At 67.3% G+C, this 222,929-nt stretch carries 222 protein-coding genes, 3 tRNA genes, 1 other RNA gene and 1 pseudogene (1 of these 227 running past the window's edge); 72 read left to right on the top strand and 155 right to left on the bottom strand.

All coding sequences use genetic code 11. The features are described 5' to 3' along the window. The 7 genes in view from L3N39_RS12380 to L3N39_RS12350 are tightly spaced (at most 49 nt apart) and all read right to left on the bottom strand, a layout consistent with a single transcriptional unit that may run on beyond the window. On the bottom strand, positions 1–828 hold the 5' portion of the coding sequence (locus L3N39_RS12380; protein ID WP_237257640.1) for a TadE/TadG family type IV pilus assembly protein. Its footprint begins 504 nt before the window's first position; only the first 828 of its 1,332 coding nucleotides appear in the window; the start codon lies at positions 826–828; its stop codon lies beyond the left edge, outside the window. Positions 829–840: 12 nt separating this feature from the next. Then, entirely contained in the window at positions 841–1,107 is a 267-nt protein-coding gene (locus L3N39_RS12375; protein WP_237257639.1) for a hypothetical protein, read from the bottom strand. 13 nt (positions 1,108–1,120) lie between these two features. Continuing rightward, a complete protein-coding gene (locus tag L3N39_RS12370; RefSeq protein ID WP_237257638.1) occupies positions 1,121–2,632 on the bottom strand; it encodes a type II and III secretion system protein family protein in 1,512 nt (503 codons plus the stop codon). A 49-nt stretch (positions 2,633–2,681) separates the two neighbouring features. After that, complete coding sequence (gene cpaB, locus L3N39_RS12365; protein ID WP_237257637.1) at positions 2,682–3,470, bottom strand: Flp pilus assembly protein CpaB; 789 nt, start codon at positions 3,468–3,470, stop codon at positions 2,682–2,684. Continuing rightward, positions 3,446–4,801, bottom strand: coding sequence for a DUF8689 domain-containing protein (locus L3N39_RS12360; protein WP_237257636.1), 1,356 nt, complete (start codon positions 4,799–4,801; stop codon positions 3,446–3,448). The genes cpaB and L3N39_RS12360 overlap by 25 nt, the downstream gene beginning before the upstream one ends. A gap of 10 nt (positions 4,802–4,811) precedes the next feature. Beyond that, positions 4,812–5,306, bottom strand: a complete 495-nt coding sequence (locus L3N39_RS12355; protein ID WP_237257635.1) for an A24 family peptidase — start codon at positions 5,304–5,306, stop codon at positions 4,812–4,814. Continuing rightward, a complete protein-coding gene (locus L3N39_RS12350) occupies positions 5,306–5,494 on the bottom strand; it encodes a Flp family type IVb pilin (RefSeq protein WP_237257634.1) in 189 nt (62 codons plus the stop codon). The genes L3N39_RS12355 and L3N39_RS12350 overlap by 1 nt, the downstream gene beginning before the upstream one ends. 283 nt (positions 5,495–5,777) lie before the next feature. Between L3N39_RS12350 and L3N39_RS12345 the strand changes: the two genes are divergently transcribed. Together L3N39_RS12345 and L3N39_RS12340 are read left to right on the top strand one after the other, a co-directional pair. Next, complete coding sequence (locus tag L3N39_RS12345; protein ID WP_237257633.1) at positions 5,778–6,638, top strand: helix-turn-helix domain-containing protein; 861 nt, start codon at positions 5,778–5,780, stop codon at positions 6,636–6,638. 80 nt (positions 6,639–6,718) lie between these two features. Next, a complete protein-coding gene (locus L3N39_RS12340; protein WP_237257632.1) occupies positions 6,719–8,293 on the top strand; it encodes a sensor domain-containing diguanylate cyclase in 1,575 nt (524 codons plus the stop codon). Between the two features lie 13 nt (positions 8,294–8,306). Here L3N39_RS12340 and L3N39_RS12335 read toward each other — a convergent pair whose 3' ends face one another. Further along, positions 8,307–9,590 (bottom strand): arsenic transporter, encoded by a 1,284-nt coding sequence (locus tag L3N39_RS12335; RefSeq protein WP_237257631.1) that lies wholly within the window; start codon positions 9,588–9,590, stop codon positions 8,307–8,309. Positions 9,591–9,764: 174 nt separating this feature from the next. On the opposite strand from L3N39_RS12335, the gene rfbD reads away from it, so the two are divergent. The 3 genes from rfbD to L3N39_RS12320 all read left to right on the top strand — a co-directional run bounded on the left by rfbD (position 9,765) and on the right by L3N39_RS12320 (position 13,795). Further along, a complete protein-coding gene (gene rfbD, locus L3N39_RS12330) occupies positions 9,765–10,667 on the top strand; it encodes a dTDP-4-dehydrorhamnose reductase (protein WP_237257630.1) in 903 nt (300 codons plus the stop codon). Positions 10,668–10,976: 309 nt separating this feature from the next. After that, the gene (locus tag L3N39_RS12325) at positions 10,977–12,464 is read left to right on the top strand and encodes a SulP family inorganic anion transporter (protein ID WP_237257629.1); all 1,488 of its coding nucleotides are present in this window, start codon (positions 10,977–10,979) and stop codon (positions 12,462–12,464) included. 269 nt (positions 12,465–12,733) lie between these two features. Further along, the gene (locus L3N39_RS12320; RefSeq protein WP_173267137.1) at positions 12,734–13,795 is read left to right on the top strand and encodes an acyltransferase family protein; all 1,062 of its coding nucleotides are present in this window, start codon (positions 12,734–12,736) and stop codon (positions 13,793–13,795) included. A 28-nt stretch (positions 13,796–13,823) separates the two neighbouring features. Here the strand turns inward: L3N39_RS12320 and L3N39_RS12315 are convergent, their stop codons facing one another. From L3N39_RS12315 to L3N39_RS12300, 4 genes are read right to left on the bottom strand one after another with little or no spacing between them, the layout of a single operon-like run. Continuing rightward, the gene (locus L3N39_RS12315; RefSeq protein ID WP_431978026.1) at positions 13,824–14,348 is read right to left on the bottom strand and encodes an acyloxyacyl hydrolase; all 525 of its coding nucleotides are present in this window, start codon (positions 14,346–14,348) and stop codon (positions 13,824–13,826) included. A gap of 50 nt (positions 14,349–14,398) precedes the next feature. Next, positions 14,399–15,823, bottom strand: a complete 1,425-nt coding sequence (locus L3N39_RS12310; RefSeq protein WP_237257627.1) for an efflux transporter outer membrane subunit — start codon at positions 15,821–15,823, stop codon at positions 14,399–14,401. Next, entirely contained in the window at positions 15,820–18,966 is a 3,147-nt protein-coding gene (locus L3N39_RS12305) for an efflux RND transporter permease subunit (protein WP_237257626.1), read from the bottom strand. The genes L3N39_RS12310 and L3N39_RS12305 overlap by 4 nt, the downstream gene beginning before the upstream one ends. A gap of 14 nt (positions 18,967–18,980) precedes the next feature. Next, positions 18,981–20,129, bottom strand: a complete 1,149-nt coding sequence (locus L3N39_RS12300; RefSeq protein ID WP_237257625.1) for an efflux RND transporter periplasmic adaptor subunit — start codon at positions 20,127–20,129, stop codon at positions 18,981–18,983. A 212-nt stretch (positions 20,130–20,341) separates the two neighbouring features. Between L3N39_RS12300 and L3N39_RS12295 the strand changes: the two genes are divergently transcribed. From L3N39_RS12295 to tsaA, 5 genes are all read left to right on the top strand, one after another. Continuing rightward, complete coding sequence (locus L3N39_RS12295; RefSeq protein WP_237257624.1) at positions 20,342–21,127, top strand: IclR family transcriptional regulator; 786 nt, start codon at positions 20,342–20,344, stop codon at positions 21,125–21,127. A gap of 62 nt (positions 21,128–21,189) precedes the next feature. Then, positions 21,190–21,756: a TetR family transcriptional regulator gene (locus L3N39_RS12290; protein ID WP_237257623.1), complete on the top strand. Its 567-nt coding sequence runs from the start codon at positions 21,190–21,192 to the stop codon at positions 21,754–21,756. A 109-nt stretch (positions 21,757–21,865) separates the two neighbouring features. Continuing rightward, positions 21,866–23,191, top strand: a complete 1,326-nt coding sequence (gene rimO, locus L3N39_RS12285) for a 30S ribosomal protein S12 methylthiotransferase RimO (RefSeq protein ID WP_237257622.1) — start codon at positions 21,866–21,868, stop codon at positions 23,189–23,191. Between the two features lie 255 nt (positions 23,192–23,446). Beyond that, positions 23,447–24,655: a tryptophan synthase subunit beta gene (gene trpB / locus L3N39_RS12280; protein ID WP_237257621.1), complete on the top strand. Its 1,209-nt coding sequence runs from the start codon at positions 23,447–23,449 to the stop codon at positions 24,653–24,655. 75 nt (positions 24,656–24,730) lie between these two features. Beyond that, positions 24,731–25,423, top strand: a complete 693-nt coding sequence (gene tsaA / locus L3N39_RS12275) for a tRNA (N6-threonylcarbamoyladenosine(37)-N6)-methyltransferase TrmO (protein WP_237257620.1) — start codon at positions 24,731–24,733, stop codon at positions 25,421–25,423. 7 nt (positions 25,424–25,430) lie between these two features. On the opposite strand, the gene L3N39_RS12270 is transcribed toward tsaA, so the two are convergent. From L3N39_RS12270 to L3N39_RS12235, 8 genes are all read right to left on the bottom strand, one after another. Further along, positions 25,431–27,956: a penicillin acylase family protein gene (locus L3N39_RS12270; RefSeq protein ID WP_237257619.1), complete on the bottom strand. Its 2,526-nt coding sequence runs from the start codon at positions 27,954–27,956 to the stop codon at positions 25,431–25,433. Between the two features lie 63 nt (positions 27,957–28,019). Then, the gene (locus L3N39_RS12265; protein WP_237257618.1) at positions 28,020–28,484 is read right to left on the bottom strand and encodes a DUF2489 domain-containing protein; all 465 of its coding nucleotides are present in this window, start codon (positions 28,482–28,484) and stop codon (positions 28,020–28,022) included. 7 nt (positions 28,485–28,491) lie between these two features. Further along, positions 28,492–28,683, bottom strand: a complete 192-nt coding sequence (locus L3N39_RS12260) for an SEC-C metal-binding domain-containing protein (protein ID WP_237257617.1) — start codon at positions 28,681–28,683, stop codon at positions 28,492–28,494. 9 nt (positions 28,684–28,692) lie between these two features. Then, complete coding sequence (locus L3N39_RS12255; protein WP_237257616.1) at positions 28,693–29,190, bottom strand: LEA/WHy family protein; 498 nt, start codon at positions 29,188–29,190, stop codon at positions 28,693–28,695. A 115-nt stretch (positions 29,191–29,305) separates the two neighbouring features. Beyond that, on the bottom strand, positions 29,306–30,040 hold the full coding sequence (locus tag L3N39_RS12250) for an S-methyl-5'-thioinosine phosphorylase (RefSeq protein WP_237257615.1): 735 nt from the start codon (positions 30,038–30,040) through the stop codon (positions 29,306–29,308). 17 nt (positions 30,041–30,057) lie between these two features. After that, entirely contained in the window at positions 30,058–31,053 is a 996-nt protein-coding gene (nagZ, locus tag L3N39_RS12245) for a beta-N-acetylhexosaminidase (RefSeq protein WP_237257614.1), read from the bottom strand. A 13-nt stretch (positions 31,054–31,066) separates the two neighbouring features. Then, entirely contained in the window at positions 31,067–31,591 is a 525-nt protein-coding gene (locus L3N39_RS12240; protein ID WP_237257613.1) for a L,D-transpeptidase, read from the bottom strand. Between the two features lie 38 nt (positions 31,592–31,629). Beyond that, the gene (locus tag L3N39_RS12235) at positions 31,630–32,337 is read right to left on the bottom strand and encodes a TetR/AcrR family transcriptional regulator (RefSeq protein ID WP_237257612.1); all 708 of its coding nucleotides are present in this window, start codon (positions 32,335–32,337) and stop codon (positions 31,630–31,632) included. A gap of 190 nt (positions 32,338–32,527) precedes the next feature. On the opposite strand from L3N39_RS12235, the gene lexA reads away from it, so the two are divergent. Both lexA and sulA read left to right on the top strand, forming a co-directional pair. Next, on the top strand, positions 32,528–33,136 hold the full coding sequence (gene lexA / locus L3N39_RS12230) for a transcriptional repressor LexA (RefSeq protein WP_237257611.1): 609 nt from the start codon (positions 32,528–32,530) through the stop codon (positions 33,134–33,136). Positions 33,137–33,150: 14 nt separating this feature from the next. Continuing rightward, positions 33,151–33,621, top strand: coding sequence for an SOS-induced cell division inhibitor SulA (gene sulA, locus L3N39_RS12225; protein ID WP_237257610.1), 471 nt, complete (start codon positions 33,151–33,153; stop codon positions 33,619–33,621). A 41-nt stretch (positions 33,622–33,662) separates the two neighbouring features. Here sulA and L3N39_RS12220 read toward each other — a convergent pair whose 3' ends face one another. The 6 genes from L3N39_RS12220 to fadB all read right to left on the bottom strand — a co-directional run bounded on the left by L3N39_RS12220 (position 33,663) and on the right by fadB (position 41,236). Then, entirely contained in the window at positions 33,663–33,899 is a 237-nt protein-coding gene (locus L3N39_RS12220; protein ID WP_237257609.1) for a hypothetical protein, read from the bottom strand. A 171-nt stretch (positions 33,900–34,070) separates the two neighbouring features. Then, on the bottom strand, positions 34,071–34,592 hold the full coding sequence (locus L3N39_RS12215; RefSeq protein ID WP_237257608.1) for a DUF6586 family protein: 522 nt from the start codon (positions 34,590–34,592) through the stop codon (positions 34,071–34,073). Positions 34,593–34,700: 108 nt separating this feature from the next. Then, entirely contained in the window at positions 34,701–37,298 is a 2,598-nt protein-coding gene (gene topA / locus L3N39_RS12210) for a type I DNA topoisomerase (protein ID WP_237257607.1), read from the bottom strand. Positions 37,299–37,538: 240 nt separating this feature from the next. Beyond that, a complete protein-coding gene (locus L3N39_RS12205) occupies positions 37,539–37,766 on the bottom strand; it encodes a DUF1653 domain-containing protein (protein WP_237257606.1) in 228 nt (75 codons plus the stop codon). Positions 37,767–37,894: 128 nt separating this feature from the next. Next, entirely contained in the window at positions 37,895–39,070 is a 1,176-nt protein-coding gene (fadA, locus tag L3N39_RS12200) for an acetyl-CoA C-acyltransferase FadA (RefSeq protein WP_237257605.1), read from the bottom strand. A gap of 18 nt (positions 39,071–39,088) precedes the next feature. After that, complete coding sequence (gene fadB / locus L3N39_RS12195; protein ID WP_237257604.1) at positions 39,089–41,236, bottom strand: fatty acid oxidation complex subunit alpha FadB; 2,148 nt, start codon at positions 41,234–41,236, stop codon at positions 39,089–39,091. Between the two features lie 438 nt (positions 41,237–41,674). Here fadB and L3N39_RS12190 point away from each other — a divergent pair, with 438 nt between their 5' ends. Continuing rightward, positions 41,675–43,714, top strand: a complete 2,040-nt coding sequence (locus L3N39_RS12190; protein ID WP_237257603.1) for a S9 family peptidase — start codon at positions 41,675–41,677, stop codon at positions 43,712–43,714. A gap of 144 nt (positions 43,715–43,858) precedes the next feature. Here the strand turns inward: L3N39_RS12190 and L3N39_RS12185 are convergent, their stop codons facing one another. The 3 genes from L3N39_RS12185 to L3N39_RS12175 form a co-directional block, all read right to left on the bottom strand. Continuing rightward, positions 43,859–44,140: a topoisomerase II gene (locus tag L3N39_RS12185; protein ID WP_237257602.1), complete on the bottom strand. Its 282-nt coding sequence runs from the start codon at positions 44,138–44,140 to the stop codon at positions 43,859–43,861. Between the two features lie 53 nt (positions 44,141–44,193). Continuing rightward, positions 44,194–45,414 carry an aspartate aminotransferase family protein gene (locus tag L3N39_RS12180; protein WP_237257601.1) on the bottom strand — a complete coding sequence of 407 codons (1,221 nt, stop codon included), beginning with the start codon at positions 45,412–45,414 and terminating at the stop codon, positions 44,194–44,196. A gap of 122 nt (positions 45,415–45,536) precedes the next feature. Further along, a complete protein-coding gene (locus L3N39_RS12175) occupies positions 45,537–46,229 on the bottom strand; it encodes a crotonase/enoyl-CoA hydratase family protein (protein WP_237257600.1) in 693 nt (230 codons plus the stop codon). Between the two features lie 285 nt (positions 46,230–46,514). On the opposite strand from L3N39_RS12175, the gene L3N39_RS12170 reads away from it, so the two are divergent. Next, positions 46,515–46,604: transfer RNA gene (locus tag L3N39_RS12170), tRNA-Ser, on the top strand. 63 nt (positions 46,605–46,667) lie between these two features. Here L3N39_RS12170 and L3N39_RS12165 read toward each other — a convergent pair. The 3 genes from L3N39_RS12165 to L3N39_RS12155 all read right to left on the bottom strand — a co-directional run bounded on the left by L3N39_RS12165 (position 46,668) and on the right by L3N39_RS12155 (position 48,008). Continuing rightward, complete coding sequence (locus L3N39_RS12165) at positions 46,668–46,880, bottom strand: hypothetical protein (protein WP_237257599.1); 213 nt, start codon at positions 46,878–46,880, stop codon at positions 46,668–46,670. 85 nt (positions 46,881–46,965) lie between these two features. After that, positions 46,966–47,658, bottom strand: coding sequence for an LrgB family protein (locus L3N39_RS12160; protein WP_237257598.1), 693 nt, complete (start codon positions 47,656–47,658; stop codon positions 46,966–46,968). Then, positions 47,655–48,008 (bottom strand): CidA/LrgA family protein, encoded by a 354-nt coding sequence (locus L3N39_RS12155; protein ID WP_237257597.1) that lies wholly within the window; start codon positions 48,006–48,008, stop codon positions 47,655–47,657. The genes L3N39_RS12160 and L3N39_RS12155 overlap by 4 nt, the downstream gene beginning before the upstream one ends. A gap of 237 nt (positions 48,009–48,245) precedes the next feature. Between L3N39_RS12155 and ccoG the strand changes: the two genes are divergently transcribed. Together ccoG and mapR are read left to right on the top strand one after the other, a co-directional pair. After that, positions 48,246–49,658 (top strand): cytochrome c oxidase accessory protein CcoG, encoded by a 1,413-nt coding sequence (gene ccoG / locus L3N39_RS12150; RefSeq protein WP_237257596.1) that lies wholly within the window; start codon positions 48,246–48,248, stop codon positions 49,656–49,658. Positions 49,659–49,730: 72 nt separating this feature from the next. Next, a complete protein-coding gene (gene mapR / locus L3N39_RS12145) occupies positions 49,731–51,161 on the top strand; it encodes a GntR family transcriptional regulator MpaR (protein ID WP_237257595.1) in 1,431 nt (476 codons plus the stop codon). Here the strand turns inward: mapR and L3N39_RS12140 are convergent. Then, positions 51,158–51,583, bottom strand: coding sequence for a hypothetical protein (locus L3N39_RS12140; protein ID WP_237257594.1), 426 nt, complete (start codon positions 51,581–51,583; stop codon positions 51,158–51,160). The two genes, mapR and L3N39_RS12140, sit on opposite strands and share 4 nt — an antisense overlap. Before the next feature lie 377 nt (positions 51,584–51,960). Here L3N39_RS12140 and L3N39_RS12135 point away from each other — a divergent pair, with 377 nt between their 5' ends. Both L3N39_RS12135 and L3N39_RS12130 read left to right on the top strand, forming a co-directional pair. Further along, positions 51,961–52,323, top strand: a complete 363-nt coding sequence (locus L3N39_RS12135; RefSeq protein WP_237257593.1) for a rhodanese-like domain-containing protein — start codon at positions 51,961–51,963, stop codon at positions 52,321–52,323. Positions 52,324–52,584: 261 nt separating this feature from the next. Continuing rightward, entirely contained in the window at positions 52,585–53,679 is a 1,095-nt protein-coding gene (locus L3N39_RS12130; RefSeq protein ID WP_237257592.1) for a mechanosensitive ion channel family protein, read from the top strand. Between the two features lie 19 nt (positions 53,680–53,698). On the opposite strand, the gene acs is transcribed toward L3N39_RS12130, so the two are convergent. From acs to L3N39_RS12110, 4 genes are all read right to left on the bottom strand, one after another. After that, positions 53,699–55,654, bottom strand: coding sequence for an acetate--CoA ligase (acs, locus tag L3N39_RS12125; protein ID WP_237257591.1), 1,956 nt, complete (start codon positions 55,652–55,654; stop codon positions 53,699–53,701). A 301-nt stretch (positions 55,655–55,955) separates the two neighbouring features. Continuing rightward, entirely contained in the window at positions 55,956–57,641 is a 1,686-nt protein-coding gene (locus L3N39_RS12120) for a DEAD/DEAH box helicase (RefSeq protein WP_237257590.1), read from the bottom strand. Positions 57,642–57,986: 345 nt separating this feature from the next. Then, positions 57,987–60,146 (bottom strand): methyl-accepting chemotaxis protein, encoded by a 2,160-nt coding sequence (locus L3N39_RS12115; protein ID WP_250646551.1) that lies wholly within the window; start codon positions 60,144–60,146, stop codon positions 57,987–57,989. 194 nt (positions 60,147–60,340) lie between these two features. After that, positions 60,341–61,090 (bottom strand): spermidine synthase, encoded by a 750-nt coding sequence (locus L3N39_RS12110; protein ID WP_237257588.1) that lies wholly within the window; start codon positions 61,088–61,090, stop codon positions 60,341–60,343. Positions 61,091–61,199: 109 nt separating this feature from the next. On the opposite strand from L3N39_RS12110, the gene L3N39_RS12105 reads away from it, so the two are divergent. Beyond that, positions 61,200–62,549 (top strand): class II 3-deoxy-7-phosphoheptulonate synthase, encoded by a 1,350-nt coding sequence (locus L3N39_RS12105; RefSeq protein WP_237257587.1) that lies wholly within the window; start codon positions 61,200–61,202, stop codon positions 62,547–62,549. Between the two features lie 122 nt (positions 62,550–62,671). Here the strand turns inward: L3N39_RS12105 and efp are convergent, their stop codons facing one another. The 3 genes from efp to ffs form a co-directional block, all read right to left on the bottom strand. Continuing rightward, complete coding sequence (gene efp, locus L3N39_RS12100) at positions 62,672–63,238, bottom strand: elongation factor P (protein WP_041105737.1); 567 nt, start codon at positions 63,236–63,238, stop codon at positions 62,672–62,674. Between the two features lie 43 nt (positions 63,239–63,281). Further along, positions 63,282–64,421: an elongation factor P maturation arginine rhamnosyltransferase EarP gene (earP, locus tag L3N39_RS12095; protein WP_237257586.1), complete on the bottom strand. Its 1,140-nt coding sequence runs from the start codon at positions 64,419–64,421 to the stop codon at positions 63,282–63,284. Positions 64,422–64,554: 133 nt separating this feature from the next. Next, positions 64,555–64,651: signal recognition particle sRNA small type (ffs, locus tag L3N39_RS12090), an RNA gene on the bottom strand. Between the two features lie 261 nt (positions 64,652–64,912). On the opposite strand from ffs, the gene L3N39_RS12085 reads away from it, so the two are divergent. From L3N39_RS12085 to L3N39_RS12075, 3 genes are all read left to right on the top strand, one after another. Further along, entirely contained in the window at positions 64,913–65,899 is a 987-nt protein-coding gene (locus L3N39_RS12085; protein WP_237257585.1) for an NAD(P)/FAD-dependent oxidoreductase, read from the top strand. A 114-nt stretch (positions 65,900–66,013) separates the two neighbouring features. Next, entirely contained in the window at positions 66,014–66,829 is an 816-nt protein-coding gene (locus tag L3N39_RS12080) for a motility protein A (RefSeq protein WP_237257584.1), read from the top strand. Position 66,830: 1 nt separating this feature from the next. Then, complete coding sequence (locus tag L3N39_RS12075) at positions 66,831–67,523, top strand: OmpA/MotB family protein (RefSeq protein WP_237257583.1); 693 nt, start codon at positions 66,831–66,833, stop codon at positions 67,521–67,523. A 7-nt stretch (positions 67,524–67,530) separates the two neighbouring features. Here the strand turns inward: L3N39_RS12075 and L3N39_RS12070 are convergent, their stop codons facing one another. Next, the gene (locus L3N39_RS12070; protein WP_237257582.1) at positions 67,531–68,460 is read right to left on the bottom strand and encodes a ZIP family metal transporter; all 930 of its coding nucleotides are present in this window, start codon (positions 68,458–68,460) and stop codon (positions 67,531–67,533) included. 227 nt (positions 68,461–68,687) lie between these two features. On the opposite strand from L3N39_RS12070, the gene L3N39_RS12065 reads away from it, so the two are divergent. From L3N39_RS12065 to L3N39_RS12035, 7 genes are all read left to right on the top strand, one after another. Continuing rightward, positions 68,688–69,836, top strand: a complete 1,149-nt coding sequence (locus L3N39_RS12065; protein ID WP_237257832.1) for an efflux RND transporter periplasmic adaptor subunit — start codon at positions 68,688–68,690, stop codon at positions 69,834–69,836. A 2-nt stretch (positions 69,837–69,838) separates the two neighbouring features. Beyond that, positions 69,839–71,059: an ABC transporter permease gene (locus L3N39_RS12060; protein ID WP_237257581.1), complete on the top strand. Its 1,221-nt coding sequence runs from the start codon at positions 69,839–69,841 to the stop codon at positions 71,057–71,059. Beyond that, positions 71,052–71,780: an ABC transporter ATP-binding protein gene (locus tag L3N39_RS12055; protein ID WP_237257580.1), complete on the top strand. Its 729-nt coding sequence runs from the start codon at positions 71,052–71,054 to the stop codon at positions 71,778–71,780. Before L3N39_RS12060 ends, L3N39_RS12055 begins: the two co-directional genes overlap by 8 nt. Positions 71,781–71,898: 118 nt before the next feature. Then, complete coding sequence (locus L3N39_RS12050) at positions 71,899–72,762, top strand: MBL fold metallo-hydrolase (RefSeq protein ID WP_237257579.1); 864 nt, start codon at positions 71,899–71,901, stop codon at positions 72,760–72,762. Between the two features lie 47 nt (positions 72,763–72,809). Beyond that, positions 72,810–74,603 carry a SulP family inorganic anion transporter gene (locus tag L3N39_RS12045; protein WP_237257578.1) on the top strand — a complete coding sequence of 598 codons (1,794 nt, stop codon included), beginning with the start codon at positions 72,810–72,812 and terminating at the stop codon, positions 74,601–74,603. Beyond that, on the top strand, positions 74,587–74,967 hold the full coding sequence (locus tag L3N39_RS12040; protein WP_237257577.1) for a rhodanese-like domain-containing protein: 381 nt from the start codon (positions 74,587–74,589) through the stop codon (positions 74,965–74,967). The genes L3N39_RS12045 and L3N39_RS12040 overlap by 17 nt, the downstream gene beginning before the upstream one ends. Positions 74,968–74,986: 19 nt before the next feature. Continuing rightward, positions 74,987–75,412 (top strand): DUF2141 domain-containing protein, encoded by a 426-nt coding sequence (locus L3N39_RS12035; protein WP_237257576.1) that lies wholly within the window; start codon positions 74,987–74,989, stop codon positions 75,410–75,412. Positions 75,413–75,456: 44 nt separating this feature from the next. On the opposite strand, the gene L3N39_RS12030 is transcribed toward L3N39_RS12035, so the two are convergent. Genes L3N39_RS12030 through L3N39_RS12015 form a run of 4 tightly spaced genes read right to left on the bottom strand, consistent with a single transcriptional unit; the run spans position 75,457 to position 76,837 of the window. Then, positions 75,457–75,648, bottom strand: a complete 192-nt coding sequence (locus tag L3N39_RS12030; protein ID WP_237257575.1) for a YgaP family membrane protein — start codon at positions 75,646–75,648, stop codon at positions 75,457–75,459. A 15-nt stretch (positions 75,649–75,663) separates the two neighbouring features. Further along, positions 75,664–76,083, bottom strand: a complete 420-nt coding sequence (locus L3N39_RS12025; protein WP_237257574.1) for a YeeE/YedE family protein — start codon at positions 76,081–76,083, stop codon at positions 75,664–75,666. A 2-nt stretch (positions 76,084–76,085) separates the two neighbouring features. Further along, positions 76,086–76,520, bottom strand: coding sequence for a YeeE/YedE family protein (locus tag L3N39_RS12020; RefSeq protein ID WP_237257573.1), 435 nt, complete (start codon positions 76,518–76,520; stop codon positions 76,086–76,088). Next, complete coding sequence (locus tag L3N39_RS12015; RefSeq protein ID WP_237257572.1) at positions 76,517–76,837, bottom strand: ArsR/SmtB family transcription factor; 321 nt, start codon at positions 76,835–76,837, stop codon at positions 76,517–76,519. Before L3N39_RS12015 ends, L3N39_RS12020 begins: the two co-directional genes overlap by 4 nt. Positions 76,838–76,999: 162 nt before the next feature. On the opposite strand from L3N39_RS12015, the gene L3N39_RS12010 reads away from it, so the two are divergent. Beyond that, on the top strand, positions 77,000–77,275 hold the full coding sequence (locus L3N39_RS12010; protein WP_237257571.1) for a metal-sensing transcriptional repressor: 276 nt from the start codon (positions 77,000–77,002) through the stop codon (positions 77,273–77,275). 118 nt (positions 77,276–77,393) lie between these two features. On the opposite strand, the gene L3N39_RS12005 is transcribed toward L3N39_RS12010, so the two are convergent. Together L3N39_RS12005 and L3N39_RS12000 are read right to left on the bottom strand one after the other, a co-directional pair. Continuing rightward, positions 77,394–77,469, bottom strand: a tRNA-Gly gene (locus tag L3N39_RS12005). A 5-nt stretch (positions 77,470–77,474) separates the two neighbouring features. Further along, a tRNA-Glu gene (locus L3N39_RS12000) sits at positions 77,475–77,550 on the bottom strand. A gap of 223 nt (positions 77,551–77,773) precedes the next feature. On the opposite strand from L3N39_RS12000, the gene L3N39_RS11995 reads away from it, so the two are divergent. Next, a complete protein-coding gene (locus tag L3N39_RS11995) occupies positions 77,774–78,541 on the top strand; it encodes a hypothetical protein (RefSeq protein WP_237257570.1) in 768 nt (255 codons plus the stop codon). Positions 78,542–78,575: 34 nt separating this feature from the next. Further along, a complete protein-coding gene (locus tag L3N39_RS11990) occupies positions 78,576–79,253 on the top strand; it encodes a glutathione S-transferase family protein (protein ID WP_237257569.1) in 678 nt (225 codons plus the stop codon). A 33-nt stretch (positions 79,254–79,286) separates the two neighbouring features. On the opposite strand, the gene L3N39_RS11985 is transcribed toward L3N39_RS11990, so the two are convergent. The 3 genes from L3N39_RS11985 to msrB are packed head-to-tail and all read right to left on the bottom strand — an operon-like array spanning position 79,287 to position 81,118. Further along, on the bottom strand, positions 79,287–80,177 hold the full coding sequence (locus L3N39_RS11985) for an ATP-binding protein (protein WP_237257568.1): 891 nt from the start codon (positions 80,175–80,177) through the stop codon (positions 79,287–79,289). A 44-nt stretch (positions 80,178–80,221) separates the two neighbouring features. Further along, on the bottom strand, positions 80,222–80,704 hold the full coding sequence (locus L3N39_RS11980; protein WP_237257567.1) for a glutathione peroxidase: 483 nt from the start codon (positions 80,702–80,704) through the stop codon (positions 80,222–80,224). A gap of 15 nt (positions 80,705–80,719) precedes the next feature. Continuing rightward, entirely contained in the window at positions 80,720–81,118 is a 399-nt protein-coding gene (gene msrB, locus L3N39_RS11975; RefSeq protein WP_237257566.1) for a peptide-methionine (R)-S-oxide reductase MsrB, read from the bottom strand. A gap of 186 nt (positions 81,119–81,304) precedes the next feature. Here msrB and L3N39_RS11970 point away from each other — a divergent pair, with 186 nt between their 5' ends. From L3N39_RS11970 to htpX, 3 genes are all read left to right on the top strand, one after another. Beyond that, entirely contained in the window at positions 81,305–82,516 is a 1,212-nt protein-coding gene (locus tag L3N39_RS11970; protein WP_237257565.1) for a pyridoxal phosphate-dependent aminotransferase, read from the top strand. A gap of 5 nt (positions 82,517–82,521) precedes the next feature. After that, a complete protein-coding gene (locus L3N39_RS11965; RefSeq protein WP_237257564.1) occupies positions 82,522–82,983 on the top strand; it encodes a hypothetical protein in 462 nt (153 codons plus the stop codon). Positions 82,984–83,063: 80 nt separating this feature from the next. Continuing rightward, a complete protein-coding gene (gene htpX / locus L3N39_RS11960; protein ID WP_237257563.1) occupies positions 83,064–83,936 on the top strand; it encodes a protease HtpX in 873 nt (290 codons plus the stop codon). 63 nt (positions 83,937–83,999) lie between these two features. On the opposite strand, the gene L3N39_RS11955 is transcribed toward htpX, so the two are convergent. The 15 genes from L3N39_RS11955 to ccmA all read right to left on the bottom strand — a co-directional run bounded on the left by L3N39_RS11955 (position 84,000) and on the right by ccmA (position 97,023). Next, positions 84,000–84,656 (bottom strand): thiopurine S-methyltransferase, encoded by a 657-nt coding sequence (locus L3N39_RS11955; protein WP_237257562.1) that lies wholly within the window; start codon positions 84,654–84,656, stop codon positions 84,000–84,002. A gap of 56 nt (positions 84,657–84,712) precedes the next feature. Continuing rightward, entirely contained in the window at positions 84,713–86,071 is a 1,359-nt protein-coding gene (locus tag L3N39_RS11950) for a sigma-54-dependent transcriptional regulator (RefSeq protein ID WP_237257830.1), read from the bottom strand. A 4-nt stretch (positions 86,072–86,075) separates the two neighbouring features. Next, positions 86,076–87,260 carry a sensor histidine kinase gene (locus L3N39_RS11945; RefSeq protein ID WP_237257561.1) on the bottom strand — a complete coding sequence of 395 codons (1,185 nt, stop codon included), beginning with the start codon at positions 87,258–87,260 and terminating at the stop codon, positions 86,076–86,078. A gap of 111 nt (positions 87,261–87,371) precedes the next feature. Continuing rightward, the gene (locus tag L3N39_RS11940) at positions 87,372–88,838 is read right to left on the bottom strand and encodes a sigma-54 dependent transcriptional regulator (RefSeq protein ID WP_237257560.1); all 1,467 of its coding nucleotides are present in this window, start codon (positions 88,836–88,838) and stop codon (positions 87,372–87,374) included. Positions 88,839–89,221: 383 nt separating this feature from the next. Then, positions 89,222–89,518, bottom strand: coding sequence for a flagellar protein FliT (locus L3N39_RS11935; RefSeq protein ID WP_237257559.1), 297 nt, complete (start codon positions 89,516–89,518; stop codon positions 89,222–89,224). Positions 89,519–89,642: 124 nt separating this feature from the next. Further along, a complete protein-coding gene (locus L3N39_RS11930; protein WP_237257828.1) occupies positions 89,643–90,065 on the bottom strand; it encodes a hypothetical protein in 423 nt (140 codons plus the stop codon). A 26-nt stretch (positions 90,066–90,091) separates the two neighbouring features. Continuing rightward, a complete protein-coding gene (gene ccmI, locus L3N39_RS11925; protein ID WP_237257558.1) occupies positions 90,092–91,306 on the bottom strand; it encodes a c-type cytochrome biogenesis protein CcmI in 1,215 nt (404 codons plus the stop codon). Further along, the gene (locus L3N39_RS11920; RefSeq protein ID WP_237257827.1) at positions 91,303–91,770 is read right to left on the bottom strand and encodes a cytochrome c-type biogenesis protein; all 468 of its coding nucleotides are present in this window, start codon (positions 91,768–91,770) and stop codon (positions 91,303–91,305) included. Before L3N39_RS11920 ends, ccmI begins: the two co-directional genes overlap by 4 nt. Further along, complete coding sequence (locus tag L3N39_RS11915) at positions 91,770–92,303, bottom strand: DsbE family thiol:disulfide interchange protein (protein ID WP_237257557.1); 534 nt, start codon at positions 92,301–92,303, stop codon at positions 91,770–91,772. The genes L3N39_RS11920 and L3N39_RS11915 overlap by 1 nt, the downstream gene beginning before the upstream one ends. Position 92,304: 1 nt before the next feature. Further along, positions 92,305–94,278, bottom strand: a complete 1,974-nt coding sequence (locus L3N39_RS11910) for a heme lyase CcmF/NrfE family subunit (RefSeq protein WP_237257556.1) — start codon at positions 94,276–94,278, stop codon at positions 92,305–92,307. Then, entirely contained in the window at positions 94,275–94,742 is a 468-nt protein-coding gene (gene ccmE / locus L3N39_RS11905) for a cytochrome c maturation protein CcmE (protein WP_237257555.1), read from the bottom strand. The genes L3N39_RS11910 and ccmE overlap by 4 nt, the downstream gene beginning before the upstream one ends. Then, positions 94,739–94,915 (bottom strand): heme exporter protein CcmD, encoded by a 177-nt coding sequence (gene ccmD / locus L3N39_RS11900; protein ID WP_237257554.1) that lies wholly within the window; start codon positions 94,913–94,915, stop codon positions 94,739–94,741. Before ccmD ends, ccmE begins: the two co-directional genes overlap by 4 nt. Beyond that, a complete protein-coding gene (locus L3N39_RS11895) occupies positions 94,912–95,667 on the bottom strand; it encodes a heme ABC transporter permease (RefSeq protein ID WP_237257553.1) in 756 nt (251 codons plus the stop codon). The genes ccmD and L3N39_RS11895 overlap by 4 nt, the downstream gene beginning before the upstream one ends. Before the next feature lie 52 nt (positions 95,668–95,719). Continuing rightward, a complete protein-coding gene (gene ccmB, locus L3N39_RS11890; protein WP_237257552.1) occupies positions 95,720–96,391 on the bottom strand; it encodes a heme exporter protein CcmB in 672 nt (223 codons plus the stop codon). Then, the gene (gene ccmA, locus L3N39_RS11885) at positions 96,388–97,023 is read right to left on the bottom strand and encodes a cytochrome c biogenesis heme-transporting ATPase CcmA (protein WP_237257551.1); all 636 of its coding nucleotides are present in this window, start codon (positions 97,021–97,023) and stop codon (positions 96,388–96,390) included. The genes ccmB and ccmA overlap by 4 nt, the downstream gene beginning before the upstream one ends. Positions 97,024–97,158: 135 nt before the next feature. Here ccmA and L3N39_RS11880 point away from each other — a divergent pair, with 135 nt between their 5' ends. Both L3N39_RS11880 and L3N39_RS11875 read left to right on the top strand, forming a co-directional pair. Continuing rightward, positions 97,159–98,688: a flagellar hook-length control protein FliK gene (locus tag L3N39_RS11880; protein ID WP_237257550.1), complete on the top strand. Its 1,530-nt coding sequence runs from the start codon at positions 97,159–97,161 to the stop codon at positions 98,686–98,688. Further along, positions 98,685–99,011 (top strand): EscU/YscU/HrcU family type III secretion system export apparatus switch protein, encoded by a 327-nt coding sequence (locus L3N39_RS11875; RefSeq protein WP_237257549.1) that lies wholly within the window; start codon positions 98,685–98,687, stop codon positions 99,009–99,011. Before L3N39_RS11880 ends, L3N39_RS11875 begins: the two co-directional genes overlap by 4 nt. Here L3N39_RS11875 and L3N39_RS11870 read toward each other — a convergent pair. From L3N39_RS11870 to flhA, 15 genes are all read right to left on the bottom strand, one after another. Then, complete coding sequence (locus L3N39_RS11870) at positions 98,992–99,426, bottom strand: rhodanese-like domain-containing protein (protein WP_237257548.1); 435 nt, start codon at positions 99,424–99,426, stop codon at positions 98,992–98,994. The genes L3N39_RS11875 and L3N39_RS11870 overlap by 20 nt on opposite strands. A gap of 96 nt (positions 99,427–99,522) precedes the next feature. Beyond that, positions 99,523–99,936, bottom strand: a complete 414-nt coding sequence (locus L3N39_RS11865; protein WP_237257547.1) for a DUF2802 domain-containing protein — start codon at positions 99,934–99,936, stop codon at positions 99,523–99,525. A gap of 3 nt (positions 99,937–99,939) precedes the next feature. Next, complete coding sequence (locus tag L3N39_RS11860; RefSeq protein WP_237257546.1) at positions 99,940–100,419, bottom strand: chemotaxis protein CheW; 480 nt, start codon at positions 100,417–100,419, stop codon at positions 99,940–99,942. A gap of 76 nt (positions 100,420–100,495) precedes the next feature. After that, positions 100,496–101,299 carry a CheW domain-containing protein gene (locus L3N39_RS11855; RefSeq protein ID WP_237257545.1) on the bottom strand — a complete coding sequence of 268 codons (804 nt, stop codon included), beginning with the start codon at positions 101,297–101,299 and terminating at the stop codon, positions 100,496–100,498. 89 nt (positions 101,300–101,388) lie between these two features. Further along, positions 101,389–102,177 (bottom strand): ParA family protein, encoded by a 789-nt coding sequence (locus L3N39_RS11850; protein ID WP_237257544.1) that lies wholly within the window; start codon positions 102,175–102,177, stop codon positions 101,389–101,391. A gap of 89 nt (positions 102,178–102,266) precedes the next feature. Further along, positions 102,267–103,082, bottom strand: a complete 816-nt coding sequence (motD, locus tag L3N39_RS11845; protein ID WP_237257543.1) for a flagellar motor protein MotD — start codon at positions 103,080–103,082, stop codon at positions 102,267–102,269. A gap of 11 nt (positions 103,083–103,093) precedes the next feature. Beyond that, positions 103,094–103,834: a flagellar motor protein gene (locus tag L3N39_RS11840; RefSeq protein ID WP_237257542.1), complete on the bottom strand. Its 741-nt coding sequence runs from the start codon at positions 103,832–103,834 to the stop codon at positions 103,094–103,096. An 18-nt stretch (positions 103,835–103,852) separates the two neighbouring features. After that, positions 103,853–104,950, bottom strand: coding sequence for a protein-glutamate methylesterase/protein-glutamine glutaminase (locus L3N39_RS11835; RefSeq protein WP_237257541.1), 1,098 nt, complete (start codon positions 104,948–104,950; stop codon positions 103,853–103,855). A 44-nt stretch (positions 104,951–104,994) separates the two neighbouring features. Further along, entirely contained in the window at positions 104,995–107,166 is a 2,172-nt protein-coding gene (locus tag L3N39_RS11830) for a chemotaxis protein CheA (protein WP_237257540.1), read from the bottom strand. 12 nt (positions 107,167–107,178) lie between these two features. After that, the gene (locus tag L3N39_RS11825; RefSeq protein WP_237257539.1) at positions 107,179–107,973 is read right to left on the bottom strand and encodes a protein phosphatase CheZ; all 795 of its coding nucleotides are present in this window, start codon (positions 107,971–107,973) and stop codon (positions 107,179–107,181) included. Positions 107,974–107,995: 22 nt separating this feature from the next. Beyond that, positions 107,996–108,370 carry a chemotaxis response regulator CheY gene (locus L3N39_RS11820; protein ID WP_173425371.1) on the bottom strand — a complete coding sequence of 125 codons (375 nt, stop codon included), beginning with the start codon at positions 108,368–108,370 and terminating at the stop codon, positions 107,996–107,998. Between the two features lie 72 nt (positions 108,371–108,442). Further along, positions 108,443–109,168 (bottom strand): RNA polymerase sigma factor FliA, encoded by a 726-nt coding sequence (gene fliA / locus L3N39_RS11815; RefSeq protein ID WP_237257825.1) that lies wholly within the window; start codon positions 109,166–109,168, stop codon positions 108,443–108,445. 17 nt (positions 109,169–109,185) lie between these two features. Continuing rightward, positions 109,186–110,016, bottom strand: coding sequence for a flagellar synthesis regulator FleN (gene fleN / locus L3N39_RS11810; protein ID WP_237257538.1), 831 nt, complete (start codon positions 110,014–110,016; stop codon positions 109,186–109,188). A gap of 80 nt (positions 110,017–110,096) precedes the next feature. Further along, positions 110,097–111,371: a flagellar biosynthesis GTPase FlhF gene (flhF, locus tag L3N39_RS11805; protein WP_237257537.1), complete on the bottom strand. Its 1,275-nt coding sequence runs from the start codon at positions 111,369–111,371 to the stop codon at positions 110,097–110,099. 15 nt (positions 111,372–111,386) lie between these two features. After that, on the bottom strand, positions 111,387–113,507 hold the full coding sequence (gene flhA / locus L3N39_RS11800; protein ID WP_237257536.1) for a flagellar biosynthesis protein FlhA: 2,121 nt from the start codon (positions 113,505–113,507) through the stop codon (positions 111,387–111,389). 183 nt (positions 113,508–113,690) lie between these two features. Here flhA and sodC point away from each other — a divergent pair, with 183 nt between their 5' ends. Next, complete coding sequence (sodC, locus tag L3N39_RS11795) at positions 113,691–114,212, top strand: superoxide dismutase [Cu-Zn] SodC (protein ID WP_237257535.1); 522 nt, start codon at positions 113,691–113,693, stop codon at positions 114,210–114,212. A gap of 44 nt (positions 114,213–114,256) precedes the next feature. Here sodC and flhB read toward each other — a convergent pair whose 3' ends face one another. The 18 genes from flhB to fliE form a co-directional block, all read right to left on the bottom strand. After that, complete coding sequence (gene flhB / locus L3N39_RS11790; protein ID WP_237257534.1) at positions 114,257–115,393, bottom strand: flagellar biosynthesis protein FlhB; 1,137 nt, start codon at positions 115,391–115,393, stop codon at positions 114,257–114,259. A 33-nt stretch (positions 115,394–115,426) separates the two neighbouring features. Next, positions 115,427–116,203, bottom strand: coding sequence for a flagellar biosynthetic protein FliR (gene fliR, locus L3N39_RS11785; RefSeq protein ID WP_237257533.1), 777 nt, complete (start codon positions 116,201–116,203; stop codon positions 115,427–115,429). Beyond that, the gene (gene fliQ, locus L3N39_RS11780; protein WP_237257532.1) at positions 116,203–116,472 is read right to left on the bottom strand and encodes a flagellar biosynthesis protein FliQ; all 270 of its coding nucleotides are present in this window, start codon (positions 116,470–116,472) and stop codon (positions 116,203–116,205) included. The genes fliR and fliQ overlap by 1 nt, the downstream gene beginning before the upstream one ends. A 10-nt stretch (positions 116,473–116,482) precedes the next feature. After that, positions 116,483–117,259 carry a flagellar type III secretion system pore protein FliP gene (fliP, locus tag L3N39_RS11775; protein WP_237257531.1) on the bottom strand — a complete coding sequence of 259 codons (777 nt, stop codon included), beginning with the start codon at positions 117,257–117,259 and terminating at the stop codon, positions 116,483–116,485. Continuing rightward, positions 117,259–117,678, bottom strand: coding sequence for a flagellar biosynthetic protein FliO (fliO, locus tag L3N39_RS11770; protein WP_237257530.1), 420 nt, complete (start codon positions 117,676–117,678; stop codon positions 117,259–117,261). The genes fliP and fliO overlap by 1 nt, the downstream gene beginning before the upstream one ends. A gap of 2 nt (positions 117,679–117,680) precedes the next feature. Then, on the bottom strand, positions 117,681–118,151 hold the full coding sequence (fliN, locus tag L3N39_RS11765) for a flagellar motor switch protein FliN (RefSeq protein ID WP_237257529.1): 471 nt from the start codon (positions 118,149–118,151) through the stop codon (positions 117,681–117,683). A 34-nt stretch (positions 118,152–118,185) separates the two neighbouring features. Then, the gene (gene fliM, locus L3N39_RS11760) at positions 118,186–119,157 is read right to left on the bottom strand and encodes a flagellar motor switch protein FliM (RefSeq protein ID WP_237257528.1); all 972 of its coding nucleotides are present in this window, start codon (positions 119,155–119,157) and stop codon (positions 118,186–118,188) included. Positions 119,158–119,168: 11 nt separating this feature from the next. After that, the gene (gene fliL / locus L3N39_RS11755) at positions 119,169–119,699 is read right to left on the bottom strand and encodes a flagellar basal body-associated protein FliL (protein ID WP_237257527.1); all 531 of its coding nucleotides are present in this window, start codon (positions 119,697–119,699) and stop codon (positions 119,169–119,171) included. A 150-nt stretch (positions 119,700–119,849) separates the two neighbouring features. Then, entirely contained in the window at positions 119,850–121,082 is a 1,233-nt protein-coding gene (locus L3N39_RS11750) for a flagellar hook-length control protein FliK (RefSeq protein WP_237257526.1), read from the bottom strand. A gap of 82 nt (positions 121,083–121,164) precedes the next feature. Further along, positions 121,165–121,515: an Hpt domain-containing protein gene (locus L3N39_RS11745; protein WP_237257525.1), complete on the bottom strand. Its 351-nt coding sequence runs from the start codon at positions 121,513–121,515 to the stop codon at positions 121,165–121,167. 29 nt (positions 121,516–121,544) lie between these two features. After that, positions 121,545–123,176 carry an ATP-binding SpoIIE family protein phosphatase gene (locus L3N39_RS11740; RefSeq protein ID WP_237257824.1) on the bottom strand — a complete coding sequence of 544 codons (1,632 nt, stop codon included), beginning with the start codon at positions 123,174–123,176 and terminating at the stop codon, positions 121,545–121,547. Positions 123,177–123,229: 53 nt separating this feature from the next. After that, on the bottom strand, positions 123,230–123,535 hold the full coding sequence (locus tag L3N39_RS11735) for an STAS domain-containing protein (protein ID WP_237257524.1): 306 nt from the start codon (positions 123,533–123,535) through the stop codon (positions 123,230–123,232). Positions 123,536–123,754: 219 nt separating this feature from the next. Further along, positions 123,755–124,204, bottom strand: a complete 450-nt coding sequence (fliJ, locus tag L3N39_RS11730) for a flagellar export protein FliJ (protein ID WP_237257523.1) — start codon at positions 124,202–124,204, stop codon at positions 123,755–123,757. A gap of 42 nt (positions 124,205–124,246) precedes the next feature. Continuing rightward, positions 124,247–125,602, bottom strand: coding sequence for a flagellar protein export ATPase FliI (gene fliI, locus L3N39_RS11725; RefSeq protein WP_237257522.1), 1,356 nt, complete (start codon positions 125,600–125,602; stop codon positions 124,247–124,249). After that, complete coding sequence (fliH, locus tag L3N39_RS11720; RefSeq protein ID WP_237257521.1) at positions 125,592–126,368, bottom strand: flagellar assembly protein FliH; 777 nt, start codon at positions 126,366–126,368, stop codon at positions 125,592–125,594. The genes fliI and fliH overlap by 11 nt, the downstream gene beginning before the upstream one ends. A 4-nt stretch (positions 126,369–126,372) precedes the next feature. Beyond that, positions 126,373–127,389 carry a flagellar motor switch protein FliG gene (gene fliG, locus L3N39_RS11715; RefSeq protein WP_237257520.1) on the bottom strand — a complete coding sequence of 339 codons (1,017 nt, stop codon included), beginning with the start codon at positions 127,387–127,389 and terminating at the stop codon, positions 126,373–126,375. Continuing rightward, positions 127,382–129,166 (bottom strand): flagellar basal-body MS-ring/collar protein FliF, encoded by a 1,785-nt coding sequence (gene fliF, locus L3N39_RS11710; RefSeq protein ID WP_237257519.1) that lies wholly within the window; start codon positions 129,164–129,166, stop codon positions 127,382–127,384. Before fliF ends, fliG begins: the two co-directional genes overlap by 8 nt. Before the next feature lie 13 nt (positions 129,167–129,179). Further along, entirely contained in the window at positions 129,180–129,509 is a 330-nt protein-coding gene (gene fliE / locus L3N39_RS11705; protein WP_237257518.1) for a flagellar hook-basal body complex protein FliE, read from the bottom strand. Positions 129,510–129,737: 228 nt separating this feature from the next. Here fliE and L3N39_RS11700 point away from each other — a divergent pair, with 228 nt between their 5' ends. After that, complete coding sequence (locus L3N39_RS11700) at positions 129,738–130,919, top strand: benzoate/H(+) symporter BenE family transporter (RefSeq protein WP_237257517.1); 1,182 nt, start codon at positions 129,738–129,740, stop codon at positions 130,917–130,919. Positions 130,920–130,965: 46 nt separating this feature from the next. On the opposite strand, the gene L3N39_RS11695 is transcribed toward L3N39_RS11700, so the two are convergent. Further along, positions 130,966–131,724: an SDR family oxidoreductase gene (locus tag L3N39_RS11695; RefSeq protein WP_237257516.1), complete on the bottom strand. Its 759-nt coding sequence runs from the start codon at positions 131,722–131,724 to the stop codon at positions 130,966–130,968. Between the two features lie 206 nt (positions 131,725–131,930). On the opposite strand from L3N39_RS11695, the gene L3N39_RS11690 reads away from it, so the two are divergent. After that, positions 131,931–132,935 carry an NADP-dependent oxidoreductase gene (locus L3N39_RS11690; RefSeq protein WP_237257515.1) on the top strand — a complete coding sequence of 335 codons (1,005 nt, stop codon included), beginning with the start codon at positions 131,931–131,933 and terminating at the stop codon, positions 132,933–132,935. A 33-nt stretch (positions 132,936–132,968) separates the two neighbouring features. On the opposite strand, the gene pyrF is transcribed toward L3N39_RS11690, so the two are convergent. Continuing rightward, positions 132,969–133,664, bottom strand: a complete 696-nt coding sequence (gene pyrF, locus L3N39_RS11685) for an orotidine-5'-phosphate decarboxylase (protein WP_237257514.1) — start codon at positions 133,662–133,664, stop codon at positions 132,969–132,971. Between the two features lie 187 nt (positions 133,665–133,851). Between pyrF and L3N39_RS11680 the strand changes: the two genes are divergently transcribed. Further along, positions 133,852–134,019 (top strand): DUF2897 family protein, encoded by a 168-nt coding sequence (locus L3N39_RS11680; protein ID WP_237257513.1) that lies wholly within the window; start codon positions 133,852–133,854, stop codon positions 134,017–134,019. A gap of 128 nt (positions 134,020–134,147) precedes the next feature. Further along, positions 134,148–136,730: a bifunctional diguanylate cyclase/phosphodiesterase gene (locus L3N39_RS11675; RefSeq protein ID WP_237257512.1), complete on the top strand. Its 2,583-nt coding sequence runs from the start codon at positions 134,148–134,150 to the stop codon at positions 136,728–136,730. Between the two features lie 7 nt (positions 136,731–136,737). On the opposite strand, the gene L3N39_RS11670 is transcribed toward L3N39_RS11675, so the two are convergent. The 7 genes from L3N39_RS11670 to L3N39_RS11640 form a co-directional block, all read right to left on the bottom strand. Further along, a complete protein-coding gene (locus L3N39_RS11670; protein WP_237257511.1) occupies positions 136,738–137,262 on the bottom strand; it encodes a hypothetical protein in 525 nt (174 codons plus the stop codon). Then, positions 137,262–138,719 (bottom strand): aminotransferase-like domain-containing protein, encoded by a 1,458-nt coding sequence (locus L3N39_RS11665; RefSeq protein ID WP_237257510.1) that lies wholly within the window; start codon positions 138,717–138,719, stop codon positions 137,262–137,264. Before L3N39_RS11665 ends, L3N39_RS11670 begins: the two co-directional genes overlap by 1 nt. A 113-nt stretch (positions 138,720–138,832) precedes the next feature. After that, a complete protein-coding gene (locus L3N39_RS11660) occupies positions 138,833–139,633 on the bottom strand; it encodes an OmpA family protein (protein WP_237257509.1) in 801 nt (266 codons plus the stop codon). Continuing rightward, entirely contained in the window at positions 139,630–139,980 is a 351-nt protein-coding gene (locus tag L3N39_RS11655) for a DUF4398 domain-containing protein (RefSeq protein WP_237257508.1), read from the bottom strand. The genes L3N39_RS11660 and L3N39_RS11655 overlap by 4 nt, the downstream gene beginning before the upstream one ends. A gap of 12 nt (positions 139,981–139,992) precedes the next feature. Beyond that, entirely contained in the window at positions 139,993–140,790 is a 798-nt protein-coding gene (locus L3N39_RS11650) for a substrate-binding periplasmic protein (RefSeq protein ID WP_237257507.1), read from the bottom strand. A 109-nt stretch (positions 140,791–140,899) separates the two neighbouring features. Next, positions 140,900–141,829, bottom strand: a complete 930-nt coding sequence (locus L3N39_RS11645) for an electron transfer flavoprotein subunit alpha/FixB family protein (RefSeq protein WP_237257506.1) — start codon at positions 141,827–141,829, stop codon at positions 140,900–140,902. Next, positions 141,829–142,578 carry an electron transfer flavoprotein subunit beta/FixA family protein gene (locus tag L3N39_RS11640; protein ID WP_237257505.1) on the bottom strand — a complete coding sequence of 250 codons (750 nt, stop codon included), beginning with the start codon at positions 142,576–142,578 and terminating at the stop codon, positions 141,829–141,831. The genes L3N39_RS11645 and L3N39_RS11640 overlap by 1 nt, the downstream gene beginning before the upstream one ends. 319 nt (positions 142,579–142,897) lie before the next feature. Here L3N39_RS11640 and L3N39_RS11635 point away from each other — a divergent pair, with 319 nt between their 5' ends. Continuing rightward, entirely contained in the window at positions 142,898–144,553 is a 1,656-nt protein-coding gene (locus L3N39_RS11635) for an electron transfer flavoprotein-ubiquinone oxidoreductase (protein WP_237257504.1), read from the top strand. A gap of 49 nt (positions 144,554–144,602) precedes the next feature. Here the strand turns inward: L3N39_RS11635 and L3N39_RS11630 are convergent, their stop codons facing one another. The 3 genes from L3N39_RS11630 to L3N39_RS11620 form a co-directional block, all read right to left on the bottom strand. Then, a complete protein-coding gene (locus tag L3N39_RS11630; RefSeq protein WP_237257503.1) occupies positions 144,603–145,169 on the bottom strand; it encodes a DUF1285 domain-containing protein in 567 nt (188 codons plus the stop codon). Positions 145,170–145,192: 23 nt separating this feature from the next. Further along, positions 145,193–145,798 (bottom strand): DUF4823 domain-containing protein, encoded by a 606-nt coding sequence (locus L3N39_RS11625; protein WP_237257502.1) that lies wholly within the window; start codon positions 145,796–145,798, stop codon positions 145,193–145,195. Positions 145,799–145,885: 87 nt separating this feature from the next. Continuing rightward, positions 145,886–146,506: a TetR/AcrR family transcriptional regulator gene (locus L3N39_RS11620; RefSeq protein WP_237257501.1), complete on the bottom strand. Its 621-nt coding sequence runs from the start codon at positions 146,504–146,506 to the stop codon at positions 145,886–145,888. Between the two features lie 74 nt (positions 146,507–146,580). Here L3N39_RS11620 and L3N39_RS11615 point away from each other — a divergent pair, with 74 nt between their 5' ends. From L3N39_RS11615 to L3N39_RS11575, 9 genes are all read left to right on the top strand, one after another. Next, positions 146,581–147,714: an aminotransferase class V-fold PLP-dependent enzyme gene (locus tag L3N39_RS11615; protein ID WP_237257500.1), complete on the top strand. Its 1,134-nt coding sequence runs from the start codon at positions 146,581–146,583 to the stop codon at positions 147,712–147,714. A 221-nt stretch (positions 147,715–147,935) separates the two neighbouring features. Then, complete coding sequence (locus L3N39_RS11610; protein WP_237257499.1) at positions 147,936–148,337, top strand: hypothetical protein; 402 nt, start codon at positions 147,936–147,938, stop codon at positions 148,335–148,337. A 74-nt stretch (positions 148,338–148,411) separates the two neighbouring features. Then, positions 148,412–149,113: a response regulator transcription factor gene (locus L3N39_RS11605; protein ID WP_237257498.1), complete on the top strand. Its 702-nt coding sequence runs from the start codon at positions 148,412–148,414 to the stop codon at positions 149,111–149,113. Continuing rightward, positions 149,113–150,444, top strand: coding sequence for a sensor histidine kinase (locus L3N39_RS11600; RefSeq protein WP_237257497.1), 1,332 nt, complete (start codon positions 149,113–149,115; stop codon positions 150,442–150,444). The genes L3N39_RS11605 and L3N39_RS11600 overlap by 1 nt, the downstream gene beginning before the upstream one ends. A 132-nt stretch (positions 150,445–150,576) precedes the next feature. Next, positions 150,577–152,625: a TonB-dependent receptor domain-containing protein gene (locus tag L3N39_RS11595; RefSeq protein ID WP_237257496.1), complete on the top strand. Its 2,049-nt coding sequence runs from the start codon at positions 150,577–150,579 to the stop codon at positions 152,623–152,625. Positions 152,626–152,696: 71 nt separating this feature from the next. Next, entirely contained in the window at positions 152,697–152,999 is a 303-nt protein-coding gene (locus L3N39_RS11590; RefSeq protein WP_237257495.1) for an iron transporter, read from the top strand. Next, entirely contained in the window at positions 152,996–154,522 is a 1,527-nt protein-coding gene (locus L3N39_RS11585) for a PepSY-associated TM helix domain-containing protein (RefSeq protein WP_237257494.1), read from the top strand. Before L3N39_RS11590 ends, L3N39_RS11585 begins: the two co-directional genes overlap by 4 nt. Next, positions 154,519–154,854, top strand: a complete 336-nt coding sequence (locus L3N39_RS11580; protein WP_237257493.1) for a DUF3325 domain-containing protein — start codon at positions 154,519–154,521, stop codon at positions 154,852–154,854. Before L3N39_RS11585 ends, L3N39_RS11580 begins: the two co-directional genes overlap by 4 nt. 100 nt (positions 154,855–154,954) lie before the next feature. After that, on the top strand, positions 154,955–156,946 hold the full coding sequence (locus L3N39_RS11575; RefSeq protein WP_237257492.1) for a peptidase U32 family protein: 1,992 nt from the start codon (positions 154,955–154,957) through the stop codon (positions 156,944–156,946). Positions 156,947–156,949: 3 nt separating this feature from the next. On the opposite strand, the gene L3N39_RS11570 is transcribed toward L3N39_RS11575, so the two are convergent. Next, positions 156,950–157,102: a hypothetical protein gene (locus L3N39_RS11570; RefSeq protein WP_237257491.1), complete on the bottom strand. Its 153-nt coding sequence runs from the start codon at positions 157,100–157,102 to the stop codon at positions 156,950–156,952. 266 nt (positions 157,103–157,368) lie between these two features. Between L3N39_RS11570 and L3N39_RS11565 the strand changes: the two genes are divergently transcribed. The 6 genes from L3N39_RS11565 (at position 157,369) to glpD (ending at position 166,083) form a co-directional block, all read left to right on the top strand. Beyond that, positions 157,369–159,738: a helicase-related protein gene (locus tag L3N39_RS11565; protein WP_237257490.1), complete on the top strand. Its 2,370-nt coding sequence runs from the start codon at positions 157,369–157,371 to the stop codon at positions 159,736–159,738. A gap of 51 nt (positions 159,739–159,789) precedes the next feature. Further along, positions 159,790–160,554, top strand: coding sequence for a YoaK family protein (locus L3N39_RS11560; RefSeq protein ID WP_237257489.1), 765 nt, complete (start codon positions 159,790–159,792; stop codon positions 160,552–160,554). Positions 160,555–160,758: 204 nt separating this feature from the next. After that, entirely contained in the window at positions 160,759–161,640 is an 882-nt protein-coding gene (locus L3N39_RS11555; protein WP_237257488.1) for an MIP/aquaporin family protein, read from the top strand. A gap of 12 nt (positions 161,641–161,652) precedes the next feature. Next, entirely contained in the window at positions 161,653–163,161 is a 1,509-nt protein-coding gene (glpK, locus tag L3N39_RS11550) for a glycerol kinase GlpK (RefSeq protein ID WP_237257487.1), read from the top strand. A gap of 132 nt (positions 163,162–163,293) precedes the next feature. After that, entirely contained in the window at positions 163,294–164,052 is a 759-nt protein-coding gene (locus L3N39_RS11545) for a DeoR family transcriptional regulator (RefSeq protein WP_237257486.1), read from the top strand. 453 nt (positions 164,053–164,505) lie between these two features. Next, positions 164,506–166,083, top strand: a complete 1,578-nt coding sequence (gene glpD / locus L3N39_RS11540) for a glycerol-3-phosphate dehydrogenase (protein WP_250646535.1) — start codon at positions 164,506–164,508, stop codon at positions 166,081–166,083. A 6-nt stretch (positions 166,084–166,089) separates the two neighbouring features. Here glpD and L3N39_RS11535 read toward each other — a convergent pair whose 3' ends face one another. Then, on the bottom strand, positions 166,090–166,377 hold the full coding sequence (locus L3N39_RS11535; RefSeq protein ID WP_237257484.1) for a cell division protein ZapA: 288 nt from the start codon (positions 166,375–166,377) through the stop codon (positions 166,090–166,092). Further along, the gene (locus L3N39_RS11530) at positions 166,374–166,601 is read right to left on the bottom strand and encodes a hypothetical protein (RefSeq protein WP_237257483.1); all 228 of its coding nucleotides are present in this window, start codon (positions 166,599–166,601) and stop codon (positions 166,374–166,376) included. The genes L3N39_RS11535 and L3N39_RS11530 overlap by 4 nt, the downstream gene beginning before the upstream one ends. 114 nt (positions 166,602–166,715) lie before the next feature. Between L3N39_RS11530 and L3N39_RS11525 the strand changes: the two genes are divergently transcribed. After that, entirely contained in the window at positions 166,716–167,042 is a 327-nt protein-coding gene (locus L3N39_RS11525) for a peptidylprolyl isomerase (RefSeq protein WP_284691944.1), read from the top strand. A 40-nt stretch (positions 167,043–167,082) separates the two neighbouring features. On the opposite strand, the gene L3N39_RS11520 is transcribed toward L3N39_RS11525, so the two are convergent. After that, positions 167,083–167,343 (bottom strand): DUF2789 family protein, encoded by a 261-nt coding sequence (locus L3N39_RS11520; protein ID WP_237257481.1) that lies wholly within the window; start codon positions 167,341–167,343, stop codon positions 167,083–167,085. A 211-nt stretch (positions 167,344–167,554) separates the two neighbouring features. On the opposite strand from L3N39_RS11520, the gene L3N39_RS11515 reads away from it, so the two are divergent. After that, a complete protein-coding gene (locus tag L3N39_RS11515; protein WP_237257480.1) occupies positions 167,555–168,019 on the top strand; it encodes a DUF3597 domain-containing protein in 465 nt (154 codons plus the stop codon). Between the two features lie 51 nt (positions 168,020–168,070). On the opposite strand, the gene L3N39_RS11510 is transcribed toward L3N39_RS11515, so the two are convergent. From L3N39_RS11510 to dgt, 5 genes are all read right to left on the bottom strand, one after another. Beyond that, on the bottom strand, positions 168,071–168,481 hold the full coding sequence (locus L3N39_RS11510; RefSeq protein ID WP_237257479.1) for an HPF/RaiA family ribosome-associated protein: 411 nt from the start codon (positions 168,479–168,481) through the stop codon (positions 168,071–168,073). Between the two features lie 273 nt (positions 168,482–168,754). Continuing rightward, positions 168,755–169,015, bottom strand: coding sequence for a hypothetical protein (locus L3N39_RS11505; protein ID WP_237257478.1), 261 nt, complete (start codon positions 169,013–169,015; stop codon positions 168,755–168,757). Positions 169,016–169,135: 120 nt separating this feature from the next. After that, complete coding sequence (locus L3N39_RS11500) at positions 169,136–169,951, bottom strand: inositol monophosphatase family protein (protein ID WP_237257477.1); 816 nt, start codon at positions 169,949–169,951, stop codon at positions 169,136–169,138. Positions 169,952–170,054: 103 nt separating this feature from the next. Continuing rightward, positions 170,055–171,263, bottom strand: a complete 1,209-nt coding sequence (locus L3N39_RS11495; RefSeq protein WP_237257476.1) for an ammonium transporter — start codon at positions 171,261–171,263, stop codon at positions 170,055–170,057. 286 nt (positions 171,264–171,549) lie between these two features. Then, positions 171,550–173,028 (bottom strand): dGTPase, encoded by a 1,479-nt coding sequence (dgt, locus tag L3N39_RS11490; protein WP_237257475.1) that lies wholly within the window; start codon positions 173,026–173,028, stop codon positions 171,550–171,552. A gap of 112 nt (positions 173,029–173,140) precedes the next feature. Here dgt and L3N39_RS11485 point away from each other — a divergent pair, with 112 nt between their 5' ends. From L3N39_RS11485 to L3N39_RS11475, 3 genes are all read left to right on the top strand, one after another. After that, entirely contained in the window at positions 173,141–173,335 is a 195-nt protein-coding gene (locus L3N39_RS11485) for a hypothetical protein (protein ID WP_237257474.1), read from the top strand. A gap of 89 nt (positions 173,336–173,424) precedes the next feature. Then, entirely contained in the window at positions 173,425–174,123 is a 699-nt protein-coding gene (locus L3N39_RS11480) for a YebC/PmpR family DNA-binding transcriptional regulator (RefSeq protein WP_237257473.1), read from the top strand. Positions 174,124–174,142: 19 nt separating this feature from the next. After that, positions 174,143–174,484, top strand: coding sequence for a YajD family HNH nuclease (locus L3N39_RS11475; RefSeq protein ID WP_237257472.1), 342 nt, complete (start codon positions 174,143–174,145; stop codon positions 174,482–174,484). 36 nt (positions 174,485–174,520) lie between these two features. Here the strand turns inward: L3N39_RS11475 and L3N39_RS11470 are convergent, their stop codons facing one another. Beyond that, positions 174,521–174,952: a universal stress protein gene (locus tag L3N39_RS11470; protein ID WP_237257471.1), complete on the bottom strand. Its 432-nt coding sequence runs from the start codon at positions 174,950–174,952 to the stop codon at positions 174,521–174,523. A 129-nt stretch (positions 174,953–175,081) separates the two neighbouring features. On the opposite strand from L3N39_RS11470, the gene L3N39_RS11465 reads away from it, so the two are divergent. Next, positions 175,082–175,504 (top strand): group II truncated hemoglobin, encoded by a 423-nt coding sequence (locus tag L3N39_RS11465; RefSeq protein ID WP_237257470.1) that lies wholly within the window; start codon positions 175,082–175,084, stop codon positions 175,502–175,504. A gap of 48 nt (positions 175,505–175,552) precedes the next feature. Here L3N39_RS11465 and L3N39_RS11460 read toward each other — a convergent pair whose 3' ends face one another. Next, a complete protein-coding gene (locus L3N39_RS11460) occupies positions 175,553–177,463 on the bottom strand; it encodes a sodium:solute symporter family protein (RefSeq protein ID WP_237257469.1) in 1,911 nt (636 codons plus the stop codon). A gap of 178 nt (positions 177,464–177,641) precedes the next feature. Between L3N39_RS11460 and L3N39_RS11455 the strand changes: the two genes are divergently transcribed. Beyond that, the gene (locus L3N39_RS11455) at positions 177,642–178,439 is read left to right on the top strand and encodes a GNAT family N-acetyltransferase (protein WP_348983399.1); all 798 of its coding nucleotides are present in this window, start codon (positions 177,642–177,644) and stop codon (positions 178,437–178,439) included. Between the two features lie 7 nt (positions 178,440–178,446). Here the strand turns inward: L3N39_RS11455 and L3N39_RS11450 are convergent, their stop codons facing one another. The 8 genes from L3N39_RS11450 to ispF form a co-directional block, all read right to left on the bottom strand. After that, complete coding sequence (locus L3N39_RS11450; protein ID WP_237257467.1) at positions 178,447–178,587, bottom strand: hypothetical protein; 141 nt, start codon at positions 178,585–178,587, stop codon at positions 178,447–178,449. 608 nt (positions 178,588–179,195) lie between these two features. Further along, the gene (gene rpoS / locus L3N39_RS11445; protein WP_237257466.1) at positions 179,196–180,188 is read right to left on the bottom strand and encodes an RNA polymerase sigma factor RpoS; all 993 of its coding nucleotides are present in this window, start codon (positions 180,186–180,188) and stop codon (positions 179,196–179,198) included. A 96-nt stretch (positions 180,189–180,284) separates the two neighbouring features. Further along, positions 180,285–181,109 carry a peptidoglycan DD-metalloendopeptidase family protein gene (locus tag L3N39_RS11440; RefSeq protein ID WP_237257465.1) on the bottom strand — a complete coding sequence of 275 codons (825 nt, stop codon included), beginning with the start codon at positions 181,107–181,109 and terminating at the stop codon, positions 180,285–180,287. A 38-nt stretch (positions 181,110–181,147) separates the two neighbouring features. Continuing rightward, positions 181,148–182,083, bottom strand: a complete 936-nt coding sequence (locus tag L3N39_RS11435; RefSeq protein ID WP_237257464.1) for a polyprenyl-phosphate transporter — start codon at positions 182,081–182,083, stop codon at positions 181,148–181,150. Between the two features lie 19 nt (positions 182,084–182,102). Continuing rightward, complete coding sequence (locus tag L3N39_RS11430) at positions 182,103–182,738, bottom strand: protein-L-isoaspartate(D-aspartate) O-methyltransferase (protein WP_237257822.1); 636 nt, start codon at positions 182,736–182,738, stop codon at positions 182,103–182,105. A gap of 38 nt (positions 182,739–182,776) precedes the next feature. Further along, a complete protein-coding gene (surE, locus tag L3N39_RS11425) occupies positions 182,777–183,526 on the bottom strand; it encodes a 5'/3'-nucleotidase SurE (protein WP_237257463.1) in 750 nt (249 codons plus the stop codon). Next, on the bottom strand, positions 183,526–184,566 hold the full coding sequence (gene truD / locus L3N39_RS11420) for a tRNA pseudouridine(13) synthase TruD (RefSeq protein WP_237257462.1): 1,041 nt from the start codon (positions 184,564–184,566) through the stop codon (positions 183,526–183,528). Before truD ends, surE begins: the two co-directional genes overlap by 1 nt. Continuing rightward, positions 184,563–185,036, bottom strand: coding sequence for a 2-C-methyl-D-erythritol 2,4-cyclodiphosphate synthase (gene ispF, locus L3N39_RS11415; RefSeq protein WP_237257461.1), 474 nt, complete (start codon positions 185,034–185,036; stop codon positions 184,563–184,565). The genes truD and ispF overlap by 4 nt, the downstream gene beginning before the upstream one ends. Before the next feature lie 153 nt (positions 185,037–185,189). Here ispF and L3N39_RS11410 point away from each other — a divergent pair, with 153 nt between their 5' ends. Together L3N39_RS11410 and L3N39_RS11405 are read left to right on the top strand one after the other, a co-directional pair. Next, on the top strand, positions 185,190–185,492 hold the full coding sequence (locus L3N39_RS11410) for an ArsR/SmtB family transcription factor (RefSeq protein WP_237257460.1): 303 nt from the start codon (positions 185,190–185,192) through the stop codon (positions 185,490–185,492). 42 nt (positions 185,493–185,534) lie between these two features. After that, positions 185,535–186,584: an alkene reductase gene (locus L3N39_RS11405; RefSeq protein ID WP_237257459.1), complete on the top strand. Its 1,050-nt coding sequence runs from the start codon at positions 185,535–185,537 to the stop codon at positions 186,582–186,584. Between the two features lie 228 nt (positions 186,585–186,812). Here L3N39_RS11405 and fghA read toward each other — a convergent pair whose 3' ends face one another. Both fghA and L3N39_RS11395 read right to left on the bottom strand, forming a co-directional pair. Continuing rightward, the gene (gene fghA, locus L3N39_RS11400) at positions 186,813–187,658 is read right to left on the bottom strand and encodes an S-formylglutathione hydrolase (protein ID WP_237257458.1); all 846 of its coding nucleotides are present in this window, start codon (positions 187,656–187,658) and stop codon (positions 186,813–186,815) included. A gap of 93 nt (positions 187,659–187,751) precedes the next feature. Continuing rightward, positions 187,752–188,867: an S-(hydroxymethyl)glutathione dehydrogenase/class III alcohol dehydrogenase gene (locus L3N39_RS11395; protein ID WP_237257457.1), complete on the bottom strand. Its 1,116-nt coding sequence runs from the start codon at positions 188,865–188,867 to the stop codon at positions 187,752–187,754. A 112-nt stretch (positions 188,868–188,979) separates the two neighbouring features. Here L3N39_RS11395 and L3N39_RS11390 point away from each other — a divergent pair, with 112 nt between their 5' ends. The 3 genes and pseudogenes from L3N39_RS11390 to L3N39_RS11380 all read left to right on the top strand — a co-directional run bounded on the left by L3N39_RS11390 (position 188,980) and on the right by L3N39_RS11380 (position 191,521). After that, a complete protein-coding gene (locus tag L3N39_RS11390; protein WP_237257456.1) occupies positions 188,980–189,873 on the top strand; it encodes a LysR family transcriptional regulator in 894 nt (297 codons plus the stop codon). A gap of 137 nt (positions 189,874–190,010) precedes the next feature. Continuing rightward, positions 190,011–190,313: pseudogene (locus tag L3N39_RS11385) on the top strand (HPF/RaiA family ribosome-associated protein); the annotation flags it as partial. Between the two features lie 44 nt (positions 190,314–190,357). Beyond that, a complete protein-coding gene (locus tag L3N39_RS11380; protein ID WP_237257454.1) occupies positions 190,358–191,521 on the top strand; it encodes a baeRF3 domain-containing protein in 1,164 nt (387 codons plus the stop codon). Positions 191,522–191,584: 63 nt separating this feature from the next. Here the strand turns inward: L3N39_RS11380 and ispD are convergent, their stop codons facing one another. The 24 genes from ispD to rpsB all read right to left on the bottom strand — a co-directional run bounded on the left by ispD (position 191,585) and on the right by rpsB (position 219,059). Next, positions 191,585–192,289 (bottom strand): 2-C-methyl-D-erythritol 4-phosphate cytidylyltransferase, encoded by a 705-nt coding sequence (ispD, locus tag L3N39_RS11375; RefSeq protein WP_237257453.1) that lies wholly within the window; start codon positions 192,287–192,289, stop codon positions 191,585–191,587. Further along, positions 192,286–192,564 carry a cell division protein FtsB gene (gene ftsB, locus L3N39_RS11370; protein WP_237257821.1) on the bottom strand — a complete coding sequence of 93 codons (279 nt, stop codon included), beginning with the start codon at positions 192,562–192,564 and terminating at the stop codon, positions 192,286–192,288. The genes ispD and ftsB overlap by 4 nt, the downstream gene beginning before the upstream one ends. Positions 192,565–192,836: 272 nt before the next feature. Next, positions 192,837–194,126, bottom strand: a complete 1,290-nt coding sequence (gene eno, locus L3N39_RS11365; RefSeq protein WP_237257452.1) for a phosphopyruvate hydratase — start codon at positions 194,124–194,126, stop codon at positions 192,837–192,839. Positions 194,127–194,159: 33 nt separating this feature from the next. Further along, complete coding sequence (kdsA, locus tag L3N39_RS11360; protein WP_237257451.1) at positions 194,160–195,005, bottom strand: 3-deoxy-8-phosphooctulonate synthase; 846 nt, start codon at positions 195,003–195,005, stop codon at positions 194,160–194,162. Then, positions 195,002–196,633: a CTP synthase gene (locus tag L3N39_RS11355; RefSeq protein ID WP_237257450.1), complete on the bottom strand. Its 1,632-nt coding sequence runs from the start codon at positions 196,631–196,633 to the stop codon at positions 195,002–195,004. Before L3N39_RS11355 ends, kdsA begins: the two co-directional genes overlap by 4 nt. A 158-nt stretch (positions 196,634–196,791) precedes the next feature. Further along, positions 196,792–198,087 (bottom strand): tRNA lysidine(34) synthetase TilS, encoded by a 1,296-nt coding sequence (gene tilS / locus L3N39_RS11350; RefSeq protein WP_237257449.1) that lies wholly within the window; start codon positions 198,085–198,087, stop codon positions 196,792–196,794. A 121-nt stretch (positions 198,088–198,208) separates the two neighbouring features. Beyond that, a complete protein-coding gene (locus L3N39_RS11345; RefSeq protein ID WP_237257448.1) occupies positions 198,209–199,156 on the bottom strand; it encodes an acetyl-CoA carboxylase carboxyltransferase subunit alpha in 948 nt (315 codons plus the stop codon). A 186-nt stretch (positions 199,157–199,342) separates the two neighbouring features. Continuing rightward, on the bottom strand, positions 199,343–202,873 hold the full coding sequence (dnaE, locus tag L3N39_RS11340) for a DNA polymerase III subunit alpha (protein WP_237257447.1): 3,531 nt from the start codon (positions 202,871–202,873) through the stop codon (positions 199,343–199,345). 93 nt (positions 202,874–202,966) lie between these two features. Then, entirely contained in the window at positions 202,967–204,394 is a 1,428-nt protein-coding gene (locus L3N39_RS11335) for an alanine/glycine:cation symporter family protein (protein ID WP_237257446.1), read from the bottom strand. Between the two features lie 88 nt (positions 204,395–204,482). Beyond that, a complete protein-coding gene (gene rnhB, locus L3N39_RS11330) occupies positions 204,483–205,121 on the bottom strand; it encodes a ribonuclease HII (protein WP_237257445.1) in 639 nt (212 codons plus the stop codon). After that, on the bottom strand, positions 205,121–206,254 hold the full coding sequence (lpxB, locus tag L3N39_RS11325) for a lipid-A-disaccharide synthase (RefSeq protein WP_237257444.1): 1,134 nt from the start codon (positions 206,252–206,254) through the stop codon (positions 205,121–205,123). The genes rnhB and lpxB overlap by 1 nt, the downstream gene beginning before the upstream one ends. A gap of 1 nt (position 206,255) precedes the next feature. Further along, positions 206,256–207,032: an acyl-ACP--UDP-N-acetylglucosamine O-acyltransferase gene (gene lpxA / locus L3N39_RS11320; RefSeq protein WP_237257443.1), complete on the bottom strand. Its 777-nt coding sequence runs from the start codon at positions 207,030–207,032 to the stop codon at positions 206,256–206,258. Next, the gene (gene fabZ, locus L3N39_RS11315; RefSeq protein WP_237257442.1) at positions 207,029–207,469 is read right to left on the bottom strand and encodes a 3-hydroxyacyl-ACP dehydratase FabZ; all 441 of its coding nucleotides are present in this window, start codon (positions 207,467–207,469) and stop codon (positions 207,029–207,031) included. Before fabZ ends, lpxA begins: the two co-directional genes overlap by 4 nt. A 93-nt stretch (positions 207,470–207,562) precedes the next feature. Further along, positions 207,563–208,621 (bottom strand): UDP-3-O-(3-hydroxymyristoyl)glucosamine N-acyltransferase, encoded by a 1,059-nt coding sequence (gene lpxD, locus L3N39_RS11310; protein ID WP_237257441.1) that lies wholly within the window; start codon positions 208,619–208,621, stop codon positions 207,563–207,565. 1 nt (position 208,622) lies between these two features. Continuing rightward, complete coding sequence (locus tag L3N39_RS11305; protein ID WP_237257440.1) at positions 208,623–209,126, bottom strand: OmpH/Skp family outer membrane protein; 504 nt, start codon at positions 209,124–209,126, stop codon at positions 208,623–208,625. Positions 209,127–209,171: 45 nt separating this feature from the next. Then, positions 209,172–211,523: an outer membrane protein assembly factor BamA gene (gene bamA / locus L3N39_RS11300; RefSeq protein ID WP_237257439.1), complete on the bottom strand. Its 2,352-nt coding sequence runs from the start codon at positions 211,521–211,523 to the stop codon at positions 209,172–209,174. Between the two features lie 67 nt (positions 211,524–211,590). Further along, positions 211,591–212,943, bottom strand: a complete 1,353-nt coding sequence (rseP, locus tag L3N39_RS11295) for an RIP metalloprotease RseP (RefSeq protein ID WP_237257438.1) — start codon at positions 212,941–212,943, stop codon at positions 211,591–211,593. 13 nt (positions 212,944–212,956) lie between these two features. Then, positions 212,957–214,144 (bottom strand): 1-deoxy-D-xylulose-5-phosphate reductoisomerase, encoded by a 1,188-nt coding sequence (gene ispC / locus L3N39_RS11290; RefSeq protein ID WP_237257437.1) that lies wholly within the window; start codon positions 214,142–214,144, stop codon positions 212,957–212,959. Then, positions 214,141–214,956, bottom strand: a complete 816-nt coding sequence (locus L3N39_RS11285; RefSeq protein ID WP_237257436.1) for a phosphatidate cytidylyltransferase — start codon at positions 214,954–214,956, stop codon at positions 214,141–214,143. The genes ispC and L3N39_RS11285 overlap by 4 nt, the downstream gene beginning before the upstream one ends. Continuing rightward, positions 214,950–215,711 carry a polyprenyl diphosphate synthase gene (uppS, locus tag L3N39_RS11280; protein WP_237257435.1) on the bottom strand — a complete coding sequence of 254 codons (762 nt, stop codon included), beginning with the start codon at positions 215,709–215,711 and terminating at the stop codon, positions 214,950–214,952. The genes L3N39_RS11285 and uppS overlap by 7 nt, the downstream gene beginning before the upstream one ends. A gap of 125 nt (positions 215,712–215,836) precedes the next feature. Beyond that, positions 215,837–216,394: a ribosome recycling factor gene (frr, locus tag L3N39_RS11275; protein WP_237257434.1), complete on the bottom strand. Its 558-nt coding sequence runs from the start codon at positions 216,392–216,394 to the stop codon at positions 215,837–215,839. Beyond that, entirely contained in the window at positions 216,391–217,134 is a 744-nt protein-coding gene (gene pyrH / locus L3N39_RS11270; RefSeq protein ID WP_237257433.1) for a UMP kinase, read from the bottom strand. Before pyrH ends, frr begins: the two co-directional genes overlap by 4 nt. Before the next feature lie 197 nt (positions 217,135–217,331). Continuing rightward, positions 217,332–218,201 (bottom strand): translation elongation factor Ts, encoded by an 870-nt coding sequence (tsf, locus tag L3N39_RS11265; RefSeq protein ID WP_237257432.1) that lies wholly within the window; start codon positions 218,199–218,201, stop codon positions 217,332–217,334. A 117-nt stretch (positions 218,202–218,318) separates the two neighbouring features. Further along, the gene (rpsB, locus tag L3N39_RS11260) at positions 218,319–219,059 is read right to left on the bottom strand and encodes a 30S ribosomal protein S2 (protein ID WP_237257431.1); all 741 of its coding nucleotides are present in this window, start codon (positions 219,057–219,059) and stop codon (positions 218,319–218,321) included. A gap of 265 nt (positions 219,060–219,324) precedes the next feature. Here rpsB and map point away from each other — a divergent pair, with 265 nt between their 5' ends. Together map and L3N39_RS11250 are read left to right on the top strand one after the other, a co-directional pair. Continuing rightward, a complete protein-coding gene (gene map, locus L3N39_RS11255) occupies positions 219,325–220,107 on the top strand; it encodes a type I methionyl aminopeptidase (RefSeq protein ID WP_237257430.1) in 783 nt (260 codons plus the stop codon). Between the two features lie 46 nt (positions 220,108–220,153). After that, positions 220,154–222,856 (top strand): [protein-PII] uridylyltransferase, encoded by a 2,703-nt coding sequence (locus tag L3N39_RS11250; protein WP_237257429.1) that lies wholly within the window; start codon positions 220,154–220,156, stop codon positions 222,854–222,856. Positions 222,857–222,929 lie beyond the last annotated feature (73 nt).

Genomic DNA, 222,929 nt, shown 5'->3' with positions numbered 1-222,929 from the left:
GTACTGGCCGAAGCGCGTGTTGAAGCCCTGCGACACCGGACCGACGGTGTTGCCCGGCTCGGTTTCCACCGACTCGCCGACGCTGTTGCACTGGGAGATACCGCCGGCCAGCGCCTCGCGGACATCCGCCGCGCCACTGCTATCGCCCAGGCGGATCAGCTGGAAATTGCCGGGGCCGATGGCCGACTCGTTGCCAGCCGCCCCCTTGAGCACCTCCAGACCGCCGAAGCTGTAGCCCCAGAACAGCCCATTATCCGGGTCGTACTGATTGGGGTTGCCGCATACCATCAGCGGCGCGATGTTGCATGGGCTGGTCGGGCTCGGCCCGGCCGTGGCGATGGCGGCGACCGCCTTCTCCGGCGGCTGGTCGGAGAACACCGAGAGGATCGGCCAGAAGAAACCCTGCAGCCGCTCGCTGGGCACCGACACGCGCACGTAGCGCGCCGCCAGCGGCCCCGGGTAGGAGAACGGCCCGTAGACGCTGGTCGCCAGCTCCACCAGCGCAAAGCCGGTGCCGCCCTCGGCCAGCGCCTGCGCCAGCTCGCCGTTGCCGGCGGCCTGGGCGTTCAGCGCCAGGGTGTCGAGCGCCGCGGCGCGGGTCTGGCTCGCCGCGTTGCTGGCGCCGCTCATCTGCTGCAGGGTCTTGGCGCCACTGAGTGCCGCGGCATCCACCGCGTTCTGCAGGCGCGCCTTGTTCACCAGCATGTGGCCGCCATCCAGCGCCAGGGCGCCCATCGCCAGGATCGCCAGCATGGCGATGGTCACCAGCAGCATCACCGCGCCGCGCTGGCGGACTGGCCATGCAGGCCGTGCAGGAAGGCTGTTCATGGTCGCCTGGCCTCAGCGCTCGAAGCGGATCTGGATCGGTTCGGACACCTGCTTCGCGTCGCCGCTGGCTTCGCGATAGCCCTTGACCACGCGCTCGGTCAGCGGCCCGTCGAGCGCCGGCGGGATCTGCTCGCCGGGGTTGGCGGCCAGCACCGGGTCGGCGATCTGCTGGTAGTGCACCGCCTGGACGGTGCTGCCCAGCGGCCCGACGCGCGCCTCGTCGTAACTCATGCAGGCGGTGAGCAGCAGGCTGCTGCCCAGAAGCAGGATGGCTTTCATGGCGTGGCTCCCGTTATTGCAGGTCATGACCGAAACGCCCTTCGCTGACCCCCAGGCTGACCGGCACGCTACGCCCGGGCTGGCTGCCCTTGGTCTTGCCCAGCAGGTAGAACTCCAGGTCGCTCGGCGGCACGAAATCGTCGGTCGGCAGGCGCACCGCGCGGGCGTCCACCGGCTTGGCCAGGTGCGGCGTGACGAGGATCACCAGCTCGGTCTCGCCATTGACGAACTGCTGGCTGCGAAACAGCATGCCCAGCACCGGCAGGTCGCCCAGGCCGGGGAAGCGGCTGACGAAGTCGCGGCTGTTCTCGCTGATCAGGCCGGCGATGGCGATGGTCTGCCCGTCGCGCAGCTCCACGGTCGACTGCGCGCTGCGCTTGGTCAGCGAGGGAATGACCTGGGTCACGCCGTCGCCCAGCACGCTCTGCAGGCCGGTGTCGAGCACCAGCGAGTTGGTGTTGGAGAGTTCGCTGACCGAGACGTTGAGGTTGAGGTTGATGCGCCCGGAATCGAGCACCACCGGGAGGAACTTCACGCCGACGCCGAATTCCTTGTATTCGATGGTGATGCCGTCGTCCTCGGTGATCGGCACCGGGAACTCGCCGCCGGAGATGAATTCGGCCTGCTGGCCGGTGAGCGTGGTCAGCGTCGGCTCGGCCAGCACCTTGGCGCTGCCGTTGTCCTTGGAGGCCTCGAGCACCACGTTGAAGAGGAACTCGTCGGAGAGGAACTGGCCGAAGATGCCCTTGCCGTCGCCGAACAGCGTGGTCGGGTCGAGCAGGCCGTCCTCGTTGATGCCCAGGCCCGCACCGCCGTTGAAGCCGCCGCTGGACCAGCGCGAGGACGAGCCGAAGTCCAGCGCGTTGAAGCGCACGTTGAGGTTCTTGAACAGGTTGCGCTGCATCTCGGCGACCTTCACCTCCAGCATCACCTGCTGGCTGCCGCCGACGCTCATCAGGTTGATCACCTCCGGCGCCTTGGCCTTGGGCCGCTCGGCCCCGGCCCCGCCGCGCCCGGCGTCGGCCTGCGGCGTGCTGGCCGCGGCGTAGCTGGTGGCGAGCTTGAGCGCGGTGTCCATCGCCGCCGCGCTGCTGACCTGGCCGCGCAGCACCAGGGCGCCCTGGGCGCTGGTGACCTCGATGGACTCCTTGGGCAGGATTTCGTGCAGCTGGGCCTTGAGCCCACCGAGGTCGTGCACCACCTGTAGCTCGAGGGTGTCGATCAGGCGGTCGCGCGCATCCCACAGCAGCACGTTGGTGCTGCCCAGCGAGCGGCCGAGCAGGTACAGCTGGGTCGGTGTGGTGATGAGGATGTCGGCGATGGCCGGGTTGCCCACCGAAATGCGCTTGACCGGCGCCCGGGTGGTGATGACCCGCGATTGGTAGATCGGCACCTTGACGCCGTTGCCGTTGACCACGGCAGCCGCGCTGACGGCCGGCTGTGGTTCGGCGGCGGCGACCAGCGCCGGCACCGCGCCGGCCAGCAGCAACAGGGCGACGGCAGTGGCGGTTCGCACTGATTTCATGGCAGTTCTCCTTGTTCTTCCGGCCCGCCCGCGGCGGGCGCCGAGCGAGCTACAACTTGACTCTGTTCACGTCGGTGCCACGGATGACGGTCACGCCTGCCCCCTCGACAGGCACGCGCCGGGGCGCCGGGCGCGGTGCGGTAGCCACCGGCTGCGCCACCGGGACCGCCTCGGCGGGCTTGCGCGAGTTGTCCAGCGGGTTACGCAGCGCCAGTTGCAGCTGGCCCTCGCTCATCGCCTTGACCAGCTTCTCCGCCTCGGCCGGGTCCATCTCCAGGGTCACCGCGCGCACCACCACCGGCTGGGTCTTGTCGGTGCTGGCGGTCTGGTCGACGGCCAGCACGCGCAGGTCCTCGAGAATGGTCTTGGCCTGGGATTCCTCGCCGTTGCCCACCCGGCGGGTGGCCAGCACGTCGACGCGGTTGCCCGGCAGGAGGAAGCCGCCGACCCCCACCACATCGTCGACGCGCACCGAGACGGCACGCTTGTTCTTGTCGATCAGCGAGGCCAGGGTGCTGCCGCCCAGGTGCTCGGCGACCCGCGGCTGGCGCAGCATGTCGCCGCGCAGCAGGCCGAAGGTGGCGATCTTGCCGGTCACCTCCTCGACCGCGCCGAAGGCATCGTCGGGCACGGTGTCGCGCGGCATGCGCACCAGCGCCAGCTGGCGCGCCTCGATCATCTGGCCGAAGGGAATCTCCATGGTGGCGACCACCACGTCGCGCTGCTTGTCGTCCGGGGCGGCCTGCAGCCGGTTGTTCAGCCAGCCGTTGGCCAGCCAGGCGGCGCCAAGCCCCAGGACCAGCGAGAGTGCGACTAGACCGACGTTGCGCGAGCCCATGGCTGCTCTCCTTGTTCACTGTCGTTGCGGATGAAGTAGTTCTGCCAGGCCCAGGCGAGGTCCTCGCGGGTCGGCCCGCCGCCGCCGTCCAGGTAGCGCCGCCGGTCGCTGGCCATGCCGAGCAGGTCGCGCGGATGGCAGGGCGACAGCGGGATCGCCGAGGGCCGGTACAGCGCGTCCAGCGCGTAGCCGAACAGTCCGGCGTCGAACGCCAGCTCAAGCCGCGCCGCGGCCATGCGCCAGATGCGCTCGAAGTCGGCGGCGTCCGGGTAGTCGAAGCGCAGCTTGTGGCCGATGCGCCGCAGGAAGGCGTTGTCGGCCAGGTCGAGCGGGTTGAAGTTGGTCGACAGCACCAGCAGCACGTCGAACGGCAGGCTGCAGTGGCGGCCGCCGCCGAAACTGAGGAAGTCCAACTGCTCCTCGAGCGGCACGATCCAGCGGTTGAAGACTTCCTCGGCGGGCATCTGCTGGCGGCCGAGGTCGTCGATCACGAACAGGCCGTTGGCCGCCTTCAGCTGCAGCGGCGCGTGGTACAGCCGGCTCACCGGGTCGTGGCGGATGTCCAGCTGGTCCATCTTCAGTTCGCCGCCGACGCGCACCTGCGGGCGCAGGCAGGACAGCAGGCGACGGTCGATGCCCTCGCCGAGCAGCAGGTCGTTCTGCTCGGGGCCGCTGTCGAGGCGGCGGTGGATCTGGCTGTCGTGGATGGGCACCACGGCATCGTCGACGGCGATCGCATGGGGAATCCAGATCGCCTCCTCGAACAGGCGGATCAGGCGGCTGGCGACGAAGGTCTTCCCGCTGCCGGGCGGGCCGTAGATCATCAGCGCGCGGCTGGAATTGAGCGCTACGCCGAGGCGGTCGAGCATGTCCTCGGTGAGCACCGCATCGCGCATCGCCAGGCGGATCGCCGCGTGATCTACCCGCGCGTGGTGCACGCTCTGCAGGCGCAGCAGGCTGCGGTAGGCATCCACCGGGAACGGCGCCGGCCCCTGGTAGCCGCTGCGCTGCAGGGCGTCGCGGGCGGCCTGGCGGCCACGCTCGGTCAGGCCGAAGCGCAACGCCTGGCCCTGGCCGACGCCAAGCACCTCGACGCGGCCATCGCGGCGCAGGCCGGCCAGCACCTCGTCGAGCACCACGCCCGGCAGGGCCAGGCGCGAGGCCATGCGCGGCAGGTCCAGCGCGCCGGCATCGAGCAGGTGCTTGCCCAGCAGGTCGGCGAGGAACTGCTCGCCAAGGCCCGTATCGGCAATGCTGCGCGGCGGCGGTGCCAGGCGCTGCACGAGTTCGCGCAGGCTCGGCGCTTGTGCATCGAGGTTTGCATCCTGCATAGCCGTATCCTCAGGCAATGGTTTGCCAGATGCCGGTCACCGCGGTTCCGAGGCAGATGGCCACCGCGTAGGGGAACGGCCGGGCGGCCACCTCCCCCTGCTGCGGCCGCAGGTAGGTCCCGGTCCGCGCCATCAGGTAGTAACGTGTCAGCAGTTGCCCCGCCTGGCCCTGCACCAGTACCAGCAGCAGCGCACAGGCCAGGCCGGCGACCAGGCTGGCCGCGGTCGCCTGCAGCGCCAGCGCCGGGGTCAGGAAGGCGCCGACCATGGCCATCAGCTTCACATCGCCGGCTGCCATGCCGCCGAAGGCGTACAGCGGCAGGAACAGTCCGAAGCCGACCAGCATGCCGAGCAGGCCGTTTCCCAGAGCCGGCAGGCCACCGGTGAGGTACTGCCCCCCGAGCGCCACGGCGATTCCCAGCAGTACCAGCGTGTTGGGAATACGGCGCCGCCAGAGGTCGCTGACCAGCGCGGCCAATAGCAGGGGGATCAGTAGCAAGGCCATTAAGCCGGAGGATCCAACTTATCGACGATTCCTTGGATCGTCTCCGCCACAGCCGTACCAAGGCTGGTGAACGCACCAATTGCGGCTAGCGTGATCAACCCACCCGCCACGGCGTACTCCACCATCGTCAAGCCTTCCTCGTCCCGGGCGAACCGGCCGATTGCTTCCTTGATTGCCTGAATTTTCATGTCGCTCACCTTTCGTGTGATTGTCCCGAGCGGTAACGCACCAGCGCGTTGCCTGATTCGAGCCTAGTGAGCTACCCGGGGGGCGGGTTAGGAGCCAATTGCCGATCGCTAGGATTTTTCTGCTCCCCTCAACCAAGGACTAATCCGCGCGCAGGGCGAGAACCCCAGCAATGGCACTTTGCTGGCGCGCGCCAAGAAGTTTTGATCTTTAATCAGGATTAATACCTGGTAACGGATGGCACTTGGCCAATACTCAGCGCGTCGTTGCAAGCGAGCGAGCCTGATGTCCGACACTGCGATGTACCCGGTGCTGCGCTGGGTCGACCTGACCCACGACCACTCGACACCCGAGCTGATGCGCCGCTTCAGCGATTACCACTGCCGCCTGGTGCCGGCGGAGTCGATCGGCGATGGCTGCGGCGTCGACATGCTCTGCCTGCATTACGACCAGCCCGACTCGCGCAGCCTGAACCTCGCCCTGGAACTCAAGCGCCTGGCGCCCTCGGTGCCGATCACCATGTTCACCGTGCAGCACTCCGAGGAACTGGCGGTCTGGGCGATGCGGGCGCGCATCTGGGAATACCTCGTGCTACCGCTGGAGCCCGCCGAGCTGGCGCGCTACCGCACCTGCCTGGAGCAGCTCTGCCAGCTGCGCCGCCAGGGTTGCCACCAGCGCGTCGACCACCGGCCGACCTTGCCCGACAGCATCCGCCTGGCCGCGCCCTCGCTCAAATACCAGCGCCTGGCGCCGGCACTGCGCCATATCGAGGCGCACTACCGAGACAACATCGAGCAAAAGGAGCTGGCCGAACTCTGCGAGATGACACCGTCGCGCTTCAGCCGGCTGTTCAAGGAATCGCTCGGCCTCGGCTACGTCGACTACATCCAGCACAAGCGCATGGAATTCGCCAAGCAGCGCCTGCTCAACAGCCAGATGCCGATCACCAGCATCGGCTACGCCGCGGGCTTTCGCGATCCGTCGTATTTCGCCCGCGCCTTCAAGCAGTTCACCGGCTGCACCCCCAGCGAATACCGCGACAGCTGCCAGCCGGCGACGCGGCGAGCCATCGGCGAGCTGGACCATGCCACGCGCCGCGACGACGAACAGCCCTCCGCCAACCCCGGGCTGCCCTTCGCCGTCTGACCGCAGGCATGGCCGCTGGCTGGAGCTAAGCCGCCAAAGCCCCTAACATGACCGTCTGTTGTATCCAGAAACGAGTAGTCATGCCTTTTGCACGGATGTTTCGCATCGACCTGGGACGGTCGGTGGTTCTGCTCGCGGTACTGGCGACCTTCGCCGCGCTAGCCATCGGCCTGTATGCCAGCTTCCAGGTCCAGCGCCAGATGCTGATCGACAGTACCCTGGAGGCCAACCGTGTCTACGCCACCAAGCTGGCGGACATCACCGAGGAGTTCTTCGCCAACTCGCGCCAGCAGCTCGGCTATTCCTCGGGGCAGATCTCCAGCCGCTTCGGCGATGACCAGGCGCTGCAGGACGAGGCCCGGCGCATCCGCATGCAGGTGCGCCGCTTCAACACCGTGCTGGTGGTCGATGCCAGCGGCGTGGTCCGCGCCGCGTCGCCGGCCTCGCGCTACCTCAAGGGCGAGCGGCTGGACAACCCCGGCAGCCGCGAAGCCCTGCAACAACGCCGCGCGCTGGTCAGCGCGCCCTACGTCTCCAGCCGCGACCACCTGACGGTATTCATCTCCCAGCCGGTGTTCGACCCCGCCGGCAAGTACCTCGGCTACATCGGCGGCGCGGTTCATCTCAAGCGCGGCGGGGCGCTGTCGGCGCTGCTCGGCGAACACTTCTACAAGGACGGCTCCTACATCTATGTAGTGGACCGCGAGCGGCGCCTGCTCTACCACCCGCAGCTGGAACGGCTCGGCACCGTGGTCGGCGCCAACTCGGTGATCGATGCCGTGCTCTGGGGCGAGAACGGCAGCCGCCGGCTGATCAACAGCCAGGGCATGGACATGCTCGCCGGCTACGCCATGGTCCCCAGCAGCGGCTGGGGCGTGGTCGCCCAGCGCCCCACCGAGGTGACCCTGCGCGAACTGGACGGACTGATGCTGGAGGTGCTGGGCGAGACCGCGCCGATGGCCCTGCTCACCCTGCTGCTGGTCGGCCTGCTCGCCAGCCTGCTGGTCCGCCCGCTGCGCCAGCTCGCCGGCGCAGCCACGGAGCTGGACGCCCCGGAAGCGCTGGAGCGCCTGCGCCGGGTGCGTCCCTGGTACTTCGAGGCGGCGCAGTTCAGGCGCGCCCTGCTGATCGGCGCCAGCCTACTGCACCAGAAGATCGGCAAGCTCAACCTCGAGGTTCAGCTCGACCCGCTGACCGGGCTGCGCAACCGCCGCGGCCTGACCGCCAGCATCGAACAGCTGCGCGCCGAGCAACAGCCCTTCGCGGTGATCGACCTGGACATCGACCACTTCCGCCAGCTCAACGACAACCTGGGCCATGAGCGCGGCGACGCACTGCTGCGCGAGGTCGCCGAACAGCTGCGCAACTGCGCCGGCCCTGGCGACCTGCCCTGCCGCTGCGCCGGCGACGAATTCCTCCTGCTGCTGCCCGAGGCCGACGCCGCGGCGGCCAGCCGGGTCGCCGAACGCCTGCGCCAGGCCGTCGAAGCGCTGCCGCCGGGGCCGTTGGGCGGCGTCACGCTATCGCTCGGCGTGGCGGCCTGGCCGGCCCACGGCGAAAGCCCCGAAGAGGTCTTCAAGCAGGCCGACGAGGCGTTGCAACGCGCACGGCAGGCCGGTGGCAACCGCCTGGCGGTCGCCGGCGACGCGCCCTGAGCGCCGATCGCGCTCAGAGCGACAGGCGCAGTGCCAGCGCGGCCAGGGTCGCCAGCAGCACCGGCAGCGTCAGCACGATGCCGACGCGGAAGTAGTAGCCCCAGCTCACCCGCACGCCCTTGCTCGCCAGCACGTGCAGCCAGAGCAGCGTCGCCAGGCTGCCGATCGGCGTGATCTTCGGGCCCAGGTCGCAACCGACCACGTTGGCGTAGATCATCGCCTCGCGCACCGCGCCGGTGGTCTGCGTGGCGTCGATGGCCAGCGCGCCGACCAGCACGCTCGGCAGGTTGTTCATCAGTGACGAGAGCAGCGCCGTGAGCAGGCCGGTGCCCAGCGCCGCGCCGAACACGCCGTAGCCGGCGGAGAATTCCAGCGCCGCGGTCAGGTGGTCGGTCAGCCCGGCATTGCTCAGGCCGTAGACCACCAGGTACATGCCCAGCGAGAACACCACCACCTGCCAGGGCGCGCCGCGCAGCACCCGGCGCGTGGAGATCACCTGCCCGCGCCCGGCCACCACCAGCAGCGCGGCGGCGCAGACTGCCGCCACCAGGCTGATCGGCACGCCCAGCGGCTCCAGCCCGAACAACGCCAGCAGCAGCACGACCAGCACCACCCAACCGACGCGGAAGGTCACGCGGTCGCGCACGTACAGTGCCGGTTCGTGCAGCATGGCGGCCTCGAAGCGCGCCGGGATGTCGCGGCGAAAGTACAACAGCAGCACCGCCAGGGACGCGGCGACGCTGACCAGGTTCACCGGCAGCATCACCGAGGCGTAGCGGGCGAAGCCGATGCCGAAGAAGTCCGCCGAGACGATGTTGACCAGGTTCGACACCACCAGCGGCACGCTGGCGGTATCGGCGATGAAGCCGGCAGCCATGACGAAAGCCAGGGTCGCCCCCGGCGAAAAGCGCAGCGCCAGCAGCATGGAGATGACGATGGGGGTGAGGATCAGCGCGGCGCCGTCATTGGCGAACAGTGCCGACACCGCCGCGCCGAGCAGCACGCAGTAGACGAACAACCGCCGCCCGCTGCCGCCGGCCAGCCGCGCCATGTGCAGCGCGGCCCACTGGAAGAAGCCTGCCTCGTCGAGCAGCAGGCTGATGACGATGATCGCGATGAAGGCGCCGGTGGCGTTCCAGATGATGGCCCAGACCACCGGAATGTCGGCCAGCTGCACCACCCCGGCGGCCAGCGCCAGCAGCGCGCCGAGGCTCGCGCTCCAGCCGACGCCCAGCCCGCGCGGCTGCCAGATCACCAGGACGATGGTGACGACGAAAATGATGATGGCGATGGTCATGATGCGATGATTCTCCGGCGGGTCTGTGCAGCTACCGGCAGCCCAGGAGACGAGGCGGTTCTGCGCGGCGACGCACTATATAGGCAACCTTGTCGAAACTGCATGTCGCGGAACGTTCTCGATTGCCGGCACTCCCATGGATTCGAGAGAAACCAGTACCGCGAGGAATGCCAATTGAAGATCCTTGTCTGCGGAGCCACCGGGCAGATCGGTCGCAGCCTGACGACACAAGCGCAGGCGCGCGGGCTGGACGTCATCGGCATGTCTCACCAGCAAATGGATCTGACCGATGCCCGGCAGGTGCAGCGAACCGTCGAGCGGTTGCGCCCGGGTCTGATCATCAATGCGGCAGCGTTCACCCAGGTGGATGCCGCCGAAGGCAATGCCCGGCTCGCCTATGCCGTCAACCGAGACGGCGCAGCGCTGCTGGCCGGGGCCGCCGCCGGGCTCGCGATACCGCTGTTCCATCTCTCCACCGACTACGTGTTCGATGGTCAGGCCCGCAGCCCCTACAAAGAAAGCGACCGCACGGCCCCACTCGGGGTCTATGGCGCCAGCAAGCTCGAGGGTGAGCGTGCCGTTGCACAGCGCCTGGAAAGACACCTGATCCTTCGTACCAGCTGGGTCTACGGCGAACATGGCGGCAACTTCGTCAAATCCATGCTGCGCCTGGGCGCCAGGCCCGAGCTGCGGGTAGTCGACGACCAGATCGGCTGCCCCACCAGCGCCGAGCGGATTGCCTCGGTCCTCCTCGAGCTGGCGCATCGTCATGTCACTGGCGGGGAACTGGCGTGGGGGTTGTATCACTACAGCGGACGCTCGCCCTGCTCCTGGCATGCGTTTGCCTGCGAAATCTTTCGTCAAGCGAAACAGGCCGGACTGATACAGCGGATACCGAAGCTCGTGGCCATTCCGACAAGCCAATACCCGACGCCAGCCCGCCGGCCAGCCTGGTCGGTGCTCGATTGCAGCCGCTTCGAGACCAGCTTCGGCCTGGATACCGTCGAGTGGTCGGCCGACCTTGCGCAGCTGATCGACGCCTTGAGCGAACAGGGCGCTCACCGGCTCGCAGGCTAACCGGTCACCAGGGGTCGCCCTGCGACAGCGGGTCGCGAGGGCGGGCCCGCTGCGTTACACTCGCGCCCCGATCGTGACTCGCAACCTCCCCAATCGCTCATGCCGACCCTGCTCCACCGCTGGCTGCCTACGCCGCCATAGCCCACCGTGCTGCCCCTTTCCAGCCAGCTGACCTGTCGGCGGCTGCTTCTTGCTGCGCGTCGCCCAGACAGCCGCGGCAAACGCCAACCTGAATCACAATTCGAAACCGATCCGCCGCCCCGGCCAGCACTGGCCCGTGCCGCATGATCCATTGCCCTGGGACATCCGATGCTGCATTCGTTGAAACAAACCTGGCTCTCCAACCTCCGCGGCGACGTGCTTGCAGGCCTCGTCGTTGCGCTGGCGCTGATCCCGGAAGCCATCGCATTCTCGATCATCGCCGGCGTCGATCCGAAGGTCGGCCTCTACGCCTCGTTCTGCATCGCGGTGGTGATCGCCTTCGTCGGTGGCCGGCCGGGGATGATCTCCGCCGCCACTGGCGCCATGGCATTGCTGATGGTGACGCTGGTCAAGGAGCACGGCCTGCAATACCTGCTGGCCGCCACCCTGCTGTGCGGGGTGCTGCAGATCGGCGCCGGCTACCTGCGGCTGGGCTCGCTGATGCGCTTCGTTTCGCGTTCGGTCGTGACCGGCTTCGTCAATGCGCTGGCCATCCTCATCTTCATGGCCCAACTGCCGGAACTGACCGGGGTTAGCTGGCATGTCTACGCGATGACCGCGGCGGGCCTGGGCATTATCTATCTGTTTCCCTACGTACCCAAGGTCGGCAAGGTGATCCCCTCGCCGCTGGTCTGCATCCTGTCGATGACAGCAGTGGCGGTGTACCTCGGTCTCGATATCCGCACCGTCGGCGACATGGGCGAATTGCCGGATACGCTGCCAGTTTTCCTCTGGCCCGAGGTGCCGCTGAACCTCGAGACGCTGGCGATCATCTTTCCCTACGCCGCCGCACTCGCGGTGGTGGGCCTGCTCGAGTCGCTGATGACCGCCACCATCGTCGATGACCTGACCGACACCGGCAGCGACAAGAACCGCGAGTGCAAGGGCCAGGGCGTTGCCAACATCTTTTCCGGCCTGTTCGGCGGCATGGCTGGCTGCGCGATGATTGGCCAATCGGTGATCAACGTGAAGTCCGGCGGGCGCACGCGGCTGTCGACGCTGGTCGCTGGCGTCGTGTTGCTGCTGATGGTGGTCTTTCTGAGCGACTGGGTCAGCCTGATACCGATGGCCGCCCTGGTGGCGGTGATGATCATGGTGTCGATCGGCACGTTCAGCTGGGACTCGCTACGCAACCTGCGCAAGCACCCGCTTTCGACCAACATCGTCATGATCGTCACGGTCATGGTGGTAGTGGCAACCCACAACCTGGCCTACGGTGTTCTCGCGGGAGTGCTCCTTGCCTCGCTGTTCTTCGCCAACAAGGTCGGCCATTTCCTGCATATCAGCGCCGATATCGACGCAAGCGGTCGACATTGCACCTACCGGGTGGTGGGCCAGGTGTTCTTCAGCTCGTCGGACAAGTTCGTCAACGCCTTCGACTTCAAGGCAGCACTGGAACAGGTCACCATCGACCTGAACCGGGCTCATTTCTGGGATATCACTGCAGTCGCCGCGCTGGACAAGGTGGTCCTCAAATTCCGGCGCGAAGGCACGGCTGTCACCGTGCTCGGCCTGAACGAAGCCAGCGCCACCATCGTCGACCGCTTCGCCGCGCACGACAAACCGGATGCGATCGATAACCTCATGAGCCACTGAGCAACGGCAAGAACCTGCCGGGAGTAATGGCTTGCATCGACGGCGCTCCTTCCTCGGTTGCGGTGCGTGGTTGTGCGGACCTGGGCCAGCCAGCGCCCATCGGGGCGCCACTGCCTATGTGCGACACCCAGAAACGCGAACGCCGACTGCGGGTCGAAGAACAGGAAGAATGTAAAAAAATGTGAACCAAACAACAGATCATCCGTTCGAACATTGCGAGCTGCCACGCAGGGAAGTCACCGCAGCCTTCACTCGCAAGGAGCACTCTCATGAAACAGATGACCTTTGGTTCCAGAAACAACAACTTCGATTTCCTGCGCTTCGTCGCCGCCTGCCTTGTCCTGGTCGGGCACAGCTACTGGCTCAGCGGCCGCCTGCCGGAAGAACCGCTGCGACATTTCACCGGGCACACCGATGTCGCCGATCTGGCTGTCGATGCCTTCTTCGTCATCAGTGGCTTCCTGATCACCGCGTCCTACCTCCACGGCAGCAGCAACGTCGGTTTCGTCCTCAAGCGCGCCCTGCGCATATTTCCCGGGCTGGCCTTTTCCGTCGCATTTGCCGTGCTGATCATCGGTCCCTTGGCCACCCAATTGCCGCTGGCGGAATATTTCACCCATCCGCAGACAGCTGCTTTCCTCAGCAATCTGTTCATGGTGACCAGCTATGATCTGCCAGGCGTGTTCTCTGGCAATCCGTTCCCGGAAGTGGTCAATGGTTCGTTCTGGACCTTGCCGCTCGAGGGCCTGATGTACTGCGGCATTCTGGCGCTCGGCATTCTTCGCTTGCTGCGCGGGAGCATGATCATGCTGGCGCTCGCGGCCTTTGCAGTGGCGCACTTCGTGCTGCTCCCGATGCTGGGTATCGAAAGCGTCACCCTGGTCAAGCTTTCGCGCCTGGGCATGTTTTTCCTCGCCGGCTCCGCGCTGTACATGATTCGCAAGTCGGTTCCCTGGGATGGCCGTATTGCGGTCGCCTGCCTGGCCGGCTCCCTGCTCGCCCTAGGTCATGCCAGCTGGTTCATCATCCACCTGTTCACGCTGCCGTATCTGGTCATCTATTTCGCCTATCTGCCCATTCCGGGGCTGGCCAACTTCGGCAAACATGGCGATTTTTCCTACGGCATGTACATCTTCGGCTTCCCGGTGCAGCAGTTGATCATGCATTGGTTAGGCGCACAGCTCAGCATTCCGCTCTTCGCCCTGCTCAGCCTGACGATCACGCTGTGTTTCGCCGTGCTGTCATGGAAACTGGTGGAGCAGCCGGCGCTTCGTCTGAAGCGCCTGGCGGCGCCGGCGACCGTCAAGGCAGACCGAACCGCCTCGACTTGATCGCACAGGTGCCAGGAGCGGCTGCCCCTCAGAACGCCTGGCTGTAGAACAGCGAGTAGGACTCGATGCCGTCGTTCGGCTGCTTGAGCCCGGCGTTGGAGTAGTGCATCGCGCGCAGGCCCAGCGTGCGCTCGCCGGGCAGCCTCAGGCCGAGGCCGAGACGGTCCTCGAAGTTGAACGACGAGCCCAGCTGCTGCTCGCCGACATCGGTCTTGGAGAACAGCGCCACGCCGATGCCCGCTTCGACATACGGCGTGTAGCGAAAGCCGGCGAATTCATAGGTGAGCACCGGGCTGAACGACAGCGAGTGGGCGGCGGATGCTTCGTCACCGCCGTCCCAGTAGGTGTATGCCGTATCCCAGTAGCCACCCAGGCGGCCTGTCGCGCTCTGCCACCAGTGCTTGTTCCATTCCAGCGCCAGGGCGGTGCGGATGGTCGTGTCGCCCTGCCCCGTCGCGCCAAGGGCGACGGACAGCTCGGTGGCATGGGCGGGGAATGCAACCAGCCCCAGCGCCAGGGCGCCGGGCAGCAACAACTCGAATCTCAAGGGCAGACTCCTTCTTCGGTCTGGATGGAACAAGGCAGGGGCCGCGGCCCCTGCGCTCAATGGCGGGCAGCGAGCGGCTCGGCTGGATGCCAGCCACCGCCAAGTGCCTTGTACAGCCGCACCTCGCGCTCGAGCTGCAGCAACTGGTCGCTGAGCAGCTGGCGCTGGGAGGCGAACAGCTGGCGCTGGGCGTCGAGCACGGTGAGGTAGGTGTCCACGCCCTCGTCGTAACGCTGGCGGGCCAGCTGGTAGTAGGCGCGGTTATTGTCGACCAGATCGCTCTGCGCCTGTACCTGTTCGTCGTAGGTACCGCGCGCGGCGAGGCCGTCGGCGACTTCGCGGAAGGCGGTCTGGATGGCCTTTTCGTAAGCCGCGACGTGGATGTCCTTCTGGATCTCGGCGTAGTCGAGGTTGGCCTTCAACCGCCCGGCCGTGAAGATCGGCAGGTTGATCCGAGGAACCAGACTCCAGGCGCCGGAACCGCCGTCGAACAGACCGTCCAGTTCGCTGCTGGCGGTGCCGGCGCTGCCGGTCAGGCTGATGCTCGGGAAGAACGCCGCGCGCGCCGCGCCGATGTTGGCGTTGGCGGCCAGCAGGCGGTGCTCCGCGGCGCGGATGTCGGGGCGACGCAGCAGCAGATCGGCCGGCAGCCCGGCGGGGAAGTCGGCCAGCGTATCCATCTGCAGCTTGCCACCAGCCGGTAGATCGCGCGGAATCGCCGCCCCCAGCAACAGGCGCAGGGCGTTGGCATCCTCGGCGATGAGCCGGGTATACAGCGCCTTTTGCGTACGCGCCTGATCGACCAGGGTGCGCGCCTGGCGCACGTCCAGCTCCGAGGCGGTGCCGGCTTCGGCACTGGCTTCGATCAGCGACAGGCTCTGCCGGTAGCTTTCCAGCGTGGCCTCGGTCAGCCCCAGCAGCGCCTGGTCGGTGCGCCAGGCGAAATAGGCGGTGGCGACGTCGCCGACCAGGGCGATGTGCACGCTGCGCTGGGCTTCTTCGCTGGCCAGGTACTGCTCCAGCGCGGCGCGGCTGAGGCTGCGGATGCGGCCGAAGGCGTCCAGCTCGTAGGATACGCCCAGCCCCACGTCATAGCGGCTCTGGATACCCGCCTCGCCGGTCGGCGAGAGGTCGTCCGGCAGGCGCTGGCGACTGCCACTGCCGCCCGCGTCGACGCCGGGGAACAGCTCGGCACGCTGGATGCGGTGCAACGCGCGGTAGGCCTCGACGTTCAGCGCGGCCTGACGCAGGTCGCGGCTGTTCTGCAGCGCCACGCCGATCAGCTCGCGCAGCGCGGCGTCGCGGAAAAACTCCTGCCAGCGCAGATCGGCCGCGCGCGTGTCGCCCTGCTCCGCCTGATCGTACGCCGCGCCCTGCGGCCAGTCGGCCTCGATCGGCGCCTGCGGTCGCTCGTACTGCGGGATCAGACTGCAGCCGCCCAGTGCCAGGGCAACCGCGAGGGTCAAAGGCTTGAACTTCATGCGGTTTCTCCTTCGGCTTCGGCAACGGCGTGCGGCTTCTTGCGGCCCTCGAAGAGCTTGACCACCACCACGTAGAACAGCGGCACGAAGAACACCGCAAGCACGGTGGCGGTAATCATCCCGCCGACCACCCCGGTCGCCACCGAATGCTGGCTGCCGGCGCCGGCGCCACTGGCCAGGGCCATTGGCAGCACGCCGAAGGTGAACGCCAGCGAGGTCATGACGATGGGGCGCAGGCGCAGACGCGCCGCGTGCACCGCCGCCTGGACCAGCGGCATGCCTTCCTTCTCATAAAGGTCCTTGGCGAACTCGACGATGAGGATGGCGTTCTTCGCCGACAGGCCGACCGTGGTCATCAGGCCGATCTGGAAATAGACGTCGGCGGTGAGATCCCGGAACAGCGTGGCGAGCACCGAGCCGAGGATGCCCAGCGGCACCACCAGCATCACCGCCGCCGGCACCGACCAGCTCTCGTAGAGCGCCGCCAGGCAGAGGAACACGATCAGCACGGTCAGCGCGTAGAGCATCGGCGCCTGGTCGCCGGTCTGGATCTCCTCGTAGGACAGGCCGGTGTAGCTCAGGCCGATGCCTGACGGCAGCTGCTGCATGATCTCGGCGATGGCGATCATCGCGTCACCGGTGCTGTAGCCCGGTGCCGGTTCGCCGAGGATTTCCACCGAGGAGATGCCGCCGTAGCGCTCCAGCTTGGGCGAGCCGAAGGTCCATTCGCCGGTGGCGAAGGCCGAGAACGGCACCATCTCGCCGAGGGCGTTGCGCACGTACCACTTGTCGAAATCCTCCGGCGTGATGCGCGCGGTCTCCTCGCCCTGGATATACACGCGCTTGACCCGGCCGCGGTCGATGAAGTCGTTGACGTACATCGAGCCCCAGGCCGCCGACATGGTCTGGTTGATCGATGCGATGCTGACCTGCAGCGCGCGGGCCTTCTCGTCGTCGATGTTGACCTGGAACTGCGGCTCGTCGTCCTTGCCGTTGGGGCGCACCGCGCGCAGCTTCGGATGCTCGCCGGCCAGTTGCAGGAACTGGTTGCGCGCCTCCATCAATGCCGCATGACCGACGCCGGCGTTGTCCTGCAGATAAAGGTTGAAACCCATCGCGTTACCCATTTCCAGGATCGCCGGCGGCACGAAGGCCATCACGGTGGCGTCCTTGATCGTCGCGAAATGGGCGTTGGCGCGCTCGGCGATGCTGAACACGTCCTGACCCTGCGCGGCGCGCTGGTCCCAGCCCTTGAGCATGACCAGACCGAGGCCGGAGTTCTGCCCACGACCGGCGAAGTTGAAGCCGTTGACGGTCAGCACGTGCTGAATCAGCTCGCCTTCCTCTTCCTTCAGATAGTCCTGCACCTGCTGAAGTACCGCACCGGTGCGCTCTGCGGAGGAGTTAACCGGCATGCGCACTTCCACCATCATCAGGCCCTGGTCCTCGTTGGGCAGGAAGGCCTTGGGAATCTGGGTGAACAGGTAGCCGGTGCCGGCAGTGATCAGTACGAAGGCCAGCAGGTAGCGCCCGCGGTGCTTGAGCATGCCGCCGACACCGCGCTCGAAACGGGTGGTGCCGCGCTCGAAGGTGCGGTTGAACCAGCCGAAGAAGCCCTTCTTCTCGTGGTGGGCGTCGCCTTTGGGCTTCTTCAGGATGGTGGCGCACAGCGCCGGGGTGAAGATCAGCGCGACCAGCACCGACAGGCCCATGCATAGCACGATGGTCACGGCGAACTGCTTGTAGATGATCCCCGCCGAACCGCCGAAGAAGGCCATCGGCACGAACACCGCCGACAGCACCAGGCCGATGCCGACCAGCGCACCCTGGATCTGCCCCATCGACTTGCGCGTGGCTTCCAGCGGCGACAGGCCCTCCTCGTGCATCAGGCGCTCGACGTTCTCCACCACCACAATGGCATCGTCCACCAGCAGACCGATGGCCAGCACCATCGCGTACATGGTCAGCACGTTGATGCTCAGGCCGAAGTACGGCAGCAGCGCGAAGGCGCCGAGCAGCACGACCGGCACCGCGAGGGTCGGAATCAGCGTGGCGCGGAAGTTCTGCAGGAACAGGTACATCACCAGGAACACCAGCACCACCGCCTCGATGATGGTGTGCACCACCGAGCTGATCGAGGCTTCCACCACCGGCGTGGTGTCATAGGGATAGACCACCTCGACGCCTTCGGGCAGGTAGGCCTTCTGTTTCTCCATCGCGGCCTTCACCGCGGCCACGGTCTCCAGCAGGTTGCCGCCGGAAGCCAGGCGCAGCGCCAGGCCCGCCGAGGGTTCGCCGTTGCGCTTGCTGGAAATGGAGAAGTTGTCGGCACCCAGCTCGACGCGGGCGATGTCCTTGACGCGCACCTGCGAGCCGTCGGCCTTGACCTTGACCAGGATTTCCTCGAACTCCTCGGGCGTGGTCATGCGCGTCTTGCCCAGCACCGTGGCGTTGAGCTGCACGCCGCTGAGCGTCGGCAGACCGCCGAGCTGGCCGGAGGACACCTGCACGTTCTGTTCGCGGATGGCATTGGCGACGTCGCCAGGCGTCAGCTGGTAGCTGTTGAGCTTGGCCGGTTCGAGCCAGATGCGCATGGCGTAGGGCGAGCCGAACAGCAGGTAGTCGCCGACACCGTCGATGCGCGAGATCGGGTCCTGCAGCTGCGAGGCGATCAGGTTGCCGAGGTCGAAGTTGCTCATCTTGCCGGTGGTATCGGCCAGACCGATGATCAGGAAGAAGTTCTTCTGGTACTTCACCACGCGCAGGCCCTGGCGCTGCACCTCCTCGGGCAGACGCGGGGTGGCCAGCTGCAGTTTGTTCTGCACCTGCACCTGGGCGATGTCCGGGTTGGTGCCCTGCTCGAAGGTCACGATGATCATCATGCTGCCGTCGGAATTGCTCTCCGCGGACATGTAGCGGAAGCCGTCGAGGCCGCTGAGCTGCTGCTCGATGACCTGGACCACGGTGTCCTGCACGGTCTGCGCGGAGGCGCCGGGATAGGACACGGCGATGGCCACGGCCGGGGCGGCGATGTTGGGGTACTGGCTGATCGGCATTTTCACCAGCGACAACGCGCCGGCGAGCATGGCGACGATCGCCAGCACCCAGGCGAAGATCGGCCGGTCAATGAAAAAACGGGACATGTACGGCTTGCTCCTCAGTTGGCGACGGCGTCGGTCTTCGGAGCGAACTCGGCGACCAGTCTGACGTTGCTGGCCGCCACCGGCTTGACGGTGATACCGCTGCGTACCCGCTGCGTGCCTTCGGTGATGACCCGTTCGCCATCGGCGACGCCCTTGCCGATCAGCCAGGCATTGCCGACGGTGCGCAATGTCTCGACTTCGCGCCGCTCGACGCTGTCGTCCGGCTTGACCACCCAGACGCTGGGCACGCCGCGCGCATCGCGGCTGACCGCCTGCTGCGGCACGAGGATGGCGTTCTGCTGGGTGCCTTCCTTGAGCAGCGCATGCACGAACATGCCGGGCAGCAGCTTGCGGTCCGGGTTGGGGAATTCGGCGCGCAACGTCACCGAGCCGGTGGTCGGGTCGACGCTCACCTCGGAGAATTTCAGGGTACCGGGCAACGGATAGGCGCTGCCGTCGTCCAGGGTCAGGCTGACCTCGGCCTGGTTGTCAGCGGAACTCTGCAGGCGGCCGGATTCCAGCGCGCGGCGCAGGCCGAGCAGCTTGGTGATCGGCTGGTTGACGTCCACGTAGATCGGATCGAGCTGGGTCACGGTGGCCAGCTCCTGGGCCTGACCGTTGGTGACCAGCGCCCCCTCGGTCACCGCCGAGCGGCCGATGCGCCCGGAGATCGGCGCCAGCACCTTGGTGTACTGCACGTCGATGCGTGCGACCTGCACTTCCGCCTGCGCCTGCTTCCAGGCCGCCATGGCATCGTCGTACTGCTGGCGGCTGACCGCGTTGGTCTTGAGCAGCCGCTCGTAGCGCCTGGCCAGGTTCTCCGCGGTGGTCAGGTTGGCCTCGGCGCGGGCCAACACCGCCTCATAGGTGCGTGGATCGATCTGGTAGAGCTGCTGGCCCTTCTGCACTTCCGTGCCTTCGGTGAACAGCCGCCGCTGCAGGATGCCGCTGACCTGTGGCCTGACCTCGGCGATGCGATAGGCGCTGGTGCGCCCCGGCAGGTCGGTGGTCAGCGTCAACGGCTGTGCCTCGACCCGATAGACCCCCACTTCCGGTGCCGACGGCGCGGTCTGCGCCTTATCCGGCTCTGCGCAACCAGCCAGCAGCAGCGTCGCCAGCGCGACGGAGTGCCCCGCACGCAATTTAGCTTTCCGGTGAATCACCTGTTTTTCTCCCTGATGCACGAAAGGTTTGTACCGCAATACGGTTCAGTGTATCACTATGCAATTCAGAGCAAACAACCCGGATATGTAACAGGACGGAAACGGGACGGCTGCACGCCTTGGCGATCCGCTGTCACGAATGCCTGTTCACTGCCGCGAAGCTGCTGGAAAATGCGTGCCACCCCAGTGGGCTCGGCACAATCAGAGGACCTATGACGCAGACAGATCAGGCCGGCGATGCTGGTCGACAGGCCGGTATCCAGGTAATCGCCCGGGCGGGCGCAATCATGCGGGCGCTGGGCAGCAACCCGCAGGGCCTGAGCCTGGCGGCCATCGCGCAGATCGTCGACCTGCCCCGCTCCACGGTGCAGCGCATCATCACCGCGCTGGAGGCCGAATACCTGGTCGAGACCCTCGGCCCCGGCGGCGGCTTCCGCCTCGGGCCGGCGCTCGGGCAACTGATCAGCCAGACCCAGACGGACATCATCACGCTGCTCAAGCCCTACATGCTCGAACTCTCCGAGCAGCTGGACGAATCGGTCTGCGTCAGCACGCTGGTCGGCGACAAGGCCTATGTGGTCGATCGCGTGGTGGCCGAGCGCGAATTACGCGTGGTGTTCCCCATCGGCATCAAGGCGCAGGCCTACGCGACGGCCAGCGGCAAGGCCCTGCTGGCGGCACTGCCGGAAGACAGCCTGCAGCAGCTGCTGCCCGACCCGCTGCCGATGCTGACGCCCTGCACGCCGGAGCGCGCCGTGCTGCTCGAACAGCTCGGGCAGATCCGTGCCGGCACGGTCGCCGAGGAGCATGGCGAGCTGATCGAGGGACTGAGTTCCTCCGCGGTCCCGCTCGATACCTACCTGGGCCGTTACTCGATCGCGGTCGTCGCACCGACCGCCCGGCTGGTAACCCGCCGGGAGTCGTTCCAGCAGGCACTGCAGGACTGCAAGCAGCAGGTCGAGCGGGCCATCGGCCGGCGCACCGCGCAAACCGCCTGAGAAATCCAAGGATGGCCAGACGAACCGCCGCCGAAGCAGAAGCGACCCGCCAAAAGATTCTCATGGCCGCCAACGATGTGTTCTGGCAGGAAGGCGTTGGCAACGCCGCGCTGGAAACGGTAGCCAGGGCTGCCGGTGTCACCCGCGGCGCGGTGTACTGGCACTTCAAGGACAAGGACGCCCTGTTGCGTGCGCTGTTCGACGAGCTGCCCATCCCGCTGCAGCAGGCGATTCCACCCCGCCTCGACCTCGCGCAGTCCTGGGCCTGGCTGGCCGGTGCGCTCCACAAGACGGTCCACAGCGAGGTCTCGCGCCAACTGTCGGGAATCATGCTGCTGCAGGGCACGGCGACCCGCTCGGCGGTGATCCAGGAGGGCCTGGCGCGGCTGCGCGGCCACTTCATGGGGCAGATCCAGGCGCTGCTGGCGCACGCCGTGGCGAGCGGCCAGCTGCCGGCGACGCTGGATCTGGAAGCCGCCGAGGCGCTGCTGCAGAGCGCCGTCAGCGGCCTGCTCTACGAGTGCCTGCAGAACCCCGGCGAGCGAAGTTCGTTGATCCACTCGGTGTTCGACTCGCTGCTGTTCCTGCTCAAGGCCCCGCCGGGGCACCTGCTGCGGCAGCAAGCCTGAGCGACCGGACGACCGGCATGGCCAGTGGCCGGTCACCGCATCGGCCCGGGTGAAATCGCTGTATACTCTCGCGCCATTTTTCCCGCCGCATCACCGAGGCCGGCCCGTCATGTCGAAAAACGCCCCTACCGTAGGATTTGTCTCGCTCGGCTGCCCGAAGGCAACGGTCGACTCCGAACGCATCCTCACCCAGCTGCGCATGGAGGGTTACCAGATCGTGCCGTCCTATGAGGATGCCGATGTGGTGGTGGTCAACACCTGCGGCTTCATCGACAGCGCCAAGGCCGAATCGCTGGATGCCATTGGCGAGGCGATCGCCGAGAACGGCAAGGTGATCGTCACCGGCTGCATGGGCGTGGACGAGAACAACATCCGCGGCGTGCACCCCAGCGTGCTGGCGGTTACCGGCCCGCAGCAGTATGAGCAGGTGGTCAACGCGGTGCACGAAGTGGTGCCGCCGAGCATCGAGCACGATCCCTTCGTCGACCTGGTGCCGCCGCAGGGCATCAAGCTCACCCCGCGCCACTACGCCTATCTGAAGATTTCCGAAGGCTGCAACCACAGCTGCAGCTTCTGCATCATCCCGTCGATGCGCGGCAAGCTGGTCAGCCGTCCGGTGGGCGATGTGCTCAGCGAAGCCGAGCGCCTGGTCAAGGCCGGCGTGAAGGAGATCCTGGTGATCAGCCAGGACACCAGCGCCTATGGCGTGGACCTCAAGTACAAGCTGGATTTCTGGGACGGCCGGCCGGTCAAGACGCGCATGCTCGAGCTGTGCGAGGAGCTCGGCAAGATGGGCGTCTGGGTGCGCCTGCACTATGTCTACCCCTACCCCAACGTCGACGACGTGATCCCGCTGATGGCCGCCGGCAAGATCCTGCCGTACCTGGACATCCCCTTCCAGCACGCCAGCCCGAAGGTGCTCAAGGCCATGAAGCGTCCGGCCTTCGAGGACAAGACCCTGGCGCGCATCAAGCAGTGGCGCGAGATCTGCCCCGAGCTGACCATCCGCTCGACCTTTATCGTCGGCTTCCCCGGCGAGACCGAGGAAGACTTCCAGTACCTGCTCGACTGGCTGACCGAAGCCCAGCTCGACCGCGTCGGCTGCTTCCAGTACTCGCCGGTGGACGGTGCACCGGCCGAGACCATGGGCCTGGAACCGGTACCGGACGAGATCAAGCAGGAGCGCTGGGACCGCTTCATGGCGCACCAGCAGGCCATCAGCGCGGCGCGCCTGCAGCTGAAGATCGGCAAGGAACTGGATGTGCTGATCGATGAAGTGGACGAGGACGGCGCCATCGGCCGCTCCTGGGCCGACGCCCCGGAGATCGACGGCATGGTCTACGTCGACAGCGACCAGCCCCTGCAGCCGGGCGACATGGTCCGCGTACGGGTGACCAATGCCGACGAGTACGACCTCTGGGCCGAGACCATCTGAGCCGATCGCCTGTTAGGGTGGGCTTCAGCCCAGCAACCCGGTCTGCTCAGCTCGTACACGCCTGGCTGACCTCCGCTCCGGTGGGCTGAAGCCCACCCTGCGAGCTGCGCCACAGCGCACCGTCCATGCGACAAAAGGCGGCGCGCCCGGCACCGCCGCGGCGTTTCGCCACTGCCTGCCAATCGCTACTATCTGACGCTTTCCTGCCCGGCGGCAGCGCCGCGCCGAGGCCTCAACCGTCACGAGAGAGCGATCATGTCGTCCACCCCTGCCTTCACCGCCATGCCCGACGCAAACGGCTACTTCGGCCCCTACGGTGGCCAGCTGGTGCCACCGCACCTCAAGCAGGCCATGGACGACATCAACCTGGCCTACGAGGAGATCCGCCAGCGCGAGGATTTCCAGCAGGAACTGGCGGCGCTGTTCGCCGACTACGTCGGCCGGCCGAGCCCGATCTTCCATGCCCGGCGCCTCTCCGAGCAGCTCGGCGGCGCGCAGATCCATTTGAAGCGCGAAGACCTGAACCACACCGGCGCGCACAAGATCAACCACTGCCTGGGCGAAGCCTTGCTGGCCAAGTTCATGGGCAAGCAGAAGGTGATCGCCGAGACCGGCGCCGGCCAGCATGGCGTGGCCCTGGCCACCGCCTGCGCGCTGGTGGGCATCCCCTGCGAGATCCACATGGGCCAGGTGGATATCGAGAAGGAACATCCCAACGTCACCAAGATGAAGATCCTCGGCTGCACGCTGGTGCCGGTCACCCGTGGTGCGGCAACGCTCAAGGAGGCGGTGGACAGCGCCTTCGAGGAATACCTCAAGGACCCGCACAACTTCATCTACGCCATCGGCTCGGTGGTCGGCCCGCACCCGTTCCCGAAGATGGTCCGCGACTTCCAGTCGATCATCGGCCGCGAGGCGCGCGAGCAGTTCCTCGCCAAGCACGGGCGGCTGCCGGATCAGGTCGCCGCCTGCGTCGGCGGTGGCTCCAATGCCATGGGCATCTTCACCGCCTTCCTCAACGATGACGCGGTGCAGCTGGTCGGCATCGAGCCGGCCGGCGAAGGCATCGAGGTGCCCGGCCGCCACGCCGCAACCCTATCGGTGGGCAAGCCCGGCGAACTGCACGGCATGGCCTGCTACGTCCTGGAAGACGCCGAGGGCAATCCGGCCGCCGTGCATTCGATCGCCTCGGGCCTGGACTACCCCGGCGTCGGCCCGCAGCACAGCTACCTGAAGGACATCGGCCGGGTCAGCTACCAGTCGGTCACCGACCGGGAATGCCTGGACGCCTTCATGCGCCTGTCGCGCACCGAAGGGATCATCCCGGCGCTGGAAAGCGCCCACGCGGTGGCCTGGGCGATGCGCGCGGCGCCGACGCTGGGCCGCGACCAGCACATCCTGGTCAACCTCTCCGGCCGTGGCGACAAGGACGCCGACTACGTGGCGCGGCTGCTCGGCCTCTGAGTCATCGCCCGCGGCCGCGCAAGGCGGACACGGGCGGCGTATCATCGCGCTCCCCGCTTCCAGCCGGTCATCGTCATGCTCCACAGCGTCAGTCCCGTCGGCATCCTGCGCTCCTGCTTCAAGGAGAAGTTCGCCATCCCGCGCCAGCCCAGCCTGGCGCCCGCGGCACGTGGCGTGCTGGAACTGCTGCCGCCCTATGACACGGGCGAGGCCGTCGCCGGGCTGGAACAGGTCAGCCATGTCTGGCTGCTGTTTCTCTTCCACCAGGCCCTCGAGGACAAACCCAGGCTGCGGGTGCGACCGCCGCGACTCGGCGGCAATCGCACGCTCGGCGTATTCGCCACCCGCGCGACCCACAGACCCAACGGCATCGGCCAGTCGGTGGTCAGGCTCGACGGTGTGGAGCCGGGCCGGCTGCATCTGTCGGGCATCGATCTGCTCGACGGCACGCCGGTACTCGACATCAAGCCCTACGTGCCCTACGCGGATATCGTCGAGCAGGCGCACAACGCCATCGCCGATGCGCCTCCTGCCCCCATCGCGGTCGAGTGGTCGGCGGCTGCCTTGGCGCAGGCCGGCGAGCATGCCCGGCGCCTGGGCGAGCCGCTGGTCGAGCTGATCGAACAGTGCCTGGCGCAGGACCCGCGGCCGGCGTACCAGCGCCCGCCGGCCGAACGCCGTTATGGCGCCCGGCTGTGGGATGTCGATGTGCACTGGCACTACCCCGAGCCGCAACGCATCCGCGTGCTCGAGGTGGTACCGGGCTGAACGCGGTTCAGCGTGCCGGGGTCAGCAGCAGACGCTGCGTGCCATAGACCTTGTCGAGGTTGGCCGGCTGCATCGGGAAGCTCTGGTAGGCGCCCTTGAGCCAGGCGTCGATGCCGTCGGCGTAGTGCGCGCTGGCCGGGTTGCCGGACTGCCCCGAGCTGTTCAGGCCGATCATCGGCTCGTCGCGCCCGAAGTCGACGACGATGCGCATCGCCGGAACCAGCCAGGTATCGAAGTCCGCGCCCCAGTGGTAGGCCGAGACGTTCAGCGTGGAATGGTCGCCGCCCGCCGGATAGGCCCCGCGGTTCAGGTAGCCGTCCAGCGCCTCGATGCCGCGGCGCTGTCCCGCCGGCATGTAGGGCGCGAGCTGCGTCGCGCCGCTGAGCCAGTGGTAGCGATGCAGCTTGCCCCACTGCCAGGCCTGGCGATCCGGCCCGAGTCGGGTTTCCAGCAGGCTCACCGCCGCCGCCAGGCTGCGCGCGAGGATGGCGGGCTTGTCCTCGACCTGCGGCGTGCGCTGGTCATCCCAGAACGGGCTGTCGTCGCGGCCCAGCAGGTGGTCGGCCTGTGCCGAATAGGACAGGCTCGCCGCCTGCAGCAGCGCGCGCCAGGGCGCGCCATCCTCCGGGCCCAGCTCGTCGAGGAAGGTCTGCCGCGCACTCTCGTGCAGGAAGGCGCCATACAGTGCGGCATCGGCCGAGCTGGCGGCCAGGTTGCCATCGAACGCCAGCAGGCGGCGCAATGCCTCCCTGGCACGCCCGCGCGCTTCTGCCGGCAGCGCGGCGATCGCCGCCTGTAGCGGCTGCGCCATGCCCGGGCCCTGCAGCATCGCCTGGAGCTTGGCGGCGAACGGCGTGCGCTGGTCGTACTGCATGGCGATCATGCTGCGCATGTCGTGCCGCCCGCGGCCGGCCAGCTCGGCGATCCGCTCGTAGCGTTCGGGGTAGTACCAGGAACTGGACAGCTGCATGCCATAGCCGCGCGGCACGCTGCGCTGGTTGGCCGTGCCCAGCCAGCCCTGGGCGGGATCCTGGTCGTAGGGGTGCAGCATCGGATCGGCGAAGCCGTCCCAGTCGTAGCGTCCTTCCCAGCCCGGCGAAGGCACCAGCCCGAGGCCCTCGCGGCGATTCGGGAAACGCCCGGTGACCTGCCAGCCGATGCTGTGAGCGTCGGCGAAGACCATGTTCAACGGCATGGCACCGATGCGGCTGCTCGCCTCGAAGGCCTGCTCGACCGAGCCTGCGCGCGACAGGTCGAAGAAGGCATCCAGCGACTGGTCGGCCTCGCGCAGGGTGGTCTTCAGCGCCAGGCCGTAGCCGCTCTGCAGCTGCAGCGGTTGCAGCGGATGCTTGCGCTCGCCGAGCACGGAGTTGAGCAGCGGGCCGTTGCGTGTCTCGTAGAGGGTTTCGCGCACCGGTCGCGCCCCCTTGATGAAGAACGTCTCGTGGCGTACCTGCGCCGGCAGCCAGCGCCCGTCGGCCAGGTACAGCAGGCGGTCGCCCTCGCGGCGCACCTGCTCGAGGTAGAGGTCCTGGTTGTCGCCCATCACCATGGTCATGCCCCAGGCGAGCTTGCCGTTGAAGCCGGCGACCACCGCCGGTACACCGGCGACCGAGACGCCGGCGGCCTGGAACTTCGGCGAGCGGATCTGCATGAAATTCCAGTACGAGGGCATCGACAGCGGCAGGTGGGTGTCGTTGGCCAGCAACGGCTTGCCGCTGCGCGCGTGGCTGCCGGCGATGGCCCAGTTGTTCGACGCGGCGACGCCGAGCATGTTGAAGTCGGCGACCCGCCGGGTGACCTCGGCAACGCTGCCGAGCCCCGGGACCTGCCCGCCCAGCTTGAGCCCCGCCAGCTTGGCGGCCTCGTCGAACGGCAGCGGTTCGTCGGGATAGGTCGGCAGCAGCCAGCCCAGCTTGTCGCTGCCCACCTGTTGCGCCAGGGCCAGGGCGGCGATCTCCTCCTGCAGGTTGACCGACAGGCCGAAGTTGAGCAGGCAGAAGACCAGCACGGAATCTTCCGGCTTCCAGTAATCGGGACGATAGCCGGACGCCGCCAGCTCCATCGGCAGGCGGTCGCGGTAGCGATACAGGTAGGCGTTCACGCCCCTCGCGTAGACCTCGAAGATCTTCTTCATACGCGGCGAGGCCTGGCGGTAGAACAGCTCGGCGCTCTGGCGCAGGTTCACCGCGCGCATGAAGCGGTCGATGTCCAGCACGCCGGGGCCGGCCATCTCGGCGAGGCGCCCCTGCGCCATCAGGCGCAGGCTGACCATCTGCCCGAGCCGGTCGCTGGCGTGCACGTAGCCCATGGCGAACAGCGCGTCATGCAGCGACGAGCCCTCGATCAGCGGCATGCCCAGGGCGTTGCGGCGCACACTGACGCTCTGGGCCAGACCGGTGAGCGGCTGCACGCCGTGCTCGGGCGCGACGCTGGCGCTGTAGCGGTTGTCCAGGTAGGCCTGGCACCCAGCCAGGCCAAGCACGACGCCCAGCGCGAGGCCAAGCAGTGGGAAACGCGGGCACAACGACATGAGGACTCCTTGCGATGCAAGCAGACGGCAGTTAAGTGATAGACAGTTTTCGGCGTTTGCGGATCAGGCGGCGTGATCGGTGCGTGCCAGCGCCTCGTCGAGCAGCCAGCGTGCGCAACGGCGCGCCTCGGCCTTGTGCTTGAGCTCGAGGGCGCTGAAGTTCGCCTCGTGCCGGCGCCGCTCGCTACGCTCCAGTGCCTTCCACGCCTCGTGGGTCGGCACCTGCTCGGTCGCCTGGTAGAGCGTCTGGAACACGTGGCAGCGCGGGTCCTGCCCGAGCGCCGGGTCGTAGTGGTCGAGCAGCACCTTGATGCGGATCGCACCTTCGATCAGCGGCAGCTGCTCGTCGAGCAGGCTGCCGGCGAGGATGCGCAGGTCCTCGGCCAGGGCTTGATGACGCCTGGCCAGCTGTTGCTGCTGCTCGCGCTGCAGGCGCCAGACGCGCCGCCACAGGTACAGCGCGTAGCCGGCCAGGGCAACGACCACCAGCAGGGCGAGGGTCAGCAGCACGAGCGCAAGGGTCGACATGGGGCGGTCAGGCGCCGTGGCACTTCTTGAACTTCTTCTGGCTGCCACACGGGCAGGGGTCGTTGCGACCGACGTCCTTCAGCGGATTGCGCACCGGCTCGTGGCCGTGGTTGCAATGCGGGCCGTGCACGTGGTGTTCATGGCCGTGCTCATGATCGTGATTGCAGTCAGGGCCGTGTACGTGGGGTTGCTGCGTCATTTGCTGCGGTTACTCCGGGATGAAGTTGCCGGGGATGATCTCCCCGTGGGTGGAAATCTGTACCGGGCGACCGAGCATCAGGCCGGTCTTGAGCTGCCCGTCAAGGCTGTAGCGGATCGGCCGGTCCGGCTTTTCCAGCAGGCGCACGATGTATTTCATGTGCTTCCAGAGATTGGTATGCACGGTCACTTCGTAGTATTCGAAGCTGTTGGCCGGCACCGTCAGCCAGCCGCTGGACTCGCCCTTGGCCAGCTCCACCTCGTTGAGGTGCACGTTGTAGCGCAGGCCGCGCACCGGCAGGCTGTGGTCGTTGGGGTTGTCGATGCGAAAGCGCAGCAGGAACTGCTGCTCCAGCAGCCGCGCCTTGACCACCTCGACCTTGCTCAGGCTGACGTCGGGGTCGATGAAGTTGCTGCTGAACCAGGTCGAACAGCCGGCGAGCGAGCCGAGCAGACTCAGCAATAGCACGGTTCTGAATATTGTTATTGTGCGTCGCTGATCGAACATTCCAGGTACTCCAGAGGACGGCTCAGTGTAGCAAGCGGCCTGCCAGCCGCAATGGGCACGCCGCAATTTGCCAGTGTCGCGCCCCGGCGTGACAGCCGTGTTGCCACCCGCCCCGTCAGCCCAGGATGCGCGCCAGCACCGCACGCGCCTTGCCGATCCCCCCCGCCAGCGCCGCCTCGATCTCGGCCATGCTGATCAGCCCGCCGGACTTGCCGGCCGCCGGGTTGACCACCAGCGCCAGGCAGGCGTAGGGAATCTCCAGTTCACGCGCCAATGCGGCCTCGGGCATGCCGGTCATGCCGACGATGTCGCAGCCGTCGCGCTCCATGCGGGCGATCTCGGCTGCGGTCTCCAGGCGTGGGCCCTGGGTGCAGCCGTAGACGCCGTGGCTGCTGCAGGCGACACCTTCGGTGGCCAGCGCCGCGATCAGCCGTTCGCGCAAGGCCTGGTCGTAGGGATGGCTGAAATCGATGTGGGTGACGTGTTCGATATCGCCTTCGAAGAAGGTATGCGCTCGCCCGTAGCTGTAGTCGATGATCTGGTGCGGCACGCAGAAATGGCCCGTCCCCATAGCGGCGTGGATGCCGCCCACCGCATTCACCGCGATGATGGCCTGAGCACCGGCCTGCTTCAGCGCCCAGAGGTTGGCCCGGTAGTTCACCTGATGCGGCGGGATGCGGTGCGGCTGGCCGTGGCGGGCCAGGAAGAGCACTTCGCGGCCGGCGAACTCGCCGCGCAGGATGTCGGCCGAGGGCTCGCCGTAGGGCGTCTCGATACGCTGGGCGACGCGCAGGGCCAGGCCGTCGAGTTCGGTCAGCCCGGTGCCGCCGATGATGGCATGAACGGTCATGGTGATCCTTGCAAGAGTTAGACGAGACCGGCCGCTCGCAGCATGCCGAACGAGTGCAGCCAGCGCGGGTCCTGCTTGTAGTCCAGCGCAACGCTGCGCCGCGCGCGCATGCGGCGCAGCGCCGGCGCAGGCTGGACGCGCAGGCGCTGCAACGCCGCGAGCGCCAGTTCGGCGGCGCCGCGGTCGTTGCACACCAGGCCCATGTCGCAACCGGCGGCCAGCGCCGCCTCGATGCGCGCCGCGGCGTCGCCGGCGACATGCGCGCCGGCCATCGACAGATCGTCGCTGAAGATCACCCCGGTAAACCCGAGCTCGCCCCTGAGGATCGTCTGCAGCCAGTGACGGGAAAACCCGGCCGGCTGCTCGTCCACCTGCGGATAGATGACGTGCGCCGGCATCACCGCATCCAGCTCGCCGGCCAGGCGCTGGAACGGCAGCAGGTCCTGCGCACGGATGCTCGCCAGGCTGCGCTCGTCGCGGGGAATCGCCACGTGCGAATCGGCCTCGGCCCAGCCGTGGCCGGGGAAGTGCTTGCCGGTCGCCGCCATGCCCGCCGCATGCATGCCCTCGATGAAGGCGCCGGCCAGTTCGGCGGCTCGCGCCGGGTCGGCCTCGAAGGCGCGCTTGCCGATCACCGCACTGCGCTGGTGATCGAGGTCCAGCACCGGGGCGAAACTGAAATCGAGCCCCACGGCGAGCACCTCGCTGGCCATCAGCCAGCCGCAGGCACGTGCCAGCTCCATGGCTCCCGCGCAGGAGGCGATATCGCGCATCGCCGGCAGTTGCACGAAACCCTGGCGCAGCCGCTGCACACGCCCGCCCTCCTGGTCCACCGCCAGCAGTAGGTCGGGCCGCAGTGCGCGAATCGACCGGGTCAGCTCGAGCACCTGCCGCGGATGCTCGATGTTGCGGGCAAACAGGATCAACCCGCCGACCTCGGGCTGGCGCAACAGCTGGCGGTCCTCGGCGGTGAGCCAAGTGCCGCCGATATCCAGCATCAGAGAACCTTGCATGGACGATGAATCCTTATTCGAGTGCGGCATCGGCCCACTGGGGATAGGCGGCTTCGTCGATACGAACCGCACAGTGCACCGGCACCTGGGAAAACAGCCTGATCAGGTCGGCGTTGCGCAACCGGATGCAGCCATGGGAAAGCGGCACGCCCATCGGCTCGGTGTCCGGCGTGCCATGCAGATAGATGTAGCGCCTGAAGGTATCGACCGCGCCAAGCCGGTTGATGCCCAGCTCGCAGCCGCTCAGCCAGAGGATGCGGCTGAGGATCCAGTCGCGCCCGGGAAACTGCGCGTGCAACTGCGCTGACCAGACCTCGCCGGTCCAGCGCCGGCCACGCAGCACCGCACCGCTGGGCAGTCCCTCGCCAATCTTCGCCCGCACCCGATGCAGCCCGCGCGGGGTACAACCCGAACCGTTGCGCTCGCCGGCGCCGTTGCGCGCCGTCGACACCGGCAGGCGACAGCGCAGCTCACCTGCGGTGAAACCGTAGAGCTGCTGGTCGGCGATGGAAACGAGGAGAAAATCGAGATCGGTCATGGGCGCCAAGCTTAGCCGATGCCGCAGCCGGCTTGAACTCAGCCCTTGGCCGGCACGGCGACGGCGTTGCGCCGGGCCAGCGGTTGCGCCTCGGCCAGCGGCGTGCCGGCGATGGCCGTCTCGGCACGCATGCCCGCCGCCAGGAACGGCACCATCATGCGCATCACCTGCTCGATGGAGGTCCGCGCGCCAAAATCGTTCTCGGCAATGGCGCGCAGCGCCTTGATCCCGGACATGCTGAAGGCCGCGGCCCCCAGCATGAAGTGCACGCGCCAGAACAGCTCGATCGGCGGCAATGCCGGTGCGGCCTCGTGGACCAGCAGCATATAGCGGCGGAACACCTTGCCGTACATGTCCTGGAGGTAACGCCGCAGGTGCCCCTGGCTCTGGCTGAAGGACAACCCGAGCAGGCGCATGAAGATGGAGAGATCGTCGCCGCTGCGCGGCTTGACCGCCAGAGCCTGCTCGACCAGCAGGCCAAGCAGGTCCTCGAGGGTGTCGGGCCGGTCGGCAAGGGCCTCGCGGCGGTCCAGCTCGCGCTCCAGGCTGGCGCAGAACGGCCCGAGGAAGCGCGAGAACACCGCCTGGATCAGCGCCTTCTTCGAGCCGAAGTGATAATTCACCGCTGCCAGGTTCACCCCGGCCTTGCTGGTGATCAGACGAAGCGAGGTTTCGGCGAAGCCTTTTTCCGCGAACAGCTGTTCGGCAGCATCGAGAATGCGCTCAACTGTTTCCGACTGCGCCATGCCCCCTCCGAGAAACAAACAGGTGTTTGAAACTTACGTTTCGCCCTGAACCAAGTCAACCAGGAATATTGCCAGCGACGCGCCTCGTTGTCGCAAGCCGAGCCCCGCGGGACGGACAGCCGGCCGGCGATTGCCAAGACCGGATCACTGTATATAATCCCAGGCACTGTATAAAAGAACAGAGACCGCCATGATCAAGCTCACGCCACGCCAGTCTCAGATCCTCGAATTCATCAAGCGCTGCCTGGAGGATAATGGCTACCCCCCTACCCGTGCGGAGATCGCGCAGGAGCTCGGTTTCAAATCCCCCAACGCCGCCGAGGAACACCTCAAGGCCCTGGCCCGCAAGGGCGCCATCGAGATGACGCCCGGTGCCTCCCGCGGCATTCGCATTCCGGACCTGGAGCCGGCCGCCAACGAGGGCAGCCTGCCGATCATCGGCCGGGTTGCCGCCGGTGCGCCGATCCTGGCCCAGGAACACGTGGAGGAATCCTGCCAGATCAACCCGGCGTTTTTCCATCCGAAGGCCGACTACCTGCTGCGCGTGCGCGGCATGAGCATGAAGGACATCGGCATCTTCGACGGCGACCTGCTGGCGGTGCACACCATCCGCGAAGCACGCAACGGCCAAGTGGTAGTCGCTCGAGTCGGCGATGAAGTCACAGTCAAGCGGTTCAAGCGCGAGGGCAAGAAGGTCTGGCTGCTGGCAGAGAACCCTGAGTTCGCGCCCATCGAGGTCGATCTCGAACAGCAGGAGCTGGTCATCGAGGGATTGAGTGTCGGCGTGATCCGTCGCTGAACAGGAGAAGGATGATGCAGTACCGTTCCGATACTTCGCGACCGCAGCTGTCGCTCTTCGAAGGCGTGATCGCCCAGCGCGCCCTGCCGCTGTGTTCCGCGCCGCCTGCCTACTCGGTCCGCCCCGAGAGTCTCAGCGAGCTCAGCCTGAGCGGCAGCATCGATCATTGCCACCTGCTGCTGACCCCGATACTGCGCGAGCTCAGCGAGGCAGACGACAAGCGCTGGCTGACCCTGATCGCCCCGCCGGCTTCGCTATCAGGTACCTGGCTGCGCGACAGCGGCCTAAACCGGCAGCGGGTCATACTGCTGCAACCGCGCAACGGCCAGCCCCCACTGGAGCTGGCCTGCAAGGCACTCGGCTCGGGCTGCAGCCACACCGTGATCACCTGGCAGGACAAGCTCAGCAACACCGAGCGCAACCGTCTGCGTGCGGCGGCCAGCCTCGGCGAGGCGCGCAGCCTGAACATACGCCTGGGCTGCTGATTCGCTTCCGGCACAGGGAACGTGCCGATCACCGCTAGCCGTCAGTGCAGGACGCGCGGCGCCTCATCCCCCTGATCGAACTCGCCTTCGGCCATCCGGCCGGCCATCTGCACACCGAGATTGAACATCGCCTTGGCCACCTCGACATGCTGCCCCTGCAGGAACAGCCTGGCGTCCTCGGAGAAGTCCAGCGTGACCAGCACCTCTTCGTCTTCGGCGCGACGGAGCACGATGCGCCCATCGGGCATCTCGACAATCTCTAGAAAAGACGTAGGCATTGGAAACTTGGCTCTCGAACAAAAGCGTGCATTGTACCAGCCACCCGCCACGATTAAAGGCTTGCCGGGCAGAGAGCGACAACCCGGCGCCCGATCGGCCCGTGTGGAAGGCCGTGCGCCTGGCCGCCTAGCGACGACCAGCACGGCGCCGTGGCATTGCCACGGCCAGGCTCACCATTCGGTCATCGTCTCGCGAAAGCGCAGGGCCAGGTCCTTGACGTTGCGGCGCCAGCGCTCCAGTTCGGCATGCGGTAGCGGTTCGGGCTGGTCCTCGTCGACGTTCACCGCCTCGATCAGCGGCTGCCTGGGGTCGACCTTGACCTTGGCCGGCGCACGCGGCGGCTCGAACAGCGCCGCGTAGGCTGACAACAGTTCGGCCAGCCAGCTATCGGCCTGCTCGGCAAGTTCGACCAGCTCGGCCAGTTCCTGGCTGGGCGCCTGTTCCAGCATCTGCCGGGTCAGGAAGGCCTCGGCCCGCGGCGCGTCGGCGCCGGGCGAACGGTAGAAACCGGCGATCTCATGGCACAGACCGAGCACGGCGCCATAGAGGTGGAACAGCACGGCCTCGCGCTCGGCCTGGATCTGGCCCTGGGCACCGAGACTGCCGAGCGACTCCGCCTTACGCCAGTTCTCCAGGGCCAGGCCGGCGAAGAACAGCTTCTGGTTGGTACGGGTGTAGCGTTCGTGGGCCATCTGGCGCCTCCGCCAAGCAACAGTTTCCGCAAGAATGAACCGCTCGCCGGTCCAAGCCAACCCATGCGGGCTCCCGTCCGCATCCTGGCGGAAGCCCTGCACGGCGGCTCAACCCTTGTCTTCGACCTTCCAGCGGCTGCCGTCGAAGAAGGCCTTCCAGCCGGTGGGCTTGCCGTTGACCTCGGATTGCACGTACTGCTCCTTGGTCTTGCGGCTGAAACGCACCACCGCCGGCCGGCCTTCGGAATCCTTCTGCGGTGCGTCGAGCAGATAGTGGTACTTCGGATCGATCTCGTCGCGATGCGGGATCAGCTCGCTGACCAACGGCGCCCGCGTCTCGCGATTCTTCGGAAACTGGCTGGCGGCAAGGAACAGCCCGGAAGCACCGTCACGCAGCACGTAGGTGTCGTCGACCTTCTCGCACTTGAGTTCCGGCATCTTCACCGCATCCATCTTCGGCGGCGCCGGCTCGCCGTTCTTCAACAGCTTGCGGGTGTTCTTGCATTCGGCGTTGGTGCAACCGAAGAATTTGCCGAAACGACCGGTCTTGAGCTGCATCTCGCTACCGCACTTATCGCATTCCAGGCTCGGGCCTTCGTAGCCCTTGATGCGGAACTGGCCTTCCTCGACCTCATAGCCGCTGCAGTCGGGGTTGTTGCCGCAGATGTGCAGCTTGTGCTTCTCGTCGACCAGGTAAGCGTCCATGGCGTTGCTGCAGATCGGGCAGCGGCGCTTGCCCAAGAGCACCAGGGATTCGGACTCGCCTTCGTCGTCGGCAGCGATTTCGTCGCCGGGAATCAGGTTGATGGTCGACTTGCAGCGTTCCTTCGGCGGCAGGCTGTAGCCGGAGCAGCCGAGGAACACGCCGGTCGAGGCGGTACGGATCATCATCGGCCGGCCGCAGACCTTGCACGGGATATCCGTCAGGGTCGGCTGGTTGGCGCGCATGCCGTTTTCCGGCGACTCGGCCACCTCGAGCTTGCGGCGGAAGTCACCGTAGAACTCGTCGAGCACGTGCTTCCACTCGCGTTCGCCCTGGGCGACGTCGTCCAGATGCTCTTCCATGCCGGCGGTGAAGCCGTAGTCCATCAGGTTCTCGAAGCTCTCGGAGAGGCGCTCGGTGACGATCTCGCCCATCTTCTCGGCGTAGAAGCGACGGTTGTGCAGCGACACGTAGCCGCGATCCTGGATGGTGGAGATGATCGCCGCATAGGTGGATGGCCGGCCGATACCACGCTTCTCCATCTCCTTGACCAGGCTCGCTTCGGAATAGCGCGCCGGGGGCTTGGTGAAATGCTGGCTGGGGTCGAGTGCCAGCAGGCTCATCGCCTCGCCCTGCTTCATCTCCGGCAGCACGTCGTCTTCGCCGGTCTTGCTCTGCTGCGGCATCACCCGGGTGTAACCGTCGAACTTGAGGATGCGGCCCTTGGCACGCAACTCGAACTCGCCGGCGCTGACCGTGACGCTGGTGGACAGGTACTGCGCCGGCGGCATCTGGCAGGCGACGAACTGGCGCCAGATCAGCTCGTAGAGGCGCTCGGCATCGCGTTCCATGCCCGACAGCTGGTTCGGCCGCAGGTTGACGTCGGACGGGCGAATTGCCTCGTGGGCCTCCTGGGCGCCTTCCTTGCTCGAATAGAGGTTGGGCTTCTCCGGCAGATACTGGCTGCCGAACTCGCTTTCGATGAAGCCACGGGCCATGGCCAGCGCATCGGCCGACAGGTTGGTCGAGTCGGTACGCATGTAGGTGATGTAGCCGGCCTCGTACAGGCGCTGAGCCATCATCATGGTCTTCTTCACGCCGAAGCCCAGGCGATTGCTCGCCGCCTGCTGCAGCGTGGAGGTGATGAACGGCGCCGACGGCTTGCTGCTGGTCGGCTTGTCCTCACGCTTGGAAACCGTGTAGCTGGCGCCCTTGAGCTTGGCCAGCGCGGCATTGGCCTGCGCCTCGTTCAGCGGCTTGAAGGCCTCGCCGTTCTGCCGCGCGACCTCGAAGCGCACCTTGGCCTGCTGCGCGGTGGCCAGGTCGGCGTGCACTTCCCAGTATTCTTCCGGGACGAAGGCGCGGATCTCGCGCTCACGTTCGACCACCAGCTTGACCGCCACCGACTGCACGCGCCCGGCCGAAAGGCCGCGGGCGATCTTGGCCCAGAGCAGCGGCGAGACCATGTAGCCCACCACGCGGTCGAGGAAACGCCGCGCCTGCTGGGCATTGACCCGGTTGATGTCCAGTTCGCCCGGCTGGGAGAAGGCCTCCTGGATGGCCTTCTTGGTGATCTCGTTGAACACCACGCGCTTGTAGCGCTCGTCGTCGCCGCCGATGGATTCGCGCAGGTGCCAGGCGATGGCCTCCCCTTCCCTGTCCAAGTCGGTTGCGAGATAGATGGTGTCGGCTTCCTTGGCCAGGCGCCGCAGCTCCTCGATCACCTTTTCCTTGCCCGGGAGGATCTCGTACTTGGCCTTCCAGCCATGCTCCGGGTCGACGCCCATGCGGGCGAACAGCTGGCGCTTGGCCTTCTCCTTCGGCGACAGCGCCGAGGTCTCGGCCGACTTGCCGCGCTTGGCCGGCTCCTTGCTGGACGAGCCGCTGGTGGGGAGGTCGCGGATGTGGCCGATACTCGACTTCACCACGTACTGGTTGCCCAGGTACTTGTTGATGGTCTTGGCCTTGGCCGGTGATTCCACGATGACCAGCGATTTACCCATGGAGAGGAGATTTCCTGAATCGAGAAGTGAACGAAGGCGAGCTTGCGAAGCCCGGAATGCGCCGCCCGGAGTGCTCGGGCGAACCGCGTGGCAGGTCGTGCGGGACCTTGCCGGGCCGGTCGCCGTGTCGAGCCGCCATGCGGACCCGGTGACCTCCCTGCCGGAAAAGCACCGCTATATATAGTGGCGATGGCGGCAAGGTCAAGCGGCCAGCGCCGCGCAACCGACCGCCCGGGACGCTCAGAAACGGCCGGGCTCGGCCTCGACCAGGGCGAAACGAGGCACGCTTTTGCCATCGACCTCGACCGATTCGACGAACATCGACAGCGGGCGGACCCACAGCCCCTGATCACCATACAGCGCCTGGTAGAACACCATCCACTCCTCGGTTTCCGAATGACGCGCCACGGCGAACACCCGATATTCCGGCCCCTTGTAGTGACGATAGCGCCCTGGCTGGACCTGCATGCGAACCTCCAGAAATGCAAAGCCGGGGAAGGTAGCCCCCGGCTTTTGATGACTCAACGGCATTCGTACAGCGACGAACGACTGGCGACAGCCTAGCCCAGTCGATCGCGGCTGTCAGTCAGCGCGGCTCAGAGGCGCTCGAAGACCGTGCTGATCCCCTGGCCCAGACCGATACACATGGTAGCGACACCCAGCGTACCGTTGTTCTGCTTCATCACGTTCAGCAGGGTGCCGGAGATGCGCGCACCGGAGCAGCCGAACGGGTGACCCAGGGCGATCGCACCGCCGTGCAGGTTGACCTTCTCTTCCATCTTGTCGAGCAGCTTGAGGTCCTTGAGCACCGGCAGGGCCTGTGCAGCGAAGGCTTCGTTCAGCTCGACGTGGCTGATGTCGTCCATGGTCAGACCGGCACGCTTGAGGGCCTTCTGGGTCGACGGAACCGGGCCGTAGCCCATGATCGCCGGGTCCACGCCCGCCAGTGCCATGGCACGAACCACGGCCATCGGCTGCAGGCCGAGGTCCTTGGCGCGCTGGGCCGACATGACGATCATGCAGGACGCACCGTCGGTGATCTGCGAGGAGGTACCGGCGGTCACGGTGCCGCCCTTCGGGTTGAACGCCGGCTTGAGCTCGGCCAGGCCTTCGAGGGTGGTTTCCGGGCGAATGGTCTCGTCGTAGTCGAAGACCTTGAGGAAGCCGTTCTCGTCGTGACCTTCCATCGGGATGATCTCGTCCTTGAACTTGCCTTCCTGAGTCGCTTTCCATGCCAGCTGGTGCGAGCGGTAGCCGAACTGGTCCTGGGCTTCACGGGTGATGCCGTGCATCTTGCCGAGCATCTCGGCGGTCAGGCCCATCATGCCCGACGCCTTGGCCGCGTGCAGCGACAGCTGCGGGTTCGGGTCGACGCCGTGCATCATGCTGACGTGGCCCATGTGCTCCACGCCACCGACGACGAACACGTCGCCGTTGTTGGTCTGGATGGCCTGCACGGCGGTGTGCAGCGCGCTCATGGACGAACCGCACAGGCGGCTCACGGTCTGGCCGGCGCTGGTGTGCGGAATGCGGGTCAGCAAGGAGGCCATGCGGGCGATGTTCCAGCCCTGCTCGAGGGTCTGGTTCACGCAGCCCCAGATCACGTCCTCGACCTCGGCCGGGTCGATCTTCGGGTTGCGCGCCAGCAGGCCGTCGATCAGCTGTGCGGACATGGTCTCGGCGCGGGTGTTACGGTGCATGCCGCCCTTGGAGCGCCCCATCGGGGTGCGACCGAAGTCGACGATGACTGCATCTCTTGGATTCAGGCTCATGAATTCTCTCTCCCTCGATTAACCGTAGAAGCGCTGGCCGTTGGCGGCCATCTCACGCAGCTTCGCGGTCGGGTGGTACAGCGGGCCCAGGTCGGCGTACTTGTCGGCCATCGCGACGAACTCGGCGACGCCGATCGAATCGATGTAGCGCAGCGCACCACCACGGAAGGGTGGGAAGCCAATGCCATAGATCAGGCCCATGTCGGCTTCGGCAGCGGTCTCGACGATGCCGTCTTCCAGGCAACGCACGGTTTCCAGGCACAGCGGGATCATCATGTAGTTGATGATGTCCTCGTCGGACAGCTCGCGCGTCTCGGCAACGACCGGCTTGAGCAGCTCGTAGGCCTCAGGGTCGACCACCTTCTTCGGCTTGCCCTTCTTGTCCATCTCGTAGGCGTAGAAGCCCTTGCCATTCTTCTGGCCGAGGCGATTGGCGTCATACATGACATCGACGGCGGTACGGGTATCGTCCTTCATGCGATCCGGGAAGCCTTCGGCCATCACGTCACGGCCGTGGTGGCCGGTGTCCATGCCGACGACGTCCATCAGGTAGGCCGGGCCCATGGGCCAGCCGAACTTCTCCATCACCTTGTCGGCGCGAACGAAGTCGACACCGTGGGCGATGGCGCGGGCGAAGCCGCCGAAGTACGGGAACAGCACGCGGTTGACGAGGAAGCCCGGGCAATCGTTGACCACGACCGGGCTCTTGCCCATCTTCTTGGCGTAGGCGACGGTGGTGGCGATGGCGGTTTCGCTGGTCTTCTCGCCGCGGATCACCTCAACCAGCGGCATCATGTGCACCGGGTTGAAGAAGTGCATGCCGCAGAAGTTTTCCGGACGCTTGAGCGCCTGGGCCAGGTAGCTGATGGAGATGGTGGAGGTGTTGGAGGCGATGATCGCGTCCTCGCGTACGTGCCCTTCCACCTCGGCCAGCACGGCGTGCTTGACCTTCGGGTTCTCGACCACGGCTTCGACGACGATGTCGACATTGCCGAAGTCGCCGTAGGACATGGTCGGACGAATCGCGTTGAGCGCCTGCGCCATCTTCTCCGGCGTCAGACGGCCCTTCTCGACACGCTTGCCGAGCAGCTTGGAGGCTTCGTCCAGGCCCATCTGGATACCCTCTTCGCGGATATCCTTCATCAGGATCGGCGTGCCCTTGACGGCCGACTGGTAGGCGATGCCGCCACCCATGATGCCGGCGCCGAGTACGGCAGCCAGTTTCACGTCGCGGGCCTGCTTGTCGTAGGCCTTGGCCTTCTTCTTCAGCTCCTGATCGCTGAGGAACAGGCCGACCAGGCTCTGCGCAACCGAGGTCTTGGCCAGCTTGACGAAGCCGGCAGCCTCGACTTCCAGCGCTTTGTCACGGCCGAAGTTGGCGGCTTTCTGGATGGTCTTGATGGCTTCGACCGGGGCCGGGTAGTTCGGGCCGGCCTGGCCAGCCACGAACGCCTTGCTGGTTTCGAAGGCCATCATCTGCTCGATGGCGTTGAGCTTGAGCTTGTCCAGCTTCGGCTGGCGCTTGGCCTTGTAGTCCAGCTCGCCGGAGATGGCGCGCTTGACAAGGTCCAGGGCAGCTTCCTGCAGTTTCTCCGGAGCGACGACGGCATCGACCGCGTGCACCTTGAGGGCGTCTTCGGCACGATTTTCCTTGCCGGAGGCGATCCACTCGACGGCGTTGTCCACACCGATCAGGCGCGGCAGGCGGACGGTGCCGCCGAAGCCCGGGTAGATGCCCAGCTTGACTTCCGGCAGGCCGACCTTGGCGGTGGTGGACATGACGCGATAGTCGGCAGCCATGCACATCTCGAAACCGCCACCCAGGGCGATGCCGTTGATGGCGACCACGGTGGGTACGCCCAGGTCTTCGAAATCGCTGAAGATCTTGTTGGCTTCGAGGTTGCCGGCGACCAGCTCCTCGTCGGGCAGCTTGAAGTTGTCGACGAACTCGGTGATGTCGGCACCGACGATGAACACGTCCTTGCCGCTGGTGACGATCACGCCCTTGACCGATGCATCGGCCTTGAGGGCGTCGACCGCCTGACGGAGTTCGTTGAGAGTGAGGCGATTGAATTTATTGACGGACTCACCCTTGAGGTCGAAATTCAATTCGACGATGCCGCTCTCAAGAGCCTTAACCGTGATGGCTTTACCTTCGTAAATCATCAACTGATCTCCAGGAATGGAAGCTGAACGTTACGTGCCGCACGTCTTCGGTCTACTGCGACCACGCCTCGCGGCGACGACACCCACCGACACGATACATCGGGCAATCGGCGATGCGCTGACAAACGCTCGATTCATACGCCCGTTTGATTTGGGTCGGCACACCATCGGGGAAAAGCGCTGCCTTGTCAATCGGTCGCACACCTGCCTCGCCAGCCCAGCATCCATGCGCCTCGGCGCGACCGGCCGGTCACGCCCCGACAGCGATGGCCTGCCATTCAGAGGACCGATCGCGGTCGCAGGGTGGCCCATGCACAGCCTGCGGCCGCTGGTGCGCATGGCCACCGGCTGGACAACGCATCCACGGACCAGCAGGTACACTGCACCCACCATGCGCCGCCCCAGGCGCCCGCCCCATACTCGTTTCGGAGCCCGAGCATGTCCCGTCCCCCCATCGCCCGCACCGACACCGGCGCCGATCCCTATCGCTGGCTGGAGAATCGCGACACCCCGGCAGTCCTCGACCACCTCAAGGCGGAGAATGCCTATCTCGAGGAACAGCTCGCCGACCAGGCCGACCTGCGCGAGACGCTGTTCCAGGAGATCAAGGGCCGCATCCGCGAAACCGATCTGTCACTGCCCGCCCCCTGGGGCCCGTGGCTGTACTACCAGCGCACCACCGCGGGCGACGAGTATCCGCGGCACTACCGCTGCCCGCGCCCGCTGGATGGTTCGCTGAACGTCGATGAAAGCGCCGAACAGCTGCTGCTCGACCCCAACGAGCTGGCCGGTGGCGGCTTCCTCTCGCTGGGCGCATTCAGCGTCAGTCAGGACCACGGCAAGCTCGCCTACAGCCTCGACCGCGAAGGCGACGAGATCTACCGGCTTTACGTCAAGGACCTGGCCAGCGACGCGATAACAGAGCTGCCCTTCGACAACTGCGACGGCAGCATGACCTGGGCCAACGACAGCCAGACCCTGTTCTACGGCGAGCTGGACGACACCCACCGCCCGCACCGGATCTACCGCCACCGCCTTGGCGATACGGACAGCAGCGAGGTTTATCACGACCCGGACGGGCGCTTCTTCGTGCATTGCTACCGCGCCAGCTCCGAGCGCCAGCTGGTCATCCTTTCCCACAGCAAGACCACCAGCGAAGCCTGGGTGTTGTCGGCGGACCAGCCGGAGGGCAGCTGGACCTGCCTGGCACCGCGCCAGGAGGATCACGAGTACTTCCCCGATCATGGCCTGTACGAAGGCCAGTGGCGCTGGCTGATCCGCAGCAACCAGGCGGGCATCAACTTCGCCCTTTATCACGCCAGCGAGGCCGAGCCAGGCCGCGAGCACTGGCAGGAGCTGGTCCCGCATGACGATGCGGTGATGCTCGAGGATGTCAGCCTGAACGCCGAGGCAATCACTCTGACCCTGCGCGAGAGCGGCCTGCCGGTGATCGAGGTACGACCGCAGGGCATCCAACCCTATCGCCTGCAATTGCCCGATGCGGCCTACAGCCTGCACGTGCAGAACTCACTGGAATTCACCAGCACGGTGATCCGCCTGCGCTACGAGGCGCTGAATCGCCCGGCGCAGATCCGCCAGCTGACCCTGGCCGACGGCACGCAGGCGGTGCTCAAGGAAACCCCGGTGGAAGGTCCCTTCGATGCGGACGCCTATGAAAGTCGGCGCATCTGGGCCACCGCCCAGGACGGTACGCAGATTCCCATCAGCCTGGTCGGCCGCCGCGACAGCTTCGGCAAGCCCGCACCGCTATACCTCTACGGTTACGGCGCCTACGGTCACAGCCTCGACCCCTGGTTCTCCCACGCGCGGCTGTCGCTGCTCGACCGCGGCTTCGTCTTCGCCATCGCGCATGTGCGTGGCGGCGGCGATCTGGGCGAGGCCTGGTACCGCGCCGGCAAGCTGGAACACAAGCCGAACACCTTCAGCGACTTCATCGCCTGCGCCGAGCAGCTGCTGGCCGACGGCTACACCACCTCGCCACGCCTGGCCATCAGCGGCGGCAGTGCCGGCGGCCTGCTGATCGGTGCCGTGCTCAACCTGCGTCCGGATCTGTTCGGTGCGGCGATCGCCGAGGTGCCCTTCGTCGACGTGCTCAACACCATGCTCAACGCCGACCTGCCGCTGACCGTGACCGAGTACGACGAATGGGGCGACCCGAACCAGCCCGAGGTGCACGAACGCATCCGCGCCTATGCGCCCTATGAGAACGTCCGCGCCCAGGCCTACCCGCCGCTGCTGGCCGTGGCCGGCTACAACGACAGCCGCGTGCAGTACTGGGAGGCCGCCAAGTGGGTCGCCAAGCTGCGTGCCACCCGCACCGACGACAACCTGCTGCTGCTCAAGACCGAGTTCGGCGCCGGTCACGGCGGCATGAGCGGTCGCTACCAGGCGCTCAAGGACGTGGCGCTGGAGTACGCCTTCATCCTCAAGGTGTTCGGCTTGACCGGCGGAAACTGACATAGCGCACGGTGGGCAGCGGCCGGGCCCGCCGAAGGAGAAGGCCCGGCGCAACACGCTTCGCATTGCGCCGGGCCGGGCGGTATTTCAGCCCGCGGTGACGGCCAGGATGTGCGCGTCACCGGCACGGAGATCGTTGCGACCTCAGTGGTTGCAGTCAGGCCCGTGGACGTGACCGTCGTCATCGGCCTCGATCGGCTCCATTTCCAGCTCCAGGCTGACCAGGTTGGTCGCCAGCGGACGCAGCAGCAGGTTGGCGTACTCGGTATCGCCCTCCTCCACGTCCACGCCGATCATCAGCTGGTCGTTGCCGACCTGCTGGATCCACACTTCGCGGCCCTGCCACATCACGGCAAAACGGGTGCAGGAGGTCACCAGCTGGGTGCCGTCGGTATCTTCCAGAATCAGTTGCAGGCTGTCGCTCATCGGAATCGCTCTCTCGCAATGTGAAGGAGCGGCAGGGCCGCTCCGGTCGTGTATCAGGCCTGCACCAGGGCGGCGACGGCGCGCTCCAGCCGGTCCAGGCCCTCGTCGATGTCGGCCTCGTCGATGATCAGGCTCGGCGCCAGGCGCACGACGTCGGGGCCGGCCTGCAGGATCATCAGCGCCTGTTTTTCCGCCGCGGCGCAGAAGGCTCCCGCCTTGCCCTTCCAGGCATCGCTGAGCACGCAACCGATGAGCAGGCCGCGACCGCGCACCAGGCGGAACACGCCGTAGCGCTCGCCGATCTGCTCCAGCCGCGCGCGGAAACGCTGGTGACGCTGCTTGACGCCTTCGAGCACCTGCGGGGTATTGACGATATCCAGCACCGTCTCGGCCACCGCGCAGGCCAGCGGGTTGCCGCCGTAGGTGGTGCCGTGGGTGCCCACGCTCAGGTGCGCGGCGATCTCGTGGGTGGTCAGCATCGCGCCGATGGGGAAGCCGCCGCCCAGGCTCTTGGCGTTGGTCAGGATGTCCGGCACCACGCCCGAATGCATGTAGGCGAACAGATCGCCGGTACGGCCCATGCCGGTCTGCACCTCGTCGAAGATCAGCAGCGCGCCATGCTGGTTGCACAGCTCGCGAGCGCCTTCGAGGTAGGCCTGCTCGGCCGGCAGGATGCCGCTTTCACCCTGGATCGGTTCCAGCACCACGGCGCAGGTGCGCTCGGAAATCGCCGCCTTCAGCGCGTCGAGATCGTTGTAGGGCACATGGGTGATGCCTTCGATCTTCGGACCGAAGCCATCGGAATACTTGGGCTGGCCGCCGACCGTGACGGTGAACAGCGTACGCCCGTGGAAGCTGTTGAGCGCCGAGATGATCTCGAACTTCTGCGGCCCGTAGACATCATGGGCATAGCGACGCGCCAGCTTGAAGGCAGCCTCGTTGGCTTCCGCGCCGGAATTGCAGAAGAACGCCCGGTCGGCGAAGGTCGCCGCCACCAGCTTCTTGGCCAGGCGCAGGGCCGGCTCGTTGGTGAAGATGTTGGAGATATGCCACAGCTTGCCGGCCTGCTCGGTCAGCGCCGCAACCAGTGCCGGGTGCGCGTGCCCCAGCGCGTTCACCGCGATGCCACCGGCGAAGTCCACCAGCTCTCGGCCGCTCTGATCCCAGACTCGCGAACCCTCGCCTCGCACCGGAATGAAGGCGGCGGGGGCGAAGCTCGGAACAATGACCTGATCGAAATCGGCACGTTCAACCGGGATATGCGGGGTGGACATCGGGCTCTCCTGCGATGCGTCGAGATAGGAACGAAAACGCCCCGCCGTCGGCGGGGCGTTACAGGGCGCAGTGTAAACGCAGGACCACCCCGATAGCGCGGTCGCCGGAAAAAAACTGCCGCTCAGGCGCCGAAATGCTGAAGGTCCAGCTCGATGGCATTATCCAGCGCCTCCAGCAGCGCCTTGCGCACCTTCAGCTTGGTATTGCGGTGCGCCACCATGTTGATGCGCTTGAGCTGACCGGCGGCGGCGCGCGCCACGTCCAGCAACTCGCCGCTCGGCACCACGCGATCGAGGAAGCCGGCCTGCACGGCCGCCTGCGGGTCGAACAGCTCGCCATTGATCACCGAACGCTGGAAGGCGGCCTTGTCCAGGCGATCACGCGCCAACTCGATGCCGGCGTGGTGCATGGTCATGCCGATCTGCACCTCGTTCAGGCCGATGTGGAAGGCACCCTCCACGCCGATCCGGTAGTCCGCCGCCAGTAGCAGGAAGGCGCCCTTGGCGATGGCGTGCCCCGGGCAGGCAACGATGATCGGAAAGGGATGGGCGAGCATGCGCCGGGTGAATCGCGAACCGGTGGCCACCAGCGCCATGGCATTTTCCGCGCTGGAGGTCATCACCTTGAGGTCGTAGCCGCCGGAGAGAATGCCGGGCTGGCCGGTGAGGATGACCACGGCCCGCTCCTGCTCGGCGCGGTCGAGCGCGGCATTGAGCGCCTCGAACATCTGCGGCGACAAGGCGTTGACCTTGCCGTTGGCCAGGGTCAACGTGGCGATGCCGTCGTCGAATTGGTACGAAATCAGCTCACTCATGGCGGCGTCCTTTGGTGGGTCTTGTTTTGGGTGCGCCGACGTTACCCAGCCGAAAGAGCCCGGTAAAGCGCCGTGACTGACCGCCGGGTCACGTTTCGCGCCCTGTTCGCCGCCGTTCGCGCACGCTCCCCCGCCAGCCCGAGCGCCGCACGAGGGGCCCACGCGCTTGCCCGCACCGGTCGCCACAGCCGGATAAATCCATGAAAAAACTCAAAAAGTTTTTGCCATTCAAAATTCGTTCGGCTAAATTAGCGCGCCTCGACGGACAGCAGCCCGTCGAGATCCGGTGAGGTGTCCGAGTGGTTGAAGGAGCACGCCTGGAAAGTGTGTATACGGGAAACCGTATCAAGGGTTCGAATCCCTTCCTCACCGCCACATCGAAAGCCCCTGAGTTTCGCGACTCAGGGGCTTTTTCTTTGTGCCGGGAAAACCCAGGACTCAGCGCGGGCCGGGAGTGCCCTCCCTCTCCGCGTTATCCGGGTCGGTATCCGGCAGCCTGGTGTCGTCGCCACGCTCGCGGGGGAGGTTGCCTTCGTTGCCGGGCAGTTCGTCGATGCCCGCCTCGTCGCTAGGGTTCAGGTCGGTACGCCCGCGGCCCGGCAGCTCGGGGCTGCCGGGGATGATCGGGTCCGATGCTTTCTCGCTGGCCATGGCTCGCCTCGCTTATCAGTCGTCCAGTCTGAATTTGGAGGGTTCGACCGAACGACCGTTCGCCCCGCCGGTCAGGCCGGACGGCTCAGCCCAGCAACCAGGGCATCAGCACGGCGGTGACCACGCCCAGCAGGCTCATCGCCAGGGCGGCGAAAGCGCCGCATTCCTGGTTTTCCTGCAGGGCGTGGGCGGTGCCGATGGCGTGGGCGTTGAGGCCGTAGCTGAAGCCGCGGGCGGCCGGGTGTTCGACGCGCGCCAGGCCGAGCAGCAGCGGCCCGAGGGCGGTGCCGATCACGCCGGTGAGCATCACCATCACCGCGGCCAGCGCGGCGACGCCGCCGATCTGCTCGGCCACCAGCATGGCGATCGGCATGGTCACCGACTTGGGCGCCAGGCTCATGGCCAGGGCATCGCTGGCGCCCAGCAGCCAGCAGATGGCGAGCGTCACCGCGACGGTCAGCACGCCGGCGACCACCAGGGTGATGACGATCGGCCAGAACAGCTGGCGGATACGCGCCAGGTTCTGCCGCAGCGGCACGGCCAGGGCCACGGTGGCCGGGCCGAGCAGCCAGGCGATCGGCTCGGCATCCTGGCGGTAGTCGCGGTAGTCGATGCCGCACAGGACGAGTACCGCGACGATCAGCAGCATGCCCACCAGCACCGGTTGCAGCACCAGCCAGCCGCTGCGCTGGTAGAGCGCCACGGCGGCCTGGAAGGCCAGCAGGGTCAGGCCGATGGCGAACAGCGGATGTTCGATGAAGCTCTGCCAGGCGCTCATTTGTCCATCGCTCCCATGCGCCTGGCAAGGAACTGCAGCAGCCAGCCGCACACCGGGATGGTCACCAGCAGCGAGGCCAGCAGCGCGGCCATGACCACACCCAGCTCGCCGAGCAGCAGCTCATAGCTGGTCATGATGCCCGCGGCGTGGATCATCAGCAGCAGCGGCAGGTACTTGAGCAGCACGGCCGCCGCCTGCTGCAGCGGCTCCGGGACGCTGCCGCGGAACATCAGTCCGACCAGCAACAGCATCAGCCCGATGATGGGGCCGGGCAGCATCGGCAACCACAGCGCGCTGGCGGTCGCCCCCAGCAGTTGCAGCAGTACCAGCACGAAAAGGCCTTTCAACACCGTTGTTCTCCTTATTCTGTCCAGCTCGCGCCGAGGCAGGCCCGGCGCGACCCGCCACTATGCCGCAGGGCACGCCCGGCAGACAGCCTCAGTCACGTCGGAAAAAGCCGGATCAGCCGCTCCCGGAAAACACCGCGCCGCCATCTGATCCGCTTTTTGCAGCGCAACCTGAGTCTGTAATGCAAACAGCGGCTGGCCGAAGATGCGCGCGTCCGAAACTGCCTGATGGATACCCCCATGAACGATCGAATCCCCGTACGGGCCGTCGAGACGCTCGACCCCCGGCGCCCCGTACGCCTGACCCCGGCCCAGGCCGGCGGGCCGATCCACACCCGCGGCTTCCGCGGACGCTTTCGCAACCTGCGCCTGCTCGGCGCCGGCGCGCTGATGCTGTTGTTCTTCGCCACCGCCTGGCTGAACTGGAACGGTCGCCAGGCGGTGCTCTGGGATCTGCAAGGCCGCCAGTTCCACATCTTCGGCGCGACCTTCTGGCCGCAGGATTTCGTCCTGCTCTCGGCGCTGCTGATCATCTGCGCCTTCGGCCTGTTCGCCATCACCGTGTTCGCCGGTCGCGTGTGGTGCGGCTACGCCTGCCCGCAAAGTGTCTGGACCTGGATGTTCATGTGGGCCGAGAAGGTCAGCGAAGGCGACCGCGGCCAGCGCCTGAAGCTCGACGCCGCGCCCTGGTCGGCCGCCAAGCTGGCTCGGCGCACCGCCAAGCACGGGCTCTGGCTCGGCATCGCCCTGGCCACGGCGGTAACCTTCGTCGGCTACTTCATGCCGATCCGCCCGCTGCTTGCCGACCTCGCCGGCCTGCGCCTGGACAGCGCCAGCGCGTTCTGGGTGGCGTTCTTCACCGCCGCGACCTACCTCAACGCCGGCTGGCTGCGCGAGAAGGTCTGCCGCGACATGTGCCCCTACTCGCGCTTCCAGAGCGTGATGTTCGACCGCGACACCCTGGCCATCGCCTACGACGCGACCCGCGGCGAGCCCCGCGGCGCCCGGCGCAAGGACAGCGACGCCCAGGCGCAGGGGCTGGGTGACTGTGTCGACTGCACGCTGTGCGTGCAAGTCTGCCCGACCGGGATCGACATCCGCGACGGCCTGCAGCTGGAATGCATCGGCTGCGCCGCCTGCATCGACGCCTGCGACAGCGTCATGGACAAGCTTGGCTACGCCCGCGGCCTGGTGCGCTACGGCTCGGAAGCCGAACTGGCCGGCGAACGCACGCGCCTGTTGCGACCGCGCCTGGTCGGCTATGCCGCCGCCCTGCTGCTAATGATCGGCGCCTTCGCCTGGGCGCTGGCCGCGCGGCCGCTGGTGTCGCTGGACGTGACGCGTGATCGCGGGCTGTTCCGCGAGAATGCCGCCGGCCAGATCGAGAACATCTACAGCCTGAAGGTCATCAACAAGACGCAGGCCCCGCAGCGCTACCTGATCGCCCTGACCGACTCGGACGGGCTGGCGCTGCAGGGCCCCGGCGAGTTGCGCCTGGCCGCAGGGGAGATCCGCGACGTACCGGTGAGCGTGGCGCGGCTGGTGGAAGACGGCAAGGGCAGCGCCCGCCCGCTGTATTTCGAGGTGGTCCCGCTCGATGCGCCGGAGGGTCGCGTGGTGACCGACAGCACCTTCATCGCGCCGGCGCGCTGAGGCGCCCGGCATTCCACCGACGCGGCGGTCGACGTAGAGTGTCGGCCGTCCGCCTGTTCCAGCAGGGCCCGCATGAAGCGCTACGAGAAACTTGCCGACGAAATTGCCGAGCTGATTCGCAGCGGCGTGCTCGCGCCCGGCCAGCGGGTGCCTTCGGTGCGCCACGCCAGCCGCGCGCATGGCGTCAGCCCCTCCACGGTGTTCCAGGCCTACTACCTGCTGGAGGATCGCGGGCTGATCCAGGCGCGGGCGCGCTCGGGCTATTTCGTCCGCGAGCACGCCCAGCGCCCGCTGCCCGAGCCGGAACCCGGCAGCCTGGCGCCGCAGACCACCGAGGTCGACGTCAGCGAGCTGGTGTTCTCCGTGCTCGGCTCGCTGAAGGACCCGCAGACGGTGCCGTTCGGCTCGGCCTTCCCCAGCCCCGACCTGTTTCCGCTGGCACGCCTGGCGCGCTCGATGGCGCACGGCCTGCGCACACTGTCGCCGCACGAGGTCATCGCCGACATGACCGCCGGCAACCCCGACCTGCGCCGGCAGATTGCCCTGCGCTACATGGCCGGTGGCGTGCTGCTGCCGATGGAGGAGCTGGTCATCACCAACGGCGCAATGGAAGCGCTGAACCTCTGCCTGCAATGCGTGACCCGGCCGGGCGACCTGGTGGCGATCGAGTCGCCTGCGTTCTACGCCTGCCTGCAGGTGCTCGAGCGGCTCAAGCTCAAGGCCGTGGAAATCCCCGTGCACCCGCGCGAGGGGATCGACCTCAAGGCGCTGGCCGACAGCCTGCAGCGCCTGCCGATCAAGGCCTGCTGGATCATGAGCAGCCTGCAGAACCCGCTCGGCGCCAGCCTGAGCGAAGCGAACAAGGCGGCGCTCTACGAGTTGCTGCAGCGCCACCAGGTGCCGCTGATCGAGGACGATGTCTACGCCGAGCTGTACTACGGCCAGCAGCCGCCGCGGCCGGTGAAGAGCTTCGACCGCGACGGCCTAGTGATGCACTGCGGCTCCTTTTCCAAGAGCCTGGCGCCGGGCTATCGCGTCGGCTGGGTCGCCGGCGGGCGCCATGCCGAGCAGATCAGCCGGCTGAAGCTGATGACCACGCTGTCGCCCTCGGTGCCGGCCCAGGCGGCCATCGCCGACTACCTGCAGCACGGCGGCTACGACCGCCACCTGCGCCGCCTGCGCCATGCCTTGGAGATGCAGCAGGGCGCCATGCTGGCCTCGGCGGCACGGCACTTCCCGCGGCAGACACGGGTGACCCGCCCCACCGGCGGCTACTTTCTCTGGTTCGAGTTTCCCGAGCAGGTCGACTCGCTGCAGCTGTTCCGCCTGGCGCTGGCCCAGGGCATCAGCCTGGCGCCGGGGCCGATCTTCTCGGCCAGCCGGCGCTTCGGCCACTGCGCCCGGCTCAACCACGGCCACCCATGGACGCCGCAGAGCGAAGACGCCATGGCCCTGCTCGGGCGCATCCTGCGCTCGTTTCTCGGCCCCGGCGAGCGGGACTAGCGATCGGCCCCACCACCCTGCGGGCCGCCGGTGGCCGCACCACCCGCCCCCGAGGCTGCGCCGCCATTGCCCGACGTGCCCGGGAGCTGGTCGGCGCCGCCCGGCTGTGGCGTGGTCAACGGCCGGCCCGGCTCGCTGCGCGTGGCCGGCGCCACCGGTCGCTCCGGCTGGCGCACCGTGCTGCCACTGCCGCGCGGCTGGCCCGGCAAGGGTCGCGTCCCTTCGTCGAGGCGGTTGGAATCATCCAGCGGGCGCTCGCGGATCTCGTTGATATCGCGGCCGGTCTGCTCGCGGCTTTCGGTGAGTTCGGCACCGATACGCTCGCGCTCCTGCTGCAGCGAGGGCTCGGCATCCTGGGCAGCCGCCGGGCCGGTGATGGCGGCGGCGAGCATCAGGGGTAAAACGAAGGTTGGCCTGGTCATGAGGTCGTCTCCTGGGTGCATCTGTCAAATGGACAGCGACAGGCGCCCGGGAGTGCAAAAGGTCGCAGGCCGCCCCAACGGTCGAGCCTGCGGTACAAAACTTGCTCGACCAGCCAGTAACACACGGACGGATCCAGGCCGGTATCAGCGACCGAAAGCCGCCCCACAGGGCGGCGCCGGCATCCCGCCAACAACCGATGCGCCGCTCTGCCGCGGCCTCTGGCGCCTGTCGCGCATCGATAACAATGAAGGGCCGAGCCATGTTCAAACACAAGAAAGTCCGGCAGGCGACGCTTATACTGCTGGCCACGGCTGTCGTGCTGATTCTGCCCAATCTCAGCCGCCTGTTCGGCTGAGCGTTCCAGAAGGTAACCACCATGCGCCAACTGCTACTTGCCGCCCTGCTGTCGAGCCTGCTGAGCCTCCCCGCTGCTGCCGGCGAAGCCGAGCGAGCGGCCGCCATGCAGGCGCTGGAACACCCCGACGCGACCCTGATCGACGTGCGCACCCCCGAGGAATTCGCCGACGGCGCCCTGCCCGGCGCGCTCAACATCGAGACCGCCGACCTTGCCGCGCAGATCGCCGAGGTGGCGCCCGACAAGGACGCCCCGGTGGTGCTCTACTGCCGCACCGGCCGCCGCGCCGGCGAAGCGCAGCAGCTGCTGGAGTCGCTGGGCTACCGCCAGGTGATCAACGCCGGCGGCTACAGCGAGCTGGCCCCGCTGGTCGACGCCGACTAAGGCGCGCGGCAGGGCCCTGCACCGGCCCGCCGATTGAACTTATCCGCGGCCTGGCACCCGAAACTCTGGGTGCGTCCTGCTCCATCACCCTGTCGGCTACAGCCTCCGATGGAGCCTGTGGGCCTGCACCGGTTGCCCGCTGCGCCGGCGCATTCATCCGGTCGATTCCCGCGAATCCACAAGCGCTCGCCCGCAAGGGCACGGTCGCGGCACGCACCCTTGGTTTTCACCCCACACCTGGCCGCCTGGAGGTTCGAGGCAATGAATTGGGACGTGCTGCTGGACGACACCCTGTGGATCAACGCCGCCATCGTGATCGCGGTGACCTTCGTCAGTTTCTGGCTGCTGCGCAGCGCCCTGGCGCTGATCAAGCGGCGCCTGCGCGCCATGGCGGGCGAATCGCGCAGCGGCTTCACCGCAATCGCCGCGGAGATGCTCGAGCACACCAGCAACCTGCTGCTGTTCGCCTTCTCGCTGCTGATCGGGCTCAAGGTGGTGGAGCTGCCGCCGCGCTGGGAACTGACCATGTCCCATGGCTGGTTCATCGCCCTGGCGTTCCAGATCGCCCTCTGGCTGGACACCGCGGTGCGCCTGTGGATGGACAGCCTGACCCGCGACGGCAAGGCGCGCAATCCGGTGACCACGACGATCATCGGCATCATGCTGCGCATCGTGGTGTGGACCATGATGCTGCTGTCGATCCTCGCCAACCTGGGGGTCAACATCACCGCCATGGTCGCCAGCCTCGGGGTCGGCGGCATCGCCATCGCCCTGGCGGTGCAGACCCTGCTCAGCGACGTGTTCGCCTCGCTGTCGATCGGCATCGACAAGCCGTTCGAGATCGGCGACTTCGTGGTCTTCGGCGAGGTTGCCGGCAACATCGAGCACATCGGCCTGAAGAGCACGCGCATTCGCTCGCTGAGCGGCGAACAGGTGGTCTGCTCCAACGCCGACCTGCTCCGGCAGATCGTGCACAACTACAAGCGCATGAACACCCGGCGGATCGTCTTCAAGTTCGGCATCACCTACAACACGCCGAGCGACAAGGTTCGCGCGGTGGGCCAACTGGTCAAGCGCATCATCGACGGAGTGGAGCAGGCCAGGTTCGACCGCGCGCATTTCCTCGCCTTCGACGACAGCCAGCTGACCTTCGAGGTCGTCTATATCATGCAGACCTCGGACTACAACCAGTACATGGACGCCCAGCAGGAGATCAATCTCGGCCTGCTCGATGGCCTGCGCGAACTGGGCGTGAGCTTCGCCTTCCCCACCCGCAGCGTCGAGTTCATCGGCGGCCAGCTGCCGGAGCTCAGCGTCGCCGGCATGCCCCAGGCCAAGCCGGCGGCCAACCAGTAGCTTCGCGCGCGGCGCCGGCTCAGCCCTGCGCCAGCGCCTGCCGATCGGCGATCAGCTGTTGCACCACGCCCGGTTCGGAGAGCGTCGAGATATCACCCAGGGCGTCGTACTCGTCGGTGGCGATCTTGCGCAGGATGCGGCGCATGATCTTGCCCGAGCGCGTCTTGGGCAGGCCCGGCGCCCACTGGATCACGTCCGGCACGGCGATCGGCCCGATCTCCCGGCGCACCCAGCGGCACAGCTCGTCGCGCAGCGTGTCGTCCGCCGTGACGCCCGAGAGCAGCGTGACAAAGACGTAGATCCCCTGCCCCTTGAGCGGATGCGGCACACCCACCGCGGCCGCCTCGGCGACCTTCGCGTGCGCCACCAGCGCGCTCTCGATCTCGGCGGTGCCCAGGCGGTGGCCGGAGACGTTGAGCACGTCGTCGACCCGCCCGGTGATCCAGTAGTAGCCATCCTCGTCGCGGCGCGCACCGTCGCCGGTGAAGTACATGCCGCGGAAGGTCTTGAAGTAGGTGTCGACGAAGCGGTCGTGGTCGCGGTACAGCGTGCGCGCCTGCCCTGGCCAGGAGTCGAGGATCACCAGGTTGCCCTCGGCCGGCCCTTCGAGCAGGTTGCCGAGGTTGTCCACCAGCCCCGGCACCACGCCGAAGAATGGCCGCGTCGCCGAGCCGGGCTTGAGTGCGGTAGCTCCCGGCAGCGGGCTGATGAGGATGCCGCCGGTCTCGGTCTGCCACCAGGTGTCGACGATCGGGCAGCGCGACTGGCCGACCGTCTCGTAGTACCAGTGCCAGGCCTCGGGGTTGATCGGCTCGCCCACCGTGCCGAGCAGGCGCAGGCTCGAGCCGTCGGCGCCTTCGACCGCGGCCTGGCCCTTGGCCATCATCGCGCGGATCGCGGTGGGCGCCGTGTAGAGGATGTTGACCCGGTGCTTGTCGATGATCCGCGCCACCCGGGTGACGTCCGGGTGGTTGGGCACGCCCTCGTACATCAGCGTGGTCGCACCGTTGGCCAGCGGGCCGTAGATCAGGTAGCTGTGCCCGGTGATCCAGCCGATGTCGGCGGTGCACCAGTAGATCTCGCCCGGACGGTAATCGAAGACCCGCTCGTGGGTCAGCGCGGCGTACAGCAGGTAGCCGCCGCAGGTGTGCAGCACGCCCTTGGGCCGCCCGGTGGACCCTGAGGTGTAGAGGATGAACAGCGGCTCCTCGGCGCCCATCTCCTTCGGCGCGCAGGTCTCGCCGGCGACGCGCATCAGGTCGTCGTAGCAGACGTCGCGGTTGCGGTGCCAGCGGATGTCCGCGCCGGTGCGCCGGACCACGATGATCTTCTGCACGCAGTTGGTACGCGGATTGGTTAGCGCCTCGTCGACGTTCTCCTTGAGCGGCACCTTCTTGCCGCCGCGGATGCCCTCGTCGGCGGTGATCACCACCTTGGACTGGCCATCGATGATGCGCCCGGCCAGCGCCTCGGGCGAGAAGCCGCCGAACACCACCGAATGGATCGCGCCGATGCGGGCACAGGCGAGCATCGCCACCGCCGCCTCGGGCACCATCGGCATGTAGATGGTCACCACGTCGCCGCGGTGCACGTCCTGGCCACGCAGCGCGTTGGCGAACTTGCTGACCTCGCGGTGCAGCTCCCTGTAGGTGATTTCGCGGTGCTCGGCAGGGTCGTCGCCCTCCCAGATGATCGCGACCTGGTCGCCGCGCTCGGCCAGGTGCCGGTCCAGGCAGTTGGCGGCCACGTTGAGGGTGCCGTCGGCAAACCACTGGATCGAGACATGGTGGTCGTCGAAGGAGGTCCGCTTGACCTCGCTGAACGGGCGGATCCAGTCCAGCCGCGCCGCCTGCTCGCGCCAGAAGCCTTCGGGGTTGATCACCGACTGCTGGTACAGGGCCTTGTAAGTGGCTTCATCGGTCAGCGACCGGGCAGCCACCTCCGGATGCACGGGATAAACGGATGCGGCACTCATGGCGTTACCTCTGTCTGTCAGGTTGCAGCGCTGTGGAACCCCCTGTCCTTCAGGCGTACCCATACCAACCCGAGGCCCGGCCGCCGCAACCGCACGACCCGCGCTGGCCTCCCACCAAAGCGCCCGACAGACACAGGCTCGCGCGAGCGAGCCGGGGTGTAGCTCTTCTTTTAGTCCTAGCCCGAAAACGGCAAGGTTGCGTATTTGACCCTGCTCAACGGTCGGATATCCGCCGACCACACCCCCCAGTCCAGAAACGAAAAAGGCGAGCCGAGGCTCGCCTTTTTCCAACCGCTGCGGATCAGTCCTCGCGGTAGCGACGCAGCTTGAGCTGCTTGCCGCCGACGCGGGTGTCCTTGAGCTTGCCGAGCAGGCGCTCCAGGCCCTCTTCCGGCAGCTCGACCAGGCTGAAGCTGTCGCGCACCTGGATGCGGCCGATGGCTTCGCGGGCCAGGCCGCCTTCGTTGAGGATGGCCCCCAGCAGGTTGCGCGCGGCGATGCCGTCACGCGCACCCAGCGCGGTCCGGCAGCGCACGCGGCCTTCGGCCAGCGGCATCGGCGCGCGACGCTCACGGTCGCCACGCTCGGAGCGCTCACCACGCTCCCCGCGATCGGAGCGGTCGGAGCGCTCGCGCGGGCCGCCGACCGGCACCAGCGGCTGCTCCTTCTGCACCTCGGCCAGGGTCAGCGCCTGGCCGTTGGTGGCCTTGCGCAGCAGCGCGGCGGCCAGCGCACGCGGCGAGCAGCCGATGTCGGCGATCAGCCGGTCGAGCAGTTCGCCATGGCTGGCCTCGGCATCGGCCACCAGCGGCCGCAGGCTCTCGGTCAGCCGGCGAATACGCGCATCGAGCACCTGCTGCGGATCGGGCAGGCGCACCTCGGCGACCTTCTGCCCGGTGACGCGCTCGATGACCTGCAGCATGCGCCGCTCGCGCGGGGTGACCAGCAGCAGCGCGCGGCCATCGCGGCCGGCACGGCCGGTACGCCCGATGCGGTGCACGTAGGATTCCGGGTCGTACGGCATGTCGACGTTGAACACGTGGGTGATGCGCGGCACGTCGATGCCGCGGGCGGCGACGTCGGTGGCCACCACGATGTCCAGGCGGCCATCCTTGAGCGACTCGATCACGCGCTCACGCTGGTTCTGCGCGATATCGCCGTTGAGTGCAGCGGCCTTGTAGCCCTTGGCTTCCAGCGCAGCGGCCAGGTCCAGCGTGGCCTGCTTGGTGCGCACGAAGGCGATCAGCGCGTCGAAGTCCTCGACTTCCAAGAGGCGCAGCACGGCCGGGATCTTCTGGTCGGCGTGGACCATCAGGTGGGCCTGCTCGATGCGCGCGACGGTCTGCGTCTTGGCCGCGATCTTGATGTGCTTCGGCTCGCGCAGGTGCTTCTCGGCAATCGCACGGATCGAATGCGGCAGCGTCGCCGAGAACAGCACGCTCTGGCGGCTTTCCGGCATGGCCTCGAAGATCACTTCGAGGTCATCCATGAAGCCGAGCTTGAGCATCTCGTCCGCTTCGTCGAGCACCAGGAAACGGATGGTCGACAGCAGCTCGCCGTTACGGCTCAGGTGGTCGACCAGGCGGCCGGGGGTGGCGACGATGATCTGCGCACCCTGGCGGATCGCCTTGAGCTGCGGGCCCATGGGCGCGCCACCGTAGATGGCGACCACGCCGACGCCCGGCAGCTGCTTGGAGTAGGTTTCGAACGCGGTGGCCACCTGCAGCGCCAGCTCGCGGGTCGGCGCGAGGATCAGTGCCTGCGGCTCACGCTTGGCCGGGTCGATCTTCGACAGGATCGGCAGCGCGAAGGCCGCGGTCTTGCCGGTGCCGGTCTGCGCCTGGCCGATCATGTCGTGGCCGTCGAGGATCACCGGGATCGCCTGGGCCTGGATGGGGGACGGTTCTTCATAGCCGACTGCGCTGATCGCAGCCAGAACAGCGGAATGAATACCGAGTGCGGCAAAGCCGCCGATTTCCTGGGTCATGGGTCTTGTCTCTGATGCTCCGCAAGACCCATGTTCCGAAGCTGCGCATGCCGTGCAAAACCCGAAGGTCACCCTGGCAGCCTGGTCGGCGGGGTTGCGAAAACGTATGGATGATGAATCGTCAAGGATAGTTCGCGCGGGGCGAACAGCAGCCGAAGCGGCGCTTCGTGTGTTGCAGTACCTGAACGCAGGCTGGGTTTCAGCCGGCGCGTACTATACCGGAATAAACGCGGGCCTGTGCGGTATTTTGCATAAGCGCGGGCCAACGGCCGCCGGGCTCGCAGCGCGGGGCACCGAGCGGGCGGCCTTGGCCTCGGCCACCCGCGCGCCTGGCGGCAGCGACGCTCAGCCGAGCGAGCCACGCAGGTCGGCCGGCCGCCCCTCGTTGGCGGCGCTGACGCGGAAGCGCCCGACCAACTGCTGCAGCTTGCCGGCGGTATGCCGGACACGCTCGGCGCTGTCCTGCAGCACACCGAGGGTCTGGCCCATCTCGCCCGAGGCCTGGTCGACGCCGCGGATGGTCTGGCCGTAGTGCAGGCTGCGCTCGTTGAGCTGCTTGATGATCTCGAACATGCGCTCGACAGCCTGGTGCAGGTGGAGGTTTTCCGACGTCGCCTCCTCGGTCAGCCTGAGGCTGGCGTCGACATCGCGCACGCCGCCTTCCATGAACGACACCGCCTGGCGGGTCTCGGCCTGCAGGCTCTCGACCTTGCGACGAATATCCTCGGCGGCGCCGGCGGTGCGCTGTGCCAGCGAGCGCACCTCGCCGGCGACCACCGCGAAGCCGCGCCCGTGCTCGCCGGCACGGGCCGCCTCGATGGCCGCGTTGAGCGCCAGCAGGTTGGTCTGGGTGGTGATGTCGCTGATCAGCCCGACAATCTCGTCGATCTCGGACATGCGGCTGTCGAGCTGCTGGACGCTGCGCGCCGAACGCGACACCACGTCGCGGATCGACTCGGTGCCCTGGCGCACCGTCTCGAAGCGCTCGCGGGCGCGCGCGACCACCTCGTCCATCGCCGCCTTCATCTGCTCGGCGGTCATCGAGGCCTGCTGGATCTCGCCCAGCTGCTGCTCGACCAGCACCAGCAGCTGATGAATGCAATCGGCCACCTCGCGCGTGGTCTGCCCCGCCTCGCCGCTGCGCCGCAGCATCAGCTCGTTGTCCTGGCGCACATGCTGCGACACGTGGATCACCTCGCCGACCACCGTGTCCAGGCTGTCGACGAAGCTGTTCAGCCAGCGCCCCAGCTCGGCGCTCTCGTCGCGCGGCATGCGCTGGGTGTCGACACGCTGGCGCAAGTTGCCCTCGCCTTCGGCGAGCGTGCGGATCACCCCGGTCAGCGCCTGCATGCGTGCGGCCAGCCGGCGCGGGCCGCAGGCGGCGAACAGCGTGGCGCCGGCGGCCAGCAGCAGCGCCTCGAGCAGGACCAGCGCCGGTTCCGGCAGGCCACTGAAGGTGCGCAGCAGCGTGCCGAGGCAGAACAGCGTGGTGACCGTCGCCAGGTAGGTACGCATCAGCCCGACCGACAGCGAGCGGCGCCGGTAGACCTCCTGCAAATCGGCCTCGCACATCATGCCCCAGCGGTCGGGCGAGCCGGCCAGCTGGAAGGTCACGCCCTTGCCGACCACCGGGATGTGACGGTAGTCCGCGTAGCCGGGATAGCTGACGAAGAGGTTGTCGCCCTGGGCGATGGTCTCGCGCACCCCCGGGTGCAACTGGCCGGTGGCCGGGTCGGTGAAGCGCAGCTCCAGCTCGGTGTGCGCCTGCACGCGCACCGTGCCCCAGCGTGTATGCACGCCGCTCTTCAGGTTCTCGCCGTGGCTGAAGGTGGCGTCCTCGAAGCGCGAGCGCGACAAGGCGGTGCCCGGCAGGATGCCGCGGTCGAAGCGCGACTCGACCATGAACAGGTAGTTGTCGCCGGACTCGGGATAGATGTGCCCGGCCTCGCGCTGGATCAGGTCGCCGAGCACGTCGTTGGGCACCCGTGCGCAGAGGCAGCCGAGCACCCGCCCGCCGGCTTCGAGCGGCTGGTAGAACATCAGCGTGACGCTGTCGTGGAAGCGCGAAGTGGTCGGCCCCAGCCGCAGCGTCACCGGGTCGCGGTAGGGGCCGTGCAGGAATGGCCGCCGCAGCCCTTCGGCCAGTGCGCGCGGATCGACCCGCTGGCCCACCTGCGCCGCGCAGGTCGAGGCGATCACGCAACCAGCGGGGTCGACCAGGAACAGCTCGGCGATGTCCGGCAACTGAGCGCGCTTGCCTTCGAGGGTCGCGGCGTCGGCGCGGATGGCCTCCTCGCCCAGGCCTGCCACCATATCGGCCAGGTGCTGCCAGTGGGCGGCGACCCAATGGTCGAGCAGCCGCACGCGGGTCTCGGCGATGCCTGCGAAGACGTTTTCGACGGTCGGATAGACGCCACGGTTCAGCCAGCAGGACCAGCCCAGCGCAAGCTTGCCGGTCTGGCCGAACCAGGGCAGCCAGCGTCGCTCGCCGGCCGAAAGATGCATGCGTTCGCTTTTGAGTGAGGGCACGGGCAGCTCCTTGTCGCCGTAGAATGCAGAGCTGGCACTTTGCAATTAGCCGGCCACAATCCCAGCGCAGCCGCTCTACGGCGCCGCTTCCCGCGCAAACGGCAGAGCGCGCACCGAAAGCGTGCGCCAGGCGCACCAAGCCTTCGAGGCGAGCCCCAGGCTGGTGCGCCTCAGCTTGCCGGGCGCAGGACGTCGAGCAGCGCCTGCAGCGAATAGCCCAGCCGCGGCGCCAGCGCCTCGACGCGCGCCTGCAGGCATTCCCGGTCGAGGGTCTGCTGCAGGTCGGCCGGCACCAGCAGCACCACGTTGCCCTCGGCGACCGGGCACTCCCAGTAATGGCGATGGAACAGCCCGCGCAGGAGCGCCGCGCCGAGCGGCTTGTTCTCCGAGGTGCCCCACTGGTTGATCACCAGCCAGCCGCCGGGATTGAGCTTGGCCTGGCAGCGGCGCAGGAAGTCCCAAGCCAGGTGCGCGGCGGCAGGCCCGCTGTCGGTGTAGAGATCGAGGAAGACCAGGTCCGCCGTTTCCGCGCTGTCGAGCAGCTGCTGCGCATCGCCGATGCGGATGTACAGCCGCGGGTCGTCGGCCAGGCCCAGGTGGGCCCGCGCCAGCTCGACCACCGCCGGGCGCAGCTCGATCGCCTCGACATCCTCCAGCGGCAGGTACTTCAGGCAGGCCTGGGTCAGGCTGCCGGCGCCCAGGCCGAGGAACAGCGCAGTCTCCGGTGCCTCGTGGGCCAGCGCGCCGAGCAGCATGGCACGGGTGTAGTCATATTCCAGCCAGGCCGGATCGGCACTGAACACGCAGCTCTGCTCGACCTCGGCGCCGAACTCGAGAAAGCGGTAGTCGCCCACCTCAAGCACGCGGATCAGCCCATATTCGTCGGTCACCTCGGCCAGCAGCCGTTCTTCTCTGTGCATCTGCGCCCTCCTCGAGACGGCGCATCTTAGCAAGCGATAGGTATCGGCTATCAGCGAGCGCCGGGCCGTTGCGTTAACATCCCCCGCATTCTTCTGACCCGGAACGACCATGAACACTTCCTGGAGCCCGTCCAGCTGGCGCGAAAAGCCCATCGAGCAACAACCCGAATACCCCGACGCCGCCCACCTGGCGCGCGTCGAGCAGAACCTGGCCGCACTGCCGCCGCTGGTGTTCGCCGGCGAGGCCCGCGAGTTGCGCCGGCAGTTCGCCGAGGTCACCCAGGGCCGCGCCTTCCTGCTACAGGGCGGCGACTGCGCCGAAAGCTTCGCCGAGTTCTCCGCGATGAAGATCCGCGACACCTTCAAGGTGCTGCTGCAGATGGCCATCGTCATGACCTTCGCCGCCGGCTGCCCGGTGGTGAAGGTCGGGCGCATGGCCGGCCAGTTCGCCAAGCCGCGCTCGGCCGGCAGCGAGACCATCGACGGCGTGAGCCTGCCGGCCTACCGCGGCGACATCGTCAATGGCATCGGCTTCGACAGCACCAGCCGCGTGCCGGACCCCGAGCGCCTGCTGCAGGCCTACCACCAGTCCACTGCCACGCTGAACCTGCTGCGCGCCTTCGCCCAGGGCGGCTTCGCCGACCTGCACCAGGTCCACCAGTGGAACCTGGACTTCATCGCCAACTCGCTGCTGGCCGAGAAGTACCACCAGCTCGGCGCGCGCATCGACGAAACCCTGCGCTTCATGCGCGCCTGCGGCCTGGACAGCGCACCGCAACTGCGCGAGACCAGCTTCTTCACCGCCCACGAGGCGCTGCTACTGAACTACGAAGAGGCCTTCGTGCGCCAGGACAGCCTCACCGGCCACTACTACGACTGCTCGGCGCACATGCTCTGGATCGGCGACCGCACCCGCCAGGTCGACGGCGCGCACGTCGAGTTCCTGCGCGGCGTGGGCAACCCGATCGGCGTCAAGGTGGGGCCGAGCATCGCCAGCGATGAACTGATCCGCCTGATCGATATCCTCAACCCGGACAACGACTCCGGCCGCCTGAACCTGATCGTGCGCATGGGTGCGGACAAGGTCGAGGAGCATCTGCCACGGCTGATCCGCGCGGTGCAGAACGAGGGCCGCCAGGTACTCTGGAGCTCGGACCCGATGCATGGCAACACCATGAAGGCCTCCAGTGGCTACAAGACGCGCGATTTCGAGCGCATCCTCGCCGAGGTGCGGCAGTTCTTCGAGGTGCATCGCGCCGAGGGCAGCTACCCGGGCGGCATCCATATCGAGATGACCGGGCAGAACGTCACCGAGTGCATCGGCGGCTCGCGCCCGGTGACCGAGGCCGGCCTCAGCGATCGCTACCACACCCACTGCGACCCGCGGCTCAACGCCGACCAGTCGCTCGAACTGGCGTTCATGATCGCCGAGACGCTCAAGCAGCTGCGCGCCGCCTGAGCCCAATCGCCCCGCCCGGCCTGCGGCTGGACGGGGCAACAGCCGCCAGGAGGTGCCTGGCGAGCAGGCAAGAAAAAGCCCGGCACGATGGCCGGGCTTCTTGCGTCTCGAGCGCTCGGTCTTCAGACCTTGGCGCGGGACTTGTACTCGCCGGTGCGGGTATCGATCTCGATGTAGTCGCCGATGTCGCAGAACTCGGCCACCTTCAGCTCGTAGCCGTTGTTCAGCTTGGCGGTCTTCATCACCTTGCCCGAGGTGTCGCCGCGCACGGCCGGCTCGGTGTAGGCAATCTGGCGCACGATGCTGGTCGGCATTTCGACGGAGATCACGCGGTCGTTGTAGAACACCGCTTCGCAGACGTCCTGCATGCCGTCTTCGACGAAGTTCAGCGCGTCACCGAGGTCTTCCTTCTCGATCTCGTACTGGTTGAACTCGGTGTCCATGAACACGTACATCGGGTCGGCGAAGTAGGAGTAGGTCACTTCCTTGCGCTCGAGGATGACCGGCTCGAACTTGTCGTCGGCCTTGTACACGGTTTCGGTGGCCTGGCCGTTGAGCAGGTTCTTCAGCTTCATCTTGACCACGGCAGCGTTGCGGCCGGACTTGTTGAATTCGGCCTTCTGGATGACCCAGGGTTCGCCGTTGATCAGGGCCACTTGGCCGGCACGAAACTCTTGTGCGGTTTTCATACGAATATCCGAAGAAGATGGGAGACAAAAAACAGGCCGCACATCATAGCCAATCGCTGTAGAAGAACACCAGTTTTCCGGCCAGGTCGCCATTGGCCACCTGCTTGCCCGTCCACTGCTCGGCATGGCCGAGCAGCTCGTCGCAGTGCTCCAGCAGGCCACGCCACGCCTCGGCGCTACCCGCGCCACCGTTCCAGGCACGCCAGAACCCGCGCAGCGCCTGTTCGGCCGGCGGCGTCAGGCCGTGGCAGTAGAGGTCGAGGAAGGCCTCGAGCTTGACCCAGTGGGCATCGTCCTCCTGCGGATAGATGTGCCAGACCAGCGGTCGCCCCGCCCACTGCGCGCGGATGAACGACTCCTCGCCGCGTACCGCATTGAAATCGCAGCACCAGAGCAGTTGGTCGTATTCCTCCTGGGTCATGAAGCGCACCACATCGAGCGTCAGCGCGCCGCGCACGAAGCGCTGGCCGGCGGCCGGCTTCGCCTCGCCGAGCCAGGCGGCGACATCGGCCAGCACCCGCCCCTCCGGTACCAGCAGCTGGTTGGGCCGCGCGTCCTCGGCCAGCGCATCCAGCCAGCCGGCCACCGCGGCGTTCTCGTAGGCGAACAGCGACAACAGCCGCGCACCGGCTACCCGGCTGGCGCCGAGGCTGGCGAGGAACGCCTCGGCGTCCTGGCCGCCGCTGCGGAACGCGTCGCGCCGGGCGAGCAGGTCAGCCTCGCGGATCAGGCCGCCGGTGGTCGCTTCGAAGCCGGGGAAGAAGAAATACTTCTGCAGCCCGCCGGACTGCAGCGACGGCAGCGCATGGCAGCCGACGATCCAGTCCTCGGCGCTCAGGTATTCGAGGTTCAGCCAGAGGATGCGCCGGCCACTGGCGGCCATGGCATTGATGTACGGCTGCGGCAGGTTGCAGGCGAAGGCCTCGATGACCACGTCGGCCGGCTCGGCAGCGCACCATGGCTGCGACCAGTGGCGGATCTCCACGCCCTGCTGCCACTGCTGCGCCACCTCGGCGCTGGCGCCGGGACACAGGCGTGCGAAGGTCTCCAGGTCATCCACCCACAGCCGCACCCGCTGGCCGTATTCGGCGACCAGCTGCCGCGCCAGGCGCCAGGTCACGCCGATATCGCCGTAGTTGTCCACCACGACGCAGAAGATGTCCCAGCTGGCCTTTACCGACACGAGTCGCTCCTGATGCCACGCGCCAGGCGTGCAGTCTGAAAGGGGCGTAAGGATATGCGAACAGCTCACCGGCCGACAAAGACCGATGAATGCAAAGAAGAAGGGGTAATTCGAGAAGGCGTTATGGAGGTGACCCCACCAGCCACACCCCGGCACACAATGTCACCGCTGCGGCTGCTCCCTTCCGGGCCTGACCGGGTTCACGGCTGATCGTTGCGGGGGGACCGGCAGGGCCACCATAACGAACCCGCCTTGCGGCGAGCGGCGCCATTGTACCGGCTTGGCTTCAACTTACAACCTCTGCTTGCAGCCGCCGGCATGCGCTGCGGCACACTTCGGCAGAGCGGCCGTTGGGCTGTTTATACCATCGCCCCCTAGGCAAGGACGGGCGGTCTGTTCGAGGATGAGCATCAGGCTCGTACAGCGGTCATATATTGATGCTAGCGCCGCGCATTCATCCGTACGCAGCGTCACCAGCGAAGAGGTAATTCATGAGCAAGGCTCCCATCGCCATCATCGGTACCGGCATCGCCGGGCTGTCGGCCGCCCGGCTTCTGCATGACTCAGGCCAGGCGGTGCAGTTGTTCGACAAGAGCCGTGGCAGCGGCGGCCGCATGGGCAGCAAGAGCGCCGAGGGCACGACCTTCGAACTGGGCGCCCAGTATTTCACCGCGCGCGACCGCCGCTTCACCGACGTCATCCAGCAATGGCAGGCCGAGGGCTGGGCCAGCCCCTGGTCGCCGCGCCTGTACCAGGCGCACGACGGGCAGCTCAGCCCGTCGACCGACGAGCAGCTGCGCTGGGTGGGCGTTCCGCGGATGAGCGCCATCACCCGCGGCCTGCTCGGCGAGCTGCCGGTCACCTTCGGCTGCCGTATCACCGAGGCCTTCCGCGGCGAGGAGAACTGGACGCTGGTCGATGCCAACGGCACCAGCCACGGGCCGTTCAGCCAGGTCATCGTCGCCACCCCGGCGCCCCAGGCGAGCGCGCTGCTGGCGGGTGTACCGAAGCTCGCCGCGGTGGCCGCCAGCGTGGCGATGGAGCCGACCTGGGCGGTCGCCCTGGGCTTCGCCGAGCCGCTGGCCACCGAGGTCGAGGGCTGCTTCGTGCGCGGCGAGGCGCTCGACTGGTTCGCCCGCAATTCGAGCAAGCCCGGCCGCGGGGGCCAGCTGGACACCTGGGTGCTGCATGCCTCCAGCAGCTGGAGCCGCCAGCACCTGGACCAGTCGCGCGAAGCCATCATCGAACAGCTGCACGGCGCCTTTGCCGAGCTGATCGACTGCGTGCTGCCGGCCCCGGCGTTCACCCTCGCCCACCGCTGGCTCTACGCGCGCCCGGCACAGAGCCACGAATGGGGCGTGCTGGCCGATGCCGGCCTGGGCATCTACGCCTGCGGCGACTGGTGCCTGTCGGGCCGGGTCGAAGGTGCCTGGCTGAGTGGCCAGGAAGCCGCGCGGCGCCTGCTCGAACACCTCTGAGGCGGCCCACCCGGGGCAGCCTTCCGCATGGCGCCGGGCTAAAGTTGCCCGGCTGCCGGCCGAATCTCCGGATGATCCCACGCGCCTGCGGGCGCCGTTCGCTCCGGAGCCCTCATGAACCCGTCCACCCTGATCGGCATTCTCGCCAGCGTCGCGCTGCTGGCCGTGGTGATGCTTTTCGCCGCGCGCGACCCGGCGCTGTTCATCGACCTGCCCAGCCTCGGCATCGTGCTGGTCGGCACCCTGGCGGCAACCTTCATCAGCTACCCGCTGCGCGAGGTGATGCGCGTGTTCGGCCTGATCTGGACGGTGCTGCGCAACGAGCGCCTGTACACCCGCCAGGACCTCGAGGAACTGGTGCAGATCTCCCGGCTGTGGATCGGCGGCGACCTGCCGGCGGTGGAGCGGGCGCTGGAGCAGGTCGGCAACCCCTTCCTGCGCACCGGCGTGCAACTGGTCATCGACAACACCCCGGAAGAGGACATCATCGACCTGCTGCAGTGGCGCATCGCCCGCCTGCGCGCCCGCGAAGCCGCCGAGGCGCAGCTGTTCCGTGCCATGGCCAGCTACGCGCCGGCGTTCGGCATGATCGGCACGCTGGTCGGGCTGATCAACCTGATGTTCCTGCTCGGCAGCGGCGACATGGCGGAAATCGGCCGCAGCCTGGCGGTGGCGCTGATGACCACCTTCTACGGCGTACTGCTGGCCAACCTGATCCTCAAGCCGGTCGCGGTGAAGCTCGAGCGGCGCACCGAGCAGCGTGTCGCGCTGATGAACCTGGTGATGCAGGGCGTCTCGATGATGTGCAACAAGCGCAGCCCGGCGTACATGCGCGAGACGCTCAAGTCGTTCATCGCCCACCATGACGACGAGATCCGCGACGGCAAGACCGCGCGCCCGGCCTCTCGTGCACGCACCGAGCAGGCCTGAGATGAACGGATCGGGCAGCGGCGGCGGCCGCTTCGGCAAGTGGCACGTCGAACCGCCACGCGAGGAGGAGCAGGAAGGCTGGCTGCTGACCTACCTGGACACCATCACCCTGCTGCTGGTGATGCTCGTGGTGCTGCTGGCGCTGGCCGGCCAGGGCGAACGGGCGCCGGTGACGGCCGCCAGCGCCGCGGGCGCAGCACCCGTCGCACCCGCCGCCGATGCCGCACCGCTGCAGCCGATCATCGCCGGCATCGCACAGCCGGCGCCGGCCGCGCCGGAGGCGGCGTGGGCGCAGGCGCTGGGCGAGGACATCGAGGTGGTGGTCAACCAGGGCAGCGTCAGCTTTCGCATCAGCAGCGAGCTGCTGTTCGCCTCGGCCGAAGCCGAACTGGCCGATGCCGGCCTGGACGTGCTGGACCGCCTGCTACCGACGCTGGCCGCCGGCGGCCACCGCATCCTGGTCGAAGGCCACACCGATGATGTGCCAATCAGCGGCGCGCGCTTTCCGTCGAACTGGGAATTGTCGGCAGCCCGCGCCAGCAGCGTGGTGCGCTACCTGCAGCTCAACGGCATCGCCGCGACGCGGATGAGCGCCACCGGTTTCGCCGAGACCCGGCCGCTCGGCGACAACGCCACCGCCGACGGGCGGGCGCGCAACCGGCGCGTCGAGCTGGTGATGCAGACCGCGCCCTGAAGCGCGCTCAGCCGAGCGCGGTGTCGAGGAACATCATCACGCCGAAACCGATCATCAGGCCGATGGTCGCCGGCGTCTGGTGGCCGTTGCGGTGGGTCTCCGGGATCACCTCGTGGGAAACCACGAAGATCATCGCCCCGGCCGCCAGGCCGAGGGCCACCGGATAGGCGATTGCGAAGCCGGTGGAAATGCCCATGCCGACCAGCGCCCCGAGCGGCTCCATCAGCCCCGATGCCCCGGCGACCAGTGCCGAGGCCAGCGCCGACAGGCCGACAGCGCGCAGCGCCAGGGCCACGGCCAGCCCTTCGGGAATGTCCTGGATGGAAATCGCGGTGGTCAGCGGCAGGCCGACGCGCATGTCGCCATCGGCGAAGCTCACGCCGATGGCCATGCCTTCGGGCAGGTTGTGCAGGGCGATGGCGAAGACGAACAGCCAGACCCGGTTGATCCGGTCGCAGTCGGGCCCGCAGGGGCCGGTGCTCTCGTGCTCGTGGGGGGTGAAGCGATCCAGCCCGAGCATCAGCAAGGCACCGAGGCCGAGCCCGACCACCACGCTGGCCGCGCCGAGCACGCGGCTGCCGAAGATTTCCTCGCCGGCCGCCAGCCCCGGCAGGATCAGCGAGAAGGATGACGCCGCCAGCATCATGCCGGCGGCGAAGCCGAGCATGCTGTCCTGGGCCCGCTGCGACACGCTGCGCAGGCCGATGGCCAGCAGCGCGCCGAGAGTGGTCGCGGCGAACCCCGCTGTGCCACCGCCGAGGGCGTAGCGCAGATTGCCCTGGTCGCCGTTGTCCAGGGCGTTGTAGCCGCTGGCCAGCAGCAGCACGAGCACTGCCAGCAGCGAGCCGCCGAGCCCGGCCGCGATCCAGGGGCTGGCCTGGGCCTGGGCGATCCAGGCCGAGCGCAGGGTCGAAACGGGACTGGGGGTGTTTGCCATGTCAGACTGCCTTGCGGTGAGCGTTGGCGCTATTGTAGCCGCGGCCCTGCGGGCAATCCGCCTATGGCCCCGATAGACGCGACGCCGCCCTGCTGGGCAGACAGCATGTCGCCATGCCCGCGGTGTACCACCGCCTCGGTTTGACCTTAAGCTTGCGTGTATTCGCGGCGCCGCATCCTCAGGAGTCGTCCCCCTTGCCCCTCGCCAAAGCGCTTCGCCCCGCCTACCTGCTCGTCTCGCTCGTGGTGCTCGCGGTCGCCTGGATCGCCTGGCAGCAGTGGCGCGGCCCGCTGCTGACAGCCTACCAACTGGAGACACGTCCGTTGGTGCAGCGCGTGGTGGCCAGCGGCGAGGTGGACCATCAGTCCATCGCCCTGGTCGGCAGCGAGATCACCGGCGTGGTCGCCGCGCGCCACGTGCGCGAAGGCGATCCGGTGCGCCAGGGCGACCTGCTGATCGAGCTGCGCGACGACGAGCAGCAGGCGCGCCTGCGCGAGGCCGAAGCCGCCCTGCGCCAGCTGGTCGACTCCAGCCGGCCGCAGGCCCAGGCCGCCCTCGCCGATGCGCAGAGCAGCCTCGAGCAGGCACGCCGCGAGCGCCAGCGACGCGAACAGCTGTCGGCGCGCCAGCTGCTCTCGGCCGAAGCCCTGGAGCAGGCACGGCGCGCCGAGGTTTCCGCACGCCTGCTGCGCGACCGCGCGCGCCTGGCTGCGCAGGCCCTGGCCACGGGCGGCAGCGAGGAGCGCATCCTCGAGCAGCGCCTCGAGGCGGCTCGCTCGGCACTGGCGCGCACGCGCATCCATGCCCAGTTCGACGGCATCGTGCAGGCCCGCAACGTCGAGCCCGGCGACCTGGTCCAGCCCGGGCACACGCTGCTGGAGATCAGCCGCGCCGACAGCCGCGAGATCCTCCTGCCGCTGGACGAGAAGAATCTGGCGCCGGTAGCGCTCGGCCAGCAGGCCGCAGTGATCGCCGATGCCTACCCGGCGCGTGCCTTCACCGCGCGGGTGAGCTTCATCGCGCCCAGCGTCGACCCGGGCCGTGGCACCATCGACGTACACTTGGAGCTGCTCGAAGATGCCGTCGAACTGCGCCAGGGCATGACCGTCTCGGTGAACATCGAGACCGGCCGCCGCGAGCAGGCGCTGGTGTTGCCCAACGACGCGCTGCGCCGCCGTGATGGCGCGCAGGCCGACGTGCTGCGCGTGCGCGACGGTCGTGTCGAGCGCACCAGCGTGCGCCTCGGGCTGCTCGGCAGCGCCATGAGCGAAATCGTCGACGGGCTCGATGCCGGCGACCGAGTGCTGGCAGAGGATGCCGAGCCCGGCCAGCGGGTACGCGTGCGCCTGCAACCGCTGCCCTCGCTCGAGCGCTGACGATGCGCCTGGCCGACTCGCTGTGGACCGAATGGCGGATCGCCCTGCGCTTCCTGCTGGACAACCGCATGCAGAGCCTGCTGATCGTGTTCGGCATCGCCGTCGGCTCGGCGGTCATCGTCTTCATCACCGCGCTGATCACCGGCCTGCAGGCCAACGTCATCGAGCGCACCCTGGGCACCCAGGCGCACATCCGCATCCTGCCGCCCGACGAGGTCAACCGCGTGCTGCCCGCCGAACCCGGCAGCCACGATCTGCGCCTGGAGAACCCGCGAGCGCAGCGCCTGCGCTCGATCCTCAACTGGCAGGAGGTGCGCGATGCGCTCGACCAGGACCGCGACGTGCTGGCGGTGTCGCCGGTGATCAGCGGCCCGGCGATCGCCCGCCGCGGCGTGGCGCGCGCCTCGGTAGCGCTGATCGGCATCGACCCGCAGCGCTACCAGCGCATCATCCCGCTGGCCAACGACCTGATCGCCGGCGAATTGCGGGTCGGCGCGGGCGATGCGGTGATCGGCGCCGAACTGGCCGAGGACCTCGGCCTGAGCCTGGGCGACAAGCTGCGCCTGGACGCCGGCGAGGGCCGCGAGGCGGTGGTGGACATCGCCGGCATCTTCCGCCTGGGGGTGCGCGAGTTGGATGAGCGCTACGTCTACCTGGACCTCAAGCAGGCGCAGACGCTGCTCGACCTGCCCGGCGGCGTGACCGTGATCGACACGCGCATCGGCGAGCTGTTCGAGGCCGAGCATATCGCCGCACGGCTGGCGCGCCTGACCGGCCTGCGCGCGGAAAGCTGGATGGCCACCAACGGCCAGCTGCTCAACGCCCTCGCCTCGCAAAGCATGACCACCGAGATGATCCGCGTCTTCGTCGGCATCTCGGTGGCCTTCGGCATCGCCAGCGTGCTGGCCGTCAGCGTGGTGCAGCGCACCCGCGAGATCGGCATCCTGCGCGCCATGGGCAGCCCGCGCGGGCAGATCCTGCGGATATTCCTGTTGCAGGGCGGGTTGCTCGGGCTGGTGGGCTCGGCCTGCGGCGGCGGCGTCGGCTGGGCGCTGGTGCAGGTGTTCAACCTGTTCGGCCCGCGGCTGTTCGTGATTCCCGTGGACCCGACCCTGGTCCCGCTGGCGATGCTGGTGGCCACCGTCACCGGCGTGCTCGCCGCCGCCGCGCCGGCACGCCGGGCGGCACGCTATGACCCGGCCGTGGCGATCCGCTATGTCTGACGTACGCCCCGCCCCACCAACCGACGACGAGGTGCTGCGCCTGGCCGAGGTGCGCAAGTCATTCAACCTCGGCACCGCGTTGGAGACCGAGGTGCTGCACGGCATCGACCTGCGTCTGCAGCGCGGCGAGCTGACCGCGCTGATCGGCCCGTCCGGCTCGGGCAAGAGTACCTTGCTGAACATCATCGGCCTGCTCGACACGCCAACCGCGGGCGAGCTCTACCTGCTCGGCCAGCCGACTCGCGCCGCCGATGACGCGACGCGCACGCACATGCGCAACCAGGCCATCGGCTTCGTCTTCCAGTTCCATCACCTGATTTCCGCCTTCAGCGTGCTGGACAACGTGCTGATGCCGCTGATGATCCGCCAGGGCCGCCCCGGCGCCGAGCAGGTCGAACTGGCCCACAGCCTGCTCGCGGAGGTCGGCCTGGCGCGCTTCGCCGCACAGAAGCCCACCCAGCTGTCCGGCGGCCAGCAACAGCGCGTCGCGATCGCCCGCGCCCTGGTCACCCGCCCGCCCCTGCTGCTGGCCGATGAACCCACCGGCAACCTCGATAGTCGTACGGCGCAGAGCGTGTTCGAGCTGTTTCATCGCATCAACGACCAGTTCGGCTGCGCGGTGCTGGTGGTCACCCATGATCCTCGGCTGGCCGCCGACTGCAGCCGGACTGTCGAATTGGTGGACGGGCGCATTCTCAGCGACAGCCAGATACCGGGCTAATGACCGCGAGCCAGAGCCTTCCAAGCCATTAATAACAAATACGACTAAGCATATAACCAAATATCCGGTTAACATCTGACTCGAAACATACCCCCGCGGGTATCAGGACGAGGTCGCCATGTACGCCCATATCGAAGCCTTCTTCGACACCGCCACCTTCACCTACAGCTACGTGGTGAGCGACCCCCAGACACGCGCCTGCGCCGTGATCGACCCGGTGCTGGACTACGACCCGGCCTCGGGGCGCACCTCGCACCAGAACGCCGACCGGCTGATCGCCTACGTGCGCGAGCAGGGCCTGGAGGTGCAGTGGCTGCTCGAGACCCACGTCCATGCCGACCACCTGAGCGCCGCGGCCTACATCCGCCATCAACTGGGCGGGAAGATCGCCATCGGCGACCAGATCACCCGGGTCCAGCAGACCTTCGGCCGGCTGTTCAATGCCGGCGCGGGCTTTGCCACCGACGGCCGCCAGTTCGATCGCCTGCTGGCCGACGGCGAGACCTTCCGCATCGGTGGACTCCAGGCCATGGCCATCCACACGCCCGGGCACACCCCGGCGTGCATGAGCTACCTGGTCGGCGACGCCGTCTTCGTCGGCGACACCCTGTTCATGCCGGACTACGGTACTGCCCGTTGCGACTTTCCCGGCGGCGACGCACGCACCCTGTACCGTTCGATCCAGCGGCTGTTCCAGCTGCCGGACTTCACCCGCGTGTTCATGTGCCACGACTACAAGGCGCCGGGGCGCGAGGAATTTCTCTACGAGACCACCATCGGCGAGGAACGTCAGCGCAACGTGCATGTGCACGACGGCATCAGCGAGGACGAGTTCGTCGCCATGCGCCACGAGCGCGACGCCAGCCTCGGCATGCCGGCGCTGATCCTGCCGTCGGTGCAGATCAACATGCGCGCCGGCCAGTTGCCGGAGCCGGAGGACAACGGCACCCGCTACCTGAAGATCCCGCTGGACGTGCTCTGAATGGCCACGCCGGCGCCCGTCGGCGCTCCGCAGCGGAGCCAGCGGTGATGCGCGCCAGCCGCCTGTTGCCGTGCCTGACCTGGCTGCGCCGCTATGACCGGAGCACGGCCGGCAAGGACCTGATTGCGGCGCTGATCGTCACCCTGATGCTGATTCCGCAGAGCCTGGCCTACGCCATGCTCGCCGGGCTGCCGCCGGTCTCCGGACTCTACGCCAGCATCCTGCCGTTGCTGGCCTATACGCTGTTCGGCACCAGCCGCACCCTGGCGGTCGGGCCGGTCGCCGTGGTCTCGCTGATGACCGCCACGGCCATCGCCCCGCTGTTCGCCCCGGGCAGCGCCGAACAGGCCGGCGCCGCATTGCTGCTGGCCGCACTCTCCGGCCTGTTCATGCTGCTGATGGCAGCGCTGCGCCTAGGCTTTCTCGCCAACTTCCTCAGCCACCCGGTGACGTCGGGCTTCATCAGCGCCTCGGCCGTACTGATCGCCCTCGGCCAGCTCAAGCACATCCTCGGCATCGCCCTGGAAGGCGACAACGCCCAGACGCTGCTGCGCAACCTGGTCACCGGCCTGCCGCAGCTGCACGGGCCGACCCTCGCGATCGGAGCCACCAGCCTCGGCTTTCTCTACCTGATGCGTCGTTCCGCCTCGAATTGGCTGATGACGCTCGGCATGCGCCGGGAGCTGGCCAGCACCCTGGCACGCATCGGCCCGGTGCTGGCGCTGCTGCTGTCGATCGCTGCCGTCAGCCTGCTGGGGCTGGCCGAGCAAGGCGTCAAGGTGGTCGGCGCGATCCCCGGCGGGTTGCCGCCCTTCAGCCTGCCGACCCTGGACCTGCAGCTTGCCGAGACCCTGCTGCCGGCCTCCGTGCTGATCAGCCTGATCGGCTTCGTCGAATCCGTCTCCGTGGCCCAGACGCTGGCCGCCAAGCGGCGCGAACGCATCGAACCGAACCAGGAACTGGTCGCCCTCGGCAGCGCCAATATCGCTGCGGCATTCAGCGGCGGCTTCCCCGTCACCGGAGGCTTCGCCCGCTCGGTGGTGAACTTCGACGCCGGCGCGCAAACCCCACTCGCTGGGGCGCTGACCGCGATCGGCATCGCCGTGGCCGTGCTGTTCTTCACCCCGCTGTTCCGCAACCTGCCGCATGCGGTGCTGGCGGCGACCATCATCGTCGCAGTGCTCAGCCTGGTCGACCTCGGCGCGCTCAGGCGCACCTGGCGCTATTCGCGCCAGGACGCCAGCGCGATGATCGCCACCATGCTCGGCGTGCTGACCATCGGCGTCGAGGCCGGCATCCTGCTCGGCGTCGGGCTGTCGCTGTTGCTGTTCCTCTGGCGCACCAGCCAACCGCACATCGCCGTGGTCGGCCTGCTGCCCGGCACGCAGCACTTTCGCAATGTCGAACGATTTGCCGTGCAGCAGAGCGAGTCGGTGCTCTCTGTACGCGTCGACGAGAGCCTGTACTTCCCCAACGCCCGCTACCTCGAAGATCGCGTCGCCGCGCTGGTCGAGGCCCGTCCGCGGACGCGCCACCTGGTCCTGATGTGCTCGGGGGTCAACCTCATCGACGCCAGCGCGCTGGAGAGCCTCGAAGCCATCGCCCTGCGCCTGCATGCGGCCTGCATCCAGCTGCACCTGTCGGAGGTCAAGGGACCGGTGATGGATCAACTGCGCCGCGCGTCCTTCCTGCAACACTTCGGCGGCCAGGTATTCATCAGCCAGTACGAGGCGCTGGCCTGCCTGGACCCGGCCAGCACAACCGAATCGCCCGGAACGGCGGGCACGCCCTCGCCCACTCCGGAGCACCACCGAGGAACCCACCATGCGAACCGCCCATGATCTGGTCGAGCAGGCCAGGAGCCGAATCCACGAAGTCACCCTCAACGATGCCCAGGCAGCGATCAACGCGGCCGATGTGGTGATCGACGTCCGCGAGGCCGACGAATACGCTGCCGGGCATATACCCGGCGCCGTGAACATTCCACGTGGCGTGCTGGAATTCAAGCTCACCGGCATGCCGGAACTCGAATCCCGCGACCTGGCTATCTTTATTTATTGCAAGACCAGCGGGCGCGCCGCGCTGGCGGCCGCCTCACTCAAGGACATGGGATACCTGCAGGTTGCCTCGCTGGCCGGCGGCTTCGATGCCTGGTGCGCCGCGCAGATGCCCGTGGCCAGGCCGGCCGGAATCGATTTCGACTGAACGACTGGAACCGCAAGCAATGATGAAACGAGCGATCCTCATGATCGGCGCGCTGGGCGCCATGGCAGCCGGCGCCGGCCAGGCGCAGGAACTCAGGGTGACGCTGCAGGGTGTGGAGCACGAGCGCGGCCAACTGAGCGTCGGGGTCTATGCCGAGCCCAAGACCTTTCGCAAGGAACGCCTGGCCTACGTGACGAAGAAGGTCCCGGCCGCCGCCGGCGAGGTTACGGTGGTGTTCGACGCGCTACCGCCCGGGCGCTACGCGGTCATGGCCTACCACGACGAGAACGGCAACGGCGAACTGGACAGGCGCCTCGGCATGTTCCCCACCGAGGGCTACGCCCTGTCCAACAACCCGAAGGTGATGGGGCCGCCGGGATTCGACGACAGTGCCTTCGAGGTCGGTGCACAAGCGGTGCACATCGACCTGCAGATGCGCTACTGAGTGATGGCAGGGCCGTCGACCGCCTGGTCGACGGCCCTGGACCTTCAGGCCTTGCGTCCGCAGGTGCTGATGCCCAGCAACGAATAGGCAGGGCAAACGCGGAAGATGCCCGTGGCCAGGGGCAGCAGGCCGATCCAGCCCCAAGCCCCGATCACGCCCGTCAGGCTGAGCGCGATCAGCGCCAGTCCGACCAGGATCCGCAGCGTACGATCGACCATTCCGACATTGCTTTTCATGATGACCTCCCCGGGTCAGTGGTTGCGCCGGTGTTCCAGCGCGGAAAACAGCGCCATGCCGCCGAGCATGGCGAACACGAACAGCAGCACTTGCCAGTAGCCGGTCACCAGCAGCGCCAGCGCAGGCCCCGGACAGATGCCGGCGATGCCCCAACCGACCCCGAACAGCAGGCTGCCGCCGATCAGCCGTCCATCCAGCTCGCGCTTGCGCGGCAGCGCCATCGGCGCCCCGAGCAGGCTGCGCTCGCGACGCCTGGCCCAGGTGAACGGCAGAAGCGCCACTCCGATCGCACCAGCCATCACCAGCGCCAGGGACGGGTCCCAGCTACCGGCCAGGTCGAGGAAGCCGACCACCTTGGCCGGATCGGCCATGCCTGACAGCAGCAGGCCGAAACCAAACACCAGGCCGGCGACGAATGCAGTGAGTTTGCGCATGTTCAACCCCCGAAAAGATGACGAAGCGCAAAGACGGTTGCGAAACCGGCCGCCATGAAGGCCAGGGTCGCCGCCAGTGAGCGCGGCGACAGACGCGACAGGCCGCAGACGCCATGCCCACTGGTGCAACCGGAGCCATAGCGGGTACCGATGCCCACCAATAGGCCGGCGACCAGCGTGCCCAGCCAGCCGACCTGGAAGTCCGGTTCGGGCAGTTGCGCAAACAGCACCCATGCCAGCGGCGCGAGCACCAGGCCGAGCACAAACAGGGCCTTCTCCGCCCGCCCCTCGGTGTGGCGCTCCAGCAAGCCACCAAGCAGGCCGCTGATACCGGCGATGCGGCCGTTGAGCAGCACGAACAGCGCCGCCGCGAGCCCGATCAGCGCTCCGCCGGCCAGCGCTGGCCAGGGGGTGAAGCCAGCCCAATCGATGGTCATTTCTCGCCTCCGCAGAACTGTCGATAGAGTGTTTCGATGACTGCCAGCGCCGGCTCGCTGCTGATCCGGTAGTAGATCTGCTTCCCCTCGCGGCGAGTGGCGACCAGCCCCTCGCGACGCAGCACGGCCAGCTGCTGGGACAGTGTCGGCTGGACGATGCCGAGCATCGCCTCCAGTTCGCTGACGTTGCGCTCACCCTGCGAAAGCTGACAGAGCAGCAACAGGCGATCCGGATTGGCCAGCGCCTTGAGCAACTGGCCGGCAGCGGCCGCGTTGGTACGCAGCTGCGCCATGTCGAGTGACGGCGTGGAGGACATCAAACAGTTTCACCAAAAACAATATATTAATATATATATCGTTAGACGCCACGCGTGTCAACGTGGCCATAGCCATCGGCCAGGAGTCTCGTTAGGATGCGCGATGCTAATGACTATCATGCAGGCCACCGCGCCTGCCCTGAATCGCCAGGATGAAGACAGATGAATGACGAGCCCACCAAGCTGCCCGAGCAACAACAGGCAATGCTCAAGCGCCTGGCACGGGTCGAGGGGCAGATCAGGGGCATCCAGGCGATGATCAGGCGCGGCGAGGACTGCGAAGCCATCGCCCAGCAGTTTTCCGCTGCGCGCAGCGCGCTGGAGAAGAGCTATCGGCTGATGCTGACCTGCCTGCTGGAAGAAGCACTGGCCGATGGCGGCCAGGCCACGGACGAAGCTTTGGAGCGCGTGCGCAGCATCTTCACCAAGTACACCTGAGGCCCGGCACGGGCTGCGCCCGGGCGCGAAAGGCACGTTTCAAGCACAGGCGCCAGAAACGAAAAAAGCGACCTTTCGGTCGATTTTTTGTGCCAGTCGTTGGTCGACTGACTGAATTTGGAGCGGGAAACGAGACTCGAACTCGCGACCCCGACCTTGGCAAGGTCGTGCTCTACCAACTGAGCTATTCCCGCAGATTTGGCGTCCCCTAGGGGACTCGAACCCCTGTTACCGCCGTGAAAGGGCGGTGTCCTAGGCCACTAGACGAAGGGGACATTGCCCGGAACCCCTTGAATCATCAAGCGATCCCACTAACTTGCCGCTTCCGCTTCGCGGTTATCGCTGCAAGTGGCGCGCATTCTATGGACGCCCAATCGGACCGTCAACCCCTTGTTTCGAAAAAATTTTTAGCACCGCCCTTCCAGCCGCCAGCGGTATCAGCTTGCCATCCCAGCCTTTACACTCGAAGGCAAAAAGCCCCTCGGCAAGGAGTCACTCGTGTCCCCAGTCATGATTGCAGGGTTGGTCACAGGCGGCGTGCTGCTTCTGTTGGTGATTGTCTACATCAACCAACTGGTCGAGCGAAACCGGCTGGAGAAGGCCAGGTTGAAGGCCGAGCTGAGCGACCGTCGCCAGCGCTGCCAGCAGCTGTCCGACACCTTCCCCGGGCAGCTGATGTCCGCCGAGCTCAAGGCGCTGCTGGCTCGCCTGGAACTCGCCGCCGGCGAGCGCCTGCTCAAGCTGGACAAAGGCAACGAGGCCTTGCGCAACCGTCTCCAGGGCCTGCAGGCCGAGCTGCACAAGGGCGAGCCGATCGAGGTGCGCAACCCGCCAAGGCAGATTCTCAGCGAGGCGCAGGCCAAGGAAACCCGCTTCATGCTCGAGGACCTGCACGCGCAGATCGTGCGCGCAGCCAGGGAAGGCCTGCTGGCCCAGGACGAAGCCCGGCGCTGGGTGCGCGAGGTCCAGCACCTGCTGGTCCGCCTGCATATCGATTACTTCAACGCCCTCGGCAGGCAGGCGCTGCAGCAGAACCTGCCGCAGCGCGCACGGCTGGCGTTCGAGCGTGCCATCAACTACATCCGCAAGCAGCCCTCGCCCGGCGAGTACCAGAGCCAGTTGCGCCAGCTCGAGGCGGCGCTGGCCCACGCCGACGCACTGGTGCTCAAGCACGACAAGCCCCCGGCCGACGAGCCAAGCGTGCTCGCCGAGGGCATGAAGAGCTTCGACGATGACGATCTGTGGAAGAAAAACAATGTCTACTGACCCGCGTGCCTGACGACCAAGGAGAACAACAACGATGTCGCTCACCCTATTCGGCGCCCCGCTCTCGCCCTTCGTGCGCAAGGTTCGCCTCTGCCTGCTGGAGAAGGGCCTGGACTACAACCTGGAAATGGTGATGCCCTTCTCGCCGCCGGAGTGGTACCTGCAGCTCAACCCGCTCGGCCGCATCCCAGCGCTGAAGGACGGCGAATTGAGCCTGGCCGACTCGAGCGTGATCTGCCAGTACCTGGAGGAAAGCCGCCCGCAGGCCACGCCGCTCTATGGCAGCGACGCAGGCGAGCGCGGGCGCATCCGCTGGCTGGAGAAGTACGCCGACTACGAGTTGGCGCCGCTGTGCACCTTCACCGTGTTCCGCAATCGCATCCTCAAGCCCAGCGCCGGCCAGCCCTGCAACGAGCAGGCGGTGCAGGACGCGCTGCTGGACAAGCTGCCGCGGCACTTCGATTATCTGGAGCAGCAGCTCGGCGAGCGGCAGCACTTCGTCGGCGACCGCCTGTCGATGGCCGACATCGCCATCGCCAGCCAGCTGGTCAACATGGAACACGGCGGCGAGGTCCTGGACGACACACGCTGGCCGCGACTCGCCGCCCACTATGCGCGCATGAAGTCCGGCGCGACGCTGGCCAGCCTGCTCCCCGGCGAACAGCGCATGAATGCCAAGCTCATCGAGATGGCCGCAGCAGCCGGCGCCTAAGGAGCACGCCGCGTCGCGACCGGCGGCGCGGCGTCAGCGGGCAGACGCGAGCAGCTGCCTGCCGACCCATTGCCGGGCGAACTGGTAGGCGCAGCGTCCGTTGCGATTGCCGCGGGCGGTCGCCCAGCGGATCGCCTCCTTCTCCAGCGCCTCGTCCCACGCCCATTGCAGCGACACCCGGACCGACTGCACGTCGATCCAGTGACGGACTACATCCAGGTAATGCGGCTGGCTGAACGGATAGAACGACAGCCACAGGCCGAACCGGTCGGACAGCGCGATCCTGTCCTCGACGGCCTCGTCGGGGTGCAGCTCGCCGTCGACCATCTGCCAGTTCTCGTTGTCGCTCTGGCGCTCGGGCACCAGGTGGCGACGATTGGAGGTGGCGTACAGCAGCACGTTCTCCGGAGCACGCTCCAGCGAGCCGTCCAGCACGCTCTTGAGCACCCGGTAGTCGCCCTCACCGGCCTCGAACGACAGGTCGTCGCAGAACAGGATGAAGGCGAAACGCTCGCGAGCGAGGGTCTCGACCACGCGCGGCAGGTCGGCCAGGTGGTCGCGCTCGATCTCCACCAGGCGCAGGCCGTCAGCCGCGTAGCTGGCCAGCAGCGCGCGGATCAGCGACGACTTGCCGGTGCCGCGCGCGCCCCACAGCAGCGTGTGGTTGGCCGGCAGGCCGGCAACGAACTGGCGCGTGTTGGCCTCGAGCAGCTCGCGCTGGCGATCGACGCCGATCAGGTCGGCCAGCGACAGGTCCAGGCTCATCTGCAACGGGCTCAGGTAGCCGCCCTGCCCGCTGCGATGCCAGCGCGCCGCCAGCGTCTGGCTCCAGTCGAGCGCCGGCGCCGCCGCCGGCAACAGCGGTTCGACCCGTGCCAGCAGTGCCTCGGCACGTTGCAGGAAGGCTTTCAGTTCGGCATCCATCCGATCACTCCGGCTTGATTCGGGAATGACGCGCACCAGGCGCGTCAGAGGTACTTTTCGATTTCCGCGGCCAGTGCCTCGGGTGCGGTACGCGAGGAAAAGCGCAGCACGGTGCGCCCCTGGTCGGCCACCAGGAACTTGGTGAAATTCCACTTGATCGCCTTGCTGCCGAGCAAGCCCGGCGCACGCTTCTTCAGCTCGACGAACAGCGGATGCGCATCGCTGCCGTTGACCTCGACCTTGGCGAACAACGGAAAGCTGACACCGAAGCGGCGCTCGCAGAACGCGGCGATCTCCGGCTCGGCGTCCGGCTCCTGGGCACCGAACTGGTTGCAGGGAAAGCCGAGCACCACCAGCCCGCGCTCGCGGTAACTCCGCCAGAGCTGCTCGAGCCCCTTGTATTGCGGGGTAAAGCCGCACTGGCTGGCGGTGTTGACGATCAGCAGGACCTTGGCCGGATAGTCCGCCAGCGTGCGGTTGGCGCCGTCGATGGTGACGCAGGGCAGGTCGAAAAGCGCATCGTGCATGATGTCCCCCGGCCGTCAGGCCTCGCGTGGCTCCAATTGGAGGGCGGCGGAATTGATGCAGTAGCGCAGCCCGGTCGGCGCCGGGCCGTCGGGAAACACATGGCCCAGATGCGCGGCGCAACGGGCGCAGCGCACCTCGGTGCGGTGCATGCCGTGGCTGAAGTCGTCCAACTCGCTGACCGCCGACGCGTTGACCGGTGCCGAGTAGCTCGGCCAGCCACAGCCGGAATCGAACTTGCTCGACGAATCGAACAAGGGCTCGCCGCAGCAGACGCAGCGATAGGTGCCGGGGGTCTTGGTGTCGTTGTAGCGACCGGTGAAGGGACGCTCGGTGGCGCCCAGGCGGCAGATGCGGAACTGCTCGTCGGAGAGCTCGGCGCGCCAGACCTCGAGCGGCTTGTCCAGCTTTTCCATCGATACACCTCGTCTGTGGAAAAAAGCCCGATCTGTACCTTTTCCGTCCATCGGGCCACACGTATGATGCGTTCCTTCTTCGACGCCTAGTCTGGCAGCGGGGTTTCACGCTGCCAAGGCGCCCGGGTTCAACCAGCGCGGCCCCGTCCGGATCAGGCGCGCGTCACTTCGGGACATTCTGGAATCATGCAGGTCAGCAAATCGAACAAGCTCGCCAATGTCTGCTACGACATTCGCGGGCCGGTGCTCAAGCACGCCAAACGCCTGGAAGAGGAAGGCCATCGCATCCTCAAGCTGAACATCGGCAACCCGGCGCCGTTCGGTTTCGAGGCCCCCGAGGAGATTCTCCAGGACGTCATCCGCAACCTGCCGACCGCCCAGGGCTACAGCGACTCCAAAGGCCTGTTCAGCGCCCGCAAGGCGATCATGCAGTACTACCAGCAGAAGCAGGTCGAAGGCGTCGGCATCGAGGACATCTACCTCGGTAACGGCGTGTCCGAGCTGATCGTCATGTCCATGCAGGCGCTGCTGAACAACGGCGACGAAGTGCTGATCCCGGCCCCGGACTACCCGCTGTGGACCGCCGCCGTGAGCCTGGCCGGCGGCAAGCCGGTGCACTACCTGTGCGACGAGCAGGCCAACTGGTGGCCGGACCTGCAGGACATGAAGGCCAAGATCACGCCCAACACCAAGGCTCTGGTGCTGATCAACCCGAACAACCCGACCGGCGCGGTATATCCGAAGGAAGTGCTCGAGGGCATGGTCGAGCTGGCGCGCCAGCACCGCCTGGTGATCTTCTCCGACGAGATCTACGACAAGATCCTCTACGATGACGCCGTGCACGTTTCCACCGCCTCGCTGGCGCCGGACGTGCTCTGCCTGACCTTCAACGGCTTGTCCAAGTCCTACCGCGTGGCGGGTTTCCGCTCCGGCTGGGTGGCTATCTCCGGCCCGAAGCAGAAGGCGCAGAGCTACATCGAAGGCCTGGATATCCTCGCCAACATGCGCCTGTGCGCCAACGTGCCGGCGCAGCATGCGATCCAGACCGCACTGGGCGGCTACCAGAGCATCAACGACCTGGTGCTGCCGCCCGGCCGCCTGCTCGAGCAGCGCAATCGCAGCTGGGAACTGCTCAACGACATCCCCGGCGTCAGCTGCGTCAAGCCGATGGGCGCGCTCTACGCGTTCCCGCGCATCGACCCGAAGATCTGTCCGATCCACAACGACGAGAAGTTTGTCCTCGACCTGCTGCTCTCGGAGAAGCTGCTGGTCGTCCAGGGCACCGCCTTCAACTGGCCGTGGCCGGACCATTTCCGTGTCGTCACCCTGCCGCGGGTCGACGACCTGGAGCAGGCCATCGGCCGCATCGGCAACTTCCTGCGGACCTACCAGCAGTAGCCGGCATGGACCTGCACATCGACGACTTCTACCGCGATGCGGCCGCAGGCCTGCTGGCGCTCTACCAGGCCTTTCCGCGCAAGATCGCGCTCTACGTGGAAGACCTGATCGGCCGCGAGGAGCCGGACGAATTCGGCCTGCCGAGCAAGCGCCACCAGGGCTGCCTCGGCGCGCTGCTGTGGCTGGCCGACGAAGGCTACCTGCGCTTCGAGACGACCATCCGCTTCGAGGCGCTCGACCAGGCCGTGCTCAGCGAAAAGGGCTTCCTGCGCCTGACCAGCCCCGTTCCCGGCGCTGCCCACGACGCCCTGCTGCCGGCCAGCGTCAGCCGCGTCAACGGCAGCCTGGCGCACCAGTTGCGCCAGGCCCTCAGGGATAGCGACAGCGAGCGGATCGCCGCGCTGTCGCGCTGGTTGTTTCGCCCTGCCGCCGCGTCTGGCTCGGCCCCGGCAAGCGACATAGCTTGAAATAGTCGCTCGGTTGAATCGCCCCGGACCGGGCCTTATATAGCCTATCGTTCTCTCTTTCCGCTGGAGTCAGCCGCAACATGATGCGCATTTTCCTGTTCCTGGCCACCAACCTCGCGGTGCTGCTGATCGCCAGCATCACCCTGAAGGTTCTCGGGGTCGACCGCTACACCGGCCAGAATTACGGCAGCCTGCTGGTGTTTTGCGCCGTGTTCGGCTTCGCCGGCTCGCTCGTCTCGCTGTTCATCTCCAAGTGGATGGCCAAGATGAGCACCCGCACCGAGATCATCAGCCAGCCGCGCACCCGCCACGAGCAGTGGCTGCTGCAGACCGTCGAGCAACTGTCGCGCGAGGCCGGCATCAAGATGCCGGAGGTCGGCATCTTCCCCGCCTACGAGGCGAACGCCTTCGCCACCGGCTGGAATCGCAACGATGCGCTGGTCGCCGTGAGCCAGGGCCTGCTCGAGCGCTTCTCGCCGGACGAGGTGCGCGCCGTGCTCGCTCACGAAATCGGCCACGTGGCCAACGGCGACATGGTGACGCTGGCGCTGATTCAGGGCGTGGTGAACACCTTCGTGATGTTCTTCGCGCGCATCTTCGGCAACTTCGTCGACAAGGCCATCCTGAAGAACGAGGAAGGCCAGGGTATCGGCTACTTCGTCGCGACCATCTTCGCCGAACTGGTGCTCGGCATTCTCGCCAGCATCATCGTCATGTGGTTCTCGCGCAAACGTGAATACCGCGCCGACGAAGCCGGCGCCCAGCTGGCCGGCACCCAAGCCATGATCGGCGCCCTGCGCCGGCTGCAGGTGGAACAGGGCGTGCCGGTGCAGATGCCCGACAGCATGAAGGCATTCGGCATCAACGGTGCGCTCAAGCACGGCATGGCCGGCCTGTTCATGACCCACCCGTCGCTGGACGACCGCATCGAGGCACTGCGCCAGCGCGGCTGATCACCGGCTGCACGCAAAAGGGCGACGCGAGTCGCCCTTTTTGTTTAACCGACGCGGCACCGCTCACCGCCGCTCCAGCCGATAGACGCACTCCTCGAGCCTGCCGAGCCCGCGCTCGAGGAACTTGCGGTTCTGCTGCAACACATCCTCACGCAGCAACCGGGTGATCTGCCAGCCGGGGCCGTAGAGACTCGACACTTCCGCCTCGGCGACGCAGAACGGCGGCCCGTCCATCTGCTCCTGCGGATACTCGATGGTAATCAGCAGCTGCCGGGCCGGCGCTTGCAGCAGCTCGCCGAGGTGTCCGGCATAGCGCGCGCGGGCATCAGGCGGCAGGGCAATCAGCGCGGCGCGGTCGTAGACCGCCGTGCAGCCGGCAACCTGCTCGGCTGTCAGGGCGAAGATATCGCCACAGAGGATTTCCAGCGCACCGGCGCGAAAGCGCAGGAAGGCACCCGCGGGCTCGACCTCGGGCACCAGCCCCTGCTCGTCGAAGAAGGCGCGCACGGCCTTTTCGCTGAGCTCGACGCCGAGCACCGCAAAGCCCTGACTGAGCAGCCAGGCCATGTCCAGCGACTTGCCGCACAGCGGCACCAGCACCCGTGCCCCGTCAGGCAACCCGAGCGACGACCAGTAGCGCAGCAGGTAGGGGTTGACCTCGCTCAGGTGAAAGCCGATTTCGTTGCGCGACCAGCGCTCATGCCAGAAAGCCTCGTTCACAAGCCGATCTCCAGATGTCGAGTCGCGCAAGCGTATCACCGGCCAGGGAAACGGGCTCAGCCGAACAGCTCGCCCTCGACGTCCAGCCCGGCGTCGCGCATCTGCGCCAGCTTGTAGCGCAGGGTGCGCGGGCTGATGCCCAGGCGCTCGGCCGCCTCCTTGCGCCGCCCGCGTTCGGCGCGCAGGGTATCGATGATCAGCTGGTACTCGCGCCGTCGCAGGTCATCGCCCAGCGGGCTCGCCGGCGCGGCGGCGACCGCTTCGGCAGCGGCAGGCTCCGGCACGAGCGGCGCGCGCCCGAGGAATAGGTCGGCCGCCTCGATCACGCCATCCTGCTGCAGGATCAGCGCACGCTGGATGGCGTTGTCCAGCTCGCGCACGTTGCCGGGCCAGTCGTGCTCGACCAGGCTGCGGCCGGCCTGTTCCGACAACCGCACCCGCTCCAGCCCCTGGCGCGCCGCATGCCGGGCCAGCAGCCGCTCGGCCAGCGGCAGGATGTCGCCGCGCCGCTCGCGCAGCGGCGGCCAGCTCAGCGGGAACACCGAGAGCCGATAGAAAAGATCCTCACGAAACCGGCCGGCGGCGACTTCCGCCTGGATGTCGCGGTTGGTGGTGGCCAGGATGCGGATATCCAGCAGCACCGGCTGGCGTCCGCCGACCCGCTCCACCTCGCGCTCCTGCAGCACACGCAGCAGCTTGGCCTGCAGCGCCAGCGGCATCTCGGAGATTTCGTCCAGCAGCAGGGTGCCGCCGTTGGCCTGCTCGAACTTACCCGGCTGCGCGGTGAGCGCACCGGTGAAGGCGCCCTTCTCGTGGCCGAACAGGGTGGCCTCGAGCATGGTGTCCGGGATCGCCGCACAGTTGATCGCCACGAACGGCCGCTCGGCGCGCGACGAGCGCTCATGGACATAACGCGCCAGCACCTCCTTGCCGGTGCCCGACTCCCCGGAAATCAGCACCGTCGAATCGCTGCGCGCCACCCGCTCGGCGAGCGCCAGCAGGCGCAGGCTGGCGGGCTCGCGTGCGACCGGGCCGGTATCGGCCGGCGACCGGACGCCAGCACCGGCATGACGGGCAATCAGCGCCAGCAGCCGAGCCGGCTCGAAGGGTTTGACCAGATAGTCCAGCGCACCCTGGCGCATGGCTTCGACCGCCTTTTCCACCTCGGCGAAGGCAGTCATCAGGATCACCGGCAGCCCGGGATGCTGGCGGCGCAAGCTGCACAGCAGGCCGTGGCCATCCATGCCCGGCATGTTCACATCGCTGACCACCAGCGTGAAACGCTGGGTATCGAGCGCTGCCAGCGCCGCCTCGGCACTGGCGACCGGGTGGTAATCGTAGCCGGCGAGCTCGAGAGTATCGCCGAGCGCCTCGCGCAACGCCGCGTCGTCCTCGACCAGCAGGATGCGGACCATGGCCTCAGCGCTCATCACGCACCTGCGTGAACAACAGCGGCAGGCGGAGCTGGACGCAGGTACCGCGGCCAAGCCGCGAACGCAGCCGCAGGCTGCCGTGATGCGCTCGGACGACCGCCATGGCCACGGCCAGGCCAAGCCCGGTTCCGGCCGCACGGGTGGTGAAGAAGGGCTCGCCCAGCCGCGCCAGTACAGCCGGCTCGATACCCGGGCCGTTGTCACTGATGCACAGGCGCAGCTCGTCGCCGCGGCGATAGGCATGCACCTTCAGACGGGCCTGCTCGCCGGCGGCCTGCCGGGCATTCTCCAGCAGGTTGCAGATCGCACCGACCAGGGTTTCGCGGTTGCACAACAGCTCGCCGGCACCGGCGTCGCACTGCCAGCGCAGCTGGCAGCCCTCGACCAGCGGTTCGCCGGCCTCGCGCAGGGCGTCGAACAGCTCGGCCGGGCCCAGGCGGTCGCCGAGCGGCAGGTCGCCGCGGGCAAACACCAGCATGTCACGCACCTGGCGCTCCATGTCGCCCAGGCGCGCCTTGAGGCGCTCGGCGAAACGTCGCTGCTGCTCGTCGGACAGGCCACCTTGCTGCAGATGGCTGGCATACAGCAGCGCCGCGGACAGCGGCGTACGCACCTGGTGCGCCAGGGACGCGACCATCCGCCCCAGCGAGGAAAGGCGCTGATGACGCGACAGCTGGTCCTGCAGGCGCCGGGTTTCGGTGAGGTCCGTCAGCAGGACCAGCTGGCCTGGCTCGTCGCCCAGCGATCGGGTGGCGATGGACAGGCGGCGGCCGTCGCGCAGGGAAACCTCATGGCCATCGTCACCGCGCGGCGCGAAGCAGCGGGCGATGACCTCGCGCCAGAGCCGGCCCACCAGCTCGCCGCCGAGCAGCTCGTGGGCGGCCGGGTTGGCCTCGTCGATCACGCCCTGGCCGTCGATGACCACCACGCCGCCGGGCAGCAGGTCGAGCAGGTATTGGTGCCGCTGCGCCAGGCGGGCCTTCTCGGCGATATCCTGGCGGCGCTGTGCGCTGGCGGCCTCGAGCTGGCCGGTCAGCTCGGCGACCCGCGCCTCGACCTGGCCGTAGGAAATGTCGAGCTGCCGCGACAGGCGTGCCAGCTCTTCCAGCGCCTGTTCAGGCGGCGTGGCGCTCGGGGGATGGGCAACTGCGTGGCTGGCGGCTGTGGTCACGGCTCCGCTCGGCTCCGTCAAAGAAATGGAACGTCCGGGAACCTGGAGCAATGTTCGTGCCTTGCCGGCCGCAGGCAGCGGGGTGACCGGCGAACGGTCACCTGCAGAGGATCATTCGGCTGCTTCGTCTTCGCGCCGGTTCATGCCGTACTTGCGCATCTTCTCCACCAGCGTGGTGCGCCGGATGCGCAGCCGCTCGGCGGCGCGCGCCACGACTCCGCCGGCATCCTCCAGCGCCTGGTGGATCAGGCCCTGCTCGAGGTTGCCGAGGTACTCCTTGAGGTCCAGCCCCTCGGCCGGCAGCATCGCGTGGGCATCGGCGACGGCCATCGGCGCGTTGATCGCCGCGCGCTCTTCGAGGTCGTCCTGCATGGCGCTGGCGTACTGCTCGTCGTCATCGTCGACATGGCGGAACTTCTTCGGCAGCTCCATGACGCCGATGACCCCGTACGGATGCATGATCGCCATGCGCTCGACCAGGTTGGCCAGCTCGCGGATGTTGCCCGGCCAGTCGTGGCGGCACAGCGACATGATCGCCGCCGAGTTGAAGCGGATCGAACCGCGCTTCTCGTGCTCCATGCGCGAGATCAGCTCGTTGAGCAACAGCGGAATGTCTTCCACGCGCTCGCGCAATGGCGCCATCTCGATGGGGAAGACATTGAGGCGGTAGTAGAGGTCCTCGCGGAAGGTCCCCTCCTCGATCATCTTCTCCAGGTCCTTGTGGGTCGCCGCGATGATCCGCACGTCGGCCTGCTGGGTGCGGTTGCTGCCGACGCGCTCGAAGGTGCGCTCCTGCAGCACGCGCAGCAGCTTGACCTGCATCGGCAGCGGCATGTCGCCGATCTCGTCGAGGAACAGCGTGCCGCCCTCGGCCAGCTCGAAGCGCCCTGCCCGGGCAGTGATCGCGCCGGTGAAGGCGCCCTTCTCGTGGCCGAACAGCTCGCTTTCCAGCAGCTCGGCCGGTATCGCGCCGCAGTTGACCGGCACGAACGGCGCCTGGCGGCGCTTGGAATGGTAGTGAAGGTTGCGTGCGACCACTTCCTTGCCGGTACCGGACTCGCCGAGGATCAGCACGCTGGCATCGGTATCGGCAACCTGCTGCATCATCTGCCGCACATGCTGCACAGCGCGGCTGGTGCCGACCAGGCTGCGGAACAGGTTGGTCTCGCGCTGCCGACCGCGGCCCTTGGCCTGGGTCATCTCGCGATAGATCTGCGCCCGATGCAGCGAGTCGAGCAGCTTGTTGTAACTCGGCGGCATTTCCAGGCTCGTCAGCACCCGGCGCCGCGCCTCTTCAGGCCATTCCGCGGGCGCCGGCTCGCCGAGCAGGACCAGCGGCAGTTGCTCGTCCCATTGCGCCAGCTGCTTGAGCAGTTCGGCGGCACCACCGCGGGCGTCGACCTGGCCGACCAGCGCGGCGAGGATGCCGCTGGTCGACTCCAGCTCGCCAACCACGTTGCGCCAGTCGGCGCTCGAACAGGTCAGGTGGTCCTCGCTGAGAAAGCTCAGGATGACGGTCATATCGCGCCGACGATCACAGTCATCGTCTATCAACAAAATCTTGGTATCACGCCACATCTTGTTTATAGGGCCCTGATTTCTGGGAGGATGCCTGCGCTCGAATCCCTGAGGACGATCACCATCGGCAGCGAGCCGCTAGTTAATTAGAAAAAGAGAACCGAGTCAAATTACTGACAGACCACTTCGGCTAAAGGTGTAGATGTGCACAGCAGATGAGTGAGCGGCAGCGCTGATCGTGCAGCTATCGCGCAAAGCCGGACCAGGTTGCAAACCAGTCAAAATTACAGCGATTAAGACCACGAATTGCAGGGATATTGCACGCGCGGCGCACCCTCTCTAACTAGGTCGCCGCCAGGGGCAGGAAAGTTCCGTCATGTCTGGGCCAGGGCCCGCAGGCTGGAGTGCGACATTGCGCCGCGAGGGGAAACGCTATCGGCGTTTCAGCCGAACAACTGATAGACCTTGGCGCCCTGCTTGGACTGGTTGAGCTGCAGCAGTTCGGCGGCGATCCGCCGCTGCTCGCTCTGGCAGCTGCCGACCAGGTCGCGGTACAGATCGAGCAACGCCTGCATGCTCTGGCGTACCAGCGCCTCGTCGCGCTGCGGCTCGTGCATGGCTTGCTCGACGGCCAGCCGGCACTCGCGATCGAGCATGCTGATCGCCGCCCAGTCCTGGTTCGCCAGCGCACTGCGCAAGGCGCTGCCGGTTTCCTCGAGACGTTTGACGCAAGCATTCATGACGATCGACTCCGATGCACTCAGTGGCTGGGCCGCGCTCGGTAGCGAGCGCGGACACTTTCCTTATCGGCATCACCGGGCGCGGCTTTAGCGGCAGATGGGCCGAACGTGCCAGCCGGCGCGCTCAACGGTGGCCGCGCAATCCGGGCGGTACGCTCGGCGGCGCCACCGGCTCCCAGGGACCATCGGGGCGGCCGGCGCAGAACCAGTCGCCATCCCAGCGATAGTAGAGACGGTCGCGGTAGAACAGCTCGGTGCCCTCGACCACGTAGACGCCAAGGCGATTGTCCCAGTGGGCGCTGCCGTAAGGCGGCGGCGCATAGCGTGGGTGGCTGCGCTGCACGCTGGGCGCGCGCGGTGCCTGCGGGGTCTGGATCGGCGGAGGTGCGATGACCGGGCCGCTGGGAGCGCTGCGCGGGATCGGCCGGGACGGCTCGGGCGCCGGTCGATGATCATAGGGTGTTCCGGCACAGGCGCTCAGCAGCAGCGCCATCCCCGCGATCGCCCCGCCCCGCCCCAGCCAGGCGGCTTTCCTTTGCTTGCCCATGATGCTCACCACGCGCGTCTTGCGCCTCATTGCCCCTCGGGACTGTCGATGACCAGACGGATGTCGCCCGCCTGCGCAGTCGGTTTCAGCACTTCGCTCTGACCGATCCACTGCCCTTTGGTTGCATTGCCTTCGCGCGAGATCCGCGCGGTCAGCTGGACCTCGGCATAATTCGACAGCTTGAGCTGCGGCATCATCGCGTCGGCATCGCCCAAGGTCAGTTCGGCCGGCAGATCGGCCACGCGGATACGCTTGACCGCCAGCGGAATCGCCGGGCCGGAGACCGCACGCGCAAAGACGAACACGCTGTCCTCGGCGCTGACCTTGTCCGCCAGCTCGGTCGCCAGCCGGACCTGCACCTTCAACTGAACCGCCTCCGCCGGCGCGGCCGCGGGCTTGGCCGCCGTCGCCGGACCCGCATCGCCGAGTTCCTGGCGGGCGCGGGCGATGCCACCCTGGATCGCCTCGCGGGACGGGTCCTGCTCCGGCAGGGTAGCGACCAGCCGCTCCCAGAAGCCGATGGCATCGGCGTAACGCTTCTCTTCGAAGGCCGCGATACCGAGCAGGCCGAGGGTAGTGACGTCGTTCGGGTCGCCACGGAGCGCCTCGTCGGCCAGTGCCTGCAATTCGTCGTTCCACTGGCGCTCGCCGGCGAAGTAACGGGCCTGGGCCAGCTGCCCGAGCAGCTCCGGCTGGCGCCCGGCCAGCGCGATCACCCGTTCGAAGGCCCTGGCCGAGTCGGCCGGGCGTTCCTGGCTCATGTAGGCACGCCCAAGGAAGTACCAGCCTTCGGCCGAATCCGGCTGCGCCTCGACCGCCTGCTCGAGGCGCGTCACCATTTCCTCCATCGAGCGCGGCTGCTCGGCGAACTGGCGAGCCAACTGCAGCTTGTCGCTGGCGCCCCAATGCAGGTACAGGCCGTAGCCGAGCAGCGGCACCAGCAAGGCGGCGACCAGCGGCACGCCACGCCCGAGCCGGCCGCTGCGCCGCGGCTCGGCATCCTCGGTATCGCTCAGCAGCTCGCGTGCGGCATCGGCCTTGCCGGCCTGGTACTGCGCCTCGGTGAGCATGCCGGCGTCGTGCTGGCTCGCCAGCTCGGCCAGGCGCTCCTGGTAGAGGGCGACGTTGAGCGCGGTGCGGTCCTCTTCCGCCTGGACCCTGCGTCCCCGCAGGATGGGCAGCAGCAGGATGGCGAGGGCCGCCAGCAGCAGGAGGCCGGCAGCTATCCAGAAATCGATCATGGTTCTTTCTTGTCCAGCAGGGAGGCCAGGCGCTCGCGCTCGGCTTCGGTGAGGGTTTGGGCGGCGGGCGCGCTATCCACGCGACGGCGGCGCAGGATGACGAAGATCAGCACGCCGAAGCCGAGCACCAGCAGCGCCGCGGGGCCGTACCAGAGCAGCAGGGTCGTGCGGGTCACCGGTGGGCGGTAGCGGACGAAGTCACCGTAGCGCGCGACCAGGTAGTCGACGATCTGCTCGTTGCTCTGGCCCTCCTCCAGCATGCGGAAGATTTCCTTGCGCAGATCCATGGCGATCGGCGCGTTGGAGTCGGCGATGTTCTGGTTCTGGCACTTCGGGCAGCGCAGTTCCTCGGTCAGGGTGCGATAGCGCTCGCGCTCGGCCTCGTCGCGAAACTCGTAGGTATCGATCGAGGCGTGGACGGCCAGACTCAGCAGCAGGCCAAGGGTCGCAACCAGCGAGCGCATCATTTCTCGTCCACCAGCGCCTGGTACAGCGGTGCCAGCTGCTCGCGCCAGACGCGCTCGTCGATCACCCCGACGAATTTGTGGCGGATCACCCCCTGGCGGTCGATGAGGAAGGTCTCAGGCGCGCCATAGACGCCGAGGTCGAGCCCCAGCGAGCCCTGCTCGTCACGGATGTCGAGCTGGTAGGGATTGTGGAATTCGCGCAGCCATTTCAGCGCCGCCGCGTTGTCGTCCTTGTAGTTGACGCCGTGGATCACCACACCCTGCTCGGCCAGCGCGTTGAGCACCGGATGCTCGACCTTGCAGGCGACGCACCAGGTCGCCCAGACGTTGAGCAGTGCCGGCTTGCCCTTGAGATCGTCCTGGGTCAACAGGCGCTGCTCGTCGTCGACCGACGGCAGCGAGAAGGCCGGCACGGGCTTGCCGATCAGGGCCGATGGCAGCTCCGACGGATCGAGGAACAGCCCGCGGTAGAGGAACACCGCCACCACCAGGAAGATCGCCAGCGGCAGCAACAGCAACAGTCGTCTCACATCAGGCTCCTTGTCCAGCCAGGCCCAGCGCCTCGCGCACGCGGGTCTTCACCTTCACTCGATAACGCCGGTCGCTCGCCGCGAGCACACCGCCCAGGGCCATCAGCAGGCCGCCGAGCCAGATCCAGCGCACGAACGGCTTGATATGCACCCGCACCGCCCAGGCGCCGTCGCCCAGCGGCTCACCGAGCGCGACATAGAGATCGCGGGTGAAGCCCGGGTCGATCCCGGCCTCGGTCATCGGCATCTGCTGCACCGTGTACAGGCGCTTCTCCGGGTGCAGCGTGGCGATCTCGCGTCCTTCGTCGAGCACCCGGATGGTCGCCCGGTCGGACGTGAAGTTCGGCCCCTCGTGATGCACCGCCCCTTCGAAGATGAAGTGGTAGCCGCCCAGTTCGAGGGACTCACCGGGCGCCAGGCGCAGGTCGCGCTCGGCGCTCTGGTTGCTGGTCAGCACCACGCCGACCGCGCAGACGGCCAGACCGAGGTGCGCCAGGTGCATGCCCCAGTAGCTCGGGCTGAGGCTGCGCATACCCTTGAGCAGGCCCTTGTGACGTGTCTTGTCGAGCAGGTCGCGCACCGATGCCAGCAGCACCCAGGCCGCCAGCAGGCAGACCGCCAGCACGGCCAGGTTGAAGTCGCCGAAGAGCAGCGAGCCGAGCCCGCCGAGCACCACGCTGGCGATCAGCACCGGCGCGAGCATGCCCAGCAGCCACTTGAGCGGCGTGTCCTTCCAGCGCACCAGCACGCCGACGGCCAGGGCGACCATCAGCGCGCCCATCAGCGGCACGAACATGGCATTGAAGTAAGGCGGGCCGACCGACAGCTTGGCGCCGGAAAGCGCGTCGAGCAGCAGCGGATACAGCGTGCCGAGCAGGATCATCGCGGTGGCAACCACCAGCAGCAGGTTGTTGACCAGCAGCAGCGTCTCGCGCGACCAGAGGCCGAAGCCCACCTGGCTCTTGACCACCGGTGCACGCAGGGCGAACAGCGTCAGCGAGCTGCCGACCACCAGCAGCAGGAACACCAGCACGAACACGCCGCGCGCCGGATCGGTGGCGAACGCATGCACCGAGGTCAGCACCCCCGAGCGAACCAGGAAGGTTCCCAGCAGGCTCAGCGAGAACGCGGCGATGGCCAGCAGCACGGTCCAGCTCTTGAACACGCCGCGCTTCTCGGTCACCGCCAGCGAGTGGATCAGCGCGGTGCCGACCAGCCAGGGCATGAACGAGGCATTCTCCACCGGGTCCCAGAACCACCAGCCGCCCCAGCCGAGCTCGTAGTAGGCCCACCATGAGCCCAGCGCAATGCCGACGCCGAGGAAGGCCCAGGCCACCAGGGTCCAGGGCCGCGACCAGCGCGCCCAGGCGGCGTCCAACCGGCCGCCGAGCAGCGCGGCGATGGCGAAGGCGAAGGCCACCGAGAAGCCGACGTAGCCCATGTAGAGCATCGGCGGGTGGACCACCAGGCCGAAGTCCTGCAGCAGCGGATTGAGGTCGCGGCCGTCGCTCGGCGACTGCGGCAGCAGGCGTGTGAAGGGGTTGGAGGTCACGATGAGGAACAGCAGGAAGCCGACGCTGATCAGGCCCATCACGCCGAGCACGCGCGCCAGCATGTCCTCGGGCAGCTGGCGCGAGAAGATCGCCACGGCGAAGGTCCAGCCAGAGAGGATGAAGGCCCACAGCAACAGCGAGCCCTCGTGGGCGCCCCACACGGCGCTGAACTTGTAGTACCAGGGCAGCGCGCTGTTGGAATTCTGCGCCACATAGGCGACGGAGAAATCGTCGACCATGAATGCCTGGGTCAGGCAGGCGAAGGCGAAGGCGAGGAAGACGAACTGGCCATAGGCCGCCGGCTGCCCCAGGCCCATCCACAGCCGGTCGCCGCGCCAGGCACCGATCAGCGGCAGGGTCGCCTGCACCACGGCCAGGCACAGCGCCAGGATCATCGCCAGATGGCCGAGCTCCGGGATCATTGCTGGTACTCCTGCTTGCCGCCCTCGTAGTGCTTCATCATGCCGCTCTTCTCCAGGGCCTGGGAGACCTCCGGTGGCATGTAGTTCTCGTCGTGCTTGGCCAGCACCTCGTCGGCCACCAGCACGCCCTGTTCGTTGACCCGGCCGAGCGCGACGATGCCCTGCCCTTCGCGGAACAGATCCGGCAGGATGCCCTGGTAGCGGATGGTCACCGTGCTGGCACCATCGGTAACCCGGAAGGACACGCCCAGCGAATCGCTGCTGCGCTCGACCGAGCCCTGCTCCACCAGGCCGCCGGCGCGGATGCGCGTGCCCTGCGGCGCTTCGCCGGCGGCAATCTGGCTGGGCGTGTAGAAGAGGTTGATGTTCTGCTGAAGGGCCGACAGGGCCAGGGCCACGGCGATGCCCACGCCGGCGAGGATCGCCAGGATGATGAACAGCCGCTTCTTGCGCACCGGATTCACTTCATTTCCTCCCGGCGCAGACGACGCGCCTCTTCTTGCAGATAGCGCCGGCGCGCCAGCAACGGCAGCGCGGCGTTGAGCAGCAGGACCGCCAGGCTGATGCCGTAGGACGTCCAGACGTACAGGCCATGGTTGCCCATGGCGATGAAATCGGCGAAGGATGAAAAGTTCACGCGTCTTTCCCCACCAGCGTTCTGATCTCGGACTTCACCCAGCTGCTGCGGGCCTCGCGGCGGAGCACCTCGAGGCGCATGCGCATCAGCAGCACCGCGGCGAAGAAGCAGTAGAAGCCGATCACCATCACCAGCAGCGGCAACCACATCTCCACCGGCATCGCGGGCTTCTCGGTGACCTTGAACGTGGCCGGCTGGTGCAGCGTGTTCCACCACTCGACCGAGTACTTGATGATCGGGATGTTCACCACGCCGACGATCGACAGCACCGCGCAGGCCTTGGCCGCGCTGTCACGGTTGCTGATTGCCTGGCCCAGCGCAATCACACCGAAGTACAGGAACAGGAGGATGAGCATCGACGTCAGGCGGGCATCCCAGACCCACCACGCGCCCCAGGTCGGCTTGCCCCAGACGGCCCCGGTCAGCAGCGCGATGAAGGTCATCCAGGCACCGATCGGCGCGGCCTGCTGCAGCGCGACATCGGCCAGCTTCATCTTCCACACCAGCCCGACGAGGCCGGCCACCGCCAGCATCACGTAGATCGACTGGGCGAGGAAGGCGGCCGGCACGTGGATATAGATGATGCGAAAGCTGTTGCCCTGCTGGTAGTCCTGCGGTGCGAAAGCCAGCCCCCAGACGGTGCCGACGGCGATCAGCAGCAGCGCTGCCCAGGCCAGCCACGGCAGCCAGCGGCCACTGATCTCATAGAACCATTTGGGCGAACCCAGCTTGTGAAACCACGTCCAATTCATCGCTAGACTCATCGCTCGGGGAGGCCGCAGGGCCTCCGGCTGTCGAAAAACCTCATTCGCCGACGCTGATTCTCAGGCCAGCGGCAATCGCAAAGGGGGTCAGAGTAACCGCCAGCGCGGTCAGGCTGGCCAGCCATAACAGATGGCCGGCAGCGGGCAGTCCTTGCAGCGCCGCCTGGAGCGCCCCGCTACCGAGGATCAGCACCGGGATGTACAGCGGCAGGATCAGCAGGGCCAGCAGCAACCCGCCTCGCTTGAGACCGACGGTCAGCGCGGCGCCGACTGCGCCGAGCAGGCTGAGGATGGGCGTGCCCAGTAGCAGCGACAGCAGCAGCACCGGCAGCGTCCGCAGCGGCAGGCCCAGCATCAGGCCGAGCAGGGGCGCCAGCAGCACCAGCGCCAGGCCGGAAAACGCCCAGTGTGCCAGCACCTTGGCAAGCACCAGAAGCGGAAGCGGGTGCGGCGAAACGACCCACTGTTCGAGCGAGCCGTCCTCGAAATCGCTGCGGAACAGCCCGTCCAGCGAGAGCAGCACGGCCAGCAGCGCGGCGACCCAGACCAGCCCGGGGGAAATGCTCTGCAACAGTTGCGACTCGGGGCCGACCGCCAGCGGGAATAGCGCGATGACGATGGCGAAGAACACCAGCGGGTTGGCCAGCTCGGCCGGCCGGCGGAACAGCAGGCGGCTCTCGCGGGCCAGCAGAAGCGTGAAGACGTTGCTCATGCGGCGCGCTGCCCTAGATCCAGTTCGCGGTAGCCCGACGGCATCTGCGCCAGGCTGTGATGGGTGGTCAGCACCACCATGCCGCCGGCCTCGCAATGCTGCGCCAGGTGCGCCTCGAGCTGGGCGACGCCGTGCTTGTCCAGCGCGGTGAAGGGTTCGTCGAGGATCCACAGCGGCGGCGGCGACAGGTACAGCCTGGCGAGGCCGACGCGGCGCTGCTGGCCGGCCGACAAGGTGTGGCAGGGAACATCCTCGAAGCCGCGCAATCCCACGCTGGCCAGGGCCTGCCAGATGGCCTCGTGGCTGGCCGGCTGATGCAGCGCGCAGAGCCAGGCCAGGTTCTCCTCGGCGGTCAGCAGGCCCTTGATGCCGGCGGCGTGGCCGATCCACAGCAGGTTGCGCGCCAGCTCGCCGCGCTGGGCCTGCAGCGATGCGCCCTTGAGCAGCACCTGGCCGGCGGTCGGCTGCATCAGCCCGCAGAGCAGGCGCAGAAGGCTGGTCTTGCCACTGCCGTTGGGGCCGGCGACCTGCAGCATATCCCCCGGCTCGAGGCGCAGATCGAGGCCGTCGAACAGCAGACGCCAATCCCGCTCGCAGGCGAGCGCCACGGCTTCGAGGAAAGGGGTTGTCACGCTGGCGGCACCTCAAGATGAATAAGGCCCGGCCGCTATAATTTGGCGGCCAGCCGGGCGGTCGCGATTATACATGCCAAGCCGCGATACCGAGGGTGGCGAAGGTTAAAGGTTGTAAGCGCATTTGAGGGGAAGATGACTGAGATCAAGAGCGTCCCGGCCCTTGCGCCAACCGCGGCCACACGCGGCAGCACCGCCGCGGTGGACCTCGCGCTACGCCTGCTGCAGCCCATGCAGGGCCTGCTCGCGGCGGGCGAAACGGCGCAGGCGGAGGTCATCTCGGTCAGGGAGGCGGTGCAAAGCTTCCAGCTGGTGCTGCGCCTGACCCAGGACAACGGCCGCCAGACCACCCTCGAGGCGAGCAGCCCTAAACCGGTGCTGCCCGGGGCGAGCTATGCGGTCGCCGCGCTCTCCGACAGCCGCCTGATGGCGCACCTGCAACCCGGCCGCGCCCAGCCGCTGCAGAGCCTGGACCTGGACCTGCTGCCGGCCGGCACGCTGCTGCAGGGCAAGGTCGTCGGCAGCGGCCAGACCACCGACGCCAGCGGCCGGCCGTCCTTCCAGATTGCCCTGAAGCTGCTCAACTCGCCGCTGTCCGGGCAGACCCTGCTGATCGAGTCGAGCAAGCCGCTGGCACTCGGCAGCCTGCTCTCGGCCCAGGTCCAGGGCGGCCAAGCGCTGGCCTTCGTACCGCTGACCGGCCTGCTCGACCAGCTGCAGCTGTCCCGCCAGCTGGCGAGCCAGCAGGGCCGGCAGGCCTCGCTCGAAGGCGTGTTCCGCCTGCTGCAGGGCCTCGGCGGCAACCTGCCGGAGTCGCTGCGCGCGCCGGCGGCGCAACTGCTCGGCCTGGTGCCGGAGGTCGCCCAGCTGGGCGATGCCAAGGCGCTGGCGCAAGCCATCGCCGCCAGCGGCGCGTTTCTCGAGGCACGACTGCTGGCCGGCCAGGTCGGCAGCCCGCCCGCCGACATCAAGGCCCAACTGCTGCGCCTGCTGGCGCAGCTGCCGAGCCAGCCGGGTGCCACTACGCAACTGGCCGCCCAGGCGAGTGCCGGCCTCGGCCAGGCACTCCCCGCCTTCGCCCGCCAGGCCCTGGGTGCGCTTGGCCAGGCCAGTGCGCAGCAGCTGGCGCTGGCCTTTCCCCTGGGCGCCCGGCTGCCGCCGGGCATGGACGGCGAAGCCGACCTGGAGACCTTGCTCAAGCTCGCCGCCGCGGCGGTTTCCCGCTTGCAGACGCACCAACTGGCGAGCCTGGCGCAGTCGCAGCAGTTGCCCGACGGCAACCAGCTGACCACCTGGCAGCTGGAGCTGCCCATGCGCGATCGCCAGGACATCATCCCGCTGCAGATCAAGCTGCAGCGCGAGACAGCCCAACGTGATTCCGGCAAGGAACAGGCCGAGCCGATCTGGCGCGTCGACCTGGCCTTCGACCTCGCCCCGCTCGGCCCGCTGCAGGTGCAAGCCCAGCTCCAGCGCGGCAGCCTGTCCAGCCAGCTGTGGGCCGAGCGTGAGGCGACAGCCCGGCTGATCAGCGCCGAGCTGGCGAACCTGCGCGACCGTCTGCTCGCCGCCGGCCTGCAGGTCGGCAAACTCGATTGTCGCCAGGGCATGCCGCCGCAGGGCCCGCGCACTTCGCTGGAGCAACGCTTCGTGGACGAAACCGCATGACCGACAGCAACGCCCGGCAGGCCATCGCGCTGAGCTACGACGGACTGAACGCCCCGACCCTCACCGCCAAGGGCGACGACGAGCTGGCCGAGGCCATCCTCGCCCTGGCCCGCGAACACGAGGTGCCGATCTACGAGAACGCCGACCTGGTTCGCCTGCTGGCGCGCATGGAACTGGGCGATGCGATTCCCGAGGCGCTGTACCGCACCATCGCCGAGATCATCGCCTTCGCCTGGTACCTCAAGGGCAAGTGCCCGCCGGGTTTCGCGGCGACCGAGACGCAACCGGCACAGCCACTGAGCCTCAGCGGGCCAGCGCGCTAAAATAGGCCGGCTCGCCCAGCCCCTTGGCCTGCGGGAAGTCCGCCAGCTGCCAGGCGAAATAACCTTCGCGGAAGTAGAAGACCTGGCGGTAGCCCCAGGCCACCGCCAGGCGGGCGGCCGCCGCGCTGCTGGCGCAGACCTCGCTGTCGCAATAGACCACCAGCGGCACCTGGCGCGGCAGGCCGCGGTCGGCCAGGTCGCCGAAACGGCTCGCCAGGTCCAGGTGCAACGCCCCCTCGACATGCCCCCAGCGCCACTCGCGCTCGGGACGAACGTCGATGAACACGGCCCCCAGCTCGTGCAGCTGCCGGGCCTGCTGCACGTTGACCGTCAGGGCACCCTCCACCGCCTCGGGCGCTTCGCCGGCCAAGGCCAGGGCCGGCGCCAGCAACACGCATACCAGAGCACGCAGCATCGCCCCTCCTCCGCCCCCGCGGGCGCAAGCGAATCAATGGCAGACGTGGATTCGAGGGCGTGGCAGCGCCACGGTTCCGCGGCCGGGACCGGCGGTTCAGGGCTTGTTGCGCGCCTTGTGCAGCTTGCTCATCAGCTCGGCCTCCGATTGCGAGAGACCGCAGGACTGCGTCAGATCGTCGACGCTGGCGCCCATGCCGACCAGCTTGGCCGCCTGGGAGAAGGAGAAGTTGTTCGGGTCGCGCTGTTCGAGCTGGACCAGGCGTTCGGGCAGCGGTGCCAGCACCCGGTCGAGCGCGTCGACACGCTCGCCCATGCGCATGCTGCCCTCGGCGAACACCTCGAGCTGCTGGGCGAGTTCCTTGATGCGCCGGTCGCGCGCGACATCGCGCCTGGCCTGCTCCTCGGCCTGCCGGCGCTGCTGGCGCAACAGCCACAGGCAGAAGCCGAGCAGCCCCAGGCAGCCCACGGCCAGGGCCACGACGGAGGCGACCAGCGACAGGATCAACATCGATCAGATGCTCTCAAGCTCGGCCCACTCTTCTTCGCTCATCATCTTGTCGAGTTCGACCAGGATCAGCAGCTCACCGTTCTTGTTGCACACGCCCTGGATGAACTTGGCCGACTCGTCGTTGCCGACGTTCGGCGCGGTCTCGATCTCCGACTGGCGCAGGTAGACCACCTCGGCCACCGAGTCGACCATGATGCCGATCACCTGGCGGTCGGCCTCGATGATGACGATGCGAGTATTGTCGGTGACCGGCGCCGGCGCCAGGCCGAAACGCTGACGGGTGTCGATTACCGTCACCACGTTGCCGCGCAGGTTGATGATGCCCAGCACGTAGCTCGGCGCACCCGGCACCGGTGCAATCTCGCTGTAGCGCAGCACCTCCTGGACCTGCATCACGTTGATGCCGTAGGTCTCGTTGTCCAGTCGGAACGTCACCCACTGCAATACCGGATCTTCGGCACCCTGCGCGGAGGTCATTTTCATAGGTCTCACCTTCTCCAGAACCGCAATGGCGGTCGTTCTATCGGGTGCGGGCAAGGCCCGCGAAATATTCGATGGCTCAGTGCGCCTTGCCGATATGCGGGCGCAGCTGGCGGATCGCGCCGCTGGCGATCAGTTCGGCCAGCGCGGTGACATCCATCAGCGCGCACATGTGTTCGATCACCGTGCCGGCAAGCCAGGGCCGCTGGGTGCGCTGGGTACGCCACTTGACCTCGCTCGGATCGAGGCGGATCGAACGGCTGACCTGATGCACCGCCAGGCCCCACTCATAGCCCTGCACGGAAATCACGTACTGCAGCCCCTCGCGGAAGTCGTCCCGGTAGCGGTCGGGCATCACCCAGCGCGCGGTGTCCAGCACCTTCAGGTTGCCGGCCTGGCTCGGCAGGATGCCGAGGAACCAGTCGGGCTGGCCGAACAGCGGGGTCAGCTCCTGGCCATCGAGCGGATAGATCGAGCCCAGGCAGACCAGCGGCACTGCCAGGGTCAGCCCGGCGACATCGAACAGCAGGCATTCGAACGGTTGCCGCGCCCAGTCCGGCTGACCGTCGAGCTTCGGCTCGAGCGGCCCGGCAAGCGGTTCCGGACGTGGTTCGACGATCGGCACCACCGGCGCCAACGTCGGCATATCGAGCACGGGCGCCGGCACCGGGATCTCGGAGCGAGGCGCCACGATGACCAGTGGCGGCACATCGCGCTGCTGGTCACGCTGCTGTTCCTCCAGCACCGCCGCCTGGAATTCGTCGAGCGTCACCGACTCCGCCGGCGCGGGCGCCGGCGCCTCGGTGGCGTCCTGCAGCAACGCGTCGAGGTAGGTCTGCAAGGCCAGGTTGGTGCGGGTTTCGGCGATGACAGGGCGATTCATGGAATCAGTCCGCAACAGAGATTTCGTGACAGGCTATCGGCCGGCGGCAAGACGAACTTGAGCGCCCGCGGCGGCAGTTCATCGCCACCTCAGGCGACCTGCGGGGTCGCCTGCTGCGCCAGCAGGTACTTGAGCAACGCCTTGTAGGCCAGCACCGCGCGGCTGCCCGGATCGAACTGCGAAGGCGTGACACCGGCACGGCTGGCATCGCGCAGGCGTGTGTCGATGGGGATGAATGCCGGCCACAGCTGTGCCTCGTAGGCGTTGCGCAGCACCTTGAGGGTATTCATCGAGGCCTGGGTGCGGCGGTCGAACAACGTCGGCACGATCACGTAGGGCAGCGGCTGGCGCCGCGAGCGATTGATCATCGCCAGGGTGCCGACCATCCGCTCCAGGCCCTTGAGCGCGAGGAACTCGGTCTGCACCGGGATCACCAGCTGCTGGCTCGCCGCCAGCGCGTTGACCATCAGCACGCCGAGCAGCGGCGGGCTGTCGATGATCGCGTAGTCGAAGTCCTGCCACATCTGCGACAGGCTCTTGGCGATCACCAGGCCGAGCCCGTTCTGCCCCGGCGACTGGCGTTCCAGGGTGGCGAGCACGGTGCTCGAGGGCAGCAGCGAGATGCGCTCGTGACTGGTCGACCGCAGCAGCTGCCAGGGCAGCCCCTCGGGCACGGTGCCCTGGTGCTGGAACAGATCGAAGACGCTGTGCTCCAGGCTGTCGGGATCATGGCCGAAATAGCTGGTCATCGACCCGTGCGGATCGAGATCCAGCACCACGACCCGCTTGCCCGCATCGGCCAGCAGGCCGGCCAGGGCCACCGAGGTGGTGGTCTTGCCGACTCCGCCCTTCTGATTGGCTACCGCCCAGACTCTCATTTCACGCACCCATCCGGTTCGAACCGGGCGCCGGATTAGCGGGCGCCCACAAGCAACGACGAGGAATTGACGACTGCAGCGCGCAGGCGCTACCTGGCGGCGGTCGGTGCAGTTTGCATGCCACTTCGCCCATTGGCGCCCATGCCGGCGACGCTACGCCGGACATCCAGGTTGCGCGACACCACCAGCACCACCCGGCGGTTGCGCGCCCTGCCCTCGGCCGTGGCGTTGTCGGCCGCCGGCTGGAACTCGCCGTAGCCCACCGCCGCGAGGCGCCCGGCTGCGACGCCGTCGGCGGCGAGCATGCGCACGATGCTGCTGGCGCGCGCCGCGGACAGTTCCCAGTTGGTCGGATACTTGGCGGTGGCGATCGGCTGGTTGTCGGTGAAGCCTTCGACGTGCACCGGGTTGTCGTAGGGCGCGAGGATCCGAGCGACCTTCTCGATCAGCGCGAAGGCCTCGTCGCTGGGCACCGCATCGCCACTGGAGAACAGCAGGCTGGAGTTGAGCTCGATCTCTACCCACAGCTCGTTGCCGCGCACGGTCAGCTGCTGGTTGGCGATCAGTTCGCCGAAGGCTTCGCGCATGCTCTGGGCGATGTCCTGCAACGGATCGCCGGCATTCTGCTCGAGCAGCGAATCGGCCGCCGGCTCGTCGACCTGGGACACCGACGGCTCGGTGGTACGCGGCCGCTCCTCGCCGATGGGGATCGGCTTGACCGAGCGGTCCGGCTGGCTGAACACACCGACCAGCGACTCGGAGAGGATCTTGTACTTGCCCTCGTTGACCGAGGAAATCGCGTACATGACCACGAAGAAGGCGAACAGCAGGGTGATGAAGTCGGCGTACGAGACCAGCCAGCGTTCGTGGTTCTCGTGCTCTTCGACGGCGCGGCGGCGCGGCATGGTGGCTTACCTCAGTCGATGAAGCCCTGCAGCTTCATCTCGATGGAACGCGGGTTCTCCCCTTCGGCGATCGACAGCACGCCCTCCAGGAGCATCTCGCGATAGGTGGTCTGCCGCTGCACCTGGCTCTTGAGCTTGTGGCCGATCGGCAGCAGCAGCAGGTTGGCCACCCCCACGCCGTAGATGGTCGCGACGAAGGCCACGGCGATGCCGCTGCCCAGCTGGCTGGGGTCGGCGAGGTTGCCCATCACGTGGATCAGGCCCATCACCGCGCCGATGATGCCCACCGTCGGCGCGTAGCCGCCCATGCTCTCGTAGACCTTGGCGGCGCGCAGGTCGCGGCTCTCCTGGGTGTACAGGTCGACCTCCAGCACGCCGCGGATCACTTCCGGCTCGGCGCCATCGACCAGCAGTTGCAGGCCCTTGCGGGCGAATGGATCGAGCTCGGCCTCGGCCACCGGCTCCAGGCCGAGCAGGCCTTCCTTGCGCGCGGTATTGCTCCAGGCGGTGACCTGGGAAATGCCGCCGAGCATGTCGATGCGCGGCGCGAAGAAGATCCAGCGCACCATGCTCACCGCGCGCATGAACACCGCGACCGGCGTCTGCAGCAGCACCGCGCCCAGCGTGCCGCCGAGCACGATCAGCGCCGCCGGGCCGTTGAGCAGCGCGGAGATATGCCCGCCCTCGAGGAAGTTGCCACCGACGATGGCAACGAACGCGAGGATCAGGCCGATAAGGCTGAGCACGTCCATCTACAGGCAGGCCTTCATTCAGATGCAGGCCTCGACCAGATGCCGGCCGATGTCGTCGAGCCCGTAGACCGCGTCATTGAGGTTCGCCTTGACGATCGCCATGGGCATGCCGTAGATCACGCAGCTCGCCTCGTCCTGCGCCCACACCTGGCTGCCGCTCTGCTTGAGCAGGCGCGCGCCTTCGCGGCCGTCGGCGCCCATGCCGGTGAGCACCACCGCCAGCACCTTGTCCTGGTAGGCCTTGGCGGCCGAGCCGAAGGTCACGTCGACGCAGGGCTTGTAGTTCAGCCGCTCGTCACCGGGCAGGATGCGCACGCAGCCGCGCCCGTCGACCATCATCTGCTTGCCGCCGGGCGCCAGCAGCGCCAGGCCGGGGCGCAGCTGATCGCCGTCCTCGGCTTCCTTGACGTTGATCTTGCAGAGCTTGTCGAGACGATCGGCAAAGGCCTTGGTGAAGGCCGCCGGCATGTGCTGGATCAGCACGATCGGCGCCGGGAAGCCGGCGGGCAGCTGGGTCAGCACGCGCTGCAGCGCCACCGGGCCGCCGGTCGAGGTGCCGATGGCGACCAGCTTGTAGGCCTTGCGCCGCGGGCTCGGCTGGCTGGGGCTCGGCGCGGCGCCACGCGGGGCAGCGGCGGGCGCGGATGTCGGCGCGCCACTGCGCAGCGCAGCCGGCGCGGCGACAGTTGCGGGTTGGGCGAAGCCGCTGTAGCGACGGTTGCTGCGCGAGATGGTGTGGACCTTCTCGCAGAGCAACTGCTTGACCTTCTCCGGGTTGCGCGAGATGTCCTCGAAGTTCTTCGGCAGGTAGTCGACTGCGCCGGCGTCCAGCGCGTCGAGGGTCACCCGCGCGCCCTCGTGGGTGAGCGAGGAGAACATCAGCACTGGCGTCGGGCAGCGCTGCATGATCTGCCGTACCGCGGTGATGCCGTCCATCATCGGCATCTCGTAGTCCATGGTGATGACATCGGGCTTGAGCGCCAGCGCCTGGTCGATCGCCTCGCGACCGTTGTTGGCGGTGCCGACGACCTGGATTGCCGGGTCCGAGGAGAGGATTTCGGTGACGCGGCGGCGGAAGAAGCCGGAGTCGTCGACCACCAGGACCTTGACTGCCATAAACACTCCTAGCGGCGACGGCCCGCAGGCCGCCGCCCAACTGATCAGGCCCGGCGCGCGTAGCGCTTGAGCATGCTGGGAACGTCGAGAATCAGCGCGATGCGGCCGTCCCCGGTGATGGTCGCGCCGGACATGCCGGGCGTGCCCTGGAGCATCTTGCCCAGCGGCTTGATCACCACCTCTTCCTGGCCGACCAGCTGGTCGACGACGAAGCCGATGCTCTGGTTGCCGACGCTGAGGATCACCACGTGGCCCTCGCGCTGCTCCTCGTCCGCGGCGCCCTGGACCAGCCAGCGCTTGAGGTAGAACAGCGGCAGCGCCTTGTCACGGACGATGATCACCTCCTGGCCGTCGACCACGTTGGTGCGCGACAGGTCGAGGTGGAAGATCTCGTTGACGTTGACCAGCGGGAAGGCGAACGCCTGGTTGCCGAGCATCACCATCAGCGTCGGCATGATCGCCAGGGTCAGCGGCACCTTGATGACGATCTTCGAGCCCTGCCCCTTCTGCGAGAAGACGTTCACCGTGCCGTTGAGCTGGGCGATCTTGGTCTTGACCACGTCCATGCCCACGCCACGGCCGGAGACGTCGGAGATCTCGGTCTTGGTCGAGAAGCCCGGGGCGAAGATCAGGTTGTAGCACTCCAGGTCGTTCAGCCGCTCGGCGGCGTCCTTGTCCAGCAGGCCCTTCTCCACCGCCTTGGCGCGCAGGACGTTGGCGTCCATGCCCTTGCCGTCGTCGGTGATCATCAGCAGGATGTGGTCGCCCTCCTGCTCGGCCGACAGCACCACGCGGCCGGTGCGCGGCTTGCCGGCGGCCTCGCGCTCCTCGGGGGTCTCGACGCCGTGGTCGACCGCGTTGCGCACCAGGTGCACCAGCGGGTCGGCCAGCGCCTCGACCAGGTTCTTGTCAAGGTCGGTGTCCTCGCCCACCAGCTCGAGGTTGATCTCCTTCTTCAGGCTGCGCGCCAGGTCGCGGACCAGCCGCGGGAAGCGCCCGAAGACCTTCTTGATCGGCTGCATGCGGGTCTTCATCACCGCGCTCTGCAGATCGGCGGTGACCACGTCGAGGTTGGACACGGCCTTGGCCATGGCTTCATCGCCGCTGCTGGCACCCAGCCGCACCAGGCGGTTACGCACCAGCACCAGCTCACCGACCATGTTCATGATCTCGTCCAGCCGCGCGGTATCGACCCGCACCGTGGTTTCCGCCTCGCTGGCCGGTTTCTCCACTGCCGGGGCCGGTGCACTGCGCGCCGGCGCCTCGCTCGCAGCCTTGCTCGCCGCCGGCCTGGCGGCCGGTGCGGCAGGCCTGGCCGGTGCCGGCGTTGCAACTGCCTCGGCCGCTACGCTGGCCGGCTCGAACTTGCCCTTGCCATGCAGCTGGTCGAGCAGCGCTTCGAATTCGTCGTCGGTGATCTGGTCGCTGGGCGCGGCCGCGGGTTCGGCCGCCGCCTCGAGCGCCGGCGCACTGGCCGCGGGGTCGAACTGGCCCTTGCCGTGCAGTTGGTCGAGCAGCGCCTCGAACTCCTCGTCGGTGATCTCGTCGGAACCCGAGGCCACCTCGCCGGCCGGCGCAACGCTGGCAGCGACCGGGGCAGCCGCGGCCGGCGCAGCGCTGAAGCTGCCCTTGCCGTGCAACTGGTCGAGCAGCGCCTCGAACTCGTCGTCGGTGATCTCGTCGGCCGCGGCGCCCTGGCTGTCGGCGCTCTCGGCGGCCGGCTGAATGGCATCGAGCAGCTGCTCGTACTCGCTGTCGACCGAATCGGCCACGCTGGCGGCCGGCGGCGCGCTCGCTGCCACCGCGGCGGCTGGCTCCTCGGCGCCGGCCGGTTCGGCCAGCCGGGACAGTGCCGCCAGCAGCTCGGGGGACGCCGGCGTCGGTTCGACGCGCTCGCGCACCTGGCTGAACATGGCGTTGACCGCATCCAGCGCCTGCAACACCACGTCCATCAGCTCGGAATCGACGCGCCGCTCACCCTTGCGCAGGATGTCGAAGACGTTCTCGGCGATGTGGCAGCACTCGACCAGCTCGTGCAGTTGCAGGAAGCCTGCCCCGCCCTTGACGGTGTGGAACCCGCGAAAGATCGCATTGAGCAAGGCCATGTCGTCGGGGCTGCTTTCCAGCTCCACCAGCTGCTCAGACAATAATTCGAGAATCTCGCCGGCCTCTACCAGGAAGTCCTGGAGGATTTCTTCATCGGCGTCGAAGCTCATATTCCTGTTCCCCTAAAAACCCAGGCTCGAAAGCAGATCGTCCACGTCGTCCTGTCCTGACACGACGTCCTCACGCTTATCGGCATGCATCTGCGGACCTTCACCGTGGGAAAGCGTTTTTTCCTGTTTTTTCTGTTCCTGCTCGGCGCGCATGGCGTCGCGGTCATGCTGGATACCCGCGACGCGGTCGACCTGGCCGGCCATCAGCACGAGATTGAGCAGGTTGCTTTCCAAGTCGGTGATCAGCCGGGTGACACGCTTGATGACCTGGCCGGTCAGGTCCTGGAAGTCCTGGGCGAGCATGATCTCACTGAGGTTCTGCGACAGCTGGCTGCCGTCGTTCATGCTGCGCTGCAGGTACTGGTCGATGCGCTTGACCAGGCCGCGGAACTGCTCGGCGTCCATCTCGCGGCGCATGAAGCGCTGCCAGTCGGCGGTCAGGCTCTGGGCCTCGTAGCTCACGTAGTTGACCAGCGGCGCCGACTCTTCCACCAGGTCCATGGTGCGGTTGGCGGCCTTCTCGGTCATCTCCACCACATAGGACAGCCGGTCGGTGGCATCGGTGATCGGGGACGGATCGCCGCCGGTGGCACAGGTGTCCATCTCCAGCTTGACGATGGCGTTGTGCAGCTCGCGGGTGAGCTTGCCAACCTCCTGGTAGAGGCTGTGGTTGCGTGCCTGGTTGAGCTCGTTGAACATCTGCGTCGCTTCGTCGAAGCGACCCTGCTGCAGGCTCTCGATCAACCTGGGGGCGTTGGCCTTCAGCGTTGCTTCGAACTCTGCCAGGCCGTGATCTGCTTGCGTCATAGTGCCCTCGCGGCGTTGCTGCTCAGCCGTTGACGCGCTCGAAGATCTTCTCGATCTTTTCCTTGAGCACCTGGGCGGTGAAGGGCTTGACCACGTAGCCGTTGACCCCGGCCTGGGCCGCCTCGATGATCTGGTCGCGCTTGGCTTCGGCGGTGACCATCAGCACCGGCAGGTGCTTGAGGCGCTCGTCGGCACGCACCTGGCGCAGCAGGTCGATGCCGCTCATGCCGGGCATGTTCCAGTCGGTGACGAGGAAATCGAAGCTGCCGCTCTTGAGCATCGGCAGCGCGGTGGTGCCGTCGTCCGCCTCGGCGGTGTTGGTGAACCCCAGGTCACGCAAGAGGTTCTTGATGATCCGTCTCATCGTCGAGAAGTCATCGACGATGAGGATTTTCATGTTCTTGTCCAAGTCGACCTCCGTAAGTCCCAAAATCTCGGCAACCGAGCACTCGCTGCAAACTGCTTTCGATCAGGCGGCGCGCCATTCGCCGAGCCGCGCCCGCAGACGTGCGGCGCACTGGCTGTGCAGCTGGCTGACGCGCGACTCGCTGACGCCCAGCACCTGACCGATTTCCTTCAAGTTGAGCTCTTCGTCGTAATACAGCGACAGCACGAGCTTCTCCCGCTCGGGCAGGTTGGCGATGGCATCGGCCAGGGCCTGCTGGAAGCGCTCGTCCTCGAGGTCGCGAAAGGGTTCCGGATGGGCGCTGCCGGCATCTTCGTTCAGCTCGCCCTGCTCGCCTTCCTGCAGCAGGTCATCGAAGCTGAACAGGCGGCTGCCCAGGGTGTCCCCCAGAATCGCGTAATAGTCGTCGAGGCTCATGTTAAGTTCGGCCGCGACTTCCTGATCTTTAGCGTCGCGCCCGGTTCTGGCCTCCACCGCGCGGATCGCCTCGCTGACCATGCGCGAATTGCGGTGTACCGAACGCGGCGCCCAGTCGCCCTTGCGCACCTCGTCGAGCATGGTGCCGCGGATGCGGATGCCGGCGTAGGTCTCGAAGCTGGCGCCCTTGCCGGCGTCGTATTTCTTCGCCGCCTCGAGCAGGCCGATCATGCCGGCCTGGATGAGGTCGTCGACCTGGACGCTGGCCGGCAGGCGGGCCAGCAGGTGGTAGGCGATGCGCTTGACCAGCGGGGCATACTGATCGATCAGGCGATACTGCGCATCCTTTTCGTGAGCCTTGCTGTAGTACATGGCGGATCCGGCGGTTCTCATTCGTGGTTCCCGACGACTGCGGGGCTGATCAGGCGCTCGACGAAGAACTCGAGGTGCCCGCGCGGCGTGGTCGGCAGCGGCCAGGTATCGACCTTCTGCGCGACGGCCTTGAAGGCCAGCGAGGATTTGGACCGCGGATAGGCCTCGTAGACTGCACGCTGCTTCTGCACCGCCTTGCGCACCGCTTCGTCGTAGGGGATGGCACCGACGTATTGCAGCGCGACATCGAGGAAGCGCTCGGCGACCTTGGTCAGCTTGGCGAACAGATTGCGGCCTTCCTGCGGCGCGTGGGCCATGTTGGCCAGCACGCGGAAGCGGCTGATGCCGTAGTCGCGGTTGAGCAGCTTGATCAGTGCGTAGGCATCGGTGATCGACGTCGGCTCGTCGGTCACCACCAGCAGCACCTCATGGGCCGCGCGCACGAAGCTGACCACCGCATCGCCGATGCCGGCGGCGGTATCGATGATCAGCACGTCGAGTTCGTCGCCCAGTTCGCTGAAGGCCTGGACCAGCCCGGCATGCTGCAGCGTCGACAGCTGCACCATGCTCTGCGTGCCCGAGGCGGCCGGCACGATGCGGATGCCCCCCGGGCCCTGGATGATCACGTCACGCAGGTCGCACTCGCCGGCGATCACGTCGGCCAGCGTGCGCTTGCTGGTCAGCCCCAGCAACACGTCGACGTTGGCCAGGCCGAGGTCGGCGTCGAGCAATACGACCCGGCGACCGATATCGGCCAGCGCCAGCGCCAGATTGACCGACACGTTGGTCTTGCCGACGCCACCCTTGCCGCCGGTCACCGCAATCACCTGTACGGGATGCATACCCATTTTCAAACGCCTATATGTAGCAGGCCCAGCGGGCCGACGATGCGCCGCAAGTGCGCATCAGGTTCATTCGATCGCGCCATTCAACCGGCGCGCCGCGAGGATTCGTTGTACAGGCCAGCGAACATGTCTGCCATGGTCTCTTCGCTCGGCTCCTCGTCCGACTGCAGGCTGACCGCGCGGCTGACCAGCTGGTGGCTGCGCGGCAGGTGCAGGTCGTCGGGAATACGCGGCCCGTCGGCCAGGTAGGCTATCGGCAAGTGCTGGCTGATTGTGAGCCCCAGCACATCGCCGAGCGAACCGGCCTCGTCGAGCTTGGTCAGGATGCAGCCGCTCAGGCCGCAGCGCCGGTAGTTGTGCCAGGCCGCCTTGAGCACCTGGCTCTGGCTGGTCGCGGCCAGCACCAGGTAGTTGCGCGACTTCACACCGCGATCCGACAGCGCGGCGAGCTGCTGGCGCAGGGTCGGATCGCTGGCCGGCAGGCCGGCGGTGTCGATGAGGATCACCCGCTTGCGCGCCAGCGAGGCGAGCGAGCCGGCCAGCGGCTTGGACGGGTCGATCTGCAGTACCGGCACGTCGAGGATGCGACCCAGGGTCTTGAGCTGCTCCTGCGCGCCGATGCGGTAGTTGTCCATGCTCGCCAGGGCGATGCTCTGCGCGCCGTACTTGAGCACGTAGCGCGCCGCCAGCTTGGCCAGCGTGGTGGTCTTGCCGACACCGGCCGGGCCGACCAGGGCAATCACGCCGCCCTCTTCCAGCGGTTCGTTCTTGCAGACCTTGATCGACTGCGCCAGGTGCGCCAGCAGCATGCGCCAGGCCTGGCGCGGATCGCTGACGGTGGCGACCTTCTCCAGCAGGCTGCGCGACAGTTCGGCCGGCAGGCCGAGGCGCTGCAGGCGCCGCCACAGGCCGGCCTGCTGCGGGCGCCGGCTCTGCTCCTGGCCCCAGGCGATGGAGCCGAGCTGCACTTCGATCAGCTCACGCAGGCCCTGCAGTTCGCTGTACATGCTCTCGATGGCGCGACTGTCGAGCGCCGGCGCCGCGGCAACCGGTTCGGCGGCGGCCGGCTTGGGCTCGTCAAGCAGTTGACGATCCTGCACGGCCTGCGGCCGGGCGCCGGACAGTTCGGCATGGGCGCTGGCGATGCGCGACTGGGTCTTGCGCAGCTCGGCCTCCAGCGCCGGGTTCGGCTTCTTCGCCTCGGCGGCACCCTGCATCGGGTAGTCGAGCACGGCGGTCAGCTCGACGCCGCCGGCAACCCGGCGGTTGCCGATGATCACCGCATCGGCGCCCAGCTCATCGCGAACCATCTTCATGGCGATGCGCATATCGGCGGCGAAGAAACGTTTGACCTGCATGGCCTGCACCCTCGATTAATTCTGACCCACCGTCGAAACGATGGTGACCTGCTTGTTGTCCGGAATTTCCTGGTAGGCCAGCACATGCATGTTCGGCACGGCCAGTCGGGCGAAGCGCGAGAGCATCGCGCGGACCGGGCCCGCCACCAGGAGAATCGCCGGCTTGCCGAGCATTTCTTGACGCTGCGCGGCTTCTACCAGCGAGCGTTGCAACTTTTCGGCCATTCCGGGCTCCAGCAGGATGCCATCTTCGACACCCTGTCCGGCTTTCTGCAGGCTGTTGAGCAATATCTGTTCCAGGCGGGGCTCGAGGGTGATCACAGGCAGCTCCGGCTCAAGGCCCACGACGTTCTGCACGATGGCACGCGACAGCGCCACGCGCACCGCGGCCACCATCGCGGCGGGATCTTGACTCTTGCCGGCCACGTTGGCGATCGCCTCGGCAATGGTGCGGATGTCGCGCACCGGCACCTGCTCCTGCAGCAGGGTCTGCAGCACCTTGAGCAGGGTCGACAGCGAGATCATCCCCGGCACCAGTTCCTCGGCCAGCTTGGGCGAACTCTTGGCCAGCAGCTGCAACAAGTTCTGGACCTCTTCGTGGCCCAGCAGTTCGTGGGCGTGCTTGTAAAGAATCTGGTTGAGGTGCGTGGCGATCACCGTGCTGGCATCGACCACCGTATAGCCAAGCGACTGCGCCTGGTCGCGCTGGCTGCCCTCGATCCACACCGCCTCCAGGCCGAACGCCGGGTCGCGCGCGGCGATGCCGTTGAGCGGGCCGTAGACCTGACCGGGGTTGATCGCCAGTTCGCGGTCGGGGTAGACCTCGGCCTCGGCCAGGCTGACGCCCATCAGCGTCAGCCGGTAGGCGTTGGGCAGCAGGTCGAGGTTGTCGCGGATGTGCACCGAGGGCATGAGGAAGCCCAGGTCCTGCGACAGCTTCTTGCGCACGCCCTTGATTCGCCCGAGCAACTGGCCACCCTGGTTGCGGTCGACCAGCGGGATCAGCCGGTAGCCGACCTCCAGGCCAACCATGTCCACCGGCGTCACGTCGTCCCAGCCGAGCTCCTTGGTTTCCGCGGCGCGCTGGGCCGGCAGCAGCTCCTGTTGCTTCTGCACCTCCTGCTCGGCCTGCTGCGCGGTGCGCTTCTGCCGATGCCAGATCCAGTAGGCGCCGGCCGCGGCCAGGACGCCGAGGCCGACGAAGGAGAAGTGCGGCATGCCCGGCACCAGGCCCATGGCGATGAGGATCGCGGCCGAGACCGCCAGCGCCTTGGGCGAGGAGAACATCTGCCGGTTGACCTGCTCGCCCATGTCTTCGGAGCTGGTCACGCGGGTGACCATGATCGCCGCCGCGGTGGACAGCAGGAGCGAGGGGATCTGCGCCACCAGGCCGTCACCGATGGTCAGCAGCGCGTAGACCCGGCCGGCCTCGGCGAAGCTCATGCCGTGCTGGGCCATGCCGATGCCCATGCCGCCGAGCAGGTTGATGAACAGGATCAGCAGGCCGGCGATGGCGTCGCCGCGCACGAACTTGCTGGCACCGTCCATCGAGCCGTAGAAGTCCGCCTCGGAGGACACCTCGGCGCGGCGCTTCTTGGCCTCGGCCTGGTCGATCAGGCCGGCGTTGAGGTCGGCGTCGATGGCCATCTGCTTGCCCGGCATGGCGTCGAGGGTGAAGCGCGCGCTCACCTCGGAGATGCGTCCGGCGCCCTTGGTCACCACCACGAAGTTGATGATCATCAGGATCGCGAACACCACGATGCCGACCACGTAGTTGCCGCCGATCACCACGTTGCCGAAGGCCTCGATCACATGGCCGGCCGCGCTGCCACCGTCATGCCCGTGGATCAGCACCACCCGCGTCGAGGCGACGTTCAGCGCCAGGCGCAGCAGGGTCGCCACCAGCAGCACCGTGGGGAATACCGCGAAATCCAGCGGGCGCAGCGCATAGACGCTGACCAGCAGCACGACGATGGACAGCGCGATGTTGAAGGTGAACAGCACGTCCAGCAGGAACGGCGGCACCGGCAGCATCATCATGCCCAGCATCACCAGCAGCAGCAGCGGCACGCCCAGGTTGCCGCGGCCGAGACCGGTCAGGCTGTTGCGCATATCGATCAGTTGCGTGCGATCCAACGTGGCCCCCAGGGAAACAGAGAAAAATTGACGCGACGAAACGCTCTGCCCGGGCTATAGCAAGAAGGGGTCCAACTTGAGCGCGATGCCCGCCCCAGACGCCGGCCGGCAGCAGCGAACCCGCGTCGCGAACGGCAGTCTCACGCTGACCCCATCCGTTTTCCAAAGAAGAAGGAGACCGCCATGAACAAGTGGATCATTGCCGCCCTGGCCAGCTGCGTCGCCGCAGCCGCCCATGCCGAAACGCTGAGCGTGAAGATGAAAGCCGTCAGCGCCGAAGGCGTCGGCAAGTCGGTTGGGGAGGTCAGCATCGAGACCAGCGAGCACGGCCTGGTGTTCCGTCCGCAGCTGGCCAACCTGCAGCCCGGCGCGCATGGCTTTCATGTGCATGCCAAGGGCAGCTGCGAGACCGCCGAGATCGACGGCAAGACCACCCCGGCCGGCGCCGCGGGCGGCCACTGGGACCCGAAGAACGCCGGCAAGCACGGCGAGCCCTGGGGCGACGGCCACATGGGCGACCTGCCGGCGCTCTACGTCGATGCCGACGGCAAGGCCGGCCAGCCGCTGCTGGCGCCGCGCCTCAAGAGCCTTGGCGACATCAAGGGATTGGCGCTGATGATCCACCAGGGCGGCGACAACCACGCCGACCATCCGCAGCCCCTCGGCGGTGGCGGCGCGCGCGTGGCCTGCGGCGTCATCGAATAAGCGCGGCAACCGGCGGCAAGCCTGGCCCGCGGCTTGCCGTTGCCCTACTCGTCGCGGCGCAGGTCCGGCGGGATCGGCAGGTCGTGCAGCGGCGCCGGCCGGCGGCCCCTGCCGGCCTGGTACTGGCGCAGCTGGTAGACATAGGCGAGCACCTGTGCAATGGCCAGGTAGAGGCCGGCGGGAATCTCGCGGTCGACCTCGGTCGAGTAGAACACCGCCCGCGCCAGTGCCGGCGACTCGAGCACCGTGACGCGGTGCTCCTGGGCGATCTCACGGATCTTCAGCGCGACGAAATCGCCGCCCTTGGCCACCAGCATCGGTGCCCCGCTCCGCTCGGCGTCATACTTGAGCGCCACGGCGAAGTGCGTCGGGTTGGTGATGACCACGTCGGCCTCGGGCACCGCCTGCATCATGCGCCGCTGCGCCGCGTCGCGCTGCAGCTGGCGGATACGTGACTTGACCTCCGGCTTGCCCTCGGAATCCTTGTACTCGTCCTTGACCTCCTGCTTGGTCATCATCAGTTTTTGCTTGTTGTCCCAGAGCTGGAACGGCACATCCACCGCAGCGATCAGGATCAGCCCGCAGGCCATCCACAGTGCGCACCAGCCGACGATCTCAGCGCTGTGCATGATCGCCAGGTCCAGCGGCTGCTTGGCGATCGACAGCAGATCGTCTTCGTAGGCCGACAGCACCGCCAGCGCCACCAGCAGCACCACGAGGAACTTGCCCAGTGCCTTGAGCAGCTCGACCAGCGCCTTGGTGGAGAACATCCGCTTGAGCCCGGCGGCCGGGTTCATCCGGCTGAACTGCGGCGCCATCGCCTTGGCCGAGAACAGCCAGCCACCCAGCGCCATGGGCCCGGCGATCGAGGCGATCAGCAGCACCAGCAGCAGCGGGATCACCGCCTTGAGCGCCAGGGAACCGCCGGCCAGCAACAGCAACGCCATGCTGCCCGGGTCGAAGAGCATCTCGCGGCTGAGCTCGAAGCTGCCGCGCATCAGCCCCATCAGCGCCTGCGCCAGGCCGCTGCCGGAGGCCAGCAGGCCGCCGATCCCGGCGACCGTCACCGCCACCGTGTTGAGTTCGCGGGAACGGGCGATCTGCCCCTTCTCACGGGCATCGCGCAGGCGTTTCTCGGTAGGTTCCTCGCTCTTGTCCGCGCCGTTCTCATTCTCGGCCATGGGCGACCTCCGCCAGCAACGAAGACAGCTTCATCAGCGCAACCCCACCAGTTCGCGGAGCATCTCCAGCGCCTGGCCGACGAACACCTGGTACTGCGCCAGGATGTCGGCCATGCCGACCCACACCACGATCAGGCCGAGCACCAGGGTCAGCGGGAAGCCGATGGAAAAGATGTTCAGCTGCGGCGCGGCGCGGGTCATCAGGCCGAACGCCAGGTTGATCACCAGCAGCGCGGTGATCGCCGGCAGCACCAGCAGCAGGCCGGCGCCAAGCACCCAGCCGAGCTTGCTGGCGACCTCCCAGAAGTGGTTGGTCGACAGCCCCGAGCCGACCGGCAGGGTGACGAAGCTCTCGGTGAGGATCTCCAGCACCACCAGGTGCCCGTTCATCGCCAGGAACAGCAGGATCACCAGTAAATTGAAGAACTGGCCGAGCACCGGCACCGAGATGCCGTTGGCCGGGTCGACCATCGAGGCGAAGCCCAGGCCCATCTGCATGGCCAGCAGCTGGCCGGCGACGATGAACAGGTGGAAGAACAGCTGCAAGACGAAGCCGAGCATCACGCCGATGAGGATCTGCTCGGCGATCAGCAGCATCGCGCGCAGGCTCAGCGCCTCCACCTCCGGCATCGGCCCCAGGGTCGGCGCCAGCACCAGGGTGATCGCCAGCGCCAGGTACAGGCGGATACGTACCGGCACCAGCTGCGTGCCGATGATCGGCATGCTCATCAGCAGCGCGCCGACGCGAAACAGCGGCAGCATGAACTGCGCCACCCAGGCGCCGATCTGCGCGTCGGATAGCGCCAGCATCAGCCGATGATCAGCGGGATGTTGGTGATCAGGTTCTGCGTGTATTCCATCAGCTCACGCACCAGCCAGGGTCCGGCCCAGATCAGCGTCAGCAGCATGACCAGCAGGCGCGGCAGGAAGCTCAGGGTCTGCTCGTTGATCTGCGTGGCGGCCTGGAACATCGCCACCACCAGGCCGACCACCAGGCTCGGCACCACCAGCACGCCGACGATCACGGCGGTCATCCACAGGCCTTCGCGAAACAGGTCGACCGCGACTTCGGGCGTCATGACGAGCCTCCTAGAGGGTGCCGAAACTGCCGGCCAGGGTGCCGATGATCAGGCCCCAGCCGTCGACCAGCACGAACAGCATGATCTTGAACGGCAGCGAGATGATCAGCGGCGAGAGCATCATCATGCCCATGGCCATCAGCACGCTGGCCACCACCATGTCGATGATCAGGAACGGGATGAAGATCATGAAGCCGATCTGGAACGCGGTCTTCAGCTCGGAGGTGACGAACGCCGGGACGAGGATGGTCAGCGGCGTGGCCTCCGGGCCCTGGATGTCGGTGCGCTTGGACAGGCGGACGAACAGCGCCAGGTCGCTCTCGCGCGTCTGCGCCAGCATGAAGGCCTTGAGCGGCACCTCGGCGCGGGCGATGGCGTCCTGCGCCGGCAGCTGCTCGGCCAGGTAGGGCTGCAGCGCCTCGCGGTTGATGCGCTCGAACACTGGTGCCATGACGAACAGGGTGAGGAACAGCGCCAGGCCGACGAGGATCTGGTTCGACGGCGTCTGCTGCAGGCCCAGCGCCTGGCGCAGGATGGAGAAGACGATGATGATCCGCGTGAAGCTGGTCATCAGCATGACGAACGCCGGGATGAAGCTCAGCGCCGTCATGATCAGCAGGATCTGCAGGCTGACCGAGTACTCCTGCTGGCCCTCGGCGTCGGTCGAGAGGGTGATCGCCGGGATCGACAGCGGATTGTCGCCCTGGGCCACCAGGCCGCCGGCGTCCTGCGCCAGGGCGAGCGGCGCGACGGCCAGCAGCAGGACCGTCAGCAATATGCGCAGCATCAGCTCTTGTCCTTGTGGTCCTTGCCCAGCAGGTCCATCAGGCGCTGGGCGAATTCGGGATTGGCCGGCTCGGCATCCGGCAGCAGCACCGGTTCCTTGAGCACATGCAGCGGAGTGATGCGCCCGGCCGAGAGGCCGATCAGCACCTGCTCGCCACCAACCTGCACCAGCACCAGCCGCTCGCGCGGGCCCAGCGCCTGGCTCGAGACCAGCTTGATGGCCTGCGGGCCACGCGGGTTGAGGTGCTGCACGCGGCGCAGCAGCCAGGCGAGCAGGAAGATCAGCCCGATGACCAGCAGCAGGCCGAGCAGCAGTTTGGACAGCTGCGCGCCCAGGTCGGCGCTGCTCATGCCGCTGGCCGGCTCGGCGGCCAGTACCGGCAGGCTGAGGAACAGGGCGAGCAAGCCAAGTACGCGCATGGTCAGCGCAGCTTCTTGATGCGTTCGGTGGGGCTGATCACGTCGGTCAGGCGGATGCCGAACTTCTCGTTGACCACCACCACCTCGCCATGGGCGATCAGGGTGCCGTTGACCAGCACGTCCAGCGGCTCGCCGGCCAGGCGGTCGAGCTCCACCACCGAGCCCTGGTTGAGCTGCAGCAGGTTGCGGATGCTGATCTCGGTGCTGCCCACCTCCATGGAGATGGACACCGGGATGTCGAGGATCACGTCCAGGTTCGGCCCTTCCAGGCCGAGCGGCTGGCCGTTGGCCTTAGGCGGGTTGCCGAAGTCCTCCAGCGGCGCGCGTGGCGCGGCCGGCTTCGGCGCGGCGCCCTGGTTGAGCAGCGCGTCGATGTCGTCCTGGCTGGCGTCGCCGGCCTCGGCCAGCGCGGCGGCCCACTCGTCGGCCAGCGCCTGTTCCTCGGGAGAAGTGTTTTCGTATTCGTCTGCCATCGCGGGTCCTCGAGGCGTGAAATGGGGTTGGGCGTCAGCGCGAGCGCTGCACCGGTTCGAGCACCTGCAGCGCCAGGTTGCCCTTGTGCGCGCCGAGCTTGACCTTGAAGGCCGGCATGCCGTTGGCACGCATGATCATGTCCTCGGGCATTTCCACCGGGATGACGTCGCCGGGCTGCATGTTGAGGATGTCGCGCAGCTTGAGCTGGCGGCGCACCACCGTCGCACCGAGCGGCACGTTGACATCGAGGATGTCCTCGCGCAGCGCCTTGACCCAGCGCTCGTCCTGGTCGCTGACGTCGGACTGGAAGCCGGCGTCGAGCATCTCGCGGATCGGCTCGATCATCGAATAGGGCATGGTCACGTGCAGGTCGCCGCCACCGCTGTCCAGCTCGATGTGGAAGGTCGAGACCACCACCACCTCGCTGGGGCTGACGATGTTGGCCAGCGCCGGGTTCACTTCCGAGTTGATGTACTCGAAGTTGACGTCCAGCACCGCGTGCCAGGCTTCCTTGAGGTCGTTGAAGGCCTGGTCGAGGACCATGCGCACCACCCGCAGCTCGGTCGGGGTGAACTCGCGGCCCTCGATCTTGGCGTGGCGGCCGTCGCCGCCGAAGAAGTTGTCGACCAGCTTGAACACCAGCTTGGCGTCGAGGATGAACAGCGCCGTGCCGCGCAGGGGCTTCATCTTCACCAGGTTGAGGCTGGTCGGCACGTACAGCGAATGCACGTACTCGCCGAACTTCATCACCTGCACGCCGCCCACCGAGACATCCGCCGAGCGGCGCAGCAGGTTGAACATGCTGATGCGGGTGTAACGGGCGAAACGCTCGTTGATCATCTCCAGCGTGGGCATGCGCCCGCGGACGATGCGGTCCTGGCTGGTCAGGTCGTAGCTCTTGATGGAGCCCGGCTCGGAATCGCTCTCGGTATCCACCAGGCCGTCGTCGACGCCATGCAGCAGCGCGTCGATCTCGTCTTGCGAAAGGAGGTCTTGAACAGCCATCAGCCGGGCCCCTACTGCAGTACGAAGTTGGTGAACAGCACTTGCTCGACGGCAAGCTTGCCGATTTCCTTCTGCGCCAGTTCCTGCACGGTACTGGTTGCCTGCTGGCGCAGCATCTCCTTGCCGACAGGCGTCATCAGCGCCGCGAAATCCTGACCGGAGAACAGCATGACCAGGCGGTTGCGCAGCAGCGGCATATGTTGTTTGAGTGCATCGAGCGCCAATTGATCGCGCGACATCAGCGCGACGCTCACCTGCATGTAGCGCTGGCGGCCGTTGTGCGCGAAGTTGACGATGAACGCCGGGGCCAGCGGCTCGTAGACCGCCGCTTGCTTGCCATCCGGCGCACCGGCAGCCTGCTCGGCCGCGGCATCGGGCGTGGCCTCGTCGCGGCCCAGGAAGAACACCGTCCCGCCGATCGACAGGCCGATGGCCAGTAGGAAGGCCACCGCGATCGCGATGATCAGCTTCATCCGGCGCTTGCCGTCGGCGTCGCTGGCGCCGGGGATCGGCGGCCCTGGGGGGAGCGGTTTCTTTGCCATGCCAAAATTCCGTCATCGTGCTCGGCTGAGCGCAGTTGCTGACGCTTGGAGCAACTGCTGTGCCAACTGGCCCAGCAGAGCAAGGCATGCCGCGCTGTGCAACCCCGGGCTGACGAGGCGGATGCCCGCGCCAGGGGCGCGGGTGGCGGGTCAGGCGTAGAAGTCGACCAGGCCGCGGCCGCCGCCGGCACGATTGGCGGCCACCTCGCTGCTGCCGACCACCCGCTCGGCGTCGTCCCCGGCGTCAGGCCCAGCACCGCGGGCGCTGCCCGCCTCGCCCTGCTCGCGGCCCTGCCAGCCGCGCGCGGACTGGTCGGAGACATTCACGTTCAGCAGCCCCAGGCCCTGCTGGTCGAACATCTCGCGCAGGCGCTGCACCTGCCCTTCCAGCGCATCGCGCACGCCGGCATGCGGGCTGAGGAAGGTGACCTGCGCCTGGTCGCGGTTCATCTCGATACGCACTTCCATGCGCCCGAGCTCGGCCGGATCGAGCTGGATTTCCGCGGCCTTGAGGTTCTGGCTGGACAGCCACATGACCCGGTCGGTAACCGCCTCGCTCCAGCCGGCCTGCTGCATCTGCACCGGCTGGCCGGGGACCAGCGGCGGGCGGCTCGGTTGCAGGTGCGGCTGGGCCAGGGTCGGATTCAGTGTGGCAACGCGTGCGGCCGACGGTTCGCTGGCGCCCGGACGCGACTCCTTCGGTGCTTCGACGCTTTCCAGCAGCTCGGCGAAGGCGCCTTCCACCTCGCCCGACAAGCCCTCGCCTGCTGCCGCCTCCGGCTCGACGGGCGCCTCGGCATCGAGCGACAGCAGCGCCTCGGTAGGCTTGCCGGCCGGCTCGACAGTCGCGCCCGGCAGGCCCTTGGCGTCAGCCTTGCCGAGTGCGCCGAGGTTGCCCGGCTCGCCTTCACCGGCAGCCGCGGCGCCTTCGCCCGGCAGGCCCGGCAGCAGCACGCCCTGGGGCAGGCCGGTCAGTGCCAGGCCCGGCTGCGCCAGCGGCTCGGCGCTGGTCTGCACGGTCGGCAGCGGCGTGCCGCCCAGGCCGAACAGCAGCAGCGGGTCGAGCTCGCCCTCGGCAACCGGCTCGTCCGGCAAGGCCTCGTCGACGGCAGGCAACGGCTTGCCGTCTGCGGCAAGCGTCGGCTTTTCGGCGCTGTCTTCGCCTGCCGCACCAGCCGGCCCGGCAGGCTTCGCCGATTCTTGGCGCGACGCTGTCGCCGGCCGCTCGGCCGGTTTGTCCTGGCGCTCGCGAGCGTACACCTCGGAGAAGCTGGAACGCCCGCCGTCAGCGGGCTCGCGCGCCGATTCAGGCGCACGCGAGGCGACCTTCGGGCGCGCATCGACGGAAGGGGTTTGCAGCAGAAAGTCGGGGGAAACGGCCATGGCGGGTAGCACTCGCAGATTCTTACCGCACGAGCTACAGCAAGTTCCGCGCCAGGCCACAAGGCAGGATCAGGGCTGGCAATCAGGCGAAACGCTGGCGCTCGGCGCGGAACAGGATGCCGACGATGGCGAATTCGCGCTCGATACCCTCGACGCACCCCGCCGCGCCTTCCAGTCGGCCGTCGCGGGCCATTTCCTCGAGGGCGAAGCACAGCTCGGCCAGGCGCACCGCGCCCAGGTTGCTGCAACTGCCCTTGAAGCTGTGCGCCGCGCAGCGCAGCGCCTCGCTGTCGCCGCTGGCGAGCGCGCGCCGGAGGCTGAGCACGCGCTCCTGGGAGTCGAGCAGGAAGGTATCGAGCAGCACCGGATACTCGGTCTCCATGACCTCCTGCAGCGTGACCAGGATGGCGCTATCCAGATGCTCGTCGGACACCGGGCGACTCCTTTAGGGCAAAGGCCGGATTATGCACGAGCGCCCCAGCGGAACTCCACGATCAGGCCGTCCGCGCCGTCATGCTCGAGGCTGTCGCTCAGCTGGCGGACCAGGCGCAGGCCGCGCCCGCCGAGCCCGGCTGGGCGATAGTCCTCGGCCAGCACGCGGACGACGTCGAAGCCGGCGCCGCTGTCGCGGATGCCGATACGCAGGCAGCCGCCGGCCTCGTCGCCGTGCACCTGCAGGCGCAGGCGGATATGACCGTGGCGCAGATCGGCCAGGCGCTGGCGACGCAGTTCGTAGTACTGTGCGAAGCCCGTGGCATCACGCTTGATCGCCGAGTCCAGGGCCAGCACGCCGTGCTCCAGGGCGTTGGAATAGAGCTCGGCCAGCACTGTATAGATCGCTCCCGCCCGCGGCCGCAGCGGCTGCGTCTGCAGCAGCACCTGCAGGATCAGCGGCAACGGATTGGCCGTGCGCAGGCTGTCGGCGCGCAATTCGAACTCGGCCACCCAGTCGAGCGCGCGCGGCTCGAACGGCGCTGCGAGGGAAGGCGTCGCGCGTGGCGGCGGCTCGCCGATGGTCACCTCGACCAGGCTGAGGTCGTCCTGGGCCTGGCCATGGAACGCCGCCAGGGCCTGCTCGATGCGGTCGAACAGCTGCTCCGGCGCGCTGCGCTCGAGCACCTCGAGCAGGCGCTGCTCGCCGAACAACTCGTCACGGGCATTGCGGCTTTCCACCACGCCGTCGGAAAGCAGCAGCAGGCGGTCACCGTCCTGCAGCGGATAGGTCTCGCAATGGCCGTCGAACTTCGCCGGGGCCAGCACGCCCAGCGGCAGGTGGCGCGAGCGCAGGGCGATCCGCGAGCCGTCGGCGCGGATCAGGTAGCCGTCCGGCAGGCCGCCGTTCCACACCCGCAGCACCCGGCGATGGAAATCGATGTCCAGCAGCGCCACGCAGCAGAACATCTCCACCGGCAGGATCTGCTTGAGCTTGCCGTTGAGCTCGCGAAGGATGTCGCCGCTGGCATGGCCCTTGGCGGTCATGCCGTAGAAGGTCTCGGCCAGCGGCATGGCGCCGATCGCCGCCGGCAGGCCGTGGCCGGTGAAGTCGCCGAGCAGGACGAACATCTGCCCGGCCGGGGCCTGGGCCGCCAGCAGCAGGTCGCCATTGAACAGCGCCCGCGGCGACTGGCGGTAGCGCACGTTGGGAATATCCAGGCCGCCGGCGTGGGCGACCTTGTCGAAGATTGCCTTGGCCGCGCGCTGCTCGTCGAGCAGCTGCTGGTTGCGCCGGGCAATCAGGTCGCGCTGCTCGAGCACCGTGGCCTGTAGCCGGCGCAGGCGGTGCAGCGCCTTGATCTTGGCCTGCAGCACGATGGGGTTGTAGGGCTTGGCGATGAAGTCGTCGCCGCCGGCTTCCAGGCAGCGCACCAGCGCCTCGTTCTCGCTGAGCGAGGTGAGGAAGATGATCGGCACCAGCTCGTCGCCGGCCATGGCCTTGATCGCGCGTGCCGCCTCGAAGCCGTCCATCACCGGCATCAGCGCATCCATCAGCACCAGCTGCGGGCGCTCCTGCTCGAACAGCGCGACGGCCTCCAGGCCATTGGCGGCAGTGAGCACGCGGTGGCCCTGGCGCGAGACGATGGTCGACAGCAACATGCGGTCGACCGGGCTGTCCTCGGCGACGAGGATGGTCAGCCCGTAGTGGGTATTCAAGCGATCACGAACAGCTTTTCGAAGTTGGACACCTGCAGGATCCGGCGTACGTCCGGATTGCAGTTGAGCAGGCGGATGTCGGCCTCGTCGCCGCCGGCATGGTCGCGTAGCAGCAGGAGCATGCCCAGCGCCGAGCTGTCGAGGTAGTTGGCGCCCTGCAGGTCCAGCACATAGCGCTGCGGGCTCACGTCCGGGCGCAGGTAGGCCTCGCGGAAAGCCTGGTGGGCGTTGAAGTCGAAGCGGCCGCTGATGATGATCGTCAGCTCGCGACCATCCGCCGATGGCTGGGATGTAATGGTCATGTAGCGTCCCTCTGGTCCGGTACGAGATGGGCAGGCCGGCTGGCGCCGACGGGCTTGGCTCGCTGTGTCATGCAAAACAGCTGGCGACCTGCGCCGCAGGCGGCGGCAGGTTCACTGCTCAGCGGATGGGCTCGCTCTGTTCTGTTCAAACGACCTGTCGCGGGCTGCTGCAATGAAGCGCGACAACATTTATCACCCCGCGGCCGGCAGCGGCAAGCGTCAATCCGGTTTGCGCCCGGCCAGGCGCTGGGCGAACTCGTCCAGCAGCTTCTGCTCGCGCTTGTCGGCGGCCACGCGCGCCTCGCGCAGGTAACCGTCGACCAGCTTGCCGAGGCCCTCCACCCGGGCGTGACGCTGCTGCCACTGGCTGCGCAGCTTGCCGAGGTTGTCGCGGTACCAGGCCACGCTGCGCTGCTGCTGGGCGATGGCCGACTCGAGCTGGGAGAGAAAGCGCTGGTAGTTCATCAGCCACTGGCCGGAGACACCCTGGCTGCCCTGCTGCATCCACTGCTGCTGGTAGTCGCCGAAGTATTGCTCCAGTTCGGCGAGCTTGCCCTCGGCCTGCGCCAGTTGCGCCTGGCCCTGGCTGAACAGGCGCGCCGCCTCGCGCTCGGCCTTGGCGGCCATCTCCACCACCGGCGCCAGGCGGTCGGCCCGGCTAGGCGCCATGGCTGCCTCCAGGCTGCGCGGTGCGGCGCGCCGACGGGCTCATCAGGCCGGCCGCGGGGCGAAGATGGACGCCAGCTGCGCCGCGCTGGCCGCCAGCGGTTCGCTCTCGTCCAGGCCCTGGCGCAGGTAGCGCACCATCTCGGCCTGGCGGGCGATGGCCAGGTCGGTCTCGGCATCGCCGCCAGGCACGTAGGCGCCGACGCTGATCAAATCGCGGCTCTGCTGGTAGCGTGACCACAGCTGCTTGAAGCGCTGGGCGCTGCGCAGGTGCTCGACGCCGACCACCGCCGGCATCACCCGGCTGATCGAAGCCTCGATGTCGATCGCCGGGTAGTGGCCTTCCTCGGCCAGCCGGCGCGACAGCACGAGGTGGCCGTCGAGTACGCCGCGGGCGGCATCGGCGATCGGGTCCTGCTGGTCGTCGCCCTCGCTCAGTACGGTGTAGAAGGCGGTGATCGAGCCGCCGCCCTTCTCCGCGTTGCCGGCACGCTCGACCAGGCTCGGCAGCTTGGCGAACACCGACGGCGGGTAGCCCTTGGTCGCCGGCGGCTCGCCGATGGCCAGGGCGATTTCGCGCTGGGCCTGGGCGTAGCGGGTCAGCGAATCCATCAGCAGCAGCACGTTCTTGCCCTTGTCGCGGAAGTATTCGGCGATGCGCGTGCAGTACTGCGCGGCGCGCAGGCGCATCAGCGGCGCCTCGTCGGCCGGCGAGGCGACCACCACCGAGCGCTTGATGCTTTCCTCGCCGAGGATGTGCTCGATGAACTCCTTCACCTCACGGCCACGCTCGCCGATCAGCCCGACGACGATGATGTCCGCCGCGGTGAAGCGGGTCATCATGCCGAGCAGCACCGACTTGCCCACGCCGGTGCCGGCGAACAGGCCCAGGCGCTGGCCGCGGCCGACGGTGAGCAGGCCATTGATGCTGCGGATGCCGACGTCCAGCGGTTCGCTGATCGGATGGCGCTTGAGCGGGTTGATCACCGGGCCGTCCATCGGCACCCAGTCCTCTGCCTTCATCCCGCCCTTGCCGTCCAGCGCGCGACCGGCGCCGTCGAGCACCCGGCCGAGCATCGACATGCCCATCGGCAGGCGCCCGGTGTTGGGCAGCGGCACCACCCGTGCGCCCGGCGCAATGCCGGCCAGGCTGCCGACCGGCATCAGGTAGAGCTTGCCGGCGGAGAAGCCCATGACCTCGGCCTCGACCTGGGTCGGGTGGTAGCTGTCGTCGTTGATCACCAGGCAGCGGCTGCCGACCGCGGCGCGCAGGCCCTCGGCCTCCAGTGTCAGGCCGACCATGCGCAGCAGGCGGCCCTCGAGGATCGGCTGGCCGGGCAGCGCGACCGCCTCGCCATAGGCCGCCAGGCGTTTGGCGAAACTGACCCGGTCAAGGCGCATCGCTACCGCCCAGGTCCAGGTGCAGGTCGGCCGCCGGCGGGTGCGTGGCGTTCTCGCGCTGCTGTTCGAACAGCTGCTTGATCGCCTGGGTCAGGCGCGTCTCGATGCTGGCGTCGATGCGGCTGTGCTCGGTCTCGATATGGCAGCCACCGGGCAGCAGGCTGGCATTCTCGAGGATGCGCCAGCTCTCCTCGTGGCGCTCGCGCAGCGCGCGGACCAGCTCGAAGTCCTGCGGGTTGACATGGATACGCACGTTGGCCGCGCCCATCGGCAGCAGCTTGAGCGCCTCGCGCAGCACCTGGCGGATCTGGCTGGAGTCGATCAGCAGGTCGCGCTGGATCACCTCGCGCGCCATGTGGCTGACCAGGCTGACCAACGAATGCTCGAGATCGCGGTCCTGCTCGGCGATCGGCTCGAGCAGCTGCGCCATCAGCTTCTCCAGGCTGTCCAGGCGCACGGCCAGGGCCTGTTCGGCCTCCTGCCGGGCCTTGAGCTGGCCGGCATGGAAGCCGTCGCGCTCGCCAGTGCTGAAGCCCTCGTTGTAGGCCGCCTGGCGAATGGCCTCGAGCTCGTCGAGCGTCAGCGGTTTGACGTCCTCGACGGGCACCTCCTCGCTGTGGGCGATCTCCTCGACCACAGGCTCGGGCTCGGCCAGCGGTTGCGGCTGGGCCTCCTGGGCCGGATCGAAGCTCGGCAGCGCCCAGCGGTCGAAGCCGCTGACGTCGCGCGCACGGATCAGTTCGCTCGGATTGTCCTTGCCGGCCATCGGGTCAGATCATCTCTTCGCCGCCCTTGCCGCCGAGGACGATCTCCCCGGCCTCGGCCATGCGGCGGGCTATGGTGAGGATTTCCTTCTGCGCGTTCTCCACGTCGCTGACGCGCACCGGGCCCTTGGCTTCCAGGTCGTCGCGCAGCAGTTCGCCGGCGCGCTTGGACATGTTCTTGAAGATCTTCTCCTTGATCGCCTCGTCAGCACCCTTGAGCGCCATGACCAGCACGTCGGAGGAGACCTCGCGCAGCAGCACCTGGATGCCGCGGTCGTCGATGTCGGCCAGGTTGTCGAAGACGAACATCAGGTCCTCGATCTGCTGCGACAGGTCCTCGTCGACCTCGCGGATGGCGTCCATCAGCTGGCCTTCGATGGAGCTGTCCAGGTAGTTCATGATGTCGGCGGCGCGCTTGACCCCGCCCAGGCTGGCGCGGCTGGTGCTGGTATTGCCAGAGAACTGCTTCTCCAGGATCAGGTTCAGCTCCTTGAGCGCCGCCGGCTGCACGGTGTTGAGCGAGGAGACGCGCAGCACGATGTCCAGGCGCACCTTGTGATCGAAATGGTTGAGCACCTCGCCGGCCTGGTCGGGGTCGAGGTAGGCCACCACGATCGCCTGGATCTGCGGGTGCTCGTAACGGATGACATCGGCCACGGCGCGCGGCTCCATCCATTTGAGGCTGTCCAGACCGCTGGTATTGCCGCCCAGCAGGATGCGGTCGATCAGGCCACCGGCCTTCTCCTCGCCCAGGGCCTGGGTGAGCATCTTGCGGATGTAGCTGTCCGAGCCGACGCCCAGGCTGGTCTGGTCGCCGACGATCTCGACGAACTCGCCCATCACCTGCTCGATCTGCGCCTTCTGCACGTTGCGCATCTGCGCCATGGCGGTGCCGACGCGCTGCACTTCCTTGGGCCCCAGGTGCCGCAGCACCTGGGCGGCATCGGTCTCGCCCAGCGAGAGCAGGAGGATGGCAGCCTTGTCGACCTTGTTGAGCTTGGTCGGTATGCGATTGTCACTCATCGGCGTTGATCCACTCTTTCACCACCTGGGCCACCCGTCCCGGGTCCTCGGCCACCAGGTTCTTGATCGCATTGAGCTGGGCTTCATATCCCTCGCTCGGACTCGGCAACATGATGTTCTGCGGGCCGCTCAGGCTGACCCGGTCATTGGCCAGGGCCGCATCGACCGCATCGCCCTCGCCCGCTTCGGCGCCCCCCTCGACCGGCAGCAGCTGCTTGCTCTGCGCGGTGGTGGTGAGGTTCTTCAGCACCGGGCGCAGCACGCCGAACACCAGCACCAGGATGAACAGCACGCCCAGCACCTGTTTGACCACGTCCCAGAACCAGGGCTGCGAATAGAAGGGTATTTCCATCGCGGTGTCGTCGAAGGTGTCGGGGACGAACGGCGTGTTGATCACGCTGACGCTGTCGCCACGGCTGGCATCGAAGCCCACGGCGTCCTGCACCAGGCGGGTGAAGCGTGCCAGGTCGTCGGCCGTCCACGGCTTGCGCACCGCTTCGCCAGCCTCGTTGAGACCGACCTGGTCGTCCACCACCACGGCGACGGACAACCGGCGCAGGCGGCCGTGCTGCTGCTTGGTGTAGCTGATCGAGCGGTCCAGCTCGTAGTTGCGGGTCGACTGCTTGCGCTTGTCGGCCGGGTACGGTGCAAGCATCGGCTGGCCGGTGGCCGGGTCGATGACCTGCTGGCCGTTGGCGTCGAGCAGCGGCTGGCCGGGCGCGACCGCGCCGGCAGCCGCCGCGGCCTGGTTGGCTTGCTCGGGCGCCGAGGCCGGGCCCGGCGGCTGGTTGCTCAGGGCACCCGGCACGCCCTGCGGCGGCAGGCTGCTCTGGCGCTGCTCGTCGACGCTCTGCTCGCTGCGCAGCGCCGGCTGGTCGGGGTTGAAGGTCTCGGAGGTGGATTCCACCGCGCTGAAGTCGACGTCCGCGGAAACTTCCGCCTTGTAGCGGCCGCTGCCCAGCACCGGCTGCAGGATGTTGTGCACGCGCTGGGTATAGAGGCCTTCCATGCGGCGGCTGTAGTCGAACTGCTTGCCGGCCATGGTCAGTTCGGAGAGCTCCTGCTGGTCGGACAGCAGGTTGCCCTTCTGGTCGACCACGGTGACCTGCGACTTGTTGAGTTCCGGCACGCTGGTGGCCACCAGGTTGATGATCGCCATCACCTGGCTCGGCTCGAGGGTGCGCCCCGGATACAGCTCGACCAGCACCGAGGCGCTGGGCTTGCGCTCGTCGCGCACGAACACCGAGCTCTTCGGGATCGCCAGGTGCACGCGGGCGCCCTTGACGTTGTTCAGGCTGGAGATGGTGCGCGCCAGCTCGCCTTCCAGCCCGCGGCGGTAGCGGGTGGCTTCCATGAACTGGCTGGTGCCCAGGCCCTGCTCCTTGTCGAGGATCTCGAAGCCGACGTTGCCGTCGTTCTGCGCGATGCCGGCGCTGGCGAGCTTCAGCCGCGCCCGCGCCAGGTCGTCGGTCTTGACCAGCAGCGCGCCGGAGTTGGGCTCGACGGTGTAGGCGATGTCGGCCGCGGCGAGGGTCTCCATCACCTGGTTGGCGTCCATCCCGGCGAGGCTGCCGAGCAGCGGGCGATAGTCCGGTTGCTGCGACCAGAGCACCACGGCGAAGCCGATGGCCACGCTCGCGGCGAGGCCGACCAGCAGACCGATCTGCCGCAGTACGGACATCTCGGAGAGATTCTCCAGGAACGACAAGCCCAGCAGCGGCTTCTTCTCTGCGCCACCACCTGCCGGAACCGGAACGTTGCTCACCGCGTCAGCCATAATTCAAACCGCCTCACACCGGCATCTGCATGATGTCTTGATAAGCCTGGACCAGCTTGTTGCGAACCTGGGTCAGGGCCTGGAAGGAAATGCTGGCCTTCTGCGAGGCGATCATCACTTCGGTCAGGTCGACGCCGCCCTGCCCCATCTCGAAAGCCGAGGCGAGCTGGCTGGCGGACTGCTGGGTCTCGTGTACCTTGTTCACCGCGGCGCCGAGCATCTCCGAGAAGCTCGGGGCACCGGCCTGCTGCGGCTCGGCCACCGGCCGGGTACGCGCCATGGCATCGGTCTGCATGGCCCGCATTTCCAGCATCAAGCGATTGAATTGAACACCCTGACTCATCTATTTCCTCCACAGCCGCGGTTTTTTTGACGCCTCGCGGCAGGCACGGGGTAGATAGCAACAAGGGTGCCAGAAGATCCAAAGCCGCCCGGCACAGGGGCCGCCTTTCGTCGCCCGCGCCGACGACTGTTATGCCCATTGCCCGGCCGGCTGTACCGCGACGCCGGCCAGCAGCGCCCCTAGGCTAGGCCCCAGTCCCCTTCCGACCGCCAGGCAGAATCGATCGACATGAGCCAAGCCCTCCCCGCCGTGCGCCCCCTGGCCGACAGCTCCGTCGCGAGCGTGGTCGCCGGTTTCATCGCCATGCTCACCGGCTACACCAGCTCGCTGGTGCTGATGTTCCAGGCCGGTCGCGCGGCGGGCCTCAGCGAGGCGCAGATCTCCTCGTGGATCTGGGCGCTGTCGATCGGCATGGCGATCTGCAGCATCGGCCTGTCGCTGCGCTACCGCACCCCGGTGGTGGTGGCCTGGTCGACGCCCGGCGCGGCGCTGCTGATCAGCAGCCTGCCGGGGGTACCCTACGCCGAGGCCATCGGCGCCTTCATCTTCGCCTCGGCGCTGATCGTGCTGTGCGGCCTGACCGGCAGCTTCGAACGACTGATGCGCCGCGTCCCGGCATCCCTGGCGGCGGCGCTGCTGGCCGGCGTGCTGTTCAACATCGGCGTGGAGATCTTCCGCGCGGTGGAAGTCCAGCCGCTGCTGGTGCTCGGCATGTTCTTCACCTACCTGCTGAGCAAGCGCCTGCTGCCGCGCTACGCCGTGCTCGCCGCGCTGCTGGCCGGCTGCCTGATCGCCGGCCTCGGCGGCCTGCTGGATTTCCAGCGCCTGAGCCTGCAACTGGCGGTCCCGGTGTGGACCACGCCGGCGCTTTCCTTAGCCGCGATCTTCAGCATCGGCATCCCGCTGTTCGTCATCGCCATGGCTTCGCAGAACATGCCGGGGCTGGCGGTGCTGCGCGCCGAGGGCTACCAGGTGCCGGCCTCGCCGCTGATCTCGGTGACGGGAATCGCCTCGCTGCTGCTGGCACCGTTCGGCTCGCACGGCATCCACCTGGCAGCGATCACCATGGCCATCTGCGCCGGCCCCGAGGCCCATGCCGAGCCGGGCAAGCGCTATACCGCGGCGGTCTGGTGCGGGGTGTTCTACGGCATCGCCGGGATCTTCGGCGCCACCCTGGCGGCGCTGTTCGCGGCCTTTCCCGCGGCGCTGGTGCTGTCGATCGCAGCACTGGCGCTGTTCGGCTCGATCGGCTCGGGGCTGACCCAGGCGATGCAGCAACCGCACGAGCGCGAGGCGGCGCTGATCACCTTCATGGTCACGGCATCGGGGCTGACGCTGTTCGGCATCGGCGCGGCGTTGTGGGGGTTGATTGCCGGGGTGCTGACGCTGCTGATCCTGAACGGACGGTGATCGTCGAGTGGCAAGCCGGTAGGGTGGCCTGCCAGGCGCCGACCGGCTAGATCGCTGTCGCGCCGCCATCCACCGCCAGCGCGTGCCCGGTGGTGAACGCCGCACCATCGCTGCACAGGTAGAGCACCGCCGCGGCGATCTCCTCGGCCTTGCCCACCCGCCCGACCGGGTGCATCGCGGCGGCGAACTCGGCCTTGCGCGGATCGGCCTCGTAGGCACGGCGGAACATGTCGGTGTCGATCACCGCCGGGCATACCGCGTTGACCCGGATGCCCTTCTTCGCATACTCGATGGCCGCCGACTTGGTCAGCCCGATCACCGCGTGCTTGGACGCCGAATAGATGCTCATCTTCGGCGCCGCGCCGAGCCCGGCCACCGAGGCGGTGTTGACGATCACCCCGCCGCCCTGGGCCAGCATCAGCGGCAGCTGGTGCTTCATGCACAACCAGACACCCTTGACGTTGACGCCCATGATGGCGTCGAACTCCGCCTCGCTGCCCTCGGCCAGCTTGCCCTGCTCGATCTCGATGCCGGCATTGTTGAACGCGTAGTCGAGCCGGCCGTACTGCGCCAGAGTCTGCTCGATCAGCGCCTTGACCTGCACGTCGCGGGTGACGTCGCAACGCGCGAAAAACGCCTCGCCCCCTGCGTCGACGATGGCCTGGGCCACACCCTCGCCGGCCGGGTCGATATCGGCGACCACCACCTTCAGGCCCTGTTCGGCGAACGCCAGCGCCGTGGCGCGGCCGATGCCCGCGCCGGCACCGGTGACCAGTGCGACCTGGCCGGAGAATTTCATGCTCATGCTGTCCATCCCTATGTGATGTCGAAGCCATGCCGCGCCCGGATCGTGACCGGGAACAGCAGGTCGGTCAGCTTTATACCGCCCCGGCCAGCCACGCGCCGGCTCCATCAACGCTCTGGATGCCGACGCATATCCGCCGCCGGGCCGAGCTTGCAGCCCCCCGCCCGAGGGGCTAAACCAGCCACTTTCGAACCCGCGAGGCCGCCATGAACGACAAGAACCAGCAATACCTGCTCGCCGCCCGCCCGGTCGGCGCGCCCACCCGCGAAACCTTCAGCTTCGTCGAGAACGAGCTGGGCGAGCCGGGCCCGGGGCAGATCCTGGTCCGGGTCAAATACCTGTCCATCGACCCGGCGATGCGTGGCTGGATGAACGACGCCAAGTCCTACATCCCGCCGGTCGGCATCGGCGAGGTGATGCGTGCGCTCGGCGTAGGCGAGGTCGTCGCCTCGCAGCATCCGGGCTTCGCCGTGGGCGACCAGGTCAACGGCGCGCTGGGCGTGCAGCGCTATTTCCTCGGCGAGCCGAAGGGCTTCTACAAGGTCGACCCGCAGCAGGCGCCGCTGCCGCGCTACCTGTCGGCGCTGGGCATGACCGGCATGACCGCCTACTTCGCCCTGCTCGCCGTCGGCCAGCCGAAGGCCGGCGACACGGTGGTGATCTCGGGGGCGGCCGGCGCGGTCGGCAGCGTGGCCGGGCAGATCGCCCGGATCAAGGGTTGCCGGGTAGTCGGCATCGCCGGCGGCGCCGACAAGTGCCGCTTCCTCGTCGACGAACTCGGCTTCGACGGCGCCATCGACTACAAGCAGGAAGATGTCGCGGCGGGCCTCAAGCGCGAGTGCCCGAAGGGCGTGGACGTCTATTTCGACAACGTCGGCGGCGACATCCTCGATGCGGTGCTGACGCGCATCGCCGTCGGTGCGCGGGTGGTGCTCTGCGGCGCCATCAGCCAGTACAACAACAAGGAAGCGGTCAGGGGCCCGTCGAACTACCTGTCGCTGCTGGTCAACCGCGCGCGCATGGAGGGCATGGTGGTCACCGACTACGTGCAGCGCTACCCCGAGGCCATGCGCGAGATGGCCGGCTGGCTGGCGAGCGGCCAGCTGAAGAGCCGCGAGGATATCGTCGAGGGGCTGGAAACCTTCCCCGAGACGCTGATGAAGCTGTTCACCGGGGAGAACTTCGGCAAGCTCATCCTCAAGGTGAGCTGAACCAGGGCCGGCCCGCAGCCGGCCCGCGTCGCGTCAGGCCAGTTCGGCGACCACCGCGGCCAGCGCCTGGGCCGGGTCGGCTGCCTGGCTGATCGGCCGGCCGATCACCAGGTAGTCGGAGCCGGCGGCCATCGCCTGGGCCGGGGTGAGGATGCGGCGCTGGTCGTCCTGGGTGCTGCCCGCCGGGCGGATGCCGGGCGTCACCAGCTGCAGGCGGGCGAACTGCTGCTTGAGCTGCGGCGCTTCCTGGGCCGAGCAGACCAGCCCGTCGAGGCCGGCGCGCTCCGCCAGCCCGGCCAGGCGGAGCACCTGCTGCTGCGGCTCGATGTCCAGGCCGAGGTCGGCCAGGTCGGCCTGCTCCATGCTGGTCAGCACGGTGACGCCGATCAACAGCGGCACCGGGCCGCCCATCCCGGCCAGGGTCTCGCGGCACGCCGCCATCATTCGCAGGCCACCCGAGCAGTGCACGTTGACCATCCACACACCCAGTTCGGCGGCCGCCTTGACGGCCATCGCCGTGGTGTTGGGGATGTCGTGAAACTTGAGGTCGAGGAAGACTTCGAAGCCCTTGTGCCGCAGCGCCTCGACGATGGCCGGGCCGCAGCGGGTAAAGAGTTCCTTGCCGACCTTGACCCGGCACAACGCCGGATCGAGGCGATCGGCCAGCGCCAGGGCCGCTTCGCGGGAGGGGAAGTCAAGGGCAACGATGATGGGGGTCTGACAGGTCATGGCCAAGCCTTGAGAGGAATTCGCCGGGCATTGTCGCAGAAATCCCGCCGGGCGACGAAAGCGCGGCCTTGCGGTCGAAATCAGCAGAGGCTTGATCAGAAAACGGTGACCGGCCCGGCATGTCCACGTAAAGTGCGCGGACTATCGCCGTTTCCGGCACCACCAACCGCCCGCCTGGAGAGAAACCATGCCCTGGTATTTCTGGCTGATCCTGGCCGTCGCGCTGGGCTCGATCGTTGGCAGCCTGCTGTTGCTGCGCGATGGCGCACGCAAGATCCCGCTGACCGAAGAGCAGAAGAAGCGCATCGCCGAGCGCAACGCCAAGGCCGATGCCGAAGACGCGCGGGACCGCTGACCGCTCCCTGCGCCCAGGCCGGCTTCGCATCCAAGCCATATCTGCAATACGTCGGCCGATCGCGACAAGTGATGGCAATAGGCCTTCATTGACGCGATCATACGCGCCGCTCCGTTGGAACCGTCGTCATGTCCTCTGCACATCCCGCCGCCGAACACCAGGCACCCGACATTCGCGCTGCCTTCGGCCGGCGCATCCTGCCTGCGATGAGCGGCCTGCTGGCCTTCACCCTGCTCGCTGCCGCCCTGGCCATCGTCAACATCGCCCTGCGCATCGATGACGATGTCGTCAGCCAGAACCGCTTCCTCGCCGAAAAGGCCGTGCAGACCGAGCGCGACTGGCTGCTGCGCTCGGTCGTCGACTACGCGTTCTGGGGCGACGCCTATGTCCACTTGAAGAGCGTCGAGCCCGATATCGGCTGGGCCTTCGAGCAGAGCAACTTCGGCCCTTCGCTCTATCCCGATTTCGGCTACGAGGCGGTCTTCGTCGTGCATCCCTCCGGGCAGACCAGCTATGCCGTGGTGCGCGGCGAGCTGCAACAGCTGGACGCCCACCAATGGCTGGGCGCCGGGCTCGACCGGCTGCTCGAACAGGCCCGCCAGGCCGCCGGGGACGAAGAGGCTGCGGTCGCCCTGCTCGCGGCCGAGCGTCTGCCGGCGGTGGTCGCCGCCGCAGCCCTGACGCCGGGGGATAGCGGCATCCAGCCCGATCCGGGCCCGGCGCCGGTGGTGCTCTTTGTCGACCTGCTCGACGAAGAGCGCCTGCGCAAACTGGGCGACCACTACGGCATCGCCGACCTGCGCCTGCTGTCACCCGCCGAGCCGCATGCCGAGCCGAGCGTGAACCTGGACCTGGGCAACGGCTCGCGCCTGCCGCTGACCTGGACACCGGAGCGCCCGGGGCGCCTGCTGCTGTGGGTCGCGCTGCCGATCCTGGTGCTGGTCGCGCTGGGGCTCGGCCTGCTGGCCTGGCTGCTGTCGCGCCAGGCGATGCGCACCCTGCGCCTGATGAGCGAAAGCTATGCAGCCGTCGATCGCAGCCGCCGCGCGCTGGCGGCAAGCGAGGCGCGCTTTCGCGATGTCGCCGAGGCAGCTTCGGACTGGATCTGGGAAACCGACGCCGAGGCACGCCTGAGCTACCTGTCGGATCGCTTCCGCGAAATCACCGGACACCCGACGGAACACTGGCTCGGCCGGCCGCTGATCGACCTGCTGATCACCGACAGCGCCGCGCTCGCGCAGTGGCTCGAAGCACCCCGCCAGCCGTTGCGCTGCAGCTACCGCGCCGCCGACGGCTGCGAACGCGTCTGCCGCCTGGTCGCCCGGCCGGTGCTGCAGGACGGCCGGCCGGCCGGCTACCGCGGCACCGCCAGCGACATCACCGAAGAGACCCGGGCGCAGGCGCGCATCGCCTACCTGTCGCAACACGACGCGCTGACCGGCCTGCCGAACCGCTCGCGCATGCGCGAGTACCTCGAGTCCCGGCTGGCCAACATGAAGCGCGAGGAATCGCAGCTGGCGGTGTTCTACATCGATCTCGACCGTTTCAAGCCGGTCAACGACACCCTCGGCCATGCCGCCGGCGACGAGGTGCTCAACGGCATCGCCCGGCGCCTCAAGCGCTGCACCCGCGAAGACGACATGGTCGCGCGGGTCGGCGGCGACGAATTCGTCATGGTGCTCGGCCGCCTGGCTGACCGCCAGGCCATCGACCAGCTCTGCGCACGGATCGTCCAGGCCGTGGCACTGCCCTTCCAGCTCGAGGGCAGCCAGGTATTCGTCGGCGCCAGCATCGGCATCGCGACGGCACCGGGCGACGCCACCAGCGCCAGCGAGCTGCTGCGCTGTGCCGACGTGGCGCTGTACAAGGCCAAGGCCGATGGACGCGGCACCTGGCGCTTCTACGGCCATGAGCTGGACCGCGGCCTGCAGAATCGCCTGGAACGCGAGGACGAGCTGCGTACTGCGATCCTCGAGCAGCAGTTCGAGATCCACTACCAGCCGCGTTTTCGCAGCCAGAACCTACGCATCACCGGCGCCGAGGCCCTGCTGCGCTGGAAGCATCCCAGCCGCGGGCTGCTGATGCCCGAGCAGTTCATCGCCCTCGCCGAACAGAGCGGGCAGATCGTCGCGCTGGGCCGCTGGGTGCTGCGCCAGGCGTGCCTGGACGCCAGCCGCTGGCCGGGCGATGCGGTGGTCTCGGTCAACCTCTCGCCGCAGCAGCTGCACGAGCGGCTGCTCGACGACCTGCGCCAGGCACTCGCCGACAGCGGCCTGCCGGCCCAGCGCCTGGAGCTGGAGATCACCGAAACGGCGCTGCTGCAGGACAGCGACGACCTGCTGGCGCTGCTCAACGAGATCAAGGCGCTGGGGGTGCGGCTGGCGATGGACGACTTCGGCACCGGCTATTCGTCGATTCGCAGCCTGCGGCAGTACCCGTTCGACGTGATCAAGATCGACGACAGCTTCGTCGGCACCATCGAGCACAACGCCGAGGACCACTCCATCGTGCGCGCGCTGATCGAGCTGGGGCGTGGCCTGCAGCTTGGCGTGACGGCCGAGGGCGTCGAGACCGAGGAGCAGCTGCAACTGCTGCTCGATGACGGCTGCACCGAGGTACAGGGCTTCCACATGAGCGAGCCGCTGACCTCGCCGGCCCTGGCGGCCATGCTGCTCGACCACGGCGAGGTCGATACGCCGACACGGGCCTGAGCACCGCTCAGCGCTTGATTTCGAACTGGATCTCGGCGCCCTCGATCAGCGGCTCGTTTTCCTGCTCGCCGGGAATCAGGCGCCCGCTCATCTGCACCGGCGCCTGGCCGTCGGGGCCGAACAACGGCGGCAGCAGCGGCTCGGCTGCCGCATTCGCCGGCTCGGCAAGTTCCTCGACCCAATCCTCGGGCAGGCTCAGGTCGAGCTCCGGCGCCGCCAGCTCGACCTGTTCGACCGGCTGTACGGGCGGTGCCGGCTTCGGTTGCGGCGTCGGCTCCGGTGTCTCCTGCGGCGGTGCGGGTTGCGCAGGCGCAGGCGCGGGCTCCGGCAGGCTGATCTCCACGGCCGGCTTCTCTTCGGTCTGCCCATCGATGGCGGGCACGCTGATGCGCAGCTCGGCCGGCTTGTCCGGCTGCGCCTGCTGTTGCGCCGCAGGCGCCACAGGCGCCCGGTCCGGCCTGGTGTCGTCCGCCGCGCGCTCGTCGCAGGCGCCCAGCAGCAGCGCCACTAGCAGCCAGGGCAGTCGCCACATCAACGGGCGCGCCCGGCGGGCGCCGCAGCCAGCGCCTGGTCGCAGAGTTCGCGCGCGAGCCTGCCAAGGGTGCGCAGGGCGCGCTCGGTCTCGGCGTTCCACGGCAGCCCGCAGTTCAGCCGGATGCAGTGATTGAACTGCTCGGTGTTGCTGAAGATCGGCCCGGGGGCGATGCTGATGCCCTGGGCCAGGGCCTGCACATGCAGCTCCTGGGTATTGACCGGCGCCGGCAGGCTGACCCAGAGGATGAAGTTGCCCTTGGGTCGGGTCATCTGCGTGCCTTCGGGAAAGTAGCGCTGCACGGCGAGCTGGAACGCCGAGAGGTTCTTGCGGTACTCCTGCCGGATGAAGCGCAGGTGCCGATCGTAGCCGCCATTCTCCAGGTAGGCGGCGACCGCCATCTGCGTCACGCTGCAGGCCGAATGGGTGCTGAAGGTCTGCAGGCGCTCGACTTCGGCCTGATGCCGGCCGGCGATGATCCAGCCGATGCGCACCCCCGGCGAGAGTGTCTTGGAGAAGCTCGAGCAGTAGATCACCCGGCCGTCGTGGTCGTTGGACTTCAGCGCCTTGTAGGTGCCCTGCTCGAACATCAGCTCACCGTAGATATCGTCCTCGACGATTTGGATATCGAAGCGCGCGGCCAGGTTCAGCAGCTGCTTCTGCCGGCTGTCCGGCATGCTCACGCCCAGCGGATTGCTCAGCCGCGCCGTCAGCACCAGCGCCTTGATCGGCCACTGGCTCGCGGCCAGCTGCAGTGCCTCCAGGCTCATGCCGGTTTCCGGATCGCTGGGGATCTCGATGACCTTCAGCCCCAGCAGGTCGGCCAGCTGCAGCAAGCCGTAGTAGGTCGGCGACTCGGCGGCGATCAGGTCGCCGGGGCGGGTCAGCACGCGCAGCGACATCTGCAGCGCATCGACGCAACCATGGGTAATGACGATTTCCGACGGCGCGACCACCACGCCGGCATCGCGCATGCGGATGGCGACCTGCCGGCGCAGCGGCTCGTAGCCGGGGCTGAACATGTAGCTGAAGGCGCGCGGGCTGTGGAAGCGGGTGACCTTGGCCAGCTGCTGGTGCAGCGCGCGGACCGGCAGGTAGTCGACATGCGGCACCGCCGCGCCAAAGGGCACCAGGCCCTCGCGGCGGCACTCGCTGAGCACCTGGTTGATGATGCTGCTGCGGGTCACCAGCGTGGGCCGCTCGACCCGCGCGATGTCCGGCGTGGGCGCGGTCAGCATCGGCGTGTGGTGGACGTAGAAGCCCGACTGCGGCCGCGCCTTGATCATGCCCTGGTCTTCGAGGTTGGCGTAGGCCTGCAGCACAGTGGCGTGGCTGACGTTGAGCTGGGTGCTCAGCTTGCGCACCGAGGGTACGCGCTCACCCGGGCGGTAGACGCCGCGGCGGATGTCCTCGGCCAGTTGTTGCGCGATACGTTGATACAGCAACAGATTGGTCATGGTCCTTGCCTCCGCCAACTGAACCGTAACAGTAGCTCAGCTGGCTGGCAGCACACCAATACAGTTATTGCGGATATGGACGCAACAGTGCGTACCAGAGCCGCCGCGGCGGCTCAGCGGTCAGGTGCCAACTGGCCCTTGGCATCGGAGAAGAGGATCTCGACCCGCCGGTTCTGCGCCCGCCCGCGCGCCGAGGCGTTCTCGGCGATCGGAAACTGCTCGCCATAGCCGCGCACTTCCAGCCGCCCGGCCGCAATCCCCAGGTCCAGCAGCACCGAGGCGACCGCCCGCGCCCGCGCCCGCGACAGTTGCAGGTTCTCCTCGGCCTGGCCACGGCTGTCGGTGTAGCCCTCGATGCGCACCCGGCGCTGCGGATTGAGCTGCAGGAAATGCGCGAGCTTGAGCAGCGTGCGGTTGGCCTCCGGGCCGAGGCGGTCGCTGCCGGCGCGGAAGAGCACGTCGCCGAGAGTCATCACCAGGCCGCGATCGGTCTCGGTGGCCGCCAGGCTGATCATCTGGTCTTCCATCCACTGCCCCTGCTGCAGGTTGAGCAGGCGCGCGTCCTGCAGCATGCGGCGCAGGCGCTCGCGGTCCATCTCCAGGCGCACCGCCTGCTGCTGGTTGGCCAGCAGCGCACCATGCTGGCGGGCGATCTCGCTGTAGCTCAGGCTGAGGTAGGCATAGTGGCGGGCGTCCTGCGCACCGCCGATGTAATGAGAGAAGCGCTGCGCACGCTCGAGCGTCTCGCCGGCGCGGGCAACGTCCCTCGGCGCGCCACGCACCAGCTCGGCATCGCTGCTGACCTGCTGGTAGGCCGCCGCGGCCTGGTCGAGCTGCTCGCGCAGCGCCTGGTCGGCGCAACCCGCGCCGAGGCCGGCCGCGACCAGCAGCAGGGTGATACAGATCCTTTTCATTGCACCTTCCCCAGCTTCTCGCGAACACGCTCGATGCTGCGCCTGAGTTCGGCCAGCTGTGCGCTGCTCTTCTGGCTCAGCACGCGCGCCTCGGCCAGTCGTGCATCCAGCTCGGCCTGCTCGGCCAGCAACCGCGCCTGGCGGTGATCACCCTCGGCCATCGCCAGCCGGGCCTCGCTCAGTTTCGCCTCGGCCAGGGCCAGCTCGGCGATCTCGTCGGTCGCGCCGATCGCCCGCGCCTGCTGCAACGCAGCGGCGGTCAGGCGCAGCTGCTCGCTGGGTGCAGGATCGCTTGCACACGCCGACAGCAGCAGGGCCAGGAATACGGAAGGAAGAAGCTTGTTCAACGGAGGCAACCCTTAGTTCTTCGCCGGCGCTTCACCGGCCGGTTTCTGTTCTTTCCAGCGCACCAGGTTATCGACCAGCAGTAGCTCCGGCACGCCGGCTGCCTGCAGCTCGGTCATCTGCAGGGCGAGCTGGCCACGCAGCCAGGGGTCGTTGCAGGCCGAGTCGTGGGACAGCGCCAGGTGCATGGAACGCCGCGCCACAGCCGGCGTCAGCCGCTGGATCTTCTCCAGCAATGGCTGCTCCAGCCGGGCCAGCGCACCGTAGCGCTCGTAGAGGACGAAGTCGGCGTCTCCGCGGGTCAGCGCCGCCACGGCCTGGCCCAGGTCTCTGCCCGGCTTGAGATCGGGCAGGCCGCTCGCCTCGCTCAAGCTGTCCCCGGCGACGCGCAGCCCGCGGCGGCCGCGCAGGTCGGCCGGCGTGGCGTAGAGGAAGCCCGGCTCGTTGCGAACCCAGGCGAAGCTCTCCAGGCGCGCGATCGGCGGGTGGATGAAGTCCATCTCGGCCAGGCGCTCCGCCTGCAACGGCGCATCAAGCAGGATATCGATCCGCCCGCTGCGCACTTCCTCGAGCGCCTTGCCGGCATCACCCGTATGCAGCACCTCCAGCTTCAGGCCGAGGTTCTTGGCGATGCGTTCGAGCAGCTCGACGTTGGCACCGGCCAGGCGCTTGCCATCGCGCCAGACGAACGGCGGGTTGTCCGCCGTGCCGGTTGCCACCAGGCGCTCGCACTTGCCCGCCGCCTGGAGTGCCAGCGGCGAAGCGAGAACCAGGGCCGCAAGAGTCCATCTGAGCGGATCGGCAAGACGCATCGAGGGTACCTTCTTCGGATGAGCGAGCCGGGCGATCTTATCATCGGCGCGCACGACGAGCGCCCATGAAAAAACCCGCACGCGGCGGGTTCTTTCACGACTGCTGCGGTCAGACGAGCTTTTCCAGCTCCGGCAGCACTTCGAACAGATCCCCCACCAGGCCGTAGTCGGCGACCTGGAAGATCGGCGCTTCCTCGTCCTTGTTGATCGCGACGATCACCTTGGAGTCCTTCATGCCGGCCAGGTGCTGGATGGCACCGCTGATGCCGACGGCGATGTACAGCTGCGGCGCGACGATCTTGCCGGTCTGGCCGACCTGCATGTCGTTCGGCACGAAGCCCGCATCGACCGCCGCGCGCGAGGCACCGACGGCGGCGCCGAGCTTGTCGGCCAGCGAGTAGAGGTGCTTGAAGTTGTCGCCGTTCTGCATGCCGCGACCGCCGGAGACGACGATCTTGGCGGCGGTCAGCTCCGGACGGTCGGACTTGGCCAGCTCTTCGCCGACGAAGGCGGAGACGCCTGCATCACCGCTGCCGGAGACCTGCTCGACGCTGGCCGAGCCGCCCTCGGCGTTGACCGCATCGAAACCGGTGCTGCGCACGGTGATCACCTTGATCGGTGCGCTGGACTGCACGGTGGCGATGGCGTTGCCGGCGTAGATCGGGCGCTTGAAGGTGTCGGCGCTCTCGACGGCGATGATCTCGGAGATCTGGTCGACATCCAGCAGGGCGGCGACGCGCGGCAGGAAGTTCTTGCCATTGGTGGTAGCCGCGGCCAGCACGTGGCTGTAATTCTTGGCCAGCCCGGCGATCAGCGGCGCGACGTTTTCCGGCAGCTGGTTGGCGTAAGCCGCATCGTCGGCGACCAGTACCTTGGCCACGCCCTCGATCTTGGCTGCCGCCTCGGCGATGGCGCCGCAGCCGCTGCCGGCGACCAGCACATGGATGTCGCCGCCGATCTTCGCGGCCGCCGCCACGGTGTTCAGGGTCGCAGCCGCCAGCACCGCGTTGTTGTGTTCAGCGATAACCAGGATAGCCATCAGATCACCTTCGCCTCGTTCTTCAGTTTCTCGACCAGTTCAGCCACGGACTTGACCTTGATGCCGGCGCTGCGTGCGGCCGGCGCCTCGACCTTGAGGGTCTTGACGGTGGAGGTGGTGGCCACGCCCAGCGCCTCAGGGCTGAGGGTTTCCAGCGGCTTCTTCTTGGCCTTCATGATGTTCGGCAGCGACGCATAGCGCGGCTCGTTCAGGCGCAGGTCGGTGGTGACGATCGCCGGCAGGTTCAGCGCGACGGTCTGCAGGCCGCCGTCGATCTCGCGGGTGACGTTGAGCTTGTCGCCGGCCACTTCCACCTTGGAGGCGAAGGTGCCCTGGGCGTAGCCGGTCAGCGCGCCGAGCATCTGCCCGGTCTGGTTGTTGTCGCTGTCGATGGCCTGCTTGCCGAGGATGATCAGCTGCGGCTGCTCCTTGTCGACCACCGCCTTGAGCAGCTTGGCCACGGCCAGGGAGCTCAGTTCCTCGGCGGACTCGACCAGCACGGCGCGGTCGGCACCCAGTGCCAGCGCGGTGCGCAGCTGCTCCTGGGCAGCGCTCGGGCCGATGGAGACCACCACGATCTCGCTGGCCACGCCCTTCTCTTTCAGGCGCACCGCTTCTTCCACGGCGATTTCGCAGAAGGGGTTCATCGACATCTTGACGTTGGCGAGGTCGACGCCGGAATTGTCCGCCTTGACGCGGACCTTGACGTTATAGTCAACCACTCGTTTGACAGCTACAAGAACCTTCATGGATTCCTCGTTCTCTTCGGAGATTGGATTTATTCGCCGAGGCGAACCGGCCAGTGGCCTGGGTTCCGATGCCCTGCTGGCTGTTCGGCGAGCGCAAACCGTCACGTATCTTGACTGCAGCGCTGCGGCGGGGTCAACAACGCATATGGCCCGCCATCGCCCGCAGGCGCTCGATTCTAGCAGGCTTCGGAAAATTCAAACAAACGTTTGTATTGGACCGTTTTCGGCAGCTATATATAATGCGCCCCGCCCCGGCTCGATCACGGAACGATCACGGCCTGCCACTCAATAAAAAACCAGCCTTGATTAGGAGAAGCCTATGGAACGCGAATACATGGAATTCGACGTGGTGATCGTCGGCGCCGGCCCCGCAGGCCTATCCGCCGCCTGCCGCCTGAAGCAGAAGGCCGCCGACGCCGGTCAGGAGATCAGCGTCTGCGTCGTCGAGAAAGGTTCCGAAGTAGGCGCCCATATCCTCTCCGGCGCGGTGTTCGAGCCGCGCGCACTGGCCGAGCTGTTCCCCGACTGGAAAGAGCTCGGCGCCCCGCTCAATACGCCGGTCAAGCGCGACGACATCTACCTGCTGAAGAACGAGCAGGCCGCCAGCAAGCTGCCGAACGCGCTGGTCCCCAAGACCATGCACAACGAAGGCAACTACATCATTTCCCTGGGCAACCTGTGCCGCTGGCTGGCCCAGCAGGCCGAGAACCTGGGCGTGGAGATCTACCCCGGCTTCGCCGCCCAGGAAGCGCTGATCGACGACGATGGCGTGGTGCGCGGCATCGTCACCGGCGACCTGGGTGTGGACCGCGAGGGCAATCCGAAGGAAGGCATGTACACCCCCGGCATGGAGCTGCGCGCCAAGTACACGCTGTTTGCCGAGGGCTGCCGCGGCCACATCGGCAAGCAGCTGATCAACCGCTTCCAGCTCAACGCCAGCGTCGATCCGCAGCACTACGGCATCGGCATCAAGGAACTGTGGGATATCGACCCGGCCAAGCACGAGCAGGGCCTGGTGATCCACACCGCCGGCTGGCCGCTGGACGACGAGAACAGCGGCGGCTCGTTCCTCTATCACCTGGAGAACAACCAGGTGGTGGTCGGCCTGATCGTCGATCTCTCCTACAGCAACCCGCACCTGTCGCCGTTCGACGAGTTCCAGCGCTACAAGCACCACCCGGTGGTCAAGCAGTACCTCGAGGGCGGCAAGCGCGTGTCCTACGGTGCCCGCGCCATCGCCAAGGGCGGCCTGAACTGCCTGCCGAAGATGGTGTTCAAGGGCGGCGCGCTGATCGGCTGCGACGCCGGCACCCTGAACTTCGCCAAGATCAAGGGCAGCCACACCGCGATGAAGTCCGGCATGCTGGCCGCCGAAGCGATCGCCGAGGCGCTGGCTGCCGGCCGCGAGGGTGGTGACGAGCTGACCGGTTACGAAGAAGCCTTCAAGAAGAGCTGGGTCTACGACGAGCTGTACAAGAGCCGCAACTTCGGCGCGGCAATCCACAAGTGGGGCGCGATCAAGGGTGGCGCGTTCAACTTCATCGACCAGAACATCTTCGGCGGCAAGATCCCCTTCACCCTGCACGACACCAAGCCGGACCATGCCTGCCTGAAGCCGGCGGCCGAGGTGAAGAAGATCGACTACCCCAAGCCGGACGGCAAGCTCAGCTTCGACAAGCTCAGCTCGGTGTTCCTCTCCAACACCAACCACGAGGAAGACCAGCCGGTCCACCTCAGGCTGGCCGACCCGAGCATCCCGATCGAGAAGAACCTGCCGCTGTACGACGAGCCGGCGCAGCGCTACTGCCCGGCCGGCGTGTACGAAGTGGTCAGCAACGACGACGGCAGCAAGCGCTTCCAGATCAATGCGCAGAACTGCGTGCACTGCAAGACCTGCGACATCAAGGACCCGGCGCAGAACATCACCTGGGTTGCGCCGGAAGGCACCGGCGGACCGAACTACCCCAACATGTAAGCAGAGAAAAAGGCTCCCTCGGGAGCCTTTCTCGTTCAGGACGGCGGCCTCATTCCTCGCGGCCGATGGGGAAGAAGCAACCGCCACTCCAGACGCCGAACCACGGCTGGCCATCCCGCTCGCCCGGCACCGCAAGTTCGACCAGCTGATAGAACACGTTGCGATGGATCAGCGCCTCCAGGTTGGCGCGCACGTGCACGTAGGGCGCCGGCTCGCCGGTGGCCGGATCGAACTCGACGCGGATCGGATGCTCGCTGCCGGCTTCAACCTCGTCCTCGACCTGGGTGATGAAGCGCAGCACCTGCGACTCGCCCTCGCCGTTCACCTGCAGATGGATCGCGACGAAGGGCGCGTCGTCGACCCGGATGCCGACCTTCTCCACTGGCGTCACCAGGAAATAGCGGTCGTCGTCGCGGCGCAGCACGCTGGAGAACAGCCGCACCATCGCCGGCCGGCCGATCGGCGTGCCCAGGTAGTACCAGGTGCCGTCGCGGGCGATGCGCATGTCCAGATCGCCGCAGAAAGGCGGGTTCCACAGGTGCACCGGTGGCAGCCCACGCTTGTCGCCCGCCGGAATCTGCGCCAGCAGGTCCGCGGCCTTGCCCGAATCGCTCATAAGCCCTCCTCGCGAAGAAGCCGCTATCGCTCGGCCAGCCCTAGCAGGCGGCGCGCGTAGTCGCGCAGCGGCGGCCCCAGAAGTTGGTCCGGTTTGGCATCGTAGAGGTTCAACAATCCGCCGCGACTGCGAATCCGCGCGGTGTCGACCAGGTAGCGCGTGCCGGTTTCGATGAGCATCAGCTGCACCACGCCGCTGTCGACGCCGAGGCGGTCGACGGCGCGCTGTTCGTTCAGCTCGTCGAAGCTGCCGATGCGGTCGTCCGCGGCGGCAAAGCGGGTATACAGCAGGTAGTGCGCTCCGGCGGCGCGAGCCTGGGTCATGGCCTGCTCGAGGCCCAGCGGCTGCGGTGCGCGGCGTACCAGCGGGAAATACTCGACGAAGCCCTCGAAGGCCACCTCGGCCACCACGTTCGGTCGCGGGTGGGCATCGCCCGGCGGCACGAAATGCCCCTGGGCGATATAGATGAAGGAATCGGGCTGCAACCGCCAGCTGCTGGCGCGGCGCGTCTCGCTGTGGTCGAGGATGCCGGCATCACGCAGGTGATAGCGGGTGCCTTCGGCCATGTCGCTGACCTTCATGCAGCCGGCCAGCAGGACGACCGCCACCAGCACGCTCAGAATTCGCATTTCACATCCCCATCAGTGCCGGCTATCCGGCGGGCAGCGCTACGGATGCAGCATCCAAGCCAGCTTGTCGCGGCAGGACGCCGGACGCTAGTCGCGCTTGCGCTTGTTGCCCATGCGCACGCCGATGTCCATGAGGAACTGGAAGAAGCCCTCCTGATCCTCCAGCACATTGCTCCAGAACGGCGAGTGATAGAGCGCCACCGCCCCGTGGACCAGGGCCCAGGCAGCGCAATAGTGGAAATACGGTGGCACGTCCTCGAGCTTGCCCTCGGCGATGCGTCCCTCGATCAGCTGGGTGAGGCGCTGGAAGTTCGAGGCGCGGATGCGGTGCAGTTCCTCGACCATCTCCGGCACCTGGTGGCCCTTGACGACTTTCTCCTCGAGCCGGTCGAACAAGCGGTAGCGCTGCGGATCGCGCATGCGGAACTCGAAATAGGCGCGCGACAACGCCTCCTTGTCGCGGTCCAGCGCCTCGGAGTGGAACAGTGCGTTGAGGTCGCGCTCGTAGTCGAGCATCAGCCGCAGGTAGATCTCGGCCTTGGACTTGAAGTGCTTGTAGATGGTGCCTTTGCCGATGCCGACGGTATCGGCGATCATCTCGACGGTGACGCTGTCCTCGCCCTGATCGAGAAAGAGCTGCAGTGCGGTATCGAGGATTTCCTGTTCGCGGCGACGAAACTCGCGAACCTTGCGGGGTTCAGTCTGCATAGATGGCGACGGGCGAGAGAAAAGAAGGCACTCATTATGCCTATTCGGTCATGAATTGCACGAGGACAGGAGAAATGTTCGAGCTGAAGGACGAATTCCCCCAGGCAGCCGGCCTGCGCTACCTCAACCACGCCGCCGTCGCGCCCTGGCCGCGGCGCGCCAGCGAGGCGGTCAGCCGCTTCGCCGAGCAGAACGCCGTCCTCGGGGCCCGCGACTACCCGCAGTGGCTGAAGATCGAGACCCGCCTGCGCGAGCGCCTGGCGCGCCTGCTCAACGCACCGACCAGCGCCGACGTGGCGCTGGTGAAGAACACCTCCGAAGCGCTGTCCTTCGTCGCCTTTGGCCTCGACTGGCAGCCCGGCGATCGCATCGTCATCAGCGACGAGGAGTTCCCCTCCAACCGCGTGGTCTGGGAAGCGCTGGCGCCCCAGGGCGTCGAGGTCAGCCAGGTCAGCCTCAAGGGCCGCGACCCGGAGGGCGACCTGCTCGCCGCCTGCGGGCCACGCACGCGCCTGCTGGCGATCAGCGCCGTGCAGTACGCCAGCGGCCTCCGCCTGGACCTCGAGCGCCTGGGCCTGGGTTGCGAACAGCGCGGCGTGCTGCTTTGCGTGGACGCCATCCAGCAGCTCGGCGCCCTGCCCTTCGACGTGCAGCAGAGCCGCTGCGCCTTCGCCATGGCCGACGGCCACAAGTGGATGCTCGGCCCCGAGGGGCTGGGCGTCTTCTACTGCCGCAGCGACCTGCGCCCGCAGCTCAGGCTGCACGAATACGGCTGGCACATGCTCGAGCACGCCGGCGACTACGAGCGCAGCGACTGGCAGCCGGCGCGCAGCGCCCGACGCTTCGAATGCGGCAGCCCCAACCTGCTGGGCGCCGTGGCGCTGGAAGCGAGCCTGTCGCTGCTCGAGGAGGTCGGCCTGGTGCGGGTGGCCAGCGAGCTTGCGCTGCGCATGGACTGGTTGCAGGACGGCCTGCGGCAGATCGCCGGGGTCGAACTGCTGAGCGCGACGGCACCCGAGCGACGTGCCGGGATCCTCACGTTCCGCCTGGACGGCATCGCCAACGACGCGCTGTTCGAGCGCCTGAAGGCCGAGCAGGTGGTCTGCGCCCTGCGCGGCGGCGGGATCCGCTTCTCGCCGCACTTCTACACCACACCGGCGGTGATCGAGGAAACGCTGGCGTTGTTGCGCGACATTGCCAGCCGATGAGGCATCAGGCTGCGGAAATGTATTCCAATTCGATTTAACCGTCGGCCACATCGGCCGGCAGGAACCGCAAAACGGACTAATACTTGAACCACTGGCGAGGCATTCCCCCCACTGCCTGGCCAGTCGAGATCGCGAGGACTGCGTTCTCGAACTCCTAATGGTCTTGGCCCGGTTTCACGAAAACCGGGTTTTTTTTGCCCGCGCCTGGCTATGATCCGCGCATGCCCGACGCTCCCGCCCTCCGCCAGTCTTGCCCTCCCGGCACCTGCACCTGCCGGCGCGACCAGCTGCTTGCCACGCCTGGCGCGGACCTGCGCATCCTGCGCCTGACCCTGCACGAGGAGAAACGCCTGGCCGAACGCCTGGAGGCGGTCGCCAGCCTGGCCGAGCTGGAGCACCTGCAGCAGCGCATGTTCGACCAGCTCGGCATCCGCATGAGCCTGGCGCCGGGCGCGAGCGAAGTGCGCAGCATGCGCGGCATCGCCGTGGACTTCGCCGACCAGCCCGGCCTGTGCCGCAAGACCCGGCGCAACCTGCCGGCCGCGATCCGCCGCGCGCTGCAACGCCACCCGGAGATCGCCTGGCGCCTGCTCGACGCCCACGACCTGTTGCGCGACGCCTGAGCCGGGCGCCTTGGTGCTTGCCGTTTGCACCGACCTGCAAATTATAATAATTCCTATTTGTGCCAGGTCGGCCCATGCACTCCCCAGCCCAGCGGCAGCTCCTTGCCATCGAAGACGACCCTATCCTGGGTACCCACCTGAAGTGCTCGCTCGAGGCGCGCGGCTTTCGCGTGACCCTGGCCGACGACGGCAACGGCGGCCTGGCGCTGGCCGAACGGGAGCCGTTCGACCTGATCCTGCTCGACGTGCTCTTGCCCGGGCTCGACGGCATGGAGTTGCTGCGGCGCCTGCGCGGCCGACGCCGCACGCCGGTGCTGATGATCTCCGCCCTGGGCGACGAGGCCCATCGCATCCAGGGCTTCGACAGCGGCGCCGACGACTACCTGCCCAAGCCGTTCAGCATCGCCGAACTCGAGGTGCGGATTGCCGCGATCCTTCGGCGCGTCGCCTACGAACGGCGGCCGGCAGCGAACCAGGTGCACGGCGCCCTGCACTTCGACGAGCAACGCAGCGACCTGCAGCACGACGGCCGCTGGCTCGGCCTGACCGCCACCGAATACCGCCTGCTCAAGGTGCTGCACGAAGCGCGCGGCGAGGTGCTGAGCAAACCCTTCCTCTACCAGCAGGTGCTGCGGCGCGGTCATTCGCAGCACGACCGCAGCCTGGACATGCACATCTGCAACCTCCGCCGCAAACTGGCCCGGCAGCAGGTCGGCCAGCTGCGGCTGGAGTCGGTCTGGGGCAAGGGCTACCTGCTCGAAGGGCTCGCCGACTGATGCCCAACCGCCATTCCGTGTTCTGGCGCCTGGCGCTGCCGGTCGCCGCCTTCTGCCTGGCGATGATCTGGGCCAGCGACCACATCGACCGCGAGGTCAGCTACCGCAACTCGTTCCTTTCCGGCGCGGCGCTGGCCGAGCTGGACGCCTATGCCGCCGAGGCCGGCCAGGCCCTCGCCGCGGGGCAGCCGGCGCTGGTCGAGTGGCTCGGGCACCTGCAACGGCGCGAGGCCGGCCTGGTGCTGGTGGTCGACCGCCATCTGCAACCGCTGCCGGGGCAGGCGCCCGATGCCGACGCCCGGCGCCTGCTGCGCTTCGCCCGCCCCTACGACAGCCCCATGAGCCGGCGTGCCGGTGCGCGGCCGATGGTGGTGATCCCGCTGCCGAACGGCGAGCGGCAGCTGGTCATGCAGCTGCCGGAACGCCTGCGGCCCTGGCGTCACCAGGCGCTGCTGGTGTTCGCCACGGTCTACCTGCCGCCGGTGCTGCTCTCGGTGCTGTTCTGCTGGCTGCTGTACCGCCAGCTGATCACACCGCTCGAGCGCCTGCGCCGGCAGGCCAACGCCTTGCACGGCAACCGCCTCGACCCGCCGGCACCGCTGCAACTCAGCGCGCGCAAGGACGAGCTGGGCGACCTCGGCCGCGCCATCGACTACCTCACACGCCGGCTGCGCGATTCCATCGCCCAGCAGCAGCAGTTGCTGCGCGACCTTTCCCACGAGTTGCGCACCCCGCTGAGCCGGCTGCGCGTGGCCTGCGAGAGCGCGCTGCCCCCGGACGAGCTGCGCGAACGGGTCGAACGCGAGATCACCGGCATGCAGCGCCTGGTGGACGACACCCTGGCGCTGGCCTGGCTGGACAGCGAGCAGTCCACGCTCGCCTGCGAGCCGGTGGACGTGCAGACGCTGTGGCACATGCTCGGCGAGGACGCCTGCTTTGAAGCCGGCTGGCCGCGCGAGCGCATCCGCAGCGACATCCCGCCGGACTGCCGGGTCTCCGGCAACCTCAATGCGCTGGCCCAGGCCATGGAGAACGTGCTGCGCAACGCCATCCGCCACTCCCCCGCCGAAGGCTGCGTCTGCCTGAGTGCGCGCCGCGAAGGCCGGCAATGGCGGCTGAGCATCGACGACCAGGGCCCGGGCGTCGCCGAACAGCAGCTCGAACGCATGTTCCGCCCGTTCACCCGGCTGAGCACGGCGCGCCCCGGCGGCGACGGTTTCGGCCTCGGCCTGGCCATCGCCCGCGGCATGGTCAGCCTGCAGGGCGGGCGTATCTGGGCGGAGAACCGCCATCCCGGGCTGCGGGTAAACCTGCTGCTGCCAGCTGTATAGATTGTAAATGCGCTTTACTCACACATGAGAATGACTAGCATTTGCTGCCATCAGGGCCTGGCTACACGCCAGCCCGACCGACCGGCGCACAGGGCGCCCGGGGAATGGATGCTTTCACGGAGACTGCGGTAAATGGCCACTTTCACACGGCGTCGCCTGGCAGGCGCGATCACCCTGGCAATCTGCACGGCGGCACAGGCCGACGAAGCACTCGAGCTGCAACCGACCACGGTGGTCAGTGCCGCCGGCTACGAACAGAACATCGCCAAGGCCCCGGCGAGCATCTCGGTGATCACCCGCGAGCAGCTGCAGAAGCAGGCCTACGGCAGCATCGTCGACGCCGTGAAGAATATCCCCGGCGTCTATGTCACCGGCGGCGGCCAGATGCAGGACATCAGCATCCGCGGCATGACCGCCGGCTATACGCTCTACCTCGTCGACGGCCGGCCGCTCTCGGCGGGACGCTCGGTGAACACCAACGGCAGCGACGGCGGCAAGCAGATCGGCCTGCCACCGCTGTCGGCGATCGAGCGGATCGAGGTCATCCGCGGGCCGATGTCCTCGCTGTATGGCTCCGAAGCCATGGGCGGGGTGATCAACATCATCACCCGCAAGGGCAGCGACGACTGGCATGGCACGGTGTCCAGCGAATACAGCCGCTCGCTCAACGACCTGCAGAACGACGAACACTACACCAGCCTGTACCTCTCCGGCGCGCTGCTGCCGGGCCTGCTCGGCCTGCGCCTGGACGGCGCCTTCAGCCGCACCGAGGAAGCCGACTTCGCCGGCGGCGACGACAGCGCGGCGAGCACGCCGGACGGCAGGCGCCGGCAGGGCGGCGCCGAGCTCTACTTCACCCCCGATTCGCGCAACCGCTTCGCCCTCGGCTACCAGGCCGCGCGCCTGGACGAAAGCGCGCATCCGGGCAGAAGCATCGCCGCCGGCACCGGCGCGGTCGCGAGCAGCACCGAATACGACAAGGACGTGCTGGTCCTCAGCCACGACGGCCACTACGACAACCTGCAGCTCAGCAGCTACCTGCAGAAGGACGTCTCCGAGCGCGTGCAGGAGCTGACCAAGCAGGAGGAAGTCGTCACGTTCAACACCCAGGCCAGCTACTTCCTCGGCGACCATGTCTTCACCCTCGGCGGCCGCTACAAGAAAGAACAGCTGACGCGCGAGGACAACGGCCTGCTGAGCCTGCTGCCCGAGGCCGTCGGCGAGATGGACCGCTGGATCGCCGCGGTCTACGGCGAGATCGACTGGGGCCTCACCGACGACCTGCGGGTAACCACCGGCGCGCGCTACGACGACGACGAGTTCTTCGGCGGCCAGGTTTCCCCGCGCCTCTATGCGCTCTACAGCCTGAGCCCGGAACTGACCCTCAAGGGCGGCGTGTCCACCGGCTACAAGCAACCGTCGCTGACCGACGCCACGGAGGGTTTCGGTGGCACCACCGGCGGTGGCGGCTGGCAGTCCGTCGCGCCGCATGCCCGGGCCATCAGCATCGGCAACCCCGAGCTCAAGCCCGAGACCAGCACCAACTACGAGTTCGGTTTCAACTACAGCGACCCGGCGGCGGGCCTGAGCACCAGCCTGATGCTGTTCCACACCCTCTACCAGGACAAGATCGCCGAGGACCGCTTCTGCTCCACCGACGCCAGCGGCACGGCCAACCGCAACAACTACGCGGCCTGGTCGTGCAGCTACGGCGGCGAGCGCTGGTACTTCCTCAGCACCCGGCAGAACATCGATGAGGCCGTCGTCCGCGGCCTGGAGTGGACGCTCGAATACGACATCCTGCCGGCGCTGCGGCTGACCTCCAGCTACACCTATACCGAGTCCGAGCAGAAGTCCGGCGAATTCAAGGGCGAGCCGCTGAACAAGCAACCGCGGCACATGGCCAACGCGCTGCTCGACTGGCAGGTGAACGAGCGGCTCTCGGCCTGGCTGCAGGGGAACTATCGCAGCGCGACATCGGACTACATCAGCCGGACGAGCATGTCCGAGGGCACGCCCGGCTATGGTTTCGTCGACATCGGTGGCGTCTACCGGCTCACCCGCAACGTCGACCTCAAGGCCGGGCTGTACAATCTGGCCAACAAGGAAGTCACCAACGAGGACTACGAAGTGGTGCTCGACGGCCGCCGCCTGGTGGTGGGCGTCAGTGTCGACTTCTGAGCCGCAGGCCGGGCGCGTCCCGGCCGGGCCTTCTTCGTGACCAACAGCCATTGCGACGGACCCCTGAAGCCGTGACCCGACTCTCCCTTCCCAGCCGCCCCTGGCTGGAGATTTCCCTGCGCACCGCCCTGGCGATCCTCGGCGGCTACGCGCTGACCTATGCCTTCACCGCGGCCCTGGCCCGGGTGCTGCCGCTGCCGCGCGTCGACGCAGTGATCGTCGCCACCCTGCTGTCCTTCGTCTTCTACCTGGGCTTCATCCTCTGGAGCTTCGCCGGCGTCCCGCTGCGCCGACTGGCGCTGGTGATCGCCGTGGCGACGCCGACGCTGGCGCTGCTCGGCTTCTGGCCAAACCTGCTGGAGCGCCTCGGATGAAGCCGCGCACCTTCACGCAATCGATGTCCTGGCTGCACACCTGGGCCGGCCTGCTGCTCGGCTGGGCGCTGTACGCCATCTTCCTCACCGGCAGCCTGGCGGTGTTCGACAAGGAACTCGGCTGGTGGATGCAGCCGGAGATCGAGCGCCCCGCCGGCGATGCCGCCGCGGCCGCCGCCGCCCAGCGCTGGCTGCAGGCGCGGCATGCCGACGCCGGGAGCTGGAACATCGAGCTGCCCGGCGAGCGCGCACCGCTGCTCGGCGTGACCGCCGGCGATCCGCGCCGCGACGGCAGCACCCTGATCGACCCGGCCAGCGGCGAGCCCCTCGAACCGCGCAAGACCGTCGGCGGCAACTTCTTCTTCCGCTTCCACTTCACCCTGCACCTGCCGCGCAACCTCGGCATCTGGGTGGTGGGCCTGGCCGGCATGGCCATGCTGGTGGCGCTGGTCAGCGGCATCGTCATCCACAAGAAGATCTTCAAGGAGTTCTTCACCTTCCGCCCGGCCAAGGGCCAGCGCTCCTGGCTCGACGCACACAACGCCAGCGGCGTGCTGCTGCTGCCATTCCACCTGATGATCGCCTACACCGGCCTGGTGATCTTCTTCGTCATCTACATGCCCGCGGCGCTGGATGCCTTCTACGGCGGCGACCGCGACGCCCTGCTGCGCGACGGCGCGCCGCCGATGCAGGCCAGCGAGCCGGCGCGCGGCCCAGGCCAATCGGCAGCGCCGGCGCCATTGCTGCCGCTGGCCGACTTCGTCAGGCGCGGCGAGGCGCACTACGGGCCGGGCATGCTCGCCGGGCTCAGGGTGAACCATCCCGGCCGGGCCGACGCCCGCGTCATCGTTCAGCCGCGACTCGGCAGCCGCATCGAACTGACCAAGGGCGAGGCCCTGGTATTCGATGGCGTCAGCGGCCAGCTGCTGCAAACACCGGTGCCGACGCGCACCAGCCTGCTCAGCCAGCGGGTGCTGGCCGGCCTGCACTTCGCCCAGTTCGGCGGCTATCCGATGCGCTGGCTGTACTTCTTCTGCGGGCTCGGCGGCTGCGCGATGATCGCCAGCGGGCTGGTGCTCTATACCGTCAAGCTGCGCAAGCAGGCCAAGGCCCCGCGCCGCTGGCTCGAGCTGGTCGAGCGGCTGAACGTCGCCAGCGTGGCGGGCCTCGGCCTGGCCTGCGTCGCCCTGCTGTGGGCCAACCGCCTGCTGCCCGTCGAGCTGGACCGGCGCGGCGGCTGGGAGACCGTCGCGTTCTTCGGCGCCTGGCTGCTGTGCTTCCTGCATGCCGCCGTGCGCGCGCCGATGCCGGCCTGGCGCGAGCAGCTGGCCGGCGCCGCGCTGCTCTGCCTCGGCCTGCCGCTGCTCGACCTGGCCACCGGCGGCGCGCTGGATGGCCAGCGCCTGGGTGTCGACCTGGGCGCCCTGGCCATCGGCCTGCTGCTCGGCTGGGCGGCCTGGAGGATCCCCGCTGCCGCCGCGCAACCGCGGCCGCGCCCGCGTTGCGCAGGAGCCATCCCATGAATGCCGCCGCCCTGCTGCTCGCCCTGAGCCTGGCCTACGCCGGCATGCTCGGCCTTTGCCTGGACATGGAGCGCCACTGGAAACAGCTCGCCAGCCCCCGCCTGCCACCGGCGGCGCGGCGGGCCTGTGCCCCGGCCGGCGTGCTGCTGCTCGCCCTCGCCGGCTGGGTCGCCGGCACGCTATGGCCGCCGGCCATGGCCGCGGTCGCCTGGTTCGGCATGCTCTCGCTGACCGGCCTGGTCCTGGTGCTGCTGCTGCCCTACCGTCCGCGCCTGGCCCTGCTGCTGCCGCTGCTCGGCACGCTGCTGGCCGGGCTCGGCGCGCTGGCCTGAGGCGCCCCGGCGGGGCAATCGCCGCCGGGCATGAACGGTCGCTGCAAAAAGCCGCCAAGCCATTACAATGCGCGGTTTTCGCCCCGACCGGTCTGCGCCCATGTCCCTGCCCAAGCACCACCTCGAACTGCTCGCCCCGGCCCGCGATGTCGCCATCGCCCGCGAGGCCATCCTGCACGGGGCCGATGCGGTGTACATCGGCGGGCCGAGCTTCGGCGCCCGGCACAACGCCGAGAACAGCGTGGCGGAGATCGCCGAGCTGGTGGCCTTCGCCCATCGCTTCCATGTGCGGGTGTTCGTCACCCTCAACACCATCCTCCACGACGACGAGCTGGAAGCGGCGCGCGTGCTGATCCAGCAACTCTACGACGCCGGCGTCGATGCGCTGATCGTGCAGGACATGGGAGTGATGGAGCTGGACATCCCGCCGATCGAGCTGCACGCCAGCACCCAGACCGACATCCGCACCCTGGAGCGAGCCAGGTTCCTCGACCAGGCCGGTTTCTCCCAGCTGGTACTGGCGCGCGAGCTGAACCTGCAGGAAATCCGCGCCATCAGCGATGCCACCGACGCGACCATCGAGTTCTTCATCCATGGCGCGCTCTGCGTGGCCTTCTCCGGCCAGTGCAATATTTCCCACGCGCAGACCGGGCGCAGCGCCAACCGCGGCGACTGCTCGCAGGCCTGCCGCCTGCCCTACACGCTCAAGGACGACCAGGGCCGCGTGGTCGCCTTCGAGAAGCACCTCTTGTCGATGAAGGACAACAACCAGAGCGCCAACCTGCGCCAGCTGGTCGACGCCGGCGTACGCTCGTTCAAGATCGAGGGACGCTACAAGGATGTCAGCTACGTCAAGAACATCACCGCCTACTACCGCCAGCGCCTGGACGACATCCTCGCCGAGCGCCCGGACCTGGCCCGCGCCTCCAGCGGCCGTACCGAGCACTTCTTCGTGCCGGACCCGGAGCGCACCTTCCACCGTGGCAGCACCGATTACTTCGTCACCGAGCGCAAGGTCGACATCGGCGCCTTCGACTCGCCGACCTTCACCGGGCTGCCGGTCGGCGAGGTACTCAAGGTCGGCAAGCGCGACCTCCAGGTGCGCACCCGCGAGCCGCTGTCCAACGGCGACGGCCTCAACGTGCTGGTCAAGCGCGAGGTGCTCGGCTTTCGCGCCAGCGTGGTGGAACCGCGCGGCGAGCAGGAAGAAGACGGCGAGCGCTGGCTGCATTACCGGGTCGAGCCGAACGACGGGCTGCCTGAAGGCCTGCAGCGCCTGCGCCCGCATCACCCGCTGAACCGCAACCTGGACCACAACTGGCAGCAGGCGCTGCTCCGGCCCTCGGCCGAGCGCCGCATCGGCCTCGCCTGGCAGGCCAGCCTGCGCCGCGACGGCCTGCAGCTGACCGCCACCAGCGAGGAAGGCGCGGTCGCCTCGGTTCGCCTGGACGGCCCCTTCAGCCCGGCGAACAAGCCCGAGCAGGCGCGCGCCGGCCTGCAGGACCTGCTCAGCCAGCTCGGCACCACGCTCTACCATGCCGAGTCGGTCGAACTGGACGCACCGGAGCTGTTCTTCATCCCCAATTCCCAGCTCAAGGCACTGCGCCGCGAAGCCATCGAAACGCTCGACGAGGCCCGTGCCGCCCTGCGCCCGCGCGCCATGCGCAAGGCCGAGAGCGTGCCGCCGCCGGTCTACCCCGAGGCGCACCTGTCGTTCCTGGCCAACGTCTACAACCACAAGGCACGTGAGTTCTACCACCGCCATGGCGTGCAGCTGATCGACGCGGCCTACGAGGCCCACGAGGAGACCGGCGAGGTGCCGGTGATGATCACCAAGCACTGCCTGCGCTTCTCCTTCAACCTCTGCCCGAAGCAGGCCAAGGGCGTCACCGGCGTGCGCACCAAGGTGGCGCCGATGCAACTGGTCCACGGCGACGAGGTGCTGACGCTGAAGTTCGACTGCAAGCCCTGCGAGATGCACGTGGTCGGCAAGATCAAGGGCCACATCCTCGGCCTGCCGCAACCGGGGTCGACCGCCGGCGTGGTCGGCCAGATCAGCCCCGAGGACCTGCTCAGGACCATTCGCCGCTGACCCTCAGCCCGGCGCGTCCCGCGGGGCGTCGGGCACGCCCTCGCCGGCCTCGTCGAAATCCGGGTCCTCGCCGGGCTCCGATTCGCCGGCATCGGTCTGGGTGATGTCCGGTTCCTCGTCCGGGGTGCATCGGTAAGGCGGCGGCACTGCGTTCATGCGGGAGCTCCGTTCGTTCGGGCACGCGGCCGGTTTGGCCAGCGCTCAATAGGCATGGACGGTGGAGGGCATCAACTGCCCGCGAGTTCCGTGCCCGCCCCCGGGCTGGCGCCCCGCACGACGCTGAACCAACCACCGCCGCGCGCACCCAATGAGCAGGGGCGGCCGCGCCGCGCACGATCTGCCGCAGGCGCTTTAGAATGGCCACTACAGGCGGGCAGCGCAGGCGAACGGCACCCGCACCATCCGCTCAGGGGACATCGATCATGGCCAAGGCCGAGGGCAGGCAGTACAAGGAAACCCGGCTGGAGCGCCTGCGCCGCTTCATCGCCTGGGCCGAGGCGCGGCATCCGGACTTCGTCGCCAAGCGCCACCACCAGCAGGAGTGGTTCACCCCCTACATCGGCTACCGCATCCCCGGGCTCGGCCGCGCCGCGCGCGCCTTCTGGCTCGGCCTGCAGGCCGCCGCCGTCGACGAGCTGCTGGACCAGCCGCCGCCGCACGGGCTGATCGAACGCGTGCTCGGGCGCGGCCAGGAGGCCTGGTGCTGCGAGGTCGACCTGTTCGGCACGCCGAAGGACTTCTGCCTGGCCCGGGCGCAGGACCTGCTGGCGCAGGAATGGGCCATGCGCCTGGCCGACAGTCCGCGCTGCGCGGCCTTCGAGCCGGCGGCCCGGCAGGCCGTCGAAGCCCACGTACGCGAGCGCCTGGCCATCCTCGAACGGCCCTTCGCCGCGATGAGCGCCGACGAGCGCCAGCGGGTGCTGGCGCGCATCCGCCCGGAGATCGGCCAGCTCGACGACTTTCTCGCCCGCGCCATCGACATCCTCAACGAGACCCGCCACGAGCTGCGCTACCTGGTCGAGCTGCGCCACGGCGACCTGCACCTGGAGATCCAGCGCCGCGTGCCGAAGCACGAGCACCTGCTCAGCGACGACGAGGTGCGCCGCCACAAGGCCGAGGACCGCCTGGCGCTGGAGGAAAAGTTCGCCCTGATGCTCGAGCACGCCGGCGACTTCGACCTCCAGCAGCTCGGCCACAAGCGGCTGGTCGAGCTGTTCCAGCTCGAGCCGCGCAAGCTGCGCCGCGCCATCACCCTCGCCCGCCGCGAGCATGCCGAGCGCATGGCCTTCGCCGTGCTGCTGGAGAACGACCCGCGCTTCGCCCACTACCACGAGCTGTACCCGGCGCGCCGGCTGACCCGCCAGTGGGTCGCCTACCTGGGCCCGACCAACAGCGGCAAGACCCATCGCTCGATCGAGGCGATGACGGCGGTCAAGCACGGCATCTACCTCTCGCCGCTGCGGCTGATGGCGCTGGAGAACCAGGAACGCCTGGAGGCCATGGGCGTGCCCTGTTCGCTGGTCACCGGCGAGGAGCAGATCATCCGCGAGGGCGCGACCCACTTCTGCTGCACGGTGGAGGAATTCGCCCGTTTTCGCAGCCAGCACTGGGACGTGGTGGTGGTCGACGAAGTGCAGATGCTCGCCGACGGCCAGCGCGGCTGGGCCTGGGTCGATGCGCTGGTCAGCGCCTACACGCCGCGCCTGCTGATGACCGGCCCGGCGCTGATCGAGCCGTCGCTGCGCACGCTCTGCGAGCTGTGTGGCGATCAGCTGAAAATCGAGCGCACCCGACGCCTGTCGCCGGTGGAAGTGGCACGCCGGGCCACCACGCTCAACGGCCTCGAGCCGGGCTCGATGCTGGTGGCCTTCAGCCGCAAGACGGTGCTCGAGCTCAAGGGCATGCTCGAGACCACCGGCAAGCGCGTCTCGGTGGTCTACGGCGCGCTGTCGCCAGAGGTGCGTCGCGAGCAGGCGCGGCGCTTCCGCGAGGGCGAGGCGGACCTGATGGTCGCCACCGATGCGGTGGGCATGGGCCTGAACCTGCCGGCGCACACCCTGTGCTTCTACACCGACGAGAAGTTCGATGGCGTGCAGAGCCGCCAGCTCAACGTCCAGGAGGTCAAGCAGATCGGCGGCCGCGCCGGCCGTTTCGGCCATCACGACGAGGGCACCATCACCGCCCTCGACCCGCAGACCCTGCGCGCCATCCGCGAACTGTTCCACAGCCCTGACCGCCCGGTGAGCCTGACCCAGTTCCAGGTGCGCCCGTCCATCGAGCACCTCGCGGCGATTTCCGAGCTGATGAACGAGCCGTCGCTGCTGCGCGCCTGGCTGACCTTCAACCGCAACATCAACTACGGCGCCGAATTCGTCTCGGTGCTGCCGGACGAGCTGGCCGAGTGGATCGGCCTGATCGACGACCCGCAGATCCCGCTCTGGCTGCGCTGGATCTTCGCCTGCACGCCGATCCGCGGCGGGCTCGAAGGCCCCGCCGCGCACGCCGCCCAGCAGTGGCTCAAGCGCGTCGCCGACGGCCGTACGGTGGACCTGCCGCGCCTGCTGCTGCGCAACGACCTGAGCTCGCTGGAGAGCTCGCTGCACGTGATCGAGACCTACCTGCACCTGGCGCGCAGCCTGCCCGACCGCTTCCCGCAGGCCGAGCAGGGCGAGGAGCAGCGCAGCCTGCTGAACCAGGCGATCACCCGCGAGCTGTCGCGCCAACGGCGGCCGCGGCACGGCGGGCGACGCTCCGGCGGCCCGGTGCGCCAGGGCCAGCGCTCCGGCCGCTGAGCACAGGCGTATACTCGGCGCCCTCTGCAGCCATCCGTCGCGGAGCAGCCCTTGCCGATCAACTACGCCCGCCGCCTTACCGATCGCCGCCGTTCGCGGCAGAGCAATCGCCAGCTGGGCCTGTGCCTGGCCTTCGTCGCCGGCGCCGCCAACGCCGGCGGCTTCATGGCGGTGCAGCAGTACACCTCGCACATGACCGGGATCGTCTCGTCGATGGCCGACTCGCTGGCCCTGGGCGACTACCGGCTGGTGCTCGCCGGCCTCGGCGCCCTGCTCTCCTTCGTGCTCGGCGCCATGTGCTCAACGCTGATGATCAACTACGCCCGCCGACGCCGCCTGCACAGCGTCTATGCCGCACCGCTGGCGGTCGAGGCCTGGCTGCTGCTGGGCTTCGGCGTGCTCGGCGCGCGGCTGATGGAGGTGCCGGGCTTCTTCGTGCCGCTGACGGTGATGCTGCTGAGCTTCATGATGGGCCTGCAGAACGCCATGGTGACCAAGCTCTCCAACGCCGAGGTGCGCACCACCCACGTCACCGGCATGGTCACCGACATCGGCATCGAGCTGGGCAAGCTGCTCTACGTCAACCGCTCGCGGCGCGAAGACCTGCCCAGGGTGCGCGCCAATCGCGAGCGCCTGCTGATCAACGCGCTGCTGGTGGCCTGCTTCTTCGCCGGCGGCGTGACCGGCGCGCTGGGCTTCAAGCTGATCGGCTTCCTCTTCAGCGTGCCGCTGGCCGCGCTGCTGCTGGCGCTGGCCACCGTGCCGATGCTCGACGACCTGCGTCTGGGCTGGCAGCTCTGGCGGCGCCGGCGCTGAACCGCACCGCCCCAGGCGCAGCCCACACCCACCGCGCGCCTGCACGACAGCGCACCCGTCATTTGGTTCCACCTGACCGCCTGGAAAATGTTCGATTTTTTACTTTGACAGCCGCGATATTTGGCTCTAGCTTTTCGTTTCCGAACAATTCCGAACCCATGCAGTGCTCGGAATAAAACAAGAAAAACGAACGAGGCTCTTCGCATGACAATCTCCACGGTCCCGACGCTCAAGGGACAATGCATCGCCGAATTTCTCGGCACCGCCCTGCTCATCTTCTTCGGCACCGGCTGCGTCGCCGCGCTCAAGCTCGGCGGTGCCAACCTCGGGCTCTGGGAAATCAGCATCATCTGGGGTATCGGCGTGTCGATGGCGGTGTACCTTGCCGCCGGCGTCTCCGGCGCCCACCTCAATCCGGCCGTCACCATCGCCCTTTGGCTGTTCGGCACTTTCGAGCGGCACCGCGTGCCGGCCTACATCCTGGCGCAGCTGGCCGGTGCCTTCTGCGCCGCGGCGTTGGTCTACGGGCTGTACAGCAGCCTGTTCATCGATTTCGAGCAGGCGAACCACATGGTCCGCGGCAGCCTCGAAAGCCTTGAGCTGGCTTCGGTGTTCTCCACCTATCCGCATGCCTCGCTGTCGTTCGGCCAGGCGTTCCTGGTGGAGGTGGTGATCACCGCAATCCTGCTGGCGATGATCATGGCCATCACCGACGACGGCAACGGCCTGCCCAGCGGCCCGCTCGCACCTTTGCTGATCGGCCTGCTGATCGCCGTGATCGGCGGTTCGATGGGCCCGCTGACCGGCTTCGCGATGAATCCGGCACGGGATCTGGGACCCAAGCTGATGACCTTCCTGGCCGGCTGGGGCGACGTCGCCTTCACCGGCGGGCGCACCATCCCGTATTTCCTGGTGCCGCTGTTCGCGCCGATTCTCGGCGCCTGCCTCGGCGCTGCCGGCTACAAGGCGCTGATCTGCCGGCACCTGCCCGGCGTGGGGTCGGCCGCCTGCGATGCACCGAAACCCAAGGAAAAGGTCTCTGCCGAAATGGGCTCCGCCCAGCCCGATATCAGCAAAGTTCGCTAAGGAAACGTCGCCATGAGCAACCAGAACAAGCAATTCGTCGTCGCCCTCGACCAGGGCACAACCAGCTCGCGCGCCATCGTGCTGGACCGCAACGCCAACGTGGTGACCATCGCCCAGCGCGAGTTCGCGCAAATCTACCCGCAGCCGAGCTGGGTCGAGCATGACCCCATGGAAATCTGGGCAACCCAGAGCGGCGTGTTCGTCGAAGCCTTGGCCCAGGCCGGCATCAGCAACGAGCAGGTGGCGGCCATCGGCATCACCAACCAGCGCGAGACCGCCATCGTCTGGGACAAAATTACCGGCCGGCCGATCTACAACGCCATCGTCTGGCAGAGCCGCCAGAGCACGCCGATCTGCGACCAGCTCAAGCGCGACGGCATGAACGATCACATCCGCAAGACCACCGGCCTGGTGATCGACCCCTACTTCTCCGGCACCAAGATCAAGTGGATCCTCGACCACGTCGAAGGCAGCCGCGAGCGCGCCCGCCGCGGCGAACTGCTGTTCGGCACCGTCGACTGCTGGCTGATCTGGAAGATGACCCAGGGCAAGGCCCACGTCACCGACTACACCAACGCGTCGCGCACGCTGCTGTTCGATATCCACAAGCTGGACTGGGACCCGGTGATGCTCGAAGCGCTGGACATTCCCCGCGAGATGCTGCCGGAGGTGCGTTCCTCCTCGGAGATCTACGGGCACGCCTACATCGGCTCGGGCCAGAGCACCGGCATTCCCATCGCGGGCATTGCCGGCGACCAGCAGGCCGCGCTGTTCGGCCAGATGTGCGTCGAACCGGGCCAGGCCAAGAACACCTACGGCACCGGCTGCTTCCTGCTGATGAATACCGGGACCAAGGCGGTGCAGTCCGAGCACGGCCTGCTGACCACCATCGCCTGCGGTCCGCGGGGCGAAGTGAATTACGCGCTGGAAGGCGCCATCTTCAATGGCGGCTCCACCGTGCAGTGGCTGCGTGACGAGCTGAAGGTACTCAACGAGTCACTGGATTCGGAGTACTTCGCCACCAAGGTGCCGGACAGCAACGGCATCTACCTGGTGCCGGCGTTCACCGGCCTTGGCGCGCCCTATTGGGACCCGCGTGCCCGCGGCGCACTGTTCGGCCTGACCCGCGGGGTCAAGGTCGATCATCTGATCCGTGCTGCGCTGGAATCCATCGCCTACCAGACCCGCGACGTGCTCGACGCCATGCAGCAGGATGCCGGCGAGCGCCTGCGCGCCCTGCGCGTGGATGGCGGCGCCGTGGCCAACAACTTCCTCATGCAGTTCCAGGCCGACCTGCTCGGCACCCAGGTCGAACGCCCGCAGATGAAGGAAACCACCGCCCTTGGTGCGGCCTACCTGGCCGGGCTGGCGACCGGTTTCTGGAGTGACCTCGACGAACTGCGCAGCAAGAGCAGCATCGAGCGCGTGTTCGAACCGGCGTGCGGAAGCGAACAGCGCGAAGCGCTCTATCGCGGCTGGCAGAAGGCGGTCGAGCGCACCCGCAACTGGGCCGAGGACTGAGAAGCCCACCCCGCGCCTGCCTGCGACCGGGTCGCAGGCAGGCGCGGTATTGCGCGAATTCGAACAAAGCGCGCTTTAATCGAACGTCAGACTGGGGCATGCTTCCGCCACCACCGCGAACAAGGAAGCCCCATGAGCCTGGCGCCCCGACAGCAGAACATTCTCGAACTCGTGCGCGAACGCGGCTATGTGAGCATCGACGAACTGGCCCGGCACTTCGCCGTCACGCCGCAGACCATCCGCCGCGACATCAACCAACTGGGCGAGGCCGGCCTGCTGCGGCGCTACCACGGCGGCGCGGCCTATGACTCCAGCGTGCAGAACACTGCATACAGCCAGCGCGCGCACCAGATGCGCGATGAAAAGCAGCGCATCGCCGCCGCCATGGCCGCACGCATCCCCGACCAGGCTTCGCTGTTCATCAATATCGGCACCACTACCGAGGCCATCGCCCGCGCCCTGCTCAACCACCGCGACCTGAAGATCATCACCAATGACCTGCACGTGGCGAGCATCCTCAGCACCAAGGAAGACTTCGATGTGCTGATCGCCGGCGGCAACGTGCGCAGCGACGGCGGCGTGGTGGGCCAGGCCACCGCCGATTTCATCAGCCAGTTCAAGGTCGACTTCGCCTTGATCGGCATCAGCGGCATCGACGAGGACGGCACCCTGCTCGACTTCGACTACCAGGAAGTCCGCGTCTCCCAGGCGATCATCCACAACGCACGCAAGGTGTTTCTGGCAGCGGACTCCAGCAAGTTCGGCCGCAGCGCCATGACGCGCCTGGGCTCCCTGGAGCAGATCGACTGCCTGTTCACCGATACCCCGCCATCCGAGGTGTTCGCCGAGCTGCTGGCCCGGCACAAGGTGCACCTGGAAGTCGCCGGCTAGGTTCGGCAGCCCTCTTCGCGGACAAGTCCGCTCCCACGCACGAGGTACGCCGGACCGGTGGGAGCGGTCTCGACCGCGAACAGCAGCCGGCACGCCGATCCGGCGTCTTGTGCCAGCGATCAGCCTCGCCAACCGGTTCAGCCACCTTCTTCGCGAACAAGTCCGCTCCCACGCACGAGGTACGCCGGACCTGTAGGAGCGGTCTCGACCGCGAACACCAGCACGCCCTCCCGCGTCTTACGCCAGGCCGCCGAAGCGATCAGCATCGCCAGCAGGCTAGGCAGCCATCTACGCGAACAAGTCCTCCCCATGCACAGGGTACGCCGGACTTGTGGGCGGTCGTGACCGCGAACCACGCGGCGAAACACCGCCCCCGTATGACGACAGGCCCGCTTCTTCCGTTTATCGAATTCGAAAACGATGCGCTTTCAATAATGCTCGATTACGAATAGCATGTTCAAAAACGAACATCGCTTTCGTATTGAGGAGGAACCCGTGCCCCACCTTGCCCAGCCCGTCTCCGAGCTTTATGACGTCGCCGTGATCGGCGGTGGAATCAATGGTGTCGGTATCGCCGCCGACGCAGCCGGTCGTGGACTATCGGTGTTCCTTTGCGAACGCGACGACCTGGCCAGCCACACATCCTCGGCCAGCAGCAAGCTCATCCATGGTGGCTTGCGCTACCTGGAACACTACGAGTTCCGCCTGGTGCGCGAGGCTCTCGCCGAGCGCGAGGTGCTGCTGGCCAAGGCACCGCATATCGTCAAGCCGATGCGCTTCGTGCTGCCGCACCGCCCGCACCTGCGCCCGGCCTGGATGATCCGTGCCGGCCTGTTCCTGTATGACCACCTGGGCCTGCGCAAAAAGCTGCCGGCCTCCCGCGGCCTGCGTTTCGGACAGGACAGCGCGCTGCAGCCGGCGATCACCCGCGGTTTCGAATATTCCGATTGCTGGGTCGACGATGCACGGCTGGTGGTGCTCAACGCCATGGCCGCGCGTGAACACGGCGCGCATATCCACACCCGTACGCAGTGCCTAGGCGCCAGGCGGGCCGGCGGAATCTGGCATGTGGAGCTGCAACGCGCGGACGGCAGCCGCTTCGCCCTGCGCGCCAAGGCGCTGGTCAACGCGGCCGGCCCGTGGGTGGCGCGGTTCATCGGCGACAACCTGCGGCAGCGCTCGCCCTATGGCATCCGCCTGATCCAGGGCAGCCACATCGTCGTGCCGCGCCTGTACGAAGGCGAGCAGGCCTACATCCTGCAGAACGAGGACCGGCGCATCGTCTTCGCCATCCCCTACCTGGGTCGCTACACCCTGATCGGCACCACCGACCGCGAATACCGGGGCGACCCGGCGCAGGTCCGTATCAGCGAGGAGGAAATCGCCTACCTGCTGGGGGTCGCCAATGCGCATTTTCGCAAGCAGACGACCGCGCAAGACATCCTGCACAGTTTTTCCGGCGTCCGGCCGCTGTGCGACGACGAATCGGACAACCCCTCGGCGGTGACCCGCGACTACACCCTGGCGCTGGCCGCCGAGCCCGGGCAAGCGCCGCTGCTTTCAGTGTTCGGCGGCAAGCTGACGACCTACCGCAAGCTGGCCGAGGCCGCACTGGCGCACCTCGAGCCGTTCCTGCCGCGGATGGGCGGGCGCTGGACGGCAACGGCGCCGCTACCGGGCGGCGAGGCGATGGCGACGCTCGACGGGCTGGCAGCCGAGATCGGCAACCGGATCAGCGGGATGGATGCCGAGCTGGCGCGGCGCTGGGCGGCGACCTATGGCAGCCGCGTCTGGTGCATGCTGGGCGGCGTGTCCTCGCGCGCCGGGCTGGGCGAGGCGCTGGGGCCAGGGCTCTACCGCGTCGAGGTGGATTATCTGGTCGCCGAGGAGTGGGCCAGCCAGGCCGACGACATCCTCTGGCGACGGACCAAGCTCGGCCTGGCCTTCAACGACGAGGACAAGGCGCGCCTGCGCCAGTACCTGGCCAGTCACCCCGGGTTGCCGGCGCGGGCCGACAGCGACGCGGCCTGAACCCCGCTAGCCGCCCTGTGCCTCGAGCTGCCGGCTGATCCGCGCGACGCTGGCGGCGATGCGCTGCTCGGCGTCACGCACCTGCTCGTGCTGCTGCAACAGCGGCACGCAGAGATTCAGCGCGGTGAGCACCAGCAGCTTGTCGCCGCTGGCATTGGGGAACTGCCGCTGGCTGTCGGCCAGGTGCCGCTGCAGCAAGGCCGCGGCTTCGCGCAGCGTGGCCTCCTGGCTGGCCGGCGCACGGAACGAGTAGTCACGCCCGAACACCTTCAGCACTTGCACCTCGCCGGTCATGCGGCGTTGCTACTGGTGGCGCGCTCGAGCAGTGCCTGCAGGCGCGCCAGGGTGGCGCCCTGGCGGTCTTCCTGTTCCAGCGCGGCGAGCTGCAGGTTGTCGTTTTCCTCGCGGGCCTGCTGCAGCTGCTGCTCGAGCAGGCTGCAGTGTTCGTTCAGTTGCTGGTTGCGCTGCAGCAGGTCGCTGATGACGGTTTCGAGCTGCGCGAGAGTGGTTTCAAGCATGGGAGCTGATTTCCGGGTCTTCTGAAAAAGCGCGCGAGAGTACCCGAAAGAGCGGCTGCCGGGGGCCTTCATTGCGCCTTCAGTGATCACCTCGGCAGCCATCGCCAAGGGCGGATGTTTGCGGTAGCCTCGGCGGCCTATTCGCAGAGGAGAGTTCCCATGGCACGCGCTACCGCCCGCCACATCCTGGTTTCCACCGAAGCCAAGTGCAATGAACTGAAAGCCGCCATCGAAGGCGGTGCCGACTTCGCCGAGCTGGCCCGCCAGCATTCCTCCTGCCCGTCCGGCCGCGATGGCGGCAACCTGGGCTCCTTCGGCCCGGGGCAGATGGTTCGCGAGTTCGACACCGTGGTGTTCAGCGCACCGCTGAACCAAGTCCAGGGCCCGGTGAAGACCCAGTTCGGCTACCACCTGCTGGAAGTCACCAGCCGCCAGGACTGAACGAAAAAAGGCCCGGTTTCCCGGGCCTTTCTCTTTGTGCTCAGCGCGGGGCGCCCGCCCTGTCGCGATTTTCGTGCAGCAGCACGTTCAGCTCGTCCACCACCGGCTCCCAGGCATCGTCGCTGGCCAGCGCATCGCGCAGCATCTGCGCCTGGGCGGGCGTCCAGAACGAGGCCTCGGTCAGCTTGACGTCATCCGGCAAGGGGTAGTGCTCGGCGATGAAGGCGTCCATTCCGGCCTGATCCGAAGGCAGGCCGAGCTGCTCGAACAGCAGTTCGAGGGTCTTGGCGACAGGTTCCATAAGCTTCTCCCGGGGTCGATGCGGCCTGGCCGCGTGGTCTTGCAGCAATAGAGGGCCGGCTGCCCGCCGCGGTTCCACGACGCGCGCCACTGGTTGCTGCATGGCGGTCGGCGCAAGCGACGGCCGGCCAGCTCGACGCGATGCCCAACGCGAATGGTTTGGCCGAGCCGGTGGTCTAACCTCTACCTTCCACGACGATGAGGACAACGCCATGGGTCTGTTCGACCGCATCAAAGAGAAGCTCGGCCTCGGTGACACATCCAACGAAGCGCAGAAACCATCCGGCACGACGCCCACCACCAGCGCCTCCACCAGCAGCGAACAAGGCGCCACCCTCGGCAACCAGCCGTCGGCCACCTCCAACGCCACGCTCGCTCCCGGCCAGGACCTGAATGCGCGACCTGCCGGCCTGTCGCAGGTGGACGTCGCGGCGAAGCTCGACGGCATGGCCGCGAGCCATGCTGAAACCCTCAACTGGCGCACCTCCATCGTCGACCTGATGAAGCTGCTCGGCATGGACAGCAGCCTGGAGTCGCGCCGCGAACTGGCAGTCGAACTGGGCTGCCCGGCGGAGAAGATGAGCGATTCGGCGCAGATGAACATGTGGCTGCACCGCGAGGTGCTCAAGCGTGTCGCCGAACACGGCGGGACCGTGCCACCGGAACTTCTCCACTAGAAACGACAAGGGCCGCCTCGCGGGCGGCCCTCTGTGGTCAGGGGTGGTCGATCAGGCCAGGCGGGCCTGCTCGTCGGCGAGGAAATCCTCCTCCAGCAGGGCATCGCTGGCGCCACTGGAAACCACCTCCTGGGCCGTACCTGCGCCACGCTTGGCGCGCGCCTTGCCGAACTGGTGGCCAAGCGCCTTGTCGAGCTTCTCCATGGCGCCGTCGATCGCCAGCTCCAGGGCTTCGGCCTTATGGGTCACCGAGACCGGCGGCAGGCCCTTGGGCCGCGCCTCCATCTGGCAGCGCTTGTCCTGGGCGCCGGCCTTGTCTCCGTTCTCGTCACTCAAGTGCACGACGATCCGCGTCAGATCATCGCTGTAACGCTCCAGTCGGCTGGCGACACTGGCACTCACCCAATCTGCAAGCCGGGCACTGCCGTCGATATGGTTATCGCTGTGAACCTGGATCTGCATAAGTCGTCCTTACCGTGGCTTCTGGACTGGCCGGCCTTGTCGGTCGGCCTTGGCTCCAGCTATGCCACTGTCGGGCCGCGTATGCAATGGGTAAAAACACCCGGCGGCGATGCCCGGCCATCCCGCCGCCGGCACGTTCGCGGCACCCGGCGCGGCGTTGCGAACCGATGCCGACGGTTGCCGGCCCGTTGGCGGCAAGCGACTTGCGCCGGTGCAAATGCAACAAAATGCGGGCCGCTCGCAGGCGGCCCGGAGATGACGGCACAACGACACTCAAGCGGCCTTGGAAAACAGCGCGTGGCCGTGGTCGAGCGCCTGGTCCACCAGCCAGCGACCATGCGCCAGCGAGAGCCGCTGGGCTACCTGCAGGTCACTGCTGAAGCCATTGTTGGTCGCCACCGGCAGGCGCCGGGTGGTGTGGCCGGCCGGGTCGGTGATGCGACAGCCACAGGCCCAGGGCGTCGGTGCGCCCGGGTACTCCATGACGTCGGCGATGATGGTGTGGTCGCGGTAGGTGCATTGCATCGTGCTCATGGTGGTTACCTCGCAATCAGCCCTGGCTACGCCCCGGCGACCGCTCGGCTCCTGCCGCGCCGGGGTCCGATCAGGCTGCGCCCTGCAGCGCCGCCGTGCAAGCGGCGCCGACGAACGTGCTCAGGTATCCAGCGAAGGGCCGACCATCTGCGCCAGCTGCGCATAGACGCCCGGACAGGCGACCAGGTAGGGATTGCCATCGAGCAGGCCGTCGCCGCGGAAGAAGTCGTTGACCAGGCCGCCGGCCTCCTTCACCAGCACCAGCCCGGCGAGGCAATCCCAGCTCTTGAGCTGGGTCTCGTAGTAGCCGAGCAGCCGGCCGGCCGCGACATAGGCGGTCATCAGCGCGCCGGAGCCGTTGCGCAGGAACATGCCGCCCTCGGCCAGCAGCTTTTCCAGGAACGGGATGAAATGCTCCTTGCCGCGCGGGTGGAAGGTACCGGTACCGGTCAGTCCCTCGCTGACGTGGGTCGCCGCGCTGGCCTTCAGCGGCTGGTCGTTGACGAAGGCGCCGCGGCCCAGGCAGCCATGGAAGAGCTCGTCATGGTTGGGGTCGGCGATGACCCCGACATGCGGCCGGCCATCGACCATCAACCCCACCGATACGCACCAGTTGTGCAGCCCGTGCAGGAAGCAGGCGGTGCCGTCGATCGGGTCGATCACCCAGACGCAGCGGGCCTCGAGGTCGGCCGCCCCGCTCTCCTCGCCGAGGAAGCCGTCCTCGGGAAAGCGCTCGGCCAGCCGCGCACGCAGGAACTGCTCGATGCGCTGGTCGGCGATGCTGACCACGTCCTGCCGGTAGGCGCCCTTGTGCTCGACGACCAGCGTGCCGCGTTCGCGGTACAGCTGCATGCCCATCTGCGCTGCCTCATGGGCCAGGGCGCGAGCGAAGGCATAGCGGGCATCGATGTCGGGGGCGTGGTCGGACGCGGTCATGGGCAGGCTCCTGTTGGCGGAGGCGCGATTCTAGACAAGCGCCATGACAAGCGACACCGCGCATCGGGCCAGCGGTCGAGAACCACTGGCCCGAGGGAGGAACTCAGTCCTGGCTGACCGCACCGATGCGGTGGATCGACAGGTCGGCACCATTGAATTCCTCTTCCTGCGACAGGCGAATGCCGAGGGTCGCGCGCAGCAGGCCGTAGACCGCGAAGCCGCCGGCCAGCGCCACGACGACGCCGAGCGCCGAGCCGATCAGCTGGCTGGCCAGGCTCACGCCACCCAGCCCGCCGAGCCAGTGCTGGCCGAACAGGCCACAGGCCACCCCGCCCCAGACGCCGCACAGGCCATGCAGCGGCCAGACGCCGAGCACGTCGTCGATCTTCCACTTGTTCTGGGTGGCGGTGAACGCCCAGACGAACAGCGCTCCGGCGATCGCCCCGGTGGCCAGCGCACCCACCGGGTGCATCAGGTCGGAACCGGCGCAGACCGCGACCAGCCCGGCCAGCGGGCCGTTGTGCAGGAAACCCGGGTCGTTGCGCCCGACCAGCCAGGCCGAAGCCGTGCCGCCGACCATGGCCATCAGCGAGTTGACCGCGACCAGCCCGCTGATGCCTTCGAGCGACTGCGCGCTCATCACGTTGAAGCCGAACCAGCCGACGATGAGGATCCACGAACCCAGCGCCAGGAACGGGATGTTCGACGGTGCGAACGCCACCAGTCGCCCGTCGCGGTAGCGCCCGTTGCGCCGGCCGAGCAGCAGCACCGCGCCGAAGGCCAGCCAGCCGCCCATCGCGTGGACCACCACCGAACCGGCGAAGTCATGGAAAGCGGCGCCGAAGGTTGCCTCCAACCAGCCCTGCAGACCGAGGTTGCCGTTCCAGATCAACCCCTCGAAGAAGGGGTAGACGAAGGCGACGATCAACAGCGTGGCGCACAGCTGCGGGCCGAACTTGGCGCGCTCGGCGATGCCACCGGAGATGATCGCCGGAATCGCCGCGGCGAAGGTCAGCAGGAAGAAGAACTTCACCAGCGCGTAGCCGTGGTCGGCCACCAGCTGCTCGGCCGGCGCCAGGAAGGTCACGCCGTAGGCGATCCAGTAGCCGATGAAGAAGTAGGCCAGGGTCGACACGGCGAAGTCGGTGATGATCTTCGACAGCGCATTGACCTGGTTCTTCAGCCGCACGGTGCCCACTTCGAGGAAGGCGAAGCCCGCGTGCATGGCCAGCACCATCACCGCGCCAATCAGGATGAACAGGGTATTGGAGCCATGCACCAGGGTCTGCACGGCACTATCGAGGTTTTCCATGGGTTGTTCTGCCTCCGGGGAAATCGCACCAAAACGGCAACCATGAAAAACGCGACGCACCAACATGCGTCATTCCCGGCCAGGCGGTGCGTCGGCTCGTGCTGCGCCAGCACTGATATCGACCCGCCACCACTAGCCAAGTAACTGATTTTCAACGAGTTGCAATTTTCGCGAGGAAACCGGCCTGCGCCATGTTGGCGCTTGACCGGCACTCACTGCACCGAGTCAATGCAAGCGCCATACCAGCGCCGTGCGGCAATGCCTCGCTTTGGTGCCCGGCGCTCTGCTAGATCACCTGCAGAGCGCGGTATTCGTCCCAGGCGTGCTGGTCGGTCATGCCGCTGACGAAGTCCTGCAACATGCGGGTGCGCAGGTAGAACTCCCACAGCGGCCAGTCGGCCGCCGCCGGATCGAGGTGGCTGAGCGCCTCGTGGTAGGCCTTGACCAGCAGGCTGGGCAGGCGCCGCGCCAGCATCTGCAGGTGCGGCTCCTCGCGGCACTGGCCGACGGTCAACTGGCCGAAGGTCGCCGGGGCAACCCGCAGCAAGGGCGCGTAGTGCTCCAGCAGGCCCTGCAGGACGCGATAGCCCTGCAGTTGCAGGGTCTCGACCTCCGGATGGCAGAACACCCGGGCCATGGCCACATCCTTGAAGGTCGCGACGATGGCGTTGGGCAGGCTGCTGTCCTCGAGCAGCGCGCGGTCCAGGGTGCCCTCGTGGATCGCCTCGATGTTGTCGATGAACTGCCGCGCCGCATGCTGCACCAGCGGGTGGATGACATTGACGCGCAGCCAGATGAAGAACTCGCCACTCCTGTTGATCGGCTCGCGCGCCGCACGCTCCAGCGCATAGCCGACCATGCTGCGAAAGCTGCGGGTGCTGCCCGGCACCGGCTGGTCGGGGCAGCCATGCTCGGCGAAGCGCTCGACCAGCAGCTGCGCCAGCTGCTCGATGCTGAAGATGCCCTTCTCCACCGCATCCTCGATGTCGGCCAGGCAGTAGGCGATGTCGTCGGCGGCTTCCATGATGTAGGCCACCGGATGGCGGGTGCCGGGCTGCATGCCGAGCGCCTGGTACAGCTCGCCGACGAAGCCCTGCTCGGACAGGTAGAAGCCCGGCTTCTTCTGCAGGTAGGCGCCGGGCGTGCCCTTGGGTGGCCGGGGTGCGTAGGCCGGACGCACGTATTTGAGCAGCCCGGCGCTCTGCACGTAGGTCAGGTTCAGGCGCAGCAATGTCACCACCAGGCGCAGCGCCTGGGCGTTGCCTTCGAACTGCTTGAGGTCGCGCAACATGCGGGCACGCAGCTCGTCGTCGCCCTGCTGGCCGAGGGCCTGTTCGAACAGCGCGTCCAGGTGGTGCTCGAACCACTGGCCGATGGCGAACTCGCCGAAATGGCCGAACGGCGGGTTGCCGATGTCGTGCATCAGGCAGGCCATTTCCACCAGCGTTTCCAGCGCGCCGTCCAGACCCTGCAGGCCATAGTCCGCGGCGCGCTCGCCGAGCTGCTTGTACAGCGTGCGGACGATGAAGCGCCCGGTCTGCTGCACTTCCAGCGAGTGGGTCAGGCGGCTGCGTACGGCCGCGTTGCGCTCCAGCGGGAACACCTGGGTCTTCTGCTGCAGGCGGCGCACGGCCGCGCTATTGATGATCCGGCCACGGTCGCTTTCCAGCTGGTCGATGAGCGCCGCGAGCGCGTCTTCGCCCGGCTGTTCCACCCTGCCATGCGGGCGCTGGCGGGAAATCCTCTGTTTGAAGTCGATGGCCACGGCTGTGCTCGAAGGTCGGTGAAGCCCCGGAGCCTACCCCGTCGCGCCACGCTTACCAAGGGTGGCCGGGCGGCGTAAGCTGGGCGACCTTCCAGCAGCCACGCCCGCCGCCATGTCTCGCGCCGACTTTCACCAACAGCACGCCGAACGCGCCATCGCCGAGGCCCGGCGCCTGCTGGCCCGGCGCGAAAGCCTCGGCCCGCGCTGGCTGGCCTGGGTCGCCACCGAGCTGTACCAGCTGAGCCCGCCGGCCTACGCCGCCATGGTGCGCCGCGAGCTGGAGCGGCTCAGCCAGCCAGCGTCCTGAACACGACGCCGATCGCTCGCCGGCAGGTGCTTGTACGGCGCCAAGGGTCTAGAATCCGCGGCCATATCGACCCTCACACGAGATGAACCATGGGCGCACAGTGGAAAGCCAAACCCAAGGAAGCCGCCGCCAATGCCAAGGGCAAGATCTTCGGCAAGCTGGTGAAGGAAATCATGATCGCCGCACGTAACGGTGCCGATCCGGAGACCAATGCCAAGCTGCGCCTGGCCGTGCACCAGGCCAAGAAGGCCTCGATGCCCAAGGACACCCTCGAGCGCGCCATCAAGAAGGGCGCCGGCCTCACCGGCGAGGTGATCAACTACGAGCGCACCCTCTACGAAGGCTTCGCCCCGCACCAGGTCCCGGTGATCGTCGAGTGCCTGACCGACAACCTCAACCGCACCGTCGCCGAGATCCGCGTGCTGTTCCGCAAGGGCCAGCTGGGCTCGTCCGGCTCGGTGAGCTGGGACTTCGACCACGTCGGCATGATCGAGGCGACACCAGAAGCCGGTGCCGACGCCGAGCTGGCAGCCATCGAGGCCGGCGCCCAGGACTTCGAGGCAGCCGACGAAGGCGCCACCCTGTTCATCACCGAGCCCACCGACCTGGACGCGGTATGCAAGGCGCTGCCCGAGTTCGGTTTCACCGTGCAGTCGGCCAAGCTCGGCTACCGGCCGAAGAACCCGGTCACGCTCGGTGGCGCGGAGCTGGAGGAAGTGGAAGCCTTCCTCGAGGCGATCGACGCCCACGACGACGTGCAGAACGTCTACGTCGGCCTGGCCGGCTGAACCACGCGGAGGCAGCGTGATGACCACGAAGAAGCCGGACGTTCCCTACAGCCAGCGCGAGCAGGGCTACCGGGAAAAGGCGCTGAAGATGTTTCCCTGGGTCTGTGGCCGTTGCGCGCGGGAGTTTTCCGGCAAGCGGCTGAGCGAGTTGACGGTCCATCACAAGGACCACAACCACGACCACAACCCCGAGGACGGATCCAACTGGGAGCTGCTCTGCCTCTACTGCCACGACAACGAGCACGCGCGCTACACCGATGCGCAATACCAGACCGCACCGCGCGCCGGCGCGGATCTGGGTCGCCAGGAGACCTTCAAGGCCTTCGCCGGCCTTGCCGATCTGCTCAAGGACAAGGGCTGAAGCACCGCTTCGGCCCTGCCCCGCCAGCCACGGGCGCTATTTGACCAGCACCACTGGCACGGACACTTCGTGCAGCACGCGATTGGTCACCGAGCCCATCACCAGGCCGGTGAAGTTGCCCAGGCCGCGGGTCCCCATCACCAGGGTGTCGCAACCGAACCGACCGACCGCCGCGCTGACCTGGTCGGCCGCGTTGCCCATCACCGTGTGGGTCTCGGCCTGAATGCCGGCCGCCTTGAATGCGGCCGCGGCCTCGTCGAGCAGGCCGCGCGACTGCGCCATCAGGCCGTTGTTGATCTCCTCGATCATGCTGGCACTGACATATTCGCCATAGAGCACCGGCTCCTGCTGGACGTTGACCACATGCACCTGCGGGGCGGCCTTCAGCTCGCCGGCCAGGTCGATCACGTATTGCAGCGCACGTCTGGCGTTATCCGAACCGTCGAAAGCCACGAGAATCTTGCGCATAGCCACCTCCCCTTGTTGTCGAGACTTGAAGCATAGCCCAGCCCGATAAGCGCGCCGCCGCATCGACGCGCTTGTCTTGATCTGGCACAAGCCGCCATCATCTGCGCCCCCTAAAACAGAGAGTCGAGCATGAGCAGTATCCAGGAAGGCCCGGTCTTCGGCGTGGGCGATGCCTCCTACCAGGCAGCGGGTGGCCTGGACGGGCTGCAGCGGCTGGTGGCGGATTTCTACCTGGCGATGGACAGCCTGCCCGAGGCCGCGGGCATCCGTGCGATGTACCCGCAGGACCTGACCCAGGCGCAGGAGAAGCTGGTCAGCTTCCTCAGCGGCTGGCTGGGCGGGCCACGGCGCTATGCCGAGAAATTCGGCCCGATCAGCATTCCGCAGTTCCATACCCGCTGGCCGGTCGGCGAAGCCGAGCGCGACGCCTGGCTGAACTGCATGGCCTGGGCCATCGAACGGCAGCCCTACACGCCGGCCTTTGCCGAGTACCTGCTGGCCCAGCTGCGGGTGCCGGCCGAGCGTATCCGCCAGGTGCAAAGCGCCCGCTGACACGCACGAGGCTGCCGATGCGCCTGGCGCCGGGGCCGGCAGCTCGCCTCAGTCGCGCTCCGCGACCAGCGGCTCGGCCGGCCGCTCGAAGCGGTTGCCCAGCGCCATGGGTAGCCAGACCGGCAGCAGCGCCAGGCCGAAAGCCAGGCACAGCCAGCTCAGCCACTGGCCACCTTCCGGAGCCGGGAAGGCCAGCCGGCCGATACCGATCAGCAGGCTGTACAGCGACAGCGCTGTCAGCACCACCGCCAGTACGCGGCTACGGAAATCGGCTCGGGCGCGCCCGTCGTCGCCGCACAGCGCCGCGGTGCGCCCCCAGAAGCCGAACGGCCGAACCTTGCGATAGAAGGCCTGCAGGGTCGCGTCATCGGTGGCCGGCGTGACGAAAGTGACAAGGATCGCCGCGCTGGAGGTGATCAGCGACATCAGCCCCAGGCGTATCCACTCCTGCTCCTGGTCGGTGCCGAAGAAGTGCAGCAGCAGCGGCGCGGTGATCAGCGAGACCAGCATCGCCGCCAACTCCGAATACAGGTTGATCCGCTCCCACAGCCAGCGCAGCACCAGCACCGCGCCCATGCCGGCGCCGAACAGCAGCGAGATGAACCAGGCCGTCTGGATCGAGCCAAGATTGGCCATGATGGCCATGGCGATCAGCAGGATGACCACGTTGGAGAGGCGCGCGACCAGCACCAGTTCGGCGTCGCGGGCCTCGCGCTTGAGCAGTTTCGGCGCGACCACCGCACGGTAGACATCGTTGCTCCAGTAGGACGCGCCCCAGTTCAGGTGGGTGTCGACGGTCGAGGCCAGCGCCGCCAGAAGCCCCACCAGCATCAGTCCGCGGATGCCCGGCGGCAGCAACTCGTCGATGCCGCTGACGAACAGCGCTTCGCGCGCGGCGACGAAGCCGTCGCCGGCGGCATCGGCCGGGGTGAAGGGATAGAGCACCAGCAGGCCTAGGGAGATCGCCAGCCAGAACAGGCTGCGCACCAGGATCTGCAGCCAGGTGAACACCAGGCCGGCGATACGCGCCTGGCGGTCGGTCGGGCAGGCCATGCTGCGCTGCGCCAAGTAGCCGGTGCCATCGGCGTTCATCTGGAACAGCCACTGCATGCCGACGATCACCAGAAACGGCAGCAGCGCCTCGCCCACGCCTGCCGGCGGCGCGAAGGAGAGCAGCTTGTCCGCCTGCTCCAGGCCGTAGAGTTCGACGATGCGCTCGGTCAGCCCACCAAGCCCACCGGCGGCGTCCACCACGAACCAGGCATAGGCGGCGGTGCCGAGCATCGCCACGGCGAACTGCATCACATCGGTCTGCACCACCGCACGCAGTCCGCCGGTGATCGAGTAGGTCGCGGTGAAGACCAGGATCAGCACGATGGAGATCAGGTTGTTGGTGCTGGTCGTCAGCGCATCGAGCCCGGTGATGCTTTCGCCCAGGCGGATACCGCTCGCCTCGATGACGCTGGCGATGCCCTGGTACAGCCCGGCCGGCAGCCAGTCCTGCCAGGGCAGGAAGACCTCGGCGATGCGGATGGCCGCCACCAGCACCATGGCCAGTACAACGCAGTTGATCACCGTGCCGTAGTAGACGGCCTTGAACAGCCGCAGCGGAACGACCGCCTTGCCGCTGTAGCGCACCCGGGTGACTTCGGCGTCGGTCAGCACGCCCGCTCGCCGCCAGTTGCTGGCGAACAGCCAGGCGAGCAGCAGGAAGGCCAGCCCGTAGATCCACAAACGCCACAGGGCGAATACACCGGCGCTCGCGACCAGGCCGGCGACCAGCAGCGGCGTGTCCGCGGCGAACTGGGTGGCGGCCATCGACACGCCGGCTCGCCAGCCCTTGATGGTACGCCCGGCGAGAAAATACTCATCCAGGCTCTGCGAGGCCTTGCTCCGCGCGCGCAGGCCGGAGCCGAGACCGTAGAGAACAAAAGCCGTAACGATGAGAATATCCAACATCTTGTTATGCCTGTCGTTGGAAGCTGCACGACTTCAGAGCCTCGCCGACGGGCAAAGATGCCGCTGTCCGGATGAGCGGCCACCTGCGGCCAGCACGGCTGCATCCGGCCGCCGGCGCAGGCTAGAATCGCTGCCCCGCCTCGAAGTGATGCCGTCGCACGTGCCCGATATCCAGCCCTTGCCCGCCTCCCAGCAGCGCCTGCTCAAGCAGTTCTACCGCAGCCATGGCAGCCGGGGACGCATCGCCGCGCAGGCCCGTTGCTGGGTCGCGCGCGACGGCGGAATCATCGCCGGCCTGTGTCTGACGCCCATGGCCGGGGGCCACTGGCTGACCAACCTGCTGGTCGCCGCCGAGCAGCGCAACGGCGGCGTGGCCACCGCCTTGCTGGCCGCAGTGAAGGCACGCGTGCCAGGGCCGATATGGCTGTTCTGTCGCCCGGAACTGATCGGCTTCTACCAGCGCCGCGGCTTCATCCTCGCACCCGCCCTGCCTGCCGAGCTCGAGACCAGGCTGGAGCGTTATCGGCAGACCAAGCCGCTGGTCGCGCTGCAACTGGAGGTACCCGACATGCCCTCGCCACCGATCGAGATCGTCACCGCGGCACTGTTCGATACCCGCGGCCGGCTGCTGCTAGTGCGCAAGCGGGGCAGCCGCTATTTCATGCTGCCGGGCGGCAAGCGCGAGCCCGGCGAGACGTCCTGGCAGACCTTGCAGCGCGAGCTGGACGAAGAACTGGCGCTCCAGCTGCGCGAAGGCCAGGTACAGGTTTTGGGCGAGTTCGAAGCCGCCGCCGCCAACGAACCGGGCCGCCGGGTGCGGGCGCAGGTATTTGCCGGGCGGCTAGAGGGCGACGTGCGGGTCCAGGCGGAAATCGAGCAGGCCCGTTGGCTGGCCCTGCCGGCGCAGCACACGGACGACCTCGCGCCCCTGCTGCGCGAACACATTCTGGTGGCACTGGCGGGTTGGCCGCGCTGAGGTTCATCTACGGCGAGATCGGATCGCTCGCCGGGAAGGTTTCCTCGAGAGCCTCGTCGAGCTGATCCTCGTCCGCTTCGTCGGGCTTACGCTCGAGCTCGTCAGGGGCCGGCACGGGGTCCTTGTCCGAAGGGTTCTGTCCGATCATGAGCCTCTCCTCGGTTGATCTACAGAACTTAGTCGCGCGGCCGGACAGGCAGTTCGCCGCGTCCGGCGCCGGCAGTCGCTTTTCTGCGGGCAAAAAAAAGGGGCGGGGTTAACCCCCGCCCTGCTTCTTCCCTGCTCCTTGTGTTTCCTGCTCATCGTCCTGATGAAACCGCATCCTGCGGTTGTTCCTGGCCACATCCTTTTGGCCTGTGCTTGTCCGTCAGCACAGGGGCGATATTAATGATTGGCCGGGCTGCGGCAATCCACAGGACCCGGACTGACCTGCGGCAAACCACCACACCCACTTGAAATAATATCCCTAGTAATCAATGAGTTATGCATTGGCAGCCTGCGCAAGGTGACATTTAAAGCGGCGCTTCGCCTACAGAAGATGTAAGCGAATGCTTACAAGGGCACGAGCGATCGGCTATCCGGGACTTAGTTCGTTCGGCCTACGCGCGGCAAGCGTTGCAGTGCACAGGTGCAACGCGACACGAGCGCAAAGAACGGATGTACGAGGCTACAGGCCGCCTTCAAGCCGCCTGCCAGCCTCGCAATGGCGTCAGGCAGTTTTCCGGCAGCGACCGGAACCTGCCTGTGGTACGCCCGTCAGTGGAACAGCGCCTCGCTGGACAGGCCATTCCGTTCGAGGATTTCGCGCAGACGCCGCAGGGCCTCGACCTGGATCTGGCGCACCCGCTCGCGGGTCAGGCCGATTTCCTGGCCGACTTCCTCCAGCGTGCTGCTCTCGTGCCCGCGCAGGCCGAAGCGACGGACCACGACTTCCCGCTGCTTCTCGGTCAGGTCCGACAGCCACTGGTCGATGCTGGCGGACAGATCATCGTCCAGCAGCAGGTCGCAGGGGTCGTTCGGCTTGTCGTCGGTGAGGGTATCGAGCAGCGTCTTGTCGGTATCCGGGCCGAGCGACACGTCTACCGAAGTCACCCGCTCGTTCAGCCCGAGCATGCGCTTGACCTCGGAGACAGGCTTCTCCAGCAGGTTGGCAATCTCCTCGGGGCTGGGCTCGTGGTCGAGCTTCTGCGTCAGCTCCCGCGCGGCGCGCAGGTAGACGTTGAGCTCCTTGACCACGTGGATCGGCAAGCGGATGGTGCGCGTCTGGTTCATGATTGCGCGCTCGATGGTCTGGCGAATCCACCAGGTGGCATAGGTGGAGAAGCGGAAACCACGCTCGGGATCGAACTTCTCGACCGCGCGGATCAGGCCGAGGTTGCCCTCCTCCACCAGGTCGAGCAGGGAAAGCCCGCGGTTGACATAGCGTCGTGCGATCTTCACGACCAGCCGCAGGTTGCTCTCGATCATGCGCTTGCGGCCGGCCGGATCGCCCTTGCGGGCCAGGCGTGCGAAATGCACTTCCTCTTCCGGGGTCAGGAGGGGGGAAAAACCGATCTCGTTGAGGTACAGCTGCGTGGCGTCGAGCGCGCGGCTGTAGTCGATGAACTTGTGCTGTCTGGCGGCTGGTCTGGTCTTGGAGACACCGGCGGCAGGCTGCGCCTTGCCGGCCTGGTCAAAATCAATGCCCGGCTCCATGAGCAAAACCGCATCCTCGACGTCAAACTCCAGCGCTTCTTTCTTGAGTGCCATTATTCTTGTCCCGTTCCGAGTTCGACAACGGGCTCATGACACGCGCGTCCATGCACGAAACCCGAGCCCATCAGTGGCGGCGCGGGTGGGCCATGGTCAACGTCTTGGCAGGTATTGCAGCGGGTCTACAGGCTTGCCCTGGCGGCGAATTTCGAAGTGCAGCTTCACCCGGTCGGTACCCGTCGAACCCATCTCGGCAATGCTCTGCCCGGCTTTGACTCGTTGGCCCTCCCGTACCAGCAGCCTGCGGTTGTGACCGTAGGCGCTAACATAGGTATCGCTGTGCTTGATGATTACAAGTTCGCCGTAACCCCGCAGACCACTACCGGCGTACACCACAGTTCCATCAGAAGCAGCCAGAACAGGCTGTCCTAATTCCCCGGCGATATCAACGCCTTTATTCAAACTGCCGTTTGAGGAAAAACGGCCGATTACCGGACCGTTCGCCGGCCATGCCCAACCGCTCGCCGAGCGGGTCACGGGGCTCACCGAGACCGGTGCCTGCGGAGCCGGCGCCTTGCTGATCGGCGGCGGCTGGGGCACCGGCGTGGTCACCACTTCAGGGGCTGCGGCCGGCGGCGTGGCAGGCTTGGCCACAGTGACAACCGGGCGCACCGGAGCTGGCGCCGCGGCGCCGGAGAAGCGGATGCGCTGGCCGGGATGAATGACGTAGGGTGCGCCGATGCCGTTGACCCGCGCCAGACTGCGCCAGTCCCAGCCATGCCGCGCCGCGATCGACGACAGGGTGTCGCCGCGCCGGACCGTGTAGACGCCGCTGCTCACCGGTGGCCGGCCGTTACGGTCGACCACCTGCACGCCGCCGGTAGGCGACGAGGAACAGCCGGTCAGCAGTGTGGCGACGAGTGCCGTGCCGCAAAGCACGGGCGAAGATAGCAGGCGAAACAACCGCCGATAGCCCATGAGCCTCAATGCTCGCTCCCCAGGGTTGTAATCGGTGTTCAGACGCCTTGGGCGGCTGGCTGGCATCGACCGGCGATCCACTCGAGGCTCAGCACCAGCAGGATACCAGCCGCGGCCAGGGCGATCGCCAGCAGCAACTGCGGATCCTGCCCGGTGAGATCGCCGAAGGTCCCTGGCAGCAGGTTCTGCTCCAGCAGCGGCGTCTGCTGCCCGTGGGAATCGACGCGCCAGGTCAGGGTCTGCTTCCACGGCCAGACCTTGTTCAGCGAGCCGAGCATCAGGCCGGTGAGAAAGCCCAGGGTGAGGTCGCGCCAGCGCTTGAGCGTCCAGCTCAGCAGCCTGGCGAAACTGAGCAGGCCGACGACGCAACCGATGGCGAACACGGCCAGCACGCCGAGATCCAGTGCCTTCACCGCGCCCAGCACCACCGGGTAGAGGCCCAGCAGCACCAGCACGAAGCTGCCGGAAATCCCCGGCAGGATCATCGCGCAGATGGCGATGGCGCCGGCGAAGAACAGGCTCAGCAGGCTGCTGTCCCACTGCACGGGCGCGGCGACGGTGATCCAGTAGGCAAAGGCGATGCCGGCGAGGAACACGACCAGCAACGGCAGGCTGCGCTGGCGAATCTCGCGACCGACCAGGTAGACCGAGACCAGGATCAAGCCGAAGAAGAACGACCAGACCGGGATCGGATGGTGCTCCAGCAGATAAGTGATCAGCCTGGCCAGGCTGAACACGCTGGTGAGGATGCCGGCGAACAGCACCAGCAGGAAACTGGCGTTGGCCTGCTTCCAGGCCTCGCCGATACGTCCGCGCAGCAGAGGTGCGACCGCGCCCGGCAGGCCGGCGATGGAGCGCAGCAACTCGTCGTAGATCCCGGTGATGAAGGCGATCGTCCCACCCGAAACGCCAGGGACGACATCGGCCGCGCCCATGGCCATGCCCTTGGCGTACAACAACAAAGCGTTTTTCATGCTTCCTTCCGCTGAATGATCAGATCACGGGTCCATTGAGCAGCGGCACGAAGCGAACGGTATCCAACAATTGGCGGGAAAATCCGTCTTCCTCTCGAATGATCAGCATCAGTTGCTGAACGTCGCCTGCCCCGACCGGAATCACCAGGCGCCCTCCGGGCGCCAGTTGATCGAGCAGGGCCTGCGGCACATCGGCTGCCGCTGCGGTGACGATGATGCCGTTGTAGGGTGCCAGTGCCGGCCAGCCCTCCCAGCCATCGCCCCAGCGAAAGACCACATTACGCAACTTGAGTTCGCTCAGGCGCTCCTTGGCGCGCTCCTGCAAGGCCTGGATGCGCTCGACGGAGAACACCCGCTCGACCAGCTGCGCCAGCACCGCAGTCTGGTAACCCGAACCGGTGCCGATCTCCAGCACCTTGTCCAGCGGGCCGTCGGCGAGCAGGAGCTCGCTCATGCGCGCCACCATGAACGGCTGGGAAATCGTCTGGTTGTGGCCGATCGGCAGCGCGGTGTCCTCGTAGGCGCGGTGGGCGAGTGCCTCGTCGACGAACAGGTGACGCGGGGTACGGCGGATCACCTCCAGCACGTGGGGGTTGGACAGCCCTTCCTCGTACAGGCGCTGGATCAGGCGATCACGGGTACGCTGGGAGGTCATCCCGGTGCCATGCAGCAGGTCGGTCGGCGCGCGGTGGCTCACAGGACGTCCTCCAGCCAGCGGTCCAGCCCCTGGAACGCCTCGTGAAAGGTGCGATCCAGTTGCAGCGGAGTGATCGAGACGTAGCCCTGCATGATGGCGTGGAAGTCGGTGCCCGGGCCGCCATCCTCGACATCGCCGGCGACCGAGATCCAGTAGCCTTCCTTGCCGCGCGGATTGGCCTGGCGTACCGGCGGCTTGGCCCGGCTGCGGTGGCCGAGGCGGGTCAGGCGGATGCCGCGGATATGGTCCAGCGGCAGGTTCGGCACGTTGACGCTCAGCACCGTGCGCGGTGGCAGGTCCAGCTGGTCGTGCTTTTCCACCAGCGCGCGGGCGACGTGCGCAGCGGTCGGCAGGTTGTCGGCCGAGCGCGACACCAGCGAAAAGGCGAACGCCGGGCGCCCGGTGAAACGGCCTTCGATCGCGGCGGCGACGGTGCCGGAATAGAGCACGTCGTCGCCGAGGTTGGCGCCCAGGTTGATCCCGGAAACGACCATGTCCGGCGTCTCCTCGAGCAGCCCGTTGAGGCCCAGGTGGACACAGTCGGTGGGCGAGCCGTTCAGGCCGATGAAACCGTTGGGCATCGTCACCGGATGCAGCGGCCGGTCGAGCGTGAGGGCGCTGCTGGCACCGCTCATGTCCTGGATGGGAGCCACCACGCGGCACTCGGCATAGTCGGCCAGCGCGTCGTAGAGCGCGGCGAGCCCAGGCGCATACACCCCGTCGTCGTTGGCGATCAGAATACGCATCAGATTTCCGTCTGCCCTGCCAGGCTGACCAGCTCGCGCACCACGGCGGTGGCGAAGCATCCGGTCGGCAGGACGAATTCCAGTTGCAGAATGTCAGGGCCGGGATAATGCCACGACAAGTGGCCGATGGGGAGGCGCAGCACGCGCCGTTCATGCTTCATGCCGGCCTCGGCGAGCCACTTGGCGATGGCCGGCTCCTGCCCGGCCACGTGCTGTTCCAGGGCCTTGGCGGCCCCCGCGGCGGGCGACTCGCCCGCGCCCCACAGCGGCCCGGTAGGGTGCAGGTCGAGGATATCCAGGCGCGGATCCCGGCACTCGGCCTCGCCGGCGGGGAAGAAGCTGCGGCTGTCGGTGAAGGCCAGCAGGTCCCCCACCAATGCGCGCTCCCAGCTGCCTTCAGCGACACGCTCGGCGAGCACGCGGTTGAACAGGTAGCTGCGCCCAGCCGACAGCAGCCGCGAGCGCAGGTTGCGCTGAACCGGCAGCTCTCCCCGGCCGGCGAACTCGCGGGCGCCCTGCAGGTTGTTGCCCTGATGGCCGAAGCGCTGCAGGCCGAAGTAGTTGGGCACGCCATGGGTCTGGACGCTGCGCAGGCGCTGGTCGAGCGCGTCGCGATCGGCCTTCAGCTCGGTCAGGCGCAGGGTGAAGCCGTTTGCCGAATGCGCGCCGCGCTGCAGCTTGCGCTGGTGCCGCACGCTCTTCAGCACGCGCAGGGCGTCGTCCTCGGCGGCCTCCAGCGACGGGTCGCCTCGCCCCGGCAGATGCAGGCTGAACCACTGGCGGGTCAGCGCCTGGCGATCCTTGAGCCCGGCATAGCTGACCAGGCGCAGCGGCACGCCGGCCGCGCGCGCGATGCGGCGCGCCGCCTCCTCGGTGTTGAGGTTGCGCTTCTCGACCCACAGCCAGAGGTGTTCGCCTTCGCCGGACAGCGGGATGTCCAGCACCTCGTCGACCTGGAAGTCCTCGGCCACCGCCTTGAGCACCGCGCTGCCGCAGGGCCCGCCGTGGGCCCGGGGCCCGAGCAGCTGGTCCTCGGTCATGCCGCGACCAGCAGGGCGACCGCATGCACGGCGATACCCTCCCCGCGCCCGGTAAAGCCCAGCTTCTCGGTGGTGGTGGCCTTGACGTTGACCTGATTCGGTTCGACCTGCAGATCCTCGGCGATCAACGCCCGCATGGCCTCGATGTGCGGCGCCATCTTCGGCGCCTGGGCCACGATGGTGGCGTCGACGTTGCCCACCTTCCAGCCCTTGGCGTGGACCTGCTCGACCACGTGGCGCAGCAGCACGCGGCTGTCGGCGCCCTTGAAGCGCGGGTCGGTATCGGGGAAGTGCTTGCCGATGTCGCCCAGCGCCGCGGCGCCGAGCAGCGCATCGGCCAGGGCGTGCAGCAGCACGTCGCCGTCGGAGTGCGCCAGCAGGCCGAAGTCGTGTGCGATCCGCACGCCGCCGAGGGTGATGAAATCGCCTTCGCCGAAGCGGTGGACGTCGAAGCCGTGGCCGATACGCATGCGCAGAATCCCCTGGTTGATGGACGGGGCGGATTCTACAGCAGCCGTGCGACGCATCGACTTCGGCGATGAACACTATCGAGCGAATCGATCCTGTATCGCCATTTGACGATATACAGTTCGGCCCAACGCGATACGAGGACGACGAGCGCCATGCCAGCCCCGCAGGACGATGCCATCAAGGCCCTCGCGCATCCGCTGCGCCGGGAAATCCTCGGCTGGCTCAGGGAGCCCGAGCGCTTCTTCGCCGAGCAGGAATACCCGCTGGAGCTCGGCGTCTGCGCCGGGCAGATCGGCAAGCGCGCCGGACTCTCGCAGTCCACCGTCTCGGCCCACCTGGCCCGCCTGCAGCGCGCCGGCCTGGTGAGCAGCCGCAAGGTCGGCCAGTGGCACTTCTTCCGGCGCAACGACGAGGCGATCCGCGCACTCGTCGAGCAACTGCAGCAAACCCTCTGAGCGACACACCATTCACGGCAATACCAACCAAGGAGCACCGCGATGCCCACTCTCTTCGACCCGATCCGGATCGGTGAACTCGAGCTGTCCAACCGCATCATCATGGCGCCGTTGACCCGCTGCCGCGCCGAGCCGGGCCGAGTGCCGGGCGAGCTGATGGTCGAGTACTACAGCCAGCGCGCCGACGCCGGCCTGATTATCAGCGAAGCCACCTCCGTCACGCCGATGGGCGTCGGCTACCCCGACACCCCCGGCATCTGGTCGGCCGAGCAGGTCCAGGGCTGGAAGAAGATCACCGACGCCGTGCACGCCAAGGGCGGCAAGATCGTCCTGCAGCTCTGGCACGTCGGGCGCATCTCCGATCCGCTCTACCTGGACGGCCAGCTGCCGGTCGCGCCCAGCGCCATCAAGCCGGCCGGGCACGTCAGCCTGGTCCGCCCGATGAAGGACTACGAGACCCCGCGCGCACTGGAAACCGGCGAGATCCCGGCCATCGTCGAGGCCTACCGCAAGGGTGCGGAGAATGCCAGGGAAGCTGGCTTCGACGGCGTGGAGATCCACGGCGCCAATGGTTACCTGCTCGACCAGTTCCTGCAGGACAGCACCAACCAGCGCACCGACCAGTACGGCGGCTCGCTGGAGAACCGTGCGCGCCTGCTGCTGGAAGTCACCGATGCCGCCATTGGCGTCTGGGGCGCAGGCCGCGTCGGCGTGCACCTGGCACCGCGTGCCGACTCGCACGACATGGGCGACTCCAACCGCGCCGAGACCTTCGGCTACGTAGCCCGCGAGCTGGGCAAGCGCGGCATCGCCTTCATCTGCACCCGCGAAAAGGCCGGCGAGGACAGCCTCGGCCCACAGCTCAAGCAGCTGTTCGGCGGTGTTTACATCGCCAACGAGCGCTTCACCGCCGAGCAGGCCAACCAATGGCTGGCCGACGGCAAGGCCGATGCGGTGGCGTTCGGCATTCCCTACATCGCCAACCCGGACCTGGTAGAGCGCCTGCGCCAGGGCGCCCCGCTCAACGAAGCGCGGCCCGAGCTGTTCTACGCCCAAGGCGCCGAAGGCTATACCGATTACCCGTCGCTCTAGCTCCTTGCGACGGAAGGCCCGACCGGGAAACCGGCCGGGCCTTTTTTCGACCCGTTGTTGGCGAAAGAGGCGTGGATGAGGCTGCGCCGTCATCCACCCTAGCGGCGACACCGCGTAAGGATGGAAAACCGCGCAGCGTTTTCCACGCGCCCGGTGCGTGATGCGCACGATCCGGCCGGCAACGTTGACCGGACCGCATGCGCGGACGAGGCTACGCCATCGTCCGCCCTACGCCTGCAATGCCCTGGCATGGTGGCGCAGGTGATCGTCGATGAAGCTGGCGATGAAGTAGTAGCTGTGGTCGTAGCCCGGCTGGATGCGCAGCTGCAGTGGATGGCCGGCGGCCTCGGCGGCACTCCTCAGGGCGTCGGGCTTGAGCTGGCCGAGCATGAAGTCGTCGCGATCGCCCTGGTCGACCAGCGTCGGCAGGCGCTCGCCGGCCTCGGCGATCAGCGCACAGGCATCCCACTCGCGCCAGCGCGAGCGATCCTCGCCCAGGTAGCGGCTGAAGGCCTTCTCGCCCCATGGGCAGGCCATTGGGTTGGCGATCGGCGCGAAGGCCGACAGCGAGCGATAGCGCCCGGGATTCTTCAACGCGCAGACCAGCGCACCGTGCCCGCCCATCGAATGGCCACTGATGCCGCGGCGCTCGGAGACCGGGAAGTTGGCCTCGATCAGCGCGGGCAACTCGTCCACCACGTAGTCGTACATGCGGTAATGCCGGGCCCAGGGCTGCTGGGTCGCGTTGAGATAAAAGCCCGCCCCCAGGCCGAAGTCCCAGGCGCCTTCGGGATCGTCCGGCACGCCGTCACCGCGCGGGCTGGTATCCGGCGCGACGATCACCAGGCCCAGCTCGGCCGCCAGGCGATGCGCACCGGCCTTCTGCATGAAGTTCTCATCGGTGCAGGTCAGCCCGCTCAGCCAGTACAGCACCGGCAGCCTGGCACCCTGCTCGGCCTGCGGCGGCAGGTAGACGGCGAACACCATGTCGCAGTCGAGGCTGCTGGAGCGGTGGCGGTAGCGCTTGTGCCAGCCGCCGAAGCTCTTCTGGCAGGAAATGTTTTCAAGGGTCATGGATAGGCCTCGCGTAGGGTGGAAAACCGCGAAGCGTTTTCCACCAGTCGAGGTGGATAAGCCGCCTGGCGACAGCGTTATCCACCCTACGGATCAATAGTGGATGACGGTACGAATGCTCTTGCCCTCGTGCATCAGGTCGAAGGCCTTGTTGATGTCCTCCAGGCCCATGGTGTGGGTGATGAAGGTATCCAGCGGGATCTCGCCCTTTTGCGCCTTGTCCACGTAGCCCGGCAGCTCGGTGCGACCCTTGACCCCGCCGAAGGCGCTGCCGCGCCAGACGCGACCGGTGACCAGCTGGAACGGACGGGTGCTGATCTCCTGCCCGGCCGGGGCCACGCCGATGATGGTCGATTCGCCCCAGCCCTTGTGGCAGCACTCCAGCGCCGCGCGCATCAGCTGCACGTTGCCGATGCACTCGAAGCTGTAGTCGACGCCGCCGTCGGTCATCTCGACGATCACCTCCTGGATCGGCTTGGCGTGGTCCTTCGGGTTGACGAAGTCGGTGAGGCCCAGCTCGCGGGCCACGGCCTCCTTGGCCGGGTTGATGTCGATGCCGATGATGCGGCTGGCCTTGGCCATCTTGGCGCCGATGATCGCCGCCAGACCGATGCCGCCCAGACCGAAGATGGCCACGGTGGCGCCCTCTTCCACCTTGGCGGTATTGAGCACGGCGCCGATGCCGGTGGTCACCCCGCAGCCGAGCAGGCAGACCTTCTCCAGCGGCGCCTCCTTGGGGATCACCGCGACCGATACTTCCGGCAGCACGGTGTACTCGGAGAAGGTCGAGCAACCCATGTAGTGGTAGACCGGCTGGCCGTTGTAGCTGAAGCGGCTGGTGCCGTCGGGCATCAGGCCCCTGCCCTGGGTGGCGCGCACCGCGCTGCACAGGTTGGTCTTGCCCGAGGTGCAGAACTTGCACTGGCGACACTCGGCGGTATACAGCGGGATCACGTGGTCGCCGACCTTGACCGAGGTGACGCCCTCGCCCACCGCCTCGACGATGCCGCCACCCTCGTGGCCGAGGATGCAGGGGAACACGCCCTCGCTGTCCTGGCCGGACAGGGTGTAGGCGTCGGTATGGCAGACGCCGCTGGCGACGATGCGCACCAGCACCTCGCCGGCCTTCGGCGGCTCGACGTCCACCTCGACGATCTGCAGCGGCTGGTTGGGGGCGAAGGCGACGGCAGCACGGGATTTGATGGTCATGGGCTAACTCTCGATGGGGGTTGCAGTCGGGCAAGTGTAATTTCTCGCCCGTCAGGGATAATCTGCATTTCCTCAAAACATTAATGCAGCCAGGCAACAATCGAGGGCAACCATGAGTCGCTGGGAAGGTCTGGACGAATTCGTTGCCGTCGCCGAGCAGGGCAGCTTCATGGCCGCGGCGCAGAAGCTTCGCGTGTCTTCGTCCCACGTCAGCCGCCAGGTCGCGCGCCTGGAGGAGCGCCTGCAGACGCGCCTGCTCTACCGCACCACGCGCCGCGTCTCGCTGACCGATGCCGGGCATCACTTCTTCGCCCGCTGCCAGCGCCTGGTCGAGGAACGCGACGACGCCTTTCTCGCGGTCAGCGACCAGAACAGCGTACCCTCCGGCCTGCTGCGCATGACCGCCGCGGTGGCCTATGGCGAGCGCTTCATCGTGCCGCTGGTGAACGACTTCATGGCCCGGCATCCGCAGCTGCGGGTCGAGATCGAGCTGTCCAACCGCACACTGGACCTGGTGCAGGAAGGCTTCGACCTGGCCATCCGCCTGGGCCGCCTGGGCGAATCACGCCTGGTCGCCACGCGCATCGCGCCGCGGCTGATGTACCTCTGCGCCGCGCCAGCCTATCTGGAACGCTACGGGCGCCCGCACACCCTCTCCGAACTGTCCCGGCACAACTGCCTGATCGGCACCGGCGATACCTGGATGCTGCAGGTCGAGGGCCGCGAGCAGCATTTCAAGCCCTCGGGTAACTGGCGCTGCAACAGCGGCCATGCGGTGCTGGATGCCGCCCTGCGTGGCTTCGGCATCTGCCAGCTGCCGGACTACTACGTGCAGGAACCGCTGCGCCAGGGCCGCCTGGTCTCCCTGCTCGAAGCCCACCAGCCGCCGGATACCGCCGTCTGGGCCGTCTATCCGCAGCGGCGACTGCTCTCGGCCAAGGTCGGACGGCTGATCGAGACGCTCAAGAGCGGGCTGGCCGAAGCCCCCGAATATAGCCACCGCTGAGCGCCGCTGCGCCTGGCGTCGCGTCCGTCCGGCATCCGCCCGGAGGGTGGAACCCTGCCCGGCCGCCCCCGTCGTAACTGCAAAGCCGGTGCTTTCCACGCCCGGCTTTTGCCAAGCCACGCCATCAGGAGAATTCCATGCTCATTCAGGTAAACAGCAACCACAGCATCGACATGTCCCAGGGCCTGGAGGAGCGCGTGCGCGCCACCCTGGAAGGCGAGCTGGAGCGATTCGACGAATACCTGACGCGTCTGGAGGTTCACCTCAACGACGAGAACGGCAGCAAGAGCGGCCCGCAGGACAAGCGCTGCCAGATCGAGGCCCGCCTCAAGCACCACGAGCCGCTGTCGGTGACGCACAAGGCCGAATCGCTGGACCTGGCCGTCGACGGCGCGGCGGAGAAGATGCTGCATGCGCTCGATCACCTCACCGGCAAGCTCAGCCGCTGATCTGCCCATCCACCGGCCCATTGCGAGGTAGTCCCATGCCAAGCGATCTGAACCGAGACACCCTCAAGGAACTGCTGGCCGTGCGCCAGCGCCCCTGCCTGTCGCTGTACCAGCCGACCCACCGCAGCTTTCCCGAACGCGAGCAGGACCCGATTCGCTTCAAGCACCTGGTGCGTCAGCTCGAGGATTCGCTGAGGCAGCAGCACTGCGATGCGGCCGAGCAGCTGCTCGCCCCCTTTCGTGCACTGATCGACGACACCGATTTCTGGAACAGCAGCCGGGACGGCCTGGCCGTCTTCGCCGCGCCGGACTATTTCCGAGTCTTCCGCCTGCAGCGGCGCGTCACCGAACTGGCGGTGGCCAACGAGCGCATGCACGTCAAACCGCTGCTGCGCATTGCCCAGTCCGCCGACCGCTACCAGATCCTGGCGTTGACCCTGGATTCGGTACGGCTCTATGAAGGCAACCGCGACGGCATCGACGAGCTGCGCCTGGCCGAAGGCGTACCCGCGACGCTCGAGCAGGCGCTGGGCCGCGAGTTGACCGACAAGGACCAGAGCGGCTTCCCCCAAGGTTACAGCCGGGCCGGCGAGCGCGGCGATCCGATGCAGGTCGAGGCCGGTGGTGCCGGTCGCCAGGCCGAGCAGGACCGCGACCGCGAGCGCTTCTTCCGAGAAGTCGACCGGGCGATCCTCGAGCACCATTCCAGGCGCTCGGGCCTGCCATTGATCCTCGCCGCCCTGCCCGATCACCAGGCGCATTTCCGCAAGCTCAGCCACAACCCGCAATTGCTCAGCGAAGGCATCGACAGCGATCCGGCACTGCTCAAGCCCGAGGAGCTGCGCGAGAGGAGCTGGCGAGTCATGCAGCCGCGCTACCTCAAGCGGCTCGAGGGCTTGCTCGAGCGCTTCGGCGAGTCACGCGGCCAGGGCCTGGCCAGCGAAAGCCTCGAGGAGATCGGCCGCGCCACGCGCGAAGGGCGCGTCGCGACCCTGCTGGTGGAGGCGGACCGGCGGATTCCGGGCCAGGCAGACAAGGACGCCGCCATGGCGCTGCCAGTCGACGAGGCGGAGGCCTCGACGCCCGACCTGCTCGACGAACTGAGCGTCTGGACGCTGGAACAGGGCGGCGAGGTGGTCGCCGTCCCGGCCGAGCGCATGCCGTCGCAGACCGGTGCTGCGGCGCTCTACCGCTTCTGAGGCGTCGCGCAACGAAGCCTTACCGGCGCGCCGGAGCAACCCCGGGGCGCCTTGCGGCGCATGTCAGCGCGAATCCCAGCGCAGTGCCAGCCACTCCAGGTCGTCGGGACGGGTGATCTTGATGTTGTCGGCGCGCCCTTCCACCACCCGCGGCCGGTGCCCCAGCCATTCGACGGCGGACGCCTCGTCGGTGACCTCGGCGCCGGCCTGCGCCGCCCCGAGCAGCGCCGCACGCAGCATTCCGAGGCGAAACATCTGCGGCGTATAAGCCAGCCAGATCGGCCGGCGGTCGACGGTCTGCTCGACGCGACCATCGGCGCCGACACGCTTGAGCGTGTCCTTCGCCGGAACCGCCAGCAGCCCGCCGACCGGGTCGTCGCCCAGTTCATCGAGCAGCCGCTGCAGGTCTTCGTCGGCCAGATTGGGGCGCGCCGCGTCGTGCACCAGCACCCAGTCATCGTCCGCAGCACCCAGCGCGGCAAGCCGTTCGAGGCCGGCCAGCACCGAGTCGGCGCGCTCGGCACCGCCGGCGGCACGGCTGATGCGCGGGTCGCTGGCACAGGCGAGACCGGGCCACCAGGGATCGTCGCTGGCCAGGCTGACCGCTATGCCACGCACACCGGCCCGGCCGAGAAAGCAGTTCAGGGTGTGTTCGAGAATCGTACGCTGGCCAAGCTGCAGGTACTGCTTGGGGCGATCGGCGGCCATCCGGCTGCCGATGCCGGCGGCCGGGATCACCACCCAGAAGGGAGTCGGATTGTGGTTCATTCGGTGAGCTGGTAGAGGGTTTCGCCTTCCTTGACCATGCCGAGTTCGTGGCGGGCACGCTCCTCGACGGTCTCCATGCCCTGCTTGAGCTCCATCACCTCGGCCTCGAGGATACGGTTGCGCTCCAGCAGACGCTTGTTCTCGCCCTGCTGCTCCTCGATCTGCTTGTTGAGGCCGCTGATCTGCGCCAGGCTGCCCTCGCCCACCCACAGGCGATATTGCAGGCCGCCGAGCAGCAGGACCAGCACGATGAACAGCCAGTAGGGATTACGCATGGAGCGGCTCGCAGGTTGGATCTTGGGCATGGTAGGGGCTGCGCTCATGCTTGAAAAGCAGCCGTCTGATGGGTGACATGGGATTTCGGTCTGTGCGGTGGTTCCCAGAAGCGCCAAAAAAGCCAATGTCCCCGCTGCTCTAGCAAGCAGGGTACGCAGGCGCCCCCCTGCGAACCCGGCCCTAACCGATGGCAGCCCGGGACACGTCCATTCACAACCAGCGCCCACAAAAAAGGGCGACTCGCGTCGCCCTTCTTGGCATCACGCGTAGATCAGCCGCGGAATTCGGCGCGGCCGTTGTACGGCGCCTTGCCGGCCAGCTGCTCTTCGATGCGCAGCAGCTGGTTGTACTTCGACACGCGGTCGGAGCGGCACAGCGAACCGGTCTTGATCTGGCCGGCGGCAGTGCCTACGGCCAGGTCGGCGATGGTGCTGTCTTCGGTCTCGCCGGAACGGTGCGAGATCACCGCGGTGTAGCCGGCGGCCTTGGCCATCTGGATGGCTTCGAGGGTCTCGGTCAGCGAGCCGATCTGGTTGAACTTGATCAGGATCGAGTTGGCGATGCCCTTGTCGATGCCTTCCTTGAGGATCTTGGTGTTGGTCACGAACAGGTCGTCACCGACCAGTTGGACCTTCTCGCCGATCTTGTCGGTCAGCGCCTTCCAGCCGGCCCAGTCGGACTCGTCCATGCCGTCCTCGATGGAGATGATCGGATAGCGCTGGGTCAGGCCGGCCAGGTAGTCGGCGAAACCGGCGGCGTCGAACACCTTGCCTTCGCCGGCCAGGTCGTAGTTGCCGTCCTTGAAGAACTCGGAGGAAGCGCAGTCCAGCGCCAGGGTCACGTCGCTACCCAGCTGGTAGCCGGCCTTGGCGACCGCCTCGGCGATGGCCGCCAGGGCGTCTTCGTTGGAGGCCAGGTTCGGCGCGAAGCCGCCCTCGTCGCCCACCGCGGTGTTCAGGCCACGGGCCTTGAGCACGGCCTTGAGGTGATGGAAGATCTCGGCGCCCATGCGCAGCGCGTCGGCGAAGGTCTTGGCGCCGACCGGCTGGACCATGAATTCCTGGATGTCGACGTTGTTGTCGGCATGCTCGCCGCCGTTGATGATGTTCATCATCGGCACCGGCATCGAGTACTGGCCCGGCGTGCCGTTGAGGTCGGCAATGTGCGTGTACAGCGGCACGCCCTTGGCCTGGGCAGCAGCCTTGGCAGCGGCCAGGGACACGGCGAGGATGGCGTTGGCGCCCAGCTTGGCCTTGTTCTCGGTACCGTCCAGTTCGATCATCGCCTGGTCCAGGGCCTTCTGGTCGACCGGGTCCTTGCCCAGCAGCAGATCACGGATCGGACCGTTGACATTGGCCACGGCGTTCAGCACGCCCTTGCCCAGGTAGCGGCTCTTGTCACCGTCGCGCAGCTCGAGGGCCTCGCGCGAGCCGGTGGAGGCGCCGGACGGCGCACAGGCGCTGCCGACGATGCCGTTGTCCAGGATCACGTCGGCTTCCACAGTCGGGTTGCCGCGCGAATCGAGCACTTCGCGTCCCTTGATATCGACGATCTTTGCCATTGTTGTTAACACTCCGTAGATAGCTGCAAGGCTTCAAGCAGTTTCGATTGGCGGGAAATTCTTGATCAGGTCATCCAGCTGCTTGAGCTGGCTGAGGAACGGCTCGAGCTTGTCCAGGCGCAGGGCACAGGGGCCATCGCACTTGGCCTGGTCGGGATTCGGGTGCGCCTCGAGGAACAGGCCGGCCAGCCCCTGGGACAGGCCGGCCTTGGCCAGGTCGGTGACCTGGGCACGGCGACCGCCGGCCGAGTCGGCGCGGCCACCGGGCATCTGCAGGGCATGGGTGACGTCGAAGAACACCGGGTACTCGAACGACTTCATGATGCCGAAGCCGAGCATGTCGACCACCAGGTTGTTGTAGCCAAAGGACGAGCCGCGCTCGCAGAGGATCAGCTGGTCGTTACCGGCTTCCTCGCACTTCTTCAGGATGTGCTTCATTTCCTGCGGGGCGAGGAACTGCGCCTTCTTGATGTTGATCACCGCGCCGGTCCTGGCCATCGCCACCACCAGGTCGGTCTGCCGCGAGAGGAAGGCCGGCAGCTGGATGATGTCGCAGACCTCGGCCACCGGCTGCGCCTGCCAGGGCTCGTGCACGTCGGTGATCACCGGCACGCCGAAGGTCTTCTTCACTTCCTCGAAGATCTTCATGCCCTCTTCCAGGCCCGGGCCGCGGAACGAGGTGATGGAGGAGCGGTTGGCCTTGTCGAAGCTGGCCTTGAACACGTAGGGAATGCCGAGCTTCTCGGTGACCCGCACGTACTCTTCGCAGGCCGTCATCGCCAGGTCACGCGACTCGAGGACGTTGATGCCACCGAACAGCACGAACGGCTTGTCGTTGGCGATCTCGATATCGCGGACGCGGATGGTCTTCTGGCTCATGCCTTCTTCGCCTTGTAGTCCAGCGCCGCGTTGACGAAGCCGCTGAACAGCGGGTGGCCGTCGCGCGGCGTGGAGGTGAATTCGGGGTGGAACTGGCAGGCGACGAACCACGGATGATCCGGCGCCTCGACCACTTCCACCAGCGCGCCGTCGCCGGAGCGGCCGGTGATCTTCAGGCCGGCTTCCTGCAGCTTCGGCAGCAGGTTGTTGTTCACTTCGTAGCGATGGCGATGGCGCTCGACGATGCGGTCGCTGCCGTAGCAGGCGAAGACCTTGGAGCCGGGCTCGAGCATGCACTCCTGGGCACCCAGGCGCATGGTGCCGCCCAGGTCGGAGGCCTCCGTGCGCACCTCGGTATTGCCGGAGGCATCGGCCCACTCGGTGATGAGGCCGACCACCGGATGGCCGCTGTCCTTGTTGAACTCGGTGGAGTTCGCATCGGACCAGCCGAGCACGTCGCGGGCATACTCGATCACCGCGACCTGCATGCCCAGGCAGATGCCCAGGTAGGGAATCTTGTTCTCGCGCGCATACTTGACCGTGGCGATCTTGCCCTCGACACCGCGCAGGCCGAAGCCGCCGGGCACGAGGATCGCGTCGACGCCCTCGAGCAGGCCGGTGCCCTGGTTTTCGATGTCTTCGGAGTCGATGTAGCGCAGGTTCACTTTGGTGCGGCTCTGGATGCCGGCGTGGCTCATGGCCTCGATCAGAGACTTGTAGGCATCGAGAAGTTCCATGTACTTGCCGACCATGGCGATGGTGACTTCCTGCTCCGGGTGCAGCTTGGCATCGACCACGCGATCCCACTCGGAGAGGTCGGCGCCGCCGCACTTGAGGTCGAAGCGCTCGACGACGTAGTCATCCAGGCCCTGCGCATGCAGGATGCCGGGAATCCGGTAAATGGTGTCGGCATCCGGAAGGCTGATCACCGCACGCTCTTCGACGTTGGTGAACAGGGCGATCTTGCGCCGCGAGGAGACATCGATCGGATGATCGGAACGGCACACCAGCACGTCCGGCTGCAGGCCGATGGAGCGCAGCTCCTTGACCGAATGCTGGGTCGGCTTGGTCTTGGTCTCGCCGGCGGTGGCGATGTAGGGCACCAGCGTCAGGTGCATCAGCATGGCGCGCTTGGCGCCGACTTCCACGCGCAGCTGGCGGATCGCCTCGAGGAACGGCTGCGACTCGATGTCGCCGACGGTGCCGCCGACTTCCACCAGGGCCACGTCGGCGTCGCCGGCGCCCTTGATGATGCGGCGCTTGATCTCGTCGGTGATGTGCGGGATGACCTGGATGGTCGCGCCCAGGTAGTCGCCACGGCGTTCACGACGCAGCACGTCCTCGTAGACGCGGCCGGTGGTGAAGTTGTTGTTCTGGGTCATGCGCGTGCGGATGAACCGCTCGTAGTGGCCCAGGTCCAGGTCGGTCTCGGCGCCGTCGTGGGTGACGAACACCTCGCCGTGCTGGAACGGGCTCATGGTGCCCGGATCGACGTTGATGTAAGGGTCCAGCTTCAGCATCGTGACCTTCAGGCCCCGCGCCTCCAGGATGGCCGCCAATGAAGCCGAGGCAATGCCTTTCCCCAAAGAAGAAACAACACCACCCGTGACGAAGATGTAGCGCGTCATAAGAACCCTAGAAGTCTGCGTTAAGCGGCCGGCGCCGCCGGGGGAAGCGAAGATGCCATTGCCACAAGCGGCAATAGCTCAACCGCCACGGCTTTCGAAGAAGGCCGCAGAAGCTGTATCAAGACGGGAGCGTAGTCTACCCGAAAGCCCCTACCAGCTCAAACCGAGGTCGGCGCCAGTGGCAACCAGCGCAGCACCAGCCCTGGCGGGGCGAGATGCGGCAGATTCGCCACGGCCAGCAGCTCGTCGCCGCGGTACAGCAGCGGCAGGCGGGCACGCACGAAGCCAGGCAGCTTCGCCTCGTTGAGCAGGCGCTTGAGGTCGCGCCGTCCGCGCCCGGGGAGCCGCAACGCCTCGCCGCCCTGGCGGTAGCGGATCGAGAAACCGGCATCGGCCGCGCCCTCGAGGCTCAGCGTGCCGTTGCCCGGCAGCTGCAACGAGCCCCCCGAAAACGGCAGCGCCGCTGCGCTATCGAGCGGCACCAGCCAGGGCCCGGACAGCCACCAGACCCGGTCGTTGGCCCGCTGCAGCTCGCCACCCGCCAGGCGCCAGACCGGTTGCGCATCGACAGCGGCATCACGCAGCGCCGCCCAGCCCGCCCAGTGATCGCTGTCCGGCAGCGGCGTCCACGCCTCCAGCCAGCGACGCAAGGCGTTGCGCTGCCGCGCCGCCGTCAGCGCACGCAGCGCCAACAGATCGAGGCTCGGCAAGGGCAGCCATGCCGGTGCGGCCAGGCCGGCCACGCGCTGCAGGTCAGCATCGGCCAGTTCGTCGAGCAGCACCCGGGCTTCGGCCAGGTGCGCGGCGGCGCGCGCAATGTTGCCGCGGGCCTGCGACCAATGGTCCTCGACCGCCGGCAGCACCCGGTGGCGCAGGTGGTTGCGGGCGAACTGGAGCTGCTGGTTGCTGGGGTCGTCCACCCAGCTCAGGCCGTGGCGACGCGCATGCTGCTCGAGCGCCTGTCGCGACACATTCAGCAGCGGCCGAACCAGCCAGCCAGCCCCGAGCCGGCGCTGTGCCGGCATGGCTGCCAGCCCTCGCACGCCAGCCCCACGAAACAGCCGGAACAGCAGCGTTTCGGCCTGATCGTCGCGATGCTGCGCGGTGAACAGGACGTCGCCGGCATCGATCGCTGCCTCGAACGCCGCGTAGCGCGCCTGGCGCGCCGCCTGCTCGAGGCTGGCCTGTCGCGTCACTTCGACGCGGCGCACCTGCAGCGGAATCGAAAGAGCCTCGCACAGGCCGCGGCAATGCTCGGCCCAGTCGCTCGAGACCGCCTGCAGGCCATGATCGACATGGATGGCGACCAGTGGCGGCAACTCGTACAGCTGCCTGAGGCGGGCGAGCAGATCTAGCAGCACCGTCGAGTCCAGCCCGCCGGAGAGCGCCACGCACCAGCGCGGCGCATCGCGCCAGGGGGCCAGCGTGGTCATCAGTTCCGATTCCAGCGACACGATATTCTCCCGGCGATGCCCTGCGAACGCCGATTATCCCGCGCCGGCCAGAAACGAAACAGGGTGCCACCCGGGCACCCTGTTTCGTTCAACCTGCCAGCCTGCGCAGGCAGGCCTCGGCTCAGACGCCGTAGCTCATCAGTCGCTCGTAGCGACGCGCGAGCAGCTTGTCGGTATCCAGCGACTTGAGCATGTCGAGCTGGCGCGTCAGCTCGTCGCGCACGGACTCGGCCATCGCCGCCGGGTTGCGGTGCGCGCCGCCCAGCGGCTCGTTGATCACCTTGTCGACGATACCCAGGTCCTTCAGGCGCTCGGCGGTCACGCCCATGGCCTCGGCGGCTTCGGGTGCCTTTTCGGCGGTGCGCCAGAGGATCGAGGCGCAGCCTTCCGGGGAGATTACCGCGTAGGTGGAGTACTGCAGCATGTTCAGCTGGTCGCAGACACCGATGGCCAGCGCGCCGCCGGAACCGCCCTCGCCGATCACGGTAGCGATGATCGGCGTCTTCAGGCGCGCCATCACGCGCAGGTTCCAGGCGATGGCCTCGCTCTGGTTGCGCTCCTCGGCGTCGATGCCCGGGTAGGCGCCGGGGGTGTCGATGAAGGTCAGGATCGGCATGCGGAAACGCTCGGCCATTTCCATCAGGCGGCAGGCCTTGCGATAGCCCTCGGGGCGCGGCATGCCGAAGTTGCGACGGACCTTCTCGCGGACCTCGCGGCCCTTCTGGTGGCCGATGACCATCACCGGCTGGCCGTTCAGGCGCGCCGTGCCGCCGACGATCGCTGCGTCATCGGAAAAATGACGGTCGCCGTGCAGCTCTTCGAACTCGGTGAACAGGTGGTTGATGTAGTCCAGCGTGTAGGGACGCTGCGGGTGGCGAGCCAGGCGGGCGATCTGCCAGCTGGTCAGGTTGCCGAAGATGCTTGCGGTGAGCGATTCGCTCTTTTCCTGCAGGCGGGCAATCTCGTCGCCGATGTTCAGGGCATTGTCATTGCCAACCAGGCGCAGCTCTTCGATCTTGGCTTGCAGGTCGGCAATCGGCTGTTCGAAATCCAGAAAATTCGGGTTCATAGGCATCCGTCATGCGTCGACGGCCAGGCGGCCGGGAGGCTGTTCCGTTTTTTGCGCCATACCTTACGGGACGGGCGCAGTCAGGTCGAACAAAAATTGTTCGGAACCAACAACCCGGTCGGCGACCGGGCCGATCGGGCGCCGCCACGGCGACGCCTCTTGCGTCCGGGCGTTCTCGCCGCCCGGTCATCGGTATTGGAGGAAGACGTTGTCGCGCCCGAACTGGTCACGCAGCGCCTGAATCAAGTTGTCCGCCGGGTCGATCCGCCAGCTCTCGCCGAACTGCAGCACCGCCCGCGCGTCGCTGCCGGTGTACTCCACGGTGATCGGGCAGGCGCCGCGATGGCGGCCGAACACGTCGGCCATCCAGCGCATCCGGTCGCCCTTGAGGGCATCGGCGGCGACCCGCACACGCAGGCTCTCGGCCAGCCCGGTACGCGCCTCCTCGAGGCTCATCACCCGCTTGGCACGCAAACGCAGGCCGCCGGAGAAATCGTCGTTGCTGACCTCGCCCTCGACCACCACCAGCGCATCGGTCTGCAGCAGGGCCTGGGCGCTGGCGAAGGCATCGGCGAACAGCGAGGCCTCGATCCGCCCCGACCGGTCATCGAGGGTGATGAAGCCCATCTTGTCGCCCTTCTTGTTCTTCATCACCCGCAGGTTGACGATCAGGCCGGCGATGGTCTGGGTATCACGCGCCGGGCGCAGGTCGATGATGCGCTGGCGGGCGAAGCGGCGGACCTCGCCTTCGTACTCGTCGATCGGGTGGCCGGTCAGGTACAGGCCGAGGGTGTCCTTCTCGCCCTTGAGGCGCTCCTTGAGCGACAGTTCGCGTGCCTTGCGGTGGTTGATGTAGACATCGGCCTCGGGCTCGGCGAACAGTCCGCCGAACAGGTCCATGTGGCCGCTCTCGGCGCTACGCGCGGTCTGCTCGGCGGCCTGCACGGCCTCTTCCATGGACGCCAGCAGCACGGCGCGGTTGAGGTCGACGCTGGCCTGGTAGGCCTTGAGTTCGTCCTGGTAGTAGGGGCCCAGGCGATCCAGTGCACCCGAGCGGATCAGCGCTTCCAGGGTGCGCTTGTTGATGCGCTTGAGATCGACGCGGTTGCAGAAGTCGAATAGGTCCTTGAACGCCCCGCCCGCTTCGCGGCATTCGACGATGGCCTCGACGGGCGCCTCGCCGACGCCCTTGATCGCACCCAGGCCGTAGACGATGCGCCCGTCGTCGTTGACGGTGAACTTGAACTCGGAGACGTTCACATCCGGCGGATCGATGCGCAGCTTCATGCTGCGGCACTCTTCGACCAGGATCACCACCTTGTCGGTGTTGTGCATATCCGCCGACAGCACCGCCGCCATGAACGGCGCCGGGTAGTGCGCCTTGAGCCAGGCGGTCTGGTAGGACACCAGGCCATAGGCCGCCGAGTGCGACTTGTTAAAGCCGTAACCCGCAAACTTCTCGACGAGGTCGAAGATATTGCCCGCCAGGTTGCCGTCGATGCCGTTGTTGGCGCAGCCCTCGATGAAGCCGCCGCGCTGCTTGGCCATTTCCTCGGGCTTCTTCTTGCCCATCGCGCGGCGCAGCATGTCGGCGCCGCCCAGCGTATAGCCGGCCATCACCTGGGCGATCTGCATCACCTGTTCTTGGTAGAGGATGATGCCGTAGGTGGGCTTGAGCACCGGCTCGAGCCCGGCGTACTGGTAGTCCGGGTGCGGATAGGAGATCGGCTCGCGGCCGTGCTTGCGGTTGATGAAGTCGTCCACCATGCCCGACTGCAGCGGGCCGGGGCGGAACAGCGCCACCAGTGCGATCATGTCTTCCAGGCAGTCGGGCTTGAGCTTCTTGATCAGCTCCTTCATGCCGCGCGATTCGAGCTGGAAGACCGCCGTGGTCTCGGCCTTCTGCAGCATGTCGTAGGTCTTCTTGTCATCCAGCGGGATGAAGTCGATGTTGACCAGGTCCTTCTCGTCGGCGCCCTTGCGCCGCTGCTCGCGGTGGATGGTCTCCATCGCCCACTTGATGATCGTCAGGGTGCGCAGGCCGAGGAAGTCGAACTTCACCAGGCCGGCCTGCTCGACGTCGTCCTTGTCGAACTGGGTCACCAGGCCGCCACCCTCCTCGTCGCAGGCGATCGGCGCGAAGTCGGTCAGCTTGGTCGGCGCGATCACCACGCCGCCGGCGTGCTTGCCGGTGCCGCGGGTGATGCCCTCGAGCTTGAGCGACATCTCCCAGATTTCCGCGGCTTCCTCGTCGGTCTTGAGGAAGTCGCGCAGCGGCTCCTCCATCTCGTAGGCCTTGTCCAGGGTCATGCCGACTTCGAAGGGGATCATCTTCGACAGGCGATCGGCCAGGCCGTAGGACTTGCCCTGCACCCGCGCCACGTCGCGCACCACGGCCTTGGCCGCCATCGAGCCGAAGGTGATGATCTGGCTCACCGCGTTGCGCCCGTACTTCTCGGCCACGTAGTCGATCACCCGGTCGCGGCCGTCCATGCAGAAGTCGACGTCGAAGTCGGGCATGGAGATCCGCTCGGGGTTGAGGAAGCGCTCGAACAGCAAGTCGTAGGCCAGCGGGTCGAGGTCGGTGATCTTCAGCACGTAGGCGACCAAGGAGCCCGCACCCGAACCACGCCCCGGGCCGACCGGCACGTCGTTGTTTTTGGCCCACTGGATGAAGTCGGCAACGATGAGGAAGTAGCCGGGAAAGCCCATCTGGATGATGGTGCCGAGCTCGAACTCCAGGCGATCGACATAGATCTGCTTCTTCGCCTCGTAATCCGGGGTGTCCGCCGGCAGCAGCACCTTCAGACGATCTTCCAGTCCCTCGTACGAGGCGTGTCGCAGGTAGTCGTCGATGCCCATGCCATTGGGCGTGGGGAAGTCGGGGAGGAAGTACTTGCCCAGCTGTACCTCGATGTTGCAGCGCTTGGCGATCTCCACCGAGTTCGCCAGCGCCTCCGGCAGGTCGCTGAACAGCTCGGCCATCTCGGCCGGCGTCTTCAGGTACTGCTGGTCCGAGTAGTTGCGCGGACGGCGCGGGTCGTCGAGCGTGCGGCCCTCGCCGATGCAGACGCGCGTCTCGTGGGCCTCGAAGTCTTCCTGCTTGAGGAAGCGCACGTCGTTGGTCGCCACCAGCGGCGCGCCGCAGCGCCCGGCCAGGGCCACCGCGGCATGCAGGTATTCCTCGTCGTTGACCCTATGGGTGCGCTGCACTTCCAGATAGAAACGCCCCGGGAAGACCCCGCTCCATTCCTGCCAGAGCGCCTCGGCACCGGCCTCGTCACCCTCGAGCAGGGCCAGTCCGATCTCGCCCTCTTTCGCGCCGGACAGGGCGATCAGGCCCTCGGCTGCCGCCTTGACCCAGTCGCGCTCGATGATCACCAGTTCGTTGCGCTGGCCTTCGGTCCAGCCACGCGAGACCAGCTCGGTGAGGTTGCGGTAGCCCTTGGCATCCATCGCCAGCAGCGTCAGGCGACTCAGCGGGCCGTCCTCGTCGCGACTGGCCAGCCAGATGTCGGCGCCGCAGATGGGCTTGATCCCTCCGCCCAGCGCCGTCTTGTAGAACTTCACCAGCGAGCACATGTTGCTCATGTCGGTGACGGCGACCGCCGGCATGCCGGCCTCCGCAACGGCCTTGACCAGTGGCTTGACCCTGACCAGCCCGTCCACCAGCGAGTACTCGGTATGCAGACGGAGGTGAACGAAGGAAACGGACATGGACAAACCTGCGCGGGCAAAACGACAAGCGCGCGATTGTACCGAAAAGCGGCCGCGGCAGGTCCGCCGTTCGCCCCGCCTGCGGTACGATACTCAGGGCTTGATGCCGCCGTTGCCGTCGTCCCAGATGCCGGGCTCGAGCCTGGCGCGGATCTCCGGATAGTCGCGCGCGTCGAACTGCGGAACCTTCCCGGCGCGCAGTTGTTGCCGGTAGTCGCGCGCGAGCTTCACCACGACCTTCGACAGCAGCACGATGGCGATCAGGTTGGTGATCGCCATCAGCCCCATGGAGACGTCGGCCAGGCTCCAGACGAAGGGCAGCGAGGCCAGCGCGCCGAACATCACCATCGCCAGCACCAGCAGGCGGAACACCAGCAGGCCGGCCGAATGATTGCGCTCGAGAAAGACCAGGCAGTTCTCGGCATAGAAATAGTTCGCGACGATGGAGGTGAAGGCGAAGAACAGCACGATGATCGCCAGGAAGTACTGCCCCCAGCCGCCGACATGCTCGGTCAGGGCGTTCTGCACCCGCTCGATCCCCTCACCCGGCTGCGGGCCGGCCAGCAGGATGATCGCCGCCGACGCCGTGCAGATCATCAGCGTGTCGATGAACACACCGGCCATCTGCACGTAGCCTTGCGAGACCGGATGCGGCGGATAGGGCACCGCGGCGGCCGCAGCATTCGGCGCCGAGCCCATGCCCGCCTCGTTGGAGAACAGCCCGCGCTTGAAGCCATTCAGCAGCGCCGCGCCGAGCCCGCCGGCGGCGGCTTCCTCCAGGCCGAAGGCGCTCTTGAAGATGAGCGCGAAGACGCCGGGCAGTTCGCTGATATTGATCAGGATGAGCACCAGCGCAACGAGCAGGTAGGCCGCGGCCATGAAGGGCACGGCCAGTTGCGAGAAGCGCGCGATGGAGCGCAGGCCGCCGAAGATGATCGGCGCGGTCAACGCCACGATGCCAATGCCGCAGAGCCAGGCGGGCACGCCAAAGGCACCCTGCATCGCCCCGGTGATGGTGTTGGCCTGCACCGAATTGAAGACGAAGCCAAACGCCAGGATGAGGAAGACCGAGAACAGCGAGCCCATCCAGCGGGCACCGAGGCCCTTCTCCATGTAATAGGCCGGCCCGCCCCGGTACTGGCCGCGGTCGTCACGGATCTTGAACAGTTGCGCGAGCGTCGCCTCGACGAAGCCGGTCGCCATGCCGACCAGGGCGATTACCCACATCCAGAACACCGCGCCGGGGCCGCCGAGAGTGATCGCCACCGCCACCCCGGCGATGTTGCCGGTGCCCACCCGCGCGGCAAGCGAGGTGCAGAGCGCCTGGAACGGCGAGATGCCCGAGGCGTCGCTCTTGCCGCTGCCCTTGAGCACGCCGAACGCATGGCCGAAGTGGCGGAACTGGATGAAGCCCAAGCGAAAGGTGAACCACAGGCCGCAGCCGACCAGCATCCAGATAAGGATCCTGCCCCAGATGAGCCCGTTGAGCAGATCGACGACTTGGTTGGCAAACTCTGGCATCAGCGCTCTCCATTCAGGCAGTGAGGTACCGCCGCGCAGGTGCGGCGGCTCCGCCAGTTATGGACAGCCCGGGTGGTTCAGGGTGCCGCTAGACCAGCGCGGCGGGCGATAGCGCTGTCACGCTGGCCTCGGCTTGCTCGAGCAAGGCGCGCACCGGCGCGAAGGAGCGGCGATGGATCGGCGTCGGCCCGAGGCGTTGCAGCGCCTCGAGGTGCAGCGGCGTCGGATAGCCCTTGTGTCCGGCCAGGCCGTAGCCGGGGTAGACCAGGTCGAGGGCCTGCATCTCGCGGTCGCGGCTGACCTTGGCCAGGATCGAGGCGGCGGCGATCGCCGGCACCTGGGCGTCGCCCTGCACCACCGGCGCGCTCGGCACCGCCAGTTTCGGGCAGCGGTTGCCGTCGATCAGCGCCAGGCGCGGTACCACGCTGAGCCCTTCGACGGCGCGCTGCATCGCCAGCATGGTGGCGTGCAGGATGTTCAGCCGGTCGATCTCCTCGACCTCGGCACGCGCCACGCACCAGGCCAGCGCCTTCTCGCAGATCTCGTCGAACAGCGCCTCGCGACGCGCCTCGCTGAGCTTCTTCGAATCGTTCAATCCCGTGATCGGGCGCGCCGGATCGAGGATCACCGCCGCCGTCACGACCGGACCGCAGAGCGGGCCGCGGCCGACCTCGTCGACGCCGGCGACCAATTCCTCGACCAGGCCGAAATCCAGTCCGAACTGCATCAGTGCCCCCTTGCCAGGGCCAGCACGGCCTCGGCCGCCTGCACCGAAGCGTCCTGGCGCAAGGCCCGGTGGATCGCGTCGAAGCCTTCCACCTGGGCCTGGCCGTCGTCCAGCAACGGCAGCAAGGCGGCGACCAGCGCCTCGGGCGTGGCGGCGTCCTGCAGCAACTCCGGCACCAGCAGGCGCTGGGCCAGGAGGTTCGGCAACGCCACGTAGGGGCTTTTCACCAGGCGACTGAGAATCCGGTAGGTCATCGGCGCCACGCGATAGGCGACCACCATCGGCCGCTTGAACAGCAACGCCTCCAGGGTCGCGGTGCCGGAGGCAATCAGGACCGCATCGCAGGCAGCCAGCGCCTCGTGCGAGCGGCCGTCGATCAGCGTCAGCGGCAGGTTCCGGCCGGCCAGCATCTGCTCCAACTGCTGGCGTCGCTCGGCACTGGCGCAAGGTAGGACGAAGCGCACGTCGGGGCGCACTGCGAGGATGCGCCCGGCAGCCTCGAGGAACAGTTCGCCCAGCCGGGCCACCTCGCCGCCGCGACTGCCCGGCAGCAGCGCGACCACGGCTCCTTGCGCGGGCAGCTGCAGTGCCTGGCGGGCCAGCGCGCGATCGGCTTCAAGGGGAATGGTGTCGGCCAGCGGGTGGCCGACGAAGCGCACCGGCACGCCCTGCTCCTGGTAGAAGCGCGCCTCGAACGGGAACAGCGTCAGCATCAGGTCGCAGGCTTCGCGGATCTTCAGCACCCGCTTCTGCCGCCAGGCCCACACCGACGGGCTGACGTAATGCACGGTACGGATGCCCGCGCGGCGCAGGCGCAGCTCCAGGCCGAGGTTGAAGTCGGGGGCGTCGATGCCGATGAACACGTCCGGCCGGGCGGCGATCAGTTCGGCCGTCAGCCGGCGTCGCCGAGCCAGCAGCTCGGGCAGGCGTCCGAGCACTTCCACCAGCCCCATCACGGCCAGGCGCTCCAGGGGAAAGCTCGAGCGCAGTCCCTCGGCCTCCATGCGCCTGCCACCGACGCCGATGAACTCCACCTCGGGGCATTGCCGGCGCAGGGCCTGCATCAGCCCGGCGCCGAGGATGTCGCCGGACGCCTCGCCGGCCACCAGGGCAACTCGCAGCGGCCTGCTCATCTCAGCGCGTGATGCCGCGGGTCGAGGCCTTGATGGAGTCGCGGAACAGCGCGACCTCGGGGAACAGCACGGCGGCTTCGGCCAGCTCGGCAAGCGCTGCCTCGACGGTCAGCCCCTTGCGGTAGACCACCTTGTAGGCCTGGCGCAGCGCCTGGATCGCGCCATCGCTGAAACCCCGGCGGCGCATGCCTTCGAAGTTCATGCTGCGCGCCTCGGCCGGGTTGCCGAACACGGTGACGAAGGCCGGCACGTCCTTGCCGATGGCCGTGCCCATGCCGGAAAAGCTGTGCGCGCCGATATGGCAGAACTGGTGGACCAGCGTATAGCCGGAGAGGATCGCCCAGTCGCCGACATGTACGTGGCCGGCCAGCGCCGTGTTGTTGACCAGGATGCAGTGATTGCCGATCACGCTGTCATGCCCGATGTGGGCATAGGCCATGACCAGGTTGTGATCGCCCAGCGTGGTCTCGGCACGATCCTGGACGGTGCCGCGGTGGATGGTCACCCCTTCGCGGATCACGTTGTGGTCGCCGATCACCAGTCGCGTCGGCTCGCCCTTGTACTTCAGGTCCGGCGTATCCTCGCCCACCGACGAGAACTGGAAGATACGGTTGTGGCGGCCGATGCGCGTCGGCCCCTTGATGACCACGTGCGACGCGATCACCGTTCCCTCGCCTATTTCGACATCCGGGCCGATGATCGACCAGGGCCCGACCTGCACATCAGCTGCCAGGCGGGCCTTCGGGTCGATGATCGCGCGAGGGTCGATCAAACTCATAGTTCGCGTTCCGCACAGATGATTTCGGCCGAGCAGACCGGCTTGCCGTCGACGCTGGCCTGGCATTCGAACTTCCAGATGCCGCGTTTCACGCCGAGGAAACTCGCCTCGAGCACCAGCTGGTCACCCGGCAACACCGGCTGACGAAAGCGCAGCTTGTCGGAACCGACGAAGTAGTACAAGGTCCCATCCGATGGCGTTGCCCCCATCATCTTGAAGCCGAGCAGGCCGGCTGCCTGCGCCATCGCCTCGATGATCAGCACGCCCGGCATGATCGGGTGCTGGGGAAAATGACCGTTGAAGAACGGCTCGTTGATGGTCACGTTCTTGTATGCGCGAATGCGCTTGGCCTCCGTGTCCAGCTCGACCACCCGGTCGACCAGCAGGAACGGGTAACGGTGCGGCAGGTATTCGCGAATCTCGTTGATGTCCATCATGTCGGGATAGAGCCTGTAGAAAAATAAAGGGCAACCGATGCCCTGCTGGGCCGGCGGCAGGCACGCCCTGCACCACCGCCTCAGCGAGAAGGGTCAGGCATCAGAAGACGAATCGTTGCCGGAGGTCACGGCAGCGAGCTGTTTTTCCAATTGCTGCAGCCGCCTGGCCATGTCGTCGAGCTGGCGAATACGCGCGGCACTCTTGCGCCATTCGGCCGCCGGCTGCATCGCCGTACCGGACGAATAGCTGCCAGGTTCGGTGATCGAGCGCGTCACCATGGTCATGCCGGTGACGAAGACGTTGTCGCACACCTCGATGTGGCCGACCATGCCCACGCCCCCGGCGATCATGCAGTTGCGACCGATCCGGGTGCTGCCGGAAATGCCCACGCAGCCGGCCATGGCCGTGTTGTCGCCGATCTGCACGTTGTGCGCGATCATGATCTGGTTGTCGAGCTTGACGCCATTGCCGAGCACGGTATCGGCCAGTGCGCCGCGATCGATCGTGGTGTTGGAGCCGATCTCCACGTCGTCGCCGATGCGCACGCCGCCGAGCTGCGCGATCTTCTGCCAGCTGCCCTTCTCGTTGGCGAAACCGAAGCCCTCGCCACCGATCACCGCGCCGGACTGGATCACCACGCGCTTGCCGATGATCACGTCGTGGTAGAGCGTGACCCGCGGTGCCAGCCGCCCGCCTTCGCCGACCCGGCTGCGCGCACCGACGACGCACTGCGCGCCGATCTCGACGCCTGCCTCGATGCAGGCCCCCGCCTCGATCACCGCATAGGCCCCGATGCTCGCCGATGGGTGAACCTGCGCCTGCGGCGCGACGACGGCGGTCGGATGGATACCCGGCGCACCAGCGGGACGCGTCTCGAACAAGTGCGACAGCCGCGCATAGGCCAGGTAGGGGTTGGCCACGACCAGTACCGCGCCGTCATGGCGTCCGGCGTCCTCGGCGGTGAGCAGCACGGCGGCGGCCCGGGTTTCGGCGAGGTACTTGCGGTACTGGCTGTTGGCCAGGAAGCTCAACTGGGTCGGCCCGGCGTCCTGCAGGGTAGCCAGGCCCGTCACGACGATGCCGGCATCGCCGCGCAGCGAGCCTTCCAGCAGCTCGGCCAGCTGGCCGAGCGTGTAACCGTTGGCCGACATGTCAGCGCAACTGGTTCATGCGTTCGATGACCTGCCGGGTGATGTCGTACGCCGGCTTGACGTCGACCACGGCGCCGCGCTCGAGGACGATGTCGTAGTCGCCCTTCTTCAGGACTTCCTCGACCGCCTTGTCCAGCTTCGGCTTGAGCTGCTTGAGCATGTCGCGGTCGGCGACGGCCTTGGCTTCGTTGAGCTCCTTGGACTGGAACTGGAAGTCACGGGCCTTCTGCTTGAATTCAAGCTCCAGGCGCTCGCGCTCGGCCTGCTGCATCTTGTCGCCATCCTTGACCAGGCGATCCTGGATGCGCTTGGCCTCGCTTTCCAGGCTCTTGAGCTTGCTCAGCTGGGGGCCGAACTTCTTCTCGGCGTCCACGGCATAGCGCTTGGCGGCATCGGACTCGAGCAGCGCCATCTGATAGTTCAGGACCGCGATTTTCATCTCGGCGAAGGCAGGCGTCGCCACCAGGGCGGCGAGAACGAGAAACAGCTGGGTCAACTTACGCACGATGAATACCACTCCTGAAGGAATACCGAAGCAAGGTCGGTCAAGTTAGAAGGTCTGCCCCAGGGAGAACTGGAACACCTGGGTATCGGCATCATCCGGCTTCACCACCGGCATGGCCAGGCTGAAACTGAGCGGCCCCATGGCGGTGATCCAGGTCAGGCCGACGCCGACGGAACTGGCCATGTCGCCGAAGTCGATATCGCTGCAGTCTGCCGAGCCGGAGGGGCAATTGGTGTCGAACACGTTGCCCACGTCCCAGAACACCGAGGTGCGCAGCGAGCGCTGGTCCTTGACGAAGGGCATCGGGAACAGCACTTCCAGCCCCCCCTGGATCAGCACGTTGCCGCCGAATGGCAGCGGATCCTGGTCCGGATCGGCGACGGTACCCGGTCGCGAGCCGTCGCTCGGCGTGCTGCGCGGACCGAGGCTGCTGTCCTCGAAGCCACGCACCGAGTTGAAACCGCCGGCGTAGTAATGCTCGTAGAACGGCAGCCGCTCGGTCGAGCCATAGGCGTCGCCATAACCCAGGCGTGTATGCATGCGCAGCGTGTAGTCCTTGCTCATCGGCACGAACAGCTGGCCGTTGTAGTCGAGCTTGTAGAACGACAGGTCGCTGCCCGGGATGGTGGTCTCGAAGACCAGGCTCTGCGAGTGGCCGCGCGTGGCCAACACGCCCCGGTTCAGGGTGGATTCGGACCAGCCGGCGGATGCCTTGAAGTTGAGGAAGCTGTCGCCTTCCTGCTCCATGAACTCGAAGATCTCGTCGACCGTGTACAGGCCGGTGTCGATGCTGTCCTGCTGCACCGACAGACCGAACGAAAGGCGCGCCGTCTCGCTGATCGGGTAGCCGATGTTGACGCCGCCACCAAGGCTGTCGACCGAGTAGCTGGACACGTCGTAGTCGAGCTCGTCGTAGTCGGTGGTGCGGTAGAAGGCGTTGTAGCCGAGGCTGACGCCATCCTCGGTCCAGTAGGGATCGACGAAACCGAAGTTGTAGCGGGTCTGGTACTCGCTACGATTGAGCCCCAGGCTCACGCGGTTGCCGGTACCGAGGAAGTTGTTCTGGCTGATCGAGCCACCGAGGATCAGACCGGCGTTCTGTGCGAAACCGACGCTGGCCATGATCGAACCGGACGGCTGCTCCTCGACGCTGTAGTTGACGTCGATCTGGTCCTCGGTGCCCGGCACCTGCGGGGTCTCGACGTTGACTTCCTTGAAGAAGCCGAGGCGCTCCAGGCGCGTCTTCGACTGGTCGATCAGGTAGGTCGAGGCCCAGCCGCCTTCCATCTGGCGCATCTCGCGGCGCAGCACCTCGTCCTCGGTCTTGGTATTGCCGCGGAAATTGATGCGGTTGACGTAGGCGCGATTGCCCGGATCGACGACGAAGGTGATGGAGACGGTGTTGTCCTCGTCATGAGGCTCCGGCACGCCGTTGACGTTGGCGAAGGTGTAGCCCTCGTTGCCGAGCCGACGGGTGATCAGCTCCGAGGTGGTGGTCATGACCTTGCGCGAGAACACCTGGCCCTGCTTGGCCAGCAACAGCGACTCGATCTCCTCGCGCGGCACCTTCAGGTCACCGCTGAGCTTGACATCGCGCACCGTATAGCGCTCGCCCTCGGCGATGTTGACGGTGACGTAGACATCCTTCTTGTCAGGGGTGATCGACACCTGGGTCGAGGTGATGTCCATGTTGATGTAGCCGCGGTCCAGGTAGTAGGACCGCAGGCGCTCGAGGTCGCCGGAGAGCTTCTCGCGGGCGTACTTGTCGTCGTTGCGGAAGAACGACAGCCAGTTGGTGGTCTTGAGCTCGAACAGGTCGGTCAGGTCCTCGTCGGAGAACACCGTGTTGCCGACCACGTTGATGTGCTTGATGGCGGCGACCGAGCCTTCGTTGATCTTGATCTTCAGCGCGACGCGGTTGCGCGGCTGGTTGACCACCTCGGTCTCGATGGTCGCCGAGTAGCGCCCCTGGGCGACGTATTGGCGCTGCAACTCGTTGCGCACGCCCTCGAGGGTCGCACGCTGGAAGATCTCGCCTTCGGCGAGGCCGGACTGCTGCAGGCCGGCCAGCAGGTCCTCGGTCTTGATCGCCTTGTTGCCCTCGATCTCGATGGCGGAGATCGACGGGCGCTCGACGACGCTGACCACCAGCACGTTGCCCTCGCGACCGAGCTGGATGTCTTGGAAGAAGCCGGTACGAAACAGCGCGCGGGTCGCCTCGACCAGGCGCTGGTCATCCGCCGCCTCGCCCACGTTGAGCGGCAAGGCGCCGAACACGCTGCCCGCAGAGACCCGCTGGAGGCCGTTTACCCGGATATCGGAGATGGTGAAGGACTCGGCATGGACTTCGGCGATCATCAAGGCGGAGATCACCGCGGGGAGCAGCAGACGTTTCATGAAGTCCTTTCTTATTCAGACCTGACGGATAGCCGGCGCGGCGCGCGGCAACGATACGGATTCTGCGTTACAGGCGGCCCAGGTCATTGACCAGCGCGAGCAGCATCACTCCGACGACCAGACTGATGCCGATCTGAACGCCCCACCCCTGCACTCTTTCGGACAATGGCCGGCCACGAAGCCACTCGATCGTGTAGAAAAGCAGGTGCCCGCCATCAAGCACCGGGATCGGCAGCAGATTGAGAACCCCCAGACTAATGCTCAGATAGGCGAGAAAGTTCAGGAAATCCCCGACGCCTGACTGGGCAGAAGCGCCGGCCACTTTAGCAATCGTTATCGGGCCGCTCAAGTTTTTTACCGAGAGCTCACCGAAGAGCATTTTCTTCAGCGAATCAAGCGTCAGCAGGGTCATGGTGCCAGTGCGCCGCAGGCCTTCGGCGACCGCCTCGAGCGGTCCGTAGCTGACTTCGCGCAGCATGTGCGCCGGCCATTCGCCGCCCTCGACGCCGGCCCCCAGGTAGCCCCTGCGAGCCGCCCCCTCGCCCCGCGCGGCCAGGGCAACCGACAGCTCATGCTGCCGACCATCGCGCTCGACCAGCACGGTGACCGTCTCGCCGGCCAGCGGCCTGACCGTCTGAATCACTTCCTGCCAGTCGCGCAGCGGCCGGCCATGAAGGCTCAGCAGGCGATCGCCGAGCCGCAGCCCTGCCGCCTGGGCCGGGCCCTGCGGATCCAGCTGGGCGATCACCGGGGCAATTTGCGGCCGCCACGGCTGGATACCGAGCGCTGCGAGCGGATCGGGCTCCTCGACCCCCTTGAGCCAGTCGCGCAGGGGGATTTGCAGCTCGCGCTCGGCCGAGTCGCCGACGCCGCGCACGACCACCTCGAGCGTACCGGTTTCGCCGAGGCGGCGGACCAGCTGCAGGTTCACGTCGCCCCAGCCGGCCACCGACTTGCCGTTTACCGAGACCAGTTCCTGATCGGCCATGATCCCGGCCTGCTCGGCGAGACTGCCCGCCTCGACCGCACCGACCACCGGGCGGACCTGCTGGCTACCGAGCATGGCCAGAATCCAGAAGAACGCCAGCGCCAGGAGGAAATTGGCGACCGGGCCCGCCGCAACGATGGCGAAACGCTGGCGGACCGGCTTGAGGTTGAAGGCCTGATCGAGCAGGGCCGGCGGCACCTCGCCCTCGCGCTCGTCGAGCATCTTCACGTAGCCGCCCAGTGGGACGGCGGCGATGACGAACTCGGTGCCATGGCGATCATGCCAACGCAGCAGCGGCGCACCGAAGCCGACCGAGAAGCGCAGGACCTTGACGCCACAGCGTCGGGCCACCCAGAAGTGGCCGAACTCGTGGAAGGTGACCAGCACCCCGAGCGCAACCAGGGTACCCACGATCATATACAGTGCGCTCATAACACCCTCCGGGCTAGCGCCCGTGGCGGCCCAGCCACTCGCCGGCAAGCCGGCGTGCCTGCTGGTCGGCCATCAACACATCTTCGAGGCAACCGGCCGTGCGGGCCGCCTCCCGTTCCAACACATCGGCGATGATACTCGCGATCTCGGTGAAACGGATGCGCCGCTGGAGAAAGGCCTCCACCGCCACCTCGTTCGCCGCATTGAGCATTGCTGGAGCCGTGCCGCCGACCTGGGCCGCCTGGCGCGCCAGGCGCAGACAGGGGAAACGCTCTTCGTCCGGGGCCTGGAAGTCCAGCTGGCCGATACGCAGCAGGTCGAGCGCCGACACGCCGGAGTCGATGCGCTCCGGCCAGGCCAGCGCATGGGCGATGGGCGTGCGCATGTCCGGGTTGCCGAGCTGCGCGAGCACCGAACCGTCGACATAGTCGACCATCGAATGAATCACGCTCTGCGGGTGTACGACCACCTCGACCTGCTCGGGACGGGCGCCGAACAGCCAGCAGGCCTCGATCAGCTCCAATCCCTTGTTCATCATGCTGGCCGAATCGACCGAAATCTTGCGCCCCATCGACCAGTTCGGATGCGCGCAGGCCTGCTCCGGCGTGACCTGGGCGAGCTCGGCCAGTGGCGTCTGGCGGAAGGGGCCGCCGGAGGCAGTCAGCAGGATGCGCCGCACACCGACCTCGGCCATGCCGCGCGCATAGTCGGACGGCAGGCACTGGAAGATCGCGTTGTGCTCGCTGTCGATCGGCAGCAACACGGCGCTGCTCTGCTCCAGCGCCTGCATGAACAGGGCACCGGACATCACCAGCGCCTCCTTGTTGGCCAGCAGCACACGCTTGCCGGCCTGTACCGCCGAGAGCGTCGGCCTCAGGCCCGCGGCACCGACGATGGCGGCCATCACCACATCGACCTCCGGATGCGCAGCCACCTCGCAAAGCCCGCCGTCGCCGAACAGTACCCGCGTGGCGAGCCCCGCCTCGGCCAGCCGCACCTGCAGCGCGCCGGCCTGCGCCTCGTCGGCCACCACCGCGAACTGCGGGCGATGCGTCAGGCACAGCGCTTCCAGTTCCGTCATGCGGGAAAACGCCGTGACGGCGAACAGGCTGTAACGATCGGCGTGCCGCGACACCACATCCAGCGTGCTGAGGCCTATGGAGCCGGTCGCGCCCAGCACCGTAACCTGCAATCTCGTCACAGCGTCCCCCAGCCAGCCAGCCAGAGCAGCACGGCGAACACCGGCACCGCCGCGGTCAGGCTATCGATACGATCCATCACGCCGCCATGGCCTGGCAGCAGCTGGCTGCTGTCCTTGATGCCGGCATTACGCTTGAACATGCTTTCGGTGAGGTCGCCGATCACCGAGATCAGCACCACCACCGCCGCGCCGAGCAGCGCCAGCACCAGCTCGCGCGCACCCCAGCCACGCTGGAGGCCGACCACGGCGGTCACCGCGAGACTGGCCGCAAGCCCGCCGAGCAGGCCCTCCCAGCTCTTGCCGGGGCTGACCGCCGGCGCCAGCTTGCGCTTGCCGAAGCGCCTGCCGGAGAAGTAGGCGCCAATATCCGCGACCCAGACCAGCACCATCACGGCGACGATCAGCCAGTTGCCCAGCGGCCACTGCTTGAGCAGCACCAGCGCCTGCCAGGCCGGCAGCAGCACCAGCAGGCCCAGCAGCAGGCTGCCCGGCGCCCCGCCCCAGTAGCGCCGGCTATCCGGATAGCCGAGCACCAGGAAGGTCGCGAACAGCCACCAGGCTACCGCTGCCGCGAGTAGCCAGGCCGCCAGCGCCGGCGTCAGATAGAGCCAGACGAGGCAGGCGGCGACGGCCGCCGCATAGGCCACGCGCGCCGGCTGCGCGGCGAACCCGGCCAGCCGCGCCCACTCCCAGGCACCCAGGGTGACGACGACGCCGATGAAGGTGGCAAACGCGACACCCTCCAGCAGAAAAAAGCCGATCAGAGCGATCGGCAGCAATATCGCCGCGGTGATGATTCGCTGCTTCAGCATTCAGCCTTGGCCTCGCATTCGATCTGCTCGCTGGTCTTGCCGAAACGGCGCTGCCTGGACGCGAAGTCGGCCAGCGCCTTGCGCATGGCCTGGCGCTTGAAGTCCGGCCAGAACAGATCGGAGAAATACAGCTCGGCATAGGCCAGCTGCCAGAGCAGGAAGTTGCTGATACGCCGCTCGCCGCCGGTGCGAATGCACAGGTCGGGCAGCGGCTGGTCGCCCGTCGCCAGGTAGCCCTGGAACAGCGCCGGGGTGATCTCGTCCGGATTCAGCCGCCCCGCCTGGGCTTCGCGCGCCAGATGCTGGGTCGCCTGGAGGATGTCCCACTGGCCACCGTAGTTGGCGGCGACCTGCAGCACGAAGCGACGATTGTGCGCGGTCATTTCCTCGGCCTCGCGCATGGCCGCCTGCAACTCCGGATGGAAACGCGAGCGGTCACCGATGATGCGCAGGCGGATGCCGTTGTCGTCCAGCTTGCGCGCCTCGCGGCGCAGGGCCGAGAGGAACAGCTCCATGAGCGCCCCCACCTCGTCGGCCGGACGCTGCCAGTTCTCGCTGGAGAAGGCGAACAGGGTGAGGACCTCGACGCCGGACTCGGCACAGACCTCGATGACGGCGCGTACCGCATCGACTCCGGCCTTGTGCCCGGCGATGCCGGGCAACAGGCGACGTTTGGCCCAGCGGTTGTTTCCATCCATGATGATCGCGACGTGGCGGGGAACACGCCCCTGTGCGATCGACCTGCCGTTTTCCATGACACAACTCTACTTGCGCTATCTAACGCTGCGATGAAGACAAGACGCTGCAAGCGCCAGCTCGAGCTCATCGGCCAGAGCAGCCGGCCGGACGCGACCGGGCTCCAGCGGATCGACAGAAGCGGTCAGACCGCCATCAGGTCGGACTCTTTGGCTTCCAGCGCCTTGTCGATGTCTGCGACGAACTTGTCGGTAAGCTTCTGAACGTCATCCTGGCCACGACGTTCCTCGTCCTCGCTGATTTCCTTCTCCTTGACCAGGTCCTTGAGCTGGGCGAGCGCATCGCGACGGATGTTGCGCACCGCGACCCGCGCGTTCTCCGCCTCGGCACGCGCCTGGCGGGTGTAGCCCTTGCGGGTCTCCTCGGTCAGCGCCGGCATCGGCACGCGAATGGTGGTGCCGGCGGTCGCCGGGTTGAGGCCGAGGTCCGACGTCATGATCGCCTTCTCGACTGCCTGGATCATGCTCTTGTCGAAGACGGTCAGCGCCAGCGTGCGCGAGTCCTCGGCAACCACGTTGGCGACCTGGCGCAGCGGCGTATCGGCGCCGTAGTAGGAGACCATCACGCCGTCGAGGATGCTCGGGTGGGCGCGACCGGTGCGGATCTTGGCGAATGCGTGCTCCAGCGACTCGAGAGACTTCTTCATGCGCTCCTGCGCGTCTTGCTTGATCTCGTTGATCATTCGTTCGATTCCTCGATGAGAGTTCCTTCGGCGCCGCCAAGCACGATGTTGAGCAGGGCGCCGGGCTTGTTCATGTTGAAGACACGCAGCGGCATGTTGTGGTCACGGCACAGGCAGATGGCCGTCAGGTCCATGACCCCCAGCTTGCGGTCGAGCACGTCGTCGTAGGTGAGCTGGGCAAATTTCTCGGCATTCGGATCCTTGAACGGATCGGCCGTGTAGACGCCGTCGACCTTGGTGGCCTTGAGCACCACGTCGGCCTGGATCTCGATGGCGCGCAGGCAGGCTGCCGAGTCGGTGGTGAAGAACGGGTTGCCGGTACCGGCCGAGAAGATCACCACTTCGCCGCTCTTGAGATGGCGCATGGCCTTGCGGCGGTCGTAGTGGTCGGTGACGCCGACCATGGAAATGGCGGACATGACCAGCGCCGGGATGTTCGAGCGCTCCAGCGCGTCGCGCATAGCCAGGCCGTTCATCACCGTGGCCAGCATGCCCATGTGGTCACCAGTGACGCGATCCATGCCGGCTGCCGACAGCGCGGCACCGCGGAACAGGTTGCCGCCGCCGATCACCAGCCCCACTTCCACGCCGATGCCCACCAGCTGCCCAACCTCGAGGGCCATGCGGTCGAGCACCTTGGGATCGATGCCGAAGTCCTCCGTCCCCATCAGCGCCTCGCCGCTCAACTTGAGCAGGATTCGTTTGTAGCGAGGATTTCGAGCACTCATCTGCTGAGCCATTGGCGTGCGCCTCCCACGGCGATCAAAGGAAAACTGATTGGTTGGGCATGAAGAATAATCTGCGCTTGGACCACCGAACGAGCGATAAGTGCAGGCCAGACTATAGCGTGTAGATCAGAAATTTTGCGGACACCCAGTTTGACAAAGAGGCCGCGCGCGTGAGCGGGCAGCCTCTTCGTAGCGAACAACCGGTGACGTTACTGCTTGCTCGCTGCTACCTGGGCAGCAACCTCTGCAGCGAAGTCGACTTCGGCCTTCTCGATGCCCTCGCCCACTTCGTAACGAACGAAGGAAACGATTTCCGCACCGGCCTTCTTGGCCAGGTCGCCGACCTTGACTTCCGGATCCTTGACGAACGCCTGCTCGACGAGGCTCGCTTCGGCCAGGAACTTGTTGATACGGCCCTTGACCATGTTCTCGACGATGTTCTCCGGCTTGCCGGCGATCTTCTCGGCGTTGAGCTGCAGGAAGATTTCCTTCTCCTTGGCGATCAGCTCTTCGGAAACATCGGCCGGGGTCAGCACGGCCGGGTTGCTGGCCGCGACGTGCATGGCGATGTCCTTGGCCAGCTCAGGGTTGCCACCCTTGAGCACGACCAGAACGCCGATGCGGTGACCGTGCAGGTAGGCACCGACCACATCACCCTCGACGCGGGTCAGGCGGCGGATGTTGACGTTCTCGCCACACTTGGAGACCAGCGCCAGGCGCGACTCTTCCTGGCTTTCGATCAGCGGGGCGGCATCGGTCAGGCCTTGGCTGAAGGCCTTGTCCAGGCTCTCGGCGACGAAGGACTTGAAGTCGTCCTGCAGGGCCAGGAAGTCGGTCTGCGAGTTGACCTCGATGATCACGGCAGACTTGTTGTCGGCAGCGACCTTGACGGCAATGGAGCCTTCGGCGGCGATGTTGCCGGCCTTCTTGGCGGCCTTGATCGCACCGGCGGCGCGCATGTCGTCGATCGCCTTCTCGATGTCGCCACCGGCGGCGGTCAGCGCCTTCTTGCAATCCATCATGCCCAGGCCGGTACGCTCGCGCAGTTCCTTGACCAGGGCTGCAGTGATTTCTGCCATGTTCGAATCCTCTGCTAGGTTTTCTAACCATTCGCCCTCGCGGGCGATCAATTCTGAATGACAAGAAGGGGGCCTAGCCCCCTTCTTGTCCATCGGGTGTCGTCAGGACGCGACGACTCAGCCCTGAGCGGCTTCGGAGGCGACTTCCTCGACGAACTCGTCGGCGCTGCCAGCGGAGCTCTGGCGGCCACGCAGGACGGCGTCGGCCATGGAGCCCAGGTACAGCTGGACGGCGCGGATGGCGTCGTCGTTGCCGGGGATGATGTAGTCAACGCCTTCCGGGCTGCTGTTGGTATCGACAACGCCGATAACCGGGATGCCCAGCTTGTTGGCTTCGGAAATGGCGATGCGCTCGTGATCGACGTCGATCACGAACATGGCGTCCGGCAGGCCGCCCATGTCCTTGATACCACCCAGGCTGCGCTCGAGCTTTTCCAGGTCGCGAGAGCGCATCAGCGCCTCTTTCTTGGTCAGCTTGTCGAAAGTACCGTCCTGAGCCTGGGTTTCCAGCTCGCGCAGACGCTTGATCGACGCACGGATGGTCTTGTAGTTGGTCAGCATGCCGCCCAGCCAGCGGTGATCGACGTACGGCGAGCCGCAACGGGCAGCTTCTTCGCGAACGATCTTGCCAGCCGAACGCTTGGTGCCGACGAACAGGATCTTGTTCTTGCCGGCTGCCAGCTTTTCAACGAAACGCAGGGCGTCGTTGAACATCGGCAGGGTCTTTTCCAGGTTGATGATGTGAATCTTGTTGCGCGCGCCGAAAATGTACTTGTTCATTTTCGGGTTCCAGTAACGGGTCTGGTGGCCGAAGTGCACACCGGCCTTCAGCATGTCGCGCATGGTGACTTGAGACATGATACGTCCTCAGAATAAGTCGGGTTAGGCCTCCACGCGTCCCGCTATCCAACTCTTCCGAGCACCCAGGATAGGCGTGTCGACGCGTGTGTGGGTTAGGCCCAACGGGGTGGTCCCCGTCGAGCGGCGCGTTTTATAGCACACTCGCCCGAGACAGGCTAGCACGGCGACGCCGGTGCCGAGGTCTGCAGGCCCATGTGCTTTCGTTTATCATCCGCGTTTTCCCGATTTCCGCTCCGCGCCCACCGGCGCCTCCGAGGTTTGCATGACTGTCAGCATCAAGACGCCCGAAGACATCGAAAAAATGCGCATTGCCGGCCGCCTGGCTGCGGAAGTCCTGGAAATGATCGAGGCCCACGTCAAGCCCGGGGTGACGACCGAGGAACTCGATCGCATCTGCCACGAGCATATCGTCAACGTGCAGCAGGCGATCCCCGCCCCGCTCAACTACAAGGGTTTTCCCAAGTCGATCTGCACCTCGATCAATCATGTGGTCTGCCACGGCATCCCCAACGACAAGCCGCTCAAGGAAGGCGACATCCTCAATATCGACATCACTGTCATCAAGGATGGCTACCACGGCGATACCAGCAAGATGTTCATCGTCGGCAAGGCGCCGGAGTGGGCCGAGCGCCTGTGCCGGGTCACCCAGGAGTGCCTGTACAAGGGCATCGAGCTGGTACGGCCCGGCGCCCGGCTGGGTGACATCGGCGAGGTGATCCAGAAGCATGCCGAGAAGAACGGCTTCTCCGTCGTGCGCGAATACTGCGGGCACGGCATCGGCAAGGTGTTCCACGAGGAGCCGCAGGTACTGCACTACGGCCGTGCCGGCACCGGCATGGAGCTCAAGGAAGGCATGACCTTCACCATCGAGCCGATGATCAACCAGGGCCGCGCCGAGACCCGCCTGCTCGGCGACGGCTGGACCGCCATCACCAAGGACCGCAAGCTGTCGGCGCAGTGGGAACACACGCTGCTGGTGACCGCGAACGGCTATGAAATCCTCACCCTGCGCAGCGACGACACCATCGCCCGGACCTCGGCCTGAAGTTTGCTTCCCATGATCTGAGCCGCAACCGGCAGAGGAGTCGCGCATGCCGCAGGTGGATCCCGAACTGTTCGACCTGAGCCAGTTCCAGGCGGAACTCGCGCTCAAGGCCAGCCCCATCGCAGCCTTCAAGAAGGCGATCCGCCAGGCCCGCGAAGTGCTCGACAAGCGCTTCCTCGCCGGCCGCGACATCCGGCGCCTGATCGAGGATCGCGCCTGGTTCGTCGACCAGATCCTGCGCGCTGCCTGGCGCCGCTTCGACTGGGACACGGAGGCCGACATCGCGCTTGTCGCCGTCGGCGGCTACGGGCGCGGCGAGCTGCACCCCTACTCCGACATCGACCTGCTGATCCTGCTCGGCGACAGTGACCACGAGCTGTTCCGCGACGCCATCGAGGGCTTCCTCACCCTGCTCTGGGACATCGGCCTGGAGGTCGGCCAGAGCGTACGCTCGGTGGCCGAGTGCGCCGAGGAGGCGCGCGCCGACCTGACGGTCATCACCAATCTGATGGAAAGCCGCACCATCGCCGGCCCCGAGCACCTGCGCCAGCGCATGCTGCAGGTCACCAGCCCCGAGCGCATGTGGCCAAGCAAGGAATTCTTCCTCGCCAAGCGCAACGAGCAGCGCCTGCGCCATTCCAAGTACAACAACACCGAGTACAACCTGGAGCCCAACGTCAAGCGCTCGCCGGGCGGGTTGCGCGACATCCAGACCATCCTGTGGATCGCCCGGCGCCAGTTCGGCACGCTCAACCTGCAGGCGGTGGTCGACCAGGGCTTCCTCACCGAGGGCGAATACCGCCTGCTGGTCTCGGCCCAGGAATTCCTCTGGAAGGTGCGCTACGGCCTGCACCTGCTGGCCGGGCGTGCCGAGGATCGCCTGCTGTTCGATCACCAGCGCAAGCTGGCCGCGCTGCTCGGCTACGAGGACAGCGACGCCAAGCTGGCCATCGAACGCTTCATGCAGAAGTACTACCGGGTGGTGATGAGCATCGCCGAGCTGAGCGACCTGGTCGGCCAGCATTTCGCCGAGGTGATCCTCTGGGAAGGCGACTCGGGCCCCAGCGTGCCGCTCAACAGCCGCTTCCTGGTGCGCGACGGCTACCTGGAGGTCACCCGCCCCTCGATCTTCAAGCGCACGCCGTTCGCCATCATGGAGACCTTCGTGCTGCTGGCACAGCATCCGGACATCCAGGGCGTCCGGGCGGCCACCATTCGCCTGCTGCGCGACCACCGCCACCTGATCGACGACGACTTCCGCCGCGACATCCGCAACACCAGCCTGTTCATCGAGCTGTTCAAGTGCAAGGAGGGCATCCATCGCAACCTGCGGCGGATGAACCGCTACGGCATTCTCGGCCGCTACCTGCCCGAGTTCGGCCATATCGTCGGGCAGATGCAGCACGATCTCTTCCATATCTACACGGTCGATGCGCACACGCTGAACGTCATCAAGTACCTGCGCAAGCTGACCAAGCCGGGCGTGGCGGAGAAGTACCCGCTGGCCAGCAAGCTGGTCGAGCGCCTGCCCAAGCCGGAGCTGATCTACATCGCCGGGCTCTACCACGACATCGCCAAGGGCCGCGGTGGCGATCACTCCGAGCTGGGCGCGGTGGATGCCGAACAGTTCTGCGAGCGCCACAAGCTGCCGGCCTGGGATACGCGGCTGGTGGTCTGGCTGGTGCAGAACCACCTGGTGATGTCGACCACCGCACAGCGCAAGGACCTCTCCGACCCGCAGGTGATCAACGATTTCGCCCAGATCGTCGGTGACGAGACCCACCTGGACTACCTGTACGTGCTGACCGTGGCCGACATCAACGCCACCAACCCGAGCCTGTGGAACTCCTGGCGGGCCAGCCTGCTGCGCCAGCTCTACACCGAGACCAAGCGGGCCCTGCGCCGCGGCCTGGAGAATCCGCTGGGCCGCGAGGAGCAGATCCGCCAGTCGCAGCGCGCGGCACTGGACATCCTGGTGCGCAACGGCACCGACCCAGACGACGCCGAGCAGCTCTGGGCGCAGCTGGGCGACGACTACTTCCTGCGCCACACCGCCAGCGACATCGCTTGGCACACCGAGGCGATCATCGACCACCCCGACAATGGCGGCCCGCTGGTGCTGATCAAGGAGACCACCCAGCGCGAGTTCGAGGGCGGCACGCAGATCTTCATCTACGCCCCTGACCAGCACGACTTCTTCGCGGTGACCGTCGCGGCGATGGACCAGCTGAACCTGAACATCCACGACGCCAGGATCATCACCTCCACCAGCCAGTTCACCCTCGACACCTACATCGTGCTCGATGCCGATGGCACGCCGATCGGCGACAACCCCGAGCGCATCGAGGAGATCCGCCAGAGCCTGATCGACGCGCTGCGCAACCCGGACGAGTACCTCACCATCATCCAGCGCCGCGTTCCGCGCCAGCTCAAGCACTTCGCCTTCGCCCCGCAGGTGACCATCCTCAACGACACCCAGCGACCGCAGACGATCATCGAGATCACCGCGCCGGACCGGCCGGGCCTGCTCGCCCGCGTCGGGCAGCTGTTCCTGGCGTTCGACCTGTCGGTGCAGAACGCCAAGATCGCCACCCTCGGCGAACGCGTCGAGGACGTCTTCTTCGTCACCAACGAGGACAACCAGCCGCTGTCGGACCCGGAGCTGTGCACCCGCCTGCAGCAAGCGCTGATCGAGCAGCTGCAACAGGGCAACGAGCAGCCGCCCTCGCCGAGCGTGATCGAGATCTAGCTGTGATCTCTCAGTAGGTTGTTCATCCGGGGCATACCCGGAATTCTGGAAGTGCGACCAACCATGCCTTCCA

This window comes from Pseudomonas oligotrophica (assembly GCF_021726475.1).
Classification (GTDB): domain Bacteria; phylum Pseudomonadota; class Gammaproteobacteria; order Pseudomonadales; family Pseudomonadaceae; genus Stutzerimonas; species Stutzerimonas oligotrophica.
Note: the sequence above shows the minus strand (reverse complement) of the source record. Positions and strands in the feature narration are given on the sequence as shown.

Excerpts from the sequence above, each read along its gene's own strand:
- L3N39_RS11645 (WP_237257506.1), bottom strand. The coding sequence starts at position 141,829 with ATGGCTATCCTGGTTATCGCTGAACACAACAACGCGGTGCTGGCGGCT.
- L3N39_RS11690 (WP_237257515.1), top strand. The coding sequence starts at position 131,931 with ATGAACGACAAGAACCAGCAATACCTGCTCGCCGCCCGCCCGGTCGGC.
- L3N39_RS12140 (WP_237257594.1), bottom strand. The coding sequence starts at position 51,583 with ATGACCAGGCCAACCTTCGTTTTACCCCTGATGCTCGCCGCCGCCATC.
- L3N39_RS12185 (WP_237257602.1), bottom strand. The coding sequence starts at position 44,140 with ATGAGCGACAGCCTGCAACTGATTCTGGAAGATACCGACGGCACCCAG.
- L3N39_RS12115 (WP_250646551.1), bottom strand. The coding sequence starts at position 60,146 with ATGCATCTTTCGGCCGGCGAGCGACGCTGGCTGCCCTGGTTCGGCCAG.
- L3N39_RS11605 (WP_237257498.1), top strand. The coding sequence starts at position 148,412 with ATGCACTCCCCAGCCCAGCGGCAGCTCCTTGCCATCGAAGACGACCCT.
- L3N39_RS11750 (WP_237257526.1), bottom strand. The coding sequence starts at position 121,082 with ATGGCCGTTTCCCCCGACTTTCTGCTGCAAACCCCTTCCGTCGATGCG.
- L3N39_RS12085 (WP_237257585.1), top strand. The coding sequence starts at position 64,913 with ATGAGCAAGGCTCCCATCGCCATCATCGGTACCGGCATCGCCGGGCTG.
- L3N39_RS11635 (WP_237257504.1), top strand. The coding sequence starts at position 142,898 with ATGGAACGCGAATACATGGAATTCGACGTGGTGATCGTCGGCGCCGGC.
- L3N39_RS11285 (WP_237257436.1), bottom strand. The coding sequence starts at position 214,956 with ATGCTGAAGCAGCGAATCATCACCGCGGCGATATTGCTGCCGATCGCT.
- msrB (WP_237257566.1), bottom strand. The coding sequence starts at position 81,118 with ATGGAAAAGCTGGACAAGCCGCTCGAGGTCTGGCGCGCCGAGCTCTCC.
- fliP (WP_237257531.1), bottom strand. The coding sequence starts at position 117,259 with ATGCTGCGCATATTGCTGACGGTCCTGCTGCTGGCCGTCGCGCCGCTC.
- rseP (WP_237257438.1), bottom strand. The coding sequence starts at position 212,943 with ATGAGCGCACTGTATATGATCGTGGGTACCCTGGTTGCGCTCGGGGTG.
- L3N39_RS11965 (WP_237257564.1), top strand. The coding sequence starts at position 82,522 with ATGGACCTGCACATCGACGACTTCTACCGCGATGCGGCCGCAGGCCTG.
- L3N39_RS11625 (WP_237257502.1), bottom strand. The coding sequence starts at position 145,798 with ATGCGAATTCTGAGCGTGCTGGTGGCGGTCGTCCTGCTGGCCGGCTGC.
- L3N39_RS12370 (WP_237257638.1), bottom strand. The coding sequence starts at position 2,632 with ATGAAATCAGTGCGAACCGCCACTGCCGTCGCCCTGTTGCTGCTGGCC.
- L3N39_RS12310 (WP_237257627.1), bottom strand. The coding sequence starts at position 15,823 with ATGAAGTTCAAGCCTTTGACCCTCGCGGTTGCCCTGGCACTGGGCGGC.
- map (WP_237257430.1), top strand. The coding sequence starts at position 219,325 with ATGACTGTCAGCATCAAGACGCCCGAAGACATCGAAAAAATGCGCATT.
- L3N39_RS11940 (WP_237257560.1), bottom strand. The coding sequence starts at position 88,838 with ATGTGGCGTGATACCAAGATTTTGTTGATAGACGATGACTGTGATCGT.
- ispD (WP_237257453.1), bottom strand. The coding sequence starts at position 192,289 with ATGAACCACAATCCGACTCCCTTCTGGGTGGTGATCCCGGCCGCCGGC.
- L3N39_RS12070 (WP_237257582.1), bottom strand. The coding sequence starts at position 68,460 with ATGGCAAACACCCCCAGTCCCGTTTCGACCCTGCGCTCGGCCTGGATC.
- L3N39_RS11460 (WP_237257469.1), bottom strand. The coding sequence starts at position 177,463 with ATGTTGGATATTCTCATCGTTACGGCTTTTGTTCTCTACGGTCTCGGC.
- L3N39_RS11990 (WP_237257569.1), top strand. The coding sequence starts at position 78,576 with ATGTCGCTCACCCTATTCGGCGCCCCGCTCTCGCCCTTCGTGCGCAAG.
- L3N39_RS11505 (WP_237257478.1), bottom strand. The coding sequence starts at position 169,015 with ATGAGCACGATGCAATGCACCTACCGCGACCACACCATCATCGCCGAC.
- L3N39_RS11495 (WP_237257476.1), bottom strand. The coding sequence starts at position 171,263 with ATGGAAAACCTCGATAGTGCCGTGCAGACCCTGGTGCATGGCTCCAAT.
- lexA (WP_237257611.1), top strand. The coding sequence starts at position 32,528 with ATGATCAAGCTCACGCCACGCCAGTCTCAGATCCTCGAATTCATCAAG.
- L3N39_RS11735 (WP_237257524.1), bottom strand. The coding sequence starts at position 123,535 with ATGACCATTACATCCCAGCCATCGGCGGATGGTCGCGAGCTGACGATC.
- L3N39_RS12025 (WP_237257574.1), bottom strand. The coding sequence starts at position 76,083 with ATGCGCAAACTCACTGCATTCGTCGCCGGCCTGGTGTTTGGTTTCGGC.
- L3N39_RS11920 (WP_237257827.1), bottom strand. The coding sequence starts at position 91,770 with ATGCGCTCGCTGGTTGCGACCCTTGGCCTGCTGCTGAGTCTGGCCGTC.
- L3N39_RS11570 (WP_237257491.1), bottom strand. The coding sequence starts at position 157,102 with ATGAACGCAGTGCCGCCGCCTTACCGATGCACCCCGGACGAGGAACCG.
- L3N39_RS11410 (WP_237257460.1), top strand. The coding sequence starts at position 185,190 with ATGCCAGCCCCGCAGGACGATGCCATCAAGGCCCTCGCGCATCCGCTG.
- flhF (WP_237257537.1), bottom strand. The coding sequence starts at position 111,371 with ATGCAGGTCAAACGTTTCTTCGCCGCCGATATGCGCATCGCCATGAAG.
- L3N39_RS11600 (WP_237257497.1), top strand. The coding sequence starts at position 149,113 with ATGCCCAACCGCCATTCCGTGTTCTGGCGCCTGGCGCTGCCGGTCGCC.
- L3N39_RS11470 (WP_237257471.1), bottom strand. The coding sequence starts at position 174,952 with ATGCGCAAGATTCTCGTGGCTTTCGACGGTTCGGATAACGCCAGACGT.
- L3N39_RS11825 (WP_237257539.1), bottom strand. The coding sequence starts at position 107,973 with ATGACGCAAGCAGATCACGGCCTGGCAGAGTTCGAAGCAACGCTGAAG.
- sulA (WP_237257610.1), top strand. The coding sequence starts at position 33,151 with ATGCAGTACCGTTCCGATACTTCGCGACCGCAGCTGTCGCTCTTCGAA.
- fliR (WP_237257533.1), bottom strand. The coding sequence starts at position 116,203 with ATGCTGGCGCTATCCGACGCGCAGATCGGCGCCTGGGTGGCGCAGTTC.
- L3N39_RS11640 (WP_237257505.1), bottom strand. The coding sequence starts at position 142,578 with ATGAAGGTTCTTGTAGCTGTCAAACGAGTGGTTGACTATAACGTCAAG.
- ftsB (WP_237257821.1), bottom strand. The coding sequence starts at position 192,564 with ATGCGTAATCCCTACTGGCTGTTCATCGTGCTGGTCCTGCTGCTCGGC.
- L3N39_RS11405 (WP_237257459.1), top strand. The coding sequence starts at position 185,535 with ATGCCCACTCTCTTCGACCCGATCCGGATCGGTGAACTCGAGCTGTCC.
- L3N39_RS11850 (WP_237257544.1), bottom strand. The coding sequence starts at position 102,177 with ATGAGAGTCTGGGCGGTAGCCAATCAGAAGGGCGGAGTCGGCAAGACC.
- fadA (WP_237257605.1), bottom strand. The coding sequence starts at position 39,070 with ATGAGCCTGAATCCAAGAGATGCAGTCATCGTCGACTTCGGTCGCACC.
- fliM (WP_237257528.1), bottom strand. The coding sequence starts at position 119,157 with ATGGCTGTTCAAGACCTCCTTTCGCAAGACGAGATCGACGCGCTGCTG.
- L3N39_RS11860 (WP_237257546.1), bottom strand. The coding sequence starts at position 100,419 with ATGAAAATGACCTCCGCGCAGGGTGCCGAAGATCCGGTATTGCAGTGG.
- L3N39_RS12105 (WP_237257587.1), top strand. The coding sequence starts at position 61,200 with ATGAACACTTCCTGGAGCCCGTCCAGCTGGCGCGAAAAGCCCATCGAG.
- L3N39_RS11430 (WP_237257822.1), bottom strand. The coding sequence starts at position 182,738 with ATGACCTCCCAGCGTACCCGTGATCGCCTGATCCAGCGCCTGTACGAG.
- L3N39_RS11435 (WP_237257464.1), bottom strand. The coding sequence starts at position 182,083 with ATGAAAAACGCTTTGTTGTTGTACGCCAAGGGCATGGCCATGGGCGCG.
- L3N39_RS12080 (WP_237257584.1), top strand. The coding sequence starts at position 66,014 with ATGAACCCGTCCACCCTGATCGGCATTCTCGCCAGCGTCGCGCTGCTG.
- fliO (WP_237257530.1), bottom strand. The coding sequence starts at position 117,678 with ATGCGCGTACTTGGCTTGCTCGCCCTGTTCCTCAGCCTGCCGGTACTG.
- L3N39_RS11535 (WP_237257484.1), bottom strand. The coding sequence starts at position 166,377 with ATGACCGGCGAGGTGCAAGTGCTGAAGGTGTTCGGGCGTGACTACTCG.
- L3N39_RS11820 (WP_173425371.1), bottom strand. The coding sequence starts at position 108,370 with ATGAAAATCCTCATCGTCGATGACTTCTCGACGATGAGACGGATCATC.
- motD (WP_237257543.1), bottom strand. The coding sequence starts at position 103,082 with ATGCCGCGCCGCCGCGCCGTCGAAGAGCACGAGAACCACGAACGCTGG.
- nagZ (WP_237257614.1), bottom strand. The coding sequence starts at position 31,053 with ATGCAAGGTTCTCTGATGCTGGATATCGGCGGCACTTGGCTCACCGCC.
- L3N39_RS12045 (WP_237257578.1), top strand. The coding sequence starts at position 72,810 with ATGCGCGCCAGCCGCCTGTTGCCGTGCCTGACCTGGCTGCGCCGCTAT.
- L3N39_RS11485 (WP_237257474.1), top strand. The coding sequence starts at position 173,141 with ATGTCTCGCGCCGACTTTCACCAACAGCACGCCGAACGCGCCATCGCC.
- L3N39_RS11335 (WP_237257446.1), bottom strand. The coding sequence starts at position 204,394 with ATGCCAGAGTTTGCCAACCAAGTCGTCGATCTGCTCAACGGGCTCATC.
- L3N39_RS12205 (WP_237257606.1), bottom strand. The coding sequence starts at position 37,766 with ATGCAGGTCCAGCCAGGGCGCTATCGTCACTACAAGGGGCCGGAATAT.
- sodC (WP_237257535.1), top strand. The coding sequence starts at position 113,691 with ATGAACAAGTGGATCATTGCCGCCCTGGCCAGCTGCGTCGCCGCAGCC.
- L3N39_RS12335 (WP_237257631.1), bottom strand. The coding sequence starts at position 9,590 with ATGACCATCGCCATCATCATTTTCGTCGTCACCATCGTCCTGGTGATC.
- L3N39_RS11855 (WP_237257545.1), bottom strand. The coding sequence starts at position 101,299 with ATGAATCGCCCTGTCATCGCCGAAACCCGCACCAACCTGGCCTTGCAG.
- L3N39_RS12375 (WP_237257639.1), bottom strand. The coding sequence starts at position 1,107 with ATGAAAGCCATCCTGCTTCTGGGCAGCAGCCTGCTGCTCACCGCCTGC.
- tsaA (WP_237257620.1), top strand. The coding sequence starts at position 24,731 with ATGCTCCACAGCGTCAGTCCCGTCGGCATCCTGCGCTCCTGCTTCAAG.
- L3N39_RS12325 (WP_237257629.1), top strand. The coding sequence starts at position 10,977 with ATGCTGCATTCGTTGAAACAAACCTGGCTCTCCAACCTCCGCGGCGAC.
- bamA (WP_237257439.1), bottom strand. The coding sequence starts at position 211,523 with ATGAAACGTCTGCTGCTCCCCGCGGTGATCTCCGCCTTGATGATCGCC.
- L3N39_RS12260 (WP_237257617.1), bottom strand. The coding sequence starts at position 28,683 with ATGACGCAGCAACCCCACGTACACGGCCCTGACTGCAATCACGATCAT.
- L3N39_RS11595 (WP_237257496.1), top strand. The coding sequence starts at position 150,577 with ATGGCCACTTTCACACGGCGTCGCCTGGCAGGCGCGATCACCCTGGCA.
- L3N39_RS12340 (WP_237257632.1), top strand. The coding sequence starts at position 6,719 with ATGCCTTTTGCACGGATGTTTCGCATCGACCTGGGACGGTCGGTGGTT.
- L3N39_RS12265 (WP_237257618.1), bottom strand. The coding sequence starts at position 28,484 with ATGTCGACCCTTGCGCTCGTGCTGCTGACCCTCGCCCTGCTGGTGGTC.
- L3N39_RS12175 (WP_237257600.1), bottom strand. The coding sequence starts at position 46,229 with ATGAGTGAGCTGATTTCGTACCAATTCGACGACGGCATCGCCACGTTG.
- L3N39_RS11355 (WP_237257450.1), bottom strand. The coding sequence starts at position 196,633 with ATGACGCGCTACATCTTCGTCACGGGTGGTGTTGTTTCTTCTTTGGGG.
- L3N39_RS11450 (WP_237257467.1), bottom strand. The coding sequence starts at position 178,587 with ATGATCGGACAGAACCCTTCGGACAAGGACCCCGTGCCGGCCCCTGAC.
- L3N39_RS11500 (WP_237257477.1), bottom strand. The coding sequence starts at position 169,951 with ATGACCGCGTCCGACCACGCCCCCGACATCGATGCCCGCTATGCCTTC.
- eno (WP_237257452.1), bottom strand. The coding sequence starts at position 194,126 with ATGGCAAAGATCGTCGATATCAAGGGACGCGAAGTGCTCGATTCGCGC.
- L3N39_RS11980 (WP_237257567.1), bottom strand. The coding sequence starts at position 80,704 with ATGCACGATGCGCTTTTCGACCTGCCCTGCGTCACCATCGACGGCGCC.
- L3N39_RS12305 (WP_237257626.1), bottom strand. The coding sequence starts at position 18,966 with ATGTCCCGTTTTTTCATTGACCGGCCGATCTTCGCCTGGGTGCTGGCG.
- topA (WP_237257607.1), bottom strand. The coding sequence starts at position 37,298 with ATGGGTAAATCGCTGGTCATCGTGGAATCACCGGCCAAGGCCAAGACC.
- ccoG (WP_237257596.1), top strand. The coding sequence starts at position 48,246 with ATGAACGATCGAATCCCCGTACGGGCCGTCGAGACGCTCGACCCCCGG.
- fliF (WP_237257519.1), bottom strand. The coding sequence starts at position 129,166 with ATGGCTGACGCGGTGAGCAACGTTCCGGTTCCGGCAGGTGGTGGCGCA.
- L3N39_RS11830 (WP_237257540.1), bottom strand. The coding sequence starts at position 107,166 with ATGAGCTTCGACGCCGATGAAGAAATCCTCCAGGACTTCCTGGTAGAG.
- fghA (WP_237257458.1), bottom strand. The coding sequence starts at position 187,658 with ATGACCCTTGAAAACATTTCCTGCCAGAAGAGCTTCGGCGGCTGGCAC.
- L3N39_RS12320 (WP_173267137.1), top strand. The coding sequence starts at position 12,734 with ATGAAACAGATGACCTTTGGTTCCAGAAACAACAACTTCGATTTCCTG.
- L3N39_RS12255 (WP_237257616.1), bottom strand. The coding sequence starts at position 29,190 with ATGTTCGATCAGCGACGCACAATAACAATATTCAGAACCGTGCTATTG.
- L3N39_RS11345 (WP_237257448.1), bottom strand. The coding sequence starts at position 199,156 with ATGAACCCGAATTTTCTGGATTTCGAACAGCCGATTGCCGACCTGCAA.
- L3N39_RS12250 (WP_237257615.1), bottom strand. The coding sequence starts at position 30,040 with ATGACCGTTCATGCCATCATCGGCGGCACCGGGCTGACCGAACTCGAC.
- fliN (WP_237257529.1), bottom strand. The coding sequence starts at position 118,151 with ATGGCAGACGAATACGAAAACACTTCTCCCGAGGAACAGGCGCTGGCC.
- L3N39_RS11250 (WP_237257429.1), top strand. The coding sequence starts at position 220,154 with ATGCCGCAGGTGGATCCCGAACTGTTCGACCTGAGCCAGTTCCAGGCG.
- L3N39_RS12360 (WP_237257636.1), bottom strand. The coding sequence starts at position 4,801 with ATGCAGGATGCAAACCTCGATGCACAAGCGCCGAGCCTGCGCGAACTC.
- L3N39_RS12130 (WP_237257592.1), top strand. The coding sequence starts at position 52,585 with ATGAATTGGGACGTGCTGCTGGACGACACCCTGTGGATCAACGCCGCC.
- L3N39_RS12190 (WP_237257603.1), top strand. The coding sequence starts at position 41,675 with ATGTCCCGTCCCCCCATCGCCCGCACCGACACCGGCGCCGATCCCTAT.
- flhB (WP_237257534.1), bottom strand. The coding sequence starts at position 115,393 with ATGGCCGAGAATGAGAACGGCGCGGACAAGAGCGAGGAACCTACCGAG.
- L3N39_RS11985 (WP_237257568.1), bottom strand. The coding sequence starts at position 80,177 with ATGGATGCCGAACTGAAAGCCTTCCTGCAACGTGCCGAGGCACTGCTG.
- L3N39_RS11585 (WP_237257494.1), top strand. The coding sequence starts at position 152,996 with ATGAAGCCGCGCACCTTCACGCAATCGATGTCCTGGCTGCACACCTGG.
- frr (WP_237257434.1), bottom strand. The coding sequence starts at position 216,394 with ATGATCAACGAGATCAAGCAAGACGCGCAGGAGCGCATGAAGAAGTCT.
- trpB (WP_237257621.1), top strand. The coding sequence starts at position 23,447 with ATGTCGTCCACCCCTGCCTTCACCGCCATGCCCGACGCAAACGGCTAC.
- lpxD (WP_237257441.1), bottom strand. The coding sequence starts at position 208,621 with ATGTCGGCCAACGGTTACACGCTCGGCCAGCTGGCCGAGCTGCTGGAA.
- L3N39_RS12040 (WP_237257577.1), top strand. The coding sequence starts at position 74,587 with ATGCGAACCGCCCATGATCTGGTCGAGCAGGCCAGGAGCCGAATCCAC.
- fliJ (WP_237257523.1), bottom strand. The coding sequence starts at position 124,204 with ATGGCGCCTAGCCGGGCCGACCGCCTGGCGCCGGTGGTGGAGATGGCC.
- L3N39_RS12160 (WP_237257598.1), bottom strand. The coding sequence starts at position 47,658 with ATGAGCGCCTGGCAGAGCTTCATCGAACATCCGCTGTTCGCCATCGGC.
- L3N39_RS11665 (WP_237257510.1), bottom strand. The coding sequence starts at position 138,719 with ATGACCAATCTGTTGCTGTATCAACGTATCGCGCAACAACTGGCCGAG.
- fleN (WP_237257538.1), bottom strand. The coding sequence starts at position 110,016 with ATGGGTATGCATCCCGTACAGGTGATTGCGGTGACCGGCGGCAAGGGT.
- fabZ (WP_237257442.1), bottom strand. The coding sequence starts at position 207,469 with ATGATGGACATCAACGAGATTCGCGAATACCTGCCGCACCGTTACCCG.
- rnhB (WP_237257445.1), bottom strand. The coding sequence starts at position 205,121 with ATGCAGTTCGGACTGGATTTCGGCCTGGTCGAGGAATTGGTCGCCGGC.
- pyrH (WP_237257433.1), bottom strand. The coding sequence starts at position 217,134 with ATGGCTCAGCAGATGAGTGCTCGAAATCCTCGCTACAAACGAATCCTG.
- kdsA (WP_237257451.1), bottom strand. The coding sequence starts at position 195,005 with ATGAGCCAGAAGACCATCCGCGTCCGCGATATCGAGATCGCCAACGAC.
- L3N39_RS11480 (WP_237257473.1), top strand. The coding sequence starts at position 173,425 with ATGGGCGCACAGTGGAAAGCCAAACCCAAGGAAGCCGCCGCCAATGCC.
- L3N39_RS11545 (WP_237257486.1), top strand. The coding sequence starts at position 163,294 with ATGAGCCTGGCGCCCCGACAGCAGAACATTCTCGAACTCGTGCGCGAA.
- rimO (WP_237257622.1), top strand. The coding sequence starts at position 21,866 with ATGTCGAAAAACGCCCCTACCGTAGGATTTGTCTCGCTCGGCTGCCCG.
- fliE (WP_237257518.1), bottom strand. The coding sequence starts at position 129,509 with ATGAGTCAGGGTGTTCAATTCAATCGCTTGATGCTGGAAATGCGGGCC.
- L3N39_RS12350 (WP_237257634.1), bottom strand. The coding sequence starts at position 5,494 with ATGAAAATTCAGGCAATCAAGGAAGCAATCGGCCGGTTCGCCCGGGAC.
- L3N39_RS11380 (WP_237257454.1), top strand. The coding sequence starts at position 190,358 with ATGCCAAGCGATCTGAACCGAGACACCCTCAAGGAACTGCTGGCCGTG.
- L3N39_RS11440 (WP_237257465.1), bottom strand. The coding sequence starts at position 181,109 with ATGGGCTATCGGCGGTTGTTTCGCCTGCTATCTTCGCCCGTGCTTTGC.
- L3N39_RS11515 (WP_237257480.1), top strand. The coding sequence starts at position 167,555 with ATGGGTCTGTTCGACCGCATCAAAGAGAAGCTCGGCCTCGGTGACACA.
- L3N39_RS11390 (WP_237257456.1), top strand. The coding sequence starts at position 188,980 with ATGAGTCGCTGGGAAGGTCTGGACGAATTCGTTGCCGTCGCCGAGCAG.
- L3N39_RS11950 (WP_237257830.1), bottom strand. The coding sequence starts at position 86,071 with ATGGTCCGCATCCTGCTGGTCGAGGACGACGCGGCGTTGCGCGAGGCG.
- mapR (WP_237257595.1), top strand. The coding sequence starts at position 49,731 with ATGAAGCGCTACGAGAAACTTGCCGACGAAATTGCCGAGCTGATTCGC.
- L3N39_RS11575 (WP_237257492.1), top strand. The coding sequence starts at position 154,955 with ATGTCCCTGCCCAAGCACCACCTCGAACTGCTCGCCCCGGCCCGCGAT.
- pyrF (WP_237257514.1), bottom strand. The coding sequence starts at position 133,664 with ATGACCTGTCAGACCCCCATCATCGTTGCCCTTGACTTCCCCTCCCGC.
- rpoS (WP_237257466.1), bottom strand. The coding sequence starts at position 180,188 with ATGGCACTCAAGAAAGAAGCGCTGGAGTTTGACGTCGAGGATGCGGTT.
- fliI (WP_237257522.1), bottom strand. The coding sequence starts at position 125,602 with ATGCGCCTTGACCGGGTCAGTTTCGCCAAACGCCTGGCGGCCTATGGC.
- L3N39_RS12295 (WP_237257624.1), top strand. The coding sequence starts at position 20,342 with ATGACGCAGACAGATCAGGCCGGCGATGCTGGTCGACAGGCCGGTATC.
- L3N39_RS12055 (WP_237257580.1), top strand. The coding sequence starts at position 71,052 with ATGTCTGACGTACGCCCCGCCCCACCAACCGACGACGAGGTGCTGCGC.
- L3N39_RS11670 (WP_237257511.1), bottom strand. The coding sequence starts at position 137,262 with ATGTGGCGACTGCCCTGGCTGCTAGTGGCGCTGCTGCTGGGCGCCTGC.
- L3N39_RS11660 (WP_237257509.1), bottom strand. The coding sequence starts at position 139,633 with ATGAAAAGGATCTGTATCACCCTGCTGCTGGTCGCGGCCGGCCTCGGC.
- L3N39_RS11565 (WP_237257490.1), top strand. The coding sequence starts at position 157,369 with ATGGCCAAGGCCGAGGGCAGGCAGTACAAGGAAACCCGGCTGGAGCGC.
- L3N39_RS11525 (WP_284691944.1), top strand. The coding sequence starts at position 166,716 with ATGTTTGCGGTAGCCTCGGCGGCCTATTCGCAGAGGAGAGTTCCCATG.
- fliH (WP_237257521.1), bottom strand. The coding sequence starts at position 126,368 with ATGGCCGGCAAGGACAATCCGAGCGAACTGATCCGTGCGCGCGACGTC.
- htpX (WP_237257563.1), top strand. The coding sequence starts at position 83,064 with ATGATGCGCATTTTCCTGTTCCTGGCCACCAACCTCGCGGTGCTGCTG.
- rpsB (WP_237257431.1), bottom strand. The coding sequence starts at position 219,059 with ATGTCTCAAGTCACCATGCGCGACATGCTGAAGGCCGGTGTGCACTTC.
- L3N39_RS11880 (WP_237257550.1), top strand. The coding sequence starts at position 97,159 with ATGACTGAGATCAAGAGCGTCCCGGCCCTTGCGCCAACCGCGGCCACA.
- L3N39_RS12240 (WP_237257613.1), bottom strand. The coding sequence starts at position 31,591 with ATGACCGATCTCGATTTTCTCCTCGTTTCCATCGCCGACCAGCAGCTC.
- L3N39_RS12075 (WP_237257583.1), top strand. The coding sequence starts at position 66,831 with ATGAACGGATCGGGCAGCGGCGGCGGCCGCTTCGGCAAGTGGCACGTC.
- L3N39_RS12135 (WP_237257593.1), top strand. The coding sequence starts at position 51,961 with ATGCGCCAACTGCTACTTGCCGCCCTGCTGTCGAGCCTGCTGAGCCTC.
- L3N39_RS12110 (WP_237257588.1), bottom strand. The coding sequence starts at position 61,090 with ATGCACAGAGAAGAACGGCTGCTGGCCGAGGTGACCGACGAATATGGG.
- L3N39_RS12235 (WP_237257612.1), bottom strand. The coding sequence starts at position 32,337 with ATGGCGCAGTCGGAAACAGTTGAGCGCATTCTCGATGCTGCCGAACAG.
- L3N39_RS11530 (WP_237257483.1), bottom strand. The coding sequence starts at position 166,601 with ATGCTTGAAACCACTCTCGCGCAGCTCGAAACCGTCATCAGCGACCTG.
- L3N39_RS12220 (WP_237257609.1), bottom strand. The coding sequence starts at position 33,899 with ATGCCTACGTCTTTTCTAGAGATTGTCGAGATGCCCGATGGGCGCATC.
- L3N39_RS12215 (WP_237257608.1), bottom strand. The coding sequence starts at position 34,592 with ATGGCCCACGAACGCTACACCCGTACCAACCAGAAGCTGTTCTTCGCC.
- glpK (WP_237257487.1), top strand. The coding sequence starts at position 161,653 with ATGAGCAACCAGAACAAGCAATTCGTCGTCGCCCTCGACCAGGGCACA.
- ccmB (WP_237257552.1), bottom strand. The coding sequence starts at position 96,391 with ATGAGCAACGTCTTCACGCTTCTGCTGGCCCGCGAGAGCCGCCTGCTG.
- ccmI (WP_237257558.1), bottom strand. The coding sequence starts at position 91,306 with ATGATCGATTTCTGGATAGCTGCCGGCCTCCTGCTGCTGGCGGCCCTC.
- L3N39_RS11680 (WP_237257513.1), top strand. The coding sequence starts at position 133,852 with ATGCCCTGGTATTTCTGGCTGATCCTGGCCGTCGCGCTGGGCTCGATC.
- L3N39_RS11700 (WP_237257517.1), top strand. The coding sequence starts at position 129,738 with ATGAGCCAAGCCCTCCCCGCCGTGCGCCCCCTGGCCGACAGCTCCGTC.
- acs (WP_237257591.1), bottom strand. The coding sequence starts at position 55,654 with ATGAGTGCCGCATCCGTTTATCCCGTGCATCCGGAGGTGGCTGCCCGG.
- L3N39_RS11840 (WP_237257542.1), bottom strand. The coding sequence starts at position 103,834 with ATGGACGTGCTCAGCCTTATCGGCCTGATCCTCGCGTTCGTTGCCATC.
- L3N39_RS12035 (WP_237257576.1), top strand. The coding sequence starts at position 74,987 with ATGATGAAACGAGCGATCCTCATGATCGGCGCGCTGGGCGCCATGGCA.
- L3N39_RS11675 (WP_237257512.1), top strand. The coding sequence starts at position 134,148 with ATGTCCTCTGCACATCCCGCCGCCGAACACCAGGCACCCGACATTCGC.
- L3N39_RS11555 (WP_237257488.1), top strand. The coding sequence starts at position 160,759 with ATGACAATCTCCACGGTCCCGACGCTCAAGGGACAATGCATCGCCGAA.
- lpxA (WP_237257443.1), bottom strand. The coding sequence starts at position 207,032 with ATGAGTTTGATCGACCCTCGCGCGATCATCGACCCGAAGGCCCGCCTG.
- L3N39_RS11875 (WP_237257549.1), top strand. The coding sequence starts at position 98,685 with ATGACCGACAGCAACGCCCGGCAGGCCATCGCGCTGAGCTACGACGGA.
- L3N39_RS11695 (WP_237257516.1), bottom strand. The coding sequence starts at position 131,724 with ATGAGCATGAAATTCTCCGGCCAGGTCGCACTGGTCACCGGTGCCGGC.
- L3N39_RS12120 (WP_237257590.1), bottom strand. The coding sequence starts at position 57,641 with ATGACCCAGGAAATCGGCGGCTTTGCCGCACTCGGTATTCATTCCGCT.
- L3N39_RS11630 (WP_237257503.1), bottom strand. The coding sequence starts at position 145,169 with ATGAGCGATTCGGGCAAGGCCGCGGACCTGCTGGCGCAGATTCCGGCG.
- L3N39_RS11870 (WP_237257548.1), bottom strand. The coding sequence starts at position 99,426 with ATGCTGCGTGCTCTGGTATGCGTGTTGCTGGCGCCGGCCCTGGCCTTG.
- L3N39_RS11475 (WP_237257472.1), top strand. The coding sequence starts at position 174,143 with ATGACCACGAAGAAGCCGGACGTTCCCTACAGCCAGCGCGAGCAGGGC.
- surE (WP_237257463.1), bottom strand. The coding sequence starts at position 183,526 with ATGCGTATTCTGATCGCCAACGACGACGGGGTGTATGCGCCTGGGCTC.
- L3N39_RS11895 (WP_237257553.1), bottom strand. The coding sequence starts at position 95,667 with ATGAATTGGACGTGGTTTCACAAGCTGGGTTCGCCCAAATGGTTCTAT.
- L3N39_RS12165 (WP_237257599.1), bottom strand. The coding sequence starts at position 46,880 with ATGGCCAGCGAGAAAGCATCGGACCCGATCATCCCCGGCAGCCCCGAG.
- L3N39_RS12345 (WP_237257633.1), top strand. The coding sequence starts at position 5,778 with ATGTCCGACACTGCGATGTACCCGGTGCTGCGCTGGGTCGACCTGACC.
- efp (WP_041105737.1), bottom strand. The coding sequence starts at position 63,238 with ATGAAAACCGCACAAGAGTTTCGTGCCGGCCAAGTGGCCCTGATCAAC.
- L3N39_RS11910 (WP_237257556.1), bottom strand. The coding sequence starts at position 94,278 with ATGATCCCGGAGCTCGGCCATCTGGCGATGATCCTGGCGCTGTGCCTG.
- L3N39_RS11835 (WP_237257541.1), bottom strand. The coding sequence starts at position 104,950 with ATGGCAGTCAAGGTCCTGGTGGTCGACGACTCCGGCTTCTTCCGCCGC.
- ispF (WP_237257461.1), bottom strand. The coding sequence starts at position 185,036 with ATGCGTATCGGCCACGGCTTCGACGTCCACCGCTTCGGCGAAGGCGAT.
- L3N39_RS11610 (WP_237257499.1), top strand. The coding sequence starts at position 147,936 with ATGCCCGACGCTCCCGCCCTCCGCCAGTCTTGCCCTCCCGGCACCTGC.
- uppS (WP_237257435.1), bottom strand. The coding sequence starts at position 215,711 with ATGGAAAACGGCAGGTCGATCGCACAGGGGCGTGTTCCCCGCCACGTC.
- fliG (WP_237257520.1), bottom strand. The coding sequence starts at position 127,389 with ATGAGTGACAATCGCATACCGACCAAGCTCAACAAGGTCGACAAGGCT.
- L3N39_RS11935 (WP_237257559.1), bottom strand. The coding sequence starts at position 89,518 with ATGAATGCTTGCGTCAAACGTCTCGAGGAAACCGGCAGCGCCTTGCGC.
- L3N39_RS11740 (WP_237257824.1), bottom strand. The coding sequence starts at position 123,176 with ATGTTGCTGTCGACCATCGTCTCGCGCCAGGGCCACCGCGTGCTCACT.
- fliQ (WP_237257532.1), bottom strand. The coding sequence starts at position 116,472 with ATGACGCCCGAAGTCGCGGTCGACCTGTTTCGCGAAGGCCTGTGGATG.
- fadB (WP_237257604.1), bottom strand. The coding sequence starts at position 41,236 with ATGATTTACGAAGGTAAAGCCATCACGGTTAAGGCTCTTGAGAGCGGC.
- L3N39_RS11520 (WP_237257481.1), bottom strand. The coding sequence starts at position 167,343 with ATGGAACCTGTCGCCAAGACCCTCGAACTGCTGTTCGAGCAGCTCGGC.
- cpaB (WP_237257637.1), bottom strand. The coding sequence starts at position 3,470 with ATGGGCTCGCGCAACGTCGGTCTAGTCGCACTCTCGCTGGTCCTGGGG.
- L3N39_RS12180 (WP_237257601.1), bottom strand. The coding sequence starts at position 45,414 with ATGTCCACCCCGCATATCCCGGTTGAACGTGCCGATTTCGATCAGGTC.
- L3N39_RS11615 (WP_237257500.1), top strand. The coding sequence starts at position 146,581 with ATGTTCGAGCTGAAGGACGAATTCCCCCAGGCAGCCGGCCTGCGCTAC.
- tsf (WP_237257432.1), bottom strand. The coding sequence starts at position 218,201 with ATGGCAGAAATCACTGCAGCCCTGGTCAAGGAACTGCGCGAGCGTACC.
- L3N39_RS11865 (WP_237257547.1), bottom strand. The coding sequence starts at position 99,936 with ATGTTGATCCTGTCGCTGGTCGCCTCCGTCGTGGCCCTGGCCGTGGGC.
- L3N39_RS12060 (WP_237257581.1), top strand. The coding sequence starts at position 69,839 with ATGCGCCTGGCCGACTCGCTGTGGACCGAATGGCGGATCGCCCTGCGC.
- L3N39_RS11650 (WP_237257507.1), bottom strand. The coding sequence starts at position 140,790 with ATGCGTCTTGCCGATCCGCTCAGATGGACTCTTGCGGCCCTGGTTCTC.
- dnaE (WP_237257447.1), bottom strand. The coding sequence starts at position 202,873 with ATGTCCGTTTCCTTCGTTCACCTCCGTCTGCATACCGAGTACTCGCTG.
- truD (WP_237257462.1), bottom strand. The coding sequence starts at position 184,566 with ATGACCGAGGACCAGCTGCTCGGGCCCCGGGCCCACGGCGGGCCCTGC.
- L3N39_RS11970 (WP_237257565.1), top strand. The coding sequence starts at position 81,305 with ATGCAGGTCAGCAAATCGAACAAGCTCGCCAATGTCTGCTACGACATT.
- L3N39_RS11580 (WP_237257493.1), top strand. The coding sequence starts at position 154,519 with ATGAATGCCGCCGCCCTGCTGCTCGCCCTGAGCCTGGCCTACGCCGGC.
- fliA (WP_237257825.1), bottom strand. The coding sequence starts at position 109,168 with ATGTACTACAGCAAGGCTCACGAAAAGGATGCGCAGTATCGCCTGATC.
- L3N39_RS12290 (WP_237257623.1), top strand. The coding sequence starts at position 21,190 with ATGGCCGCCAACGATGTGTTCTGGCAGGAAGGCGTTGGCAACGCCGCG.
- L3N39_RS12010 (WP_237257571.1), top strand. The coding sequence starts at position 77,000 with ATGAATGACGAGCCCACCAAGCTGCCCGAGCAACAACAGGCAATGCTC.
- L3N39_RS12020 (WP_237257573.1), bottom strand. The coding sequence starts at position 76,520 with ATGACCATCGATTGGGCTGGCTTCACCCCCTGGCCAGCGCTGGCCGGC.
- L3N39_RS11620 (WP_237257501.1), bottom strand. The coding sequence starts at position 146,506 with ATGCAGACTGAACCCCGCAAGGTTCGCGAGTTTCGTCGCCGCGAACAG.
- L3N39_RS12355 (WP_237257635.1), bottom strand. The coding sequence starts at position 5,306 with ATGGCCTTGCTACTGATCCCCCTGCTATTGGCCGCGCTGGTCAGCGAC.
- L3N39_RS11930 (WP_237257828.1), bottom strand. The coding sequence starts at position 90,065 with ATGGGCAAGCAAAGGAAAGCCGCCTGGCTGGGGCGGGGCGGGGCGATC.
- L3N39_RS12050 (WP_237257579.1), top strand. The coding sequence starts at position 71,899 with ATGTACGCCCATATCGAAGCCTTCTTCGACACCGCCACCTTCACCTAC.
- L3N39_RS12270 (WP_237257619.1), bottom strand. The coding sequence starts at position 27,956 with ATGTCGTTGTGCCCGCGTTTCCCACTGCTTGGCCTCGCGCTGGGCGTC.
- L3N39_RS11465 (WP_237257470.1), top strand. The coding sequence starts at position 175,082 with ATGAGCAGTATCCAGGAAGGCCCGGTCTTCGGCGTGGGCGATGCCTCC.
- L3N39_RS11395 (WP_237257457.1), bottom strand. The coding sequence starts at position 188,867 with ATGACCATCAAATCCCGTGCTGCCGTCGCCTTCGCCCCCAACCAGCCG.
- glpD (WP_250646535.1), top strand. The coding sequence starts at position 164,506 with ATGTTCAAAAACGAACATCGCTTTCGTATTGAGGAGGAACCCGTGCCC.
- L3N39_RS12030 (WP_237257575.1), bottom strand. The coding sequence starts at position 75,648 with ATGAAAAGCAATGTCGGAATGGTCGATCGTACGCTGCGGATCCTGGTC.
- L3N39_RS11510 (WP_237257479.1), bottom strand. The coding sequence starts at position 168,481 with ATGCAGATCCAGGTTCACAGCGATAACCATATCGACGGCAGTGCCCGG.
- L3N39_RS12015 (WP_237257572.1), bottom strand. The coding sequence starts at position 76,837 with ATGTCCTCCACGCCGTCACTCGACATGGCGCAGCTGCGTACCAACGCG.
- fliL (WP_237257527.1), bottom strand. The coding sequence starts at position 119,699 with ATGGCAAAGAAACCGCTCCCCCCAGGGCCGCCGATCCCCGGCGCCAGC.
- lpxB (WP_237257444.1), bottom strand. The coding sequence starts at position 206,254 with ATGAGCAGGCCGCTGCGAGTTGCCCTGGTGGCCGGCGAGGCGTCCGGC.